The organism is Pandoraea oxalativorans, from assembly GCF_000972785.3.
Taxonomy (GTDB): domain Bacteria; phylum Pseudomonadota; class Gammaproteobacteria; order Burkholderiales; family Burkholderiaceae; genus Pandoraea; species Pandoraea oxalativorans.
The window spans coordinates 5403240-5630311 of record NZ_CP011253.3 but is presented as its reverse complement, the minus strand read 5'-3'; the positions used below and the strand labels follow the sequence as shown (position 1 = coordinate 5630311).

Sequence of the window (227072 nt, the reverse complement as noted above, 5' to 3'; positions counted from 1 at the left end):
GCAGCGTGTATCCAGGTGGCGCGGGGCCCATCCGACTGCTTCGTCTGGCGCTCTTGCCGTCCACTATCCGTTACATCAGATATGGGGGCAGAACGCGCCAAACCAAGCCGGCAATCCGTCCGCCAACGCATGGGGGACAAGTGGCCGGCCGGGATCGAGTCGGACCAGCGGCGCATTGCAGACGTCCGGCATTCGACGAACCACGGCGCGGCGCTCGGGCTTGGTCTCGCGCGTACGGCCGGTCGCTCCGGCGCGCGCAGACGACAAAACCCGGCGCGCTATCCACATGGCGGCGTCACCGGTACTCTGCTGGGAAAAAAATTGATGGGGGATTTTAACGCCAAAGCGTCCGCAAAGCGAGTTATCCACAGGAATGCCCACAGCACGCGCATCTGCGGGCGGGCGTACCGCGTTAACCCGCCTGACTTCGCACGATGGCTGCGCAAATGACCGGCAATTGCGACGATTTGCCGCGACCGCCAGAACATCTTCACGATTTCCCATTTATCCACCGGCAAAAAGTGAAGCGCCGGGCAATTTCCGCCATTACCCCACAGCCACAGCCCCACGGGCTGGCGGTTCCGCGACAACGGCGGTACCGATCGTGCGCGGATGCCGTCGGGGCGATGGCTAACCTATTGACACACAACGGAAAAGCCGATTAAATAGCGGGTTCGTTAGAAAGATAACCGGATTCCTATCCAACTCCCGACGGCTGGGCCGCGCGTGAAAGTCCTTGAATTTGCAGGTTTTCACGGTGTCCTTGTGGCGTTTTACGATGCTGCTGCGCGGGAATTTTTTCACACAATGAGTGCATCATGAAACGTACTTTTCAGCCTTCCGTGACGCGCCGTAAGCGCACCCATGGCTTCCTGGTTCGCATGAAGACCCGTGGCGGCCGCAAGGTCATCGCCGCTCGTCGCGCCAAGGGCCGTAAGCGCCTGGCCGTCTAATCGCGGTTCTCGGTCGTACCGCGGTTTGCGCGTTAAATCCGCAAGGCGCGAAGTCCCGGCACTGGGGTTTCCCAAAGCCGCGCGACTTCTCAAAACGGATGAGTTTTCATCCGTTTTTAGTTTGCGCCCTCTGCGTCGCAGCGCGCACTTCGTGTTGTATATGCGCTGGCGCGAAGAAGCGCCGGACACCCCTGCCGATGCCACGCCTCATGAAGGCCGCATCGGCATTGTCGTCGGTAAGAAGCATGCACCGCGCGCGGTCACTCGCAATCTGATCAAACGTCAGGCTCGCGAGATGTTTCGTCAGCGTCGTGAGGCGCTGGCCGGCTGGGACTTCGTACTGCGACTGACCCGGCGATTCGACAAGGGGACGTATACGGCGGCCGCTGCGCCAGTGTTGAACACACTGTGCCAGACCGAGTTCGCGCAGCTCTTCGACGCAGCCGAGAAAGCTGCCCGCAAGCGCCGCGCGTTCGACGACAAGATGGAAGGTAGTTAGTCCCACACGGTAGCGCCCGACCCCGGGCATGCGCCGCCCACCCGGCCACCCTGTGGCCGGACTGACAGGCGGAATCGAGATGCGAAGCGTGCTGTTGTTGCTCCTGCGCGGTTACAAGCTGGTGATCAGTCCCTGGCTGGGGAACCGTTGCCGCTTTCATCCGAGCTGCTCCGACTACGCACGCGAGGCCATCGTCGAGCACGGTGCCGGTTACGGCACTTATCTCGCGGCCCGGCGTCTATGTCGCTGTCATCCGTTTCATCCCGGCGGTTTCGATCCCGTACCGCCGGCTCGACACGTCTGTAACGTTCCCGACACCCCCGCCGATGGCGCCGACAAGGCCGCCGGAAGCGACACGTCGCGAGCTGGGCAGTCGGTCTCGTCCGGGCCCGCGGCCGCATCGGCAGTTACGCGCCGCGCGCCGGGCCATTCCTGAGTTTCGTCCACCACGAGTTACCGCATGGACATCAAACGCACCGTACTCTGGGTCATTTTCGCGCTGTCTGTCGTGATGCTTTTCGACAACTGGCAACGCGCCAATGGCCATTCGTCGTTGTTCTTCCCGACGCCGGAAGCTTCTGCCCCGGCCGCCACGGGTAACAACCAGACACCGGCGAACGACCTGCCGCAATCGGCCAACGCCGGTGCCGCCGCAGGCGCCGCACCGGGTAATGCACCCGCTGCGGCCACTGCGCAAAAGGTCCGCATCACGACCGACGTCTATGAAGCCGACATCAGCACGCAGGGCGGCGCGCTGTCGTTCCTCGCGCTCACGAAGTGGCCGGACGCCGACGAGGCCGACAAGCACGTGGTGCTGTTCGACAACACCCCGAGCCATCAGTACTACGCTCGCACGGGTCTGATCGGCGGCGACTTCCCGAACCACAACGACATCTTCACGCAAGTGCCGGGCCCGACCACGATGACGGGCGACACACTGACCGTGAAGTTCGAATCGCCGGTCAAGGGCGGCCTGCAGTTGGTGCGTGCTTACACGTTCCATCGCGGCAGCTATGTGATCGACGTGTCGAACACGATCGTCAACAAGACTGACGCCGCCATCAAGCCGACGCTGTACATGGAACTGGTGCGTGACGGCCGTGAAATCAGCGGCGCGAAGTTCTCGCACACGTTCACGGGCCCGACGGTCTACAGCAGCGACGAGAAATTCCAGAAGGTCACGTTCAGCGACATCGACAAGGACAAGGCGAAGTACGTCAAGCAGTCGAGCGATGGCTGGATCGGCATGGTGCAGCATTACTTCGCCACGGCCTGGATTCCGAAGGAAGGCGAAACGCGCGACAACTACATCGGCAAGATCGACAACGGCCTGTACCGCGTTGGCGTGAAGGAGCAACTCGCGAGCATTCCGGCGAATGGCACCGAGACGGTCGATGCGCGTCTGTTCGCAGGTCCGCAGGAAGAGCACATGCTCGAGCAGATCGCGCCGGGCCTGGAACTGACGAAGGACTACGGTTACTTCACGATCCTTGCCAAGCCGCTGTTCTGGCTGCTCTCGAAGCTGCATGCGCTGATCGGCAACTGGGGTTGGGCGATCATTGCCGTGACCGTGATCATCAAGCTGGTGTTCTTCCCGCTGTCGGCCGCAAGCTACAAGTCGATGGCGCGCATGAAGGAAATCACGCCGCGCATGCAAGCGCTGCGCGAGCGCTACAAGAGCGACCCGCAGAAGATGAACGCGGCGCTCATGGAGTTGTACAAGACCGAGAAGGTCAATCCGTTCGGCGGCTGTATCCCGATCGTGATTCAGATTCCGGTGTTCATTGCGCTGTACTGGGTGCTGCTCTCGTCGGTGGAAATGCGCGGCGCGCCGTGGCTGGGCTGGATTCACGACCTCTCGACGCAGGATCCGTATTACATCCTGCCGGTGCTGATGGCCGTGTCGATGTTCATTCAGACGAAGCTGAACCCGACGCCGCCGGATCCGATGCAGGCCAAGATGATGATGTTCATGCCGCTGATTTTCTCGGTCATGTTCCTCTTCCTGCCGTCGGGTCTGGTGCTGTACTACGTGGTCAACAACACGTTGTCGATCGCGCAGCAATGGTCTATTAACCGAATGCTCGGTACCAAAAAGAAGGAAAAGGCGGCCTGACGAATCAGGTTCGACCGTCTGACCGACATAGCCGCCCGCGAGTCTCTCGCGGGCGGTTTTGTTTGGTGCATGTCAAAATAAGCCACTGTTTTTCAACGAACCGTTCCATGAGCGCTACCGTTTCCACCGTTCCGATTGCCGCCATTGCCACTGCCCCCGGACGCGGTGGTATCGGCGTGGTGCGCGTCTCCTTCGGCAAGCATCGCGGCGAGGCGGTGCAACGAGTCATTGCGCGTCTGGTCGGTCAGCCGCTCAAACCGCGTCACGCGTCGTATCTGCCGTTTCTGGACGGTGCAGGCGACGCGCTCGATCGCGGTATCGCGCTGTACTTCCCCGGCCCGAATTCGTATACCGGCGAAGACGTGCTGGAATTGCAAGGCCACGGCGGGCCCATCGTGCTGCAATTGCTGTTGCAGCGTTGTATCGACGAAGGGGCAGCGCTTGGCGTGCGTCTTGCGGAACCGGGGGAATTCACCCATCGCGCATTTCTGAACGACAAACTCGATCTGGCGCAAGCCGAGGCGGTGGCCGACCTGATCGAGGCGAGCACCGAGGCGGCGGCACGCTCGGCGAGCCGGTCGCTGGACGGTGCGTTCTCGCGCGAAATTCATTCGCTGGTGGATCTGGTCATTCACCTGCGCATGCTGGTGGAAGCGACGCTCGACTTCCCGGAGGAAGAGATCGATTTTCTGGAAGCGGCCGACGCCTTCGGACAACTCGAACGCATCCGCGCGCAGTTGGCGCAGGTGCTGTCGCAGGCCAGGCAGGGTGCGTTGCTGCGCGAGGGGATCAACGTCGTACTGGCGGGTCAGCCGAACGTGGGCAAGTCGTCGTTGCTCAATGCGCTGGCCGGCGCCGAGCTGGCCATCGTCACGCCGATTGCCGGGACCACGCGCGACAAGGTGCAGCAGACGATTCAGATCGACGGCATTCCGCTGCACATCATCGACACGGCGGGATTGCGGGAGACAGAGGACGAGGTCGAGCGCATCGGCATCGAGCGCAGCTGGAGCGAAATCGCGAAGGCGGATGCCGTGCTGCATCTGCTCGACACGCGCACGGGGATGACCCCGGAAGACGAAGTCATCGCGACGCAATTGCCGAAGCACGTGCCCATCGTGCGGGTGTACAACAAGACGGATCTGGCGGGCGAACCGGCGACGGTACTGCCGAAGGAAGGTACGGCGCCACTGGGCGTTCGCTTGTCGGCGAAGGGTGGGCAGGGGATCGATTTCCTGCGTGCGGAATTACTGAAGATCGCGGGATGGCAGGCGGGCAACGAAGGTGTTTTCCTGGCGCGTGAGCGTCACCTGTCGGCGCTGCGCGCGGCGCGCGATCACATCGAGATGGCGGACGCCCACGCGCGTCAGAACGCCGGTGCCCTCGATCTCTTCGCCGAGGAACTGCGTCTCGCCCAGGAACAACTCAGTGCGATCACCGGCGAGTTCACTTCGGATGATTTGCTGGGGGTGATTTTCAGTCGGTTTTGTATTGGGAAATGAGGGAGACTTAGGCAATGAGCCGTACAAAGCTGATACGTAATAGCACAGCAGAGTTCCTGATTTTCACCGGTCAGGCCGGGGAGCAAAGCATCGAGGCACGCTATGAGGATGAAACCTTGTGGCTTTCTCAGAAATTGATGGCGGAGTTGTTCGGCGTCGACGTGCGTACCGTCAGCGAACATTTGAAGAACATCTTCGCCAGCGATGAGCTTACTGCTGAGGCAACTATCCGGAAATTCCGGATAGTTCAGCAGGAAGGCTCGCGCGAGGTGTCGCGATCCGTAGATTTCTATAACCTCGATGCCATCATTTCCGTTGGCTATCGCGTCAACTCCATTCGAGCCACTCAATTTCGTCAATGGGCGACCGGCGTCCTGCGCGAGTTCGCCATCAAGGGCTTTGTGCTGGACCGTCAGCGCATGGAAAACGGTAGTTTTCTTGGCGAAGACTACTTCGACCGATTGCTCGCTGAAATCCGCGAAATTCGCCTCAGCGAGCGACGGTTTTATCAAAAAATTACCGATATCTACGCGACCAGCGTGGACTACAACAAGAACGCACCGACAAGTAAGGCTTTCTTTGCCAAGGTGCAGAACAAGCTGCATTACGCCATTCACGGACAGACAGCGGCAGAACTCATCCGCAGTCGTGCCGATAGCAATAAGCCCCATATGGGGCTCATGTCGTGGGCTGGCGCGCCGGACGGCAAGATATTGAAGACCGACGTAACAGTCGCAAAAAATTATCTACTAAAAGACGAGTTGGATTCTCTAGGCCGTATCGTCAACGCGTATCTGGAACTCGCAGAAGAACGTGCCCGACGCAAGATCCCCATGTCCATGGAAGACTGGTCTAAACGCCTCGATGCCTTTCTGGCATTTGACGATCGTGACGTACTTCGGGACAGCGGCAAGGTGTCCGCAAAAATTGCCCAAATGCATGCGGAGAGTGAATTCGAAAAATACCGCATCGTCCAGGATCGCCTGTTCGAAAGTGATTTTGACAAGATAGTCAAGACATTGGGAACGGACGATCAGTCCCACATGGGCGTCGGAGAAGTTTGATGACTCGGAGGTGGAGGCACGCCGTCAGACTCAAATAAAATTCGAATCGTCGTCGTAGTCGTCGGTGTCCATCAGGCCGTCGTCGATGTTCGAGAAATCCGAGTTCGACGTGTCGAGGAAGTTGTCGCTTCCGCCGCCACTCACACCACTGCTGCCATTACCGTTTCCGTTCTCGTAGATCGTGTTGTTGATGATCGTCTCCGAGGGCATCATGCTGCTGCCCAATCCGCCCATCGCCGGTTGACCGAAGAAACCCCCGCCACCGTTTCGGTGGAACAAGCTCTCGATGCCCTGGAAGAGGAAAGCGCCGCCCGCCACGCCTGCGGCAGTCGTCGCGATGCTGCCGAGCGTGCCGCGTGCGCCGTCGCTCAGCCAGCCCGAACGCTGGGCCGGTGCAGCCGGTTGGGGTGACGCCTGAGCCGGGGCGGGCACCTGCGCCGGATACGACGCCTGCGCAGCCGCAGGGCCGCTGTAGCCCCCCACGCCAGCCGAACCCGGCGCGCCAGTTGCGCCCGCCGCACTCCCGCCATTGCCCCACGCATTCCCTCCGCCAAGGAACGAATCGTGAGCGCCGCCCTGAGCGCCCTGAACACCTTGCGACGCCTGCGCGGCTTGCAACTGCGATTGCAGCGTCGCAATCTGCGCGCGCGCCGAGACCAGCGCATGGTCGAGCAGCAATGCGCGCTGCACCAGCAGGTACGCGGCATCGGGCTGACGGCGCACGGTGTCGGCAATCAACGCCTCGGCTTGCTCGTCCTTGACGCCTGCCTGCGCTTGCGTGAGTTGCGTCAAAAAGCTCTGAAGGGTCTGCATTTCTTGCGGGTTCATGATGGGTCTCTGTGAGCGGCACTTGCGATGCGAGTGGTGTGTGAGTGACGAACCCAGTATGCGAAGCCAAGTTTAAGCGGATCTTAAGACGCTCACCCCGAGATCACCGCACGTGTAACCACATGTAGCCGAGCGCTTGCGGTACACGTCTCGATACACCAGCCACGCCTTCTCCCGCACCGTCGCCCGCGCCCGAAAGGTAATGCTTTGAAACACTTCTGACGGGCAACGTAATTGCTCGCAGGGGCCGTCGGGCCTAGACTCGGAGACGTCAGTTCCAGGGTTCTTCGAGGTCCGCGTCGTGAAACGTCTTCCTGTTGTCCTCGGCTTCGTCGCCGTGGCCGCTGCTATGGCCAGCAGCAGCGCCTTCGCCTGGCATGGCCGCGTGGGCGTCTGGGTCGGTCCCGGCTATTACCCATACCCCTACGCCTATCCGTACGCCGCGCCGTCGCCGTATTACGCGCCGCCCCTCGTCGTCGTTCCCAGCCAACCGCAGCAGTACGTCGAGCAGCCGCAAGCCGGTGCGCAATACGATCAGCCCGGCGCGAACAGCGACACCTGGTACTACTGCGACAAGGCGGGCGCCTACTATCCCTACGTGAAAACGTGTCCTGCCGGATGGCGCGAAGTGCCCGCGCAACCGGCATCGAATTGATCGAGAAACACGTGATGTCATTCGACTCGCAGTACCCGTCGTCGGATCAACGCCGCAAACTCGACCTTGAGTCGATGTCTACCGTCGACGCCGCAAGGTCGCACACGCCGCGTCTGAAACGTCTCGCCGCCCCGGCCGCTGCAGTCATTGCCGCAGCAATGCTTGCGGGTTGCGTCGTGCTCCCTAGCGGCCCGAGCCTGATGGCGCTGCCCGGCACCGGGAAGTCGTTCGATCAGTTCCGGCAGGACGACTTCTCCTGCCGCCAATACGCATCCGGACAAAACGGTGGCGCGGATGCCACCACGGCCGCCAATTCCAGCGCCATCGGTAGCGCCGTACTCGGCACCGCGCTGGGCGCGGCAGCGGGTGCCGCCATCGGCGGCGGATCGGGGGCTGCCATCGGGGCCGGGGCCGGTCTGCTCGCAGGCGGCGCCGTCGGCGCGGGCAACGCCCAGTCGTCTGCATACCTGACGCAAAGCCGTTATGATCAGGCCTACGTTCAGTGCATGTACGCCTCAGGCAATCGCGTTCCCGTGCGCGGCGACATGGTATCGTCGCAACCGATTCAGCGCTATGCACCGCCGCCGCCTCCGCCCCCGGGCTGGAAGCCGCCGCCCGGCAGCTACTGACCCCTATCGACAATAGCGAGAAGACAGCCGTCAGCCGACGTCAGCCCGCCCGGGCACAGACATTGTCCGTCGTACGTGTTCTCGCACGAGACATCCGATGGCCCACGACTCGACGTCCCGCTTCACCTCCCGCATACCGAGCGCATCTGTGTTCCAAAAGCCGCCGCATAAGTCGCTCCATAAAGCGCTATGGCTGACGCTGCCTGCGGCCATCGCCGCCGCATTGTTCGTCACCCCGCACGCGCACGCGCAAAACACGCCTGCCCCGGCCAATGGCGCAGCCCCCGCAGGCGGTTCTTCCGTGTTCAATCCGAGCGCCGATATCTCGCGCGCCGTCTCCCGCGACACCGCCGACACCGCGATCCAGAACAACTGGAACAGCATCACGCGTCCGCCCGCGCCCAAGGCCGAGGAGAAGCCACCTGAGACGCCGCGCCGCAATCGCCGGGGCATCACGCCAGGCATCTCCACGAACTGAGATCGGACGGCGGCGACGCGCCGTCCCCCTGGCATTCGCCGGAACGCCCGCCTACTATGAGAATCATCAGTCGGATCCATTCCCTGGTGTTCCCATGCGACTCTTCCTTGCGCTTTGGCCGGGGCCGAGCGTGCGTGCGCAGCTTCACGAGTGGGCCTTGTCGGCGCATTCGGAATGCGGCGGACGCGTGCTCCGCGCCCAGACGTTGCATCTCACGCTCGCCTTCCTCGACGAGGTCGATCCTGCGCGCCTACCCGTGTTGCTCGCGCTCATGCAACGCACGCCGCTCGAACCGTTCACGCTGAGCTTCGATCATCTGGGCTATTGGTCGGACAGGAAGATCGTCTGGGCGGGTGCGCCGAGCGTGCCTGCCCCTCTCATCGCCGCCCGCGACACGCTGCTCGCTCAATGGCGCGCTACCGGTGCGCGGGTCGTAACGCAGTCCTTCCGTCCCCACGTGTCGCTGCTGCGTCATGCGCGGCGAGCGCCGTCGGATCTCTATCCGCCTGCGCTGATCTGGCATTGCGACGGCTACGTCCTCGTACACTCGGTGCGCACACCGCGCGGGCCACACTATCGCTTGCTGGCCGAGCACCATGGCGGACCGTCCGGCGGGCAAACCGACGGCTTATTCGAGACGTCCGCCGAGAAATCGGCAATGCCCGCAACGCAATACGGTATAGTCGGATGACGATGTGCCGGCCGTCCGGTCGGCGTATCGGTTTCTCGTCATTCGCAGGAGGTTCATGTGCAAGTCGGATCGATCGTCAAATCCAATCACTTTGCAGTGCCGCGTGGTGCCCTTGGCATCGTGACCCGTGTGCTGGGTCATATGGCGATGGTTAAGTGGTATGACGGCCAACCTGGTGCGTCGCGCGAACTCAGTACCGAACCGTTCGACATCGTCGACCTGATAGAAACAGGCGATGTCATGCCCATTGGGGGAAGCCCCATCCTGCATTGAAGGTCGTGCTGCGCCGCGAGGCGCTTGCTAGGCGACACATGAGAAACGCCGGTCCGTCGAAAGACAGGTCGGCGTTTTTCATGGATGCAATGGATTCGGCGCGACGTCCGAAAGGTGCGCGTCAAACATGCCCCGCACGCTGGCGCATGAGCGCGTCGAGCCGGGCGGCCATGCGCTCACGCCGTCTGCGCGACGTGCGATATAGCAGAAACGCCATGCCCAGCAGCACCACGCAGGCAATGGCGAACACACCGTAAGGCAGCGTATCGCCCCCGAGTCGCAAGCTGACTTGCGCGCGCGTCTCGGCGGTGCAGATGATCGTTCCCGCACGCATACCCGTGTAATGCATGCCGCAAACCGCGACCGCCATCACCAGCGCCGCCAGCGCGCGTTGCAGACTCGTTTCCAGATGGAACGCCAGCCACAGCGCCACGCTCGCCGCCACAATCGCGATCAGCACGGACAGCGCAATGATCGTGGTGTCCCATTCGAAATACGCCTGCGTGCGCACCGCGCTCATGCCGAGATAGTGCATGCCGGCGACGCCCAGCCCTGCGCCCACGCCCGCAATCGTGCATTGCAGGATGTTGCGATACGGCGCACGCGCCACGAACCAGAGCGCCGCCCCGGAGACGACCACTGCAAGCACCAGACTGCCAAGGGTCGGCCAGAGGGAATAGGAGACGGGGAACGGCATGCGCTGCGCCGCCATCCCGATGAAATGCATGCCCCAGATGCCGATGCCACCGAGCGCCAGCGCAGACACCGAGAGATAGCCAAGGCTGATGCGTCCGTCTTCGTCACGAATGCGCGACGCCGCGACCAGCGCGACATAAGCCCCCAGCGCCGATATCACAAAGGAAAGCAGGACACGGAATTCGCTGTAATAAAGAGGAACGACGCTACCTGGCTGCATGGGCTTACCCTGTGATTTTGCTGTCGCCGGGACGCCGGTAGGCGGTGGACGAGCGTTTTCTTATTTGAGCCTGCACGACATCGATCAAGCGACGATAGCGCGCCGGGACTGCGACGTTGCATCGCTAACGTCGGGCGCTTCCGGCGATTCAATCCCGCCGCCCGAACGCCGTCAAGAGGCAAAAACGTCTGACGTTCGGGCGCCGCCGATGAATCGCCGTGCCAGCCTCGAACGCCCCGATGAGGGCGGGTCGCAAACCCTTGCAGGGCGCGTGATTCACGCGAGATGAGCTAAATTGCGAGAGGGTTACGAGCGTAAGCTGACAATTTAGAGACTCGCTTCCAAACCTGCGTCGCACAGCGCGCGGGATGTACGGCACCATCCGGGGAAGACTTTTGGCCGCGATGTCACGGATGCCGGACGCTACCGGGGTCGACATCGTCCGGCGACCAATACAGGGAGACGTTTTACATGGCAGACGCCGCCACGGCATCCTCCGCCGCCCCGCCGCAAGGCGCGCCGCTCACCGGCGCACGACTGGCGATCCTCACCGTGGGTCTCGCACTGGGCACGTTCATGGAGGTGCTCGACACGTCCATCGCCAACGTTGCCGTGCCGACCATTGCCGGGAGCGTCGGCGTGTCGAACAGCCAGGGCACGTGGGTGATCAGTTCGTACGCGGTGGCCGCCGCCATCGCTGTGCCGCTGACGGGATGGCTCGCGCGGCGCGTGGGCGAAGCGAGGCTCTTCGTCATGTCCGTGGCGGCGTTCACCATCGCATCGATGCTGTGCGGCCTCGCACCGAACATGGAGTCGCTGGTCTTCTTCCGTCTGCTGCAAGGACTGGTCTCCGGCCCGATGGTGCCGCTCTCGCAAACGATTCTGCTGCGCAGCTTCCCCGAGAAAAAACGTGGCCTTGCGCTCGGCCTGTGGGCCATGACCGTCATCGTCGCGCCGATCTTCGGCCCCGTCGTCGGCGGCTGGATCACCGACAACTACACCTGGCCGTGGATCTTCTACATCAACGTACCGGTCGGCATCTTCTCGGCCGTATCGTGCCTGATCCTGCTGCGTGGGCATGAAACAAAGACACAGAAACTGCCCATCGATCTGATCGGTCTCGCGCTGCTGGCCATCGGCGTCGGCTCGTTGCAGATGATGCTCGACCTAGGCAAGGATCGCGACTGGTTCAACAACAGCCTGATCGTCACTCTCGCGCTCACTGCCGCGATCTGTCTGTCGTTCCTGATCCTGTGGGAGCTGACGTCCGACAAACCGATCGTCGATCTCACCCTGTTCAAGGATCGAAACTTTGCGCTGGGCGTCGTGGTGATTTCGTTCGGCTTCATGACGTTCTTCGCGTCGGTCGTGATCTTCCCGCTGTGGTTGCAAACGGTGATGGACTACACGGCGGGCAAGGCAGGGCTTGCGACAGCGCCGGTGGGCCTGCTGGCGCTCGTTCTCTCGCCCATCATCGGACAGAACATGAACCGGCTGAATCTGCGCGCCGTCGCCTCGTTCGCGTTTTTCGTGTTCGCGGGGGTGTCGTTCTGGAACTCAAATTTCGCGCTGAATCTGTCGTTCGCGAAGGTCATCGAGCCACGACTCGTGCAGGGCATCGGCATCGCGTGCTTCTTCGTCCCGGTCACGACCATCACGCTTTCCAGTATCTCGGACGAACGTCTGGCGGCGGCTTCGGGCTTGTCGAACTTCTTCCGGACGCTCTCGGGCGCCATCGGCACGGCGGTCAGTACGACGATGTGGGAGGACCGCGCGATCTATCATCACGCGCGGCTCGTCGAGCACGTCACGCCGTACTCCGACGCCACGACAAGCTACCTCGACCAGCTCCGTCAGGGGCTCGGTCTCACGAACGGCGCGGATCTCGGGGTGCTCAACGATCTCGTCACGCGGCAATCCTTCATGCTGGCGACGAACGACATCTTCCATCTCTCGGGATACGTCTTTCTCGCGATGGCGGCGCTGGTTTGGCTGACCAAACCGAAGAAGGGAACATCGGCGGCGATGGGGCACTGATCCCTGATCCCCGGCCCTCCCTATCGCGCGGGGGCACTATCGGCGCGATAGGGGCGCGTGTTCCCTGTACATCACGGTCATCGTTCCAGATCCGCAACAATACTTTTCGACTTCGCGGCTTCTGGGCGTCACTGCACAGCGCTAACATGCGGTATTGCGCCCGGTTGGGCGTATTTGCGTTTTGGTTCCCCCGCAACGTTTCTCTGCCAACAGGTACCCGGCATGTTGTTCGATCTCATCGCCCGCTTCGGACTCTGGCTCGTCTTTCTGAATATCTTCGGACAGGCGCTGGGGCTGCCGTTGCGCGCTTATCCCACGCTTATCGTGACGGCCTCGACATCGCTGTTCCCGCCGATGTCGATCGTCGCACTGGCGGTCGTTGCTGCACTACTGGGCGACGCGCTCTGGTTCCTCGCCGGACGCCGCTACGGCCACCACATCCTGCGCCTGATGTGTCGTCTGTCGATTTCGCCCGACACGTGCGTGAGCCGCACCGAAGGGGCCATCGGACGTCACGGTGTGCGGGTACTGATGTTCGCGCGCTTTGTGCCGGGCCTCTCGGCGTTGTCGGTGCCGATGGCTTGCGCGCTCGGGGTCTCGTGGCGCACGTTTCTGATGTACGACGCCATCGGTGCCGTGCTCTGGTCGGGGCTTGCGGTGGCGCTCGGCGTCGGCTTTGCCTCGCACATCGTCGCGGTGCTCGACGCCTTCGATACCCTTGGCCGCGGCGTGCTCTGGCTGGTGGTGCTGATTTTCGCGCTGTACCTGCTCAACCGTTGGCTCAACCGTTACCGGCTGTTGCGCTCGCTGCGCATGGCGCGTATCGGCGTGCAGACGCTCGAATCGTGGATGAAGGACGACATCACACCGGTCGTGATCGACGTGCGCTCGGCCGCGCGCCGCGCCGTGGACCCGTTCACGATTCCGGGCGCACTGGCTATCGAGCCGGACGAGATCGCGGCCAAACTGAAAGACGTCCCGCGCGATCGCCGGATCGTGGTGTTCTGCGCATGTCCCAACGAAGTGACGGCAGCGAAGCTGGCGCAAGACCTGCGCCGACAGGGATTTTCGGAGGTGCGTCCGCTGCTCGGCGGACTCGATGCATGGCGTGACGCCGGCTACACGGTCGAGAAAATCGACGGCATGGAAATGCTCGTGCCTGCGCACTGATATCTGACGCTCGCGCATTCGATTGCGCACAACTGAATGACGCGCGCTTTTCCGCAAGGAAGCGCGCGTTTTGTTTCGACTACGCGTCTTTGAGGGCGTCGCGCAATTGCAGAAGCAGGTTACGCAGCGTCTTTTGCGCGGTGTCCGACTGCCCTGTCGCTGTCTGCACTTGCGCGGGCACCTGACGTGCCTCGCGACGCAGATTCGCGCCACGCGGCGTGAGATCGATGAACACCTGACGTTCGTCGACTTCGCCGCGACGACGCGTCAAAAGCCCCATGGTTTCCAGTCTTTTCAGCAAAGGTGTCAGCGTTCCGGAGTCGAGTCCCAGACGTGCACCCAACTGATTGACGGCGATGTCGTCCTGCTCCCAAAGCACGACCATCGCGAGGTATTGCGAGTAGGTCAGACCGAGTCTGTCGAGCATCGGTTTGTGTGCTTTGGTCATCGCCAGCGATGCGGAGTACAACGCGAAGCCCAATTGATCTTCCAGACGCACGGGCGTTTTTTGTGCGGCCTTTTTGCTCACTGCCATTCGGGTATGACGCTTCGGTTCCAATTCGATTGCGCGCCATTCTATTTCACCGCGTGGAATGTGACCAGCGCGAAGCGCGGTATGGCGATGAGCACGACGGCGTGTTTGGCACGGTCGAAACATCGACGCCGGAGTATCGCGCCTGTCGTGCCCGCTAATGGAGAGCGGCGACGACGGCGCGGTCCTGCTCCCGGTCGACAGGGCAGGGAAAAGCGCCGGGACCGAAGCCATCGCGGCATCCGTCTGCCTGGCGTCTGGCCGTGGACCACCCCCGGAAATCGGAATTCACCGAAGCCGAAGCGCAGGGAAGGGGGAAATCGACGGCGTCGCGTTGCGCTGCGCTGCGGATTTCCTCGACTCGGTTGAAAACGAGGCACGGAAAAATGCCTTACCTGATCAATCCTCAGTTTTTATTTAACCGGTAGAAGGCCTTCCGGAAAATCGACCTCCCCGGCATCCCTCTACATCAACGCCGTGCCAGAGGCGGGGACGGCAAACCGCACGCCCAAAATCGCTCCGAGGAGAAAGAAGCGGCGAATTTCGATTCGGAAAAATCCGCTTCGCCCCAGCGAGCCTCGCTGTAACGCATTCTCGACAAAACGCCCTCCAAAAATTACGTTATCTGAGCAACCCTCAGTTTTCGCGACGAAGATCCACCTCGGGCCGTGCGCTTTCAAAAAAAGGCGTCGATCGATACCATGAGGCCCAACTACGACAACAACTGTCTTCTATCCGTGCCAGCAGTGTCCGCCTGGGCCAAATCGCCTGTCGTTGTGTGGGTGCGGCGTCAGTTCGCACCGAACACCCTGCAAATCACGTTGCTGCTCGCCGGCATCGTCGGGCTGCTGGGGGCGCTGGCGACCGTGGCGTTTCGTGAAGCGCTCTCCGGTTTGCAATTTCTCCTGGCCGGTCATCGCAGCGGCATGGTCGAGCTGGCCCTGAACTTCGACTGGTGGCAGCGCCTGCTACTGCCCACCGCAGGCGGCCTGATCGCGGGACTCATCCTCCAGTACGCCACGCTCTGGGTGCCCAAGAAGGGCGCCGATGACTACATGGAAGCCATTGCCATCGGCACGGGCGTCCTGAGTCTGCGTCAGACGCTCGTCAAAAGTCTGTCCTCGCTATGCTCGGTGGCCTCAGGCGCGTCGATTGGCCGGGAAGGGCCGATGGTGCAACTCGCCGCGATGTTCGCGTCGCTGGTCGGCCGCATTCTCGCGTTCCCGCCCGAGCGGCTGCGCCTGCTGGTCGCGTGCGGTGCTACGGCCGGTATCACGTCCGCTTACAACGCCCCCATCGCGGGCGCACTGTTCATCTCGGAAATCGTCTACGGCTCGATCTCGACGGCCACACTCGGGCCGCTGGTCGTGGCATCGGTCATCGCCAATATCGTGATCCGCCAGTTCCTCGGCTACGACGCCGTCTATCAGATGCCGCGCTTCGACTTCGTCTCCGGCTGGGAGGTCTTTTTCTATGTCGGGCTCGGCGTACTGGCCGGAGTGCTCGCGCCGCTGTTCCTGCGCCTGCTCGACACCGCGAAGCAACGCTTTAGCGCCTTGCCCGTCCCGCTGTTCCTGCGTCTTGCGATTGGCGGGCTGATCGTGGGCGTGCTGTCGTTGCGAGTGCCGCAGGTCTGGGGGAATGGTTACAGCGTCGTGAACTCGATCCTGCACACGCACTGGGCGTGGCAGGCGCTCGCGATGGTGCTGGTCTTCAAGGTGCTCGCGACGGCTTCGTCCGCCGGTTCGGGCGCGGTGGGCGGGGTCTTCACGCCGACGCTCTTCGTGGGTGCTGCGCTCGGCAGCCTGTACGGGCTGGCGATGAACGCACTGGCCCCGTCGACAGCATCGGTCGCGAGCAGCTACGCTGTGGTCGGCATGGGGGCGTTTCTGGCAGCTACGACATACGCGCCGCTGATGTCGATTCTGATGATCTTCGAGATGACGCTGAGCTATCAGGTCGTTCTGCCACTCATGCTCGCCTGCGTCACGGCCTATCTGACGGCGCACACGCTGCGCGCCGAGTCGGTGTACGCCAAGTCGCTGCGGCGCAATCTGGTGGCAGGCCGCTGGCTCTCGATGACGGGCGAGGGCAGCGAGATGCGCCTGTCGTCGCTGGCGGTGGATAACGACGCGGTGGTGAGCGCCGCCGACAGTTCGGAGACCATCGGCGAGCGCTTCGTCGAGACCGGGTACCGCAACCTCGTCGTGCGCGCGGATGACGGTCGCCTGATCGGCACGCTCGACGCCGCAAGCTGGTGGCGTCGCCAGGCGACGGGCAAACCGGAACTGTGGACGCAAACCGTTACGCCATGCAAGGCGCTCGACGGCGATATGGCGCTGGTCAGCGCGCTTCGCTCGGTCGGCAAGATGCACGCCGACTGGGTGCCGGTGACGGGTGTCGACGGGAAGTGGCTGGGCGTGGTCTCGCTGCCCGGGCTGATTGAAATCGTGACCGAAGAGCGGGGTACGGAATGAATCGCCGCCCGGGCACTGGTCCGCTCGTTCCCGCGCAGCCGTCGACGACCGAAAACGGCACGCCATACTCGGAATTGTTCGATGACGTCTATCACCGCGCCGGCGGCGCGTTGGTTCAGCCGCGCCATGTGTTTCTGGTAGGCAACGGCCTGCCCGGGCGCTGGCGCGGCCGCGATCAGTTCGTCGTCGTCGAGACAGGCTTCGGTCTGGGCCTTAACTTTCTCGCGACGTGGGCGGCGTGGCGCGAAGACCTGCAACGTCCTGCGCGGCTGCACTTCGTCTCCATCGAGAAGTTTCCCTTCCGCCCGCTGGATTTGCGCCGCCTGCTCGAACCGATGCTCGTGCAGCCGGGCATGACCGAACTGGCGCCGCTGGTGCAGCGGCTATGCGACGTGTGGCCAGCCCCCGTGGCGGGTTGGCACCGGTTGGAACTGGCCCCCGGGGTCGTGCTGAGCGTGGGCTTCGGCGACGTCGTCGATCTGCTGCCGACGCTGCGCGTCGGGGCGGACGCGTTTTACCTCGACGGGTTCTCCCCGACGAAGAACCCCGATATGTGGACGGTGGCAGTCTTCAAGGCGCTCGGGCGTCTCGCGCGCGATGGCGCAACGCTTGCGACGTACACCGCTGAGGCGCAGGTCCGACATGACCTCGTCGCCACCGGGTTTCAGGTCGTACGGCATGACGGCGACGGGCCGAAGCGCTCGATGCTCGCGGGGCCCTACACACCGCCGTACCGCATGCGACGCTACGATCCGCCGCCGGTACCTTCGCCTCGCGCGCGCGAGGCCATCGTCGTCGGCGCAGGCATGGCGGGCGCGGCGATGGCGCGTCGGCTCGTCGCGCGCGGGTGGCGGGTGCGTCTTTTCGAACGGGCGCAGGCCCCGGGCACCGCCGCCTCGGGCAACCCGGCCGGCGTCTTCCATCCGCAATTGTCGGCCGACGACAACGTGCTCTCGCGACTGACGCGCGCCGGCTTTCTCTACGCACTCTCCCAATGGCGAACGCTGCCCGGCGGACTGCCCGGACACGCTGACGGTTTGCTTCAGGTCGCCACGTCCGACACGGAAGCAAAAGCCTTGCAGCACCTCATGGATGCGCAGGCGTATCCAGAGTCGTACGCGAAGTGGGTCGACGTTGGACAGGCTTCGGCGCTCGCCGGGCAGACGCTCGCATATGGCGGCGTCTGGTATCCGGAGGGCGGATGGCTTGCGCCATCGATGCTCTGCCGCGCCGAGCTGGTCGCTGCGGGGCCGTCGCTCGATGCGCGTTACGGGGTGAGCGTCGAGCGGCTCGAGCGCCGTGAGGACGGCCGCTGGACGGCACTGGACGACGCGGGCCGCGCGCTGGCCGAAGCGGATGTCGTCATCGTGACGGCGGCCGACGTCTCCCAGGAGCTGCTCTCGCCTTATCTCGGGCCCGAGTACCTCCCGGTACGGCGGGTGCGCGGGCAACTGACCTTTTTGCCGCCCGACGTCTTGCCTGGCCTGCGCGTGCCGGTGTGTGGAGACGGTTATGTCGCGCCGTCCCCCTTGGGCGGTGCCGGGCCCATCACGGGTGCGACCTACGGATTCGACGATCCGGTCGAGGACGTGCGTCTGGCCGACCATCAGGCGAACCTGCGACGCCTCGCTGCGCTGCTCCCGGCCCATGCCGAGTTGTTCGGGGACGAGGGCCTTGCCAATGCAAGCGCCGCCGCCGAGCTGGGCGGGCGCACTGCGTTTCGCGCGATGGTCCCCGATCGTCTTCCGATGGCGGGGCAGTTGCCGGATCTGAGCGCCATCGAGCCGCTACGGCGGCGTCTGACCGGCGGGCATCTGCGGGATCTGCCACGTCTGCACGGCCTATACGCGAGCTTCGCTTTTGGGTCGCGGGGGCTGGTATTCGCGTCGTTGTGCGCGGAGCTGGTCGCCAGCCAGATCGAGGGCGAGCCGTGGCCCATCGGCAGCGATCTCGCAGACGCTATCGATCCGGCGCGCTATCTGATACACGCACTGCGCAAAGCGTGATGGGCGAAACGGCAAAACCCAACGCTAGCCGTTATTCGCGCCCTTCGTCACTCTCGGATCTGCCACGTCATGGGCCGGTTCTCTGAAAATGCCGACACCCTCAATAAATCGAATCTGACCCTATAGGGGTTCAACGTCCGCCCCATGCGGGGGCGACGCGCCGCCGGCGCTTGCCCCCGTACTTTCCTGCCCCGGCACCGATCTGAAGCGTCCAAAGTGCGGTCCGCGTCCCTGAATGCCTTGCAGAAATCCGGCGACTGGCGGTGAAGTGCCCGGACACGCCCGAGCAGCGGGGCGGTGGCCGTCTAGACGACCGTTTGAAAGCCTCTGAAACCGTCTGTGGCAAAATGACCCCAACCCTTCGGGTCCGTCGCGCATTTGTCTTTTCATCTGCAACCCCGCGCGCGACTTTCTTTCCTTTTCACCATTTGATGCGCCGTCAAGCGGCGCAAAGCGAGCATTAATGACGTCGGAACTGTCCCTTTTCCCGGGCTGGCCGCCGGCGCCCGATCCCGTTTTCTTCGCAGGGCTGGCATTGGTCTTTGCCGGTCTCGCAGGGGAAATCTGTTTCCGGAGACTGCGCCTGCCGCGCATCACCGGTTACGCCGTGGTCGGGCTGGTCGGTGGCACCCTGGGTCTTTCCTCGATGCTGGACGCGCAGACCAGCGCGGCCATCCGGTTGCTGATCGACCTGGCGCTGGGCCTGCTGCTGTTCGAACTGGGTAGCCGCCTCAACCTGAAATGGATGCGGGCCAATCCCTGGATCATCGTCACCAGCGCGCTCGAAGCTTTGCTTACGTTCATCGCGGTCTACGTAGTGTTGCGCGTGTTCAGTGTCTCGCCACTCACGGCGGTCCTGATCGCGTCCATCAGCATGGCCACATCGCCAGCGCTGGTCATCCAGCTCAAGAACGAGTTGCGGGCCGAGGGGCAGGTCACGGAGCGTCTGCTGGCGCTGGCCGCCCTGAACAGCGTCTATGCGGTCGTAGCGGTCAAGCTCGTCTACGGGTGGATGCACCAGGCCTACCACTCCAGCTTCTGGGTGGTGCTGTTCCATCCGCTGTATCTGCTGATCGGCTCGATCGTGCTGGCGTTCGTGCTGGCCAAGGCCTGCAATCTGGTCTTCCGCAAGTTTGGCAGCCAGGACCATCACGCTTTCGTCATGCTGATCGGTCTGATCATGCTGATGGTCGCGCTGGTGCACATGCTCAAGCTGCCGAACTCGCTCACGCTGTTGCTCGCCGGGATCATTTTCCGGAATCTGGACGAGCGTCCACAGCTGTGGCCAGCCTATTTCGGCACCGCCGGGTGGCTGCTTGCCGTGGTGTTGTTCGTGCTGACGTCGCTGGCATTCCAGTGGGAATACCTCGTGCTTGGCGGACTCGCGGCGCTGGCAATCATCATCGTTCGCGGCGCCGCCAAGGTGGTCGGGACGGTGGCCGTCGCCCATCAGGCCGGGATCAGTTACAAGCAGGCCGTCGCGCTCGGGATGTCGTTGTGCCCGATGGCCAGTCTCGCGTTCGTACTCGTCGCCGACACATACGACATCTACCCGCAGTTCGACCCGATGCTCAAGGCCGTGGTGATGTGCACCATCGCATTGCTGCAACTGGCTGGCCCGCTGGTGGTCTATTGGGCGTTGGCCCTTGTCGGTGAACGGAAGGATTAAGCCATGTCATTAGAAGAATTCATTCCCTCGAAGCCTTGCACCTTCGGTGTGGAGCTGGAGATGCAGATCGTCAATCGTCACGATTACGATCTGACCAAGGCCGCGTCCGACGTGCTGCGGCTCGTCGCCAAGGAGACGCATCCGGGCGAGATCAAGCCGGAGATGACGGAAAGCATGATCGAGTTGTCGACCGACATCTGCCACCACCACAGCGATGCCGTCGCGCAGTTGCGTCGTGTGCGCGACGTGCTGGTGGCCGCCAGCGACCAGCTCAACGTCGGCCTGTGTGGCGGCGGCACACATGCCTTCCAGCGCTGGAGCGAGCGCACGATCTACGACTCGCCGCGCTTTCACTTCCTGTCCGAACTCTATGGTTATCTGGCCAAGCAGTTCACCGTTTTTGGTCAGCACGTCCACATCGGTTGCCCGGATCCGGACAGCGCGTTGTACCTCCTGCACGCCATGTCGCGTTACATCCCCCATTTCATCGCGCTGTCGGCCTCGTCGCCCTACGTGCAGGGGGTGGACACCGGTTTCCATTCGGCCCGTCTGAACTCGGTTTTCGCGTTCCCATTGTCGGGCCGTGCGCCGTTTGTCCTGAAGTGGTCCGACTTCGAGACCTACTTCGACAAGATGGTGAAGACGGGCGTGGTCGAGAGCATGAAGGACTTCTACTGGGATATCCGTCCCAAACCGGGTTTTGGGACGATCGAGGTCCGGGTGATGGATACCCCCTTGTCGGTAGACCGGGCGGCCGCTATCGCCTGTTACATTCAGTCTCTGGCCCATTATTTGCTCAATGAGCGTCCGTTCGAGCTCAGCGAGGACGATTACCTGGTCTACACGTTCAATCGCTTCGAGGCGTGCCGTTTCGGTCTGGAAGGCGCTTACGTGGATCCGCAGACGGGTGAACGCTCGATGCTGGGCGATCACATTGCAAAGACCCTGGAACTCATCAAACCTCACGCTGCGGCCCTAGAAGCCGAAGCGGCCTGCGAGGACATCCGTCAGCTCGTGTCCTCAGGAAAGAACGATGCGGTCTGGTTGCGTGAGATCCATGCAGACGCCAAGTCGCTTAACGAGATGGTTCGTCAGCAATGCCTTCGCTGGGCCGCATGACCTGAAACACTTGTTGCAAGTCCTGTCGGTTGTCTGACGACCGGTTTGACGAAACCCCGCCTCGGCGGGGTTTTTTCTTGCCCGACGGTTTGCCGTGGGGGTTTGAGTCTTGTTTAGAGGCAAACCTGTGTGCGAACACGCTTTGCAGGGGCTCACGTCCAAGGAATCACGCATCGCGGGCGCTGCGCTCCCCACTTTTTCCACTGTGTGGACCGACAGGCTTTTTCGCCGTTTTCGCGAGGCTCATAGCAAGGTTTTAAGGTTTTAATAGGTTTACTGTATGTATACATAGTAGTAGTTAACAAAGGCGACCCACTTCTGTGGATAACCACAGTAAACGTCGAGTAAACAGGACCTTGCCGGAATGAGAACTGGATGGACAAACAGCGGGTATCCAGAGAACAACCCGGAACAGTTTTCGACCCCTGTGGAAAGATTCGCGACTTATCCCGAACCCATGCACAACTAGTCCGATAACTTATCCATAAAGTTATCCACAGGCGCTAAAATTTTGTGCAAAGCACCTCGAAAAACACGGTTTTGTGGATAATTTTGACGTTCTCGCATTGGCCGACCGGTTCGCGGCTACAATCTCGCCACGCCGAATCCCGGACCTGCCGTACGTGGTGTAAGAAGTGAATGATGTTGGTTTTGATAGCCGTAACGAGCGACAGCCCCCTTTCGGCCAAATTTCTCATTTCGCGTGTTCCGCAGCACTCGCTTGCCGACACGCCGATCAGTTCTTTCCCTTTTTTTTCGCGCAGCACGACCCTCGGCCACTGACGATCGACGGTCGTGTTTCAAATCATTTGCGTTCTGTCCTAAACGCAAGGGAGGGCTGCGCGCGCGCGTCCTGACACGAGCAAGGCGGCGTTGTCTCGAATATCTAGTGATTTTGGGAGGGGACGTAACAGGGACGCTGCGCACGCGCCGCGCGTCGTTACGGTCTACGAGCCACGTCCGGAGAGGCTTTGCGAGCGAGGTGCGAATTGGTCTGGGGTACGACGTGCTTCGACACGCCGCCGCGCGTTACATCAATTCAGCGAGCGATGTAATTCGCATGGGATGCGAAACGTTTTTTCCGACGCGACGCTTCGCTCCACAAGTGCGCAGGACACCAATATTTTGTAAACATCGAGAGTAGGATTTGGGAGATCAGTACAAGAACTGATACGCCAAAATTAAACTCAGAACACACAATGGAATCGTGGTGGGGCGGCGGGTTCAACAGCGACTCGCCGTCGAGTATCGACACGGAAGTGGCTTAGGGTTTCCCCCGGGCGGGGCGCCGAAATATACGAAGCAATAGGCAGAGACGTGTGATGCACCGCCCGTGAGTTCATTTGACAAGCTGTTTTATCGACGTATAGTTTTTAGAAATCCTAACGAAAATCATGGCTACCCCGACCCCACTTGATGAACCGCTTTCCAAGCGCGTCACGGCAAGTTTGCTGCGCATGGGAACTGCGTTACGGAGCCACGCCTGGGAAGGCGCGGCACTGTCTGGATTGACGCCGACGCAGGGTGAGATTCTCACGCTCCTGCTCATGCGCGGCGTGCCGATGCGACTGGGCGAAATTGCGGAGGATGCCGCGCTCACATCGGCCACGGTCAGCGAGGCCGTGAGTACGCTTGAGAGCAAGGGCCTCGTCGAGAAGCGTCGCGACGCCAACGACGGTCGCGCGCTGGCTTTGCGCCTGACGGCCAAGGGCCGAACGTCTGCCAAACGGGCTTCGCAATGGGCGAGCTTCGTGACAACGGCTGCCGACGTGCTGAGCGAGAAGGACCGGGCACAGCTGTACCGCATGCTCGTCAAGCTCATGTCCACAATGGAGAGCCGCGGAGACATGCCGCAGCAACGCATGTGCCTGACGTGCGAGCACTTCGAAGCCGCACCGCGCGGCAAGGGCATGTACCACTGCAACTATTTCAATACGACGTACGATGATTCGCGTCTTGCGATCGACTGCAATGCGCACCAGGAAGCCGACCTGGCGACGCGCAACAAGGTCTGGAAGCTTTACAGCAAGAGCTGAACGCCGGACCGGCATTCGCTGCGCTCGGGCGAGATGCCCGAGCAGGGCGAATCAAGGGGGAGAACGTCATCCGCGACCGGGTGACGTTTTTTTTCGTCGGACGTTGTCACGCACATGAGCGCCGCGTGCCTGTACACTGCGCTTTTTTGCATCCACGAAACCTCATCGCATAGAGATGGCAGCCAAGCGCAGAATCGAAGTCAGGAAGTCGGGCGTCCACGGTAAGGGGGTGTATGCGGTCAAGCGCCTCAAGAAAGGGGATCGCGTGATCGAGTACAAGGGCGAGATCATTTCGTGGCGCGAGGCGTTGCGTCGCCATCCGCACGATCCGGATCATCCGACCCATACGTTCTACTTCAGCCTGGAAGACGGTCGCTGCATCGACGGCAAGGTCGACGGGAACAATGCTCGCTGGATCAACCACGCGTGCTCGCCGAACTGCGAAGCGCGCGAGGAAGGGGAGCACGTCTATATTTATGCGATGCGCGATATCGATGCGGGCGAAGAGCTTTTCTACGATTACGGTCTTGTGATCGACGCCCGCTATACCAAGAAACTCAAACGCGAATACGCTTGCCACTGCGGCAGCAAGGCCTGTCGCGGCACGCTGCTCGCGCCGAAGCGCTGAGCGCATGAAAGACGGGGAAGGTTAGCGCGATGCGCGGTCGCCGGCGAACTGGTCGATGGCCAGGGCCAGGTCGACGTCGCGTTGCGTCAGACCATCGGCGTCGTGCGTCGAGAGGGTGATGTCCACACGGTTGTAGACGTTGAACCACTCCGGGTGATGGTCCATCTTTTCCGCCTTGAGCGCGACTTGCGTCATGAAGCCGAAGGCTTCGTTGAAGTCGTGAAACGTGAAGCTGCGCTGGATGGCGTCGCGTCCGACCACCTGGTGCCACTCGGGCAGTACTTCGGCCAGGCTGGCGCGTGCCTCGGATGAGAGTCGTGTTGTCATGGCATTCCTTTCAAAACGTTTCTTGCAACCATGAACGGCCGGTTCGCCGGTTCATTCGGCCTATTGTTTCACAGGCGGGCGGCGCACGTGTGTAAGCGCTGTCTGATTGCGCTTGCGTCTGATAGCGCTTGAAGGGGGCTTGGGACGAAAGCGCCCGGGTCGCCCCGGGACGTGCCATCATGCCGGCAGCAGAATCTGTGTGTCTTCCGGGCGGCGTGCGTTGGCTTCGAACGACGGCTGTTCGGCAAACGCCTTGAACAGCGCCGGGAGGTCGGCGCGCATGGCGTCGAACAACTGGGCGAAGTCGTCGATGACGAAGTACGTCTGTTGAAACGTATCGATGCGGTATTGCGTGCGCAGGACGCGCTCAAGCGAAAAGCCGATACGATTCGGCTCGCGCGAGGTCAGCGAGAAATCCGTTTCACCACGGCTCGATACGATGCCTGCGCCGTAGATCCGCAGACCGTCGCCGTCACGCATCAAACCGAATTCAACCGTGTACCAGTACAGACGTGCCAGCAGCGGCAGCGCGCCGAGCGATTGCGCGACCGTGCCCGCTTTCCCGTAGGCCTGCATGAAGTCGGCGAACACGGGATTGGCGAGCAGCGGCACGTGACCGAACACGTCGTGAAAGCAATCGGGTTCCTGAAGGTAGTCGAGCTGGTCCGGACGGCGCATCCACCAGGTTGCCGGGAAGCGGCGATTGGCGAGATGGTCGAAGAAGACTTCGTCCGGCACGAGTCCGGGCACCGCCACGACCTGCCAGCCGGTGGCTGCCATCAGCTTTTCGTTCAGACGTTCGAACTCCGGCACGCGACGTGCGTCCATGTCGAGAGCACGAATGCCCTCCATGAAGGCATCGCAGACTCGACCGGGCAACATCGCCGTCTGACGTTCGTACAACTGCTGCCACACCGCGTGATCGACCGCGCCGTATTGCTCGACGGGTTGATCGATGGTGAAGTCGGAGCGGGTCGTGAGACCTGCGTCGAATTGCTCCTGGAGCATGGCAGTAAGGGACATGATGCGAACGACTCAATTAAGCGGTGACAATGATTGAAAGTGTATTGCGCATGGCATGCGAAATGGGCGCATAATGCGCCTGTGGTGAAAGTCGTTTGCATAAATTTCGCATAAAAATGTGATTTATTGCGGAGAATCGTCATGCTTGATCTGGATAGCTTCGATTTGGCCCTTTTGGACGCCTTGCAGAAGGAAGGCCGGGCCACCCATCACCAGTTGGCAGAGCATGTGGCGTTGTCGGCGTCGCAGATCGGTCGACGCCTGCAACGGCTCGAAGCCGCGGGCGTGATCGAGGGGTATCGCGTGGTATTGCGCCCCGAGGCGTTAGGCCTGGCGGTGACCGCGTTCACGACCCTGCGCCTGCAACATCACGGCGATCAGGTCATCGAACGGTTTCAGGCGGAGATCGATTTGCTGCCCGAAGTGCTGGAGTGCCACGCCGTGGTGGGCGAGGCCGATTACCTGCTGAGGATCGTGGTGCCGGATCTGAACGCCTTGTCGGCGTTCGTGATGAAGCGGCTGATGCAGGTGCCGGGCGTGGAGAACGTGCGCTCGAACATCGTGCTGAGCGCGTTCAAGCGCAGCAACGCGTTGCCACTGAGCTATCTGTCGAACAACCGTCCGGCGTCACGCTGATCGCTGATCGCTGATCGCTGATCGCTGATCGATGTCGTGACGATGGCGACGCTGCGCGGCACCGGCCGCCGCGTTGCCCCGGGACGGGGTTCAATCCTCCGGCATCAGCCACGGCTTCACGTAGCGTCCGTAGATCAACGACTGGATAAGCGCGACGGTGGAGCCGATCAACACTTCGATCACGCGCAGCATGGCGAGGCTGAGCTCTTCGTGCAGCCCTTGCCCCTGTCCGCTAAGCGCCGCCGACATCAGAATCACGACCGTGGCCGGTCCCAGACGCCAGTTCGCCGGATAGTTCTGCACCAGCATGGCCGCGAGCGTCGCAATCGTAATGCCCACGAGCATCGCCGCCAGACCCGGTCCCATCACCAGCAGCACGATACATGCCACGACCGCCCCGGTGATCGTGTTGATCGAGCGCGCCTTGAAGTTGCTGCGGGCTTGCAACGGATCGGGCTCGGTCACGATGATGAGCGAGATCATCGCCCAGTACGGTTCGGGAAATCCTGCGGCGCGCAGACCGAACCAGACGATCAGCGACCCGGTAAGAATCTTGACGAGATAGACCAGCGCGTTCTTCTTCGGGTGCAGAAAGGCGATGGACATTGGCGGTGCGAGCGATGAATGCGGGAAGCGCCAGTGTGACATAGGCCGCTTTCCTGTTTGCCCATTCGCAAGACATTCACAAGATTTTCGAAGCGCATTCCGAGCGACTGCCCGGACGATTCCGACCCGTCCGTGGATCCCATCCCAAATATCGTTTTCCGTCCAAGTTCTGTTGGGAAACGGTTCGATATGCCAAAGACTGCGGGTTAGAATCGCCTCACCAGAACCCGGGAGGAGTCCGGCATGCATAGCCGAACGCAACGCGTCTGGCCGACCGCGCCGTTGGCGTGGGCGGCGCTGAGTCTTGCAATGATCATGGCGTCGCCAGTACAGGCCGCTCGCGTCGTAAGCGTCAGCCCACAGGGCGAGGTCGCGAGCGTGAATCAGGTCGTCGTGAAGTTCGACGAAGCGATGGTGCCCGCAGGCGATCCTCGGGCGACGGCGCCCGCTGCCGTGCGGTGTACGGATGCGTCGCTGACCGGTGACGGTCACTGGCTCGAACCCAAGATCTGGGTCTTTGACTTCAAGAGCGACTTGCCGCCGGGCGCGAAGTGTTCCGTCGAGATGCGCAGCGGCCTGTCCGCCGTCTCCGGCACGGCGCTCTCCGGCACCACGAAATACGCATTCAACACGGGCGGTCCGGCCGTCTCGTCCATCCGTCCGTCGTACGGTCCTGTCGACGAAAACCAGATTTTCATTCTTACGCTCAACGGAGCGGCAACGCCTGCCAGCGTGCGCCAGAACGCCTGGTGCGAAACCGAAGGCGTGGGCGAGCGTATCGGCGTGAAATGGATCGAGGGCGACACGCGCACGGCGTTGCTCAAGCGTTTCAATCTCGACAAGCAGGCGGCGCGTGTCGTCATGTTGCAGTGCAATCGCACGCTTGCGGCCGGTACGAAGATGCATCTGGTCTGGGGGGCGGGGATCGCCACGCCGTCCGGGGTGCCGACCAAACAGGCGCGCCGTTTCGAATACGACGTGCGTGAGCCGTTCACGGCGAGCTTCAGTTGCGAGCGCGAGAATGCCAATGCGCCGTGCACGCCGCTGCGTCCGCTGCGTCTGACGTTCAACTCCCCCGTAGCGCGAGACATGGCCGCGAAGATTCGCGTGCAGGGGGCGGGGGCCGAGCGCTCGCCGAAGGCCAGCGATTCGGACCGCTCGTCGAGCGTGACGGACGTCACCTTCGATGCGCCGTTCCCGGAGAAGGCCGACCTGACCATCACTCTGCCAAAAGGCTTTACGGACGACAGCGGTCGTGCGCTCGATAACGCCAGCGAATTCCCGTTGAAGACGAAGACGGCAACGATGCCGCCGCTGGCCAAGTTTGCTGCGGCACCTTTCGGCATCGTGGAGCGGTTCGCCGAGCCGGGCATGCCGCCGATGTTGCCGGTCACGTTGCGCAAGGTCGAACCGGCGCTGCAAATCAACGGTCTCGGCGTGGCGGGCGTAGCGGGCGAAGCGGCGAAGGCAGGAGGCGCCGGTGAAGCGGGGCGGACGTTGCAATTGCGTGTCGACGATGACGCCGAGGTGCTGACCTGGACGTCGCGCGTGCGTCGCTTCGACGAGACGACGATGACGCGCAAGCAGATCGCCCAGGAAATGCCGTCGATCCTGACGGCGCCGGCGGCGAAGGAAGCGTTCGGACCCAACGCGGCGGCCACCGTCGAAGAGAAGGTCACGCGATACGACACTCGCAGTCTGTCCCTGCTCTCGGGGCTGCAAGGGGTTCAGGCGCTGACGCTGCCCGTGCCGAAGGAGAAGGACCCCAGGCCGTTCGAAGTGGTCGGTATTCCGTTCCAGAAGCCCGGTTTCTATGTCGTGGAACTGGCGTCCCCCTCGCTCGGGGCGGCGCTGTTGGGCAAGTCGTTGCCGATGTACGTGCGCACCACGGTGCTGGTGACCAATCTGGGCGTGCACTTCAAGATGGGCCGCGAGAATGCCGTCGCATGGGTCACCACGCTCGACAAGGGGCAGCCGGTGGCCAACGCGAAAGTGCGCGTGCTCGACTGTGACGGCAGCGAAGTCGCGACGGCCGTCACCGACAAGACGGGCGTGGCGAAGATCGACAAGGCGCTCGAACGTTACAAGTACTGCCAGAAGACCGGTCGCTCGGGCTACTTCGTGGTGGCACGCACGCAGGGCAACGATCCCGATATGGCGTTCGTGTCGTCCGATTGGGATCGTGGCATCGAACCGTGGCGTTTTCACGTGCCGACCGACGGCGGCAACAGCCCGACCGTGCGCGCGCAGACGGTGTTCGATCGCATGCTGTTCCGTGTGGGCGAGACAGTGTCGATGAAGCACTTCATCCGTCAGGAGACGATGCAGGGGCTGGGATTACCGGCGAGCCTGCCCTCGCAAATGACGATCACGCACGAGGGTTCCGGACAGACATACACGCAGCCCCTTACCTGGCGTAACGGACGCCTGGCCGAGAACACTTTCCAGATTCCGCAGGGCGCGAAGCTGGGCGAATACGCGGTCACGCTGAACTACACGGACAACGATTCGCGGCCGAAGACCTATCCGCAGTCGCTCGACGCCGGGCACTTCCGCGTGGAGGCCTTCCGCCTGCCGGTGCTGGCAGGATCGATTGGCGTACGCGACGCAGCGAAGTCGCCGCTGATCAACAAGACCGAAGCGCCGGTGAATGTGCAGGTGAACTACGTCGCGGGGGGACCGGCGGGCAATTTGCCGGTGCGCGTGTCGGCATTGATGCGCGTGCGCGATCTCACGTTCGACGGATACGACGACTACAGCTTCACGCCCTATCGTCCGCCGGCTGCCCAATCGGGCGGTGACGATGACGATCAGGGCAACGACGAAAGTTCGGGATCGAGCGACCAGAAGCTGGTGGCCGACAAGCAACGGCTCGTGCTCGACCGCAACGGGGCGGGCACGCTGACGCTCAAGGACCTGCCGAAGGTCGACCGGCCGAGCAATCTGGTGCTCGAAGCGAGCTTTGCCGATCCGAACGGCGAGATTCAGACGCTTCGTGGCAATGCCACCTTGTGGCCGGCCAATCTGATCACCGGCGTGCGCAGCGAAAGCTGGGTGTCGGTGACCAACAAGCTGCCGGTCAGGGCGCTGGCGCTGGATTTGCAGGGCAAGCCGAAGTCCGGCGTGGCGATGGAGGTGCGCGCGGAGGCACGTATCACCACGAGCAGCCGTAAGCGGATGGTGGGGGGCTTCTATGCCTACGACAACCGCACCGAGGTCAAGGATCTCGGCAAGGTGTGCAGCGGCAAGACGGATGAGCGTGGCGAGTTGGCGTGCGACGTGTCGCTCGCCCAGCCGGGCGAAATCACGCTGGTTGCGCAGGCGAAGGACGACAAGGGCAACCTGAGCACCTCGACGACCGGCGTGTGGGTCACTGGCAGGGGCGAAGTCTGGTTCGGCGGCGACAACACGGACCGTATGGACGTGCTGCCGGAGCGTCGCGCTTACGAGCCCGGCGAGACGGCCAAGTTGCAGGTGCGCATGCCGTTCCGCTCGGCAACGGCGCTGGTGGCCATCGAACGCGAAGGTGTGATGGAGACGCGCACGGTGGAGATTTCGGGCAAGGACCCGAACATCTCTCTGAAGGTCGACCCGACATGGGGGCCGAACGTCTATGTCTCGGTGCTCGCGGTACGCGGTCGCATCCACGAAGTGCCCTGGTACTCCTTCTTCCAGTGGGGGTGGAAACAGCCTCTGGAGTGGTTCCGCGCGTTCTGGTACGAGGGGCGCGAATATCAGGCGCCGACCGGTCTGGTCGATCTGGGCAAGCCCGCATACCGGTTCGGTCTGACCGAGCTGCGTGTGGGGACGGCGGGCCAGCGCCTTGCCGTGGAAGTGAAGCCGGATGCTGCGACCTATCCCGTGCGCGGTCACGCGAAGGTCCGCATCAAGGTCACGCAGCCGGACGGGAAGCCGGTCGCAGCAGGGTCGGAGGTCGCGGTCGCTGCGGTGGACGAAGCCCTGCTCGAACTCGCGCCCAACACGAGCTGGAATCTGCTCGACGCCATGTGGCAGCGCCGCAGCTATACCGTCACGACGGCGACGGCGCAAATGGAGATCATTGGGCGTCGTCACTACGGGCGCAAGGCGGTGCCTGCGGGCGGCGGCGGGGGCAAAAGCCCGACCCGCGAGCTGTTTGACACGCTGTTGCTGTGGCAGCCGCGCGTGGTGCTCGACGACAAGGGCGAGGCGACGGTGGACGTGCCGCTCAACGACTCGCTGTCGAGTTTCCGGATCGTGGCGGTGGCGGATGACGGTAAGCCCGGCGCGCAGGCACTTGGCTGGTTCGGCACCGGCTCGGCGACGATCCGCTCGACACAGGACCTGCAACTGATTTCGGGATTGCCGGCGCTGGTTCGCGAAGGCGACAACTACCGTGCGCAGTTCACCGTGCGTAATACGACGCAGCACGCCATGCAGGTGCAACTGAGCGCGCGTGCCACGCAACTCACGCTCGCACCGCAACGCATCGACGTGCCGGCCGGGGAATCGCGCGAGGTGACGTGGGAGGTCACTGCGCCGACGGGGCTGGCCGACACGCGTGCGCAGCGGGTGCTGTGGGAGGTCAGCGCGCAGGCGCCGGCAGCAGGCGGTGCACCGGCCGCCAGCGACGCCATCAAGGTCGGGCAGGACATTCAGCCGTCTTTGCCAGCGACGGTGCAGCAGTCGGTGCTTACGCAGGTCGAAGGCAGCCTCACGTTGCCGATGGCGCCGCCCGCAGGGGCGGTGGGGGACAGCACGGGCAAGCTGCGGGGCGGGGTGCGCGTCAACATGCAGCCACGTCTGTCGCAGGGGCTGCCGGGTGTCAAGCGCTGGTTCGAGCTGTATCCGTATGCGTGTCTGGAGCAGCAGGCGTCTAAGGCGCTCGGCTTGCGCGACGTTGCGCAGTGGAAGCGCGTGATGGGCACATTGCCGTCGTACCTCGACGAAGATGGCCTCGCGAGCTACTTCCCGCCGCAGGAGGGCTTCGCCAATCAGGGCAGCGATACGCTGACGGCCTATCTGCTCGCCATGAGCAACGAGGCGAAAGCGCTGGACCCCGCTTACGGTTTGCCTGACGACGCGCTTGCGCGCATGGAGGACGGACTGACGGCGTTCGTGGAAGGCCGCCTCACGCGACGTTTCTGGGCCCCGCGCGACGATCTGACGCTGCGCAAGCTCAGTGCGATCGAAGCGCTCTCGCGCTACGGTCGCGCCAACGCCCGCATGCTCGGTTCGTTGACGATTGCGCCCAACGACTGGCCGACGTCGGCCGTGATCGACTGGTACGCGATCCTGCAACGTCTGCCCGATGCGCCGCAACGGGCCGAGCGCATGGCGCAGGCCGAGCAGATTCTGCGCTCGCGCCTGTCGTATCAGGGCACGCGGGTGGGCTTCTCGACGCAAGGCACCGACGGCCTTTGGTGGCTCATGGTCGGTCCGGAGACCAACGCGGCGCGGCTGGCGTTGCTGATGAACGCGAACCCGGCATGGAAGGACGACATGCCGCGTCTCGTGATCGGGTTGCTGGGCCTCCAGTCGCGCGGTGCATGGTCGACGACGACGGCCAACGTCTGGGGCGGACTGGCGGTGGACCGTTTCTCGGCGCGCTTCGAACGCGATACGCCGACCGGACAGACCACGCTCCAGTGGCAGCGCGACAACCAGACGAGCGGCGGCGTGCAGAGCGTCGACTGGGACAAGCTCAAGGCAGGCACGTTGCCGCCGACCGTGTCGCTGCCGTGGCTGAGCAATGCGGCCGCCGGTACCGACAACGCGCGCGATGTGTTGCGACTTGACCAATCCGGTGCGGGCAAGCCGTGGGCGACGATTCAGAGCGTCGCGGCAGTCCCGCTCAAAGCGCCGTTTGCGGCAGGCTATCGCGTCACGCGCAGCGTTCAGGTTCAGGATGCGGCGGACAAATCCGGCGACAGCTTCGTGCGGGGTGCCGTGTTGCGCGTACGACTCGATATCGATGCGCAGGCCGACATGCGTTGGGTGGTCGTGAGCGATCCGCTGCCGGGCGGCGCGACTGTGCTGGGTGGCGGGCTTGGACGCGACTCGGTCATTGCGACGCAAGGCGAGAAGAGCGAAGGCGCGATGCCTGCGTTCGAAGAGCGCGCGCAGGACGCCTATCGCGCGTACTACGACTATCTGCCGAAGGGGCAGCATCGCATCGAGTACACCGTGCGTCTGAACAACGTCGGCAAGTTCGCCACGCCGCCCACGCGCGTCGAAGCGATGTACGAGCCCGCGATGTATGGCGAGACGCCGAACGCCCCGGTGCAAGTCGTGCCGGCCAAGCAATAACGCACGGGAGACCGATTGCAATGACGTCGAACAGCTTTGCGCCTGCGTCGGCGCTGCCGCGCGAGGCCCGCCGCTTCTGGTGGCTCGCGGTTGTGGCTGGGGTCGCTTATGCCGTCTCGTTGCGGGGCGCGCCGTATGCGGATCAGGCCATCGCCAAGGTGTTCCTGTGTGCGCTGCTGTTGTTTGCCGCGCTGTATCACCGGGCGCCGGGCGAGCGGGTCTGGCTCTGTGCGGCGCTCATCTTCTCCGGGGCGGGCGACGTGCTGCTCGCGCTCCCGACGCTCGCTCAGGGCTTCGTGTTCGGACTGGGGGCGTTTCTGGTGGCCCACCTCGCGTACTTCATGCTGTTCTGGCGCGTGCGTCGTCCGTGGGCACAGGTGCCGCGCTGGCATCGCGTCGCCATCGTTCTGGTGTGGCTTGCGGAGGCGCTTCTGTACGCCCTCTACTGGCCGGGCATGGGGGCGTTAAAGGCGCCGGTCGCGTGCTACGTCGTCGTGCTCGCCATGATGGCCTCGGCGGCGCTGCTGGCCGACGTCCGGGGCGAATGGGCGCCGGTCGGTGCGCTGCTCTTCACCGTATCGGATGCGCTTATCGGTACCACCCGCTTTGTCGGCTCGGTGCCCGTGCAGGAGTACGCGATCTGGATTCTGTATGCGCTCGCGCAGTTGCTGCTCGTGGCGGGCATCATGGCGATCCGCACGCCCGGGCAGGCGCCGTCGCCGTCGAATGAGAAAGGATGAAACCAATGTGCGCAGTGCCTGATGGCCGTCGTGGCGGCCGTCATGGTGTCCGTCGTGGAGGCGTTGGGCGTCGCGTCGTGCTGAGTCTCGCATTGGCGCTCGGGTTGCTTCAGGCGCCGGTCGTCGCACACGCGGTGCCTTCGTTCGACGAGGTGCGTCAGGATTGGCGTGCGTCCGACTGGATTCTGCTGGATCGTCGCGGCGAGCCGTTGCAGCGCCTGCGCGCCGACATGCAGGCGCAACGCGGCGACTGGGTGACGCTGGCTGATGTGTCGCCTGCATTCCGTGAGGCGCTGATCGTCTCGGAAGACAAGCGCTTCTACGAGCACAGCGGGGTCGACTGGCGGGGCGTTGCCGCCGCCGCGTGGGGCAATCTCTGGCATTCGCGTACGCGTGGCGCATCCACACTCACGATGCAGCTGGCGGGCTTGCTCGACGACGATCTGCGCCCCAATGCGCGCAATCGCTCGGTGACGCAGAAGATCGGGCAGGCAGCGACGGCGCTCTGGCTGGAGCAGCGCTGGCGCAAGGATCAGATTCTCGAAGCGTATCTGAATCTCGTGCCCTTTCGCGGCGAACTCGTTGGCATCTCGGCCGTCTCGCAAACGCTGTTCGGCAAGCTTCCGATCGGCCTCGACGCGCGTGAGGCGGCGATCGCCGTCGCGTTGCTGCGTGCCCCCAATGCGCCTGCCGCGCGCGTCTCCCAGCGCGCCTGCGGCATTCTGAAGGACATGGGACAAGGGGCCGATTGCAGCGGGTTGGACGGTTATACGCAGCTAGTGTTTTCGCGTCCCGCGAGCGTGATGACGACGCGCGACGCCGTGAGTCTTGCACCGCATTTCGCGCGTCGCGTGTTCAGCGAAAGCCGTCCGCCAGCGGGCACGCGCATCACCAGCACGCTGGACGCGAATCTGCAGCGCATGGCGGTGAATACGCTAGGGCAGACGCTGCGTGAGTTGAGCACGCCGGGACGTGCGCGCAACGTGCAGGACGGCGCGATTGTCGTGATCGACAACGCGAGCGGCGACATCCTTGCCTGGGTCGGATCGTCAGGCCCGCTGTCGTCGGCGGCGCAGGTGGATGGCGTGACGTCGCTGCGTCAGGCAGGCTCCACGCTCAAGCCGTTTCTCTACGCGCAGGCGATTGCCGAGCAGCGCCTGACGGCGGCGTCGCTGCTCGACGATTCGCCCATCGATCTGCCCACGGGCGGCGGTCTGTACATTCCGCAGAACTACGATCGTCACTTCAAGGGATGGGTCAGTGCGCGCACCGCGCTCGGCTCGTCGCTCAACGTGCCCGCCGTTCGCACGCTCGTGATGGTCACACCGCGCCGGTTTGCGCAGACGCTCGTCTCGCTGGGTTTGCCGCTCACGCAAAGTGGTGATTACTACGGCTTCAGCCTGGCGCTCGGCAGCGCCGACGTGACGTTGCTCTCGCTCACGAACGCGTATCGCGCGCTGGCGAACGGCGGTACGGCGAGTGACATTCGCGAGCGCATGCCGGAGCGTGTCGCATCGACGTCGCGAGTACGAACGGACGATAAACCGGCGGGCAAGAAGGTTCGTGACGACAACCGCACGCATACGGCGCAAGGCACCGCGGTCTTCTCGCCGCAAGTGAGCTTCATTGCGTCCGACATGATCGCGGATCGACAGGCGAGAACGCGCACGTTCGGTCTCGACAGTCCGCTCTCGACACGCTACTGGACCGCCGTGAAGACGGGCACCAGCAAGGACATGCGCGACAACTGGGCGGTCGGGTATTCGCGTCGCTATACCGTGGGTGTCTGGGTCGGCAATGCGGACGGCGCGCCGATGTGGGACGTCTCCGGTGTCTCCGGCGCCGCCCCGATCTGGCATCGCGTGATGGACTATCTGCATCGTCGAACCGCAAGCCTGCCGCCTGTGCCGCCACCCGGCTTGGAGCATGTCGCAGTGCAGTATGCGGAGCACGTCGAACCCGCACGCGAGGAGTGGTTTTTGCCCGGCACGTCGCAAAGCACGATGGCCTTGTCGGCACTCGCCACGAAGGCCCCGAGCGGCCCGCTCTGGCGCATTGCCGGACCGACGGACGGCACCATCGTCGCACTCGACCCCGATATCCCGCCCGCCAACCAGCGACTGTGGTTTCAGGTGCCTGCTGCGTGGCCTAAAGGCGCGGCGTGGCGACTCGACGGAAAGCCGCTTTCGGGCACCTCGCGCGTGGGGTGGCTGCCGTGGCCGGGGCGTCACACGCTTGAGCTGGTCGATGCAAGCGGAACGGTGCGCGACAGCGTTCGCTTCGAGGTACGCGGTGCGACCGTCAACGACGGCAAACGCATGCGCAATGCGAGCCGCTGAGCGCATGTGCGCGATGAAGCTTCGCCATCGCGACGGTCCGACGCGTTGCGTCGACACGAAATGTCACGATTAAATTTTGATGAGGCAGACGCGTTCACGCGATGCGCGCTACACTGAAATCAGACTTGGCAAAGCGTGACGCGATGTGAGGACGACGAGTGCAAACTCCGCCGCCCGATGGCGTACGCCCCGAAGCGGAGACAATCGATGATCACGCTGGATGCGCATCAAACCGCGCAGTTGTTGCCTTATCCTCAATTGGCCGATGGCATCGAGGCCATGCTCATGGAGATGCGCTCGGGCACCGCCCGCGCCCCGGAGCGTCTGCACTTTCCCCTGACCGAACCCGAACGCGGCCGCCGCACCGGCGTGCTGCTCGTGATGCCAGCCGTCAATCGGGAGGTCGCGATGACCAAGCACATCACCGTGCATCCCGAGAATTGCCGTGCGGGCAAACCGTCGATTATCGGCGAGGTGATGGTGTTCGACCCGCACACGGGCGAGCGTCAGATGCTGCTCGACGGACCGACCGTCACCGGGCGGCGGACCGCTGCCGTCACGCTCTTTGCCGCGAGAAAGTTTGCACCGCGTCCGAAGGGGCCGGTGCTGATCGTCGGTGCGGGTGTGCAGGCGAAGGCGCATCTGGAGGCCTTCGCGGCGGGCATGGGCACGCGTCATTTCATGATCTTCTCGCGCAGTCCGGAGCGCGCCCACGCGCTGGCCGATCACGCCGCAACACTGGGTGTGGAAGCGACCGTGGTGGATGCGATCGAGCCTGTACTCAATACCGTGAGCATCGTGATCACGGCGACGACCAGCAACGAACCGGTGTTGCCCGACAGCGACGTGACGCGCTGGCGCGACGACATTTTCGTGGCGGGCGTGGGCGCATTCCGCCCGGACATGCGCGAGTTGCCGCCGCAGCTATGCCGCGACGCCGCCGTGCGCGGCACGCTGGTGGTCGATACGTGGGAAGTGAAGCACGAGGCGGGCGATCTGCTGCACGCCGCCATCGACTGGGGACGCGCCGCGCCCCTGATGGACGCCATCATCACGCCCGACCGTTTCCGATCAAGCGGGCCGGTACTCTTCAAGAGCGTGGGTTACGCGCTGTGGGATCTCGCTGCGGTGCTGTGCGCACGCGCGAATCTTGCGAAGGATGGTGTGCCCGCCGCTTAAGCAAATCGGCGGGCCATAAAGCGGGCGATCAAGCAGGCCATTAGCAGGCTATCAAGCAGGCTATTAAGCGCGCCACTAAGCGGGCAACGCAAACGGCACACCTGCGGATGCCCCCGTCGGCAACGGGTATCGCGCTGCCGCCTCCGGCGTAATCACATGTACCGGCAGGCCCAGCGTCGTTTCGATCAGATCGGCTCGCATGACTTCGTGTGGCGTGCCGGTGGCGAGAATGCGCCCGTCCGCCAGCAACGCCATACGGTCGGCGTGACGCGCCGCGAGGTTCACGTCGTGCACGATGGCCATCGCACCGAATCCCCACGACTTCCCCAGCGTGCGCGTGAGCGACAGCAGATGATGCTGATGGGCGAGGTCGAGCGCCGCCGTCGGCTCGTCGAGCAACAGGTAGCGCGGCACCGACGCGGCGGACGCGCTCTCACCCGGCCCGTCCGGCCACAACTGCGCGAGCACCCGCGCGAACTGCACGCGTGCCCATTCCCCGCCTGAGAGCGTCATTACGTCGCGATGAATCAGCGACAGCGCACCCGCCTGATCGAGGGCGAGTGCGGCAATCTCCGTGTCGCTACGGCTCGCCTTCGGAAACGGCAGGCGTCCCATCGTCACGATCTCCAGCGCACTGAACGGAAAGGACAACTGCGCCGTTTGCGGTAGCACGGCGCGCAGACGCGCCAGCGCCGCCGTCGAGTATTGCGAGAGCGGCGCACCGTTGAGCGTGATCGCGCCGCTCATATGCGTGCGCGGCGGCAACGGCTCCCCCGCCAGCGCTTTGAGCAGCGTGCTTTTGCCCGCGCCGTTCCGGCCAAGCAACACAAGCAACTCGCCGGGACGGATCTCGAGCGAAAGGCCGTCGAGCACGGGCGAATCCGAGTGGGCAATGGTGAGGTCGTAGGCACTGAGCATGGCGATGTCCTGATGTTGGCCGGTGTTGTCGGTCGGCAGAGGTCGTGGTCGCGGCGGTGGTCGTCTGGTGGGCGCAAGCGCCCGTCACAGACCGAACTGCCCGCGGCGTCGCCACAGCAGCATGAGGAAGAAGGGGGCGCCGAGCAGCGCCGTCAGAATGCCCAGCGGCAGTTCCGCAGGCGCAACCCACGTGCGGGCCACGAGGTCGGCAAGCAGCGTCAGAATCGCGCCGAAGAGGGCTGCCGCAGGCAGCACGGCGCGCGGGTCGGGGCCGACGACCAGGCGCACGATATGCGGCGCGATCAGTCCGATGAAACCGATCATGCCGCTCGACGCCACCAACGCGCCCACGCACAACGCACACGCCACCATCACGCGTCGCTTGACCGATTGCACCGCCACGCCGAGGTGCAGCGCCTCCGCTTCCCCGAGCAGCAACGCATTGAGCGAGCGGCACTGCGAGGCGAGGGCGACGATGCCCAGCGCGACCGGCCACACGATCACGGCGAGCATCGACCATTGCGCGCCGCCCAGACTGCCCAGCGTCCAGAAGGTGAGCGTGCGCAATTGCGTGTCGTTAGCGAGATACGTCAGCAAGCCGATGGCGGCCCCCGAGACGGCATTGATCGCGATACCCGCGAGCAGGAGCAACGGCAGGGCGAGGCGGCCGCGTCCGGCGGCCAGACGATAGACGAGCGCCGTGACCCCCAGCGCACCCACGAACGCCGCGAGCGGCAGCATCCACAAGCCGAGCGACGCCGCGAGCGCGGCAGGTAGCAATACCGTACCGAGCACGATCACGCTGGCCGCGCCGAGCGCCGCACCGCTTGCCACACCGATCAGCCCCGGATCGGCCAGCGGATTGCGAAAGAGCGCTTGCAACGCGGCACCGGCCGCACCGAACCCTGCGCCGACCAGCACCCCCAGCACGATGCGCGGCAAACGGATCTGCAGCATCACGTTGCACGCCTGATCCTGCGCAAAGTCGCCCGTCGCCCCACGGAACAGGGCGGTGATAGCGTCGACGGGCGCGATGCGATAGGCGCCGCCACACAACGCGGCCAGCACGGCTGCGGCGAGCAGGCCGACGAGTACCGTCATGACGATCCAGCGCGGCGGACGCCGACGTGCAGCACCGGTGTGGCGTGGCACATCGTGACGGGCGGTCGAGGCATCGGACGTCGCGGTCCCGCTGCGGCTGGGCGTGCTGGACGAACTCGACGAACTCGACGAACTCGACGAAATGGGCTTCGGAATCGGAGGAGCAGCTGACATGGCAACGATGACTGGCGAGTGGCTGGCGAATGACGGGGGTTGGGGCCGGAGGAGGGGCATTGGGGTGACGGCACGAAGTCGGTCGCAACGTCACGCCACGCTCACGTAAAGGCCCTCAGGTGGTATGCACGCGTCTGGCAAGCTCGGCGACCGCCTGTGGCAGGCGCGGGCCGAAGCCGAGCAGATAAAGCGCGTCGAAACTGACGACGCGTCTGGCGCGACCCGCCGGTGTGTTGGCGAGTCCCGGCTGCGCGAGCAATGTGGTGGCCGGGTCGGCGGGCGAGGGGCCCGTCGTGGTCGTAAGTAGCACGTCGGGTTGCGCTGCGACGGCCGCTTCCGCAGTCAGCGGACGGTAGCCATTGAACCCGCGCAGCGCGTTCTCGGCACCGGCATAAGCCAGCATCGCATCGGCGGCGGTGTCTTGCCCCGCGACCATGACCTGATTGCCCGTATGGCCGAGGATGAACAGCACGCGCGGACGCTTTTGAATGCCGTACATCTCTTCGACCTTGCCACGCGCCTGAATCCAGTCGGACATGAAGCGGCCTGCCACGCGCACGCCTTCGTCGTTCAGCTTCATCGCGTTCGCGACGCCGCGAATGTTGTCGCGTACCAGCTCGGCCGTATAACCGTGCTTGAAGTGCTGCACGGTCACGCCGGCGGCCGCAATCTGCGACAGCACGTTGGGCGGCCCGGCTTCCGCGCCCGCAAGCAACAGATCGGGGTGCAGCGAGAGCACACCCTCGGCCGAGAGCGAGCGCAGGTAGCCGATCTTGGGCAGCCGGGTCGCCGCTTCCGGATACAGGCTCGTCAGGTCGTTGGCGATCACGCGGTTCTGCGCACCGAGTGCGTAGACGATTTCCGTCAGCGCGCCACCGGCGACGATCACGCGCTTCGGTCCGTCCTTGGCGACGGGCGCATCCGTTGCCGCATGCGCCGCGCCTACGAGCGCATGCGGGAGCAGCGCGCCTAGCCATGCGCCAGCGGCGAGCGTCGCGCCACCGCCGAGCAGGGCGCGACGCGTGATGCGGGACGCCCCGTGTGCCTCGTGTGCCCGGGGTGCGTCTACCGGATTGTTCTCGTCGGGCTTGTTCACGCTGAAGCCTTGTATCTTCGTCTTCGTGATGGTTAGCTACCGTCACATGAGGTGAAGTGAGCATGTTTGGAGCCTGAAGGCTTGGACCTTGCTGTGGAGATAATGCCCTTCGCCTCGCCCTCACCAGCACAGACACTGAACGGTAGCCAAGGGCGTGGACCCTGTATGTACAAGGCAAGTGGGTGAGTTGGTATTGATTCCTCGATTAAGGATCAAATTGATGTTCTACCTCGGTATTGATGTTGCCAAAGCCAAGCTGGATTGCTGCCTGCTGGACATGACAAACGGCAAGCGTAGTACGAAGGTTGTTGCCAATAGCCGCGCCGGCCTAACCGATCTGTTGGGCTGGTTGGGCAAGAGACACACCGAGCCGAGCCACGTACATGTCGCGCTCGAAGGTACCGGCGTCTATCACGAGATGGCCGCGTGTGGCCTGCACGATGCCGGGCTCTCCGTGTCTGTCGTTAATCCTGCGCAGGTGCGTGCTTTTGCGACGGGAATGGGCGTGCGCACGAAGAACGACATGGTAGACAGCCACGTGTTAGCGCGCTTTGCGATGCACGCACAGCCAATGCGCTGGAGTCCTCCAGCGCCCGAGGCTCGCATACTTCAAGCACTGATGGCGCGCCGTGAAGCGCTTGCACAAGATCTTCAGCGTGAGCGCAACCGGCATGAGAAAGCGGAAATCACGGCTCCAACGGCGCTAGTCCTGCATTCGATTCTCGAGACGATCGAGTTTTTGGAGCGCCATTTAGCCAGCCTGCAACGCGAGATCGATGATCACATTGCTGCCCATCCGGGCCTTAAAGCAAACTTGATGCTGCTGCAAAGTATCCCGGCAGTTGGCCCTCAGGTAGGCCGCACGCTGCTTGCCATCATGCACGCGCGCCACTTCGATTCTGCAGAACAACTTGCGGCGTATCTCGGCCTGGTGCCGGTGCAGAGGCAGTCGGGATCGTCGATCCAGGGCCCTTCACGTTTATCGAAGGCCGGGCCGCCCAAGGTACGGGCAACTCTCTACATGGCGGCCGTCGTCGCTAAACGCTATAACCCCCACATCAAGGCATTGTGTGAACGCTTGGCAGCGCGTGGCAAATCCACCATGTCTATACTCGGCGCTGCAATGCGTAAGCTTGTGCATCTGTGTTTCGGCGTTCTGAAGACACGACAGCCTTATCGGGCGAACTACGTCGCAATCGCTTGACGGGCAAGACGGTATCTCCACAACCCCTTGCGAACCCTCCACGCGCACCAGCGTCGCGCGCCAGTCTTCGCGTTCGGCCTGACCCGGCTTGCGCTCGCCGAAGAACATGGCGATCACCATGCCCGAGGCGTCGAGCAGTTCGAGCGACGAGACGATGCCGTCCGCCGTCGGCTTGCGCACGATCCACGCGGTGTCGACGAGGTCTTCGCGCAGATGCAGATTGAAGCCCGGATCGAGGATGTTGACCCACGGACCCATCATGCGAATGTTCTTCACCGGACCGGTGTGGATCTGGATCATGCCCCCATTGCCGACGAACACCATGATCGGCAAATCGGTACCGGCGGCGTCTTCGAGCAGCGTACGGACGGCGGTGGCCGACACGCGCTGTGCGTGACCGGCGGGCGCGAGACGCAAGGCCTGCGCGCGCGACACACCGTGACGCTTGAGCATGTCGAAGAACTGATGCGTGTCGGTCATCGCAAGCCAGTCGCGCTGGAAGGCGTCGACGTCGATGTCGGCGTCGGGGGTCTCGGCCTCCGGGGCGTCGGCAGCGACCACGTGCTGCCCCGGCGTTTGATCGTCGGCGCGGAAACGGGCGACGAGCGCTTCAAAGGCGGCGACGTCGCTGTGATCGCGCAGGAACATCTTGTGCACGGCGGTGCCGGTCTTGTCGAAGAATTGCAGCGAGCGGCGCGGGCCGTTTTCCGTCGGTGTTTCGACGGCGTAACCGTAGGCCCACTGGTGATAGAAAATGCGCAGATCGAGGTCCTTGCCCAGCCCCAGACCGATGGTGCCCTGATGCGAGAGCTTTTCGTACTGACCGTCTTTCTCGTGGACGGCGGCGTTATTGCGCGTGAGCGCCATGACGCGTCCGAGCGCAGGCAGCGCTTCAACGATCTCGACGAATTCCGGACGCAGGCGCACGACGTGCTCGCCGACGAATGCCGCGACCGTCTCCCCTTCGGACACACCGAGCGCGGCGGCAGCGTCGCGATCACGCAGGTTCTGTTCCGTCTTCACTCGTTGGAATTCGCTGCGCAGACGGGTGACGTCGGCGAGCGCGGGGAATGCCGGGCGGGCGGTGGAAGGGGCGTTTTGAGCGTTCATCATGGCAGTTCCTTGAATAGCGTGTTTGCTGGCGATAGCGGATGGCTGGCATGCGCCGGCGCGGCGAAGCTCAGACGTTGAGCTGCTCGCGCCGACGCGGTTCTGGCGACCTGTCTTCGCAGGATCAGTACTGAAGCTTCAGGCTCACAGCCACGCTGCGGCCCGGTGCCGAATAGGCGTCCTTGACGTTGGAGTTGCCGGCGAGGTTGCGAACGTCCGACCAGTTCCAGTACTTGCGGTCGAACACGTTGTAGATCCCGGCGTACACCGTTGCGTGCTTGTTGATGTGATAGCCACCGGACAAGTCGAACACGATGGAGGTCGGCGGTGCCCAGCAGTTCTGGTTCTGCTGCGTGCCGGCCGTGCAGGTCTTCGCGATCAGGCTTTGCGACTTGGCGGCCTGGAACATCAGGTCGGCCTGCGCGAACCACGTGCTGTTCGGCTCGTAGCGCACACCCAGAACCATCGAGAACGGGTTGATGGTGTTGAGCGGCTGGCTCGCGGCGCCGTTGTCTTCCGTCGTGCCGTGCGTGTACGCCATGGCGGTGCGCAACGTAATGCCGCCCTTGAGCGCCCACGTCGCGCGGCCTTCCCAGCCCTGAATGTTGGCGCGGCTGAAGTTGACGTACTGGTAGATGAGCGGATCGTTCGGGCGGCCCGAGCCGCTGATGTTCTGCTGCGAGATGAAGTTGCGGTACTTGCCCGCGAACACGGCGGTGCTGTACGTCACGGGCCCGAGTGTGGTGGCCAGACGGCCGCGCAGACCCAGCTCGATGGTGTCGCTCGTCTCAGGCTTGAGGTTCGGATTCGCGATCGACATGTAGCCGAAGATCGGATTCGAGAAGCCGTTGTTGACCTGATCGGGCGTCGGCGTGCGGAAGCCGCGCGCGTATTGCACGTACGGAATCAGCGACGGCGCGATCTCGTACATCACCGCGATGCGCGGCGAGAAGGCGGAGTCGTTCGACGACGTGGGCTGCACGCGTGCGCCCGATGCCGTTTGCGAGACGTACAGCGGGTCGTTCTGCTTGGGCGACAGCCAGTAAGCGTCGTAACGGATACCCGGCGTGACGGTCAGCGCGCCGTAACGGATTTCGTCCTGAAGGAACGCGCCGAAGAGCGTGTAGTTCGTGTCCGGGAAGGCCTTGTTCGGGAACGACTCCCCCACGCCCGGCACGGTGCCGTTACGGTAGCTGGTGATGTAGGCCAGGCTCGCGTCGGTGCCGTACACCAGCTTGTGCGCGAGCGCACCGGTGGTGAAGTTGCTCTCGGCTTGCAACGAGCCGCCCACGGTGCGTTCCTTGTACGTGTTGTCGCGCGTACGGTCGCCGGCCGTGCGTTTTTCGTACGAGTACTGGCTGTTCTTCGCGTCCTGGAAGTACAGCAGCGCGTGTGCGTTCTGGATGTAGGCCTGTGAGGCGTCGTTGAAGTCGTAATCGAGGCTGACGCGGTTGCGCTCCAGACGGTCGCTCGTGTGCAGGCCGAGCGTCGTGGGCGGGTTGACGGCGGACAGCACGTCCGAATCGGTGCGACGGCGCACGTTCTCGGCGGTGAGCTTGAACGTCGAGAAAGGCGTGGCCTTGAAGACGAGCTTGCCGAGGATCGAGTCGCCGTTGGTGTCCTGCGGGTTCGCCGTCGTGCGCGCGGTACTCGCGGAGTTGTTAGTGCCCTTGCCGTCGAGTTCGTGGCCCTTGTTGCCGTCCACGATCAACATGCCTTGCCACTGCTCGCCACCCCACGCGGCCTGCGCGGTCGTGCCGAAGCTACGGTCCATCGAGTTGTAGTACGGACGCAGCGAGAAGTAGGTGGACTTGCCGAACACGTCGAGCAGGTCTTGCGGATCCTTGGTGAGGAAGTTGACGACACCGGTCAGGCCGTCGCTGCCATACAGCGATGAGGCCGGACCGCGCAGGATTTCGATGCGACGCAGCAGGTCCATGCCCATGTAGTCGCCACGGCCGGCTTCGAGCGGACCGAACGAGTACGAGGAAGGCATGCGGATACCGTCTTCGAACAGCGCAACGCGATTGCCTTCGAGACCGCGGATGTTGATGCTGGAGTTCCCATCGCGACCGCCACCGGCAGCAGCAGAGGCCGGACGGTACGGTGCGCGACGCACGGTAACACCGGGCTCGTAGCGCAGCGCTTCCTTAATGTCCTGCGCCTGCTGTTCCTCGATGTCCTGATCGGTGATGACCGAGATCGAGGCTGGCGTACGTTCGCTGGCCGTGGGTGTGCGCGTTGCCGTTACGTTCACCTCTCGCAGATTGGCTTCGGCAAGCTGAATCGGTGCGTTACGCGACGGCGATGCCTGCGCGAGCTGAATCGTCTGGGTGGACTGGACGGGGTTGGCGGGCTGCGCCGAACCGTCGGCCGGAGCCTTTTGCGCGAAAGCGGCAGGCAGCCAGAACGCGGCAAGCACCGCGCCTGCGAGCGGATGCAGACGCCGGCGTGACTCGGACGCCGGTGGGCGTCGCGAGGCTTCGGCTCGTGCGCCACGCAGGGCGCTGGTCGAACCGTTGGCGCCGTATTCCCGGCGCATGGACATGACAAAGGCGCGGCCCCCGCCGCTCGACGACTGCTTCACTGCTGGCTCCCAGTGCAAAAAACCCCGTTGCTGGCTGGCGAGCGCTCGTGGCAATCGGCGTGTGAGCGGCGTCTCTCGACGCTTCACTACACGCTGGCAGGCGCGGCTGGCGAAAAAATCTCACGCCACCCGGCCGCAATGTTCGGCCTTGAGACGAAGAGCTTGGATAAGGACTTGAAAAGACTTAAATGAGAATCATTTGCATTTTTAGCGAAGATCCTCCGGTCCGTCAAGAGGGAATGTTGCGCAATGTCAGCGTATGGGAAGTCTCACAGAAGCCGCGAAAATCACCCGACGTCAGATGGGCAAACTCGTATCGAACTTGATTTCACGCAGTACAACGCTGGTCTTAACGTTGGAAACCGCAGGAAGACGGAAGATGTGTTCGTGCAGGAAGGCGTCGTACGCCTTGATGTCCGGCGCCACGATCTTGAGGATGTAATCCGCCTCACCGGTGGTGCTGTAGCACTCGGTGACTTCTGGACAGGTGCGGATCTCGCGTTCGAACTGCTCCGTGCCGCCTTCCGTGTGACGCGTGAGTTGCACGTGGGCGAGGGCGCACACATGCAGGCCGAGCTTTTCCCGGTCGAGTAGCACCGTGTAGCGCTGGATCACGCCGCTTTGCTCCATGTCCTTGATGCGGCGCCAGCACGGCGTGGCCGACAGGCCGACGTTTTCAGACAGTTCCTGCGCCGAACGGCGCGAGTCGATCTGCAGCAGACGCAGGATCTGCCGCGCAAAGTTGTCGAGTAATTCCATTTCTCGAAATCGCCTTTTGCGAAATGAACGTTTCTTATTGTGCGCCGAAAGGAGTGAAATAGTAAAAATCTTTCTCGGGCCTCCCCATACACTGCTTCCATAACCGACGCGTTCACGCGCCATGCGCAACGCCGTCGAAACGAACAGAACAAATGCCCCCGAAGCACCGCTGGCACGTCGATACACCGATGACGTTGCCCGCCGGACGCGGGGATCAGGAGATACCCGATGAATGCCCCCATGCGCGCCGCCCTTGCGTCGCCCACCGCCAACCCCCTGGCCCATCCCGATTACCAGCTCTCCGATGCGCTCACCGCGCGTAGCGGTCAGATTTTCCTGACCGGTACGCAGGCGCTGGTGCGCATCCTGCTGATGCAACACCAGTTGGATGCGGCACGCGGCCTGAACACGGCGGGCTTCATCAGCGGCTATCGTGGCTCGCCCCTGGGCGGCGTCGACCAGCAACTGTGGAAGGCGAAGAAGTTGCTCGACGCGGCGAGCGTCAAGTTCCTGCCGGCGATCAACGAGGAACTGGGCGGCACGGCCGTGATGGGCACGCAGCGCGTGGAAGCGGACCCCGAGCGCACCGTCGAAGGCGTGTTCGGCATGTGGTACGGCAAGGGCCCCGGCGTGGACCGCGCGGGCGATGCGCTCAAGCACGGCAACGCATACGGCGCATCGCGCCATGGCGGCGTGCTCGTGGTGGCGGGTGACGATCACGGTTGCGTGTCGTCGTCGATGCCGCACCAGAGCGACTTCACGATGATGTCGTGGAGCATGCCGGTGCTCAATCCGGCCGATATCGGCGAACTGGTCGAGTTCGGTCTGTATGGCTACGCGCTGTCGCGTTTCTCCGGTGCGTGGGCAGGCCTCAAGGCCATCTCCGAGACGGTCGAGTCGCGCGGCACCGTCGATCTCGACAAGATCCGCACCGACTGGGCCGAGCCGCTCGACTACGTGGCACCGGCGGGCGGTCTGCACAATCGCTGGCCCGATCTGCCGAGTCTGGCGCTCGAAGCGCGTCTGGCGGACAAGCTCGACGCCGTGCGCGCCTTCTCGCGCGTGAACAGCATCGACAAGTGGATTGCCCCGGCACCCGACGCCGACATCGGCATCGTGACGTGCGGCAAGGCGCATCTGGACCTGATGGAGACGCTGCGCCGTCTGGACATCACCGTCGACGACCTCGCGGCCGCCGGTGTGCGCATCTACAAGGTGGGGCTGTCGTTCCCGCTGGACATGTCGCGTCTGGACACCTTCGTCGCCGGGCTGAAGGAAATCCTCGTCATCGAGGAGAAGGGCCCGGTCGTCGAGCAGCAGATCAAGCAGTACCTGTACAACCGCACCACGGGCACGCGTCCCGTCGTGCTTGGCAAGACCGATGCCGAAGGCCGTACGTTGCTCTCCGCGCTGGGCGAGTTGCGTCCGTCGCGCGTGCTGCCGGTGTTTGCCGAATGGCTGGCGAAGCATCGTCCGACGCTGGACCGTCGTGAGCGCGTGGTCGATCTCGTCGCGCACGACATTCTGTCGAATGCGGCCGACGGCGTGCGCCGCGTACCGTATTTCTGTTCGGGCTGCCCGCACAACACGTCGACGAAGGTCCCCGAGGGGTCCATCGCGCAGGCGGGCATCGGTTGTCACTTCATGGCGTCGTGGATGGATCGCGACACGACCGGGCTGATCCAGATGGGCGGCGAGGGCGTGGACTGGGCGGCGCATTCGCACTTCACGAAGCGCGCGCATGTCTTCCAGAATCTGGGCGACGGCACGTACTTCCACTCGGGGCTGCTGGCGATTCGTCAGGCGGTCGCGTCGAAGGCGAACATCACCTACAAGATCCTCTACAACGATGCGGTGGCGATGACGGGCGGACAGCCTGTCGACGGCTCCATTTCCGTGCCGCAGATCGCGCGTCAGGTGGAAGCCGAGGGCATCGCCAAGCTGGTCGTGGTGAGCGACGAGCCGGAGAAGTACATCGGTCACGAAGGGCAATTCCCGAAGGGCACGACGTTCCATCACCGCAGCGAACTCGACGCCGTGCAGCGCGAATTGCGCGAGATTCCCGGCGCGACCGTGTTGATCTACGACCAGACGTGTGCCGCCGAAAAGCGTCGCCGTCGCAAGAAAAACGAGTTCCCGAATCCGGATCGACGTCTGTTCATCAACGAAGCGGTTTGCGAAGGCTGCGGCGATTGCGGTGTGGCGTCGAACTGTCTGTCGGTCGAACCGGTGGAAACGGCGATGGGACGCAAGCGTCGCATCGACCAGTCGTCGTGCAACAAAGACTTCTCCTGCGTGAACGGCTTCTGCCCGAGCTTCGTGTCGGTCAAGGGCGCGCAGTTGAAGAAGGCGCTGGCTGCCGCATTCGATCAGGCCGCGTTCGAGGGACGTCTGAACGCGTTGCCGCAGCCGGTGGCGCTCGCAGGCGATGCGCCGTTCGACATCATGGTCACGGGCGTGGGTGGCACGGGCGTGGTGACGATCGGTGCGCTGATCACGATGGCCGCGCATCTGGAAGGCAAGAGCGCGTCGGTGCTCGACTTCATGGGCTTTGCGCAGAAGGGCGGTGCCGTGCTGTCGTTCGTGCGATTCGCGAACACGCCGCAAGCGCTCAATCAGGTGCGTATCGACACGCAGCAGGCCGACGTGCTGCTCGCGTGCGACATGGTGGTGGGGGCGAGTGCCGACGCGTTGCAGACGGTGCGCCGCGACCGCACGCGTGTGGTGGTCAACACGCATGCGATTCCGAATGCGACCTTCGTGCAGAACCCGGATGCGAAACTGCACGCGGGGGCGCTGCTGGAGAAGATGCGTCACGCGGCGGGCAACGACAAGCTCGACGCCTGCGACGCGCAAGCGCTCGCGCAGCGCTTCCTCGGCGACACGATGGGCTCGAACATCATCATGCTCGGCTATGCGTGGCAACTGGGTCTGGTGCCGGTCTCGCTGCAGGCACTGCAACGCGCCATCGAACTGAACAACGTGGCCGTGCCGATGAACCATCTGGCGCTGGCAATCGGCCGTCTGGCGGCGGGCGACCCGGCTGCGCTGACGGAAACGACCGCCAAGGCGACGCACGCACCGATGCATGCGCCAGTCGCCGACGACATGACGTTCGACGCGCTCGTCGCGCATCGTGTGGACTTGCTGACGCAGTATCAGAGCGCGGCCTACGCCTCGCAATTCACGGCGTTCGTGAAGCAGGTGGCCGATGCGGAAACGCGTGTGACCGGTGCGCCGGGACGTCTCTCGCGTGCGGTGGCTCAGCAGCTCTCGCGTCTGATGGCTTACAAGGACGAGTACGAAGTGGCGCGTCTGTACGCTGCCACGACATTCACCGATGCGTTGGGTGAGACGTTCGAAGGCAAGCCGGGCAGCGACTTCCGTCTGGAATTCCACATGGCGCCGCCGCTCATCGCTCGTGGCAAGGACGGCGGTGTGCCGAAGAAGGTGACGATCGGACCGTGGCTGTGGCCGGTGTTGCGCGGGATGGCGAAGCTGCGCGGTCTGCGTGGCGGTGCGCTCGACGTCTTCGGTTACACGCTGGAGCGTCGCATGGAGCGCCAGCTGATCGCCGACTACCGCACGACGATTGAGCGCGTGCTGGCCGTTCTCTCGGCGGACACGCTGGCCGACGCGATTGCGCTGGCCGAAGCCCCGGCGAAGATTCGTGGCTACGGACACGTAAAGCTGGGGAATCTGGCGATGGCCAAGCGTGTGGAAGCGACGATTGCCGGTCGTCTGGGCGTGACGCCTGCCACCGGCGACGCTGTCGAGCAGGCCCTCGCGCACGCCCGCAGCAGCGGCAAGTCGCTCAAGGGCATTCCGGTGGTGACGTCGCGGTAAGTACCGGAATCATTTTCGCTGTTCGCAGCAGGAATGATTTGCTTCGAGAGAAAAACGGCGGTGGAGCAAGCGATACGAGTCGCTGTCCCACCGTCGTTTTTTGTTGGTCGCGCCGCTTACTCCAGTGACACCCGACGGCTGTATGGACGAGGGCTTAGTGGGCCGATGGAGTGCGTGAGATCGGGACCATTCGGGTAAATATCCCAAGACCGATGGCGGTCATGCCTGAGCACAAGAAAACAAACTCAATGCTGGTCACGTTTGATAGAGCGCCCCCGAGCAGAGGCGCGATGATCATCAGAAGCAATTGGAGGCTTCTGCCCGTGGACGTGACTGTTCCTAATACTTCGCGCGGACAATATTGTTGGAACATGAGCATCACCAACATGACCCCCAGTCCGTACCCGAATCCGTTGCCTATCCACAATGAGAGCATTGCGAAGACGGGCACTTCGGTTTGTGCGAACACCATTGCTGCGGGCGTCAATACAGTTAAGCCGAAGAGTATCGATGACACAGTTAGCAGAGTGGTCGGAGAACATCTTTTGATTGCGCTTTTGAAGGCTAACGAGCCAATGATGGCACCCGCTGCGGTACATCCAACGATGCTGCCAAAAGTGCCGTCGGGATAGCCTCTTGCCTTGAGAAACAGGGCTAACAATGCGTCGTAAAAGCCCAAAACGAATGCTTGGCAAAGCGTAACGGTGAATCGCCCCGGCTTTCGAGGAGGCCGGTTGGTTTAAGTTAACGCAGGCGCTTCAGCAGTATTTCTGAGTTGCCTGTAGTAGTTTGCCTCAGCCTCGGCTGGCGGGATATAGCCCAGCGGTTCCATCAGCCGATGATGGTTGTACCAGGCTACCCATTCCAGGGTGGCGAGCTCGACGGATTCCTTCGTTTTCCAAGGCGCTCGCCGGTGAATCAGTTCCGTTTTGTATAGACCGTTGATCGTTTCCGCCAGGGCGTTGTCATAGCTGTCGCCGCGGCTGCCGACCGATGGCTCAATGCCCGCTTGGGCAAGTCGCTCGGTGTACCGAATGGAAACATATTGCGATCCCCTGACGCCCTTCTAAAGGTCAAGAGGTAAATTGGGTCTGCGCGATCTGGCGGTAACGTTGCCGGATGGCGTAGAAGACCTCTCGTGCGATATAGCGCTTGAGGCATCGAATCGCTTCAAGCTTTGAGTGGCCCTCGCTGACGCGTTTGGCGACATAGGCTTTTGTGCGATCGTCGGTTCGCAATCGACCGATGGCGATAATGTGCAGGGCGCTGTTGGCCGCGCGATCTCCACCGCGATTCAGTCGATGTCGTGTCACCTTGCCAGAAGACGCCGGGACGGGACTCACTCCACAGAGGGCGGCGAAGCTGGCCTCTGACTGAAGCCGGTCGCTGTTGTCGCCAGCGGTCAGTAGCAGTTGCGAAGCGGACTCATAGCCAATTGAATACCGGGAGACCAGATCGGGGGCGAGTTCATCGACCAGAGCCGCGATCATGACATCGAGGTCGGCGATCTCGTCGTGCAACTCGAGATACCGACGCCCCAGTGATTTTAATGCAATCCGGTTGGCAGAGATCAGGCTCCGATAGTCAGACAGATCGGGACGCCACGCGGCCAATGTTCGAATAAGCTGCATCCGTGTCATCTTGCGCAGCGATTCGCGTAACTCGTCAGGCGCGCTGATGATGGTACTGTGAATTAGTTGCAATGCAACGCGCCTCGCGGAGATGGCGGTCTTCCGGCAGACTTTCAGAACGCGCAGCGATTCAATCATGCCGTCGCGTGTCTTGGGCGTGACTGTACGCACACCAGCAAAGGCAGCATGCGCCGCGTTGCAAGCGTCCAGCGTGTCGTCCTTGCCGCGTTTGCGCCGGTCGCTCCTGTCGGGTGCCGTGACCTCAAGCACCGTTACGTGGGCCAGTTGAAGGTAGCGAAGCAAGCCCGCTCCGTAGGAGCCGGTGCATTCGACGCCAACCCGGGCAAGCTCTCCGAATGAGCGCATCCAGAGCAGCATCTGTTTGTAGCCATGCCGCGTGGTAGGGAAGCATTCACTGCCGAGCAGACGATCGTGTTCGTCAACGACAGCTGCAACATGCACGTCCTTATGGGTATCCACGCCGCCCACAACGTTGCGATATCCAGAAATAGCCGGTTCTTCTTTCATGAGCCTTGCTCCGGTTGCCGATGAGATTGAGGCGATTTCACCGGCATCGAGTACCTGGACAAGACAGTAAAGCGACAGAGCGTCAGGCCCTTCTTGAGTCACACGTATCGACGAGGCGAAACCTCGCCGCTCGGCGGTTCCGGACGATCGACAGGTCAGGGGAAAGACACTACGTCGATCGGAATGTGGGTCAGGTCGCCCGGAACGCTTTACGGCACCAAAAGTCGCCGGACAGCCCTCATTGAAAGCCGCGAGAAGCCCGGAAACATCTGATACCCGTATTCTTACTGTCGGAGTGATGGATCAGCGTCCCGTCGTCGCCCGGTTGGCGGGCATACAGCGCTTGTTCAAGCGCATCGAGTACGAAGTCGGTGCGCATGGTACGACTCACCCGCCAGCCAACGATGCGTCGTGCAAACACGTCGATGACGAACGCCACGTACAGCCAGCCCTGCCACGTCGAAACGTAGGTGAAATCGGAAACCCAGAGCTGATTCGGCCGGTCGGCTTTGAATTGGCGATTGACCCGGTCCAGCGGGCGAGGTGCCGAGACATCGGGAATCGTTGTGCGAACCCGTTTGCCGCGCACCGCGCCTTGCAATCCCAGCCGCTGCATCAGTCGCTCGACCGTGCAGCGGGCCACCCGAATTTGCTCCCGGTTCATCTGCCTCCAGACCTTGTCTGCGCCGTAGACCCGCATGTTGGCGTGCCAGACACGCTGGATTTCCGGGCACAGCACGTCGTCACGCTTGACTCGGGCGCAGCGCTTGGATGGATCGCGAAGCTGGGCAGCATGGCGCCAGTAACCCGACGGGGCAATCCGCAAAACCTTGCAGATCGACTCGACCCCGAAGGTGTCGCGATGCTGATCGATGAAGGCTTTCAGGACTTGATACGGCGGTCGAGCTCCGCCTGGGCGAAAAACGCGCTGGCCAGTTTGAGAATCTCGTTGGTCTTGCGCAATTCCTTGTTCTCGCGCTCCAGCGCCTTCAGGCGATCACGCTCGCTCGCGCTCAGGCCGGCACGTTCGCCGTTATCGATCTCGTCGCGCTTGACCCAATCGTTCAGCGTTTGCGGCGTGCAGCCGATCATCGGCGCAATCGACTCGACCGCCGCCCACAGCGACGGATGCTCGCTACGCTGCTCGCGCACCAGGCGCACTGCGCGCTCCCGGACTTCCGGGGAAAACTTGCTCGATCTCTTGTTCATGGCTCCATTCTCTCAAGAGTTGGAGCCTTGTATCTTCGTCTTCGTGATGGTTAGCTACCGTCACATGAGGTGAAGTGAGCATGTTTGGAGCCTGAAGGCTTGGACCTTGCTGTGGAGATAATGCCCTTCGCCTCGCCCTCACCAGCACAGACACTGAACGGTAGCCAAGGGCGTGGACCCTGTATGTACAAGGCAAGTGGGTGAGTTGGTATTGATTCCTCGATTAAGGATCAAATTGATGTTCTACCTCGGTATTGATGTTGCCAAAGCCAAGCTGGATTGCTGCCTGCTGGACATGACAAACGGCAAGCATAGTACGAAGGTTGTTGCCAATAGCCGCGCCGGCCTAACCGATCTGTTGGGCTGGTTGGGCAAGAGACACACCGAGCCGAGCCACGTACATGTCGCGCTCGAAGGTACCGGCGTCTATCACGAGATGGCCGCGTGTGGCCTGCACGATGCCGGGCTCTCCGTGTCTGTCGTTAATCCTGCGCAGGTGCGTGCTTTTGCGACGGGAATGGGCGTGCGCACGAAGAACGACATGGTAGACAGCCACGTGTTAGCGCGCTTTGCGATGCACGCACAGCCAATGCGCTGGAGTCCTCCAGCGCCCGAGGCTCGCATACTTCAAGCACTGATGGCGCGCCGTGAAGCGCTTGCACAAGATCTTCAGCGTGAGCGCAACCGGCATGAGAAAGCGGAAATCACGGCTCCAACGGCGCTAGTCCTGCATTCGATTCTCGAGACGATCGAGTTTTTGGAGCGCCATTTAGCCAGCCTGCAACGCGAGATCGATGATCACATTGCTGCCCATCCGGGCCTTAAAGCAAACTTGATGCTGCTGCAAAGTATCCCGGCAGTTGGCCCTCAGGTAGGCCGCACGCTGCTTGCCATCATGCACGCGCGCCACTTCGATTCTGCAGAACAACTTGCGGCGTATCTCGGCCTGGTGCCGGTGCAGAGGCAGTCGGGATCGTCGATCCAGGGCCCTTCACGTTTATCGAAGGCCGGGCCGCCCAAGGTACGGGCAACTCTCTACATGGCGGCCGTCGTCGCTAAACGCTATAACCCCCACATCAAGGCATTGTGTGAACGCTTGGCAGCGCGTGGCAAATCCACCATGTCTATACTCGGCGCTGCAATGCGTAAGCTTGTGCATCTGTGTTTCGGCGTTCTGAAGACACGACAGCCTTATCGGGCGAACTACGTCGCAATCGCTTGACGGGCAAGACGGTATCTCCACAAAATCCGGGGCGGTTCACGGTGAATACACGTCGTAGTAGGGGGTGGTCCCGCAGTACGGCATGGAACACTGCCCATACAGGACGTCTGTGGACGTTGGCTCTGACGTGCTTCGTGGACACTTCGCGTCCAGGAAGTAGAACGACACCCGCAAGTCCAAGTGCGGCAGACACTGCGAATCCTGGCAAATGCCATGCCGCTAGCATCGCGGCGATGAGTGGCGCGACGAGCTTGGCCATCTGGTCGATCAAGGTAACTTTGCTTGTGTTTCCGGCAAGCGCGTCATTGGAAAGCAGGCGGCGAAACAATTGCTGCTCGGCTGGGCCAGGAATCAAATTGGCCAGTCCTTTCATTGCCACACAAATCAGGAATAGCTGAAGTGTAGGTGCGAGCAAAAGGGCTATCGCGGCGACCGCGCGAATGACGTAGCTCCAACGAAGCATGACCCAGGGACAACGACGGTCAACGAAGGCACCGATCCATGGGCCAGCGAGAACGCCAGGAACTCCGTAAAACGTCATGGCTAGTCCAATGACTACAGCGTCGGCATCCCAGCGAAATGCGAGACTCTCGAAAATCAATGTGAAGTCTATCCATAGGATCGAAGCTCCAACCGCGCGGGACGCCAGCAGACGCGAATAGCTTTGTGCGCGAAAGGTATGTTTCAAGGCTGATCTCGAGGTGTCAATGTTGCACCCTGCTTACGCATGTAAAGGCTTCCTCCGATGACGAAGCCGTCTAACCCTGTCACGGATCGCCGTATAGGAGCCAATTGATGATCGGCGCATAGGCGCCAGCGCAGGATCGGCGTAAAGGCGCCAGTCGAGGATCGCCGTAATGGTGCCACGTAATGATCGGCGTATTGGCGCCACCTGCGTCGTGCAGTGAAACGCGGTTCGAACTTTCCCAACTGGGTACGCTTCGCTCTTTTCTGAGCGGAGCGCCCATGGCCAACCGGAGGTTCGAATTGTTTGAGTACCGCCAAGTCCTTGTCCGCATGCGGCAAGGCGATTCCGACCGCGACATAGCGCGCGCCGGGCTTATGGGCCGCAAGAAGCTCACCGCCGTAAGGCGCACCGCGCAAGAGCTCGGCTGGCTCGATCCGTCGCGGCCGCTGCCGCAAGACAGCGTGATCGCCGGCCAGTTCGGCCGCACGCCACACCTGCCCAGCACCTGCGTGTCGACGCTCGAGCCCTTTCGCGAGCAGATCAGCAACTGGTTCGGAGCTGACGTGCAGGGCACGACGATTCACAGTGCACTCAAACGTAACCATGGCTACACCGGCAGCTACTCGGCTGTGCGTCGCTTCCTCAAGCATCTGGAGGCCGAACGCAGTGTCACCGCGACGACGATTCTGGACTTCCCGCCGGCCGATGCCGCGCAGGTTGATTTCGGCGCCGGTCCCGCGCTCATCCACGAATCAGGTCGCACGCTCAAGACGTGGTTCTTCGTCATGACGCTATGCTGGTCGCGTCATCAGTATGTCGAACTCGTGTTCGATCAGACCGTCGAGACGTGGCTGGCCTGTCACCGGCGCGCCTTCGAGTGGTTCGGCGGCTGTCCCGGGCGAATCATTATCGACAACGCGAAGTGCGCGATCATCAGGGCATGCACGTACGACCCCGAGGTCCAGCGTTCCTACGCGGGCCTCGCTGAAGGATATGGCTTCAGGATCGATGCCTGTCCCCCGCACGACCCGCAGAAGAAGGGCGTCGTTGAATCGGGAGTCAAATACGTCAAGAAGTCCTTCATGCCGCTGCGCGCGTTTCGTGATCTGCCGGATGCCAATCGGCAACTGCGCAAATGGATCATGCAGGAAGCCAGCGTTCGTGAGCACGGCACGACACGCGAACAGCCGCTGGCGCGCTTCGCCATCGAGAAGCCGCTATTGACGGCGCTGCCCGATGTACCGCCCGTGCTCGCCGCATGGTCCACGGTGACCGTTCATCGTGACGCTCACATCCAGCATCACAAGGCGCTTTACTCGGTGCCGTTCGCCCTGGTCGGCAAGACGCTGTGGGTGAAGGCGACAGACACGGTCGTGCAGCTGTTCCATCAGCACGAACTCGTGGCCACCCATCCCCGGCTGCGCAAGCCAGGCGCACGCTCTACCGTCCGCGATCATCAGCCCCCGGCAGCGCAGGCGTGGCTCGAACACGATCCGCAATGGTGTCTGGCGCGGGCCAAAGAAATCGGTCCTGCCTGCCACGCGCTGATTCTGACGCTCTTCAACGATGAGGTGCTTGTCAACCTGCGCGGTGCGCAGGGGATTGTCCGACTTCGTGGCAAGGTGGGTGACGCGCGGCTGGATGCCGCATGCGAACGGGCGTTGGCCCATGCTAGTCCCAGATGGCGAACGGTCAAGACGATTCTGGACAAAGGTCTGGAAAGCGAGCCCATCGCAGCGTCCCCGCAAACGCTCACCGATACCTACGTCAACGGCGGCCGCTTCGGTCGCAATCTCCAATCCCTGCTGATCCACTAAACACCCATGAACCCCAGTCCTGAACTGAACACAGCCCTCAAGCAGTTGCGCCTGTCCGGCGTGCTCGATTCTCTTGAGCAGCGCAACCGGCAGGCCATTGACGGCCAGCTCGCGTATACGGAGTTCCTCGCCATGCTGCTGCATGACGAAGTCGCCCGGCGCGACCAGAAGAAGCTGCGCACCCGCTTGGCCCGCGCTGGCTTCGCAATGGGCAAGACCCTTGAAACGTTCGACTTCGACCGGCTGCCAAACCTGAATCGGACCCATATTCACGACCTTGCTACCGGCCGTTATATCGATGAGAAGGTCGCGATTCTCATTGCCGGGCCAACAGGTACTGGCAAGTCACACCTGGCCCAGGCACTGGGCAATTGCGCCGCCCGGCAAGGACGCGATGTCGTGTTCGCCACGCAGACCAGGCTATTGAACAGTCTGCAGGCAGCGCGCGCGACCGGTACCTATGAGCGCAAACTGAAACAGCTTGTCAGCGTACCAGTTCTCATCGTCGACGACTTCGCGCTCAAGCCGCTGCGCTCGCCGCAAGATGAAGACTTCCACGACCTGATCGCGGAAAGGTACGAGACTGCTGCGACGATCCTGACCAGTAACCTCGACTTCAGCGAATGGGGCGATGCGTTTGCCGGCAACCGCATCCTCGGCGCCGCCACACTCGATCGCCTGCGACACGGCGCCTATCGTATCGTGCTCGATGGTGACAGCTTTCGAACGCCTAGGCCAATGCCTGACCTCGATCAGACGCGGCTTGCGAAATCAACAAAAAAACCGCATTCTTGAGTCCGTTCGAATCCGCGTTTTACCTCACTTCAAACTGGCGCCATTACGGCGATCATCCCCGGCGTCATTACGCCGATCCGTGACAAACCCGACGTCCAAAGCAAAGCGAGCTAGATCCGACGCTCTGTTAATGAATCCTGTTCCGTTGAAATTCAGCGACGTATTGCAAAGGACACCGAACCCCGACAGTTTGCGAAATTTGGAAAGAACCTCGTGAAGCGCAGGATTTTGTTCTTTAGATAGCGTTTGAACCCGGGCTGAGCCATCGACGTGGGTGACTGCGGGCAGGTGAGTACTCAATACGCGCCGGAAGTGGAGCATATAAGGACTAGGGGTAGCAGGAAGGAAGTGCTCGGAGACCTCTTCCTCTCGGCAAATGGGAGCAATTGGCCGGAATCCTTCACGTCGCTTCAGTCGATTAATTCTCTCGAGCGTGCCCCGATTCAATGGGCTAGCGAGAATTGAGCGATTTCCCAGTGCGCGTGGTCCGATCTCCGCGTTTCCGTTTGCCCAGCCGAGGATCGCGCCGGCATGAAGCTGTTTGGCTATCTCACATGAGGTAGCGGGAGTCAGATGGAAGTCCGCATGTTCTAGTTCGTCCAGAACGAAGGCGGGACCAGAATATACAGACCACTTTAGCTTGGCTGAACCAGTCAAATGAAACTGTGCGTCTGCAGCAGTGCCGATGGCGGAACCGCTATCGTTCGCACACGGAGGAGCAAAGACGTCCGAGAACATTCCGGTATCTTCTAAGGCGGAATTCCATTCGCAGTTCAGGCCGCATCCGCCAGAAATCAGCAAAGGTGCGCGTTGTATTACACAGTCGCGTATTGCAGATTCGAAGTGCTTGTAGATTGCATCGGAAATAAGGCGCGCCAATCGCTTTCCTGCATTCGACGTCACTCCGCAATTGTGCTGCGAGAATTCCTGAAAATCGGTTTTTCCAAACTTGGGGATCTCATTTGGGTGCGATAGCAACATATCGACCAACTGCTGCTCTTCCGGGGTCGGGTTGATGTGATCGCAGTAGGCCGCCAGTGCCATTAGTTTTCCTGCGTCGGACAGTCTCACCGCGCCGGGCTGTAGTTTGAAGGACGGGTCCATGAGGCCGTAAGCGAACGCGTATCGAATTCCTGGCCCCCACATGACATCGCGTAGCAGCTGAATATTCAGTGCTTCATCCATGTGATAGAACCGACCGATATGACCCTCCCACACCAACGCATAACACGCGGTTCCTTGAGGAAAAGGTGAAAGGGCGTATGCGCACATAATGTGCGGTAATGCCCCCGTTTTCCACGGTCAGCAGAAGTAGAAACTAAGCGACCATGGCAAGCCGCTGCTTCGGGGTAAAACCGCCCAATGCCATATTCGGGCGCTCGTGATTGTAAATCCACATCCAGTCGGCCGCCGCTTCGCGAACCTGCTCCAGGTCCTCCCACAGGTACTGCGACAGCCATTCGTATCGCGCAGTCCGGTTGAACCGTTCGATATACGCATTCTGCTGCGGCTTGCCCGGCTCGATGTATTCCAGCCGGATGCCTTGCTTCTGCGTCCATGTCACGATGGCCGCACTCAAATATTCCGGGCCGTTGTCGCACCGGATGACCTTCGGCTTGCCTCGCCATTCCATATGCTGCTTCAGCGTGCGAATCACCCGCTCGGATGGCAACGAGAAATCCACCTCGATGCCCAGCGCCTCGCGGTTGAAATCATCAATCACGTTCAGCGTCCGGATACTGCGCCCGTCAACCAGTTGGTCATGCATGAAGTCCATCGACCACACTTCATTGATGGCCTCCGGTACCGATAGCGGCTGCGGCGTTTCGCGCACCAGCCGCTTTTTCGGCTTGATGCGCAGGTTCAGCTCCAGCTCCCGGTAAATCCGGTAAATGCGCTTGTGGTTCCAGCCGAATCCCTTCACATTACGCAGGTAGAAGTAGCACAGCAGAAAACCCCAGTTGCGATGGCAGCCCGTAATACGCAGTAGCCAGTCGGCAATCTCTTCGTTCTCCGTGTTCAACTTCGCCGCGTACCGGTAGCACGACTCGCTGATGCCGAGCACCGCGCACGCCACACGAATTGACACGCGCCGCTGTTGCACAACTTGCTTTGCCATCTCGCGCCGACGAGATGGCTTCAGAACTTTTTTTGCAGGGCCTCCGAGGCAATCTCAGCCTTGAGCTTCTCCTCGATGTACATCTTGCGAAGCCGGGTATTCTCCGCCTCCAGCTCCTTCATGCGCGACATCATCGACGCGTCCATGCCGCCGTACTTCGAGCGCCACTTATAAAACGTTGCCGAACTGATGCCCAGTTCTCGGCACAGCTCCGGCACCGCCAGCCCAGCCTCCGCGCGCTTGAGCGCCTCCAGTATCTGGCTGTCCGTGAATCTCGACTTCTTCATCTGCAGAACTCCCTCTTAACGAGAAAATTCTACTTCTCCTAGCGGTGGATTTCAGGGGGCATTACCACGTCAGTATCGATAAAGTAGCCGGTGGCCCATGATTGGATGCCCAGTGCCGTCGACACCAATTGAAAAGTTTGCGCTAGGCACCCCACGTCCATTAGGGCGACACGGTAAGCGCGTGAGTGGGGATATTTCCACCATAGCTTGTCAAAGCGAGAGGTCACGAACACCCCATACGCTAGCTCTTTTGCAACCGTTTGACCGCAGAGCAATCGGCAAACCGTATCGTCACTCGGCGCATCTCCGACGTAGGAGAGTTCGTGGCGAATTGATCGATAGTGGTATACGCCAGGTGAAAGCCCGGAAACGTTGAGCGCGACGAGAAATGGTTCGCTGGGCTGCATGGATCCGCCCGAAGGCGAGGTGCGCCGATAGCCGACGGAGCGCATTCCTAACTGGGACAGGTCCGTGCGTGAGCTTCCATGGACCGCGCCGAATGTCGTCCACAGCGTATCTGCCACATCTTGAAGAGATACGGGACGGTTAAGAAAAGGTTCATCGCGCAATAGCGTGGAGGGATTTGACAAGTTTTCGTACTCTTGATGGCAGGAATTTGCCATCAGGAGTGCGTGGAGATGCTGGATCGCAAGCTGCTGGAGTCGCTGGGAGGCTGGCAGGGCTATGCCGTCGAACGCGTGGAGTGGCCCGAGGGCACAGGGCGCACGCTGTCGATCTATTTGAAGCCAACCGCCAAGGTGATGCTGTGCGAGCAGTGCGGCGCACGATGTCGCCAGGTCCATGAGACCACGGTGCGCCGGGTGCGAGATCTGCCGTTATTTGAGTACCGGGTTGTTCTTCATGTTCCACGCCGGCGCTTGTTGTGTGAGCAATGCGGTGGCCCGCGCCTGGAGCGGCTTACTTGGCTGGGTCGCTACCAGCGGGTGACGGATCGGCTTGCGGCGGCCTGCAGCCAATTGCTGCAATCGAGCAACGTGCAGGCGGTGGCGAGGTTCTTCGAGCTGGGTTGGCATACCGTCAAGACGCTGGACAAGGCCCGGCTCCGAGCGTCAGTGCGCGAACCGGATTGGTCCAGGATCGAGTATTTAGCGATGGACGAGTTCGCCCTGCATAAAGGGCATCGGTACGCGACGGTAGTCGTCGATCCGATCAGCAGGCAGGTGCTGTGGATCGGCCCAGGACGCTCACGCGAGACGGCTCGGGCGTTCTTCGAGCAATTGCCGCGTGGGGTCGCCCAACGCATCAAGGCCGTAGCCATCGACATGACTACGGCCTACGAGTTAGAAATCCAGGCCCACTGCCCACGGGCGGAGATCGTCTATGACTTGTTCCATGTCGTGGCCAAGTACGGACGAGAGGTCATTGATCGGGTGCGCGTGGATCAGGCCAACCAACTGCGCCAGGACCGTCCCGCGCGCCGGGTCATCAAATCGAGCCGCTGGCTGTTATTGCGCAACCGCGACAAGCTAGACCGGCAGCAGGCCGTCCGGCTCGACGAATTGCTGCAAGCCAACCAGCCGCTGCTGACGGTCTATGTCCTGAGGGACGAACTCAAGCGGCTCTGGTTCTACCGAAGACCTGCCTGGGCAAAACAAGCCTGGCACCACTGGTGCGAGCAGGCCGAGCAAAGCGGAATAGCCCCCTTGAACACCTTCGCTCAGCGTCTGAAAGGCTATCTGCATGGCATCCTGGCCAGATGCCGACATCGTCTAAACACCAGCATCGTTGAGGGCATTAACAACACTATCAAGGTCATTAAGCGGCGCGCCTACGGCTACCGAGACCAGGAATACTTCTTCCTCAAAATCCGCGCCGCCTTCCCCGGTAATGCTCAATGAACCTAAGAAAAGCGCGGCAGGTGTATCGTGCCTTCAACGTTGAACCCAAATCCGCGCCGGTGATGTTGCGCGGGGCTGGGAGCGCCGTAATCGGTCCGCCGCGAAGTACTTCGTTGTCGGGAATCTTGTCGGCTACAGAGGTGCAGTGCTCGATGTATCCCAAGTATGGAATTGCCCCCGGAACTTGTTCGCTCCTGGGTACCTGTGTACCCACGTGGAACATCCTAGACAAGCAGTCCCATCCCCATGCCTCAGGGTCGGATTTGGATAGCACGCCTGCCTCGGTTATCTCGGTATCGATTGCGTCGTCGCGGCGTTCGGAGCCTGTAGCCAATTCGAGAAGTCTCGTCACATGTGCAGTGTCAACCTGATACTGCTTGTGATTTTGGTAGTCCCAGAGAACGAGTCGCCCGTCTAGAATTTTCAAGAACAATGTGGGTGTCATTGGTATGCCTAAGCCTGAGACCGGACGCCGGGCCCAGCGTCCGTTGCAAGGTCTAGTCCTTAGCTGTTCTTGGCCGGTGCAGTGTGCGGCGTGTTGTAGGCATCATTGGACTGGTTGGACAACGTCGGTTCGATCTGAATGAGTTGCATCTGGTTTTCTCCATTAAGTGAGTTTTCCCGGTGCAAATGACACTCGGGAGGCCGAATTCTGATATCCGTCGCCGGACGCCGCTATTCAATTTGAACGCCTCCTTTCGGTACTCACGAACGTGCCTGGTTAAGCCCAGCTGTCGTTGGAAGAGACTAATTTTGGGTTCGTTTTCGGGCGTCGGCCCCCGGTTTTTATGGTGTGGGCGTTGCTCAGACGGCCGCGCCGTCAACGTGTTGCGGGAGGGGTTTCTGTACCGTCATCGGGCCGACGCGCTACCATTCGGAAACGACGCTTGATTACGGAGAGGAAAATGAGTGTTTCGAAGGCGCCTGCGGATCGCAAGGTGATCCTCACGGGTGACCGTCCGACGGGCCCGCTGCATCTGGGCCACTACGTCGGTAGTCTCAAGAACCGTGTTGCATATCAGCACGAGTACAAGCAGTTCATTCTGGTCGCCGACGCTCAGGCGCTGACCGATAACACCGACGACGAAGGCAAAGGCCGCGACAAGGTCCATCGCAACGTCTCCGAGGTGGCGCTCGACTATCTGGCCGTCGGCATTGACCCGGACGTCACGACCATCTGCGTGCAGACCTGGCTGCCCGAACTGACCGAACTCACGTTCTACTACCTGAATCTGGTCACGGTGGCGCGTCTGGAGCGCAACCCGACCGTGAAGCAGGAAATCTCCCTGCGCAACTTCGAGCGCGATATTCCGGCCGGCTTCCTCACGTATCCCGTGAGCCAGGCGGCGGACATCACCGCGTTTCGCGCCACGCTCGTCCCCGTGGGCGAAGACCAGTTGCCGATGATCGAGCAGACGAACGAAATTGCGCGTCGCCTCAATCGCATGGCCGGTCGGGAGATCCTCACCGAAGCAAAGGCGCTCGTGCCGCCCATCGGGCGTCTGCCGGGCATCGACGGCAAGGCGAAGATGAGCAAGTCGCTCGGCAACGTCATCAACATTTCCTCCTCCCCGGACGAAATCCGCGCGGCCGTGAAGAAGTGCTACACCGACCCGCTGCACCTGAAGGTCGAAGACCCGGGGCATCTGGAAGGTAACGTCGCCTTCGCCTACCTCGATGCCTTCGACGAAGACAAGGAAGGCCTGCAAGCGCTCAAGGACCACTACGTGCGCGGCGGTCTGGCCGACTCGAAGGTGAAGGCGCGCCTGGAAGAGCGCCTTCAGGAAATGCTGCGTCCGATGCGCGAGCGTCGCGAGGAGTACGCGAAGAACCCCGACTACGTGTGGGACATGCTGCGCGCCGGTACCGAACGCGCCCGCGAGACGGTCTCGCACACGCTCGACGACGTCCGCTCGGTATTCGTCACGCCGGGCTGGAAGAAGTAAGTCACGCGTTGCGCGTCGATGACCGACGCATGGCGCATCGGCCCCCCGAGGACTGGAAATCTCTCCAGTGCCCGGGGGGCCGCTTACCACTGGGACCCAGGATCTATCCCTAACGCTTTCTGGCAGCGCTTGATTTCTGCCCGAAAGGTCGCGCGAATTGTCAGACGCGGGCCCTCCGTGTGTGACGAGGCGCCTTGATTCATCAGTTGCTCAGCCCGTGCTTCAAGTTGGTCAAGTAACTGCAAAGCATCGTCCTGACTCGCACGCAGTTGCCTGAGGCAAGCCATTTGCATCCGTAATTGGCTATTGCGGGAAGACAGCATCCCACGTCGGGTGAGCGCATCCGCCGCAGCGCAAACTGTGCCTGGCAGCGAACACGATGGGTATTGATGAGGAGGTGGGTTCTGATTGGAAATCTCTGGCATGACGTCGCTTATCCAAAAGGTAAAACGTTAAGTGAAACGGACGACAGCCTCGCGATCAAAGCGATGCGTGCATCGCGTCGTTGAGGCGATCGAGCTTGTGCATGATGTCCTTGTGCTTGCCCGCAGCCAGCCGAATCTGGGTGCCGCAATCGCTTAACCCTCGACGCAGAACGTCCTCTTCGCGCTCGCACACGGCCTCCTGTTGTTCCCTGATTCGCAAGTTCATCGATCCGTAGAGATTCCGCACTTTCTCGATGCACGCCGACATACCGTCCCATCCGCGATTGCGCGGGTAAGCGACAAGGGTGAACACGCTGTTGACCAGACTGAGGCCGCTGAGAAGCCCCGACGCAATCTTCAGTGCGACACCGATGATCACGAGCGTCGGAAACATCTGCGGCAGCAATATCGTCGCGGCAATGAGCGTGGCCGACAGCATGAAAAGAACGACAAGAATGGCGATTCTTATCTTCCATCGACGTCGTTCCGCAGGCATGGCAGCCGATGCCTGAAATAGCGCGTTGTCGATGATCGGTCGCATCCTGTCCAACGCGCGTCCCGCCCTTCGGGTGGCCACGGCGAGCTGTTGCGCTTTGATCACATCCTCGTCTTTTGGCAGATCGCCGGTTGCCGGGTCGTGGCTGTTCTGCGGTGGCTCGAACGCAACGCAGACGCTTTGCGCCTCCAGACACTGGACGGCGAGCAATGTCGCCAGGATGTCATTCACGGCATGTTCGAGGTGATAGAAGACCGTGAAGGCAGCGGTGGCATTGAGGGTGAGTCCGTCGCACGCCGGACGGGTCTTTTGTGAGCCGACCGACCGCCATGAACCCCATGGCGCCTGACGCGAACGGTAGATGCGCGCGATCGCTTTTTCCAGACTTCCGATCAAAGGTCCGATGGCGACGAGACCGTCGCCGTAATGGCGTGAGGCCGCGCTCACGCGCTCGACGAGCGCGTCGATCGGCGCAAACTCCTTCGACAGCGGTACGGCGTCGGCGTCGACCTTCACCATCTTCTCGATGTCGTTCCACGCGTTGCTTATCGCACGTAGCCCGTCGGAGATGGACGTTCGGAGCGTTTCGAGCGAATGCACTTCACAGGCCTCCTCCAGCGACATGACGTCCTGCTGCGTGACGCTGACGATCCAGTCACCGACGCGTGACCGCGAGGCGTCGCCTCTCGCGCTGGACGTCGAAAGTTGGCGCATGACGGACGGTGGCAGGGGCGTCAGAACGATTGTCATGGGGGACCTTGTTCTCTACGTTTGTGAGATGAGACTAGTCCCCCAACTTGCGTGCCGCTTTTACTTTTTGCCCGAGTGCCGGGACTGGCGAGCGCGCGCGCCGAAAGAAAAAAACGCCGCGACGTCATGCCCGTCGCGGCGTTTTCTCGTGCTTACGAAGCGGTAAAGCGATTACGGTTGCTTTGCGACCTTGCCGTCCTTGAAGACCCAGCGAATGGCCTCGCCCTGACCCGTCAGCACGTCGATCGATTCGAGCGGATTCCCATCGACGACGAGCACGTCGGCGAGCGCGCCCGGCGCGATCACGCCCAGCTCACCCACGCGATTCAGAATCTCCGCGCCGATCACCGTCGCGGAACGCAGCGTGTCGGCTGCGCCCAGCACGTCGGCGCGAATCGTCAGCTCGTCGGACTGATACTTGTGCATGTCGCCGAGCAGGTCCGAGCCGAAGCCCATCTTCACGCCAGCATCACGGTAGATCGCGAGCGATTCGCGACCGGCGCGTTGCACGCTCTCCACCTTGGCGACGGATTCCGGCGGCAGACCAGCGATTCGCCGTCCTTGGCGAGGGCGTCGTAGGTAACGAGCGTTGGCACCACGTAAGCGCCTTTCTCGGCCATGAGCTTCGCCGTCTCGGCGTCGCACAGATTGCCGTGCTCGATGGTGCGCACGCCGCAACGCACAGCGCGCGCGATGGCCTTCGGTGTGTACGCGTGCGCCATCACGTAAGTCTGTGCCGCTTCCGCTTCCGCCACGGCTGCGCGGATTTCGTCTTCCGAATACTGCGTGTTGGCGATGGGATCGACCGGCGAGGCCACGCCCCCCGATGCCATCAGTTTGATCTGCGTCGCGCCCTTCTGAATCTCTTCGCGCACGGCGAGACGAATCGGATCGACGCCGTCGACCACGCGGCCGATGGCACCCGCACGGAACGCGCACGAGCACGGCTCAAGCACGTCGCTGCGCGGACGGAAATCGCCGTGGCCGCCGGTTTGCGACAGCGCCTTGCCCGACGGGAAAATGCGCGGGCCCGGGATCACGCCTTGTTCGATCGCCTGTTGCAGCGCCCAGTCGGCACCGCCTGCGTCGCGCACGGTGGTGAAGCCGCGATTGAGCATGCCCTGCATGATCGGCAGCGACTTGAGCACGGTCAGCACGTTCGGCTGACTGGCGTTGGTGCCGAGGTTCGGATGCGAGGCGAGCACGTGCACGTGGCAGTCGATCATGCCGGGCATGACGGTCTTGCCGGTGACGTCGATCACCGTTGCATCGGCGATGTCGAGCGGCGTGGCGCTCACCGCCGTGATGCGATTGCCGACGATGGCCACATCGTGACGTTCGAGCAGGCGACCGGTGGCCGCGTCGAGCACATTGCCGCCGCGAAGCAAAGTAGCGGTCGTAGGGGCGGTCGTGGAGGACATGGGGGAATTCCTTGGAAAAAAGCACAAGGCGCGCCGGATCAGGGCGCGCCTTGTTTAGGGGAAACTCAGACCTTGGCGGTCTTTGGCAGCGGCTTGACGAAGCAGGTGCCGACCAGACTGATGGCCGCCGCAACGATCACGTAGATCGCCGGGGCCATGTTGCTGCCCGTGCGCGCAATCAGCCACGTGATGATCAGTGCAGCGAAGCCGCCGAAGATCGTGACCGCGAAGTTGTACGCCACCGACAGGCCGGTCGAGAGCACCTTCGCCGGGAACAACTCGGAGAACGCGGCGAGAATCGGGCCGGTGTAGCAGGCGATCAGCAGGCCAAACACGATCTGGAACGTGAGCAGCGATTGAAGGCCCGGCGACACGTTCAGGTACGTGAACATCGGCCACGCAAGCACCAGAATCAGCAGTGCCGAACCCGTCAGGAACGGGCGACGACCGAGGCGGTCCGCCAGACGTCCCACGACCGGGGCGAACACGAGGATCATCGCGCCGCCGACCATGCCTGCGGTGAAGCCGTTCGATGCGGGCAGATGCAGTACGCGCTGGGCATACGTCGGCATGTAGAACAGCAGCACGTAGGTGCAGATCGTCCACAGCACGACCATGGAGAAGCTCGCGAGCGTTTCCTTGGGGTATTGCGAGAAGACGTCGCGCAGCGGCGTGTCGGACTTCTCTGCGTTCTGGAACGTCGGCGTTTCGTCGATCTTGTTACGGATGTAGAAACCGACCGGGCCGATCAGCATGCCGACGATGAACGGCACACGCCAGCCCCACGATTCGAGCGACGCCTTGTCGAGTTCGGTCGTCACGAACGTGCCCACGGCCGCACCGAGCAGCACGGCAAAGCCGATGCTCGATTGAATCCATGCGGAGTAGTAAGCGCGTTGATTGGCCGGTGCGTATTCCGTCAGGAATGCCGTCGCGCCCCCCATGTCACCGCCGGCAGAGAAGCCTTGCAGCAAGCGGGCCAGCACGATGATGAGCGGTGCGGCGAGTCCGATCTGATCGTACGTCGGGGCCAGACCGATCATGGCCGTACCCGCCGCCATCAACAGGATGGTGAGCGAGAGGGCGGCCTTGCGGCCCACGCGGTCGGAGTAGATGCCGAGCACGATGCCACCGACCGGGCGCATGAAGAAGCCCACGCCGAAGGTGGCCACGGCCAGCAGGAACGACGAGAGGTCGTCGCCCGTGGGAAAGAACTGCTTCGCGATGATCGCGGCGAAGAAGCTATAGACGGTGAAGTCGAACCATTCAAGCCCGTTGCCGATCACCGTCGCCACGATCGCGTGACGGCGCTGGCGGGCCATGTTGTCTTGAGGCACTGCGTAGGTCGCCTGCATCTGGGTCTCCCGGAGGATGGGTGGCGTCCGTTGCGTGTCTTGCTGTCACGTCATGCCGGTAATACGCCTGCTTTTTTGTCGGATCACGTTCGTTCGCAGGCAATGGGAATCCAAAGCCGCTACCGGACGTGCGCGGATAAGACAGAAAGTAGTTCAGACAAAATGACAGGCAAAACGATAATTCCGCATGTTGCCATGCGTGCAGCGCATGGCAACTTTTGGAAACGTGCGTAACCCCTATGATGGGAAACGAGTTTCCGAGTAAATCCAGTTGCGGAAAATTCGTGCTGCGGCATGCTCATGGCGCTCGGCAGGCCATACGAGGTAGTAGCCGCCGCCCAGACTGGCCGATGCGTCGCACGCGGGCACGAGCAGACCGGCGTCGAGACACGGGTCGATCATGTGACGCCAGCCCAGTCCGCCGCCTTCGATGGCCATCTGCACGAGCAGCGGGTAGTAATTGGCGCTCACCATGCGCGGGAATTTCGGCGCGTTCACGCCTTGCAGCTCGAACCAGTCGGGCCACGACATCCACTTGCGCTGACCGTCTTCGATGAAGAGCAGCGTTTCGCTCACGAGATCGGCGGGAGTGAGCTGACGTCCGTCGAGATAGCTGGGGGAGCAGACGGGGAAGACTTCCTCGTCGAAGAGACGGCGTCCGGCGAAATCGGGCGGCAGGTCGTTGCGCACGTAATACACGCCGAGATCGAATTCGGACGCGGAGAGCGACGTGATGCCGTCCTTCACGATCACGCGAATCTTGATGTCGGGGTGTGCTGCGCGAAAGCGCATGAGTTGCGGCGTCATCCAGAGCACGGCCACGCCGGACGAGCACGCGACCGTGAGTTCCAGATCGCCGCGTCGTTTCATGAGGTCGGCCGTGGCTTCGGCGCATTCGCCGAGCAGACGCTGAATCTGCTCGGCGTAGCGTTGTCCGGCCACCGTCAGCCGCAGCGTGCGATGCTCGCGTGTGAACAGCGCGCGCCCGAGAAACTCTTCGAGCTGCGCGATCTGCCGACTCACGGCGCTTTGCGTGAGGTTGAGTTCCGCGGCCGCCCGGGTGAAGTTCGCGTGCCGCACGGCGGCATCGAACGCAATCAGGCAGTGCAGCGGCGGCAGGGGCGAAATCGGCATGCGCGGTGACGGTGAGTACGGAGTGCGAGTCAGGCGCTTAGCGCTTGCCGACCATTTGCTCCGGGCGAACCCAGGCGTCGAACTGCTCGGCCGTGACGTGGCCCAGCGCGAGGGCGGATGCCTTGAGCGTCGTGCCCTCCTTGTGTGCCTTCTTCGCGATCTGCGCGGCCTTGTCGTAACCGATGTGCGGGTTGAGCGCGGTCACGAGCATGAGCGACTCTTCGAGCAGCGTGCCGATGCGTTCGCGGTTCGGCTCGATCCCGATTGCGCAGTTGTCGTTGAAGCTGACCGCGCCGTCGGCGAGCACGCGCACGCTTTGCAGGAAGTTGTGGATGAGCATCGGCTTGAACACGTTCAGTTCGAAGTTGCCCATCGAACCGCCGATGTTGATCGCGACGTCGTTGCCCAGCACCTGAGCGCACAGCATCGTCATGGCTTCGCATTGCGTCGGGTTGACCTTGCCCGGCATGATCGAGCTGCCCGGTTCGTTTTCCGGAATCTGCAACTCGCCGATGCCGCAACGCGGGCCGCTGGCGAGCCAGCGCACGTCGTTGGCGATCTTCATGAAGCTGGCAGCCAGCGTCTTGAGCGTGCCGTGGGCGTTGACGATGGCGTCGTTGGCCGCGAGCGCTTCGAACTTGTTCGGTGCGGTGACGAACGGCAGGCCGGTGTCGCGGGCGAGCGCGTCGGCGACCTTCTTCGCAAATTCGGGGTGTGCGTTCAGGCCGGTGCCGACGGCAGTACCGCCGAGGGCGAGTTCGGCGACGTGGGGCAGCGCGTTGTCGACGTGCTTCAGGCCGTGGTCGATCTGCGCCACCCAGCCGGAGATTTCCTGACCGAGCGTGAGCGGCGTGGCGTCCTGCAAGTGCGTGCGGCCGATCTTGACGATGTCGTCATAGGCGCGCGCCTTCGCATGCAGCGTGTCGCGCAGCTGACCGACACTGGGCTTGAGGTGGTTCACGAGGGCGTCGAGGGCGGCCACGCTCATGGCGGTCGGGAAGACGTCGTTCGACGACTGGCCCTTGTTCACGTCGTCGTTCGGATGCACCAGGCGCTCTTCGCCACGCACGCCGCCGAGCAGTTCGCTGGCGCGGTTCGCGAGCACTTCGTTCATGTTCATGTTCGACTGCGTGCCCGAGCCGGTCTGCCACACGGCGAGCGGGAATTCGTCGTCGTGCTTGCCGTCGACGACTTCGTCGGCAGCCTTGATGATCGCGTCGGCCTTCTTGGCGTCCAGCACGCCCAGATCCTTGTTGACCTCGGCCGCTGCACGCTTCACGCGAGCGAGCGCGCGCACGAGTTCGCGCGGCATTTTCTCGGTGGAAATCTTGAAGTTTTGCAGCGAGCGCTGGGTTTGCGCACCCCACAGACGGTCGGCAGGCACAGCAATTTCGCCGAAGGTATCGCGTTCCATTCGCACATCAGACATGATCGACTCCTCGAAGAGAGAATTAAATTCTAGAGCTTTAGAAAGGATCCGGCATGGCAGCCATTCGGGGACGTGCCATATCGTGGGAATGAATTGCGGGGAGATGGGCCTTTTCGAATGTCTTGAGCGTGAAGGCCTGAGCAGGCATGGATTATGCGCCGGAATTGCGCTGCGAGGGGCGCGCAAGGGGGGCACGAGAGGGGCTGAAACGCGCGTGTCCTGCCCCGAAAGTCGGCTCATGCCCACACGGCGGTGACCAGTTGCAGTGCGGCGGCAATGGCGGGCTCCTCGCGCCGCGAGGCGAGGGTGACGAACGTGAGTTCCGTGGGCACCGCCACGCTGTCGACGATCACCAGGCCGTGCGCACGCGCCTCGCGCAGCGCGATCGAGTCGCGCACCAGCGACAGACCGATACCCGACTTCACGAGATCGAGCATCGAAGGCTCCTGATCCACTTCCGCGACTTTGACGGGCGACGCTCCGGCTTCGCCGAAAACCGCCGACAGCAGACGGTTGTGCGCCGATTCGGGCGGTGTCCAAATCCACGGCAGGGCGGCGAGTTCGCGCCAGCCGCGCCGGGACACACGCTCGCGCCAGCCAGCGGGCGCCAGCACCTGATAGGAAAAGGGTGTGAGGGTAATGGCGTGAAAGCGCGCCGGGTCGGGACTGCCAATATAGAAGCCGACGTCCAGCTCGCTGCGCGCAAGCCGTTGCAACACGTCGCCCGACATGCTGTGACGCAGGGCCGTCTCGATCTGCGGATACGACTCCACCAGACGTTTGAGAAACGCCCCCAGACGCGTGAATTCCGGGTCGAGGATGGTGCCGATGCGCAGGCGTCCGCGCACGGTATCGCGCAGCGCACCGGCGGCCTGCTGCAGGTCGGTCAACGCCGCCAGCATGCGCTCGGCGAGTGGCAGCAGTGCCTGACCGTCCCGCGTGAGCGCCAGCCCTTGTGCGGTGCGCGTGAAGAGGGTGAGTCGCAGCGTCTCCTGCAACGCCTTCACCTGAAGGCTCACCGCGGGCTGTGTCAGATGCAGACGTTGGGCGGCACGCGTGAGATTGCCCTCACGGGCGATGGCGACGAAGGCGCGAAGATGAGCGAGTTCCATGGGCGACGGGCGAAAGCAGGCAATTCAGCGGGGCAATATAAGCGGATCTTATATTGCTTTTGATTTTTTCTCATTGGATTGCGGCCGGTCGCAGCAGTACGCTTGGGGCTACTCGTGGCGCCGAGCGCGACAATGCCGGTGCCGATGCCTTGAAATTCCCAGGAAACGAACATGAGCAACGCTGATATTCCGACCGTCCAGCACTTCATCGGTGGCCAACGTGTGGCCGGTGAGGGTGAGCGCTTCGCCGACGTCTTCAATCCGGCCGAGGGGGCCGTGAGCGCTCGCGTGGCGCTGGCCAGCGTGAAGGACGTGAATGCAGCGGTGGCGGCGGCGAAAGCGGCGCTGCCGTCATGGTCGGAGACGGCCCCGCTCAAGCGCGCCCGCGTGCTGTTCAAGTTCAAGGCGCTGCTCGACGAGCATCAGGACGAACTCGCCCGCATCATCACCCGCGAACACGGCAAGGTGTTCTCCGACGCGCGCGGCGAAGTCACGCGCGGCATCGAGATCGTCGAGTACGCGTGTGGTGCGCCGAATCTGCTGATGGGCAAGCACAGCGACAACATCGGCGGCGGCATCGACAACTGGCATCTGCGTCAGCCGGTCGGCGTCTGCGCGGGGATCACGCCGTTCAACTTCCCGGTGATGGTGCCGATGTGGATGTTCCCGATCGCGCTCGCCTGCGGCAATACGTTCGTGCTCAAGCCGTCCGAGCGCGATCCGTCGGCGAGTCTGCTGATCGCCGATCTGCTGCGTGAAGCCGGGTTGCCCGACGGCGTGTTCAATGTCGTGCAGGGCGACAAGGTCGCCGTGGATGCCCTGCTCGATCACCCGGACGTCGAAGCGCTGTCGTTCGTCGGCTCGACACCGATTGCCGAGTACATCTACACGGAAGGTACGCGACGCGGCAAGCGCGTGCAGGCGCTCGGCGGTGCGAAGAATCATCTCGTGGTGATGCCCGATGCGAATCTCGATCAGGCCGTCGATGCTCTGATCGGCGCGGCCTACGGCTCGGCGGGCGAGCGTTGCATGGCGATCTCGGTGGCCGTTGCGGTGGGGCAGGTGGCGGATCGTCTGGTCGAAGCGCTGGTGCCGCGTGTGAAGGCGCTGCGCGTCGGGCCGGGTGTGGACGACGCGTCGGAGATGGGGCCGGTGGTCACGGCGGCCCACAAGGCGAAGATCGAGGGCTATATTGCGCAAGGAGTGAGTGCCGGAGCGACGCTGCTCGTCGACGGTCGCGGCCTGCAAGTCCCGGGGCACGAGCAGGGCTTCTTCCTCGGCGGCACGCTGTTCGATCACGTGACGAGCGAGATGACGATCTATCGCGACGAAATTTTCGGACCGGTGCTGGCCGTCGTGCGCGTGCCCGATCTTGCGTCGGCCATCGACCTGATCAACGCGCACGAGTTCGGCAACGGTGTGTCGTGTTTCACGAGCGACGGCGGCGTGGCGCGCGCGTTCTCGCGTCAGGTGAAGATCGGCATGGTGGGCATCAACGTGCCGATTCCGGTGCCGATGGCGTGGCAGTCGTTCGGCGGATGGAAGCGTTCGTTGTTCGGCGATCACCACGCTTATGGCGAAGAGGGCATTCGCTTCTACACGCGCTTCAAGAGCGTGATGCAGCGCTGGCCGGACAGCATCGGCAAGGGGGCCGAGTTCACCATGCCGGTGGCGAAGTAAAGCGCGACGCGGCAAGCCACACAACGACAAAAATGAACCCGGTGAGGGTGGCGACAGTCCACCTCACTCGGGTGCCGCACCAGCGTCGGCACCGCACTATGGCGAGTGCCGCGCCAACGACGGAGACATGCGGGAATGAGCAAGCAGACGGACAAGCATAGCGACAAGCAGGAGCGCTTCGATTACATCATCGTCGGGGCCGGGTCGGCGGGCTGTGTGCTGGCGAACCGTCTCACGCAAGACCCCGACGTCACCGTGCTGCTGCTCGAAGCGGGCGGCAAGGACGACTATCACTGGATTCACATCCCCGTCGGCTATCTCTATTGCATCGGCAACCCGCGCACGGACTGGCTGTATCGCACGCAGGCGGAAGCCGGGCTCAACGGTCGCTCGCTCGCCTATCCTCGCGGGCGAGTGCTGGGCGGCAGTTCGTCGATCAACGGCATGATCTACATGCGCGGTCAGCGTGAGGATTACGACGTGTGGGCCGACGCGACCGGCGACGACGGCTGGCGCTGGGACAACGTGCTGCCGCTCTTCAAGCGCAGCGAAGACCACTACAACGGAAGCTCCGAGTTTCACGGTAGCGGTGGCGAATGGCGCGTCGAGAAACAGCGGCTGTCGTGGCGCGTGCTCGATTCGTTTGCAGACGCCGCCGAGCAGATCGGCATCCCCAAAACCGACGACTTCAATCGCGGCGATAACTTCGGCATCGGCTACTTCGAAGTGAATCAGCGGCGCGGTGTGCGCTGGAGTGCGGCGAAGGGGTTCTTGCGACCGGCGTCGCAACGTCCGAATCTGACGGTGATCACGGGCGCGAGCGTGAGCCGTCTGACTTTCGACGGCACGCGCTGCACGGGGGTCGCGTATCGCGGGGGCAACGAGGACTTCGTGGCGCTCGCGAACGTCGAGACGATTCTCGCGGCAGGTGCGGTCAATTCGCCGCATCTGCTCGAAGTGTCCGGCATTGGCGACGGCGAACGGTTGCGCAATCTCGGCATCGATGTCGTGTCGCATGTGCCCGCTGTCGGCGAGAACTTGCAGGACCATCTGCAATTGCGCACGGTGTACAAACTGCGCGGTGCGAAGACGCTCAACCTCAGCGCGAACAGTCTGCTCGGCAAGCTGTCGATCGGCATGCAATACGCGTTCACGCAGCGCGGGCCGATGAGCATGGCGCCGTCGCAGCTCGGGGCGTTTGCGCGCAGTCGCGAAGACATGGCGCGACCCGATCTGGAGTATCACGTGCAGCCGCTGTCGCTGGAGAAGTTCGGCGAGCCGTTGCACAAGTTCAACGCGTTCACGGCGTCGGTGTGCAATCTGCGACCGACGTCGCGCGGCCATGTGCATCTCACGTCGCCGGACGCGCGCGTCGCACCGAACATCGCGCCGCACTATCTCTCGACGGAAGAGGACCTGCGCGTGGCGGCCGACGCCATCAAACTTACGCGCCGCATCGTGGGCGCACCGGCGTTCGCCCGTTACGAACCGCGCGAGTATCTGCCGGGACCGTCGTATCAGAGCGACGATGACCTCAAGCGCGCGGCGGGCGACATCGGCACGACGATCTTCCATCCGGTCGGCACATGTCGCATGGGGCGCGGGGATGACCCCGATGCCGTCGTCGATCCGCAGTTGCGCGTGCGCGGCGTGCAGGGGTTGCGTGTGGTGGATGCGTCCGTCATGCCGACGATCACGTCGGGCAACACCAACTCGCCGACGATCATGATCGCGGAGCGTGCCAGCGACATGATTCGCGCGGCGCGTAAGGCTGGGGTTCGGTGAGCATTTCGACAAAGAGAATGACGATGCGCTTTATGCGAAGCGAATCTCACGAAAATGAGAGGAAGACGCCGCTCGCGTCATCTCTCCGCTTGCTATCGGCCGGGCTGCAGGCAAGCGTCGCTTCGTGGGCCCTGAGTTTCCCAAGCAAAGCGTTGAGCCCGCATTGTGTTACGAGTCTTAATGCTTCTTCAGCAGTCATCAGCCCATAGGTGTCCCACGCACGTGATAGGCCGTCCGTGCCGATCAGGATATGTGCGGGACTATCGAGCGTTAGATGGGATGTCTTGGCATTGAAGGCACTCACGGGGTTTAGCGTCAGTGCGGAACTGAATTGGTTACGTTGTTGCTGGCATCTCCGTGACCGCAATAGAGCAAGTGATTCATCGGCAAACCCCGAGTGTGGTTTCCATTTGTCGTAGGTTTGCGGAACAGGCTGGGTCGGGTTGTCTGGCGCCCTCGATGGAAGCGGGGCGTGCTCGAAGAGTTCAAAGCAGTCGGCGTAACGGTGAATCGAGACGGCAAGTCTCTTGGGCGAGACGGCATTGATCTCCACAATCGTTGCCGCCGCTACGGGCCACTCGTGCATCGGGTTGGCTCCGGCACAAGCATCGAAGTATTCGTGCCGTATCGCGTGTAGTTTTTCATGGAGGTTCGACGACGCGAACGAGGGTGCTGATAATTCCGGCAGCGATTCCGCCACCTTCCGCGCAAACCAACCGGCGTCGGAAACGTCGCAGAACGTCGTAAACGCCGCCTCCGAGAGCGTCGATGCACCGTCTATTGCCCACGCAAGAATGGACTGCCCTGCTCTGTGGTATCCCACGACGTCCTCGCAGGGGATGTCCTTGTAAATGCCTTGGGAAATACATTCGATGTGCGGGGTCATGACGATGCTCCGTCAGCCGATATCGCGATCTGCAAGGTCCGCAATCCACCCGAAATGAAGAGGTCGCTCATGTAATCACCGTCGAGCGTTCGTTGAAGTCTGCATGCTTGTTCTATTTCAAGTATCCCTGTAGAGACAAGACGTGGGGAAAACTGACGGAACGAGAGGCCAACAAGCGCCTTATGCTGCTTTTGCCAGATCGTCGGTTGACTAAATCGCGCGGCTCGAATGTTGACGTCTTCCCTTGTAACGAACGACCAAACATCACCGATGCAGTCGTAATCGATGCCGTGGGTTTTTCCGTACGCCTTGATTGCGGCGTTCGCCTGCTCGAAAGCCGTCAAGCGGGGCACGCAGAAAAGACTATCCAAAGACGGCTCTTCAATAACTAGTGTGCCCGATGGCGTCAGGAGGTCGAGTAGCGCCCTTATCGCAGAGTCGCGTCGAACGATGTGCAGGAGCGTGAAGCGGCAGGTAATGAGCTCGAATGTGGGCGCTGAACGGAATATCTTGGCGAGGTCAGTGAGGTCACCCTGTCGGAACTCGATGTTTCCGAGGCCGGCTGCGAGGGCGGATGACTCCGCCGCCAGTAGTTGCTCCGGGCTGTTATCAAGGCCTGTCACCGCGGTCTCTGGGCTATGTGCAGCGGGCCATTGGGCGATTTGCCCATGCCCACACCCGACATCGAGGATGCGCCCATGTGAAGGAGTGAAACTACGAAGGAATTCGGTTGTTGCTGGGTTATATATCTCGGAAGTCAGTGTAAGCCGCTGTCGGTCCTTGTTCCCGGTGAGCAATGGGTAATCGGTCGCTTCCATCGGGGCATAGTTCGGCGAGGGGGGGGCATGTTCCTCCTGGGCACATGCGTTCCAATAGAAGCTTGGCATATTGATCGGCTTCGCGGCATTCGTATCTATCCATTCAAAAGCCGTGTGCTCGTCACCGAGTATTGGGTTGTCCGACGTAATGGAGCACGAGTAGAAGACGAGCAATACACGTTTGCCTGGAACAACTTCACAGGATTGGCTTCCCACGTAGGTTGCCGACGTGACAACGAGTCCGCATTCTTCCCGGACTTCCCGGATCAATGCTGCCTCAAGCGATTCGCCGACTTCGGGGCGTCCGCCGGGTAACTCTAGCTCGCCACGAGGGTTGGTCAGAAAGAGGACGCCACTTGGTCCGCGAGCGATGGCTTTGACGCTAATGGGTTCCATGCGTTTTCACCTCCCGACGGGGGCGTGCCCCCGAGCATAGGCGGGCTCGACGACCAGCTGTTTCTGACGATTCGTGAGCCCGCTTGTTGAAAAGACTTGAGCGCTCGAGGATACGGAATGATTGGGTGTGGGAGGAAGCGAGACAATTTCGCGTTGGGCGGCGGGTCGTCTGAAATACGAGTGGTTGTTCATGTACCGTGCAAATACGCTGCGCCTCGGTTCCGAGTTCGGTACCTTATACGTGCCGTGAACTAACGCCTCCGAGAAGATGACAGCATCCCCCGCGTTCAGTGTGACATGCCGCAGCAACGCATTGTTTGCGAGGCTTTGATACGTGTCAGGAACGGGGAAGTTAGCGCGATGCGAACCCGGTATACAGCAAAAGTGGTTCGCAGTTTCCGGGATGTCCGATATCGCGTATTGAACAGCAACGAGGCCGCTATGTATTCGTTGGTTACGGACCCAGTAAAAGATGCCTTCGTCGAACATATCTGCCTGGTGGTGTAACTGGCCACCGCTACTTACGAAGCGCTCGTCAGCGCAGAACATGTGATCCAGCCGGAATCTCGATCGATAGACAACATCGAGAAACGAATAGACCGATTCAATATCGATAAGTGCGCGCCAGTCGTCACCCCAGTCGAAGTTCACATCGTGGAGAGGGCGGGTAATCAGCTTGTCAGACCAGAAATGCTGAAGTCGTTGCAAGTGCGGCCGTGATATCGCGGCGGGAATGATTACAAAGCCGTTGATATCGAACTGATACACGTACTCTTGGCTCATTGTTTTCTCCTCCTTCGACATTTGGTCGATAGCGCGCCCGCAGCCCCGTTCTTCAGAGCGTGTCCGGGGATTCGCATCGGTAGTGCTCGTCGATCGTTACATGAAGAGTAGGGCGTGGGTTTGGAGATATTCCTAATTCTTGTCGGTCTTGAGGCCACAGTGAGCTTCCGGCCGAAAGTGCAGCAACAAAAAACAGAAAAACATGCCGCGCTTTCGTCGAGTTCTGGCTTCGCGTCCCCGACGTTTCCCCGAAATCTTACGTAGTAATACCTAATGTGAATTGCGCGCGCGACGAGAGACGATCGGTATTGGCTATCGTCCGCGCGTTTGCGTCTGCCGCAAAAGCCTTGTCGCACAAGGACTTGGCAAAGGGTCGGCCTATGCGGCCGAACGTTCTGCAACGCGTGTGAGCATGCGCGTTTCGAGGGGTGCGAAGCTTAGTGCAAATCCCAATGATCGCGTTGCAGCAAAGCACCCACAATAACGTTTCCCTATGAGCGATCGAACCAAGAATTCGGCGCTTCGTTCGGGACGCGGGGCACTTTGCGGGCGGCGCCAACCATAGCGTCATCCGCCTGCCTTGCGGTTGTCACAGACGATGGTGCCTGAGGCGCGCACGACGCTTCGCACCGCCAACCAGGAATGTGGCAGGAGACATGGCGAACAACGATTACATTCTCGAAACCCGCGGGCTCACCAAAGAGTTCCGTGGCTTCACCGCCGTGAACGGGGTCGACCTGCGCGTCGCGCGCGGCACCATTCATGCGCTGATCGGGCCGAACGGTGCAGGCAAGACCACCTGCTTCAACCTGCTCACGAAATTCCTCGTGCCCAGTGCAGGCTCCATCACCTTCAACGGCGAAGACATCACCCGTGAAGCGCCTGCGCAAATCGCACGACGCGGCATCATCCGCTCGTTCCAGATCTCTGCCGTGTTCCCGCACCTCACCGTGCTCGAGAACGTGCGCATCGGTCTGCAACGCAATCTCGGCACGGCGTTCCACTTCTGGAGCAGCAGTCGCACGCTGCGTCAGCTCGACGCGCGCGCCATGGAGTTGCTCGCGGAAGTCGGCCTCACCGAATTCGCCCATACGCTCACCGTGGAGTTGCCGTACGGCCGCAAACGCGCGCTCGAAATCGCCACCACACTTGCTATGGAACCCGAACTAATGTTGCTCGACGAGCCCACGCAAGGCATGGGTCACGAAGACGTCGATCGCGTGACGGCCCTCATCAAGAAAGTGTCGGCAGGACGCACGATTCTGATGGTCGAGCACAACATGAACGTGATTGCGGGCATCTCCGACACCATCACCGTGCTTCAGCGCGGCGAGGTGCTCGCCGAGGGGCCGTATCACGAAGTCTCGAAGAATCCGCAAGTGATGGAAGCCTACATGGGCACGGCGGACGGCGAAATGCAGGGAGCCCACGGGTGAGGACGGCTATGTACGGTAACGGCGGCAACAACCAGGGTGGCAAGAACGGCGGCAACGTGCCCGCACTGGAAGTCGAAGGGCTTCAGGCGTGGTACGGCGAGTCGCACATCCTGCACGGCGTGGACCTGACGGTCGGGCGTGGCGAAGTCGTCACGCTGCTCGGCCGCAACGGGGCCGGGCGCACCACGACGCTGCGCGCGATCATGGGGCTGACCGGTCAGCGTCAGGGATCGATTCGCATTGCCGGTGAGGAAACGATTCATCTGCCGACGTATAAGGTCGCGCATCACGGCGTGGGGTATTGCCCTGAAGAGCGCGGCATTTTTGCGAGCTTGTCGTGCGAGGAAAACCTGCTGCTGCCGCCGTATATCGGCATGAGCGGCAACCGTCGCGAAGATGGTGGGCGTGGCATGTCGCTCGACGAGATCTACGACATGTTCCCGAACCTGAAAGAGCGCCGTCACAGTCAGGGCACGCGCCTGTCGGGTGGCGAACAACAGATGCTCGCGGTGGCGCGCATTCTGCGCACGGGCGCGAATCTGTTGTTGCTCGACGAGATTTCCGAAGGCCTCGCGCCGGTGATCGTGCAGACGCTTGCCCGCATGATCACCACGCTCAAAGCGCGTGGCTACACCATCGTGATGGTGGAACAGAATTTCCGTTTTGCGGCTCCGCTGGCCGATCGCTTCTATGTCATGGAGCACGGCAAGATCGTGGAGCGCTTCGGCGCTCCGGAGCTGGAGACGAAGATGCCGGTGCTGCACGAGTTGTTGGGCGTATGAGGTGAGCTACCCGGCGTGCACGCGTGCCGGGCGATGGACCCAGGCGATCAAATCCACGAAGGAGACGAAGATGACGATGCGGATGAAGGCGTTGGCCGTTGCGGCTGCGTTTGGTTTTGCGGCAATGGCCTCGCAGGCCCACGCCGATGGCAACACGGTGAAGATCGGCTTCATTACCGATATGTCGGGTCTGTACACCGACATCGACGGACAGGGCGGCGCAGAAGCCATCAAGATGGCCATCGCCGACTTCGGCGGCAAGGTCCTCGGCAAGCCGGTCGAACTGGTGACGGCCGACCACCAGAACAAGGCGGACGTCGCGGCGTCGAAGGCGCGCGAATGGTTTGACCGTGGTGGCGTCGACATGCTCATCGGCGGGACCAACTCGGGCACTGGCCTGGCGATGAACAAGGTCTCCGCCGAGAAGAAGAAGGTCTACATCAACGTGGGCGCAGGCTCCGATGCACTGACCAACGACCAGTGCCAGCCGTACGGCGTGCACTACGCGTACGACACCGTCGCGCTCGCACGCGGCACGGGCTCGGCTGTGGTGAAGGCGGGCGGCAAGTCGTGGTTCTTCCTGACTGCCGACTATGCGTTCGGCCATGCGCTGGAAAAGTCCACGTCCGACGTGGTCAAGGCCAACGGCGGCACGGTGGTGGGGCAGGTGCGTCATCCGCTGTCCGCTTCGGACTTCTCGTCGTACCTGCTGCAAGCACAGTCGTCCAAGGCGCAGGTGCTGGGCCTGGCGAACGCCGGTGGCGACACGATCAACGCGATCAAGGCAGCGAAGGAATTCGGTATCAAGGGCAAGATGCAGATCGCCGGTCTGCTCGTGTTCATCAACGACATTCACTCGCTCGGTCTGGATAACACCGAGGGCATGTACCTGACCGACAGCTGGTACTGGGACAGGGATGCCAAGTCGCGCGAATTCGCCAAGCGCTACTTCGGCAAGATGAAGAAGATGCCGTCGAGCCTGCAAGCGGGCGACTACTCGGCCACGATGACGTACCTCAAGGCCGTGCAGGCCGCCGGTACGACGGATGCCGACAAGGTCATGGAGCAGCTGCACAAGATCAAGATCGACGACATGTTCAGCAAGGGCTACATCCGTCGCGACGGCACGATGGTCCACGACATGTACCTGATGCAGGTGAAGTCGAAGAAGGAATCGAAAGAGCCGTGGGACTACTACAAGGTGGTCGCAACGATCCCCGGCGAGAAGGCCTTCACGACCGAAGCCGAATCGACCTGCAAGCTGAAGTAAGCGCAGCACTTCTTTAGTAAGCGATGCACGGATAGCGACGGGACGCGTGTCCCGTCGCGACCTTTCTCCAAGGTTTCTCCCAGAGAATCGATTTCGATGGAATTTCTAGGCATCCCCCTGCCGGCGCTGTTGAGCCAACTGCTGCTGGGACTGGTGAACGGCTCGTTCTACGCCATGCTGAGCCTCGGCCTGGCAGTGATTTTCGGTCTGCTCAACGTGATCAACTTCGCGCACGGCGCGTTGTTCATGCTGGGTGCCATGCTCGCCTGGATGGGCGGCAACTATCTCGGCCTCAATTACTGGGTCATGCTGATCCTCGCCCCCGTCGTGGTGGGCATCATCGGCATCGTGATCGAGCGCACCATGCTGCGCTGGATCTACAAGCTCGATCACCTCTACGGACTGCTGCTGACATTCGGCATCACGCTTGTTCTCGAAGGCGTGTTCCGCTCGATCTACGGCGTGTCCGGTCAGCCGTTCGACGCGCCCGACGCGCTGTCAGGTGCGACCAACCTCGGCTTCATGTTCATGCCGAACTATCGCGCGTGGGTGGTGGTGGCGTCGCTCGTCGTCTGCTTCGCGACGTGGTTCGTCATCGAGAAGACGAAGATCGGCGCGTATCTGCGGGCTGGCACGGAGAACCCGAAGCTCGTGGAAGCGTTCGGCGTGAACGTGCCGCTCATGATCACGCTGACGTACGGCTTCGGCGTGGCGCTGGCGGCATTCGCCGGTGTGCTCGCTGCGCCCGTGATTCAGATCTCGCCGCTCATGGGGCAGTCGATGATCATCACCGTGTTCGCGGTGGTCGTGATCGGCGGCATGGGCTCCATCATGGGCTCGATCGTCACCGGGCTGATGCTCGGCGTGATCGAAGGCTTCACCAAGGTGTTCTACCCGGAAGCCTCGGCGACCGTGGTGTTCTTCATCATGGTGATCGTGTTGCTGCTGCGCCCTGCCGGGCTGTTCGGCAAACAAAAGTAAGGGACGAAACCATGCAACAACAGATGCAACAACGCGTGCTGTATTCCCTGCTGCTGTTGGCGCTGATCGTCGCGCCGTTTGTCGGCGCGTATCCGGTCTTCGTCATGAAGGTGCTGTGTTTCGCACTGTTTGCCGCTGCCTTCAATCTGCTGCTCGGCTTCACGGGCCTGCTGTCGTTCGGTCACGCCGCGTTCTTCGGTAGCGCCGGCTATGTGGCGGGCTATGCGATCCGTAATCTCGGCTTTACGCCGGAGGTCGGCATTCTCGCGGGCGTGATTGCGGGGGCGGTGCTCGGACTGGTCATCGGCTTGCTGGCGATCCGGCGTCAGGGCATCTACTTCGCGATGATCACGCTGGCGCTCGCGCAGATGCTGTACTTCTTCTGTGTGCAAGCGCCGTTCACCGGCGGGGAAGACGGCCTGCAAGGCGTGCCGCGCGGTTCGCTCCTGGGGCTTCTGCCGCTCGACTCGGATCTCACGCTGTACTACGTCGTGCTTGCGATCTGCGCGCTGGGCTTCCTGCTGATCATGCGCATCGTGCACTCGCCGTTCGGCCAGGTGCTCAAGGCGATCAAGGAGAACGAGCCGCGCGCGATCTCGCTGGGGTACGACGTCGACCGCTTCAAGCTGCTGGCGTTCGTGCTGTCGGCCACGCTCGCTGCGCTCGCCGGTTCGACCAAGACGGTGGTGCTGGGCTTCGAGACGCTCACCGACGTTCACTGGACGATGTCGGGCATGGTAATTCTGATGACGCTCGTGGGCGGCCTCGGCACGATGCTCGGGCCGGTGGTGGGCGCGGTGGTCATCATCGTGCTCGAAAACAAGCTGGGCGATATCGGCAACTGGCTCGCGACGGCGACCGGCGTGACGTGGTTCCAGACGCTCGGCGAATCCGTGACCATCGTGATCGGTGCGATCTTCATCATCTGCGTGCTGGCGTTCCGACGCGGTCTCGTGGGCGAGTTCATTGCGCGCAGCCGGTTCTTCCGATCGATGTCGCAGGCGTCGTAAGTGAGCAATCGGTGAGCAATCGGTGGGCGATTCATGGACGCCCGGATGTCGACGGATGCACCTGTGTGGCGCGTCCGCTCGTCACTCTGGCGCACGAATGTCAGAAAAAACCTAATTCGTAGGGGTAAATGCTGACTTGTGGTGCATTGGGTGCTCCTTTATTCTCTCCCTCAGTTCGCGTCACAGCAGGATATAGGGGCGAGGAACGAGGAGACAACAAGCGCGATAACGCGCACCGCCAAAAAAGAAAGCGCTGTCGGAGAAGACTCCGACAGCGCTTTTTATATTGTGCTTCACCTTCCGCACAGCGCTGCATTGCGCTGTGCCAGGCCTTCGTCAGCCATGCCATATTCAGCGGTCATGACGCTTTCTCGTGCGGCACTCGCGCATCGTATTCTTTCTTTTATCAATATCTCCGCATTCCATTCGCAAATCGGGACGTCTTTACGCCACATTGCGAGAATTGCACCGGTTTTTGCCGCAATAAGTACGCGCAATGCGGAATAAAGACGCTATGCTCGGCGTTTTCGTCTGGCTGGCATCGTTGCACGGAGCGACTGAGATGTTGTGTATGGGGAAGGTATGTTGACGAGTTGGGCGCTGACCGATTTGCTGATGCTCGCCGGCGGGGCGTTTCTCGCCGGGCTGGTCGACGCCGTGGTCGGTGGCGGTGGCCTGATCGCCGTGCCGACGCTCTTCGCGGTCTTCCCCAATGCCGCACCGCCCCTGCTATTCGGCACCAACAAGATGGCCGGCATCTGGGGCACGGCCTCGGCGGCAATGCGTTACTCGCGCGGTATTCAGTTGCGCTGGGCCCTCGTGCTGCCCGCCACCGTCGCGGCGTTCGTCTTCTCATTCTGCGGTGCTTACGCCGTCACCCATGTTCCGGGCGACCTCCTGCGCAAGTTGCTGCCGTTCGTGCTGGTCGCGGTGGCTGTCTACACGCTGCGCAAGAAGGATTTCGGGACGGTCCACGCCCCCGTGAAGGGTGGGGCGGGGGTGACGCTCATGGCGGTCGCCGTGGGCCGCGCCATCGGCTTCTACGACGGTTTCTTCGGCCCCGGTACGGGCAGCTTTCTGGTGTTTCTGTTTGTGCGGCTGTTCGGGCAGGACTTCGTGAACGCGTCGGCGTCCTCGAAGATCGTGAACGTCGCGACGAATCTAGCCGCGCTGCTGCTGTTCGGCATGAGCGGGCATGTACTGTGGCTGGTCGGCGCGGGCATGGCGATCATGAACGTGGTGGGCAGTCTGGTGGGCAGCCGTCTCGCGCTCAAGCACGGCGTGGGTTTCGTGCGGCGTATGTTTCTGGGCGTGCTTGCGGTGCTGATCGTGAAAACGGGCTACGACGCGTTTTTGCGTGGCTAGTGGCAAAACCGCTGCGGCAGATGCCACAGGTGGGGAAACCGCACTTTACGAACTGGCATCCGTGCCCGTAAGATGGGCGACAATTTACCGACTGCGCGGTCGGTTAATGTCAAAAAAATGCGTCAAAAATCGAATTCGAAATTTTTGTGAGGAGACCCAAATGAAACTGAAGTTGCTGTGCATGGCATCGGCCATGATGCTCGTGGCGGGCGTGGCGAACGCTCAGGTGAAGATTGGCGTGTCGCTGTCGGCGACCGGTCCGGCCGCTTCGCTGGGCATTCCGGAGAAGAACACGATCGCCCTGATGCCCAAGACGATTGCTGGCCAGACGGTGCAGTACATCGTGCTCGACGATGCGACCGACACCACGACCGCCGTCAAGAACATGCGCAAGCTGATCAGCGAAGATCACGTCGACGCCGTGCTCGGCTCGACCGTCACGCCGAACTCGCTGGCCATGGTCGACGTCGCTGCCGAAACGCAGACCCCGGTGATCTCGATGGCCGCAGGCGCTGCCATCGTCGAGCCGGTCGATGCCAAGCGCACGTGGGCCTTCAAGACGCCGCAGAACGACATTCTGATGGCCACCGCTATCGCCAAGCACATGGCCGACAACGGTGTGAAGACCGCGGCGTTCATCGGCTTTGCCGATGCTTACGGCGAAGGTTGGTACAAGGAATTCCAGAAGGCTGCCGATCTGAACAAGATCAAGGTTGTGGCGAACGAGCGCTTCAACCGTGCCGACACGTCGGTGACCGGTCAGGCCCTCAAGGTCATGGGCGCGAACCCGGATGCCGTGCTGATCGCCGGTTCGGGCACGCCCGCAGCACTGCCGCAGCGCACGCTCAAGGAGCGCGGCTACAAGGGCAAGCTGTATCAGACGCACGGCGTGGCGAACAACGACTTCCTGCGCGTTTGCGGTAAGGACTGCGAAGGCACGTATCTGCCCGCCGGCCCGCTGCTCGTCGTTGAGCAACTGCCGAACGACAACCCGGTGAAGAAGTCGGCGGCCGCGTACAAGGCCGCTTATGAAAAGGCCTATGGCGCCGGTTCGATCTCGACCTTCGGCGGTCACGCCTGGGACGGCGGCCTGCTGCTGCAAACCACGATTCCGGTGGCGCTGAAGAAGGCCAAGCCGGGCACGCCGGAGTTCCGCGCCGCGCTGCGCGAGGCGCTGGAGAACGTGAAGGACATGCCGGGTACGGCAGGTATCTTCAACATGAGCAAGAACGACCACAACGGTCTCGATCAGCGCTCGCGCGTGATGGTGCAAATCGTCGACGGCAAGTGGAAATTGGCGAACTGATGCGCGTCGGGGCTGCCTATAGCATGCAGGCATGCCCCGCTGTTTCATCGGAAACATCTGCGGTAAAGACGTCCGGTTCGACCAGCCGGGCCTAAGGAACGGGCGTTCGCGCCCGTTTTTTTTGAGCGTGGTAGTTTCGCGCATCGCAAAGAGACGGCAGGACATGCATTTGCGAGCGGCACATGAGAGGCCGCATTGTCTCAACCTGATCGCCGCAGCCGGGGGGCTGAACGGCCGATCCTTTCGAGCGTAAATCCATGACGGGTGAATTCGAACACCGCAACCTATCCCTGTTGTTGCTGCAATCGCGTGAAGCGGTGATGGGCCTGTTCCGGCCGTTACTCAATTGCTACGACATTACGGAACAACAATGGCGTGTCATACGCGCCGTCAACGATAGCGAATCCGGGGAGATGGAGATCGGCCAGGTGGCGCGCGAGTGCTGCATTCTCAGCCCGAGCCTGTCGGGCATGCTCGAACGCATGGAGGCGTCGGGTCTGATCATGCGTCGGCGCGTGGCGGCGGACCAGCGTCGCGTGATGGTGTCGCTGACGCCGTCGAGCCGGGCGCTGTGCAAGAAGCTCGGCCCGCTGGTCGAGGAGCGCTACCGCTATCTGGAAGACAAAGTGGGGCGCGACACGCTCGCCGAGATCTACCGGCTGATGGATGTGGTGCGCGAAGCGCTGCCGCCGGAGGTGCTGGCCGACGCGCCGTCGTTGCCGACCAAGCCCCGTCGTCGTCGAAAAACGGGTTGAGATGTCGTCATCTCAGTAGTCACCCGGGTTTTACCAATGCATAACGGTTTATACAATTCATAATTCGCTGCGCTGCGACACGGGGATCGTGCGGGGTGCGCCGAAGTTGAAGGGGAACGGGGTGGCAGCGCGCTGCGCCGTGCATCACACCGGCTGTCTCGCCAGCCGGTTCAAGAAGTACTCAAACGAAGTGAGAGGAGCATGGATCTTTCGATTGCAGCCATCCTGGCGCAGGACGGCATCACCACGGGTGCGATTTATGCCTTGCTGGCATTGGCGCTCGTGTTGGTGTTCTCCGTCACCCGCGTCATCTTCATTCCGCAGGGCGAGTTCGTGTCGTATGGCGCGCTCACGCTGGCGGCACTCCAGACCCAGAAGTTTCCGCTGACGAGCTGGCTGCTCGTGGCGATGGGCATTTGCACGTTCATCGTGGAGACGGCAAGTGTCTTGCGTCACAGTGAGCGGCGCAAGCTGGCGGGCCGTCTGGTGCCGGTGTTCGCGGGTAAATATCTCGTGTTTCCGATTGCCGTGTTCTTCGTGGTCAAGGCGATCTCGCCGATGACCTTGCCGATGCTCGTGCAGATCGCCGTCACGCTGTTGCTGGTCGTGCCGATGGGGCCGATGCTCTATCGCCTGGCCTATCAGCCGCTGGCGGAGGCGAGCACGCTGTTGCTGTTGATCGTCTCGGTCGGCGTGCACTTTGCGCTCACGGGCCTGGGACTGGTGATGTTCGGCGCGGAGGGTTCGCGCACGCAGCCATTCTCGGACGCGAGCTTCAACATTGGCTCGGTGATGGTGTCCGGACAGAGTCTGTGGGTGGTGGGCGTGTCGGTCGTGATGATTCTGGCGCTGTACTTCTACTTCGACCGTTCGCTCTCGGGCAAGGCGTTGCGTGCGACGGCCGTGAACCGGCTGGGCGCGCGTCTCGTGGGCATCGGCACGGTGCAGGCCGGGCGTCTGGCGTTCACGCTGGCGGCGGTGCTGGGCGTGCTGTGCGGCATTCTGATCGCGCCGATCACGACCATCTATTACGAATCGGGCTTCCTGATCGGCCTGAAGGGCTTCGTGGGCGCGATCATCGGCGGTCTGGTGAGTTACCCGGTCGCGGCGCTCGGCGCCATTCTCGTAGGCCTGCTGGAGTCGTATTCGTCGTTCTGGGCGAGTGCGTACAAGGAGGTCATCGTCTTCACGCTGATCCTTCCGGTGCTGCTGTGGCTGTCGCTCACGAGCAAGCACGTGGAAGAAGACGAGGAATAAGCCGGGGCGGACCACAGAATGAAAAACAAATACTTCCTGATTTTCCTGGTGCTGCTGGCGGTGTTGCCGGTACTGCCAGCGCCGGTGCGTTTGCCTGAATACTGGGTGACGCTGCTTAACTACATCGGCTTGTACAGCATTGTCGCCATCGGTCTCGAGTTGCTCACGGGCGTGGCGGGCATGACCTCGTTCGGACAGGCGGCGTTCGTCGGTCTGGGCGCCTATGCGACGGCGTATCTGACGACGGCTTACGGCGCTTCGCCGTGGCTCGGTCTGATCGTCGGCGTGGCGATTACGGCGGGTGCGGCCCTGATCATCGGCGCGATCACGATGCGTCTGTCGGGCCACTTCCTGCCGCTGGGCACGATCGCGTGGGGTCTGGCGCTGTATTACCTGTTCGGCAACCTGGAGTTCCTGGGCAAATACGACGGCTTGAACGACATTCCGACGATCAACCTGTTCGGCCTGGAGCTGGCGAGCGGGCGTCAGATGTACTACCTGATCTGGATCGTGGTGGTGCTGGCGGTGGTGTCGATCAAGAACCTGCTGGATTCGCGTCCGGGTCGTGCGATTCGCGCGCTCAAGGGCGGCGGCGTGATGGCCGAAGCGATGGGCGTGAACACCGCGTGGATGAAGGTGGTCGTGTTCGTCTACGCAGCGGTGCTCGCGGCGATTTCGGGCTGGCTGTACGCGCACTTGCAGCGTGCCGTGAACCCGACGCCGTTCAACCTGAACCACGGCATCGAGTATCTGTTCATGGCGGTGGTCGGCGGCGTGTCCCACGTGTGGGGGGCGGTGCTGGGTGCGGCGATCCTGACGGTGCTCAAGGACTACCTGCAGAACATTCTGCCGGTGCTGCTGGGCGCGAACGGCAACTTCGAGACGATCGTCTTCGGCATCTTGCTGGTGCTGCTGCTGCAATATGCGCGCGATGGCGTGTGGCCGTTCTTCGGCAAGATCTTCCCGGCGCGACGTGCCGCGAAGGCACCTGAGCAGGCTGAGCCATTGGGCCATCGTCCCAAGCCCGCGGTGGGCGAGGTGGTGCTCAAGCTTGAAAAGGCGCGCAAGGAGTTCGGCGGACTGGTGGCAGTGAACGACGTGTCGTTCGAAGTGAAGGCGGGCGAGATCGTCGGCCTGATCGGTCCGAACGGTGCGGGCAAGTCGACGACGTTCAACCTGGTGACTGGCGTGTTGCAGGCGACGCGTGGCGAGATTTCGTTCCTCGGCGAGCGCATCGACCGTCTGCCGTCGCGTGAGATCGTCAAGCGCGGGATCGGCCGGACTTTCCAGCACGTGCGTCTGATGCCGCATATGAGTGTGCTTGAGAACGTCGCTATCGGCGCGTATCTGCGCGACAAGAACGGTCTGCGCCGTCGTCCGCAGGGGGGCGTGTGGTCGAGCGTGTTGCGTCTGGATCGTCACGAAGAGGCGATGCTGCTGAACGAAGCCAAGCAGCAGATCGAGCGTGTGGGTCTTGGGGCGCACATGTATGACGAAGCGGGCAGTCTGGCGCTGGGTCAGCAACGTATTCTGGAAATCGCGCGTGCATTGGCGTGCGACCCGACGCTGCTGTTGCTCGACGAACCGGCTGCAGGTCTGCGTTACAAGGAAAAGCAGGCACTGGGCGATTTGCTCAAGAAGCTCAAGGACGAGGGCATGAGCGTGTTGCTGGTCGAGCACGACATGGACTTCGTGATGAATCTGACGGATCACCTGGTGGTGATGGAGTTCGGCACCAAGATCGCTGAGGGCCTGCCGGAAGACGTGCAGAAGAACCCGGCGGTGCTCGAAGCGTACCTTGGAGGAGTGGAGTGATGGCCGACGCAATTCTGGAGGTCAAGGACCTCGCCGTCGCATACGGCAAAGTCGAAGCGGTGCATGGTGCGCATCTGCGGGTCGGAGCGGGGCAGATCGTCACTGTGATCGGTCCGAACGGTGCGGGCAAGTCGTCGATGCTCAACGCGATCATGGGCGCGCTGCCGCACAACGGGTCGAGCAAGGGGAGCGTCGCTTATCTCGGTCAGGAGATGTCGGCGCTGACGATCGAGGCTCGTGTGTCGCGCGGCATGTGTCTGGTCCCGGAGAAGCGTGAGCTGTTCTCGACGATGACCGTTGAGGACAATTTGCTGCTCGGCGCTTATCGTCGCAAGAAGGCAGGGGAGAAGAACTTCCTCGATCAGATGGAAGTCGTCTATGAGCTTTTCCCGCGCCTGAAGGAGCGTCGTGTGCAGCAGGCGGGGACGCTCTCGGGCGGGGAGCGTCAGATGCTTGCGGTGGGCCGTGCGTTGATGGCGAAGCCGCAGCTGCTGATGCTGGATGAGCCCAGCCTGGGTTTGGCACCGCTGATCGTGAAGGAAATCTTCCACATCATCAACGACTTGCGTAAGACAGGCGTTGCCACGCTTCTGATCGAGCAGAACGCCCGCGCGGCGTTGCAGGTGGCCGATTATGCCTACGTGATCGAGACGGGCGAGCTGGCGCTCGAAGGACCGGCGCAGGAGCTGGCCACCAATCCCAAGGTCATTGAGACGTATCTGGGGCTGGCTAAGAAGGCTGCCTGACGGCCTCCGGCTGTCGGTATGTAGTTCGAGACGTAGGTTGAGAAGGCCCGCCGGTTTTGGCGGGCCTTTTTCGTTTCGGATGCAGGCGGTGGGGCGCTCGCTTTAGCCACTCATGCAATCCGAACGATCGTTCGATAGAACTATCCGTCCCTAATTCTTTGGGCCGACGCCGAGGCTTCGCGTGAAAGTATGCTAGCTCACTTATTCACAGTTGCTTGTGGATATGTGTGGGTAACTCAAATCTATGGCGCACCGCCGCAATAAGGGGTTGCGAGATTTTCTCGAAATTCTTGTGGAATTCGTTGTTGAGGTTATCCACAGAAAAGCAAATTCACTCGGCGGATATTTATGTTCTGCTTACGGATGTGGATAACGTAAGTGGATGCGCGCTGCCGAGATGGCGACGGTGGCTGCTTTCAGGTTTTCCCTCGCTGTTTTCGGGTTTTGGTTTCACGTGGAACTGGGGCGGGTTTTGGGTTGCCTTTTCTTAACGCCACATCCCGTCATCACGGTGTCGTTCTCCCTCGATCCCCACCCCTCATTTTTCCGAAACCTAGTTCGCGATTCGACCTCGTTCGGCTAAATGTGGCGAAGTGGGGTGAGACGAGGAGTTGATTCCGCACAAGCGGAATGCATGGCTCTGAGTTGAACCTTGATGTCCTGCACGCCTCCGTTAGACGAACCACCCGGTGCTATGGCCGTGTCGCCCTCGCGAGCATCCGGGCAGTGGGGATCGGAGGCACTCGGCTGTGCTCCAATGAAAGTCGCTTCGCCAGAGTGCCCCCGATCCTCACCACTCATATGCCCGATTATCAGGGCGGTAACGGTGCAGGGCGCTCGTCGAGCGCAGATGGGGAAGATCCACGCATTCGGCGTGTCCGTTCAAAACATGAAATAGGCCGGAGTTATCCGAAGACCTGAGTGAGGCCTCCGGGGAGGAAAGGTCTAGCCGCAGGTTATGCGATTCCAGTCCCGACGTTTCACGTGAAACATCCTCGCGAACTTATCCCACAGCCGGTCCCGGCGGTGATCGCCGATGCTCGAAGGGCTAGGTGCAAACGGCATCTCAAGAATGCGACGGGGAGGGGACTCGCTCGATGATTGGCGATTCTTGCGCCAGGGGGAGTAGACCTGAGACACGCTGACGTCCCGCACCCTATCGTTTCACGGGAAGCCGACATAGCCAGTTTCACGTTCGGTCTGCCCCGGGCAACTGAGTGGTGGGGATCGGGGGCACTCAGGCGAAGCGACTTTCAGGTGGAGCACAGCCGAGTGCCTCCGATCCCCACTGCCCGGATGCTGGTTGGGGCGACGAGGCACTAGTACTGAAGGGTTTTTCTGAGTGTGCCGATAGGCGCACAACCACGATTTTGGAAGGATCGAATTCCTTCACGCACACCCTCCAAGAGCGAACGTCCAATTGACCCGACGAACAAGCGGATACGGACATAGTTCGGGACTCTCGGCGACACGGCCGAAGCGCCGTCCGAACTCAAAAAGACATCAATGTTCCACGTGAAACATCCGACAAAACCACGCTTTCCTCTAAGGTTCCACGTGAAACACGAGTGCAGTTACAAATGATGCATCGCAATACCGCTATAATTCCGCAATTACCGAATCCAGAGAGTTTGCCGTCAGCGGCAATATTGCGATGCTTTATCCGACCGAGTTTGACGTGATCGTGGTGGGTGGCGGCCATGCCGGTACCGAGGCTGCACTCGCCTCGGCCCGCATGGGCTGTAAGACACTTCTGCTCACCCACAATATCGAGACGCTCGGCCAGATGAGCTGCAATCCCTCCATCGGTGGGATCGGCAAAGGCCACCTCGTCAAAGAGGTAGATGCGCTCGGCGGCGCCATGGCTGCCGCGACCGACGAGGGCGGGATTCAGTTTCGTATTCTGAATTCGTCCAAAGGTCCTGCGGTTCGTGCGACCCGTGCTCAGGCCGATCGGCTTCTTTACAAGCAAGCCATCCGTCATCGCCTCGAGAATCAGCCGAATTTATGGCTCTTCCAACAAGCCGTGGAAGATCTTATTGTCGAAGGCGATCGCGTTGTCGGGGCGATCACGCAGGTCGGACTCCGCTTCCGCGCCCGCGCCGTGGTGCTCACCGCCGGGACTTTCCTCGACGGCAAGATCCACGTCGGGCTGAACAACTATGTCGGTGGCCGTGCTGGCGACCCCGCTGCCATCAGCCTTTCCGCACGTCTGAAAGAGTTGAAGTTGCCGCAAGGTCGGTTGAAGACGGGTACGCCGCCGCGTATCGACGGGCGTTCCATCGATTTCTCCGTCCTCGACGAACAACCGGGTGATCTGGATCCGGTGCCGGTTTTCTCGTTCCTCGGACGCCCCGAGCAGCACCCGCGCCAAGTGCCGTGCTGGGTCACGCATACCAACGAACGCACGCATGACATTATCCGTGGCGGCCTTGATCGCTCGCCGATGTACACGGGCGTCATCGAAGGCGTGGGGCCGCGCTATTGCCCGTCCATCGAAGATAAGATCCATCGCTTCGCCGATAAGACATCTCATCAGATCTATCTCGAACCGGAAGGGCTGACGACCAACGAGTACTACCCGAACGGTATTTCCACCAGCCTGCCTTTCGATGTGCAGCTGGAACTCGTCCGCTCGATGAAAGGGATGGAGAACGCCTATATTCTGCGTCCCGGCTACGCCATCGAATACGACTACTTCGATCCGCGCGGTCTGCGCAGTTCGCTGGAAACGCGCGTGATTTCGGGACTGTTCTTCGCCGGGCAGATCAATGGCACGACTGGTTACGAAGAGGCCGCCGCACAGGGGCTGCTCGCCGGTATCAACGCCGCACTGCAAGTACAGGGCCGTGAAGCCTGGTGCCCGCGTCGCGATCAGGCTTACCTCGGGGTGCTGGTCGACGATCTGATCACTCGCGGTGTGTCCGAGCCGTATCGTATGTTCACCAGCCGCGCGGAATATCGTCTGTCATTGCGTGAAGACAACGCGGATATGCGTCTGACGGAAGTCGGCCGGGAACTGGGTGTGGTCGACGATATTCGTTGGGAAGCGTTCTGCCGCAAGCGCGACGCTGTTTCACGTGAAACAGAACGTCTCAAATCGACGTGGGTGAATCCGAAGACGTTCCCGGCGGAAGATGCGATGCCGTTGCTCGGTAAAGCCATCGACCATGAGTATTCGCTGGCCGATCTGTTGCGTCGCCCGGAAGTCGGATACGACGCGCTGATGGCAGTGCAGGGCGGTCGCCTTGCGCCTGAGGCTGCGCTGTCGGATGACGTGCTGCAGGCGAATCAGATTCGCGAGCAGATCGAGATCGCGGTCAAGTATCAGGGTTACATCGACCGTCAGGCCGACGAGATCGTGCGCAAGGAAGCGAACGAGAACACGGTGCTGCCCGCAAGCATCGATTACAACGACGTTCGCGGGTTGTCGATCGAGGTGCGTCAGAAGCTGAATGCTCAACGACCGGAAACGCTGGGGCAGGCCTCGCGCATCTCCGGGGTGACGCCCGCTGCGATCTCTTTGTTGATGATTCACCTGAAGAAGGGGCTTGGACGCCGTCGTGCTTCAGGGGAGGCGGGGGACGCGACTGCAGACGCCAATGTTGCCGCCGATGGCGACGCCGGCGGGCAGCACGCTGCCTGACGCGGAGACCACATGACTGCTTCGCGTAATGCCGCACAAGGCGGCAACGAACTCGCTGCATTGCTGGCCGACGGCATCGGACAACTCGGTCTGACGATCGGTGCCGAGCAACAGGCACGCCTGCTCGACTATCAGATGCTGCTGGCGAAGTGGAACGCTTCGCTGCAAATGACCTCGATCCGCGACCCGCGACAGATGGTCGTCAAGCATCTGCTCGATTCGCTCTCGATTCTGCCGCGACTGGATCGCGAGCCGATTTCACGTGTGCTGGACGTCGGTTCGGGTGGTGGCTTGCCCGGTGTGGTGCTGGCGATTGTGCGTCCGAACTGGCAGGTGACCGTGAACGACATTGTCCACAAGAAGACCGCCTTTCTGACACAAGCCCGTGCCACCTTCAAGCTGGCCAATCTGACGGTCGTGACCGGGCGGGTGGAGTCGCTCGTCGTCGGCAAAGAAGTGCCTGCACCTTTCGACGCCATCGTCTCGCGCGCCTTCGCCGAATTGAACGACTTCGTTATGCTCGGCCGTAACTTGCTGGCCCCTGGTGGCAGCTTCTGGGCGATGAAGGGCGTGGCGGCCGAAAGCGAACTCGCGTTGCCCGACCGCTACGAACTGGTCGAACGGCTGGCGCTGAACGTACCGTTTCTCGACGCCGAGCGTCATCTGCTCCGCGTGAAGGTGACGGCATGACCCGCGTGACACGTTGGGCCGGTGCAGTCATGGTCGGATTGTCGGTGGTGGCTGCCGTGGCCTGGGCGCAATCCGGGCAGGAATCGCTCACCACACGCGTGCGTCCCGTGCAAAAGCTCGATAAGGCGCGTTATGTCGGCACCTGGTACGAAATAGCACGCTATCCGAATTTCTTCGAGCGAAAATGTGTGTCGGACGTGACCGCAGAATACGTGGCGCGTCCCGACGGCAAGATCGAGGTCACCAACAAGTGTCGTAAGGAAGATGGCACGTGGGCGAGCGCTACCGGTCTGGCACGCACCGACGGGCAGGGCACCGGCACCGCGCGGTTCAAAGTGACGTTCGCGCCGGACTGGTTGCGCTGGATTCCCTGGCTTTGGGCCAACTACTGGGTTATCGTGCTCGACGGTGACTATCAGTATGCCGCTGTCGGAGAGCCGAGCCGTGAGTATCTCTGGATCCTCTCGCGCTCGCCGAAAATCGACGACGACACGCTGAATCAGATGCGTGCCCAGTTGCGAAAGCAGGGCTACGACACCGACAAACTGGTGTTGACGCCGCAAAAGGCCAGCGCTCCCTGAGCACCTGGGGCAAGAGGGGCTGGCCTCTCTGGCACCCGCCGACTGGCGGTAAATCCGCAGCATCAGGCAATAACTGAGCTTTGCTCAGATAATCGAATCAGCGGGATGCATCCGCGACGGGCAGCATGAAGCGTTCGGGCCCGGACTCGCATTTCGGCACCATCTGCATCAATCGCATCAACACGGCAGCAATCGGAGGACTACATCGGCATGGCGAAAATTTTCTGCGTGGCCAATCAGAAGGGCGGCGTCGGCAAGACGACCACCACGGTGAACCTCGCTGCCGGACTGGCGTCGCACGGGCAGCGTGTCTTGTTGGTCGATCTTGACCCTCAGGGCAACGCGACGATGGGCAGCGGAATCGACAAGGCCGCGCTTGAGACGAGTATCTATGAAGTACTGGTCGACGGCATCGACGTGAGCACGAGCTGCCAGCGTTCTGAGTCCGGCAACTACGATGTGGTGCCGGCGAACCGCGAACTGGCTGGCGCCGACGTGGAGCTGGTCTCGCTCGAGAATCGCGATACGCGCCTGAAGCAGGCGCTTGCAAAGGTCGACGACGCATACGACTTCGTCCTCATCGACTGCCCGCCGACGCTCTCTCTGCTTACGTTGAACGGCCTGTGCGCCGCGCACGGCGTGATTATTCCGATGCAGTGCGAATATTTCGCGCTCGAAGGGCTGTCCGATCTCGTCAACACGATCAAGCAGGTGCACGCGAATCTGAACCGCGACCTGAAGGTGATCGGCCTTTTGCGCGTCATGTTCGATCCGCGCATCACGCTTCAGCAACAAGTCTCGGAGCAGCTCAAGGAGCACTTCGGCGACAAGGTTTTCAACGCGATCATCCCGCGCAATGTGCGACTCGCCGAAGCGCCGAGTTACGGCATGCCGGGCGTCGTCTTCGATCCCGCTTCGCGTGGCGCGAAGGCGTATCTGCAATTCGGCGCGGAAATGATCGCGCGCATTCAAACTATGTAAGGCGCATTCGCGCAGGAACGCATTGTCATGGCGACCAAGACCAACGCACTGAAAAAAAAGGGCCTGGGCCGCGGCCTTGAAGCGCTGCTGGGCGCTCACGCCGATAACCACAACGGCGCGACCGAGGCGAGTGCCGAAGGCGCGCCGTCGGTGATGGCGCTCGATCGCCTTCAGGCGGGCAAGTATCAACCGCGTACACGCATGGACGAAGGCGCGCTGCAGGAACTCGCCGCGAGCATTCGCGCGCAAGGTCTGATGCAGCCGATTCTGGTGCGTCGTGTCGATGGTGAGAAGTACGAAATTATTGCGGGCGAGCGACGTTTTCGCGCTGCACGTCTCGCTGGCCTCGCCGAAGTGCCAGTGCTCGTGCGCGACGTCCCCGATGAAGCCGCCGCTGCGATGGCGCTCATCGAAAACATCCAGCGCGAAGATCTGAATCCGCTCGAAGAAGCGCAAGGCATTCAACGTCTGCTCGGCGAATTCAATTACACGCACGAGCAAGCCGCCGAATCGCTCGGACGTTCGCGCAGCGCAGTGTCGAACCTGCTGCGCCTGCTGAACCTCGCGAATCCCGTGCAGACGATGCTGCTCGCAGGCGATCTCGACATGGGTCATGCGCGCGCGCTACTCGCCGTCGATGCGGCCACGCAAATCACGCTCGCCAACCAGGTGGTGAACAAGCGCCTGTCGGTGCGTGACACGGAACGCATCGTGAACGCATCGCTCAAGCCGCAGGGCGATGGCATTCGTCGCCGCTCGGCAGAAGAGGGCGGTCGCGATGTGACGCGCCTCGAAGAGGAACTCTCGGATCTGCTCGCGTCGAACGTCAAGATCAAGGTCGGCCGTAAAGGCGCCGGTCAGTTGACGATCGAGTTCGGCAGTCTCGATGCACTCGACGGTATCCTCGCGCGCATTCGCGCCGAGTAATTTCGGCGTCCTAGCTATTATCTCGTGAGCGATCCATCCGATGATTCGTTAGCGACGTCGGAGGGGGCGTCGAAGGTGGCCTCGCATCCGCGCGCCGCATCGGGCGTTATGCGGATCAGGCATGTTTTGCGCGCAACTTTTGAGCGCGTGCGCAGCGATCGCGTACTGCTTATCTTGCTAATCGCCTTCGTCGTGCTTCAGATCGCGAAGCCGGTCAGCGTGGGTGAGCTGTTCGCGCGCATCGACCAACATACGATTCTGACGCTCGCCGGTTTGCTGATGCTCACGCGAGCCATCGATCAGAGCGGGTTTCTCGATTGGCTCGCACAACGATTGCTGCGCGCGTTTCGCACCGAACGTCGCCTTGCGCTGTTAATGGTCACGTTTGCTGCGGCATTGTCGACGCTGCTGACCAACGACGTCGCGCTCTTTGCCGTGGTGCCGCTCGCGCAGTCGCTCGCACGGATCGCCCCCGTGCGCATCGAGCGGCTAATCATCTTCCTCGCACTGGCCGTCAATGCCGGTTCGAGTCTCACGCCGCTCGGCAATCCGCAGAACCTCTTCCTCTGGCAACACAGCGGTATGGGCTTCGGCGCTTACGTCGTCATGATGACGCCCGTGACGCTCGGGCTCATGGCCGTGTTGCTCGTCGTTTGTGCCTTCGCCTTCGATTCGCGCCCGCTGCATTTTCAGCAACGCGGTCCCGCACACGATGTGCGCTGGCGATTGCTGTGGATCGCGCTCGGGTTGTTCGTCGCCTTTGTGGCGATGGCCGATCATGGATTCGCGGGCTGGGCATGCGCGGGGGTTGCGGCGGTGCTGCTGATCGCGCGTCGCAACGCCGTGCTGGGCATCGACTGGCTGCTGCTTGCGATTTTCGTGCTGATGTTCGTCGTGTTGCGCGGTGTGGCCGGTTTGCCGGACGTGCGTACGGCACTCGGCCATTTCGATTTCACCGGCAATGCGATGGCCTACGGCGGTGCTGCGGTGTTGTCACAATTCATCAGTAACGTGCCCGCAGCGATTCTGCTCGCCGAATACACGCAAAACTGGCCCGCGCTGGCCCACGGTGTGGCGGTCGGCGGTTTTGGACTCGCAGTGGGGTCGCTCGCGAACCTGATTGCATTGCGCATGGCGAAATCGCAGAAGATCTGGTGGCATTTTCATTACCTCTCGATACCGTTTTATCTGGTAGCACTACTGATTGGCTTTGTTGCTCTGAAATCGGTTTGAACGCGCACGGAACGTAGCCCAGTTGCGGGGAATGTGCGGCGTTTGCGCGTAATGCCGCGCTGCACCATGAGAAAAATCGCGCTCCGTGAGAGTTGCCGCCAAATCGAAGCATGCACTGTGCAGTTTCGGCGAATTTGTTGCGCGTTTAGATTGACTGGCCTTCGTAATTTCCCGTAAAATCTCGCGGGTTTAAACTGCTTGAAGAGCCCATTCGTTTGCACGAGTCGGGCGGGGAGGCTACGAGATGACCGATCAAAACCGGTCGAACTTGGAACCGAAACCGCAAGCGCCGGCGCATGCAACAGAGGCTTGGGACGACGAGCAGGAGCAAGAAACTATCGTTCCGCTCACGCGTGCGCAGGCCGAGCGCCTGTTCGGTCCCGATGTGGGGCGCGCATCCCGTGTGACTCCATTCAGGGTGGTGGGAGCCCAGGCGCTGTTGTCGCTGATAGCGACACTGGCCTGGTGGTTACTCTCGGCATCGCCACGAGACGCGGCGGTGTCCGCATGGCTGGGTGGAATGATTGGATGGATACCGGGCGCATTGTTTGCGCTGCGGTTAAGAATGTCAGGTGATCGCCTCTCCGTCGGTTCGTTAGTGATGGGAGAAGCGGTCAAGGTAGCAACGACGATCGCGTTGTTGGTGGCAGTAGCGTTCGGTTACCCCGATGTGCATTGGGTAGCGTTCCTGGTCACCTTTGTGCTGACGCTCAAGGCCTATTGGCTTGCGATGGCACTGAAGTAGCGGTGAAAAACCGCTCACGCGTCGACACGCTACCGTGTGCGGATTTTCATAATTGGGTGTTTGATCGCTATGTCAGTAGAAGCCGGCCACGCTCCGAACCCGTCGGAGTACATTTCGCACCACCTGCAGAACCTTGCGAGCTCGACTCAGACTAGCATCGTCGATTTCTCGATCATCAACTGGGACACCATGTTCTGGTCGATCGCGATGGGCGCTCTGGGCTGCTTCATTCTGTGGTTGGCCGCCCGCAAGGCAACCTCGGGCGTGCCGGGCCGTTTCCAGGCTGCGGTCGAAATGCTCGTCGAAATGGTCGAAGACCAGTCGAAGAGCATCGTGCACGGCAATCGTGCCTTCATCGCGCCGCTCGCGCTGACCGTGTTCGTCTGGGTCGCGCTCATGAACTCGCTGGACTTGCTGCCGGTCGATCTGCCGTCGAAGGTGATCGGCTGGGTCGGTCTGGGTTCCATCATCACGCATCATCGTATCGTTCCGACGGCCGACCTTAACGGCACGCTCGGTATCTCGGTCGGCGTGCTCATTCTGATGCTGTTCTACAGCTTCAAGATCAAGGGCGCTGGCGGCTTCATGCATGAGCTGTTCACCGCACCGTTCGGTAACCACTTCCTCCTGTGGATCCCGAACCTGCTGCTCAACATCATCGAATTCTGTGCCAAGACCGTGTCGCTCGGTATGCGACTGTTCGGCAATATGTACGCTGGCGAACTGGTGTTCCTGCTGATCGCTCTGCTGGGCGGTATCTGGAGCTTTGGCGCAGATGCGTCGGTGCTGGGTTTTGTCGGTCACATCATTGCCGGCACCGCATGGGCGATTTTCCACATCCTGATCGTGTTGCTCCAGGCGTTCATCATGATGATGTTGACGTTGGTGTATATCGGCCAGGCGCACGACCATCACTGATCGGTTGATGCGGTAGTTACGGGTTTTCCAAGTTTAGTTTTTCAAATTTTCAAGTTTTAAGTCTCTATCCATAAGGAGTAATCATGCAAGCTTTCATCGCCAACATCCAGGGTCTGACCGCTATCGGTATCGGTATCATCATCGGTCTGGGTGCTATCGGTGCCTGCCTGGGTATCGCACTGATGGGCGGCAAGTACATCGAAGCATGCGCACGTCAGCCTGAACTGATGAACCCGCTGCAAACGAAGATGTTCCTGCTGGCCGGCCTGATCGACGCTGCATTCCTGATCGGCGTGGGCGTTGCCATGCTGTTCGCCTTCGCGAACCCGCTGCTGTCGAAGCTCGCTTAAGTTACTTTCGGCCGGTCGCGCCATGACCCGCGCGGCCAACTGGACATGAACGGCGCGCCCAAGCCAGCAGGCATAATGGGGCGCGCTGTTTTGCCAATCGATTCGCATCACCGAAAGGAAACACCGTGAACATTAACGCAACTCTGTTCGCGCAAACCGTCGTGTTTCTGATCCTGGCGTGGTTCACGATGAAGTTCGTGTGGCCGCCGCTGATCAAGGCTATCGACGAACGCGCGAAGAAAATCGCTGACGGTCTGGCCGCTGCCGATAAGGGCAAGGCTGAACTGGAAGCCGCCAACAAGCGCTCCACGCAAGCCCTCGCGGAAGCCCGCGACGAAGGCGCGAAGCGTATTGCCGACGCCGAGAAGCGCGCTCAGGCCGTGGCCGAAGAGATCAAGTCGCAGGCGCAAGCCGAAGCGGCTCGTATCATCGCCAACGCCAAAGCAGAAGCCGAGAATCAGGCCGTCAAGGTCCGTGAATCGCTGCGCGAAGACGTGGCTGGTCTGGCAGTGAAGGGCGCCGAGCAGATCCTGAAGCGTGAAGTCGACGCCAAGGCACATGCCGACCTGCTGAACCAACTCAAGGCAGAGCTCTGATCATGGCCGAACTCGCAACCATCGCTCGTCCGTATGCCGAAGCGTTGTTCCGCGTGGCCAAGTCCGGCGATCTGAATCGCTGGGCGCAGCTCGTGCGTGAACTGTCGCAAGTGGCAGCGCTGCCCGAAGTGGCCAACCTGGCCGACGATCCGAAAGTGACGCCGTCGCAAGTTGTCGACGTGCTGACCGCTGCCGTGAAATCGACCGACGCCGAAGTGCGCAACTTCGTCGCCGCTGTGGTCGAAAACGGTCGTCTGGTTGCCATGCCGGAAATCGCCGAACAGTTCGAAGCGTTGAAGAACGCTGCTGCCGGTTCGGCAGACGCCACGATCGAAAGCGCCTTCCCGCTCGAAGGTGAGCAATTGACCTCGCTGGTCAAGAGCCTCGAGCACAAGTTCGGCTGCAAGCTCAACCCGAGCGTGACGGTAGACCCGTCGCTCATCGGCGGCGTGCGTGTGGTGGTTCGCGACGAGGTGCTGGACACTTCGGTGCGCGCCCGCCTGGCGGCTATGCGGACGTCGCTGACGGCCTGAGGCCGGCGCGAAACGCCTGCGAAGAATTGAATATCAGGAGCACATATGCAACTCAATCCCTCTGAAATCAGCGAACTGATCAAGAGCCGGATTCAAGGTCTCGATAGCGGCGCCGAAGTCCGTAACGAAGGCACCGTGATCTCGGTGACTGACGGCATCTGCCGCATCCACGGCCTGTCGAACGTGATGCAGGGCGAAATGCTGGAATTCCCGGGCAATACGTTCGGTCTGGCACTGAACCTCGAGCGCGACTCCGTCGGCGCCGTGATTCTGGGCGAATACGAGCACATCTCGGAAGGCGACACCGTCAAGTGCACGGGCCGCATTCTGGAAGTGCCGGTCGGCCCGGAACTGAAGGGCCGCGTCGTTGACGCACTGGGCCTGCCGATCGACGGCAAGGGTCCGATCAACGCGAAGGAAACCGACGCAATCGAAAAGATTGCCCCGGGCGTGATCTGGCGTAAGTCGGTCTCGCAGCCGCTGCAAACCGGTACGAAGGCTATCGACGCCATGGTGCCGATCGGCCGCGGCCAGCGTGAGCTGATCATTGGTGACCGTCAGACGGGTAAGACCGCTGTCGCCATCGACACGATCATTTCGCAGAAGGGCAAGGGCGTGACCTGCGTCTACGTCGCGATCGGCCAGAAGGCTTCGTCGATCATGAACGTGGTGCGCAAGCTCGAAGAGCACGGCGCGATGGAATACACGATCATCGTGACCGCCACCGCTTCGGACTCGGCCGCCATGCAGTTCATCGCACCGTACGCCGGTTGCACGATGGGCGAATACTTCCGCGATCGTGGCGAAGACGCGCTGATCATTTATGACGACTTGACCAAGCAAGCCTGGGCCTATCGTCAGATCTCGCTGCTGCTGCGCCGCCCGCCGGGCCGCGAAGCTTACCCGGGTGACGTGTTCTATCTCCACTCGCGTCTGCTTGAGCGTGCTGCCCGCGTCTCGGAAGAGTACGTCGAGAAGTTCACGAACGGCGCAGTCAAGGGCCAGAGCGGCTCGCTGACGGCACTGCCGATCATTGAAACGCAAGCCGGTGACGTGACCGCATTCGTTCCGACGAACGTGATCTCGATTACCGACGGCCAGATCTTCCTGGAAACCGACCTGTTCAACGCCGGTATCCGCCCCGCAATCAACGCCGGTATCTCGGTGTCGCGTGTGGGTGGTGCAGCGCAGACGAAGGTCATCAAGAAGCTGTCGGGCGGTATCCGTACCGACCTCGCACAGTACCGTGAGCTGGCTGCGTTCGCGCAGTTCGCTTCGGACCTGGACGAAGCCACCCGCAAGCAGCTCGAGCGCGGCCGCCGCGTGACGGAACTGCTCAAGCAGCCGCAATACGCGCCGCTGCAAGTGTGGGAACTGGCTGTGTCGCTGTTCGCCGCCAACAACGGCTATCTGGACGATCTCGAAATCGCTCAGGTTCTGCCGTTCGAAAAGGGTCTGCGCGAAGTTCTGAAGACGAGCCACGGCGCGCTCATCGGCCGCATCGAAGAGACCAAAGATCTCTCGAAGGACGACGACGCTGCTCTGCACGCTGCGATCAAGGACTTCAAGAAGACCGGCGCTTACTAATCCGGTTGAATCGGCAACTATTCAACGGACCCGGGAAGGCGCGATGTTCAGGCAACAACGAACGTCGCGCCGAGACAAGGAGTAAGCAATGGCTGGAATGAAGGAAATTCGCGGCAAGATCAAGAGCGTGCAAAACACGCGCAAGATCACCAAGGCCATGGAAATGGTGGCCGCGTCGAAGATGCGCAAGGCGCAGGAACGCATGCGTCATGCCCGGCCGTACGCTGACAAGGTGCGCCAGATCGCCGCGCATATGGGCCAGGCGAATCCGGAATACCACCACCCGTTCATGGTGAAGCATGCGGACGCGAAAGCGGCCGGCATCATCGTGGTGACGACGGACAAGGGCCTGTGCGGCGGCTTGAACACCAACGTGCTGCGTGCCGTGGTGGCCAAGATGAAGGATATCGAAGCACAGGGCCTGAAGATCGAGGCCACCGCTATCGGCGGCAAGGGCTTCGGTTTCCTGAACCGTATCGGCGCGAAGGTGGTATCGCACGTTGTGCAACTGGGCGACACCCCGCATCTGGACAAGCTGATCGGTGCTGTGAAGCTGCAGCTCGACGCGTATGCCGAAGGCAAGCTCGACGCCGTTTATCTGGCTTATAACCGCTTCGTCAACACGATGAAGCAGGAAGCCGTGGTCGAACAGCTGCTGCCGCTGCCGGAGAAGTTCGAAGGCGAGTCGGACGACCCGAGCGCCGTGCCGGCGCAGCATTCGTGGGACTACATCTACGAACCGGATGCGAAGACGGTCGTCGATCCCCTGCTGGTGCGTTACGTCGAAGCTGTCGTGTATCAGGCAGTCGCGGAGAACATGGCGTCGGAACAGTCCGCCCGCATGGTGGCCATGAAGGCCGCATCGGACAATGCAAAGACCGTGATCGGTGAATTGCAGATGGTCTACAACAAGGGCCGTCAAGCAGCGATTACGAAGGAACTGTCCGAAATCGTGGGTGGCGCCGCCGCAGTTTAAGCGGTGGCACGGGCCGATGCGCCGCAAGGCGAAATGAATTTGAGTATCTAAAGGAAAAGCGATGAGTACTGCTTTGATTGAAGGCAAAATCGTACAGTGCATCGGCGCCGTTATCGACGTGGAATTCCCGCGCGAAAGCATGCCGAAGATCTACGACGCGCTCACCATGGAAGGTTCGGAACTGACGCTCGAAGTCCAGCAACAGCTGGGCGACGGTGTGGTTCGCACCATTTGTCTGGGTTCCTCCGAAGGCCTGCGCCGCGGTATGACGGTGCAAAACTCGGGTCTCCCGATCACGGTGCCGGTCGGTAAGCCGACGCTGGGCCGCATTATGGACGTGCTGGGTCGTCCGATCGACGAAGCCGGTCCGATCGCCAAGGAACACACCCGTTCGATTCACCAGAAGGCTCCGGCATTCGACGAGCTGTCGCCGTCGACGGAACTGCTCGAAACCGGTATCAAGGTTATCGATTTGATCTGCCCGTTCGCCAAGGGCGGTAAGGTGGGTCTGTTCGGTGGCGCCGGTGTGGGCAAGACCGTGAACATGATGGAACTCATCAATAACATCGCCAAGGAACACGGCGGTTATTCGGTGTTTGCCGGCGTGGGCGAGCGTACCCGTGAAGGGAACGACTTCTACCACGAAATGAAGGACTCGAACGTTCTGGACAAGGTCGCACTGGTCTACGGCCAGATGAACGAGCCGCCGGGCAACCGTCTGCGCGTCGCACTGACCGGTCTGACGATGGCCGAGCACTTCCGTGACGAAGGTCGCGACGTGCTGTTCTTCGTGGACAACATCTACCGTTTCACGCTGGCCGGTACCGAAGTGTCGGCACTGCTCGGCCGTATGCCGTCGGCCGTGGGCTATCAGCCGACGCTGGCTGAAGAAATGGGTAAGCTGCAAGAGCGTATTACGTCGACCAAGACTGGCTCGATCACGTCGGTGCAAGCCGTGTACGTGCCTGCCGATGACTTGACCGACCCGTCGCCGGCAACCACCTTCGGTCACTTGGACGCCACCGTCGTTCTGTCGCGTGACATCGCCTCGCTGGGTATCTACCCGGCAGTCGACCCGCTCGACTCGACCTCGCGTCAGATCGACCCGAACGTGATTGGCGAAGAGCACTACGCGGTGACCCGCGGTGTGCAATCGACGCTGCAGCGTTACAAGGAACTGCGCGACATTATCGCGATTCTGGGTATGGACGAACTGTCGCCGGACGACAAGCTGGCCGTGGCCCGCGCTCGTAAGATCCAGCGTTTCCTGTCGCAGCCGTTCCACGTGGCAGAAGTGTTCACGGGTTCGCCGGGCAAGTACGTTCCGCTCAAGGAAACGATCCGCGGCTTCAAGATGATCGTCGACGGCGAATGTGACCACCTGCCGGAACAAGCGTTCTACATGGTTGGCACGATCGACGAAGCGTTCGAAAAAGCCAAGAAGATGCAGTAAACGGTTGAGTGTCGGGCGACGGCGGTGTCTCGCAAGAGGCGCCACCGAAGCTCGGCAGGTGACTGTTGCGGGGCGGGGTAGCGAAGCGAGGACGGCAACGTCCGGACTGGCGCGCCTGCCGCTTCATCACACTCAACGGGAGCGATTATGGCAACCATTCACGTAGACGTCGTCAGCGCGGAAGAGCAGATCTTCTCGGGTAAGGCGAAGTTTGTCGCGCTGCCCGGCGAAGCCGGCGAGCTCGGCATTCTGCCGGGCCACACGCCGCTGATCACGCGCATCAAGCCGGGTGCGGTTCGCATCGAGGACGAAGCAGGCAACGAGGACTTCGTCTTCGTCGCGGGCGGTATTCTCGAAGTGCAGCCGGGCACGGTGACTGTGCTCGCCGACACCGCGATTCGCGGCAAGGATCTGGACGAAGCGAAGGCTAACGAAGCCAAGCGTCGTGCAGAAGAAGCAATGTCGAACAAGGATTCGAACATCGAGTACGCAACCGCTCAGGCCGAACTGGCCGAAGCCATTGCCCAACTCGCTGCGATCCAGAAGCTGCGTCGCACGAAGTAACACCGGCGTTGCGCTGGCCCCGCGCCGCGCAATGTCTGCGAAAGCCCCATACATGCGAATGTGTGGGGCTTTTGTTTTACCGTCTCCTTCTCAGGGCCATCCCCACTCGATCCGTTACTCGAATTACGTTAACGTAAACGTCAACCCGACGCGACGCGCTATTGTTATATGAAGCCACCCGTCGTCGCGCGACAGCATTCACCACTTCAGCATTGCTTCAGGAGACAAAAAGCATGGAAAGCCGGGAAGGTGCGGGCGTTGTACCTCGTAATGGACTGTCGTATGTGAAGGGTGAGACCACCGTACCGCTTTCGACGTTGACGGTATTCGGACTGCTTGCCGAGACGGCGGCGAAGTTTCCCGAGCGACAGGCGGTCGTGTTCCGCGAGCAGGGCGTGGACTGGACGTGGCGAGAGTTCATCGCGCATGTCGACACCTTTGCCGCCGGACTCATTGCGCTTGGGCTGAAGAAGGGCGATCGGGTAGGCATCTGGTCGCCGAATCGGGTCGAATGGCTGGTCACGCAGTTCGCCACCGCACGTGCGGGCCTGATTCTCGTGAACATCAATCCGGCCTATCGGCTGGCCGAGCTGGAGTACGCGCTCAACAAGGTCGGCTGCAAGGTGCTGGTCGCGGCCGAATCGTTCAAGACGTCGCGCTATCTCGACATGCTCAACGTGCTGGCGCCGGAGCTGGCCACGTGTGCCCCCGGTCAGTTGCAGTCGGAGAAACTCCCGACGCTGCGCACCATCATCCGCATGGGCATGGAGCACACGCCCGGCATGATCAACTTCAGCGATGTGGTGACGCTCGGCGCAGACGCCGACCTCGCCACACTGAGCAAGATCTCCGACGCGCTCGATTGCTTCGACCCCATCAACATCCAGTTCACGAGCGGCACGACCGGCAACCCGAAGGGCGCGACGCTCACGCATCACAACATCGTCAACAACGGCCGCTACATCGCCATGGCGATGCGCTTCTCCGAGCACGACAGCCTGTGTATTCCGGTGCCGTTCTACCACTGCTTCGGCATGGTGCTGGCGGTGCTGGCCTGTGTGTCGACGGGCGCGACCATGGTCTTCCCCGGCGAGGCGTTCGATCCGAAGGGGACGATGGCGGCCGTCTCGGAGGAAAGCTGCACCGCGTTGCACGGCGTGCCGACGATGTTCATCGCGCAGCTCGATCATCCGGACTTCGGCAACTATCACTTCGACACGCTGCGTACCGGCATCATGGCGGGCTCGCCATGCCCCATCGAGACGATGAAGCGCGTGATCGACCAGATGCACATGAGCGAAGTGACGATCGCCTACGGCATGACCGAGACGAGCCCGGTGTCGTTCCAGACCACCACGACCGACCCGCTGGACAAGCGCGTGACGACCGTCGGGCGCGTGCAGCCGCACCTCGAAGTGAAGCTGGTCGATGCCGCAGGCGAAATCGTGCCCGTCGGCGAGAAGGGCGAACTGTGCACGAAGGGCTACTCGGTCATGCTGGGCTACTGGGACGACGAGCCACGCACGCGCGAGGCGATTCGCGACGGCTGGATGCACACGGGCGATCTCGCGACGCTCGACGAGGATGGCTACTGCAATATCGTCGGCCGTGTGAAGGACATGCTCATTCGTGGCGGCGAAAACATTTACCCGCGCGAGATCGAGGAGTTCCTGTTCCGGCACCCGAAGGTGCAGGCCGTGCAGGTGTTCGGTGTTCCCGACGCGAAGTACGGTGAGGAAGTTTGCGCCTGGATCGTCCTCAAACCGGGACAGAGCGCGACGGAGGACGACATCCGCGCCTTCTGCAAAGATCAGATCGCGCACTACAAGATCCCGCGTTACATCCGCTTTGTGGACGAAATGCCGATGACGGTGACGGGCAAGGTGCAGAAGTTCATCATGCGCGAGAAGATGGTCGAATCGCTGGGGTTGCACGAAGAGAAGACGGCCTGACGCGGTCGTTGCCGGATAAGTACGTCGGGGCAGGGGATCGATCGGACGATCCCTCTGCCCAATTTTTAAGCGAACTCGGGGCGAATGCCGTATCATTCGGGATTACCCTAGGCCTCGCCCAATGTCCGCTGCCACGGTGTCCGCGCCCTCCCAAACCTTCCGTACCGTTTTCGTCCTCGGCATTCTGTCGGCCATCGGCTCGTTGTCGATCGACATGTATCTGCCTGCGCTGCCGAGCATCGCGCGTGAACTGAACACGACGGATGCCGCGGCGCAATTCTCCCTGGCATCGTTCTTCATCGGGCTGGGTCTCGGCCAGTTGCTGCACGGCCCGCTCGCCGACCGGTACGGACGCAAGCGTCCGCTCTATGCCGGACTGGCGCTCTACACGCTCGCATCCGCCGGATGCGCGCTCGCTTCCAACATCGAAACGCTGATCGTCAGCCGCTTCATTCAGGCGGTCGGTGGATGCGCCTGCTTCGTCATTGCCCGCGCCATGGCGCGCGACCTGTTCGATACGGCGACGGTGGCGCGCGTGCTCTCTCGCATGACGCTCATCATGGGCGCAGCGCCCATCCTCGCCCCGCTGATCGGCGGGCAGGTGCTGATGTTCGTGGGCTGGCGCTGGATCTTCTGGGGACTGACGGTCTTCGGCGCGATGTGCTTTGGCATGGCTGTCTACTGGCTGCCCGAGACGCGTCAGGCCGCGAAGCAGGCACGTAACTGGCTGACGACGGCGTGGCACAACTACGGCGCATTGCTGCGCGACCGCGAGTTCATGGGCAATGCGCTGGCGGGCGGCGTGTCGCAGGCGGGCATGTTCGCGTACATCACCGGCTCGCCTTTCGTCTTCATCAATCTGTACGGCGTCGATCCGGCCCATTACGGCTGGCTGTTCGGCCTGAACGCCTGCGGGATCATCGGCGGCTCGCAGATCAACGCGTATTTGCTGCGCACGCGGCGTCCGGCCGACGTGTTGCGCCGTACCAACAATCTGGTCGCGATTCTCGGTTTGCTGATGCTCGCCGTGGCGGCGCTCGGGCTTGGCGGGCTGATCGGGTTGATGGTGCCGTTGTTCGCCTTCGTCACGAGCCTCGGCTTTTCGCAGCCGAACGCCATTGCCGAGGCGCTCAACCGGCAACACCAGCGTGCCGGGGCGGCGTCGGCCCTGCTGGGGGCGCTGCAATTCCTTGCGGCGGCCAGCGCCGGTGCGGCGGTTGGCTTGCTGCACGCCCGCTCGGCGGTGCCGATGGCGGCGGTCATGGCCGTGTGCGGCGTGCTGTCCTGGGCCTTCCACACGCTGCTCATCCGTCGCGCGAGGCCCGCGCTGCCGCCCGCAGCAGGCGCGGCGTAAGTCCGCCAAACGTAGCCCACCAAACCCGGCCCACCCAATCCCGAAGTTTTGCTCAACGTAACGTCAAGCCGGGGCATGGGGAACGATGCCTGGATTCTGGCCTCTCTTAGAGATTGCCTGGCGAAACGATAATCACGAGACGGTACCGATAGGAAGGATTTGTAAGGTGTTGCGCCGCGATTTCAGCGAAACGGCGGGAACTGGCATCGGAACAATGCTTCCAAACCTCGGATTCGGTGAGCGGCACTACATCTGTAACACTTTGTAATTGCTCTGTTCCAGTGCCCGCTCGATAGGCAAAGTACGATCCAGACATCCCTTGCAGAAGCCCCCTGAAATTTTTTGCAAGGATGCCTAAAGTTCGGCATAAGTCCGCCGAAATACAGTCAAGTAGTAGAGCGCAGCTTCGTGACACTTTCATGAAGGCGTCACGCTCTGTCATCGAACGTTCCCCCCCGAGCGCGTCGTAGGGTCCCTGCGCGCCGCTCATGTAGGAAAAATTCCTACAATAATCTTCCGCTTTTCTCGCTCCTTTCTGTAGTTTTTCTCCGATTTCTTTATCTTTCGCCCTTGTCCACAATGCAAGGGAATAGACAGTAGTACCGCAAGATTCATCCATTGCGCCGGGGGGCCGCATGCGAAACAGCGAAACACTGAACGAGATTCGTGAGTTGAATCTCTCCTACCTAGTCCTGGCTCAGCGCCTGATCCGTGAGGATCGCGCGGCGGCAATGTTCCGCCTGGGCATCAGCGACCAGCTTGCCGACGTGCTCGGCAGTCTCACACTGGCTCAACTCGTCAAGTTCGCGGGGTCGAACCAGCTTCTGTGCCGATTTCGATTCGACGACCACGTGATTCTCTCGAGCCTCACGCACGGTGCGAAAGACGTGGGTATGCAGCAGTCGCATGCTTCGATTCTGCTCGCGGGCCAGCCCGTCGAGCAGATTGGCTGAACGTACGACATACGCGACGCACGCCACGCGCAGCCCGATGTCATCGGGGCCGCGCTGGCGTGATTTGCCAGGAAGCCTGTATATGCGTACCAAAAGCGTCGTCCTCGAAGCCCGTGAAATCCAGCTGGCCATCGAACTGATCGAACTCGGTGCCCGCCTCCAGTTGCTGGAAGCGGAGACGAGCCTGAGTCGCGATCGACTCATCAAACTCTACAAAGAGCTCAAAGGCGCTTCGCCGCCCAAGGGCATGCTGCCGTTCTCGACCGACTGGTTCGTGACGTGGCTGCCGAACATCCACTCGTCGCTTTTCCACAACATCTACCGGCACCTCGTGCAGTACGGGGGATGCCAGGGCATCGAAGCCATCGTCAAGGCTTACCGCCTGTACCTGGAGCATGTGGAGTTGCACGGATGGGAAGCGGTGCTCGGATTTACGCGCGCGTGGACGCTCGTTCGCTTCTTCGACAGCAAGATGCTGCAGATGACGCCGTGCACGCGCTGCGGTGGCCATTTCGTCACGCACGCGCACGAGCCGCATGGCCAGTACGTTTGCGGCCTGTGCGCACCGCCGTCGCGCGCCGGAAAGACTCGGAAAGCGAAGCACGCGCATGCCGCCGATCTCGCGCCCGCCGTGGTGTCGGGTGAGCCGGACGCCGCGATTTCTCCGCTGGCCGCCTGATCGGGCCCGTGTCACACGTCGTATCGAGGTAATCCCGCCCCTACAGTTTCCCTGCGTGTCTGCCGTTAAGCCCTCTGAACAGGAAGGACAATTTTCCGTAGACGTATTTTTGCGAGAGGTATCCGGCAGTGCTTGTCGTCATTGGTTACATCATCGTTCTGGCATCGGTCTTTGGCGGCTTCGTCATTGGCGGGGGCCACTTGGGCGCGCTGTTTCAGCCGACCGAGCTGCTGATCATCGGTGGCGCGGGCGTCGGCTCGTTCGTGGTGGGCAACAACAGCAAGGCGATCAAGGCGACGATGAAAGCGCTGCCGATGCTGTTCAAGGGCTCGAAATACACCAAAGAGCTGTACATGGAGCTGATGGCGCTCCTGTACGTGCTGCTCGCCAAAGCGCGTAAGGACGGCATGCTCGCCATCGAGGGAGACGTCGAAGATCCGGCATCGAGCCCGGTGTTCTCGCAGTACCCGCGCATTCTCGGCGAGCCGCGCATCATGGAATTCCTCACCGACTATCTGCGACTGATGGTCAGCGGCAACATGAACGCGTTCGAGATCGAGAACCTGATGGATCACGAAATCGAAACGTACCGTCACGAGGGCGAGGTGCCCGCGCACTGTCTGCAAAAGACGGGTGACGCCATGCCGGCCTTCGGTATCGTGGCGGCCGTGATGGGCGTGGTGCACACGATGGCCTCGGCCGACCAGCCGCCAGCCGTGCTCGGTGCCCTCATCGCACAGGCCCTCGTGGGCACCTTCCTCGGCATTCTGCTCGCTTACGGCTTTATCTCGCCGCTGGCGCAGCTCATCGAACATCGCATCAACGAATCGGTGAAGCTCTACGAGTGCATCAAGGTCACGCTGCTCGCGAGCCTGAACGGTTACGCACCGGCCCTGTCGGTCGAGTTCGGCCGCAAGGTGCTTTACTCCACCGTACGTCCGTCGTTTGCCGAGCTCGAAGAGCACGTGCGACAGGTCAAGGCCCGTTGACGGACGCGAGAAATGAGCGAGAAAGACGAGCGGCCCATTATCGTCAAGCGCCGCAAAGCCGGCGGGCACGGCCATCACGGCGGTGCGTGGAAGATTGCCTACGCCGACTTCATGACGGCCATGATGGCGTTCTTCCTGCTGATGTGGTTGCTGAGTTCGGTGAGCAGCAAGGAACTGACGGGGATTGCGGAATACTTCCGCACGCCGCTCAAGGTGGCGCTCACGGGCGGACGTAACGCCGCCGACAACAGCGGCGTGATTCCCGGCGGCGGCACCGACACCACCCGCACCGATGGTCAGAAGTCGCGCGGCGACCAGACGCGCTCGCGTCAGGCGACCACCGCCGAGATGGCCGAGCGTGCCGATGCACAACGTTTGCGCGATCTCAAAGCGCGCATCGAGAAAGCGATCGAAAGTAACCCCACGCTCAAGCAGTTCCGCAAGCAATTGCTGATCGACGTGACGACCGAGGGGTTGCGCATCCAGATCGTGGACGATCAGAACCGGCCGATGTTCGCCAATGCGAGTGCGCAGGTGCAGCCGTACATGCGCGACATCCTGCGTGAAATCGGCAAGTCGCTCAATGGCGTGCCCAACAGCATCAGCTTGTCCGGTCACACCGACGCCACGGCGTACGCGCAAGGCGACAAGAGCTACAGCAACTGGGAACTGTCGGCGGACCGCGCGAACGCGTCGCGCCGCGAACTGATCGCAGGCGGGCTCGATGGCGAGAAGGTGCTGCGCGTGGTCGGTCTGGCCACCACGGTGCCGCTCGACCGCGACGACGCTTACAACCCGATCAACCGCCGCATCAGCATCATCGTGCTCAACAAGCGGGCCGAGCAGTCGGTCAAGCACGAAGGGGATCAGCCGACGATCGACGCCGCGAACGCACGCGGCGCGGGTAGCAACGCGGTGAGTGCCGCCATGAGCGGCGAGATGTCCGGCGGGCCGGCCATGCCGGGATTGCCCGCACCGCCAGCGCCTCCGGCGGCCCCGACGGCGCCCGGCGCGTCGCGATAACCGACAAGAGGAGACGCATGCAGGCCCTTCGCAACACGATTCTCGCCGTCGACGATTCCGCGTCGATGCGTCAGATCCTGGCGGCTACGCTCGATGAAGCCGGCTACGCCGTGACGACCGCCCGCGACGGGCAGGAAGCCCTGGCGCTGGCCACGAACGCGGCCTTCGATCTGGTGCTGACCGATCAGCACATGCCTGGCATGGACGGTCTGTCGCTCATTCGCGCCCTGCGCGAACTCGACGCGTTTGCCGAGACCCCCATTCTGGTGCTGACGACCGAAGTCGACGGCGCTTACAAGACGGCAGCCCGTGAAGCGGGCGCCAGCGGCTGGCTGATCAAGCCGGTCGATCCCGAAGCACTGGTCGACGTGGTCGCATCGCTCGTCGGCGAAGACGCATGACGATGAAGTCGATGGCGTCGATGGCACAACCAAGTTAGGACGAGGAAACCGGTGGATATCACCCAGTTCTACCAGACCTTTTTCGATGAAGCGGAAGAGTTGCTCGCAGAGATGGAGCACCTCCTGCTTGCGCTCGACGTAAGCGCGCCCGATAACGAGCAACTCAACGCGATCTTCCGGGCCGCACATTCGATCAAGGGCGGCGCCGCGACGTTCGGCTTCACCGCGCTCACCGAGACCACGCACCTGCTGGAAAACCTGCTCGACCGCGCCCGTCGCGGCGAATTGCAGTTGCGCACCGAGATGGTCGACACCTTCCTGGAAACCAAAGACGTGTTGCATCAACAGTTGAATGCCTACCGCGCCTCCAGTGAACCCGATGCCGAGGCCATGAAGCGCATCTGCGCCGTGCTCCAGCAACTTGCCGCCGAAGGCGACGGTGAGCCGGTGTCTGCCGCGCCGACGTCGCCCTTCGCACCGCCTCCTGCGGCTGCTGCGCCTGCACCTGCGGCGCCGGCAGCGCAGGCTGCTCCGGCCGCCGACGCCAGCGGCGCGCCCACCAGCGACATCCCGCCGGGTCAGAAGCGTCTGAAAGTCACGCTCTCCGGTGTGGGCGAAAAAGATCAGGCATTGCTCGCCGAAGAGCTGGGCAACCTCGGCGCCGTCGCCGGTCGCCATACCGTGGGCGACGCGCTGCACCTGTGGCTCGACACCACGTGCGACGCGGACGACATCCTCGCCGTGTGCTGCTTCGTGATCGAACCGTCGCAGATCGACGTGCAGGATGCATCCGCCGTAGCTGCACCCGCTGCACCCGCTGCTCCTGCCGCAGCACCGGCTGCGCCGGCGCAAGCGGTCGAAATCTTTGAAACGGCACCCGCGCCGGTACCCGCTCAGGCACCCGCTCCGTCGGCCCCGATCGAAATCCCGGCCGCCGCCGCACCGGCAGCGCCGCAAGCCGTCGTGCCGCCGACCGCCGCAGAGCCGATCGTCGTTCCGCCTGCCGCCCCGCAAGCCGCCTCGGGCGGCGGTGGCGCGCAGCATCCGCCGGAGAAGCGCGCCGCAGCACCCGCCGCAGGCGGCGCAGCCGGTCACGAGAACAGCTCGATTCGTGTGGGTGTGGAGAAGGTCGATCAACTGATCAACCTCGTGGGCGAACTGGTGATTACGCAGGCCATGCTCGCGCAGACCGCAAGCAGCCTCGACCCGATGCTCCACGACCGCCTGTTCAACGGCATGGGTCAGCTGGAGCGCAACGCGCGCGATCTGCAAGAAGCGGTGATGTCCATCCGCATGATGCCGATGGACTACGTGTTCTCGCGCTTCCCGCGTCTGGTGCGCGATCTCGCGACCAAGCTCGGCAAACAGATCGAACTCGTGACGTTCGGTCAGGCGACCGAACTCGACAAGAGCCTGATCGAGCGCATCATCGATCCGCTCACGCACCTGGTGCGTAACAGTCTCGATCACGGCATCGAAACGACGGAACAGCGTCTGGCCTCGGGTAAGGATCCGGTCGGTCAACTGGTGCTGTCCGCCGCGCATCAGGGCGGCAACATCGTCATCGAAGTGAGTGACGACGGCGCGGGCCTGCGTCGCGAGAAGATTCTCGCCAAGGCGCTGCAGCAAGGCATGAACGTGTCCGAGTCGATGGCGGACGAGGAAGTGTGGCAGTTGATCTTCGCGCCGGGCTTCTCGACCGCCGAAGCCGTGACCGACGTGTCGGGCCGTGGCGTGGGCATGGACGTCGTGAAGCGAAACATCCAGCAGATGGGCGGCCACGTGGAGATTCTGTCCACGCGCGGCAAGGGCACCACGATCCGCATTGTGCTGCCGCTCACGCTCGCGATTCTCGACGGCATGTCCGTCAAGGTCGGTCCGGAGATCTTCATTCTGCCGCTGAACTTCGTCATGGAGTCGCTGCAACCGCGTCGCGACGACATCCGCGCGGTGACGGGCGAAGGTCAGGTCGTGCTGGTGCGCGGCGAGTATCTGCCGCTCGTCGAACTGTACCGCACGTTCGAAGTGCCCGAAGCGCGCCTCGATCCGACGCAGGGCATTGTCGTGATCCTTCAGGCCGAGGGTCGCCGCTTCGCGCTGCTCGTCGACGAACTGGTCGGTCAGCAGCAAGTCGTGGTGAAGAACCTCGAAACCAATTACCGCCGTATTCACGGTATTTCCGCCGCCACCATCATGGGTGACGGCAGTGTGGCATTGATCGTCGATGTGGCGGCGCTCCAGCGCGGTCAGCGCTCGGCTGCTGCCACCATCTTCAACTGAAGTCGGAGACGCGTTAGATGGACAACCTTTCGCAAGAGCAGGCCGTGTCGCGCCACGCAGGCGCCATGCAGACCGATGGCGATGGCCAGGAATTTCTCGTCTTCACGCTGGGTGAAGAAGAGTACGGCATCGACATCCTGAAGGTGCAGGAAATTCGCGGCTACGACGCCGTGACCCGCATCGCGAACGCGCCCGAGTTCATCAAGGGCGTGATCAACCTGCGCGGCATCATCGTGCCGATCGTGGACATGCGTATCAAGTTCCGTCTGGGCCGCGTCGAGTACGACACGCAGACGGTCGTGATCATTCTGAACGTGGCGGGCCGCGTGGTCGGCATGGTGGTCGACGGCGTGTCCGACGTGCTCACGCTCGCACGCGGCGAGATCAAGCCCGCACCGGAGTTCGGCGCACAACTGGCGACCGAGTACATCACGGGTCTGGGCACGGTCGAAGGCCGCATGCTGATCCTGATGGACATCGAAAAGTTGATGACCAGCGACGACATGGCGCTCATCGAGCGTCTGGGGAGCTAAGTCCGGCTAAATTCGGCTGCGGCATTGCCGACGCCACCCGTGTCGGCCGCCCATCCATCCATTCACCGCAGGCGGTGCCGAGACACCCGCCGCGTCGCCCTTACAGACATAACCCACTCACCCAGTCCACGGAGACCGAGCACGTGCGCGATAACCAGCCCGTTACCCAGAACGAATTCGTCATCGGCGAGCATCAGTATCTGATCTCTCGGACGGATCTCAAGGGGCGGATCACGTATGCCAATCCCGCCTTCGTGGAGGTGAGCGGCTATTCGCGTGATGAACTGCTGGGGGCGCCGCACAACATCGTTCGCCATCCCGACATGCCCTCCGAGGCATTCGGCGATCTGTGGGAGACGATCAAGCGCGGCGAGACGTGGACAGGGCTGGTCAAGAACCGCCGCAAGAACGGCGATTTCTACTGGGTGCTGGCTACCGTCACGCCGACGCTCGAAAACAACGCCGTCGTCGGCTACACGTCGGTGCGGGTGCGTCCGGCTGCAGGCGCGACAGCGCAGGCCGAAGCCATCTATGCCCGCTTCCGTAACGGACAGGCGGGCAATCTGCGCATTCGCGGCGGCCAGGTCGAGCGCGGTGGCATTGCGGCGCTCGCGCGCCGTGTGCGTCTCGACACGCTGCGCGCACGCCTGACCGGCATCATCGTGCTCGGCGCGATCCTGCTCGCCATCGTCGGTGGCCTGGGGCTGTGGGGCGTATCGAGCAGCAACGACAAACTGTTGAAGGTGTACCGCAACGGCATGGTGCCGGTGAGCACGCTCGGCGTCATCGGCCAGAAGCTCGACCGCGACGTGCTGCTGGTGGCCGAAGCCGTCGGCAGCCCGAATCTCGACGCGATGAAGCGCGCCGGTGACGAAATCGCGGGCAGCCTCGACGAAATCAACCGCCAGTGGGCGGAGTACATGAAGACGGTCGACGACAGCACGCGTGCGCAGGCCGAGCGCTTCGACGTGATCCGTCAGCGCTTTACGTCCGACGGCCTGTTGCAGACGGTAGAAATGTTGCGCGTGGGCTCTGCCGAAGGCGCACAACAGACGTACCTCGAAAAAGTGAAGCCCGCTTACGGGCCGATGCGCGACGAGCTCAATGCGCTCACGCGTCTCGAACTCACGCAGGCGACCGATCTGTATCAGCAGTCGCAGAAAGAACACACGCTTGTGCGTACGGCGACGGTCGTCGCAGTGCTGGGCGGCATCGTCGTGCTGTTCCTGCTGGGCAGCATCCTGCGTCGCGCGATCAATCATCCGCTGCGCGTGGCACTCGGCATGTCGAAGCAGATCGCGGCGGGCGATCTTACCGGCAAGGCGGAGGGCGTGGGCCGCGACGAAATCGGCCAGTTGCTGTTCGGCCTGTCGGTCATGAAGAACAGCCTGCTGTCCATCGTCTCCGATGTGCGCGAAGGCATCGAATCGATCAACATCGCCTCGCGTGAAATCGCCGCAGGCAACACGGATCTGTCGGCACGTACCGAGCAACAGGCGGCGTCGCTGGAGCAGACGGCGTCGTCGATGGAACAGCTGACGGCCACCGTCAAACAGAACGCCGACAACGCCCGTCAGGCGAGCGCGATGGCCGTGAACGCCTCGGAGATCGCCGCACGTGGCGGTCAGGTGGTGGGTAACGTCGTCGACACGATGCAGGGCATTTCGACGAGTTCGCACAAGATCGTCGACATCATCAGCGTGATCGAAGGCATTGCGTTCCAGACCAACATCCTTGCGCTGAACGCTGCGGTGGAAGCGGCGCGCGCGGGTGAGCAGGGACGCGGCTTCGCGGTCGTGGCAGGCGAAGTGCGCACGCTGGCACAGCGCAGCGCGGCCGCCGCGAAGGAAATCAAGGTACTGATCGAAGACTCGGTGGGACGCGTGGAAAACGGCTCGGCGCTGGTCGCTCAGGCCGGTCATACGATGGACGAGATCGTGCAGGCCGTGCAGCGCGTGACGGACATCATGGGCGAGATCTCGGCGGCGTCGGCCGAACAGTCGAGCGGCATCGAACAGGTCAACCGCGCCGTGACGCAGATGGACGAAGTCACGCAGCAGAACGCGGCGCTCGTGGAAGAGGCCGCGGCAGCGGCGGGCTCGCTGGAAGATCAGGCGCATCGCTTGCGCGACGCCGTGTCCGTCTTCCGTGTGGGCGACGCGTTCCAGGCCGCCGGTTCGCCAAGCGTGCGCCGCGTGGCGAACGGTGTGGGGCAGCAAGTGCAGCAAACGCAGGCCACTGCCGCAGTGCGCCAGGCGGCCGCGAAGCCGATGGCCGCCGCCGCACCGGCAGCCGCACAGAACGGCGCCGCTGCTGCGCCTGCTCGCGCAAGCGCTGGCGGCGCTGCCACGCGAACGGCTACGCGCCGTCCGCAAGCCAGCGCACCGGCAGACAACGCACAAGAAGATGCGCAGGTGCTGCAACTGGCGGCGCGCCGGGGCAGGGCACAGCCCGACGGCGCGACGGGGTCGTCTACGAATACGAAGTCGAGCAATGCGGCGAGCGACCCGGGCGACTGGGAAGAGTTTTGACGGTTTGTTGGTGCAAAGAGACGAGATTGTTGTGATGGATCAACCGGCCACGGGCCGGTCTTCACGGGGTAGAGGTCGTTATGTTTAAGAATGTCACCATCCGGGCGCGGCTCACGCTGGCGCTGGGACTCTTCATGGTGCTGCTGGTCGTGGGCGCTGCGGTGGGTCTCGTCTCGCTGCGACAGAGCAATGCGTCGCTGCAAGAGATCTACACGAACGACATGGCATCGGCGCGATCGCTGGCACAGACCACGATTTCGACGTTGGGCGCACGCGTGACGCTCTCGCGCATCGAGTTCATCGCCGATCCGACCGAGATCAAGTCGGCGATCGACAGCGTGCGCAACAACCTCAAGAAGGCCGACGACTCGTGGGCGAGCTACGCCGCGCTGCCGATGAACGACGGTGAGAAGGCGCTTGCCGACGCCGTCATCGCAGCACGCGGCAAGGTCAACAACGACGGCATTCTCCCCGCGCTCAAGGCCATCGAATCGGGCGATATCCCCGACTTCCATGCGAAGACCGTGATGGACGTGCCGCGCCTGTTCGCCGACTACACGAAGGCGATGACCGCGCTGGCCGACTTGCAGGTCAAGAACGCCGAAGACCGTTATGTGGCTGCACAGGCCCGTTACACGATGGTGATGTGGATGGTCGGCATCGGTCTGGGTCTGGGCCTGATCGTCGGCATCATTACGCAGATCACGCTCACGCGCGCCATCGTTGGCCCGATCGACGACGCGATTCGTCACTTCGAGAAGATCGCTGGCGGCGACCTTACGCAACGCATCGACGTGTGGAACGAGACCGAGACGGGACGCCTGTTCAAGGGCGTGAAGCACATGCAGGACAGCCTCGTGCGCACCGTGGCGGAGGTTCGCTCGGGCACCGAGTCGATTACGTCGGCGGCACAGCAGATTGCCGCAGGCAACACCGATCTGTCGGCGCGTACCGAACAGCAGGCAGCCTCGCTGGAAGAAACCGCGTCGTCGATGGAACAGCTCACGGCGACCGTGCGCCAGAACGCCGATAACGCGCGTCAGGCCAGCCAACTGGCGGTGAACGCCTCGGAAATCGCCACGCGCGGCGGGCAGGTCTCCGGCCAGGTCGGCGAGACGATGGACGGCATTTCGACCAGCTCGAACAAGATCGTCGACATCATCAGCGTGATCGACGGCATCGCGTTCCAGACGAACATTCTCGCGCTGAACGCCGCCGTGGAAGCGGCACGTGCAGGCGAACAGGGTCGCGGTTTCGCCGTGGTCGCAGGCGAAGTGCGCACGCTGGCCCAGCGCAGCGCGGCCGCCGCGAAGGAAATCAAGGCGCTGATCGAAGATTCGTCGCGCCGCGTGCAGGACGGCACGGCGCTCGTCGCGCAGCAAGGCCACACGATGAACGAGATCGTGCAGGCGGTGAAGCGCGTGACGGACATCATGGGCGAGATCTCGGCGGCGTCTGCCGAGCAGTCGAGCGGTATCGAGCAGGTCAACCGCGCGATCACGCAGATGGACGAAGTGACGCAGCAGAACGCAGCGCTGGTGGAAGAAGCGGCAGCGGCTGCCGGTTCGCTGGAAGAGCAGGCCAATCGTCTGAAGACGACGGTCTCGGTGTTCCGTGTGGACGCCAGCCAGGTTGCGACCGGTTATGCCGCTCACGCCACTCCCGCTGCCCCGGCAGCCCCGGCGTTGGCCGCGCTCCCGTCGGCTGCGCCTGCCGCACGCCCGACGCCCGCGAAGAAGAAGGCCGCAGCGCCCGCCGCCCCGGCAGCACCGGCATCGGCCGCTGCACCGAAGGCGACACCCGCACCGGCGCCGCTGCGCAAGCCCGCACCGGCTGCCGCACCGGCGGCTTCCCGCACGGGCACGGACGATGCAAACGGCGACTGGGAAACCTTCTGATCGTATGACGTAATGGTTGCCGCCGTGCAGCGCTGCACGCGGCAACAAAGCAGTAACTATAGGAACGGTGCACGCACCTCGCCCGGCGACTCAGTACCGCCGGGCACCCCGAGGGGCGTGTCGGCAAGTGGCAACAATCGGTAAGACAAAAGCCGTCGTGCGCGCAGCATCTCATGCAGCGCCATGGCAGGCGGGTAGTGGAGGTCACATCATGATGCAGTTGAGTCTCAAAGCAAAACTCTGGTCGGCGCTTGCGCTCATGTGGCTGGGGCTTTTGATTCTCGGTGGCTGGGCTGCCCTGCACGAGCGCAGCACGATGATGTCGGAGCGGCGCGCGGCAGTGGAAAACATCGTCACGAGCGCCGACGGTATTCTGCGCGACTACGCAGCGCAGGCAGCGGCGGGCAAGATCACCGTCGAAGAGGCGAAACAACAGGCCATGGCGCGACTGAAAGTCATGCGCTACGGCGAAGGCGGCAACGGCTACGTGGTGATTTTCGACACCAAGCCGACCGTCCTCATGCATCCGACGCTCGCCGATCTGGTGGGCAAGGACGTCTCCACCTACAAGGATACGAACGGCAAGCTGCTCTACGTCGAAATGGCCCGCGTGGCCAAGGACAAGGGGGCAGGCTTCGTCGACTACTACGGTCGCGTCGCGGGCAGCGATCAGCGCATGGCCAAGCTCTCGTTCGTGAAGTACTTCGCGGCGTGGGACTGGGGCCTGATGAGCGGCGTGTATGTGCAGGACGTCGACGAGGCGTTTTACGCCACGCTCATTCGCTTCGGCATTGCACTCCTGCTGATCGGCGGCATCGTGACGGCTGCGATGGTCGTGATCATCCGCAACGTGCAGCGTAGCCTCGGCGGTGAGCCGGAGTACGCGGCGGGCATTGCGCACCGCATCGCGAGCGGCGATCTGCACAGCCACGTGGATGTGGCCCCGGGCGACACGCACAGCCTGCTCTACGCCATGCAACGCATGCAGCACACGCTGGCCGAAACCATCTCGCAGATCCGTCAGGGCACCGAGTCGATCACCACTGCCGCGCATGAGATCGCGGCGGGCAACACCGACCTGTCGGCGCGTACCGAACAGCAGGCGGCGTCGCTGGAAGAAACCGCGTCGTCGATGGAACAGCTCACGGCGACCGTGCGCCAGAACGCCGATAACGCGCGTCAGGCCAGCCAACTGGCGGTCAATGCATCGGAAATCGCCACGCGCGGCGGCGAAGTGTCCGAGCAGGTCGGTGCGACGATGGACGGCATCTCCACCAGCTCGAACAAGATCGTCGACATCATCGGCGTGATCGATGGCATCGCTTTCCAGACGAACATCCTCGCGCTGAACGCTGCGGTGGAAGCGGCGCGTGCGGGCGAACAGGGTCGCGGTTTCGCGGTGGTTGCAGGCGAAGTGCGCACGCTGGCCCAGCGCAGTGCGGCGGCCGCCAAGGAAATCAAGGCGCTGATCGAAGACTCGTCGCGCCGCGTGCAGGACGGCACGGCGCTCGTGACGCGTCAGCGTCAGACCATGGAAGAGATCGTGCAGGCGGTCAAACGCGTAACGGACATCATGGGCGAGATCTCGGCGGCGTCGGCCGAACAGTCGAGCGGCATCGAACAGGTCAATCGTGCAGTGACGCAGATGGACGAGGTGACGCAGCAGAACGCGGCGCTCGTGGAAGAGGCGGCCGCGGCCGCCGGCGCGATGGAGTCGCAGGCGCAGGAATTGCGTGCGGCCGTGTCCGTCTTCCAGACGGGCGGGGTGGCGGGTACGGGGAGCGTGCATGCGATTGGCGCGTCCCGGCGCGAGTCGGCGGCACAGCCGCTGGCCCGTGCGGCATAAGACACGACGTATGCCGCATGAACGCCGTGTGACCTAATTCGACGCAACCGAGACATCATGACCGATTCGCGCAACACCTCGCATCTGACGCGTCGCGGCGGCTCCGGCCCCGATGGCGACGCGCTCTCGCGCAGCGCGGATTTCGCGCGCGCCAGTGGCGCCGCCCTGTCGGGCGAGCGCGACTTTGCGTTCTCGCTGGCGGACTTCAGCCGCATTCGCAATCTGATCTACCAGCGCGCCGGGATTGCGCTGGCAGAGCACAAGCGCGAAATGGTCTACAGCCGCATCGCGCGACGTCTGCGTGCGCTGGGCATGACAAGCTTCACCGAATATCTCGACATGCTCGAAGCCGACACCGGCGACAGCGAGTGGGAGTCGTTCACCAACGCGCTGACGACGAACCTCACGTCGTTCTTCCGCGAGTCGCACCATTTCCCGCTGCTCGCCGACTTCGTGCGCAATCGCGCCAAGCCGATTTCGGTGTGGTGCTGTGCAGCGTCGACCGGCGAAGAGCCGTATTCGATTGCGATGACGCTGGTCGACACGCTCGGCTCGCGTCCCAACGCGACGGTACTGGCCACGGACGTCGATACGCAGGTCCTGGCCCGCGCTTCGGCCGCCGTCTACAACGGTGAACAGACCGGCAAGCTCTCGCAGGAGCAGCTGCGCAAGCATTTTCTGCGGGGTACGGGCGCGAACTCGGGGAAGATCAAGGTGCGTCCCGAATTGCAGCAACTGGTGACGTTCGAGCCGCTCAACCTGCTCGCCCCGTCGTGGCAGATCGGCGGGCCGTTCGACGTGATCTTCTGCCGCAACGTGATGATCTATTTCGACAAGGCCACGCAGGCGCGCATTCTCGAGCGCTTCGTCCCTTTGCTCAAACCGGACGGCCTGCTGTTCGCGGGGCATTCGGAGAACTTCACTTATGTGAGCCGGGCGTTCCGTCTGCGTGGGCAGACGGTGTACGAACTGGCCGGCGCCGGAGCACGGGGAGCCTGACATGGCAGCACAGCCATTGGCCGAAGCACTCGCGACCAATCACTACTTCGACAATGCGTTCAATACGCAGGCGGTGAAGCTGCTGCCGTCGGAGTATTTCGTCACGACCGAAGACATCATGCTCGTGACGGTGCTCGGTTCGTGCGTGGCCGCTTGCGTGCGCGACAGCGTCACCGGAATCGGTGGCATGAACCACTTCATGCTGCCGGACGATGGCGAGAGTGAGCGCGATCGGCTACTCTCTGCGTCCATGCGTTACGGCGCATACGCGATGGAAATGCTCATCAACGAGCTGATCAAGCTCGGCGCACGGCGCGAGCGTCTGGAGGCGAAGGTCTTCGGCGGCGGCGCGGTGCTCGCGGGCATGACCACGCTCAATATCGGCGATCGCAACGCGAACTTCGTGTTGCGCTATCTCGAGATGGAGCAGATTCGCGTGACTGCGCAGGATCTGCTCGGACCGCATCCGCGCAAGGTGTGCTTCTTGCCGCGCACCGGGCGGGTGATGGTCAAGAAGCTGGGCGACCGGGGCGATCCGGCCATCGTCCAGCGGGAACAGGCGTACGCGCAGCGTTTGCGTGCACGCGAAGTACGGGGCTCCGTAGAACTCTTTGCGCCACCGGCCAGAAATGCCAAGCCTCGGCCGGGGCCTGACAACCGAAAAATGGAGGAGGCTTGAGCGAACCAATCAAAGTCCTGTGCGTGGACGATTCCGCACTCGTGCGCAGCCTGATGACGGAGATCATCAATGCGCATCCGGACATGACCGTAGTGGCGACCGCACCCGACCCGCTCGTGGCGCGCGATCTGATCAAGCAGCACAACCCGGACGTGCTCACGCTCGACGTCGAAATGCCGCGCATGGACGGGCTGGACTTCCTCGAGAAGCTCATGCGCCTGCGCCCGATGCCGGTGCTCATGGTGTCGTCGCTGACCGAGCGCGGCTCGGAAGTCACGATGCGTGCGCTCGAACTCGGCGCGGTCGATTTCGTGACGAAGCCGCGTCTGGGTATTCGTGACGGCATGCTCGAATACGGCGAGATGATCGCCGACAAGATTCGTGCGGCCGCCCGCGCCCGCGTGCGCAGCGCTCCGCCCAAGAGCGCGGCCCCGGTGGCGGTGGAAGCCGCGCCGATGCTGCGCAATCCGCTCGTGTCGACGGAAAGGCTGATCATCATCGGCGCGTCGACGGGCGGCACGGAAGCGATTCGCGAAGTGCTCGTGCCGATGCCGCCGGACGCCCCGGCGATTCTCATCACGCAGCACATGCCGGCGGGCTTCACCAAGTCGTTTGCGCAACGCCTGAACGGGCTGTGCCGCATTACGGTGAAGGAAGCCGAACACGGCGAGCGTGTGTTGCCGGGCCACGCCTACATTGCACCTGGGGGCGACACCCACCTGCAACTCTCGCGCAGCGGCGCGAACTACGTGGCCGTGCTCGATCCGGCGCCGCCGGTGAATCGACATCGTCCGTCGGTCGATGTATTGTTTCGCTCCGCGGCCGTGCATGCCGGACGTAACGCCATCGGCGTGATTCTCACGGGCATGGGCCGCGACGGTGCGGCCGGTCTGGTCGAGATGCGCCGCGCCGGCGCGTATACGTTCGCGCAGGACGAAGCGAGCTGCATCGTGTTCGGCATGCCGCGCGAAGCCATTGCCATGGGCGGCGCGGAGGAAGTGGTGCCGTTGCACGAGATGGCCCGAAAAGTGCTTCATCAGGTCGCGAAATTCGGCGAACGCACGCAACGGGTATAGTTCGGCTTTTGGCGTTGTTTTTGGCTTGTTTTCGCCGTATGGTCCGCAACGATTTGCGTTCACACTCAGGGCACTGAGTGATGGCGGAACTTGCCCCTGAATATTGTCGGCCCCCCGAAGGGGGACCGGCAGAATTGGAGTGATGATGGTAGACAAGAACATGAAATTCCTGGTCGTCGACGATTTTCCGACGATGCGCCGCATTGTGCGAAACCTGCTCAAGGAGCTGGGTTTCTCCAATGTCGACGAAGCGGAAGACGGTGTGGCGGCGCTGGCCAAGCTGCGCGGCGGTAGCTTCGAATTCGTGGTGTCCGACTGGAACATGCCGAACATGGACGGCCTGACGATGCTCCAGACGATCCGTGCCGACCCGAACCTGGCCAAGCTGCCGGTGCTGATGGTCACGGCCGAAGCCAAGAAGGAAAACATCATCGCCGCCGCCCAGGCCGGTGCGAGCGGGTATGTGGTCAAGCCGTTCACGGCCGCGACCCTCGATGAGAAGCTGGGCAAGATCTTCGAAAAAATGGAAAAAACGGGGGCCTGACCGTGACCCACGAGTCGAGCACTGAATGGCCGGGTGAGCCGGGCGGCGCTTACGTGACCGGCGAGGCAGATCCGGCGGAGCGCATGCTGATGCGCGTCGGGCAGTTGACGCGCATGCTGCGCGACAATCTGCGCGAACTCGGGCTGGACAAGCAGCTGGAGCAGGCAGCCGAGGCGATTCCGGATGCCCGCGATCGCTTGAACTACGTCGCGACCATGACGGAACAGGCGGCCGTGCGTGCGCTGACGGCCATCGAACTGGCCAAGCCCATTCAGGACCGTCTCGAAGCGGACGCCAACGCGCTCGACGCGCGCTGGGCCAAGTGGTTCGACCAGCCGCTGGAACTCGACGACGCGCGTCAACTGGTCACCGAGACCCGCACCTATCTGCGTCGCGTGCCGGACGACACCCGCGCGACCAACAACCATCTGATGGAAATCATGATGGCGCAGGACTTCCAGGATCTGACCGGGCAGGTCATCAAGAAGATCATGGAAGTGGTGCAGGAGATCGAGAAGCATCTGGTCCAGACGCTGCTCGAGAACATGCCGCCCGAGAAGCGCAAGGAAGCCGAAGACTCGCTACTCAACGGGCCGCAGATCAACAAGGAAGGCCGCACCGACATCGTGGCCGATCAGGGACAGGTCGACGACCTGCTCGCCAGCCTCGGTTTCTGAGCCCGCCGCCAGCCGGACCCCGGCTGGCGGAATCGCGCTTGCGCGAAATACCGCCCAATCCCGCCTCTATTCCCCCCTTTGTGACTTGACGGTTACGGCCATAATCGGTCGCGATAGGGTGGGTTCGTCCGCCCGCAGTGGATAGGGCATGGCTGAGGAAAGCGATCTCGAAAAGTCGGAATCACCCACTCCCCGGCGTCTGGAGAAGGCGCGCGAGGAAGGGCAGGTCGCGCGTTCGCGCGAGCTTTCGACGTTCGCCCTGCTGGCCGCCGGTGTCGCGGGGATGTGGATGACGGCCGACCGCATTTCGCAGGGATTCGCCCAGTTGATGCGCCACGGCATGCAATTCGAGCCGGGCACGGCGATGGACACGCGCCGCATGCTCTCGTACGCTGCGCACTCGGGCGCGGACGCACTCATGGTCATCGCGCCGCTCTTCGTCGCCCTCGTGATCGCCGCGATCGTCGCACCGATGGCGCTGGGCGGCTGGCTCTTCACCACCAAATCGCTCGCCCCCAACTTCGGCCGCCTGAACCCGCTCAAGGGATTGGGCCGCATGTTCTCGACGCAAGGGCTGGTCGAACTGATCAAGGCCGTGGCCAAGACCGTGCTCGTGGGCGGTGTGGCTTACTGGGCCATCGCCCGCGACAAAGACGCCGTGATGGGTCTGATGACGCAGTCGCCGCGCGTGGCGCTGCCGCACGTAGGCGAGATGATCGTGGTGTGCTGCGCGTTTATCGTGGCGTCGCTGCTGCTGGTGGCGGCCATCGATATCCCGTTCCAGCTGTGGCAGCACTACAAGAAGCCGCGCATGACCAAAGAGGAAGTGCGTCAGGAAAACAAGGAAACCGAGGGCGATCCGCACGTCAAGGCGCAAATCCGTCAGTTGCAGCGTCAGGCCGCGCGCCGGCGCATGATGCAGGACGTGCCCAAGGCCGACGTGATCGTGACGAACCCGACGCACTTTGCCGTCGCCCTCGAATACAAGGACAACATGCGTGCGCCGCGTGTGCTCGCCAAGGGCACCGATCTGGTCGCGCAGCGTATCCGTGAGATCGGGGCGGAGCACCGCATCCCGATCCTCGAAGCCCCGCCGCTGGCCCGTGCGTTGCATCGTCACGTGGAAATCGGTCACGAAATCCCGGCCACGCTGTACACGGCCGTGGCCGAAGTGCTGGCGTGGGTCTTCCAGCTTCGCCGCTGGCGCACCGAGGGGGGCATCGAGCCGCTGACCCCGTCGGATCTGCCCGTGCCGACCGAGCTCGACGCGCCCCGGCGCCTCGGGTCGAAACGAGTGTAACGAATGAACCTCAACCCTCGCGCGAACCAGCTATTGCGTGCGTCGCAACTGCTCCTCGGCGGCAACTTGAAGTCGCTCGCCGCGCCGGTGCTGATCATCATGATTCTGGGCATGATGATCCTCCCGCTGCCGCCGTTCATCCTGGATCTGTTGTTCACGTTCAACATCGCCCTCGCGGTGATGGTGCTGCTGGTGTCCATGTACACGCAGAAACCGCTCGACTTCGCGGCGTTCCCGAGCGTGCTGCTGTTCTCCACACTGCTGCGTCTGTCGCTGAACGTGGCGTCCACGCGCGTGGTGCTGCTCGAAGGCCACACCGGCCCGGACGCCGCCGGTAAGGTGATCGAGGCGTTCGGTCACTTCCTGGTGGGCGGCAACTACGCCGTCGGTATCGTGGTGTTCGTCATCCTCGTGGTCATCAACTTCATGGTGATCACGAAGGGCGCGGGGCGTATCGCCGAAGTGGGCGCACGTTTTACCCTCGACGCCATGCCCGGCAAGCAGATGGCCATCGACGCCGACCTGAACGCCGGTCTGATCGGGGAAGAGGAAGCGCGCAACCGTCGTAAGGTGATTGCGCAGGAAGCCGACTTCTACGGCTCGATGGACGGTGCGTCCAAGTTCGTGCGCGGCGACGCGGTCGCCGGTCTGTTGATCATGCTGATCAACATCATCGGCGGGCTGATCGTCGGCGTGGTCCAGCACAATCTGGATCTCGCGACCGCCGCCAAGAATTACACGCTGCTGACCATCGGTGACGGTCTCGTTGCGCAGATCCCGGCGCTGGTGATCTCGACGGCGGCCGGTGTGGTGGTGTCGCGTGTGGCGACCGACGAAGATGTCGGCCAGCAGGTTGTCTCGCAACTCTTCAACAACCCGCAGGTGCTGGGCATCACGGCTGCGATTCTCGGCTTGATGGGCCTGATCCCGGGCATGCCGCACTTTGCCTTCCTGCTGCTCGCGCTCGGTCTGGGCGCACTGGCCCGCTGGCAGTTCCGCAAGGCGGCTGCCGCCAAGGTGCAGGCAACGCGCCCGACGCCGGTCGCGGCGACCGCAGCGCCCGAAGTGGCCGAAGCGTCGTGGGACGACGTGGCGCTGGTCGACCCGCTGGGGCTGGAAGTCGGCTATCGCCTGATCCCGCTCGTCGACCGTAATCAGGATGGCGAACTGCTCAAGCGCATCAAGGGCATCCGCAAGAAGTTCGCGCAGGAGATCGGCTTCCTCGCGCCGGTGGTGCACATCCGGGACAACCTGGAACTGCGTCCGAACCAGTACCGCATCACGCTCAAGGGCGTGATCATCGGCGAAGGCGAAGCGTACCCGGGCCAACTGCTTGCCATCGACCCGGGGCAGGTCAGTGCGCCGCTGCAAGGCACGCCGACGCGCGATCCGGCCTTCGGTCTGCCCGCTACGTGGATCGATGTCGGCCAGCGCGATCAGGCGCAGGCGTACGGCTACACCGTGGTCGATGCCGGTACGGTGGTGGCGACTCACCTGAATCACCTGATCAACGCGCATGCCCACGAATTGCTGGGACGTCAGGAAGTGCAGCAGCTCATCGAGCGCATCGGCAAGGACGCGCCGAAGCTCATCGAAGACCTGGTGCCCAAGACCGTCGCGCTCACCACGCTGCAGAAGGTGCTGCAGAATCTGCTCGAAGAGCAGGTGCCGATTCGCGACATGCGCACCATCATCGACACCATCGCCGAGCATGGCGCACGCGTGCAGGATCCGTACGACCTCACGGCGCTGGTGCGACTGTCGCTGGGCCGCGCGATCACGCAGAGCGTGTTCCCGGGCAGTGGCGATCTCGAAGTCGTGGGGCTCGACGCCAATCTCGAACGAATTCTCACGCAGGCGTTGTCGGCCGGCGGCGGCACCGGTCTGGAGCCGGGCCTTGCCGATACGTTGTTGCGTGAAACCCAGGCAGCCGTGACGCGTCAGGAGCGTCAGGGCCTGCCGTCGGTATTGCTGGTTCAACATCCGCTGCGTTCGCTGCTCTCGCGCTTCCTGCGCCGCAGCCTGCCGCAGCTCAAGGTTTTGTCGTATGCGGAAGTGCCAGACACCCGTAACGTGAAAATGACGGCACTCATCGGAGGTCAAGCGTGAAGATTCGGAAATTCTTTGCGGGCACGTGCCGCGACGCACTGCGCCAGATTCGCGAGGAAATCGGACCCGACGCGGTCGTATTGTCCAATCGCTCGGTCGCCAACGGCGTCGAGATCGTGGCGTTGGCGGAAGAGGATCTGGACGCGCTCGCCGGGGGCGACATGCCGACGCATCGTCCGCGTCCCCGTCCTGCTGCGCCGGCCCCGGCGCCCGTGGCGAGTCCCGCCGCCGCCGCGAACGACATCGCCGCGACCAGCGCTTTCGCGCAGTCGATGATGGGCGAGTTGCAAAGCATGCGCGGGTTGCTCGAAGAGCAGGTCGCGGGTCTTGTGTGGAACGACAAGCAACGTCGTTCGCCGGCACAGGGCGAGATTTTGCGCACGTTGCTTGCGGCGGGCTTTTCGGCGCAGCTCGGCCGGGCGCTGCTGGAGCATCTGCCGGAAGGCAGCGACCGCGAGAGCGCTCTGGACTGGGTGAAGAACGCGCTCAAGCGCAATCTGCCCATCATGCCGAACGAAGACGAATTGATGGACCGCGGTGGCGTGTATGCACTCATGGGGCCGACCGGGGTGGGCAAGACCACGACCACGGCCAAGCTCGCGGCGCGTTGCGTAATGCGTCACGGTGCGGAGAAGCTCGCACTGCTCACGACCGACAGCTATCGTATCGGCGGCCATGAGCAGTTGCGCATCTACGGCAAGATTCTGGGCGTGACGGTGCATGCGGTGAAGGACGCGACGGATCTGCGTCTGGCCCTGACCGAACTGCGCAACAAGCATATGGTGCTGATCGACACGGTCGGCATGAGCCAGCGCGACCGCACGGTGCCTGAGCAGGTGGCGATGCTGTGCGGGGCGGAGACGCCGGTGCAGCGTCTGCTGTTGCTCAACGCCACGAGCCACGGCGACACGCTCAACGAGGTGGTGCACGCTTATCGCAGCGCAAGCGCCGAGGGCGGTGGCGACCTGGCCGGGTGTATTCTGACGAAACTCGACGAGACGACCAACCTGGGTTCGGTGCTCGATACGGTGATTCGTCACCGTCTGCCGGTGCATTACGTCTCGACGGGGCAGCGCGTACCGGAGAACCTGCACGTGGCGGACCGACAGTTCCTGATCGACACGGCATTGACTGCGCCGGTGACGGGTTCGCCGTTCGTGCCGTCCGAGGAAGATTTGCCGGCCGTGGTGCGCGGGGTCGATCCCAACTACAGCGGGCTGTTCGCGCCCGCACAACCTTCAGGCGAGGCCTGCTTTGGTTAAACTCGTACTCGATCAAGCTGAGGGGCTGCGCCGACTGGTGGCGCGCCATACCACGCGCATCGTCGCGGTGGTAGGAAGTGCGCCTGAAGCCGGTCAGACGAGCGTTGCCCTGAATCTGGCCAGTGCACTGGCTCATCACGGTCAGGATGTCGTACTGGCCGACGAGAGCGGCCATGCAGCACCGGCGCTCGGTCTGCCGTTGCGTGGCGACATCCACGATGTGCTGGCGGGGCGCATTTCGTCCGAAGCGGTGCGTGTTCAGACGCGCGACAACGTGGTGCTGGTGCCGGTGGCACATCGTCATCCCGAGCGCATCGATCCGCAGCGTGCATTGCCGGTGCTGACCGTTGGCGAGCCGGACGTCGTGATCGTCGACTGCACGCACGCCGGTGGCGTGCTGAGCCCGTTGGCGGCGCATGCGCACGACGTACTGGTGGTGCTCGGTTGTGAACCGGCGTCGATCACGGGCGCGTACTCGTGGATCAAGCAGGCGCATTACGAATATGCACTGGCGCAGTTCCGGGTGTTGGTGAACCGGGCGGAGGATATGGAGGCACGCGTCGTGTGCCGCAACCTGGCCACGACGGCGAGTCGTTATCTGGCGGTGTCGCTGGAGCTGGCCGGGCATGTGCCGTCGGACCGTCAGGTCGTGCGGGCGCGGCATCTGACGCGTACCGTGGTCGATGCCTTTCCGATGGCGCCGGCGGCGGTGGCTTATCGTCAGTTGGCGGCGCAGGTGATGCATTGGCCGTTGGCCATTCGGGACACGGGACCGGCGGCGTTGGGTGCCGGGATCGGTCAGGTGGGCGATTGCGGCGGCGATCGCGGTGTCGAGATGACGCATGGCGTGGGCGCGGTGAGCGCGCACACGGCCTGAGCGTCACGGCACGCGTCGAGAGGAAGCGGAGGGAAACATGTATACCGCGCGCGGGAAGGTCGACACGAACGACACGCTGACCCAATACGCGCCGTTGGTGCGCCGCCTGGCGCTGCAATTGATGGCGAAGCTGCCGGCGAGCGTGGAATTGGAGGATCTGATTCAGGCTGGCATGCTGGGGCTGCTCGATGCGGCGAACCGGTATCAGGAGACGCAGGGCGCCCAGTTCGAAACGTACGCGAGCCAGCGCATTCGCGGGGCGATGCTCGACGAGTTGCGCGAGCTGGACTGGGCGTCGCGCGGCATTCGCAAGACGGCGCGCGAGATCGAGAAAGCGGTGCAGCGACTGGAGCAGCGGCTGGGACGGGGTCCGTCGGAGAGCGAGATTGCGGGCGAGATGTCGATCGGGCTGACCGAGTATCAGCAGATGCTGCAGGATGTGCACGGCTGCCAGCTAATCTATTACGAAGATTTCGAGTCGGCGGACGAAGAGCCGTTCATCGACCGCATTTGCGCGGACCCGGGCGCGGATCCGTTGACGATGCTGCTCGACGAGGGTTTGCGCGGCGGCGTGGTGGATGCCATCGACCGTCTGCCGGATCGCGAGAAGTTGCTGATGAGCCTGTATTACGAGCAGGGCCTGAACCTGCGCGAAATCGGCGCTGTGCTCGAAGTCAGCGAGTCACGCGTTTGTCAGTTGCACAGCCAGGCGATCTCGCGCTTGCGCGCGACGCTGCGTGAGAAGGCCTGGACTTCGGCGAATTGAACCGAAAGACAACCTTGCTAAGGGTCTCTGGAACGCAAAGGCAGAGAGAACCCACACAAACGGAAGCTACCTATGGCGATGTGACGGGGCGCTGACAAGACAGCCGGAACATGCGGGGGGCCATGCCATTGGCAGAGTTGGATGAACTGCCGAGAGACGACTACGCGTCGAGGCAATCAGCCTTCAACTTGTGGCACTCGCAGACGAGTTCCACGGTCATTTCACCAAGCTCTTCGAAAATAGTGAGCAGGAAGCGGTGGGGTATTTCCTTGCCAGCATCGGTGGTCGTGCAGGTAGTAAGAGCCAAGATGCGCTCTGAAAGTGTGTTGAGTTTGTCGACGGAAGCGTGGACTAAGGAAGCTGCGGGAAGATGAAGCGTCATGCGGGGCACCTCTAACTAGCCAATCTGAGATTCCCGCCACCCGTTGCATTGCGCAAGGGGTGGGCGGGCACTGGACTAGGTTGACGAACCGCTGATGATTCGGATTAGGCGGCACACCCGAAGGTGTCCCAATCCAGGCCCGCCCATTGAAGCAAAGGCGTGGCACGGCGCACACGAAAGCCGCAAACGTCGCGGCTGTGTGCCCGAAAACATCGTTCGGGTCGTCAAACCCGGTCGCGTTTGGGGCGCGACGGGAACCAGATTACCGATCTAACTCCGAGGGCACCACGCATTTGGAGTCGCATTCTAGGTCACCCGCTGAGATTCAGAACATTCCGATGCTTCAATGGGGATTCTTCTCGTTCGAGGGCGGGGCAGCTAGTTGGTTGGTCCAGCGTCGGAGACGGCTTGCCGTTTCGACCGAGGGTTACGCTTGGTACGGGCTTTTGACGCCATGGACTCTGACGGCGGCATGAAGTGGAAATGGTGTAGACGAGCGTACGAGGGTGACTAGTCATCCGGCTCCGCTTAGATTCGCTCCACGACGAAGTCACTCGCGCCCCCTTCAAACCATCCTCGCATGCCGTTGCATATCGCTTCGGTGTACAGGTAGTCCTTCGTGTAGTCCGCGATAGGAAGACAAGCGTCGCCCGGAGCGATTATGAACGTCGGTGTGTTCGGACGTTGGAACATGGCTTCACGGTCCGCGTACGCGTGCATTTTCCTTTGCGCTGTCCATCGCACCTGCGGCGGCCGAGAAAAGGCGTGTAGGCACAACCCCACAATGGCCAGAATTGAAGTGGAAAACAGAATTTTCATGGTCTAGGGGCATCGAACGCTGGATATTCGCGCACGCTAATCGTTCCTTCTTCCGGCGACACGCGCAACGCGTAACCCAACGACTTTCGAAGTCGTTGTTATCGGTAGATGTACCAGGCGTGCGTTCTACTTGAGTCGTGTGCGGTGGGACCCTGCGAGTATGTTGTCCCATCAAGCGCGATAGCCGTGTCACCGAAGCCAGACGTGACGGAAGGCAGTCGCGAATCGCTGATTGGAGTTGTTCCACCACTCTGCGCCAACCTCAGCTCTCGCTATTCTCTATCTGCTCCAGCCGAATTTCCGGACTTCAGAGGAACTTCGTTTTCCAACAAATCGTGTATTAATGTCCATCCCGCCCCCTTTCCAACGCAAAAAACCGGCACAAAAACCATATATGGATCCTTTGCGTCATGGCGCTCCCAGTCAGACCCAGACAAGAATAGGCAGTCGTCGCCTTTTGTCAGCCGGAAAAGAACACGCCCTGGCAAGGACTCCCTGACCATGGCTCCAGAATGGATGTCGGTGGTTATGAGCGCTCGCCGCGTGGGAAACGCTCCGTCCCAGAGAGTCGGCTGATTCAGTTTCCAGGCCATGATGATTATTGTTACGCAAGTGGTGACCAGCATGAGCCGATACAACATGGTCATTGGATGGGAATGAATTTTGGATATTCGGTCCGCTTGTGCACTCGCTTGGAGCGCGATACTGCGAGCAAGACCTCTTTGGGACTTACAGTCGCGGTCGAGTCGAAAGTGAAGAATCGGGGATCATGTGCAAGTATGCCAACCATTTCCAGCACATCGGCCACATTGGTCGAACAACTGTCCGTAAACAAGTTGTATGGTCGAGTCGCATCGACTCGATGGTCCAACTCCGCTTTGACAATCGCCATCTCTCCCGGGGATAGCCGCAACGTTAATCCAACGACATCGCGATAGGTGCGATTTGACGCAAGGTACCGCTCTCGCGGCTCAATTGCGTACGTGTTTTGAGATCGAGAGTATGTATCGCCATTGATATCAATCGCCACATGCCCCCACTGCGACCCATAGCTCTTTAGACGTCCGTCAAAAATCAGGACCTCAATATATTGGGTGTCGATGATTATCTCTTTGACGCGGGAATCAGACTTCGGTGTCGTAGTTCGTGTAGCAACCTTCCGATATCGAGTGCCGTCCGGACCTACGTGAATGGAGTTGACCCTGTAAAACCGGACACACCATCACACTAAGGTTGCTGAATCCATCGAGCGCCGGAACTCGCGAGGCGAGCGGTATTTCAGCGCGCTATGGGGGTGCTTCTCGTTGTAATGCTCAAATGCAATGGCCAGATTGTGAGCAGCGGTTGCAGCATCCGGCTTCGGCATGAAGGCGACGTAGTCGCGCTTCATCGTTTTCACGAAGCTCTCGGCCATGCCGTTACTTTGCGGACTGCACACGGGCGTGGTCAATGGCTTTAGTCCGATGTTCATCGCAAACCGGCGCGTATCGTCAGCCGTATAGCCCGAACCATTGTCGCTCAGCCACTCGATTTCGGACGGCGTATGCACCTCGTTGCCGAACCGATTTTCCACTGCGGCCAGCATCACGTCGCGCACAATGTCGCCGCTGTGGCCTGCTGTCGTCGCCGCCCAGCTCATCGCTTCTCGGTCGCAGCAATCCAGCGCAAACGTCACACGCAGCGGCTCGCCGTTGTCGCAGCGGAACTCGAAGCCGTCCGAGCACCATCGCTGATTGCTGCGCGCGACGGCCACTTTGCCATCATGTCGACGGTGGGCTCGCGGCGCAATCGGTCGGCGCTGCGTCAGCAGCCCATGCGTTCGCATGATGCGATAAATGCGCTTGGCATTGAACGGCGCCAGTCCAACTGCAACGCGCTCGTTGCGCAACGTGCCCCAAACCCGCCGGTAGCCATAGCTGGGCAAATCGCCGACGACACGGCGGATTTCCTCGACTACAGTTTCGTCGTCGGTCGGCCTTGATTGCCGGCCATCGCGCCACGTCGCCGGACGCGACAGTCGTGCCGATACGTTCGAGCGCGACACGCCGAGAACTTCACAGACCAGTTTCACTGGCCGTCCTCCGGCAGCAAGGGCGAGTGCGCTATCCATTTTTTTGCTCGGCTGTATTCAACTGCTTCCCGGAGAATCTCGTTCTCCATTGTTTTTTTGCCGAGCATCCGTTGCAGCTCGCGAATCTGCTTGAGCGCATCAGCCAACTCCGATGCCGGAACCACTTCTTCGCCAGCCTTGACCGCTGACAGGCTACCGTCCTGGTACAGCTTGCGCCAGTGGAATAGCTGGTTCGGGTTCACGCCGTAATGGCGCGCGACCATTGAAACCGATTTTCCCGGTTCGAAACTCTCGCGAACCATCGACAGTTTCTGCTCCGCCGTCCAGCGACGCCGGCGCTCTGGGCCCGTCAACACTTCCATCACTTCCTGCTTGGTGTTAGTCAAAAACACAGTCTTATGCCTACCCGTTATTGTAAGTGGGTCGCTGTGTCCGGTGTTTCATGGGGCCGCTCCAGTGAAATTGTTCGCCCGGCATACTCACCCCGCGAAGTAAAAGGTGACTGACTCCGCATCGGCAACTGATGAGAGCAGGTGTGTTTGCCCACGTTCGTTGGTCTCGCCGTACTCTACTTCACCGCTTGATCGCTGAACCGCGTATTGGGCCCCTGCCATCGGTTCTCCAACGACGTTGCGAAGGACGAATTTTTCGTCATAGCATTCCTGTTCGGTTGGCGCGGCGAGTGAAGGTAAAGGCGTCGACTCCTCAGCCACCGGCTTTGCCGATGTTGAGTCACGCACGCTCTCTTCATCGAATATGGTGAATTTACGCCCGTGAACAGCAATGATATGTGGTTGCTGCTCGCAGCCGCAGTGAACTAAATCGCCGCTCACCGCTTGCCGACGCATTCCAGACGTCATGTCCTTCATGCGCCTGCTATCGCTAATGCCGGCACCGCCGATCACAACGCCCTTACCCTTGCACGCAGCACACCACGCGGCATCGCCAATGAATACAATTCCTCGGCGCGCACCGCTGGCGTCCTCAATCGTGCAGCGCCTGTCGCTAGCGAAAACGCGACTGTTGGAATGACTTGTTAGTGGATCGCCATCGACCACTGCGTAATAGAGCGTCATGTCACCTCACGTAGGAAACGTACATCGAATTGCGTTGACGGGACTGAACGGTACTGGAGTGCGGGCAAGTCTTTCAATGGGAAACGACGCAAATCAATTCGGCGCTCGAGGAGGTCGATCGGCAGCGCTGTCCACCTGCATATGAGCCCGAAGGCGCAGCAGGAGAACGTGTTTCCAACCCGGGCACTTTAGCGAGCGCGGTCCAACGCCTTTGCTTGACGCTACACGGAGGACGACTTCGGCGCGCTTGCTGACGTAGAGCGGGAGTGCCCGCCATCGACCGTCTCCTCGAGCGGGAGAAGTTGCTGATGAGCTTGTGCTATGAGCGGGGTTTGAACCTGCGTGAAATCGGTGCCTTGCTTGAAGTCAGCGAGTCACGTGTCTGTCAGTTGGGCAGCCAGGCGATTTCGCGCTTGCGCACGACGCTGTGCGAGAAGGCTTGGACTTCGGCGAATTGAACTGAAAGACTCAAAAGAATTCCTCGAAAGCGTTTCGCTTCGAAGGATTTTTTTTGTTGCCCGAGGATTCGTCCACAGATTTTTCGGACAATGGCTGCTTGAACAGACGGTGCCGATCTTGCCACCATTTCGGCATGGACACGAATCACTACACTTACTACCTGACTTGGTCGTCGGAAGATGGCGAGCATGTCGGTCAATGCGCAGAATTCCCCGCCTTATCCTGGCTGAGTGCAACCCCGGACGAGGCGCTGGAGGGTATTCGGAAGACGGTCTGCGAAGTCGTAGACGATATGCGGACGAACGGTGAAGCGGTCCCGGAAGCGCGGCGGCGTTAAGCCGTAACACTCCCCCCGCTCGAACGCGGGGTGGTGCGGCCGTCGGGGCCGTAGAGCGGAGTGTTGTTGCCCGGGCCGTAGAGGACGTTCAGGGCTTGCTGGGTGTACGTGAGGCGGGTGTTGATGAGCAGGCCGTTCGTGTCGTTGGCGCGCTTGGCCTCGGCGGCGGCGGCGAGCAGGGCCTTCCACGCCGTGTCGACCTTGGCATCGGCGGCGGCCGCTGCCGTCGCGCCTGCTTCGTCAGGCGAGTAGCCCAACGCATTCAACTGTGCATCGCGTTCGCGGCCAAGGGCGGACAACTCCGCGACCGCGCGCGCCTTGCGTTCCGTCAGGTCCGGCAACGCGTCGAGCGTGCCGTTGACCAATGCCTGCTGTTCTTCCCCGAGCAACGTCGAAAACGTGCCGATTGCGGCAGTCTCAGCAGTCAGGGCGTTCAGCAGGGCATCGGTGGTCATGACTTCGATTGCGCAGAGAGCAAATCGCGTGCGGTCGAGATCAGACCGTCCGCAATCTTGGAGGTATCAATAGCCAGTTGGCCGTTAGCGATCGCCGTCTTGATCGCCGCAACCTTCGCCACGTCGATGTCGGCCGTGCCGGTCGCAGCCAGCGCTTCCTGCAAGGCACGCATCTCCGACGACAAGGCGCTCGTGCTCACGCTCGCGCCGCCAGCGCTCACAGCAGGTGCCGCGCCAGCGTCGGTGTTCACAGCGCCAGCCGTCGTCCGATCCGTCGTCGCCTTGCTCGCGCCGACACCATTCAGCGGCTTGGCGGGTGGTTCGATTTTCATGTGCTTTCCCCAGAAACCTGCCTGTGTAACGGCATTATCCGCCATAACTTTAGGCAAGTAACATCCTGTTACCAGTTCAAGTGCCCGGGTGATTTCAGCGAATACTTAACGAAAGTAAGCAATTACTTCCGTCGCTATCTTTTCACTTCTTACAGCGCAACTTCGACTTCGACGTTGCCATTCTTTCCTGACTTCACGGTGCCGCTGACGACCTGCCCGGCACGCGTGCGCACCTGTACGGGATCGCCCGCGCTGGCACGTGTGAGCACCTGACCTTCCGTGCTCACTTCAAAACCCGACCCACGCGAGACGACTCGCACGGTTTGTCCCTGCTGGACGGCAATCGCGCTGCGCAGCAGGTCGGAGCGGATCGGCAGCCCCGAGGTAATCCGGTTCACGGCCACCGTGCCGACGATCTGACCGGCATCGGTCGCGACCGTGCGCGGCAACAGCGTGAGATCGCCCTGACGCGGCGACAGATCCGTCGGCCCGATGGTTTCGCCCGGATTGATCTGGCGTGCCGCGACGAAATACGTGGCGTTGATGCTCACGCGCGCTTGCAGATACAGCGTCCACGGACGCTCTCCCGCACACCGCACGCCGACGCTGGTCGCGCCCCAAAGGCGCGCACCCGGCGGCAGGAACGGCTCAAGCGCCGAGCACGCAGGCATGCGGTCCGAGACCGATTCGCCCACGGTGATGTTGACCTGCCCCGGCAAGCCGGTGGTCTGCTCACGCAGGAAGCGCTCGGCAGTCTGCCGGATCACCTGGGTGTTCTGGAATTGGGACGCCTGGGGTTGCGGCTGGGGTTGCACGGGCGCAGCCGTGGCGACCGGTGCCTGCTGCGTCTGAACGGGCGCATTCCCCGTGGCGGTCGCGGGACGCACCATCGTCGGCACGTTCGACGCGACACCGCCTGCGGCGGCATTGTTGCCGGGGATGACGATGGCGCTGGGCCCAAGCGTGTTGCCGAGGTTCTGGGCAGCGGGATCGGTGGCGATGCCGGGATTCGTACCCGTTGCAGCCTGCACCGATGTCACGAGTCCGGCCACGCCGAGCGTCGCGAGCATCGCAGCCATCAGGCCGCGTCGCGCACTCGTAAGTATTTGAAAGTTCGGGGACATTTTTGCGGACGAGCGCTGGCCGGTCCGCTGCACGTCGTACGTGCGCGGGGCATTGGCGAATGAGTCGCCGAATTTGCCTGCCATGCTTACTCTCCTTGCTTGAACGGCTTTCGCGTTGCGAAGCCGACGACACCGGGCAGTGTCCCTGTGCCTGGGGGGCGAACCCCGCCCGATGCCGTCAGGAAGCCATTCTAGAGATGTCGCGTCACGGGGCATGGCTCGAAATGGCGGTCAATCTCCTTCCTATTCCTCCGATTGAATCCCGGGGGGGACGCATACGATGCGAAGCATGCCAAAAGGTCCCTATTTTTTCCGGGCCGGGCAGGACACCCCGTCTGCGCACCGCGCGATGGCCGCAAGTCGGCGCAGCAAACGACTGAGCAGGCCCCGGACGCAGCACGGGCAAGTTTCTTGAGCATCACCAAGTACCCAGCATCAAGGCAAGCATCGGGCGAGACGAGATCATGGACAAACTGGACGCGGCATTGCGATTCTCCCAGCAGGCGCTGTCGATGCGCGCCTACCGCCAGGAGGTGATCTCGTCGAATATCGCCAATGCGGACACGCCGGGATACAAGTCGCGCGACGTCGATTTCAATAACGCGTTGAATCAGGCTGTGGAGCGCGGTGCGCAGCAGCAACTCGCCACCGAGTCGAGCGTGTCGCTCTCGCGCACGTCCTCGCGCCACATCGCCGGGCGCGGTGTGACGACGGCACCGCCGATGGGCGGCCCGGAGCTGCTCTACCGCGTGCCATATCAGCAAAGCGTCGACGGCAACACCGTCGAACTCGATGCCGAGCGTGTGAACTTCGCCGACAACGCCGTGCATTATCAGACGGGCCTCACAGTCCTGAGCAGCCAGATCAAGACGATGCTGGCCGCCATCACCAGTCAAGGGTAAGCGCCATGCCACTCATGAGCATCTTCGACGTTGCCGGCTCGGCCATGACTGCGCAGTCGCAGCGCATGAACGTGACGGCCAGCAACCTGGCCAACGCCGAATCGGTGACCGGCCCGGATGGCCAGCCGTATCGCGCCAAGCAGGTCGTGTTTCAGGTCAATCCGGTCACGGGCACCGATGTCGGCGGCGTGAAGGTCGCCGGCGTGGTGGAAGACCCGTCGCCGCTCAAGACCGTGTACGACCCGAAGAACCCGGCCGCGAACGCACAGGGCTACGTCACCATGCCCAACGTGAATCCGGTGGAAGAGATGGTCAACATGATCTCCGCTTCCCGCTCGTACCAAGCCAACGTCGAAGCGCTCAACACCGCCAAGACACTCATGCTCAAAACCCTCACGGTCGGCCAGTAAGGGGCCGCGCGGAGACCAGAAGAAATGGCCAGCATCAATACGTCGAACGCCGCGAACTTTTCGCAGAACTTCCTCGACTCGATCAACGGCACTGCCAGCAACAGTTCGAGTTCGAAGTCGTCGGCCGGTAGCGCGGACGATCTGCAAAACAGCTTCCTGAAGTTGCTCGTCGCACAGATGAACAACCAGGATCCGCTCAACCCGATGGACAACTCGCAGGTCACGTCGCAGCTCGCGCAGATCAGCACGGTCTCGGGTATCACGCAGCTGAACACCACGCTCTCGTCGGTGACGTCGCAACTGAATTCGACCCAGAGCCTGCAAGCCGCCGCGCTGGTCGGCAAGGGTGTGCTGATCCCGGGCACCAGCATCGGCGTGGGCAGCACCAAGGCCGACGACGGCACGGTCAAGAAGACGGCCACCCCGTTCGGCTTCGAACTGCCGAGCGACGCCGACACCGTCAAGATCGAGATCAAGGACAGCACCGGCAAGACGATCCGTACCGTCAACGCGGGCGCGCTCGATGCCGGCGTGCAAGCCCTGACGTGGGACGCCAAGGACGATGCGGGCACCGACGTGGCCGACGGCAAGTACACCCTGAGCGTGACCGCTACGGCCAACGGCAAGGCCGTGACGCCGACGCTGCTCTCGTACGCGCAAGTGCAAAGCGTGGTCGCCAGCACGACCGGCTCTCCGCTGCTCAACGTGGGCACGGGCTCGAACATCAAGCTCTCCGACGTTCGCGAAATTCTCTGATCCGTAGCTCTGATTCGTAAGCGCTTAACTCTTTTCGAACCGTATTTGTCGCGATACCCGTCGTCGACAACCGAATTTCAGGAGTAACACCATGGCCTTTTCGACCGGACTGAGCGGCCTGAACGCCGCCTCCAAGGACCTGGACGTCATCGGCAACAACGTTGCCAACGCGGCCACCGTCGGCTTCAAGCAGGGTCAGGCGCAGTTCGCCGACATCTACGCCAACTCGCTGTTCGGCGCAGGCAACAACACCGTCGGTATCGGTACGCGTGTGGCCGCCATCGCGCAGCAGTTCACGCAGGGCGACATCACGGTCACGAACCGTCAGCTCGATCTGGCGATCTCCGGCAACGGCTTCTTCCGCGTGTCGAACAACGGCACCATCGCCTACTCGCGTAACGGCCAGTTCTCGCTCGACAAGAACGGTTACATCGTCAACTCGAACGGCGATCACCTGACCGGCTATCTGGCGGGCCCGAACGGCATCATCAACAGCGTCTCGCCGGTCGATCTGCAGATCCCGACGGGCGATCTGGCCCCGACGGCTACCAAGAAGATCACGGGTCAGTTCAACCTCGACTCGCGCAGCGCCGTGAACACCACGCCGTTCTCGATCACCGACCCGAACTCGTACACCAACGCCACCTCGCTCAAGGTCTACGACTCGCTGGGCAATTCGCACGACGTCAACCTGTACTTCAAGAAGACGAGCGTCGACACCACGACCAACAACGCCACGTGGACCGTGTACGCCTCGGTCGACGGCACGACGCAAGTCGGCACCGGCCCGATCGGCACGCTGACGTTCAACTCGTCGGGCAGCCTCGTCTCGCAAACGGATTCGACCGGCGCGGCCGTGACCGGCCCGATCACGCTGCCGACGATTGCCTACGGCAACGGCGCTGCCGCTGGCAACCTCACGCTGAACCTGACCGGCACCACACAGTTCGGTAACAGCTACACGCCGAACACGCTGACGCAGGACGGTTACTCGTCGGGTCGCCTGACCGGCTTCACGTTCAACGCCGACGGCACCATCGTCGGCACTTACTCGAACACGCAGTCGATGGTGCTCGGCCAGGTCGCACTCGCGAACTTCAACAACGTGAACGGCCTGATCCCGCTGGGCAACAACCTCTGGTCGGAATCGGCCGCGTCGGGCATCCCCATCGTGGGCGTGCCGGGCGGCACGAACCTCGGCAAGCTGCAGGCCGGCGCTGTCGAAGCGTCGAACGTCGACCTGACGGCCGAACTGGTCCACATGATCACCGCGCAACGCAACTATCAGGCGAACGCGCAGACGATCAAGACGGAAGACCAGTTGATGCAGACGATGGTCAACCTGTAAGACACGGAGCGGCGCGTATGCGTAACTTGCAGGAGGGGCGTCGATGGATCGTCTGATCTATATCGCCATGACCGGCGCAAAGCAGGCGATGGAGCAACAGTCGACCACCGCCAACAATCTGGCGAACGTCTCGACGCCGGGCTTTCGCGCCCAGCTCTCGGCGTTCCGTCAGGCGCCGGTGCGCGGGGCCGACGGATCGACCGGCACGCGCACGTTCGTGACGACGTCCACGCCGGGCACCGACTTCACGCCCGGCGCCATGCAGCAAACGGGCCGTGCGCTCGACGTAGCCATTCAGGGACAGGGCTGGCTGGCGGTGCGCGACGCGCAGGGCCGCGAAGCCTATACCCGTGGCGGCAACCTCGAAATGACGGCCGACGGCCAGATCACGTTGCATGGCCTGCCGGTCATGACCGACGCCGGTCCGGCTGCCGTGCCGCCGGGGGCTGCCGTGACCGTGGGCACCGACGGCACGATCTCGGCGCTGGGGCAGGGCGATCCGCCCAATTCCATCGCCGTGATGGGCCAGCTAAAGCTGGTCAACCCGCCCGAGGGCAACCTCGTGCGGGGGGACGACGGCCTGTTCCGCATGGGCAATAACGCACCGGCGCAGGTCGATCCGAATGTCGTGGTGGTCGCGGGCTCGATCGAGACCAGCAACGTCAATCCGGTCAGCGGTCTGGTGAACATGATTTCGCAGTCGCGGGCCTTCGAAATGCAGATGAAGATGCTGCAGACGGCCGACACCAACGAACAATCCGCCAACCAGTTGCTGAACTTCAGCTAACGGACGGCGAGTCGCCAGACGACAGCCAGCCGCCACCGTACACGGGGAGAAACATCAAATGATCCGTTCGCTCTACATCGCTGCCACCGGCATGAACGCCCAGCAGACGAACATGGACGTGATTTCGAACAACCTGGCCAACACCAGCACGAACGGCTTCAAGAAAGGCCGCGCGGTGTTCGAGGATCTGCTGTATCAGACGATCCGCCAGCCGGGTGCTCAGTCGTCGCAGCAAACCCTGCTGCCCTCGGGCCTGCAACTGGGCACGGGCGTGCGTCCGGCCGCGACCGAGCGCATCTTCACGCAGGGCAACCTGACGTCGACGGCAAACGCGAAGGACGTGGCCATCAACGGCGACGGCTTCTTCCAGGTGCTCATGCCGGACGGCACGACCGCCTACACGCGCGACGGCTCGTTCCAGGTCGATAACAACGGCCAGCTCGTGACGGCCTCGGGCTACCCGATCCAACCGGCGATCACGATCCCGGCCAACGCGCTGTCGCTGACCATCGCGCGCGACGGCACGGTCTCGGTCACGCAGCCGGGCAACACGGCCAACGTGCAGATCGGTACGTTCCAGCTCGCCACGTTCATCAACAACGCCGGCCTGCAAAGCATGGGCGAGAACCTGTACGCGGAGACGGCCGCTTCGGGCGCACCGAACGTCGCGCAGCCGGGCACCAACGGCGCGGGCGTGCTCAACCAGAACTACGTCGAAACGTCGAACGTGAACGTGGTGGAAGAACTCGTGAACATGATTTCGGCCCAGCGCGCCTATGAAATCAACTCGAAGGCGGTGACGGCGTCGGATCAGATGCTGCAACGTCTGACGCAGATGTAATCGGCGGCACCGCCGCCGAACGTACTCAGCACTTAGGAAATGAACGTCGATATGTCCGCAAGCACGACCGCATCTCAACGCAAGCCACGCAGCGCGGGCCTCGCTCGGTTCCTCGCGCTCGCGGCTGCCGTGGCGTTGACCGGTCTGGCGGGCTGCGCCTACGTGCCGCAGGAGCCGGTCGTCAACGGACCGACGACCACGCGTCCGCCGCCCCCGCCCGTGTCTGCCGATCCGGAAGGTTCGATCTACCGTCCGCTGTACTCGAACCGTCCGCTGTTCGAAGATCGCCGTCCGCGCAACGTTGGCGACATTCTCACGATCGTCATCAACGAAAACACGGCGGCGAGCAAGAACTCCGGCGCGAACACCACGCGCTCCGGCAGCGGCAATCTGACACTGACGCAGACGCCCGGTGTGATCGGCGGCGTGCTGAATAATCAGGCCCTCGACGCGAGCGGTGCGAACAAGTTCGATGCCAAGGGCGCGGCCAACGCCAACAACGTGTTCTCGGGGCAGATCACCGTGACCGTGATGGACGTGCTCTCCAACGGTAACCTCGCGGTCGCCGGGGAGAAGCAGATCGCGATCAACCAGGGCACGGAGTACATCAAGTTCTCGGGCATCGTCAGCCCGCAGACCATTTCGGGCGCGAACACCGTGCCTTCGACGCAGGTGGCCGATGCGCGCATCGAATACCGTGGCAAAGGCTACATCAACGAAGCCGAAACCATGGGCTGGCTGCAGCGCTTCTTCCTTAACGTCTCGCCCTTCTGATGTCGATCATGTCGTTCCTGTCGCGCCGCGCGCCTAACACCGGCTCAACCGGCTCAACCGGCTCAACCGGCTCAACCGGCTCCCTCGGCCCCGTCCGCCAACTCCGCCAACTCCGCCGCACCGCCTCCACGCTGGCCGTGGCAGTGGCGGTGAGCGTCGCGGGCGGCGCTGTGCTGCTTGCGCCGGGCGAGGCCCACGCCGAGCGGCTCAAGGAACTGGCGTCGATTCAGGGCGTGCGCGACAACCAGCTGATCGGCTACGGCCTCGTCGCCGGTCTCGACAACTCGGGCGACCAGACGACCCAGACGCCGTTCACCGTGCAGAGCATGACCAACATGCTCTCGCAGCTGGGCATCACGGTCGCGCCGGGCACCAACATGCAGTTGAAGAACGTGGCCGCCGTGATGGTGACGGCCACGCTGCCAGCGTTCACGCGTCCCGGACAGGCCATCGACGTGGTGGTCTCGTCGATGGGTAACGCCAAGAGTCTGCGCGGCGGCACGCTGCTGATGACCCCGCTCAAGGGGCCGGACGGTCAGGTCTACGCGCTGGCGCAGGGCAACCTGCTGGTCGGCGGCGCGGGCGCGGCCGCCAACGGGTCGAGCGTGACGATCAACCAACTGGCCTCAGGCCGGATTCCGAGCGGCGCCATCGTCGAGCGCGCCGTGCCGACCGCCATGGGCGGTCAGCCGGGCACCGTGCAGATGGAGCTCAACGCCACCGACTTCTCGACCGCGCAGCGCGTGGTCGACGCCGTGAACCGACGCTTCGGCTACGGCACCGCACAGGCGCTCGACGGCCGCGTGATCCTGCTGCGCACGCCGACCGACCCGTCCTCGCGCGTGCAATTCCTCGCGCAGCTCGAAAGCCTCGAAGTGCGCCCGGACAACACGGCCGCACGCGTCATCATCAACGCTCGCACGGGGTCGGTGGTGATGAACCAGAACGTGACGATCCAGCAATGCGCGGTCGCTCACGGCAACCTGTCGGTCGTCATCGACACGCAAAACAATGTGAGCCAGCCGGCACCGTTCTCGGGCGGTCAGACGGTCGTGGCCCCGAATTCGCAAATCTCCGTTCAACAGGAGAACAACGCGCTCAAGATGGTGAAAGCGGGCGCCAACCTCGCCGACGTCGTCAAGGCGCTGAACTCGCTCGGTGCGAGTCCGGCAGACCTGATGTCGATTCTGCAGGCCATGAAGGCCTCGGGCGCCCTGCGCGCCGACCTGGAGATCATCTGATATGGCCGACGGCAATCGTCTCACGGGGGCTGCAGGCGCCCATCTGCCCGACCTGACGCAGCGAGCGTCCTACGACATGCAGGGCCTCACCGCGCTGCGCGCCGCCGCCCATCAGCAAACGCCGCAGGCCACGCAGCAGGCGGCCAAGCAGTTCGAAGCCGTCTTCACGCAGATGATGGTCAAGAGCATGCGCGACGCCACCATGTCCGGCGGTTTGCTCGGCAGCGATCAGGAAAAGATGTTCAACGGCATGCTGGACGACCAGCTCGCCCAGCAACTGGCATCGAACAAAGGCATCGGGCTGGCGGACCTCATGCTCAAGCAACTGGCCAAGACCGGCACCACGCTGCCGCCGGCGGCCATGGGCCGTCAGCAACCGCTGGCCGGGCGTGCGTATAACTCGGCAGACGCCATCGGCGTGGCCGACAACGCACCGGCGGTTGCCGGCGAATTCGTCGACCGGATGGCCACGGCCGCCCAGAACGCCAGCGCCAACAGCGGCATTCCGGCGCGCTTCATGCTGAGTCAGGCGGCGCTGGAGTCGGGCTGGGGCAAGCGCGAGATCCGCCGGGCGGACGGCAGCACGAGCCACAACGTTTTCGGCATCAAGGCGGGCAAGAACTGGAATGGCCCGACCGTGGAAGTGGCGACGACCGAGTACGTGAACGGCCAGCCGCGCAAGGTGATGGCCAAATTCCGTGCCTACGGGTCGTACGACGAGGCGTTCGCCGATTACGCCAAGCTGATTTCGAACAATCCGCGCTATTCGTCGGTGGTGGCAAGCGCCAACGACGCCGCGAGCTTTGCCAACAATCTGCAACGCGCCGGTTACGCAACCGACCCGCAGTACGCCAGCAAGCTCATGAAGGTCATGAAGCACTTCACCTGATCGGAGCGGATTCACCCGGATCAGATGCGTTCGGCCTCAATTTTGTCGCCGGACTGCCGTAAACACATCGGTAACGGTGCGCGAGCGGGCTTTTCACCGCGGGGCGTGCCTCTAACTCAAGCCGCGAGATCATGAGCCTAATCAATATTGGCATGAGCGGGCTGAACGCCGCCCAGTTCGCCCTCAGCACCACCGGCAACAACGTCGCCAATGCGGGCACGGCCGGTTACAACCGTCAGATCGTCGATTATTCGCAGGCCGCGAGCCAGTACGCCGGTGTCGGCTATCTGGGGTCGGGCGTGCTGGTGAACGACGTCTCGCGCGTCTACAGCCAGTTCCTGTCGAACCAGACGAACCAGGCGCAGACTCAGTACAGCCAGCTCAACACGTACTATCAGCAGATCTCGCAGATCAACAACGCGCTGGGCAGCTCGACGACCGGCCTGTCGGCCACCATGTCGCAGTTCTTCACGAACCTGCAGAACATCGTGTCCGCCCCGGCGAACTCGGCCACGCGTGCGACCGTCGTGTCGTCGGCACAAACGCTCGCGAGCATGTTCCAGTCGCTCTCCGGCACGCTGTCCACGCTGCGCTCGAGCACCAACGCCAGCATTGCCCAGTCGACCGACCAGATCAACGTTTACGCCAAGCAGATCGCGCAACTGAACGACGCCATCGTGCAGGCGCAGGCCAATGGCGGCGGCGCGACGCCGAACGACCTGCTCGACCAGCGCGATCAGGCGGTCGCCAGCCTGAACGCCATCATCCAGACCAACGTGGTCAAGGCGCAGGACGGCACCTACAACGTCTACGTCGGTAATGGCCAGTCGCTCGTGACGGGCAACTCGGCGTATCAGCTGACGACCGTGGCGTCGACCAATGACCCGTCGGAACTGACGATTGCCTACGTGACGCCCAACGGCACCAAGGTGCCGGTGCCGGAATCGTCGATCACCGGTGGCTCGCTCGCCGGTCTGCTGTCGTTCCGCAGCGGCGCGCTGACGCAAGCCCAGAATTCGCTCGGTCAGATCGCCGTGTCGCTCGCGGGCACGATGAACGCGCAGAACCAGCTCGGTCTGGACCTTTACGGCCAACTCGGCGGCAACCTGTTCACGGTGCCGAACCCGACCATCGTCGCCAACACGAAGAATTCGAACAGCGCGGTGCTCAATTCGACGATTACCGACGCTTCGAAGATCACGGCCAGCGACTACAACGTCACGTTCGACGGCACGAACTACACGATGACCCGTTCGTCGGACGGCGCGAAGTGGACGGCCCCGGTGCCCGCCACCGCTGGCGCACCGCTGGCGTTCACGGACAGCAGCGGCAAAGCGTTCGACGACGGCTTCAACGTCACTGTCGGCAACAACGTTGCGGGCGACAGCTTCACGATCGAGCCGACGCGCAACGCCGCAGGCAACATCGGTGTGGCGATCACCGACCCGGGCAAGATCGCCCTGGCCGCGCCGATCCTCGCCTCCACGCCAACGACCAATACCGGTTCGCTCAAAACTGACCAGGGGTCCGTCGACGTCAACTACCTGTCGAACGTCCTGACCACGCCGGTCTCGTTCACGTTCAGCAAGAACGCCACGACCGGCGCGATCACGCTGGTCGCCCCGGCGCCGATGACCGTGACGGTCAACGGCACGACGACCACGTACGCGGCTGGCGACACCGTGCCGTACGACGCCACCAACGGCGCGAAGATCACGATGAACGGCATGACCGTGAACGTGAGCGGCACCCCGGCTGACGGCGACAAGCTGACGATCTCCCCGAACGCTGCGGGCGCGACGACGGACAACCGTAACGGCCTTGCACTCTCCGCATTGCAGAACGACAAGACCAAGGTCGGCGGCAAGGATAGCTATGCGTCCGCCTACGCCAATCTGGTCTCGTACGTCGGCTCGACCACGAACACCTACAAGGCGACGAGCGCCGCGCAGCAAACGCTGCTCACGCAGGCGAAGAGCGCCCAGCAGTCCAATTCCGGCGTCAGCCTCGACGAAGAGGCCGCCAACCTGATCAAGTTCCAGCAGCTCTATCAGGCCAACTCAAAGGTCATCCAGACCGCGTCGCAGCTGTTCGACACGATTCTGCAGATGGTCAACTAAGGCTGAGGAGACGGAAAAATGCGTATCAGCACCAGCATGATTTTCGATCAGGGGTCGTCGGCCATGAGCCGTAACGTCTCGGATCTGCTCAACACGCAAGCACAGCTCTCGTCGGGCAAGCGCGTGACCACGCCGAGCGACGATCCGCTCGCGTCGGCACAGGCCGTGGCCGTGTCGCAAGCCCAGGACATGAACAAGCAGTACGCGACGAATCGCGGTTCGGCGACGACGGCGCTTCAACTCGAAGACCAGACCTTCGGCAGCATCGTCAACACGCTGCAACACGTCATGTCGCAAGTGATCGCTGCGGGCAGCCCGTCGCTCAACGACAACGACCGCTCGGCCATCGCGACCGATCTGCAATCGAGCTACCAGCAGTTGCTCTCGCTGGCCAATACGACCGATGCGAACGGCCAGTACCTGTTCTCCGGCTTCATGGGTAGCTCGGCCGCCTACGTCGCCACGCCGACGGGTGCCACTTACGCGGGCGACACGGGGCTTCGTTACGTGCAAGTGAGCAGCGGACGTCAGATTCCGATCAACGACATCGGCTCGAACATTTTCCAGGCGATTCAGCCAGCCACCGCCAGCACGGTGATCAGCGGCAGTCTGTCGAACACCGGCACGGCCACGTTCACGCCGGTCTCGACGACCGACGCCAGCAACGCGGCGGCCAATCACCAGTTCTCGATCAGTTTCGCCATCGACAACACGACCACGCCGCCGACGACGAACTACACGGTCAAGGATCTGACGGACACGACCGCAGCGGATGTGACGGGCGCATACACGTCGGGCCAGCCGATCACGTTCGCAGGCAAGTCGGTGACGTTCACGGGCGATCCGGCCACGGGCGACACCTATAACGTCAATCCGGCAACCAAGTCCAGCACGAACGTGTTCGACAACCTGCAAGCGCTGATCAACACGCTCAAGACGCCGATCTCGGCGCAAGGTCAGGCCGGTTCGGCCAATCTGAGCAACGCGCTGACCACGTTCAACCAGATGTTCAGCAACACCTACGATAACGTGACGACCGTTCGTACGACGGTCGGCTCGCGCCTGAACGAGATCACGACGCTCAACGACATCGGCAGCGCCAACGATCTCGCTTACACGTCGCAAATGCAGGATCTGCTGGACGTGGACATCATCTCGGCGACGAGCCAGTTCGCGCAGCAACAGGCCGCGCTGCAAGCCTCGCAGCAGACCTTCATCCAGACGCAAAAGCTGTCGCTGTTCAGCCTGCTCTGAGCGCGGCCGGGAGAAGAAGATGCAGGCCACCTTCGGGTGGCCTGTTTTGTTTTGGGTGGCGGAGATTGGCCGGCGTCGCAGGCGCCGGGCGTTCGGGCGTTCGGACCTTACGCCTTCGGCACGAACGCGGCCGTAGCGCGCATCATCATGTCGATGCCGATGGACACGAAGTGGTCCATCACCGGTGCGAGGCGCGGCATCATCAGTTCGAGCACCACGAGACCGACGCCGAGCGTGAGCGGAAAGCCCACGGCGAAGATGTTCAGTTGCGGCGCGGCGCGGTTCAGAATGCCCAGCGCAAGGTTACAGATCAGCAGCGCGGCGACGAGCGGCAGCGACAACATCAGTGCCAGCGTGAACAACTGCCCGCCGAGCATGGCGAGGTAATGCCAGCCCATCACCGAGATCGGCGTGCCGGAGACCGGCAGCACCATGAAGCTTTGCACCAGCGTGGCGTACATCACCAGATGCCCGTTCGTCGCGAGAAAGACCAGCATGATCACGACGTTGAGCAGCATGCCGAGCACGGCGGTGCTGCCGTCGGCATTGGGATTGAGCAGCGTGGCAAAGGACAGGCCCATTTGCAGGCCGACGAAGTCGCCCGCCATGCTGACGGCGGAAAACACGAGCTGCATGCACCAGCCGAGCGCAGCACCAATCATCATCTGCTGCGCGAGAATCCACAGACCTTCCCACGAGAACGGTGAGGCCGACGGTGCCGGACCGATGACCGGAGCGAGCGTGAGCGCAACGATACCCGCCAGGCCGATCTTCACAGTGCCGGGCACGCGCGAGTCGCCGAAGATCGGCGCAGTCATGGACAGCGAGAGCAGGCGGACGAACGGGAACAGGAACGTCGCAATGACGCCCGAGAGCTGGTCGTAAGTGAAGCTGATCAAGGCTGGCCGATGCCCGATGCCCCGGCTTACCCGACGAGGCCGGGAATGCCGGTGAGCAACTGGCGCATGTAGTCGACCATCAGGTTGAGCATCCACGGACCGGCGACCACGAGCGTGATGAACACGGCGAGCAGCTTGGGGATGAACGACAGCGTCATTTCGTTGATCTGCGTGGCCGCCTGAAACAGGCTCACGAGCAGACCGGAGACGAGGGCGACGATCAGCAGCGGTGCGGCGAGCAGCAGGCAGATCTGCATGGCCTGATGGGCCAGCGCCATCACGGTTTCCGGAGTCATTTCGCAGGCCTCCCCGCTACGTCGTGAAGCTCTGGGCCAGCGAGCCCAGCAGCAGTTGCCAGCCGTCGACCACCACGAACAGCATCAGCTTGAACGGCAGCGAAACGGTGGACGGCGAGACCATCATCATCCCCATGGCCATCAGCACGCTGGCCACCACGAGGTCGATGATCAGGAACGGAATGAAGATCGTGAAGCCGATCTGGAAAGCCGTCTTCAGTTCGCTGGTGGCGAAGGCGGGCACGAGAATGCGCATCGGCACATCTTCCGGGCCGTTCATCGGGGGTGTCTTGGCGAGCTTGGCGAACAGGGCGAGGTCCGCTTCACGCGTCTGCTTGAGCATGAACGAGTGGAACGGCTTCGCGCCGGTGTCGATGGCCTGCTCGAAGCTGATCTTGTTCGCCGCGAACGGCTGGTAGGCGTTCGTGTAGACCTGATCGAACACGGGCGACATGACGAAGAAGGTCAGGAACAGCGCGAGACCGATCAGGATCTGGTTCGGCGGCGAGGTCGTCACGCCGATGGCGTGACGCAGCAGCGAGAGCACGATGATGATGCGCGTGAAGGCGGTCATCATCAGCAACATCGCGGGCAGAAAGCCCAGCGACGTGAGCAGCAGCATCGTCTGCACGGACAGCGAGTAGGTCTGTCCGCCGCCCGGTGCGGGCGTCGTGGTGAAGGCGGGCAGGGTGGCCTGCGCGAAAGCGCTGACGGGTATCGTCAGGCCTGTCAGGCAAAGCAGACATGCAAGCAGCGCGAGTGCGAGACCCGGCTTCGGACTGGCCGTCGGACGGAAAATACGCGCCGGGCCCGGTGCTTGTCCGGCCAGCAACACGCCGCGTGACATCAGGTGTCCTTTTTCATCGTTTCGCGCAGCTTTTGCGCAAAGGCTTGCGCGGCGCGGTTGGCTTGCGTGCCCGGATGGGCGGCGGCGGGGGCCGGTGAATCGGCGACATGATCGGCAACGCGATCGGCGTCGATCACATGAAGGCTGCGGACCTGACCCGGCGCAACGCCGAGCACGACCCAGTCGCCAGCCACTTCCACGACGACCACACGTTCGCGTTGTCCGACCGCAGCACTGCCCACGATGCGCACGTTGCCGCCACCGAGCGGGCGTTGCAGCCCGAAGCGCTTCGCGAGCCACGCCAGCCCGAAGAGCAACGCCAGCACGAGCACGAGGCCGAAGCCTGTTTGCACGATGCCAGCACCGCCGAGGCTCGGCACGGCCGCCGCTTGCGAAGCGGTGCCTTGCGCGTGGGCCATCGAGACGGGAAGGAGGGCAAGACCGGCGAGAGCGGCCAGACCGGTCTGAAGGGAGAGCGGACGCGCCGACTTCTGACGGGCGCGCATCACACGATGCATGGACGTCGGCCCGGCGGCGCTTGCCGCAGCGCGCCGCACGGGCGTGCCGCGGACTTTCATTGCAATCATCGGTTGAGCTTACGGATGCGTTCGGATGGCGTGATGATATCAGTCAGGCGAATGCCGAACTTGTCGTTCACGACCACCACTTCGCCCTGAGCGATGAGGCAACCGTTGACCAGCACGTCCATCGGCTCGCCGGCCATGCCGTCGAGTTCCACCACGGAGCCCTGTGCGAGGTGCAGCAGGTTCTTGATGGCGATTTTGGTGCGGCCCAGCTCCACGGTCATCTGGACCGGGATGTCGAGGATCAGATCGATGTCGTTGTGCGCGGCGCCGGCCGGATTACCTGCGGTCGCGGCGAGCGGCTGGAACACGGGGGCCGGCGCAGGCTGGGGTGCAGCGGCAGGCGCTGGCTCCGAAGCGGTCTGCTCGGCCATGGCACTGGCCCACTCGTCCGCCATGGCCTGGGCGTCTTCACCGGGCGTTTGAGGGGTATCGCTCATCACTCGTTGTCCTTACTGTAATCGCTGTGCGAATGGTTGATCATCTGGTTCACGCGCAGCGCGTATTGACCATTGAAGACGCCGTAATTGCAGTGCATCACGGGCACGCCGTCGACCTTGGCTTCGAGCACCTCGGGTACGTCGAGCGGAATCACGTCGCCCACGCGCATATTGAGCAGCTGCGAGAGCGTCATGTCGAATTGGGCGAGGTTCGTCACGATTTCCACATCGGCGGCCTGCACCTGCTGCGAGAGCAGACGCACCCAGCGCTTGTCGACTTCGAGCGTCTCGCCTTGCAGCGGGCTCGAGAGCTGGTCGCGCATCGGCTCGATCATCGAGTACGGCATGCAGATGTGGAATTCGCCGCCCACCGAGCCGAACTCGATGTCGAACGTGGTCGTGACGACGACTTCGTTCGGCGTGGCGACGTTGGCGAACTGCGTGTGCATTTCGGCGCGCACGTATTCGAACTCGACCGGGTACACCGGCTTCCACGACGCCCCGTAGTTCTCGAAGACGAGATCGAGCAGGCGCGCGATGATGCGTTGCTCGGTCTGCGTGAAATCGCGACCTTCGACACGCGTATGGAACCGACCGTCGCCGCCGAACAGGTTGTCCACCACGAGGAACACGAGGTTCGGATCGAACACGAACAACGCCGTGCCGCGCAGCGGCTTGATGTGGACCAGGTTGAGGTTGGTCGGGACAGGCAGGTTGCGAATGAACTCGCTGTACTTCTGCACGCGCACCGGGCTGACCGATATTTCGGCGCTGCGGCGCATGAAGTTGAACAGCGCAATGCGGAACAGTCGCGAGAAGCGGTCGTTGATGATTTCGAGCGTGGGCATGCGCCCGCGCACGATGCGCTCTTGCGTCGCGATGTTGTATGGCCGAATGCCGGAATGATCTTCCGACTCCGACCGTTCATCCTGTTCGCCGGTGACACCCTTCAGAAGGGCATCGACTTCTTCCTGCGACAGGAACTCCTCATGCGCCATGAATCACTCACTGAATTACAAACGCGGTGAACAGGACGTCGCCCACGGCTTGCTGCGGCATATTGGCTGCGAACGGCTGTGCGACCAACGCACGGATTTCGCTTGCCAGACGGCGTTTGCCGTCGATCGATGCGAGATCCTGCGGCTGCTTCGACGACAGCAACAACAACACTCGGCTACGTACTTCGGGCATATGTTGCGTGATGCGGGCCTGCGTTTCGGCATCTGCCACTTTGAGCGAAAGGCCGATGTGCAGGTAACGCTCGCCGTCTTCGCCCGAGAGGTTCACCGTGAACGGATCCATGCCGACAAACACGGGCGGCGGCGGGGGCGGCGGTGCTTTGGCCACTTCGCTACGTCCGGTCAGCAAATACACGGCGGTTGCTGCGCCGGCCGCTGCCATGAGCGCGACCGCCACGATCAACAGAATCCATTTGCGCATGCCCCCTCCGGAGGGAGCCGCGGCTTGCGTCGGTGCGGGATTTGCCATGTATTCGCCTGCTATTGGGTAGTGATTGTCGGCCAACCCGCCTGGGGGTGATCGGCCGAAAAGAAGGGACAATCGCGTCTAACTCGCGTCTTTGTCTTAACGGCAGAAAAACCCGCTTGCTTTAGGGTACTTTGCCGCCACGCTGCGGCGCCGCTTCACTTCGTCGCGCTCGTGGCGACGGCTGGCAGCCCCCATAGCATGGCGATTTGCGCCGACTTCAGCCCCGGTTATGCCACCGGCGGCAGTCTCAGGAAAACTTACGCGAAGGTGTCCACAAAGCCGTTGCTCGCGCGCACGGGGACGTTCACGGTCGTGGCGATGGGGGCGTCGTCCGCCGTCTGGCCGAAGCCTGGCGTACCGCGTCCGTTGCCATTGCCGCTACCGTTACCGCCACCATTGCCGTTCGCCCCTTGTTGCGCGAAGGCCTGCTGCTGCGAGCTGTCGCTGCTCACGGTCGCATTGCCGAGCGCGATGCCATTGTTGGCAAGGCTGTCGCGCAACTGCGGGAGCGCGGCCTGAACGGCGTCGCGCACGGCGGCGTGTTGCGAGACGAACATGGCCTGCGCCGAGTCGTTCGCCACGTTCAGGACCACGTGCAGCGGGCCGAGGTCGGGCGGGTTCAGACTCAGTTGGGCCGTCTGCGCATGGGCGCTGGAGAGCCACACCACCTGCTGCGAGAGCTGGTTGTTCCAGTCCTGCGTGCCGACGCGTGCGTTCAACGCGAGCGCGGCGGGCAAGTTGGCCTGCGCCTGCAATTGCGGCTGGGCCTCGACGGCCGGGGTGGCGCTTTGGGCGGCCTGCACGGCGGCTTGCGTCGCGGCGGTGGCCGCCTGCGAGGCGACGTCGCGGGTGCCCTGCGCCTGTGCCAGTGCGTCGGCCACGCGTTGTTGTGCCTGTGCATCGGTACCGGCGACCGGCGTGGCGGCCCTCGCGTCCGTCGCAGCGGCCTGGGCGGTCGTTGCGGTATGCGCGGCAGTGGCGTTCTTCGCCAGCGTGTCGAGCGAGATGCCGCCCGTCGGGCTTGTCGTCGATGCGGCTGGCGTGACGGTGCCCTTGACCGGCGCTGCGGTATTGGCGGCGGTCGTCACAGGTTTGGCGTCGGCATCGGTGCCTGCGGGCGGTTGGCCCGTCAGTTGCGCGGCACCTGCGGCTTGCATCGCGCCGGCGACGGCGGCCGTGATGGCGGCGCCCGTGCCCGGCTTGCCGTCGGTGGCCGTGGCGACTGCGTCGCCCGTCGGCGATGCCGGGACAGGTGCGGCGGTTTGCAGCGGCGCGTTGTTCATCGCGGCGAGCGCGACAGCCAGTGCGGCAGCCGGATCGCCCGGGGCCGCGGCGGCCGTTTGTGTGTCGTCTTCTTCGTCCTTGCCGTCGTCGGCATTCGACGCGTTCGATGATTTCGAGGGCTTGTTCGAAGCGTTCGTTTGCCCGGTCTGTCCCGATTGTTCCGATCGTCCCGACTGTGCCGTCTGACCCGTTTGTCCCGAGGACGTGTTGTCCGTCGACTTGGAGCTGTTCGACGAATTGCTGGACGACGCATTCGTCTGCTGGGTCTGCCCGGCGTTGTTGCTCGCGCTGCTAGCCGAGGGCTGGACGCTCTGACGCGTTTGCTGCGAGAGCACCGTGGCGAACGGCAGCACGCCAGCGTCGTCGCTGTTCGACGAACCGGCGCGGTTCACGGCTTGGCGGGCAGCGCCGGCGGCATCGGTCAGGAAGCTCAGAATCGACATAGTGGGCTCCTCTATTCCTTCAAATCGGGGATTCGGCACGACGGCGCAGGCTGCGCGCGGCGTACTCGTCGTTTTCCTTCTGCTCGCGACGGGCCACGCGCACAGCGGTGCGGGCTTCTTCGCGCGAGGCGAGCGTGCCGAAGGAATTCAGGCGGCGTTGCTGTGCCTGCCATTCCCGGCGCGCGACGGTGAGACGCTCTTCCGCTTGCTGGAGCAGCATGGCCTGCTGTCCGATGGCGGTGTCGAGCGTATCGATGAATTGCTGGAAGTTGCGCCAGTCGCATCCCGCCATGCCCTGAATCGTTGCCGTCTGCATGCGCGTGCGGTACTCGTGACGATACTGACGCAGCGCTTCGAGCTGACGCTCGACTTCGGCACGTTGCGTCTGACGCTCGCCAAGCAGGCGCGCAGCTTCGTCCACGTCCTTCTGGGCGAGTTCGATGAGCAACTTGAGGGGCAGGGTGGAATTCATGGCCGCCTCCGATTAGTGGAACAGTCCGCGCAACTGCTGCACGGCGTCCGGATAACTGGCCCGCTCGCGCATCCCCTGTTGCAGGAAGCCTTCGAGACGGGGATACAGCTCGATTGCCTGATCGAGCATCGGGTCGGTGCCCGGCGCGTACGCGCCCACGTTGATGAGGTCGCGGTTGCGCTGGTAGCGCGAAAGCATCTGCTTGAAGCGGCGCACCGTATCGAACTGCGCGTCGTCGATGAGGGCGGCCATCGCCCGGCTGATCGACTGTTCGATGTCGATGGCGGGGTAGTGACCCGATTCCGCGAGCTGACGCGAGAGCACGATGTGCCCGTCGAGAATGGCGCGAGCCGAATCGGCGATGGGGTCCTGCTGATCGTCGCCTTCGGTCAGTACGGTGTAGAACGCCGTGATGGAACCACCGCCGTCCGGACCGTTACCGGCACGTTCGACCAGCGCAGGCAGCTTGGCGAACACCGAGGGCGGGTAGCCCTTTGTCGCAGGCGGCTCGCCGATGGCCAGTGCGATCTCGCGCTGCGCCATTGCGTAACGGGTGAGCGAATCCATGATCAGCAGCACGTCTTTGCCCTGATCGCGGAAGTACTCGGCCAGCGTCGTAGCGTAGGCCGCGCCTTGCAGGCGCAGCAGCGGCGAGACGTCGGCGGGTGCGGCCACGACGACCGAGCGCGCCAGACCGTCCGGCCCGAGAATGTTCTCGATGAAGTCTTTCACTTCGCGTCCGCGTTCGCCGATCAGACCGACGACGATCACTTCGGCTTGCGTGAAGCGGGCCATCATGCCGAGCAGCACGCTCTTGCCGACGCCCGACCCTGCGAAGAGACCCATGCGCTGACCGCGTCCCACGGTGAGCAGCGAATTGATGGCGCGCACGCCGACATCCAGCACCGACTCGATGGGCGCGCGGCCCAGCGGGTTGATCGGCACCGACGCGAGCGAGGCGCTGTCGGTCATGCCGAGCGGGCCGAAGTCGTCCAGGGGGCGACCGGCGGCGTCGACCACACGGCCGAGCAGGGCTTCGCCCACGGGCAGTCGCTTGCCGTTGTGACGTTGCGACGGGAGCGGGCCGTCGGCGGCGGGTTCCATCGGGAACACGCGCGCACCGGGCAGCAGGCCCGCAACTTCCGTCTGCGGCATGAGGAACAGACGGTCGCCACCGAACCCGACGACTTCGGCTTCGGCCGTGGCCGGTTCGCGCGAAGCGTCGTGCACCGGCAACTCGATCAGACAGCCCGCGCCGACCGGCAACCGCAGGCCGACGGCTTCGAGCACCAGACCGGCGGCGCGCGTGAGACGGCCGCAGCGGCGTGTCGGCTCGACGGCGTGTACGTGCGCGATGCGCTCGCGCAGAGTGTTCTGCCACCGCCGCAGGTGCGCATCGCGCGCGAGTTCGCGAGCGTTCAGTGCATTGTGCGGTTGCGGCGTTGCGACGGCCGACGTGTTGGCGTCGGTCGTGTGAGGTCCGTCGGTGGAAGCGTCGTCGCTGGCTTGCAAGGCAGATTCGGCGTCGGCCTCTTCGTCGTGATCGTGATCGTCGGGCTGCAACGCACCGGCTTGCACCGTGTGCGTGTCGATCTCATCCCACAACCGCACGGAAGGCGTGGTGCCGTCGTTCGCCGGGGCGGGCGTGGGCGGCGTGGCTTCGTCATGCAGGTTCCCGGTGCTGGGCAGCACCGGCGCATGCGCGGAGAGTGGGGTGAGTTCGGCGTTCACCACGGCAGATCCTTGCCCAGTGCGGCCATGACGCGTTGCCAGCGGGTCGCGATGGTGGCGTCGACTTCACCGCTCGCGGCTTCGGCCTTGCAGCCGCCGCGTTCGATGGCGGGATCGGGGCGCACGGTCCAGCCGGCGGCGCGCAGTTCTGCACCGACGTGCGACTCGACGAGTTCGACGTCTTCCGGGTTGAGCAGCAGACGCGGCGAGCCTGTGAGCGGATCGTTGGCCAGCAGATCGCGCACGATCGGCAGCAGCGTTTCTGGCCGTACGGCCAGCGTCTGGTGCAATGCCTGACGCGCGATGTCGAGCGCCAGGCCAAGCAACGGTTCAGCGACTTCACGGTCGATGGCGTTCACGGCGTTGCCGAAGCCATGCGCGATATCCGCGAGTTGTGCGGCGCGCGTGTCGACTTCGTGCTTTCCGTCTGCCTGACCGGCGGCATAACCTTGCGCGTGACCGGCGGCATACCCTTCGGCGTGTCCGGCGGCGCGCGCTTCTTCGCGCCACGCGGCGATTTGTTCGACGAGCGCCGGATCGTCCAGCGGGTTGGGCGGTTTGGGCGGCGGCGGGGCCGGGGGCGGCGGCGGGTCGAACGACGCCATCTCCCAGCGTTGCCAGGCGGAGAGGCGTTCCTTCGGGATGATGGTCGACATGCGCGCGGGCCCCGTTTCGTTACACGTACGCGTCGTCGCCGCGGCCGCCGATCATGATGGCGCCCTGATCGGCCAGGCGCCGCACGACTTGCAGCACCTTCTTCTGTTCGGCTTCGACTTCCGAGACACGGACCGGTCCGCGCGATTCCAGGTCTTCGCGCAACAGTTCGGCCGCACGGGCCGACATGTTCTTGAAGAACTTCTCGCGCAGCTCGGCCGGCGCGCCCTTGAGCGCGATGATGAGCGACTCGGACTCGATTTCCTTGAGCAGCACCTGAATGCTGCGGTCTTCCACGTCGAGCAGGTTCTCGAACACGAACATCTCTTCGACGATCTTCGCCGCGAGGTCCGAGTCGTAGTTGCGCACGGCTTCGATGACCGATTCTTCGTGCACGCCGCCCAGATAGTTGAGGATTTCCGCAGCGGTACGCACGCCGCCCATCGGGCTGCGCTTGATGTTCTCGCTGCCCGAGAGCAGTTTGGTCAGCACGTCGTTCAGCTCGCGCAGTGCGGCGGGCTGAATGCCGTCGAGCGTGGCGATACGCAGCACCACGTCGTTACGCAGACGTTCCGTGAAGAGCGCGAGGACTTCCGACGCCTGATCGCGGTCGAGGTGCACCAGAATCGTCGCAATGATCTGCGGGTGCTCGTGGCGGATCAGTTCGGCCACGGCCGTCGAGTCCATCCACTTCAGCCCTTCGATACCGCTGGTGTCGCCGCCCTGCAGAATACATTCGATCAGGCCGGCGGCCTTGTCGTTACCCAGCGCCTTGTTGAGCACCGAGCGAATGTATTCTGACGAGTCGAGCGACAGCGCCGAGTGCTGTTCCGCTTCGAGCACGAAGTCCTGCAGCACGTCGGCGATCTGATCGCGCGTGACCTGTCGAAGCTGAGCCATCGCTGCGCCGAGCTTCTGCACTTCACGTGGCGCGAGGTACTTGAAGACCTCCGCCGCTTCATCTTCGCCCAGCGACATCAGGAGGATGGCGCTGCGTTGGAGTCCCTCAGCCGCGCTCATCGCCACCACCCACCCATGCTTTGACTACCGTTGCCACGATCTTCGGATCCTGTCGCGCCACCTGACGCGCGTACTGCAAATTACGTTCGTAAGCGCTGAGTTCGCCACGCTTGCCGGCCTCGCCGTCTGCGCCTTCGCCTTCACCGCCCTCGGCGCCTGGTGCGCCGCCCGCACCGGCTGCGCCTGCCATCGTCGGCTCGGCCGGCGGCGGTGGGGTCAGGTGCTTACGGATCGCCGGACGAATCACGCCGAACCACAGATAGAGGCCGATCAGACCGATCAGCGCCCACTTGCCCACTTGCTTGGCCAGTTCGATGTTCTGACGCTGACGCCACCACGGCAGGTTCGCTTCCGGATCTTCTTCGACCGTGAATGCGCTGTTGACGATGTTGATCGTGTCGCCGCGCTGGCCGGAGAAGCCGATGGCTTCCTTCGACAGATTCTGGATCTGGTCGAGCTGGGCTTGCGTGAGCGCCACCATCGCGGGCTTGCCCTTGGCATCCGTGCCCGGACGGTAGTTCACGACAATCGCGGCCGACAGACGCTTGAGCCCGCCGGTCGCCTGCTGCACGTGACGAATCGTGCGGTCGACTTCGTAGTTGACCGTGGCGTCCTTGCGGTCGCTGCGCGGGCCTTGCGGGGCGCTGGCGGCGCTGGCCGGGTTGGCGCCTTGCTGGGCGAACTGCTGTTGTTGCTGCTGCTGCGTGATCGGCGCGGTGGCCTGGCCCGGCGGCTGGTTAGACAGCGCGCCCGGCACTCCACCGGCGGCGTTCGCACCGATCTGAGTGGCTTCGCTGCTTTGCTGGCTGCGAACGGCTTGTTCGCCCGCATTCGGCTTGTAGTTTTCGGACGTCTGCTCGACCTGATTGAAGTCGACGTCTGCCGTCACCTGCGCATGCACGTTGCCCGGCCCGACGATCGGGTTCAGGATCGCCTCGATGCGGCGTGCGTAGGACTGTTCGAGTTCGCGGACGTACTTGAGCTGGCTGGCGTCCAGACCCAGCGCATTACCGCTTTGGGCGGAGAGCAGATTGCCGTTCTGGTCGAGCACCGTCACGTTCTTGACGGGCAGTTCCGGCACGCTCGACGCCACCATGTGCACGATGGCGCTCACTTGTGCATCGTCGAGCACGCGGCCCGGATGGAGCGTGACCAGCACCGAGGCGCTCGGCTTTTGCTGTTCGCGCACGAACACCGACGGTTTCGGGATTGCGAGGTGCACGCGGGCAGCCGATACGGCGGAGAGGGATTCGACCGAGCGCGCCAGTTCGCCTTCGAGGGCGCGCTGGTAATTGACCTGTTCGGCGAACTGGCTGATACCGAACTTTTGGTTGTCCATCAGTTCGAAGCCGACCAGACCGCCCTTGGGCAGACCCTGCGAGGCTAGACGCAGACGGACGTCGTGCACCTGTTCGGACGGCACCAGAATGGCCCCGCCGCCCTCGGCGAACTTGTACGGCACGTTCATCTGCTGAAGCGACGTGATGATGGCGCCGCCGTCGCGATCGCTCAGGTTGCTGTACAGCACCTTGTAATCGGGGGCGCGGCTCCACAGGAAGACGGCGATCAGCAACGCGACGATGGCCGCGCCGCCGATGAGCAACGGCAGGCGCTCACGCGAGCGCAGCTGCGCGAGCAGAGGCGGCTTAGCGGCGACGTCAGCCACCTGGGTGGCGGCGTTCATGCGCGGCTCCACGCCAGAGGCGTTGTGATGACGGTCATCGCGGTGGAAGTGCTCACTAACATGCGACAGAATTCTCCGGGTACGCGTGGCATCGGGCGCACATCCTCAAGCGGCTAAGGATTGGAAAGAAACTTGGTACAGGTGCGCACGATGCCGATGGTCCTGATTATTCGTTGGCGAATGTGGAATCGTTCTGAGGATTAGGCGGGTCTTTCCCCGTTAATTAGGCTATTGAGGGCTTGCCAAGGGGTGGTAAGCTCCGACGTGACTGATAAAAGGCAATCCGGTGTGGGCCGCGGGTGTTTCGCGGGGTGCCGGGGTTGTTGTATCGACGCATCGACATAAGCAAGGACAAGCACAATGGACATTCCGGGGATCGAATCGGTACTGCAGAAGCTGGGCGGCGTTGCGTCGCAGGCGGCGGGCTCGATCATGGGCACGTCCAGTGCCGGCACGGGTGCCGCGTCGAAGACGGGCGGTTTTGCGTCCGAGCTTGAAGCATCGCTCAAGCGTATATCCGCATCGCAGAACGGCGCCGAAGCGCAGGCCAAGGCCTTCGAAATGGGCGAGCCGGGCGTAGCGCTGAACGACGTGATGGTCGACCTGCAAAAGGCCAACATCGGCTTCCAGATGAGTCTGCAAGTGCGCAACAAGCTCGTTTCGGCCTACACAACCGTGATGAATATGCAGGTTTGATGGCTGACGGAATGGCCGCTGAGAGAGCCCCGTCTGTGACGGGGCTTTTTTGTTTTTGCTCGCCTTATGCCGCCTCAACTCGCATCGGTGTCGGCATGATTCGCTTCAGGAATTCGTGAAAACGCGGCACGCTGAACGCCGTTTCACCAATCAACGATTCGTGGAGCATGCCGTTGGCGACCAGTTGTTCGCGAACGGGCTCGAGTTCTTCATGGGGTCTCCCATAGTTCGCCGCGATAACTTGCGCGTCATGAGGGCCCTCGCCAAGTTCGGCCATCGTTCGCAGATAGCGCCGCTCCAAAAATGTCAGCCGCTGAAAGCGAAGTCGGTAGAAGTTTCGATCCAGCGCATCGACTGCGGGACCGGACACCTGTCGAACGTCCTCCGCCGTGATAGGACTTTCCCTCGAGGCTCGCCAAGCCAGTTTTCCCCATTGCTGAAGGAAATACGGGTAAGCGCCGGTTTGCGCAACGATCTCATCTAGCGCCTCGACAGCGATGACTACGCCGGCCTCCTCTGCCGGGATGGAGATGGCATTACGAGCCGCGTCGTTTGAAAGTGCACCCAGATCGTGAATTTCGAACATTCGCTCGGCGTAGGACTTTGCGTCACCTATCTTCTTGATGACGGGCGGAAGTCCCGCGCCGACGAACATGACGGGCAACTGGTACTGGTTGCATCGATGAAGTGCATAGAGCAGCGAGGACAACTGCTCTTGAGGCATGCCTTGAAGCTCGTCAATGAACATTACGAGTGCAGTGCCTGCGGATTTTGCCGCGCGTCCAGCCTCCACGACCAGCGCACAAAGATCCAGTTCGAGGTCACCGCTATCCGCGAGGCCCGGTTCGGGGGGATAGTCCAGACCGACCTCGATATCGCCATATCTCACTTTCAATCCAGTGACGAAACCTGCGAGCGCTTTTAGTCCTCGAATAGCTGCATCTCTTGCCGTTTGGGTCCGGCTCATGCGGAGCAGCGCGACACGAAGCGCTGGTGCAATGGACCCGGGCAGCGATTTCACTTCAGGCGCTTCGAGGTGCACCGTGATGACATCTCGCTGTTCAGCGTCGAAAAGCAGGCGTTCGAGGAGCACGGTCTTGCCGACGCCTCGTAAGCCGACCAACAACTGGCAGTTCGAGTGCCGTCCACTACGAACACGTTCGATACAAATGCGGACTTCCTCGCGGATGTCATCGCGACCGGTCAAGGCGGGCGGGGGCGCGCCAGCGCCGGGATTAAAGGGGCTTAAGATGCCGTCCATGTTGATTGGGTCCAAAGAGTTAACAAGGCGTCATGCCCGGTCGGTTGATCCGTGGCATGTGGACTCCATGCTATTGAGAACCCCTGACTAATGCGGATGTTGCAGCGTGAAGGCGCGCGGATTGCTCCGCGAATACCTTGACTGACGGGCATTCGAGCCGACTGTGGGTCGCCCCGGCGAAATGGTGAATTCGGACACTTCACGCCACACACGCGTCAAACGTGCATGGCGCGACCTAGCGGCTGCGGTGTCAGGCAGACGGGGGTGAGGCGGGGAGCGGTGGCGGGTTTTCTGCCGATGCGTCGGCCGGGACTTCCGGGGGCTGAATGCCCGGGGGGAGCGGGGGCGGTTTGCCGCCGCGTCCGGCTTCCAGCTTGTAGAGCCATGCCAGCAGTTCGGCGACGGCCTGATAAAGCTGTGCGGGAATGCGCTGGTCGAGGTCGACCTGCATCAGCAGACTCACCAGCTCCGGCGACTCATGCACGTACAGGCCATGCTCGCGCGCCGTACGCACGATGGTCTCGGCCAGCAGCCCGTAACCCTTTGCAACGACACGCGGGGCCGAATCCTTCGCGCCGTAAGCCAGGGCGACCGCAGTGCGGCGTTCCGGTGGCGACGTCATGCGTCACCTCCGGTTTGCGGCGGAGTATCCGTCACGGGAATGGGCAGTTCCGCGACTTCAACATCGTTGGGTGGTAGACCGGACACAGCGGAATCCCCCTGCGCCGCCACCTCACCCGCATCGTCGAGCGCACCGAACGACAACTGACTCGCGATCAGGCCGACGGCTGCCAGCCGGTGGCGCAGGTCTTCGCCCTCGTTCGAGAGCACATCCGTTGCCGCTGTCGAGTCGGTCAGCAAGCGTGCCTGTAACTGCTGACCCGACAACCCCAGCGTGACGTCGATGGTCCCCAGCGAGGGCAGTGTCAGACGCAAATGCGTATGCCACGTCGACGGCGCAGCGGCCTCGCCCGGTGCTTGCTGCCCGGGACGCTCTTCGACGCGCCACTCCATCGGCGCGCCGGGCCATGCCATGCCATTCCACTGAAACTGAGGATTGACCAGCATGTCGAGCTGCTGACGGACCAGCGTCACGCTCTCGGCCGGTGTATTCGCGACGGCCGCAATCGCGCCCGCCGCACCGTGCTGTTGCGCGTTCGCCGACGTGCCGCCGACCGCCTGCGCAGCGTCGCCGCCATCGTTTCCGGTGGGCAGCACGCTGCTCGTCGTATGCGCCACGCTCGCGGCATGCGTAAGTGCGGTCGCGGTGTTCGGAAGATTCGCACTGGCGCGCAGTCCGCCGTCCCCGCCATCGCCCTGCGCTGGTGGTGTGCCGGTGCCGGACTGTGCCGACGTGGGATTCGGTGTGGCCGACGGCTGGGTCGATGCCAAGGTCGACGGACTCAAGGTCGGCCAGCCGGTCGCCAGTGCAGCCTCGCCGCCCGCCGGGCCGAGCAAGCGCGTCAGCGGCCCGGGGCCGGGCAGCGTGGCATCCGCACCGGCAGCGCGCAACTGCGCCGCAAGATTCGCGGACGCCGGCCAGCGCAACTGCGGCTCGGCCTGCAACTGCTCGAACGAGCGGCTGCCCGAGGCCCATTGCGACAGATGCGATTCGTAGAAAAGCCCGCTCGCCGACAACGCTTCCTTCAGCGCGGCAGCGACCAGCGGCGCCAGCGCCGGAGCGCCCGTGCCGGGCGCCGCAGGCCACACCGGCGCGCTCGCCTGCACGGGGCCGGGCGAGTCGGGGGCAAGACGCAGAATGGTGTCGATGGTGCGCGCGGCGGCGGACAGCGTGGCCTGCTGAACCGGCGTGGGGACACGCGCGGCCGTCTGCGACGTTGCGTTGCCCAGCGCGACGGCCGTGGGGGAGGTCTTGGTGGCGAGGTCGCCGAGTGCGGAAGTAGCGTCGCCCGTCGGCTGTGAGCCGGCGATGGCGTTGGGCGCGGTCGTCGAAGACGCCCCTTGCGCCACGCCGAGCAGCGAGTCGAGCCGCCGTGCGAGTGTCGTGGCCAGAACCGAGTCGAGACCGGCCATGCCTTACTCCGAGATGCGGGCGACGTGACGCGCGGCGCGCGTCAGGTACCCAGGTTCAGGCCGTAGACTTCGTGCAGGGCACGTTGACGGCGCGTGCTGTTGATCATGGCGTCCAGGTGCGCCAGATGGGGCACCGCGAGATCGCGAATGGCGGCATCGTCGGCCAGAATGCGGCGGATGATGGCGTGCTTGCGCGTGCGCTCGTCGTCGGACAGCGGCAAATCGGCGTCGAGCTGCTTGATCGAGTCGACCTGTGCACGATACTGCGTCTCGAGATCGATGAGGGCATCCCAGTCGCCATCGCGCGCCACACCGAGCATGCGCTCAGTGAGACCGGCAATACTTTCGTAGCAGTTCAGCAAGGTCGTGGCTTCATTCATAGCGCACTCCGGTGCCCGCCTGAGCGGCGGGGGCACCCGTGCCGGCAGTCGGGGCGATCGCTCGCCAGGCCGATGCAATTGTCTCGAGCAGGGTGTCGACTTCTTGAATCTTGGCCACATCGTTCTCGAGGTTGGCTTCGAGAAGACGTCGCCCCATGTAGTCGTAGAGATCACGCAAGTTGCGCGACAGTTCCCCACCAACTTCCATATTCAAACCATCGCGCAGACCGCCGATGATCTCGATGGCTTTCGAGACGGCTTGTCCGCGCTCGGCGATATGGCCGGCTTCGAAGTGAATGCGCGCTTTGGTGAGCGCAGCCTTGGCACCGTCGAACAGCATCACGATGAGCTGGTGCGGGCTCGCGGCGATGACGCCGGTTTCGAGCCCGACCTTGCGATAGGCATTGGCGGCGTTCTGACCGTACATGACTGTCTCCGCCGCTTACTTCGAGGACGACGACGACGAGCCGCCCAGCACTTGCTTGAGATAGTCGCTGGTGTTCTGCAGCTTGGCCATCGTGGCGTCCAGTGCCGTGAATTGCGCCAGATAACGGTTCTGCATCTGCGTCATCTGGTTTTGCCAGTCGGATTCCTGCTGCTGAATCTGCTTGATCGACGTGTTCAGGTTGTTCGTTGCGCTCGTGACCGCGCCCTTGGCGCTCAGGAAGTCGCCGACCTGCGTGTTCAGCAGCGACGCGAAGCCCTGCGAGAAGCCGATGTTGCCGCGATTGCCCGTGGCCGTGCCCGACACCGTGATCTTGAGGCCGTCGATCGGGGTGCCTGCGGCGCCGGTGAGCGTCTGACCGCTGCCGACCGCGGTGAAACCGCCGATGGTGCCGACGACGTCCAGTCCGGTCGTCGTGTTGTTGCCGTTGAACAACTGGTTGTAAGCCGAGCCACCCGTGACGATCACTTTCGACGCCGAGCCGTAACGGTTCGATGTGATCGTCAGAATGCCGTTGTTCGACGCCACCGACACGCCCGACTGTGCCGTGGTGAACTTGCTGTTGCCGTTGATCGCCGCCTGAATGGCCGAGGCCAACTTGTCCCGGGTGTAGGTGCCCGGCGGAATCAGCACGCTGGCGATGTTGCCGTCGAGCGAGATCTGGAGTTCGTTGCTGCCAGCCGCAATCGTGGTCGTCGCACCCAGCGTGATCGCGCCGGTGGTGGTGCCTTGCGTGGCGGCCTGCGAAATGTTGATGCCGTACTGGCCCGGCTGCGTCGCGTTCGTCGAGCTGGTGAAGCTCACCAGACTGTCGGTCGTCTGACCGTTGGTCGCGAACAGCGAGGCGAGCGCGTTGAAGCCGTTCGTCGTGTTCATCGCCTTGCTCAGGGCGGTGGTGTCGACGGACAGCGTGCCGTCCTTATTAAAACCGACGCCGACCTGCGCGAGCGATGCGAGGCCGGTCGAACCGACGCCCGGCAGCTTGCCGTTAAGAATTTGGGTCAGACGGTTCTGCACGAGCTGAACCGTCGAGTCGCCGATCAGCGGACCGTTGTTCGCGCCGTTGCCGGTCTTATCGAACGCGGTGAGCTTGCTGATCGTCGATTGCAGCGTGTTGTAAGCGGTGGCGAACGACTGCACGGCTTGGGTGACGGCCGAAGAGTTGCGACTAGTCGTGACGGTGGTCGAGCCGACCTTCGTCAAATTCAGCGTGACGCCCGTGACCGACTTGGTCACGGTGTTCGTGGCGCTGGTGACCGCCAGACCGTTCACGGTCAGGTTAGCGTTTTGCGCGGCGCTCGTCTGCGTCAGGTTCTGGGTGCCGGTCGGATCGTTGGCCAGCAGGTTCGTGACCGTGGGGTCGCCGCCGGCGGCCACATCGATCTTCATGCTCATGTTCTCGCCGGTCGTCTTCGAGGTCAGCACGAGACGATAGGGCGTGCCGCTACCGTCGTTGACGATGGTCGCTACAGCGTCGCCGTTCTGGGCGTTGATGGCGTCACGAATACCGGTCAGCGAGTTGTTGCTGCTGTCGATCGTAAGGTTGATCGGCGTGGAGCTGGCGTTCGCCGCGAAGCTCGCACCCGAGTACTTGCCATCGGTGAGCGTGCCGCCCGAGATCGTGCCGAGGGTAATCGTCACCTTGGTCGACGTGCCCGTGCCGATTGTGCTCGTCTGGCTGGAAAAGCCCGATGTGGTGAGGCTTTGCGCCTGGGCGAGCTGTGAGATGGCGATGCTGTACTGGCTGACGTTGGCCGTCGAATCGGCGGTTGCCGACAGGATCGTGCTGTCGCCGACTGCCGCCGCAACTTGCAGAAACTGCGAGGCGCTTGAGAGCGTGTTGAGTGAGGTCTGGAACGCAGACAACGCCGATTGCAATTGTCCGATGGCGGAGAGCTTCGTGTTGTACGCCGCTTCCTGGTTTTGCAGCAGAGTGAGCTTGTTCGTGGCAGGCGTCATCAGACTCTTCACGAGTGCATTGACGTCCAGGCCTGACCCGATCCCTGGTGAGGAAATTGTGCCCGGTCCGTTTGAAGTTGCCATGATGTGCTCTCACTCCGTTGAATTAATCGTTGCTACCCGGACCGCCCCAAAACACGATGGCCCGTAAAACAGGCGGCGGCGGCACCGTTTCGCAGTGACGCCGCCGTCGACCCGGCGAGCTTTCGCTCACCGGGTGTGTCAAGCACTACTCCGGTATTACTGGAGGAGCTTGAGCACTTGCTGCGGCAGCTGGTTCGATTGCGCCAGCATCGAGATACCCGCCTGTTGCAGGATCTGCGAGCGGGTCATTTGCGCCGTTTCCGCTGCGTAGTCCGTGTCCTGAACGCCCGAACGTGCCGAGGTCAGGTTTTGCGTCGTTGCCGACAGGTTGCTCACAGCCGACTGGAAGCGGTTTTGAATTGCGCCCAGCGTTGCGTTGAACGAGTCAGCCGTGCCGATGGCGGCGTCGATCTGTGCAACCAGCTTGGTTGCCGAGTCGACCGTCAGTGCGTTAGCCGTTGCGAGGCTGCCGCTGACTGCCGAAGTGCCTGCTGCGACGCCGATCTTGGTCAATTGGGCTGCCGTGCCGCCCACCGTGAAGTTCTGGCTCGAGACGAGGTTCAGCTTGCCGGTCGAGTCGACGAATGCCGTCACGCCGCTGCCGCTGGCGCTGATGGCGTCAGCCAGTTCGCCCACGGTCTTGAACGTGCCGGTGATCGACGTAGCCGTGGTGGAACCAGCAGCTTGCAGCGTCAGATCGTTGCCCGTCAGGGTCAGCGGCGACAGAGCCGTCTTCACGCCCGCAGTCGTAGCCGTACCCGGAACCGCCGGCGGACCGCCCGCAGCGGCGGCCACGGTCGTCGGGATCGTGATGCCGGTCAAGCCAGTTTGCGCCAGCGTGACTGCCGTAGCGGTCGCGTTGGAGAAATCGATTTCACCCGTCGTTCCGTTGACCGAGGCGAGGTTCGTGCCAGCGGTGGTGTTGATCGCGGCGGCCAGGTCGGCAGCCGTGTTGTACGTGCCGTTTGCGACTGCCGTGCCACCGACCGTGATCGAGTTGGACGCGTCGAGCGTGATCGAACCGAACTTGGCAGCCGTCGAGGCCGTTGCCAGAGCAACGCCACCGATCGAGCTTGAAGCCATGTTCTGGCTCAGGCTGACCGAGATCGACTGGCCGGCGTTGGCGCCAACCTGGAAGTTCGCCGCGCCCATCGAGCCGTTGAGCACCGACAGACCGTTGAACTGGGTTTGTTGTGCCGTACGGGTGATTTCCGACAGACGTTGCTGCACTTCCTGGTCGATGGCGGCGCGGTCCGACGTCGAGTTCGTGGCGTTGGTCGCTTGCACTGCCAGCGTACGGATACGTTGCAGGTTGTCCGAGATCGACGACAGGCCGCCAGCAGCGGTCTGCACCAGCGAGATGCCGTCGTTGGCATTGCGCTGCGCTTGCGTCAGACCGTTGATCTGCGACGTCATACGGTCGGTAATGGCCAGACCGGCGGCATCGTCAGCGGCGCTGTTGATGCGCAGACCCGACGACAGACGCGTGATCGACGTTTGCAGGCTGGATTGCGACGTGCTCAGGTTACGCTGGGCGATCGTCGAGAAGATGTTGGTATTGATGACAGATGACATTTAGCCACTCCTTTCCCAAAATTTTTTGGCTCCGGCTTAAGCGCCGTAACTTTGGCTCACCAGCCAATCGCCGAAAGCCGCCGTTGTAGGGGATATCGGACGGCCATTGGGAAAATTTAGGGTGGTTTTGCAAAATGCTTTGCCAGCCCCCATCGACTTGCCAGGCCGATGTCGGAAAAACGCTAGTAAGCCAGTCTACAAAATTCCTCCACGATTGATCCGTCAAGGAAAGGGGCAATGTGCCGCCTATTCATGCCCTGTAAGGCTCGGAGAGGTCGCGAGGCGCGGACGACCGTCGGCGATTGCCGATGGCGCGGCTGGTAATTCTCGACCGGCGCCAACTCCGGCCGGTGGACGAAAAAAATTTTCTCGTCGCCGTGAAAATTCCTCCGAAGGGCGCCTGTCGGCCCTCGAATGCAGCCCCGGAAATGCACGTGGCCCGCGATGGCGGGCCACGAAGTGAGTACTTAGTTCTTAGGATTCCCGGCGAAATCTGGCAGGAAATGTGGTGACGCTGTCGCGCCCCTCGCCGTGATCAGGCGCAGACCGGCCCCATCTCCGCGCTGACCAGACCGTGCTGCATCACGTAATAGGTCAACTCGGCGTTGTTATTCAGGCGCATCTTTTCCAGCAAGCGCGTGCGGTACACGCTCACGGTCTTGACCGAGAGCGACAGCGCGTTGGCGATGTCGGTGAGGCGCTTGCCCGAGCCGATCATGCACAGCGTCTGGTATTCGCGGTCCGACAGACGCTCGTGCGGCGGCTGGTCGGCGTCCGGTCCGAGATAGTCGGCGAGCGTTTCCGCGACCATCGGACTCACATACTTGCGGCCCGCGGCCACTTGCCGCACGGCCGAGACCAGTTGCTGGGCGTTCGAGCGTTTGCTCAAGTAACCGGCTGCGCCCGCCTTGAGCGCGCGCAGCGCGAACTGACCTTCGCCGTACATGCTGAAGATCATGATCGGCAGACGCGGGTGTTTGCGTCGCAGGGTCTTGAGAATTTCGAGACCGTTGGTGTCGGGCAGCGAGATATCCAGCAGGACAATGTCCCACTGGGCTGCGTCGGTCATCTCCAGCGCTTCTGCGCCGCAGTCGGCTTCGCCGATGACGGCGATGCTCCCGCTATCGGTGAGCAATTGCCGCACGCCCTGGCGCACGATGGCGTGGTCGTCGACGATGAGCACTCTAAGCGTCATGATGCGTATCCGTGAAGAGCAAGCGATTCCGGGCCGTGCTGGCCGGTCGGGGCAGGCAGGATCTGATGCCAGGGGAGCCGTGCGCTGACGAGCGTCCCCGATCCTTGAACACTGCCGATACGTAGCGTGCCGCCGAGCGCCGTGCAGCGCTCGCGCATGCCAACCAATCCGAAATGTCCCTGCTTGCGACGCGAGCCGCGGGCCAGCCCGCAACCGTCGTCGGAAATCGTGAGTTTGAGTGAACGATGGCTGCCGTCGAGCGCCACGACCACGCGCGTGGCGCGGGCGTGACGGCTAACGTTGGTCAGCGCTTCCTGAGCGATGCGATACAACGCCAGCACCGCGTCGGGCTTGAGGTTCGCAACGCGCTCGCGCGTCGCGTCGTCGCAGCGCCAGATGCACGTGAGACCGCTTTGCTCACCGACGTCGCGCAGCCAGACGCGCAGCGAAGTGACGAGGCCCGCGTCGAGGGCGGGCGGGCGGTTGCGGCCGACGAGTTCGTCGACTGCGTCTTGTGCAGCGTTCGCGACGTTCTGAATCTGGGTGCAGAAGGATTGCCACTCGGCGGTGTCGGCGGGCGCGCGCGTCGCAAGACGGGCGACGACCAGTTGTAATGCCGTGAGGTGAGCGCCGAGCCCGTCGTGCATCTCCCGCGCGAGTCGCGTGCGCTCGGCTTCGCGTGCTGCGTCGATCTTGCGTGCGACCGATTGCGCGAGCGGCCGGGCCGATGCCTTCGAGGCGGCCCGCGCTGCGCGCGAGGCGGACTCCACCGGCTGTGCGCTGTCACATGTCGGCTGTGCTGGCGGATTCGTCACCGTCTGCGGCGTCGTGGCGCGCGTGTGCAACGCGTCGTCAATCGACACGCGACGTCTCGCAGCCTGTGCGGCAGGATCGACGAGAAACGGCATGGAGGCAAATCCCTGAGAGAAAAAGTCCCGTGCCGCAACCCACGCGGCGAGACCCACAATCAATTTAACAAACTTTACATTTAGTCACAATTACACGCGGCGGGCGCCCGCGTGCTTGTTAGCGATGCGTAACTAATTGATTTGGATCAAGAAGTTTTCGCTTGCTTGAGGGGATTTCTGCGAAGACCCCGAATATATCAGGGTTTGTCCTAGCGCATCCAGTCGAGCGTATGTTTCAAACGACATTCTCGGTCCAAAACGGTCGTAATGCCTGAATCGACGAAGTTATTTCATACGATTGTTATTTTCTTTCAGACAACAGCACGGGTATACCACGCGCGCCATCGGTAAGCCGCCTCGCGTCGCGTTCCCTAAGAGACGTTGCTTTCGGTCTCCGAATCTAAGGGGAGCGTCACACCGGCGATCAGTCCAATACCGTGCGCGCCGGACGACAGTGTCACGGTGCCATGGCTTGCCGCCACGATTTCCTTCACGATGGCCAGCCCCAGACCCATGCCGGGCTGACCCGGCAGCGCGTTGCGGTAGAAACGTTCGAATACGCGCTGCCGTGCCTCGGCCTGAATGCCGGGGCCATCGTCGATGACGCGCAGGCGGGCGGTGTTGTCCGGACAGTCGATCGCAACGGTCACGCGTCCACCCTCGTGGATATAGCGGATCGCATTGTCGACAAGATTCATGACCATCGCATGAAACAGCTCGCCATTTCCCGAGACCCACACCTGCGCCTCGGTCGTCTCCAGCCCCAGATCGATATTGCGTCGTTGCGCCAGCGCGACCAGTTCTTCCAGCACCCCGGCCGCGACCGTCACCAGATCCACGCGCGTACGCGAGAACGCGGGCGTGTCCGCCGCCTCGGCCTGCGAGAGCAGCAACAGCTTGTTCGTCAGATCGGCCAGGCCGCGGCTGCTCGTCTGCATGGCCGCCAGCACATCGGCCAGCGCGGCGCGGTCGTCGAGCTGCGCGGCGAACTGCAACTGCGTGTCGAGCAGCGTGAGCGGCGTGCGCAACTGGTGGGCGGCGTCGGCGACAAAGCGCCGTTGCTGTTGCGCCTGTGCCGAGAGCCGCTGAATACACAGGTTGATGGCGTCGACGATGGGGCGCAGTTCCGTTTGCAGTTGCCCGGCGCGGATCGGCACCAGTTCTTGCGGCGCGCGTCCGGCCACTTCGTCCTTGAGCCGGATGAGCGGATGCAACTCGACCGTCAACCCGATGAGCACCAGCACGGCGGCTAACGCGGCCATGGCGATCTGCCGATGCAGCGAGGGCTTCCACAACTGCGCGAGCATCTCGTCACGCGCATGCATCGTCTCGGCGACGACCACCGCCACGCGATGCGGCTGGCCGGAGTCGTACATCGTACGCACGAAACTGATCGCGCGCAGCGGCTCGCCGTTCACTGTGACGTTCGAATAAGTGGGTACCGTCTGCGGAAACAGCGGCGGATGCGGAAAGTCGGGCGGCCCGGCGAGCAGCTTGCCGTCTTCGGTGATCACCTGATAGAACACCCGGTCGCGCGCGGGCGACGCGAACAATTCCAGTGCCGACGGCGGCACGCTCGCGCGCAGCGCGCCTTCCGCCCACGTGAGTTCGCCCGCAATGACCTGCGCCGAGGTGAGTAACGCGCGGTCCTGCACGAGTTCGGCGGTGTCGTGTGCGCTGCGATAGGCCTGCCAGCCGGTCGCCACGATATACAGCGAGAGCGGCAGCATCAGCCACATCAGCAGCCGGACGCGCAGACTAAGCATCTTTCTCGCGCAGCAGATAACCGAGACCGCGCAGGGTCATGATGGCCGCGCGGCTCGTTTCGAGTTTCTTGCGAAGCCGGTGGATATAGATCTCGATGGCGTCGGCGCTGGGTTCGTCGTCCAGTCCGAACACGCCGTCGACCAGCGCGCTCTTCGCCACGGTCTTGCCCTGCTTGCGCATAAGGATCTCAAGCACGGCGTGTTCGCGCGACGGCAACGCAAGCGGCGCACCGGCAATCGTGAATTGCCGTGTGCCCGCGTGGTAGCTCAGATCGGCGCATACGAGATCGGCGCTTTGCTCCGGTGCGTGGCGACGCGCCAGCGCCTTCACACGGGCGATCAGTTCGCGCACTTCGAAGGGTTTGACGAGATAGTCGTCGGCCCCGGCCCCCAGACAATCGACCTTTTCGTCGACCGAACCGCTGGCCGTCAGGATGATGACGGGCACGTTGTTGCGCCGCTCGCGCAGCCGCCGCAAGACATGCTTGCCGCCGAGCTTGGGCAGCATCAGATCGAGCAGCACCACGTCGTAAGTTTCCGTTTGCAGCAGACGGTCGGCGGCGTCGCCATCGCGCGCGGCGTCGACAGTGAAGTTGTCGTCGCGCAGCATGCGGGCGAGCCAGTGGGCCAGAGTCTCGTTGTCTTCGATCAGCAGCAGTTTCATGACGGGGAATGCAGAATGCGACGGCGAGTGTGCGCGCGGAACGTGGGCGCGCCAACAGCGGGTAAACACCCATGAGCATTGGGCGAAAACCTGCAGGGGGCGAAAGCTTGATGAAAGCTTCGGTTTTCTACAATTTGCGCCAGGGCAGAGGATACGCATCAGAGGACCGCTGCCCGGGCCCGGTGACACAGATATCACGACGGGCCGGCCGGCGCCGCAATCGGTTCGGGCCATTATTCCTAAAAATCGATGGAGACACCACAATGCGAGCAAGCCTTGGCGTGCGTGCGCCGAAAGCCTTCGTGAAACCCGTTCTGGCCGCCGTCTTCGGCGTGTCGCTGGCGTTGGCCGCCGCACCGGTTTTCGCTGCCGATAGCGGCAAGATCACGATCATGGTCGGCGGCATCACCAAGATGGTCTACCTGCCTGCCAAGCTTGCCGAGCAGCTCGGCTACTTCAAGGAAGAGGGCCTGAACGTCGAACTGCTGTCGCAGCCAGCCGGTGTCGACGCCGAAAACGAATTGCTCGCCGGTGCCGTGCAGGCCGTGGTCGGCTTCTACGATCACTCGATCGATTTGCAGAGCAAGGGCAAGGAGATTCAGGCCATCGTCGTGTTCGGTCAGGTGCCGGGCGAAGTGGAACTGGTGAACGCCAAGAGCAAAGACACCATCAAGAGCATGGCCGACGTGAAGGGCAAGACCCTTGGCGTGACCGGTCTGGGCTCGTCGACGAACTTCCTCACGCAGTATCTGGCCGCCAAGCACGGCCTGACCTCGGCGCAGTACTCGGTGCTGCCGGTGGGTGCGGACAACACGTTCATCGCCGCCATCAAGCAAAACCGTATCGACGCTGGCATGACCACGGAGCCGACCGCCTCCCAACTGCTCAAGACCGGCGACGCTGCCGTGCTCGTCGATATGCGCACGATGGAAGGCACCGTTGCCGCGCTGGGCGGCGCCTACCCGGCATCGAGCCTGTATGTGCAGCGCGCGTGGCTCGACAAGCACAAACCGGAAGCGCAGAAGCTCGCACGTGCCTTCGTGAAGACGCTCAAGTTCATCAACACGCACTCGGCGGCCGAGATCACCGAGAAGATGCCGAAGGACTACTACGGCAACAACAAGGCGCTGTACGTGCAGGCCCTGCAGAATTCGCTGCCGATGTACTCGCCGGACGGCCGCATGCCGAAGGACGGTCCGGAGACCGTGCTGAAGGTGCTCTCCGCGTTCAACCCGAACGTCAAGGGCAAGCACATCGATCTGTCGAAGACGTACACCAACGAGTTCGTCGAACAGGCGAAGTAAGTCTGTTCGCAACGACTTGCATCGGTTGACCCTGTAGTACCGGCGCGCGGTCCCCACGACGCGCAGCCCTTACCCGTAGAACGCCAGGCCGCCCCGCACCCGACCCATGTCCGGTGTGCGGACCGGCTCAGCCCTGGCAAACGCAATAACAGTGCTTAACACCGTTCCGACGTCATTCAGGAGCCGGGCATGACCCAGACCATTACCCCCACCGCACCGGCGCGCGCGCCAAGCGCCGTGTCACGCGATACGCCCGCCATCGAGTTCGACAATGTGTCGTGCCGCTTCATCTCGCCGGACGGCCGCGCCACCATCGCGCTGCGCAACTTCAGCATGTCGGTGGCGCGCGGTGAATTCGTCGCCATCGTCGGCCCGACCGGCTGCGGCAAGTCGACCACGCTGTCGATGATTACCGGCCTGCTGCGTCCGACCGCAGGCAGCGTGCGCGTAATGGGCCAGCCGGTCAACGGCATCGACCCGCGCATCGGCTTCGTCTTCCAGAACGACGCGGTTTTCCCGTGGCGCAGCGTGCGCGAGAACGTGGCCGCCGGGCCGCTGTTTCGCGGTCAGTCGAAAGATGCCGCTTATGCGCTGGCCGACGAATGGATCAAGCGCGTCGGGCTCGACAAGTTCGGCGGCCACTATCCGCACCAGCTCTCGGGCGGCATGCGCAAGCGCGTGGCCCTGGCGCAGACCTTCATCAACAACCCCGAAATCCTGTTGATGGACGAACCGTTCTCCGCGCTCGACATGCAAACGCGCACGCTCATGCAGGACGAGTTGCTGCAACTGTGGTCGTCGACGTCGGGCTCGGTGGTGTTCGTCACGCACGATCTCGAAGAAGCGATTGCGCTGGCCGACCGGGTGTTCGTGCTCACGGCGCGCCCGGCGACATCGAAGAACACGTACGCGATCGATCTGCCGCGTCCGCGCGTGATGTCCGAGATTCGCTACGAACAGCGCTTCATCGACATCTCCCGCGAGATCTGGGCGGACCTGCGTGAAGAAGTGAAGATCGGCTGAGTGGCACGGAACGCACGGAGGATATGAACATGAGTGAACAAGCTATGCAGGCGGCGATGCCCGCCGGACTCGGCGACGCGGATCTGGCTCGAGAAGAAGCCATCGCGCAACGCCGTATCAAACAACGTCGCGCGCTGGTGGTGTTTCTGCGCGTGGCGATTCTGGTGGTCGGGCTGGGCGGCTGGGAAGTGGCGGCGCGTATCGGCTGGATCGATCCGTTCTTCTTCTCGCAGCCGACGCTGATCGTTCAGCAGATTTACGACTGGTGCGTGGAAGGCACGTCCCAAGGACCGCTGTGGACGCAGGTGCTCGTCACGCTCGAAGAGACCGTGCTGGGCTTTCTGATCGGCGGTGTGGCGGGTGTGATTTGCGGCATCGTGCTCGGTCGCAACAAGCTGCTCTCGGATGTCTTCAGTCTCTACATCCAGATCGCCAACTCGATTCCGCGTGTGGTGCTCGGCTCGATCTTCGTGATCGCGTTTGGTTTGGGGATGGCGTCGAAGGTGGCGCTCGCTGTGGTGATGGTGTTCTTCGTGGTGTTTGCGAATGCGTTCCAGGGCGTACGTGAGGCCGACCGCTACATGATTGCAAATGCGCAGATTCTCGGTGCGTCGCGCCGTCAGGTGACGATGTCGGTGGTGATTCCGTCGGCGCTGTCGTGGATTCTCGCGAGCTTGCACGTGAGCTTCGGCTTCGCGCTCGTGGGCGCCGTCGTCGGCGAATTCCTCGGATCGAAGCAGGGCATCGGGCTGCTGATCTCGACCGCGCAGGGCGCATTCAACGCCAGCGGCGTGTTCGCGGCGATGATCGTGCTGGCCGTGGTCGCGCTGGGCGCGGACTGGTTGCTGACGTCGCTGGAGAAGCGGCTGCTGAAGTGGCGTCCGGCGGCGTTCTCCAACGAGTAATCGTCGCGTCGGGCAAAAAACAAAGCGGCGTCACTTCTGCATGAAGTGACGCCGTTTTTCCTTTGGAGACGCCAACGACCGCAGGGCGTCAGATCTTCAGCTTGGTGACCTTCGTCCCTTCGATGTTCAGGTTGGCCATGAGACCGGCGTTGGTCATCACGATCACTTCCACCGGCGAGGTCGCGGTGTTGATGTCGACCGCACCGTTCGCACCGATCTTCACGACGGCGACCGAGGCGTCGGCACCGGCCGTCCAGCCGTCCGTACGCTGGAATTTGTCGAGGGCGTCCTGCGTCATGAACAGGAAGATGACGGCCTTCGATTGTGCGCCGATCTGAAGACCGAACGACGCCGTCACCGTGTTGTAGTAACCCTGCGTCTTGCCGCCCACGCGCAGCGCACCTTCGCCGTATTCGCCGCCGACCACGAAGCCCGCTTGCAGTACCGACGGGAACACGAGTACGCCGTGCGCCTTGTTGACCAGTTCGCGCGAGCCCTTCACCGAGGCGTACATTTTGTCGAGCGCGCCGGTCACCGAGGCATCGATCGTCTGGCGCTTGCTGGTGTTCGCGCTGGGCGAGTTGTCGCTCTTGTCGGATTGCGACGGGGGGGTTGTCGTACAGCCTGCGAGCGCAAAGGCGGCAGCGGCGACAGCGACGGAAGTTTTCATCAGGAATTCGCGTTTTTGCATTTTCTCCCTCCGGAAAGCGTGTGCCGTGCGCAAAGCATAGCGGCGTGGATATGGATTAAACGTCAGGCCGATGGGGACGCGCCTTTCGGCACAAATCCCCGCAGCATTGAAGCGGGTGATGAGGACGGTCGTTTGGCATCCGACGGATGCCGATGGCGACGGTTGACCGGCCAGACAGCGTAGCGGGACGTCCGTTTCGCGGTGTGCGAGAGCGGAAATCCATGCATCGGCGTGACGTCGATTATGCGGTCTCTGTCGGTATTGTCAAGAAAATAGCGCGATAAGTTCCGCTAACGTGTTGCTAACTTTCGCTAATTTGTAGGCGTACGCCTACGTGCACTCGCGCATATATTGCTCTTTGAGTGCTTTGCGCGGCTTTGTGCGTGTAGGAATGTCGACGCGGTTGCCTGCAGGCGAATCGACGCGTTGATCGCGGGTGTACACCGGCTTGTCCGGGGTGTTGGCGATCTTGTCGGCGAGTGCCTTGCAGTAGTCGCGTTTGGACGGCGCGGCGGAGGCGGAAGAAGCCTCTTGCGCGGCCGCCTGATTGCGGGCGGCTTGCGAGCACTGCTCCGGCGGTAACGCACGGCCGACGCTATCGAAGCACACCGGCGTTTGCGCGAAGACAAAGCCGCTCGCGCCGAGCAACAGGGACGCGGCCGCGATCTTCAGCAGGCGGTGGATCGATCCCACGCACGGCAGTGCGTCGTCAAACTCGGCAGTGCCAACGATTGTCGATGCAGGGGGTGTGGCAGGGGAAGCGGCGCTCAGGTACATCGGGGACAGCGTGGCGGTGCGGCGTGGCATCGACATTTCTCCTCAATGAATCCCGCTTGGGCAGCGGGTGCGCCTATTCTGGCACCGCCCCGGCCGAGTTGTCGATAGCCGCGACGCCGGGTCGCACCGTCGGCACGGTTGACGCGAGGGGCGTGGCGGGGATGTCCGTGCGCAACTCCAGCCGGTAACCCACGCCGTAGATCGAGCGCACGATCTCCTCGTCCGGCCGGATTGCCTGTAACTTGCGACGCAGATTCTTGATATGGCTGTCCACCGTGCGGTCGGCGACCACGCGGTGATCGTCGTACATCCGGTCGAGCAGATGCGCGCGTGGGAACGTCTTGTCGGGATGGCTGGCGAGCGTGGCGAGCAGTCGCAGCTCGACCGGCGTGAGCGGCAGTTCGTGTCCGTCGAGCTTCGCGTGATGACGCACTGCATCAATCACGAGCGCTGGCGCGGGCGGTGCGGCGGGCGTGGGCATTGCGGTGCCGGCGCTGGCCATCGCACCGCCGCGCACGCGGCGCAGGATCGCCTTGACGCGCGCGACCACTTCACGCGGACTGAAGGGCTTGCAGATGTAGTCGTCGGCACCGAGTTCGAGTCCGAGTAGGCGGTCGGTTTCCGCCGCCCGCGCGGTCAGCATCACGATAGGCACTTCGGAGATCTCGCGCACGGCGCGGCAGACTTCGAGGCCATCCATGCCCGGCAGCATCAGGTCGAGCAGCACCAGACGCGGCTGCGTCGCGCGCACCGCGGGCAGCACGTCGCGCCCGTCCGTCAGGATGCGACACGGCATGCCCGCCACGCGCAGATACTCGGCGAGCAGCGCGGCGAGTTTCGGTTCGTCTTCGACGATCAGAATCGGCGCGGCGTCCGGGAGCGCCATGGCAGCGGGCGTCGAGACGATTGCCGAATGCGCTGGCGGCGCGGGCGTGAGCGAGGACACGCCGGAAGGGCTTTGCAGAGATGTCGACGAGTGCGTGTGCATAAAGGGCAGGCTCAACTCAGGGTCGTCAGGGCTTGGGTGCCGAAACAACTGGCGACCGCGCTCAGTGCGCAGGCCGTCGATGTCGATGCCGCAGCGCCGGGGGCGTCCGGGCTCTGACGCGGCAGGGTGATTGCCAGCGCCAGACCGCCCAGCGGCGAGTGTCGCGCGGCGATCTGACCGCCGTGCGCTTCGACAATATGCTTGCAAAGCGCGAGTCCGAGGCCCGCACCGCCGCTGCGTCGGCTACGCGACGCTTCCACCCGGAACAGGCGCTCGAACAGGCGGGGCAGGGCGTCGTCGGGCACGCCGGGCGCGGAGTCTTCGATCTCCAGACGCAATTGTGTCTCGGTCGCCGACAGATAGACATGCACCGCACCGCCGCCGTCGGTATAGCGCAACGAATTCACAAACAGATTGCCGATGAGCTGCGTGAGACGGTGCAGATCGCCGTCGACGGTGAGCGTGTCGTCCGGGAGGTGCACGTTCAGCGCAATGTCCTTGGCTTCGAACCAGTCGCCGAAGGCGGCGACCGACGTGGCGACGCGCTCGGTCATATCCACCGGCGCGAACTCGTAGGTCAGCGCGCCCACGTCGGAGAGCGACAGCTCGTAGAGGTCGTCGATCAGCTTGGAGAGCAGCGAGATCTCGACCCGCAGTGAGGCGAGCGCGTCCTGCGTGAGCGGGCGCACCCCGTCTTCCATCGCTTCGATTTCGCCGCGCAGGATCGACAGCGGCGTGCGCAGTTCGTGGGAGATGTCGGCGAGCAGGTTGCGGCGCAGGCGGTCGTTCTGCGCCAGCGTGTCGGCCAGACGGTTCAGGTCGACGGCGAGTCGCGCGAGTTCGTCCGCCCCGGCGGTGGGCGCACGCACGCTGTAGTCGCCCATCGCCATGCGGTGCGTGGCTTCGAGCAGCGGCGTGACGGGCACGAGCAGACGCTGGGCGAGCCGCAGCGCGACGGCCCCGAGCAGGGCGACGCCGAGGATCGCCAGATACATCAGGTTGTCGCCGCGCAACCAGCTGTGTCCGCCCACGGCGGCACGCACGACGGCCGTCGTGGCCGCCATGGTGACCAGACCCGTCGCGAAGATCGCGAGGAACAGCTTGCGGGTGATGCCTGAATTCATGCGCTTCGGTGTTCTGACGAGGTTAGCGGCTGAAGTTGAGTGCTGCGCCGTTGACGACCGGGCGAGCGGGTGCGGCCCTCCCATGGTCGGCGCGCCATTCTCTCAGCTTCGGGGCGCCGCGCGTCGTGCCTCCACAAATTTTCCTCTATTTGTGCGCAGTGGCTGCACGCGCGGTTCTTACTATCCATCACGAAGCTGGCCGCCGTGCTGCCTTCGTCTGGCGGAGACCGTGCCGCCTGCCAACCGTCCACCACTTTCGAAAGACATCCGGATACGGCATCCGGGACCGGCGCGGGGGCGCCTCACCATGTCGAAACTGTCGATGCTACCGAGCGCGGCAACGCGCGTTCTGACCCGTACGCTGGCGTGGCTGGCGGTGCTCGCGAGCGCGAGTGTCGCGCTCGGCGGTTGTTCGAGCCCGCAGGTCACGGCAACGCCGATGGCGGTCATGCCGATGCCCCGCGTGGCCAACGTCCAGACCGGCGGTTCCATCTATCAGTCCACTACGGCGACGAACTGGTTCGAAACGCCGGTGGCGCATCGCATCGGCGACTTGCTGACGATTGCCGTCTCGGAAAACTCCACGGGCACCAGCAAATCGCAGAGCGACACGTCGCGCAACGCGAGCATGACGGCCAAGAGCGCCAGGGCGGACGGGGCCGATTCGGTGCTGGAGCGCTGGTTCAACATCGGTCAGCAGGCGAGCAGCTTCAAGGGCAATGGCACGAATACGTCGAGTTCCGCGATGACCGGGACGATTGCCGTGGCGATCGTGGAAGTGCTGCCCAATGGCGCTTACGTGGTCGGCGGGGAAAAGCAGGTCATGCAGGGACGCAACATGGAGACGTTCCGCTTCACCGGCGTGGTCAACAAGTTCGATATCTCGCCCGCCAACGTGGTGGCGTCGAGCAAGGTAGGGCAGGCCAAGGCGGCGCGCGTGGACGACGGCCAGGTCGCCGACGGCAGCAATGGCGGCTGGTTGCAGACGATTCTTCTTGGCGTGTCACCGTTCTGATGAAGCGCCTCGCGATGGTGCTGGCGCTGGCGGCGACGGCCAGCGCGACGCTTAACGGTTGTCTTTTCTCCACGCCTGCGCCGATCCTCGCGGCGCAGGTCGCGGCGAGCGTCGTATCGACGGGGGTGGTGCTCTCGGACCAGTTGCCGTCCGTCTCGCCGCCCACGCAACCGGCGGCCCCCGAACTGCTTTCGCGCAACATGTGCATCGAGCTGGCCCCGGACGGCATTTCCGATTTGCTGCCTGCGATTCAGGGGCGTTTGCGGGCCTACGGGATCGTTAGCACGATCTACAGCCCGGGCACCTGGCCGACGGGCTGTGTCGTGCTGAACTACACGGTGCGCCGCGCGTGGCGCAATTCCTTGTGGGGTAGCTCCCCGAGCGAGTACCTCGCGTATGCGACGCTGACCCTGAGTCAGGACGGCTCGGTCATCAATACGGTGTACTTCGACGGACGGTCGGCGACGGTGGAATCGTGGTCGGCGTCGAATTCCCGGATGGCGCAACTGGTGGACCGGCTGGTGGTGTTTTGAGTCGAGCGGGGAGAGGGCGCCAAAGAGGGCAGAAGGGCAGAACGAGGATATCCAACGGGAGAGGCAAACGGCAGATTGGTGCGCCCGACTGGAATCGAACCAGTGACCCTCGGCTTCGGAGGCCGATACTCTATCCCCTGAGCTACGGGCGCTGTGCTGACCACCGGGGGAGAAGGCGCGAACGCGCGTACCGGCAGGCAAAGAGGTAGAAGCATAGCGGTTTTGCCGCGTGACGTCCATGCCCCGTGCATTCTCTCGCCTCACAATGCGGCGATTCTCTGTCGGACGCCCATCCCGCGCGGATTTGACGTGTATGCAACGCGCACGCCCTTTGCGCACGAACTACGCGGAACACCGCTTTTGCTTTCGCGTAAGTTAGGGAAAATACGGGACTTTTGCGGCGTCTGCGCACTGCCTTGGCGCGTCATCGGCCGAGGGTTTGTTGCTACAATGGTTCGTTATTTTGACTGGATACTGCCCGCGGCCGATGCGAGCTATCCGGTGTGATGCACTCGGTTTCCACAAAAACTATTGAGAGATCCCGCATGAGTGAAGCACATAACGAGCACGAGTCCCTGATTAAAACACCCAAGCAGCTCATCGCCGCAGTTATTGCCGGTTTTCTCGTCCCGATCGTCATCATCGTTTTGCTGGTCAATTACGTGGGCAACAACGCCCTGACCGGCGCTGGCAGTTCCGCCATGACCGAAAAAGCCATTGCCGAGCGCATCGCGCCCGTGGCACACGTCGAGGTCAAGGACGCCAACGCACCGCGCGTCTATCAAACCGGCGAACAACTCTATAAGGCTGTGTGCGCCGCTTGCCACGCGTCCGGTGTCGCTGGCGCGCCGAAAGTCGGTTCCTCCGAGGACTGGGCCCCGCGCATCAAGCCCGGTTACGACGACATGCTTAAGATCGCGTTGGCCGGTAAAGGCGGCATGCCCGCGCGCGGGGGCACCAACCCCGACGACGTGACGGATTACGAAATCGGCCGCGCCATCGTCTATATGGCGAACGCGTCGGGCGGCAAGTTGCAGGAGCCTGCCGAACCGGCGAAGCCCGCATCAGGCGCCGCGGCCGCATCGGGCGCTGCGGCACCCGCCGCCGCTTCGGGCGCCGACGCAGGTTCGGCCGCAGCGGCTGCAGCCGCGATGGCGTCGCTCAAGACAGCGGCCCCGGCCGCCGCCAGCGCAGGGGGCAGCGTCGACGCAGGCAAGAAGCTCTACGACACCGTGTGTATGGCTTGCCACGCGGCTGGCGTGGCAGGCGCGCCGAAGTTCGGCGACAAGGCCGCATGGGCGCCGCGTATCGCAACCGGCATCGAGACACTGCACAATGCCGCGCTCAAAGGCCTGAACGCGATGCCGCCGAAGGGCGGGGCAGCCAACGCGTCGGACGACGACGTCAAGGCCGCCGTCGACTATATGGTGAGCGCAGCGAAGTAAGCGCATCGCGTTTGCTTAAGTCGCAATTAAGCCGCAACCAAGCCGCAACAAAAAATCCCCGCTTCGGCGGGGATTTTTGTTTCTGCGCTCGCGTGGGACGGGCGTGTCGGACGCCGTCGCGTCACACACGCACAATCATCTGCGGATCGAAGGCCGGGTTTTCGACACGTCCCTCAAAGCAGTAGCCGCGCGGATTGCACAACACCCGCGTATGCCCGACGCGATAGTCGAACGAATCGTGCGTATGGCCGTGGATCCACAGCGCGGCGTCGGATTGCTCGATGAGCGAGGTCAGATCCGAAATGAACGCCGGATTGACGAGGGAGCCCGCGAAGCGCGGGTGAATGCTCTGCGGCGTCGGCGCATGATGGGTGACGGCCACCGTCGGGCCGTCGTGGGGCGCGGCGAAGGTACGCGCGAGCCAGGCGACGTTCTCGCGACACAGCGCTGCACAGTCGTCCGGCGAAAAGAACGGCAGATCGGACCACGGCGCGGCGGGATCACCGACGCGAATGCGCGTGAAGTCGCGCACGAACTTCTGCGACTCTTCAACCGCCGCGTCGTGCTTGCCCTCGGCGTCGTAAAGCGCGAAGTCCGTCCACAACGTTGTGCCGACGAAGCGCACGCCTCCGATGACGACCGCACCGCGTTCGAGCAGATGTACGTTGGTGCCAACCGTCAAACGTCGCAATTCGGCTAGCGTGCCGGCGAGCGTCGCGCCGTAGAACTCGTGATTACCGGGAACGTAGATGACGGGGCGCGGCAGTTGCGCCGCCCATTCGATGGCTTGCGCCGGGCGGCCGATGTCGCCCGCCAGGATCGTGACGTCGGCCTCGACGTCGGGAATGGCCAACGGCGCCACGGACAAATGCAGGTCGGACAAAATATGCAGTCTCACGCACCACGCTCCACAAAAACTGGGATCGGCGCCGCACACGCGCGCCCGCGGGGCCCGTCAAACCGGCCAAATGTATGGCATGCGTGACAAAGCGCCTGACGAAGATGCGGAGGGTGTGGGCATTGGATCGAAATCGACGCAACTTGCGTATCGTTTCGTCCGTTTTTTACCGACTATCACCCGGCGCGCGTCGATGGTCAAGATGTCTTTGTCTTCGAAAGGATGGGCTCCTATAGTGAAACTCCACCTGACGAGAGGAGGCGAGCCTATGCGAAAACTGATGGTTGCAGTCCTGCTTTGTTTGACCGGTCTGGCGGGCGTGGTCGTGGCAACGAGCCCGGCTGCCGCGTGTGACCAAACGTCTTCGGGTAGTGGCAAGTAGCGGTAAGCATTGCCTACGTTGTGCTTATTTTGTGTATACGGCGTGCCTGCCGCCGCCGACAGCCCCGGTAAGGACGTCGCCGTGTGTCGCCGTATTTCGCCATTCGGCCTGAAGTTTGGCCGTGTCCTGGACCAGCCCCCGCTCGCGGGGGCTATTCGTTTGTGGAGGACGCCCGGCGTGTCGGGGATCGCGTGACCCTTAAGCCCCTGACGCAGACGGTGTCTTGCCCGCGCCGCCAGCGAGCATCGCCTTGAGGCTGGCGAGTCGGTCTTTGGGCGACATGGGGGCGTCTTCGGGCGGCGGGGGCGGCGCTTCGTCCAGTTGCATCTCCGGCACAAAACGCGAGACCTCGCAGGTGTACGTCTCACGCGCGCGCTTGCGCTTCTTGCACCACGACAGTTGCAACGTGCGCTGCGCGCGGGTGATGCCGACGTACATCAACCGGCGCTCCTCTTCGATCTTCTCCGCGGTCACTTCCTCGTCTTCGCGAATGTGCGGCAGGATGCCTTCCTCCACGCCGACGAGAAACACGTGCGGATACTCCAGTCCCTTCGAGGCGTGCAGCGTCGACAGGCGCACGGCGTCCGGGTCGTCGCCATCGCGACCTTCGAGCATCGACATCAGCGCGATGGTCTGCGTGAGTTCCATGAGGCTCTTGGCGTCGTCGTCCTGGTCTTCGAGCGAATCGAGACCTTCGGCGGTTGCCGACGTCTCGCTGCGCGTGCCCTTACGCTTCATCCATTCGAGGAATTCGAGCACGGTGGTCCAGCGCGATTGCGCCTGACGCTCGTCGAACGTGTCGTAGAGGTACGCCTCGTAGTGAATGCCTTCCATGAGGTCGTCGATGACCTCGTTGGCCGGATCGCGGGCGGCCCGCGCGGCGATGCGCTGAATGAAATCGCAGAATGCGCGCAATGGATCGAGCTGACGCGGTTGCAGGCGCGCTTCGACCGCGCCCATATAAACCGCTTCGAACAGCGACACCTTCGCCTGACCCGCAAAGCTGCCCAGCACTTCGAGCGTGGTGCTGCCCACGCCCCGGCGCGGTGTCGTCACGGCGCGGATGAACGCGGGATCGTCGTCGGGATTCGCGAGCAGTCGCAGATACGCGCAGAGGTCCTTGATTTCCGCTTTATCGAAAAACGACTGACCGCCCGAGAGCACGTATGGAATGCGTTCCCGGCGCAGGACCTGTTCGAAGATGCGCGCCTGATGGTTGCCGCGATAAAGAATGGCGTAGTCGCGAAATTCCGCGCGTCGCTCGAACTTGTGCGCGGACAGGCGGAAGACGACCGACTCGGCTTCGTGCTCCTCGTCGTTCATCGCGGTGACGGTGATGGGATCGCCCAGACCGTGCTCGCTCCAGAGCTTCTTCTCGAAGATTTTCGGATTCTTCGCTATGACGTTGTTCGCTGCCGTCAGGATGCGCGACGTCGAGCGGTAATTCTGTTCGAGCTTGATGACCTTGAGCGTCGGGAAGTCGACCTGTAATTGCTTGAGGTTCTCCAGCGTCGCGCCGCGCCAGCCGTAGATCGCCTGATCGTCGTCGCCCACGGCCGTGAACGCCGCGCGCGGCCCGGCGAGCAGCTTGAGCAGCAGGTACTGACAGGTGTTGGTGTCCTGATACTCGTCGATGAGCAGATAGCGCAGCTTGTTCTGCCAGCGCTCACGCACTTCCTCGTCGCGCTCGAAGAGTTCGGCGGGCAAGCGGATCAGATCGTCGAAGTCGACCGCCTGATAAGCCTGCAACGTCGCCATGTAATTGCGATAGACGACGGCCGCCTGATGTTCGTCGGCCGTCTCGGCGGCGGCGAGCGCGACTTCGGGTGTGACGAGGCCGTTCTTCCACAGCGAGATGGCGGTTTGCACGCCGCGAATCATCGCCTTGTCGGTCGTGCCGAGCTGTTCCTGAATCAGGCCGAAGCAGTCGTCGGCGTCGAGAATCGAGAACTGCGGTTTGAGGCCGACGTTTTCCGCTTCGCGTCGCAGAATCTGCACGCCCAGCGAGTGAAACGTACAGATGGTGAGCTGATTGACGGGCACCTTGCGCCCGACCTTGCCCGGCGTGGTGAGGGTCTTGCCTTCGAGCTGCTTCGCCACCCGCTCTCGCATTTCGGCGGCCGCCTTGTTGGTGAAGGTCACGGCAGCGATGTGCTTGGGCTCGAACCCCTTGGCTTCGATGAGCCAGGCGATCTTCTGCGTGATGACGCGTGTCTTGCCGCTGCCTGCGCCGGCCAGCACGAGGCATGGGCCGTCGAAATAGTGCGTGGCTTCGTTCTGGGCAGGATTGAGCGGGAAGGACGACATGGTGTGAAGCGATGGGGACGAAGATAGAAAGCGCTGGCCGCGTGCGGCATGCCCGATGGCGGTTTCGCGATTCGGTCGGAACGGTCGAAACGGCTGAAACGGCTGATATGGACATGCGCCGGGTGGTGGGCAAGTCTATCACGCAGGATGCACGCCGCCGTGACACCGCGGGGTTGTGCCTGACGACACGCGCGCTAGAGCCCGCACAGGGCCGACTGTGGGGTCGATGCGACGCGCGGCCGCAGGCAGAAGGTGTCGCGCTGGCGTCGACGCCGACCGGGTGCCTATAATGAAAAACGTTGCCATCGTGGTGAGGTCGCCGTGCAATGTCCAACCTGTGGGACGAACAATGCGACGCGTGCACTGCACTGTGTGAAGTGCGGTGCAACACTCGCGGATGCCGAACCCGGATTCCTCCCGGACGACGGGCTGAGTGTGGCCGCCGCCGGCATGGCTGGCGCTGCGGCGGGTGCCGTCGGTGCGATGCCTGAGATGCGCTCGCCTGCGGTGTCGGCAGAACACGACGCTGCTCCGTCCCACGTTCCTCCCTCTCGAAAACCCACGCGTCGTGAGCGCCGTGCGCGTGGCGAAGAGCCCGGCTGGCTCAACAGCGCGCTCGTTATCGGTACGGCGGTTTTCGCCGCCATCGCTTTGCTTGGCATCTGGTGGAACCTGCGCGCGCCCTATGTCGATCCGGTGCCGAAACCACCTGGCGGCCTTGCCGTCACTCCCTTCAATTCCGGCAATGACGCGCCGCTGGCGTCGAGCCCCGTGGCTGGCGCGGCGAGCGAAGCATCTGCCGCCCTTGCGCGTGCGCAGGCACTGGCTGCGGTGGATGCGGCAGCGTCCGGTGCGGCCGCCGAGGTTGCGGCGAGCACGACCGGTGGCGGTGCGCCAATGACCGCGTCGGCGGGCACAGCGGCGCTGACGGCGGCTGCGACATCGCCGTCAGCGGTGTCCCCGAGCAATGCCCCGGACCCCATGATGCAATTGCTTAGCCGAAGCGAAGCGGGGGCGGGAACCAATGCGCCGCCCCGGACGGCGGCCAACGCCGATCTGCCCGCCCATTACGACAACGACGATATCGGCGCGGTTGCTGCCGCGCAGCAGGCGCAAGGGCCGTCCGAGGCGGCTTACGCTGCGGGGGCGTCTGCACCCACGGCGCAAACAGCCGCAGCGACGATTGCCGCAGCGCTCGCGCAATGCGACCGCTATCGGTGGTTCGAAGTGATTCCGAAGCAGCGTTGCATCTGGGCGGTGTGCAACGGACGATGGGGACGAGACGGGTGTCCGGCGGGCACGAATCCGGGCGAAACGCGCTGAATCGACATTGAATCGGATCGAATCGGCGCTGAAATTGCAGTGAAATCGCATCGAATGCGCACGGAAAGCGCACGGGAGCGCACGGGAGCGCACAAGGGTATCGCGCCGTTTTTGGCCCAAATTGACAGCCCCCGGCTTTCCCCGTAAAGTGCGCGAGCGTGGTCGGGAGAGCGCGCCGGGAAGCACATGCCGGCGCCGCCGAAGGGGTAATACCCACAAACTCTCAGGCATCAAGGACCGGCCGCGCCGAAGGCATCGCCTTCGATCTCTGGAGAGCGGTTGCGGCGTGCACGGCACGCGGGCAACCCACCGAAGGGGCCGGTCATCAAGTGCATCGTGAACCGGGCAATCTCTCAGGTACCAAGGACAGAGGGGTCATCTCGCCAACTGGCATTGCGCCGGGCTAGTGCACAGGCACGCGCCCCGCGCGACAAGTGCCGGTCGTCGAGATGACCCCTTTTTGCATTTTCGGACGGTGAAGTTCGCGCATCGCACACGCGCCAGACGTCGTCCGGAATTCATGAACCCTGGAGCCTTACGGACAGACGCCCCGATGACCGAACTCAAACGTACTCCGCTCAACGAGACGCACCGCGCAGCCGGTGCCCGCATGGTCGATTTTGGCGGCTGGGACATGCCGGTGAACTACGGCTCCCAGATCGAAGAGCACAACGCCGTGCGCACCGACGCAGGCATGTTCGACGTCTCGCATATGTGCGTGGTCGACCTGCACGGCCCGAGCTGCCGCGAATTCCTGCGCTTCGCCGTCGCCAACAACGTCGACAAACTCCAATCCCCGGGCAAGGCGCTTTACACCTGCATGCTCAACCCGAGCGGCGGCGTGATCGACGACCTCATCATCTATTACATCGCCGAAGACTGGTTCCGCATCGTCGTGAACGCGGGCACCGCCGACAAGGACCTCGCGTGGATCGGTCAGCTCAACGCCCACGGCGATTACAGCCTGACGATCACCCCGCGCCGCGATTTGTCGATTGTGGCCGTGCAGGGCCCGAACGCCCGCGCCAAGGTATGGCAGGCTGTGCCTGGCAGCCAGGCGGTCAGCGAAACCCTCAAGCCGTTCAATGCTGCCTTCGCCAAGGACACCGCCTTCGGCGAACTGATGATCGCGCGCACCGGTTACACCGGTGAAGACGGTTTCGAAGTCGTTGTGAACTCGGAGCACGTGGCGGCGCTGTGGACGGCGCTGGTCGCCGTCGGCGTGCGTCCGGCAGGTCTGGGTGCACGCGACACGCTGCGTCTCGAAGCGGGCATGAACCTCTACGGCCAGGACATGGACGACGACGTGTCGCCGCTCGACGCCGGTCTGGGCTGGACCGTCGAGAAGGAAAGCGACCGTACGTTCGTCGGCAAGGATTCGCTGATCTCGCGCGGCCAGACGTGGCGCTTCGCCGGTCTCGTGCTCGACGGCAAGGGCGGCGTGCTGCGCGCCCATCAGGTCGTGGTGACGGACGCGGGCGACGGTGAAATCACCAGCGGCACGTTCAGCCCGAGCCTCCAGCAATCGATCGCTTTTGCCCGTCTGCCGAAGGGCGTGCCGGACGGCGCGATCGTCCATGTCCAAATTCGTGACAAGCAATTGCCCGCACGTGTGGTCAAATTACCGTTCGTGCGTCACGGCAAGGCCGTGGTGGCCTGAGCAGGACCCCACTACGGCACGGCGACACGAAGTACCGAAAACCGAATACCCCAAACACTGAATCCCGGAGCGTCAACATGGCGAACATCCCCGATAACCTGAAGTACACCGAATCCGACGAATGGGCGCGTCTCGAAGCCGACGGCACCGTGACGGTCGGCATTACCGACTTCGCACAGGAATCCCTGGGCGACATCGTGTTCGTCGAGCTGCCGGATGTCGGCCGCACGGTGGCCGCTGACGAAGCCTCGACCGTGATCGAATCGGTCAAGGCGGCGGCGGACGTCCACTCGCCGGTCAGCGGCGAGATCCTCGAAGTGAACGAAGAAGTGCCGGGTTCGCCCGACCTGATCAACGGCGACGCCTACGGCAACTGGCTGTTCCGCGTGAAGCCGTCGAACGTGGCCGAGCTGGACAAGCTGCTCGACGCGGGCGCTTACGCGAAGAAGATCGGCGCTTAAGCCGCGACCGGTCCGACGACCGAGTCCGGTCAGCGGACGGCGCTGCGTGGCTTCGGCTCGCGCGGCGCTGTTCACACGACAGGACTTCGTCGAACTGACTTCGTCGAACCGAATCAAGCAACACCGCCTACGCCGTCACTTGCCGTGATCGAACGAGAGATTTGACCCATGAATGCTTTGACCGACCTGCAGGCCGCGCGCCGCTCGCTTGCCGAGCTTGAGCAGCGCGACAACTTCTCCGCGCGCCACATCGGCCCGGATACTCCCGAACAACAGGCCATGCTCTCCGAGCTTGGCTACGCCTCGCGCGCCGCCCTGATCGACGCCGTCGTGCCCGATTCGATCCGCCGCGACAGCGCGCGCTTCGCCACGTCGCTCGGTCAGTTCGCCGCCCCGCAGACCGAAGCGCAGGCACTGGCGCAACTGCGCGCGCTGGCCGACCAGAATCAGGTCTTCAAGTCGTTCATCGGTCAGGGCTACTTCAACACGCTCACGCCGGGCGTGATTCTGCGCAATGTGCTCGAGAACCCTGCCTGGTACACGGCCTACACGCCGTACCAGCCGGAAATCTCGCAGGGCCGCCTCGAAGCGCTGCTCAACTACCAGCAGATGATCATCGACATGACGGGTCTGGCGATTGCCAACGCGTCGATGCTCGACGAGGCGACCGCCGCCGCCGAGGCGATGACGCTGGTCAAGCGTACGGGCAAGTCGAAGTCGAACACGTTCTTCGTGGCCGACGACGTGCTGCCGCAAACCATCGAAGTCGTGCAGACGCGCGCCAGGCCCCTGGGCATCGAAGTGCAGGTCGGCCCGGTGGCCGCCGCCACGCAGATCGATGCGTTCGGCGTGCTGGTGCAATACCCCGGTGTGGGCGGCGACGTGCGCGACTACCGTGCGCTGGCCGACGCGATCCACGCCAAGGGCGGCATGCTCATCGCAGCAGCCGACCTGCTCTCGCTCACCCTGCTCACGCCGCCGGGCGAGTGGGGCGCTGACGTCGCTGTCGGTAACAGCCAGCGTTTCGGCGTGCCGATGGGTTTCGGCGGCCCGCACGCCGCCTATCTGGCCACGCGCGACGAACTCAAGCGCTCGATGCCGGGCCGTCTGGTCGGCGTGTCTGTCGATTCCCAAGGCAAACCTGCCCTGCGTCTGGCGCTGCAGACGCGCGAGCAGCACATCCGTCGCGAGAAGGCGACGTCGAACATCTGTACCGCGCAGGCGCTGCTCGCCATCATGGCCAGCATGTATGCCGCGTATCACGGCCCGCAGGGCCTGCGCGTGATCGCCGAGCGCGTGCACCGTCTGACGGCCACGTTGGCCGCCGGTCTCGCCACGCTGGGCGCAGCGCCCCGTAACGCGACGTTCTTCGACACGCTGACGGTGCCCGTCGCCGGTCGTGCGGACACCGTTCACACCGTCGCTGCGGCCCGCCGCTTCAACCTGCGTCGCGAAGATGCCGACACCGTGGGCATCTCGCTCGACGAGACCAGCACGCGCGCGGATGTGATCGCGCTGTGGGAAGTCGTTGCGGAAGGTCTGGGCAAGAGCGCCGTGTCGCTGGACTTCGACGTCATCGAAGCCACCGTTGCCAACGGTTTCCCGGCGTCGCTCTCGCGTCAGAGTGCGTACCTCACGCATCCGGTGTTCAACCGCTATCACTCCGAACACGAAATGCTGCGTTACCTGCGCAGCCTGTCGGACAAGGATCTCGCGCTCGATCGCACGATGATCCCGCTCGGCTCGTGCACGATGAAGCTCAATGCGACGTCGGAAATGCTGCCGGTGACGTGGCCGGAGTTCGGTCAGATCCACCCGTTCGCACCGACCGAGCAGACCGTCGGCTATCGCACGATGATCGACCAGCTGGAGCAGATGCTCGTCGCCGCGACCGGTTACGCTGCCGTCTCGCTGCAACCGAACGCCGGCTCGCAAGGCGAGTACGCCGGCCTGCTGATCATTCAGGCTTATCACGCGTCGCGCGGCGAAGCGCATCGCGACATCTGCCTGATTCCGGCGTCTGCCCACGGCACGAACCCGGCCTCGGCGCAGATGGCCGGTATGCAGGTCGTGGTCGTCGCGTGCGACGCGAACGGCAACGTCGATCTGGCCGACCTGCAAGCGAAGGCGGAGCAGCATCGCGACCGTCTGGCTGCGATCATGATGACGTACCCGTCCACGCACGGCGTGTTCGAAGCGGGTGCGCGTCAGATCTGTGAAATCGTGCATGCCAACGGTGGTCAGGTGTATGTCGACGGCGCGAACATGAACGCGATGGTCGGCCTGTGCGCACCGGGCGAATTCGGCGGCGACGTCTCGCACCTGAATCTGCACAAGACGTTCTGCATTCCGCACGGCGGTGGCGGCCCGGGCGTCGGCCCGGTGGCGGTGGGCGCGCATCTGGCGCAGTTCCTGCCGAACCAGCGCTCGACGGGCTACTCGCGCGATGCCGACGGCATCGGTGCGGTGTCGGCGGCGCCCTACGGTTCGGCATCGATTTTGCCGATCTCGTGGATGTACGTTGCCATGATGGGCGCACAGGGCCTGACGGCCGCGACCGAAACGGCCATCCTCAACGCCAACTACCTCGCCAAGAAGCTCGCGCCGCACTATCCGGTGCTGTACACGGGTCCGGGCGGTCTGGTGGCGCACGAGTGCATTCTGGATCTGCGTCCCCTCAAGGACACCAGCGGCATTACCGTCGACGACGTGGCCAAACGCCTGATGGACTTCGGTTTCCACGCCCCGACGATGAGCTTCCCGGTGCCGGGCACGCTGATGGTCGAGCCGACCGAGTCGGAATCGAAGCACGAACTGGACCGCTTCATCGAGGCGATGGTGACGATTCGCGAGGAAATTCGCGCGGTGGAAGAAGGCCGTGCCGATCGCGAAGACAACCCGCTCAAGCACGCACCGCACACGGCCGATGTCGTGACCGCCGACGAATGGACGCACGCCTACGCGCGCAGCCAGGCGGCCTACCCGGTGAAGGCCCTGCGCGAGCGCAAGTACTGGCCGCCGGTCGGACGCGCCGATAACGTCTACGGCGACCGGAACCTGTTCTGCGCCTGTGTGCCGATGAGCGACTACGAGTAAAACGTCGCGATAATTCGACAAACGGGGGCCGGCAGAAACATTGCTGGCCCCTTTTTGTCTCTATAGGTGTAACGCGGATGCGCCAGACCGGCGGTATCCGTCGAGTCACCAATACGTTTCAGAACTTCAGGAAAGCCTCATGGCCGTTTCAGTTTTCGATTTGTTCAAGATCGGTATCGGACCGTCGAGTTCGCATACCGTCGGGCCAATGCGCGCGGCGCTGATGTTTGTGCAGGGCCTTGAGCGCGACGGCCTGCTGCCGCAAGTGGCATCGGTGCGTGCCGAGTTGTACGGCTCGCTCGGCGCGACCGGTAAGGGTCATGGCACCGACAAGGGCGTGTTGCTCGGCTTCATGGGCGAAGCGCCCGATACAGTCGATCCGTCGACGATTGCCGAGCGTCTCGCCACCCTGCGCCGCGAGAAGGTGCTGTCGATTCTCGGCAGGCACGAAGTGCCGTTCGTCGAGAAGGAGCACATGGTGTTCTACCGTCGCGAGGCGATGGCGGAGCATCCGAACGGTATGAAATTCCATGCGTTCGACGGCTCGGGCAACAGACTGCGCGAAGGGCGTTATCTGTCGGTCGGCGGCGGTTTCGTGGTGACGGCAGGCGCGTCGAATGCGCAGGTACTCTCCGCGCACGATCAGTTGCCGTATCCGTTCCGCACGGGCAAGGAATTGCTGGAGATGTGCCGCACGAGCGGCAAGTCCATCGCCCAGCTGATGTGGGAGAACGAAAAGGTCTGGCATCACGGCGAGAACGCGGAGGAGGACATTCGTCGCGGCTTGCTCAACATCTGGAATGTGATGCAGTCGTGCGTGACGCGCGGATGCGGTATCGGTAACGACGAAGCCGACGGCGAACTGCCGGGGCCGCTGCACGTGCGACGTCGCGCACCGGAGCTGTATCGTCAGTTGACGCAACGCGCGGAGCGTACGCTGTCGGATCCGCTGTCGGTGATGGACTGGGTGAACCTCTACGCGATTGCCGTCAATGAAGAGAACGCGGCGGGCGGTCGTGTCGTGACGGCGCCGACCAATGGCGCTGCGGGCATCATTCCGTCGGTGCTGCACTACTACGACCGCTTCGTGCACGGCGCGAACGAGCAGGGCGTGATCGACTTCCTGCTCACCGCCGGCGCGATCGGCATTCTGTACAAGCTGAACGCGTCGATTTCCGGCGCGGAAGTGGGCTGTCAGGGCGAAGTCGGTGTGGCGTGCTCGATGGCGGCCGGTGCGTTGGCAGCGGTACTGGGCGGGACGGTCGAGCAAGTCGAGAACGCCGCCGAGATCGGCATGGAGCACAACCTGGGCCTGACGTGCGACCCGGTCGGCGGCCTCGTGCAGATTCCGTGCATCGAGCGCAACGCAATGGCGTCCGTGAAGGCGGTGAATGCCGCACGCATGGCGCTGCGCGGCGACGGTGCGCACTACGTGTCGCTCGACTCCGTCATCAAGACGATGCGTGAAACCGGTGCCGATATGAAGACGAAGTACAAGGAAACGGCGCGCGGTGGACTGGCGGTGAATATCGTCGAGTGCTGACGCGTTCTGCGTAGAAATTTCAAAGCCGCACGGTTTTCGCCGTGCGGCTTTTTTCTTTTTGAGGCCCGTATTGTCGGTTTCGCGAGCGCGGTTCGCGAAGTTCGGGCATTTCCCAGACCTCTTTCGGACGCTTGCCTAGAGAATAGCGGGCTTGACGTCTTTACTGCCACGCACGATATGGCGTTGCGCGGCAGTGACGTGACTCAGAGAGGGCACGGACAATGCGAAAGAAGCAAACAGGCGCATTCCTGATTTCGGCTGCGATTGCGGTCGCGATCCTTGGCGTACTGATTTCGTTCTGGGGCGTGAATTACGCGCGTCAGATGCGAATCGAACGGGCCGAACGTATCGGCGAGGCGCTCAAGGTCGTCGGCGACAGAGTGCAGAGCTTCGTCGTCGAACATCATCATGAGATCGATGCGTTGTTACGCGGCACCGCAACGACGCTTAACGCGGGTGACGTGACATTCCATCGCGCGACGGATTCGCGCGGCATCGATTACATCGGCGATCTCACGGCCGCCAAGCTGATTGAAGCGACGCACGCGACGGGTATCGGTGAGCGTCCGCCGGGGAACGTCGGGAATTACGTCATTCGGGTTTATCTCGGATGCGACGACAAGAACACAAACTGCAACGTCGAAACGCTGACATATATCGAGAAACCGATTCCGAAATCCTATTCGTCCGATCCGGATATGGACGCTGCGGCCACTGCGGCCCGCAAGATCGGCGCACTCGGCGGGATTTCAACGCGGGACACCGGCGCCCCGTTCCGCTTTCTCGGCACAGGCGGCAGCAGGGCGGATGTGCCGAATCCACATCAGATCCCGGGACTCGTGGCAATGCGCGGTGGGTACTCGACCAGTGCGGCGGACGTCTTTCTCCGTCGCGATGGTTCGCGCGCAATGACTGGCGATCTGAAGATGGATAAGCACGATATCGTGGGCGCGGGGAAGATTACGGGAGGCGAGCTAAGTGTGGCGAGTGCGTCCGTGACCGGCACACTGGATCTGGGCAGCGCCACGATAAAGGGGGGGCTGAATCTGACCGATCCGAAGACCAAGGCGCGAAGCGACATTGTCGGGGCGCGAGACATCAGGGGAGACGGAAAGCTGACCATGGGGAGTCTTGAAGTCGCGAGCGCGAAGGTCGATGGCCCGCTGAGCGCGAGCAGCGTGCGGGTTGGTGGTGACTTGCGCGCAAGCAGTGCGGAGGCCAGGACGATGACATCCGACTGGATTTCCGCCGATACGGTCACAACGAAGAAGGCCTTGAAGTCGGGATCAGGTGTCGTCGTGCTGGAGAAGGAGTACCGCGTTGGCGGCGCTTGCGGTGGCGTGGGTGGCATCGAGCGCTCTGCGTCCAACGGCATTGCACTCGATGCGCGCGGGCGCGTGCTCTCATGTCAGGGCGGGTCCTGGCAATTGGCGAGTGCGCCGAAAACCGTGACTGAAGTGCCGGATCCCATCATTCAGGTCATCCGAAAAAATGAAGCGATGTGGCTCTCCATTTTCACGCCGGACCAGCATCAGGGGATGAGCAGTGTCCGTGGCGCGTTGGCCTGTGCAATGGTCGACGTGCCGCGCACCGGCGTGACGACTCCGGCATTCATTTCGGCCGGTGCCGATGTGGGCAGTCCCGAGATTACGTTGCAGCCCGACGGCTCGATATCGTTTTACCGGAGCGCGCTTGGGGCCACCGTTGCGTGTTTATCGCGATCGCAACAGGTAAAAGGGAAGGTGTACTCGATAAACAGTGCCAATACCTGGACTTACCTCGACGTTGCACCGCGTGAACAGTTCGCAAGCGATTCCTTCGAGTTCCAGGACAGGGCCACCGCCATATTTACGCGTCGCCAACAAGAGCACGTCGTGATGGGCATCTGGAAATATGCGTGGAGCAATTGCAGAGGTAGCTATCGGGGCCGAATGAAAGGTGCGCTGGCCTGCACCGTGATGGAGCGAGACTGGTGCTATTCGACGTCCGGAGGTTCCAGACGAGCCTCAGTCGATATCGATACCGACGGAACGCCCATCGTCGACTTCGGCAATACGTATGGCGAAGTGACCTGCGCTTTTCCAACGAAGGCCCACGCACTGGCGGCAGGATTCTCCGTGTGCGGTTACGACGGCAACAACTGTGCAGCCAAATGGTGACCTGAACGCCCATGTGTCCGTCACATGAATGCCACATTCCCCCGCTAATCTACTCACCGATGTCTCCTTGCCTTGTCTTTGAGCCGCCCGGCGAACGCCGAGCGGCTTTTTTATTGACGCTGCGCGGAGGATGGCGACCTCAAAGGCGTCGGTGATTAGGAATAGGCGTAAAGTTCGGCGACAAAGTCCCGAACTGAGTGAATTCTTGCGATTCTCCGGCCTCACCCCCTGTTTCCCGGGGGACGACAGGTGTTTACGAAAGGAGACGCAATCGATGGAAAGTTGGCTCAATTCGGCGGTCGACGCGATTGGCGGGGCGCTGTCCGGCTACCCGCTGGTCATTACCCTGCTTGGCGCGGGCTTGTATTTCAGCGTGCGGTTCGGCGGCATTCAGATTCGCGCGTTTGCGCATAGCGTCAGCTTGCTGCGCACTTCGGGTGGTACGTCTGGCATTTCGCCGTTTCAGGCCTTTGCAACCGGACTTGCCAGCCGCGTCGGCACCGGCAACATCGCGGGTGTCGCGGTCGCGCTGACCATTGGCGGACCGGGCGCCATTTTCTGGATGTGGATGACGGCGTTGTTGGGCATGGCGTCGGCCTTTGTCGAGTCCACACTCGCCCAGATCTTCAAGGTTCCTCACCGTGACGGCACATTTCGCGGCGGGCCGGCATATTACATCCGGCTCGGACTCGGGTCGCGCAAGTTCGCCGTCGTCTTCGCCGTCGTGTTGCTCTACACGTTCGGCTTTGCGCTGAACTCCGTGCAGTCCAATTCCATCGCGAACGCACTTGAAGCCGCGTTCGGCTGGGAGCGGCAGTGGATCGGCATCTCGCTGGTTCTGCTCACAGCACCGATCGTCTATGGCGGGGTGCGTCGGGTGGCCCGATTCGCGCAATGGATCGTGCCGGTCATGGCCATGTCGTATCTGGGGCTGGCCGCCTATGTCTGCATCGTGAACATCGATCAGATCCCCGGGATGATCGCCATGATCTGGCGCCATGCGTTCGGGCTGGAGCCTGCTGCGGGCGGTATTGTGGGATACGCCGTCGGCCAGGCCGTGCTGATGGGCGTGAAGCGTGGCCTCTTCTCGAACGAGGCGGGCATGGGTAGTGCGCCCAATGCAGCGGCGGTGGCGACGGCGAAGCACCCGGTGCAGCAAGGACTGATGCAGATGCTCGGCGTGTTCTTCGACACCATCGTCGTGTGTTCGGCCACGGCATTCATGATTTTGCTGTCGGGGCAGTTCATCCCCGGCTCGGGCCCGGAAGGCGCCGTGCTGACGCAACGTGCGCTGGGCGTGCACTTCGGTGACTGGGCCGTGATCTTCACCGGCATCACCGTATTTTTTCTCGCCTATTCCAGCGTGCTCGGCAACTACGCGTTCGCCGAAGTGAATATGGACTTCCTGACGCAACGCCCCTGGCTCCTCAACATCTTCCGTGCGTTCGTGTTGCTCGCGGTCATGCTGGGCTCCGTCGCGAGCTTGCCGCTGGTGTGGAGCTTTGCCGACGTGGGCACGGCGTTGATGGCGTTCATTAACCTCGTCGCGATTGGCCTGTTGATGCGTTACGCACAGGCCGCGTGGTGTGACTATCAGGCGCAGCGCAAGGCGGGGGTTGCCGAACCGGTGTTCGCGCGCGACGCATTGCCGCCCGCGTTGCGCGAGACGTTGCCAGCGGACGTCTGGCCCGCGACGCGCGAATTGACGACCACTGGCGATAAGGCGGCCGGTCGGCGCGGCGAAGATGTCGAAGACGCAATAACGCCAAACGCTGTCTGATCAAACGGTGCGCTCTGGAGCGTACCATCGTCCAGGACGCGTCAAAAAGCACAAGGGCCGGTGAGTCATCCTCACCGGCCCTCGTCTTTTTACTGCGGCGCCTTGCGCGCCAAGTGTCGACGCTCAGGCACGTCGTGGCTTACTTGCCGCCGACGGTTTCCAGCACGGTCCACTTGCCGTCCACGACCTTGTACAGCGTGATCGAGCCGTACTTCAGGTCGCCCACGTTGTCGTAGGCCAGCTCACGCGTGGTCACGCCGGGCATGCTCGTCTTCGCCAGCACCGGCAGGTACTTGGCCGGGTCCGTCGAGTTGGCCTTCTTCATGGCCGACATCATGGCCATTGCGCCGTCATAAGCGTAGGGCGAGTAGGTTTCCGGGCCTGCACCGAACTTGGCCTTGTAACGCGACTCGTAAGCGGCGCCACCGGGCATCTTGTCGAGCGGCAGACCGGCGAGCGAGACGACTGAGCCGTTGGCGGCGTCGCCGGCGATCTTCAGGAAGGCGTCCGACTTGACCATTTCGCCCGCCATCAGCGTGGCCTTGATGCCGAGTTCGCGCATTTGCTTGGCGAGCGGGCCGGCCTGTGCGTCGGCACCACCGTAGAACACCACGTCCGGGTTGGAGCGCTTCAGGTTCGTGAGAATGGCCCGGAAGTCCACGGCCTTGTCGTTGGCGAATTCGCGACGCACGATCTTGCCGCCGGCAGCCTTGGCGGCTTTCTCGAACTCGTCTGCCAGACCCTGACCGTAAGCGGTACGGTCATCGACGATGGCGATGTTCTTGAAGCCCAGTTTTTTGACGGCAAACGTGCCGACGACCGAACCCTGCTGGATGTCGGACGTCATCATGCGGAACGTGGTCTTGAAGCCCTGCTTGGTGTATTCCGGGGCCGTGGCCATGGCGATTTCCGGAATACCGGCCTGCGCGTAGATGCGCGACGCGGGAATGGTCGTGCCGGAGTTGAAGTGGCCGAGCATGCCCTTGATGCCGTTATCGACCAGCTTCTGTGCAACGAGCGAGCCCTGACGCGGGTCGGCCTGATCGTCTTCGGCGTGCAGCACGAACTTCACCGGCTTGCCTTCGATGGTCGGCTTGGTCGCGTTGTACTCGTCGACGGCCAGTTGAATGCCGTTCTGCATGTCCTTGCCGTAGTGGGCCTGAGCGCCCGTGAGCGGTGCGGCAAAACCCAGCTTCACTTCCTGTGCCTGTTGCGCGTTGGCCGCGCCAAATGCGAGCAGCCCCGCGACTGCGACGGCGCTAGCCGTAAGCTTCGATTGCATCAACCCTCTCCTTGCATGTGTTTGTCGTTGACTGGCGTGTCTGCGGGATCGCCGCGGCACGCCTTTCTTGAAAACGTCGTCGACAACGGGCCGGTTGACCCGTGGCGGCATCAGTCGCGATCAAACGCAAAATGCGTCCGACGCGGCAGTATTGGATGGCTGCTCGCGCCGGTCAAGAGGGAGAAATTCCGATAGAAGGTGCTACCGCCTTATGGCGAAGGTTGCGCCGCCGGCGCCTCGGTGCCACCGCCGATGACTTCGCCGGTCGATTTGCCCTCGCGGATGTCTTTCAGCATCGTTTCGGCGGCGGCGTAACGCGCCAGTACCTCGGCGCTCGGCGCACGATCCAGTCTGCTGACGACGTACAGCGCCAGACCGCCCAGCGCGAAGCCCGGCACGATCTCGTACAGGTCGAACCAGCCGAACTGCTTCCAGATCAGGACCGTAGCAGCCCCGACCACGATGCCCGCCAGTGCCCCGTTACGGGTGACACGCGGCCACAGCAAGGTGGCCAGCACCAGCGGACCGAAGGCCGCTCCGAAACCTGCCCAGGCGTAGCTGACCATGCCAAGGACGCGACTCTCCGGATCCATCGCGAGCAGCACGGCCACGACGGCCACGGCCAGCACCATGGCGCGGCCGATCCACACGAGATGCTTCTGGCTCACCGGTCCGCGCGCAAAGGTCTTGTAGAGGTCTTCCGTGAGCGCGCTGGAGCACACCAGCAACTGGCACGACAGTGTGCTCATGACGGCGGCGAGAATCGCCGCCAGCAGCACGCCTGCAAGCCATGGCGTGAAGAGTTGCGTCGTGAGCGCCATGAAGATGGTTTCGGCGTTCGCCTGCACACCCGTGCCCAACTCGGGACGCGCGCTATAAAACGCCAGTCCGAAGAAGCCCACGGCCACCGCGCCCGCCAGGCACAGCACCATCCACGTCATGCAGATGCGACGCGCCTGCGGAATCGCCGCCGCCGAGCGCGCGGCCATGAAGCGCACCAGAATGTGCGGCTGGCCGAAATAGCCGAGGCCCCACGCGAGCATCGAGATCACGCCGATGGGGGCAAGATCGCCGAACCAGTCGGTGTGTGCGGGATGCACGGCGGTGACGGCGGTGACCGCCGCGACGGGCCCGCCGTCGATCGTGATGACGGCAATCGGCGTGACGACGAGGGCTGCGAACATCAGCGAGGCCTGCACCGTGTCCGTCCAGCTCACGGCAAGGAAGCCGCCGATGAAGACGTAAGCGATCGTCGCGACGGCGCCGATCCACAGGGCAGTGTGATAGTCGAGGCCGAACATCGTCTCGAACAGACGTGCACCGGCCACCACGCCCGAGGCGCAATAGATCGTGAAGAACGTGAGAATCACGAGCGCCGTAACGATGCGCAGCACGTGACTGCGGTCGCCGAAGCGTTGCGTCAGGTATTCGGGGAGCGTCAGCGCGTTGCCGCAGACTTCCGTGTGCACCCGCAGCCGTGCCGCCACGAGACGCCAGTTAGCCCAGGCGCCGATGGCCAGGCCGATCGCGATCCAGACACCGGACAGGCCGCCGACGTAGATCGCGCCGGGCAAGCCGAGCAACAGCCAGCCGCTCATGTCGGAGGCACCTGCGGACAGTGCGGTGACGAAGCTGCCGAGACGGCGTCCGCCCAGAATGTAGTCCGAGAGGTTGTTGGTCGATCGGTAACCGAGCCAGCCGATCACCAGCATCAACAGCAAATAGACGGTGAACGAGACCGCCGTGGGATTCCAAAGGGACATGTTGCCTCCTTGTACGGCTCAGGAGCGCGCCGTGCCTGACTTCCGGCATGACGAAAGGGGCAAACGCGTGCTGAAGACCGCAATGGCCGACGATACGTGTCGTCGGCACGGGTTAACCGCTCGAAGGCGGTGAGACGCGTTATATGTCGGGGGCGGGCGCGACGATACCTCGAATTCGCTCAAAACTGCGCATGTACGCAGCTAGCGGCGCGACGGCATCGCAGGTGAGCTAACGGTAATGCGCGGGGATTGCGGAAGCGGTTTGCGGAGACTGCGGCGGGGCGTGGGAAACGGTCTCGTGCGAGACGTTTGGGGCGGGCGTGGCTGTGACGACGCATCCCGGATTCGGGGGTGAGACCGGCGCGTCAGCGGGGAAATGACGGGGTGACTGCGGAAAAGGGCACCGAAGCGCAACAAAGGGCACCGCCAGATTTAGGACGAATCCGGGAGGAAACGTCGCCAAATCCGGCGGGATGCCATCGAAGCGTCGAACGATCAGCCGATGGTCATGAGGTTGGCGTTACCGCCGGCGGCGGCCGTGTTGACCGACACCGAGCGCTCGCACAACAGACGTTCCAGCGCGTAGTCGTCGCCCGCCGCCAGCGCCTCGGGGGCGAGGCCCTGCATCGACAGAATCGGACCGTTGCGCGTGGCGATGCGGCGGTTCAGCGCGCGCAGCTCGTCGCTGTCGCCTTCGAACAGCACTGCAGCCAGTGCCGCTTCGCTCGCGGCATCCGCACCGGCCGCCAGCACCGATGCACGTCCCTTGAGCGTCGCGGGCAACGCACCCACGAGTTCGCGGGCGGCGGCGCTATCGGTGAACACAGCGTTGTTACCCGTGGCCAGTACGGCCGCGAGTTGCGTGCGTGCACCGAGCGTCGTCGCCGCGACGCACAGTACCGGGCCGCGCGGCTCCAGACCGTACGTGTTGCGCTCGCCGGTCGGACCCGGCAGCACGGCGGTAGCGTCGAGTGCGGACGTCGCCAGATAACGGTCGACGCGATCGACGGCAGCGGCGCTGTCCGCTTGCTGACGCAGCCAGTCACGGTAGTTCACCAGCGGCGAGAGTGCGGCTTCGTTGCGGTTGAGCTCCGGTGCGAGGGCGGCGGGACGCGTCGCCAGCAGTCGCGGCAGATACATCGGACCACCCGCTTTCGGACCGGTCCCAGACAATCCTTCGCCGCCGAACGGCTGCACGCCGACCAGGGCGCCGATCACGTTACGGTTCACATAGACGTTGCCGACATGCGCACGCTCGGTCACGTAAGCGATGGTTTCGTCGATACGCGTATGCACACCGAACGTCAGGCCGTAGCCCGTGCCGTTGATCTGGTCGAGCAGCTTGTCGAGTTGCGCGCGCTTGAAGCGAATCACGTGCAGCACCGGGCCGAAGACTTCGCGTTGCAACGCCTTCAGGTCGGTCAGTTCGATGAGCGTCGGCGGCACGAAGGTGCCATGGCGGGCGGCGTCCGGCAGCGTCAGTTGCTCGACAGGGAAGCCCTTGGCGCGCATCTGTTCGATGTGACGGGTGATGCCGTTCTGCGCTTCGGCGTCGATCACCGGGCCGACGTCGATGGACAGGCGATCCGGGTTGCCGATCGCAAGCTCCTGCATCGCGCCCTTGAGCATGTGCAGCGTTTTGTCGGCGATGTCGTCCTGCAAGCACAGCACGCGCAGGGCGGAGCAGCGCTGACCGGCCGAGTCGAAGGCCGAGGCAAGTACGTCGTACACGACCTGTTCGGGCAGTGCCGACGAGTCGACGATCATGGCGTTCTGACCGCCGGTCTCCGCGATCAGCGGGATCGGGCGGCCGTTTGCGTCCAGACGATCGGCCAGCGTGCGCGCGATGATGCGGGCGACTTCGGTCGAACCGGTGAACATCACGGCCTTGGTGCGAGCGTCGGCAACGAGCGCAGCACCGACGGTCTCGCCGGTGCCGGGCAACAGTTGCAGCGCGCCGGACGGCACACCGGCCGCTTGCATCAGACGCACGGCTTCGGCGGCGATGAGCGGGGTTTGCTCGGCTGGCTTGGCGATGACCGGGTTACCGGCCGCCAGCGCCGCAGCGACCTGACCGACGAAGATGGCGAGCGGGAAGTTCCACGGGCTGATACACAGGACCGGGCCCAGCGGACGGTGCGTGTCGTTCGAGAAGCCCTGACGGATCTGTGCGGCATAGTAACGCAGGAAGTCGACGGCTTCGCGGACTTCGGCAACGGCGTTTGGCAGCGACTTGCCCGCTTCACGCACGCACAGACCCATGAGCGTGGGCATGTGTGCTTCGAGCAGGTCGGCCGAGCGCATCAGGCAGTCGGCACGCTCTTCGACCGGCGTGGCTTGCCAGATCGGGGCCGCAGCCACGGCGTGCGTCAGTGCGGCTTCCACGTCGGCGGACGTCGCTTCGATCACCTGACCCACGATGTCGCGCAGATCGGCCGGGTTGCGCACAGCGCGCGGCGTGCCTGCCGTGCGTTCGCCGTCACCCAGCATCGGGGCGGCGCGCCACGGCGTGCCCGCACTCGCGAGCAGCGCCGACGACAACGAAGCCAGACGGTGTTCGTTCGAGAGATCGAAGCCCGACGAGTTGGCGCGCGACGTGCCGTACAGATCGCGCGGCAGCGGAATCTTGGCGTGCGGTGCGCCGAGCGGTTGCACCTTCTCGGCTTCGGTGATCGGGTCGGCGATCAGTTCGTCGACGCTGACGGTCTCGTCGGCAATACGGTTGACGAACGACGTGTTCGCGCCGTTTTCCAGCAGACGGCGCACGAGGTACGCGAGCAGCGTTTCGTGCGTGCCGACCGGCGCATACACGCGACACGGTCGCGCCAGCTTGCCCGCTGCGATGGCGCCGACCACTTCCTCGTACAGCGGCTCGCCCATGCCGTGAAGGCACTGGAACTCGTACTGACCGGGGTAGTAGTTATTGCCCGCGAGGTGATAGATCGCCGACAGCGTGTAAGCGTTGTGCGTGGCGAATTGCGGATAAATGGCGTCCGGCACCGCGAGCAGCTTCTTCGCGCAGGCGAGGTACGACACGTCCGTATAGATCTTGCGGGTGTAGACCGGGTAGCCTTCGAGGCCGTCGACCTGCGCGCGCTTGATTTCGGTGTCCCAGTAAGCGCCCTTGACCAGACGCACCATGATGCGGTGACGGCTGCGGCGGGCCAGATCGATGATGAAGTCGATCACGAACGGGCAGCGCTTCTGATACGCCTGCACCACGAAGCCGATGCCGTTCCAGCCAGCCAGTTCCGGATCGAAGCACAGGGCTTCGAGCAGATCGAGGGAGATTTCGAGGCGGTCGGCTTCTTCGGCGTCGATGTTCAGGCCGATGTCGTAAGTGCGGGCCAGCTTGGCCAGCGCCTGCACGCGCGGCAGCAACTCACTGACCGTGCGCTCATGCTGGCTGCGCGAATAGCGCGGATGCAGTGCCGAGAGCTTGATCGAGATGCCCGGGCCCTCGTAGATGCCGCGTCCGGCCGACGCTTTGCCGATGGCGTGAATCGCCTGCTCGTAGCTGGCGTAGTAACGCTGTGCGTCTTCTTCCGTCGTCGCGGCTTCGCCTAGCATGTCGTACGAGTAGCGGAAGCCTTGCGCCTCGTACTTGCGGCTGTTGGCGAGGGCTTCGGAGATGGTCTCGCCGGTGACGAACTGCTCGCCCATCAGGCGCATGGCGATGTCCACGCCCTTGCGGATGAGCGGTTCGCCGCCGCGGCCGATCAGGCGCGTGAGGGCTTTGGTCAGACCCGCCTCGCTCGTCGTGGTGACGAGCTTGCCCGTGATCATCAGGCCCCAGGTCGCGGCGTTGACGAACATCGACGGCGAGTTGCCCATGTGGGCGTGCCAGTCGCCCTTGCTGATCTTGTCGCGGATCAGCGCGTCACGCGTAGCCTTGTCGGGAATGCGCAGCAGCGCTTCGGCCAGACACATCAGCGCCACGCCTTCCTGGCTCGACAGCGAGAATTCGTGAATCAGACCTTCCACGCCCCCGCCGGTGCTCTTGCCGCGCAAGGCGACGACGAGCTTGCGGGCGAGGTCGGAGGCCAGCGTTGCCGTGGCCGGTGCGAGCTTGGCCTGACCGACGAGCACGGGCACGCACTCGGGTTCCGGACGACGGTACGCGGCCGTGATGGCCGCACGCAGCACCGATTGCGGTTGCACGTTCTGCGCGAACTCCAGGAACGGGTGCGGCACGGTGTCGTCGCCGGCATGGCCGTCGATCACCTCGGTGCCCGACTGGGTTGCACCGCTTAGCTCAGGCGGCAGCGCGCCGCTTTCGATGCGCTCCAGATAAGCGAAGATCGCCTGTTTGATGAGCCAGTGAGGGGTGCGCTCGATTTGCTGGGCGGCCGTCTTGAGACGGGTGCGCAGGATATCGTCGACCTTGACGCCGAGAGTGGTATTAGCCATGAGAAGGGACCCTGATGACGCGAAAACGCAAAAATGCGTGACACCCATAGCGGGTGAATGGCGGCATCGTAACCGGGTTTCGAAAGAGGTGCAACCAGAGTCAAAATTAGGGTTGCACCCCGGTGCTGCTCATGGGGTAACCAACGCCGAGTTACTTCTGGTCGGTGCCGTAAGTCGTGCCCAGATACTCGGAGATCAGCTTGACCTGATCCTCGGGAATCGGCGCGCCGTAGACTTTCACCATCTTGGTCACTTCGGCGTGCCAGAACGCGGACGGCATGGGCGGCTGCGAGTTGATGTAGTCGACGGAGTGGCACATCACGCACCACGCGCTGGCCGCCTGATGGCCCGCGCGCGTCGACGCCTTGAGCTGCGACGTTTCTTGCGGCAACTCGGTGCCGAGTTTTGCGGCTTGCCATGTCTGGCCGCCGTCGGTCGAGAACTGGACGTCGCGAATGCCCTCGCCGCCGTCGAACGCAATGCCGCGCACGCGCATCGGTTTGCCTGCGGTCACTTGCTGGCCGTCGGTGTGGCTGGTGACGAATGTCTCCTGTGGGGACTTCTTATGTGCGGATGACGTGAACCATTCGACGTGCAGCGTTCTATGGCCGCATCGTCGGAGTTTCTTCCGATATTGTAAAATTTTCGGAACGCTACATACCGTTTTATATTTCGAGGGGATCCACTTCGAGATGCCAGCGAACGGGCGCTTTCAACGCGCGTAACTCGCTCATCCAGTGGGTGAGGAAGCGTTGAAGCGCGCCCCGGTGGGGGCTCTCGACCACTAGTTGCGCCCGGTCGGTCCCTGCGATGCGGACCATCGTCATGGGGACGGGGTCCCACAAGGAGATGCGCGGATCGTTCAGCGCCGGGGTGCCGGCGATTTCGCGGGCTTGCTTCAGGAACGCCATGGCGTCGTCGAGCTTGCGGGCTTCGGCGCGCAGGAGTGCCTGATGGGTGTATGGCGGCAACAGTGCGACGCGGCGCTCTTCGAGCTGCTGCGCGGCAAAGCCCGCGTAGTCGTGGCGCATGAGCGACGCGAAGAGCGGGTGCGACGCGTAGCGTGTCTGAATCAGCACGTCGCCGGGGCCGTCTGCCCGCGCGGCGCGTCCGGCACGGCCCGCGACCTGCATGAGCTGGGCGAAGAGCCGTTCGGCTGCCCGGAAGTCGTGCGAGAAGAGCGCGCTGTCGGCGTTGACCACACCCACCAGCGTGACGTTACGGAAATCGTGTCCTTTGGCCACCATCTGCGTGCCGATCAGAATGTCGACCTCGCCCGCATGCACCTGCGCAAACAGGGCTTGTGCGCTGCCTTTGCGACGCGTACTGTCGGCGTCGATCCGCGCGAGCCGGGCGTCGGGGAAGTGTTCGGCGAGCGCTTCTTCGATCCGTTGCGTGCCGCGTCCGAGCGGCGCCAGATCGAGATTGCCGCAGTCGGGGCAGGCGTGGGGAATGCGCGATTCGGCCCCGCAATGGTGGCAACGCAGGCGACGCTCGGGTTTGTGCAGCACCATGTGTGCGCTGCATCGGCGGCAGTCGCTGATCCATCCGCACGCGTCGCAGTTGAGCACGGGCGCATAACCGCGCCGATTGAGGAACAGCAGGCTTTGCTCGCCCGCTTCCAGTCGCGCACGGATGGCCGCGAGCAACGGCTGAGACAGCCCTTCATGGACGACACGCTGACGCTTGCGCTCGATCTCCATGTCGATGAGCGACACGCGCGGCAGCACAGCGTCGGGGGTGGCACGCTGGGGCATGGCCAGACGCACGTAGCGGCCTTGCTCCGCACGGTTCCAGCTGTCGAGCGACGGTGTGGCCGAGCCGAGCACCACAGGAATGCGCAGGCGGTTTGCCCGCCAGATGGCGAGGTCGCGCGCGGAGTACCTGAGGCCTTCCTGTTGCTTGTAAGACGGATCGTGTTCTTCGTCGACGACGATCAGCCGCAGGTGGGGCAACGAGGCCATCACCGCCAGACGTGTGCCCAGCACGATGCGTGCTTCGCCACGATGGGCGGCGAGCCAGTGCCGGGCGCGCTCGCCCTCGGCCAGTGCGCTGTGCAGGGTGACGAGCGTCTCGTCGGGGAAGCGCGCGCGGAACACGCCTTCGAGCTGCGGCGTCAGGTTGATTTCCGGGACGAGCACGAGCACCTGAGCATCGCGCACGTCCCGCGTATGCAACGCTTCGGCAACCGCGCGCAAATAGACTTCGGTCTTGCCGCTGCCGGTGACGCCGTAGAGCAGAAAGGGTGGGCACGCGGGGGTGTCGTCGGTGGTCGGCGTCTTATCCAGACGCTGCGCGCCAGCGGCGATCAGGGCGTCGTGAATAGCACCGACTGCCTCCGCTTGTCCGACGGTGAGCGTCTTGGTGCCGAGCGGGCTGGCGCTGTCGGTGTGATCGTCCAGCAGCTCGGCGAGTCCGGCGGTCGACTCGTCACCGGTGTCGGTAGGTTCGGCGTCCTCTGCATCTCCTGCGTCCGCTTCATCCTCGACGTCGCGCACCGTTTCATGAAACGGCACGGTCTCGACGACGACCCATCCGGCGCCCGCCCATTGTTTGAGTACGTCCGCAGCCTTCGAACACAACGCCCTGGCTTCGTCGGCATCGAGCGCGCCCGCCTGCGCAAGCCCTTCGGCGAGGCGTCGCTGAGCGCGCAGTCGCGCAGGAACGTTCTCCATCAGCGTGGGCAGTGCGCCGTCGGCGATGCGGAAACGTTGCACGCCGCGTTGCGCGAGCAGGCGCGGCCAGCGCATCGGTGTGCGCAGATGGCCGGGGATCGCGGGCAGCGCAACTTCCCCGATCCCGCGCTGGTAGTAACGCGACGCGAACTGCATCAGGTCGCGCCAATCGTCGCCAAGCGGCGGCAATTCGTGCCAGACAGAGGTCACTTCGCGCAGCTTCGCAGGCGCAACTTCGCTGCGCTGCGTCAATTGCCAGACAACGCCGACAACCTGTCGTCGTCCGAAGGGAACCTGCACCAGTTGACCCGGGCTTGCCGCCCGATCCAGACGGTAGTCGAACAGCGTGATCAGCGGCGTATCGAGCGCAACGCGAGCGATGGCGGGCGTACCCGCACGGGGCGGGGCCGCCGGAGCAAGTGCATCGTCGTGCGATGCGACGCTCGGTTCGGAAAGGTCGTCGGCGCGGGTCAAACTTAAAGTGAATCCTGAGAAGTCTCGGTAAACCCCGGATTTGAGTCGGCTTTCCGGCAGCTTCGAAACGCTTGTGGATAACTATGTTGAGAACTGTGGGGATTACGGTTCGTCAGCCTCGCTGCACGGCCCTCGCATCGCCTGGCACCTCGACTTTGCTTGAATCAAAATTGCTTTTTGATCAATAGCTTATGAATGACGTCGACGGTGCCTTATCGACGTCTCTCACTTGCGGCGGCGCAGCGAGAATTTGTGCATAAGTCTTCGGGACAACTCCGTAAATTGGAGGGGTTATTCGACTGCTTTTCCCTTGACATTCCCCACTTGAAACGCCGGTTGGGTTTGCAGGGCGAAATGCCCCGCGAACCCGCATCCTCGCTTGCGCGTGTTTTTGATCACGCAATCCGACGCACCTCTCGGCTATAGCTGTGCACCTCGTCCACGAGCGCCGCGACGTGCTCGGGATTGCTGAATTGCGAGATGCCGTGTCCAAGGTTGAAGACGTGCCCTGGTGCATTGCCGTACGCGTCGAGTAGTCGGCGCACCTCGGTGCGGATGGCGTCGGGCGCGGCAAACAGGGCGGTGGGGTCGAAATTGCCTTGCAGTGCACAACGCTCGCCCACGCGACGACGGGCCGCCGCCAGATCGACGGTCCAGTCCAGCCCGATGGCATCCGGGCCGGTGTCCGCAATGGCTTCGAGCCACTGACCACCGCCCTTGGTGAAGACGATGTGCGGAATGCGGGCGCCGTTCCATTCGCGATGCACGCCTTCGAGCGCCTTCTTCATATAGGCCAGCGAGAAGCGCTGATACAGGCCGTCGGCCAGTGCGCCGCCCCAGGTGTCGAACACCATGATGGCTTGCGCGCCCGCTTCGATCTGGGCGTTGAGATAGGCGGCGACGGCGCGCGCGTTGGTCTCGAGGATATGCGTCATCAGATCGGGACGCTCGTACATCATCGTCTTGACGGTACGGAAGTCGGCCGAGCCTTGCCCTTCGACCATGTAGCACGCGAGGGTCCACGGGCTGCCCGAGAAGCCGATGAGCGGGACGCGGCCGTTCAGGGCGCGGCGGATTTCACTGACCGCGTCGAACACGTAGCGCAGGCTGTCCAGATCCGGGGCCTGAAGGCGGCGCACGTCATCTTCGGTGCGCAGCGGATGCGCGAAGCGCGGGCCTTCGCCCGCTTCGAACGACAGGCCGAGGCCCATGGCGTCGGGGATGGTGAGAATGTCCGAGAACAGGATCGCGGCGTCGAGCGGGAAGCGTTCAAGCGGTTGAAGCGTGACTTCGGTGGCGTAGGCAGGGTTCTTGGCCAGCGCCAGGAAGCTGCCTGCCTTGGCACGGGTCGCGTTGTATTCGGGCAGGTACCGGCCCGCCTGACGCATCAGCCAGATCGGCGTGTACTCGGTCGGCTGGCGCAGCAGGGCGCGCAGGAAAGTATCGTTTTGCAGAGCTTGGGACACGTCGCAGTGGTGGTCAGAGGGTTTTGGGCAAGCGGCCATTTTACTCGGGTATCCGGGGGCTGGACGCGCGCCGGGCCGTTATGCCGCACATAAGCGCTCGGGAGGGACGCGCGCTGTGGCGTCGATTTTTTTGCGTGGGTTGGCGGCGCCGCGCCCGAACCCGTAGTATGAGAGGTCCACGCGCCGTCACAGACGGCGCGGGAAACGTGTGCGTCACAACGCCAGTAAAACAATACGGAGACAAGCATGACAGTCACGAAGATGGCCGCCCGCGCGGCCCTCATGGCAGGGACGGCGCTTGCCGTCACCTTCGCCACCGGTATCACGACAGCCACCCTCGCTCAGGCGCAGTCCGCCACGCCCCAGCCTTCCACCGTCCATTCCCGACTCGACGACATCGTGAAGTCGGGCACCCTGCGTGCGTGCGCGACGGGCGACTACAAGCCCTATTCGTTCCGCCGTCCGGACGGTCAGTTCGAAGGCATCGACGTGGATCTGGTCGCCTCGCTGGCGAAGTCGCTCGGCGTGAAGCCGGCGATCGTTCCTACGACGTGGAAGGCGCTGATGGAGGATTTCTCCGCCGGTAAGTGCGATATCGCCGTCGGTGGCATCTCGGTAACGCTCGATCGCGCCGCACGCGCTTATTACAGCAAGGTGGTGATGATCGACGGGAAGTCGCCGATCGTTCGCTGTGCCGACGTGGCCAAGTACCAGACGCTCGCCGATCTGAATAAACCCAGCACGCGGGCCATCGCCAACCCCGGTGGCACCAACGAACGCTTCGCCCGTCAGCACCTCCCCAACGCCACCCTCACCATCTACCCGGATAACGTCACGATCTTCCAACAAATCGCCGACGGGAAAGCCGATGTCATGGTGACGGACTCCTCCGAGACGTTGCTCCAGCACAAGCTCAATCCCGCCTTGTGCCCGGTCAATCCCGATAAGCCGCTTCAGTTCGGCGAGAAAGCCTACCTGCTGCCGCGCGGCGACGACGTCTTTAAACATTACGTCGATCAGTGGCTCAACCTCGCTCAGAAAACCGGCGAGTATCGGGCCGTTGTCGATAAATGGCTGAAGTGAGGGCGTAAAGCCAACGCTTCACCCTCCCCACACCGCAGCGACACCGAAACAAGGGGGGCGCTCCCCTCCGTTCCACTACCTTTAAGTCACTGCGGTGAGCGCCCCCCCTTGTTCCGGCCTGCCTTGCCCAAGGCCAGAAAACCCCTCGGTCTTCTGGCCCTGTCGCTTTTCTTTTTTTATCCCAACCACTCTCTTAGTCGCTGTGCGGCGTCGTGCATCACCATCCTTGCCTGCGGCACAAATGGCTGCAATCTCGCAAAACTGTGCGTGAGGCCCGCCGCTTCAATGATCTCCGCCCTTGCGCCCGTGCGTGCGGCGAACTGCGCGTACGCCACCGCCTCGTCATGCAACGGGTCGTACTCCGCCGCAATCACCAGACTGTTCGGCAACGGATGACGCGGCGCTTGCGCCATCAAATTCACCCGGACATCGTCCTCCGCCGGTTCTGCGTCACCCAGAAATTCCTTCCAGTACCAACGCATCTCGTCACGCGTTAAGCCCACACCGTCCGCCAACCGCTCGTAACTCGGCGTGTCGAACCGATTCTGGACCACCGGGTAAATCAGCAACTGGGCGCCCACCATGCCGGGATGCTTGTCGTTGAACCACGCTGCCGCCTGCGCCGCCAGATGACCCCCCGCGCTATCGCCTGCCACAGCCAGACGATCAAGACTCACGCCCAGTCGCGCTCGCTGCTCCGCCGCCCAGGCAAGCGCTTCTCGCGCATCGTCGACCGGCGTCGGGAACGGATGCTCCGGCGCCAGCCGGTAGTCGACGCTCAACACCGCCACGTCCGCATCCTGCGCGAGCAAGGCCGCCACGGTGCCATGCGTGTCGATGTCGCCAACGACCCAACCACCCCCATGGAAGTACACGACCAGTGGGACGGTGCGACCCACAGGGCGATACAAGCGCGCACGCAGGTTGCGGCCCGGCAAAGGAATGTCGAACGTCTCGCTACGCAAACCCGCCGGTAACGGACGCAAGGCCTCGACTGCGACGGTCGCGAATTGGGCCCGGACTTCCTGCGGCGTCGGTGCAGGCGCGTTTTCAGGAGTGGGGTACTTACGCGCCATCAGGTCGTAGTAGGCGAGCAAATCGGCATCGATAGTCATGGCAGCAAAAGATTGGCGTTATGGAAGGAGCGGAGGACGTCGGAATTTCTTGTTTTTCGGGACGCGACAATGCGACATTTCGTCGGTCGCCGACCGGCTTTGGCTGACTCGGCTAACCACCGCCCTGCATCAGCCAACGTTGATGTTCGATCTTCACGCAGCGGTCCATCACGACATCCAGCCCCGCCGCCAGCGCGACGGCCGCAGCTTCGTCGTTCTCGATGCCCAACTGCATCCACAGGCTTGTCGCACCGATGTCCACGGCCTCCTGCGCGATGGGCGGAATGTCCGCACTGCGCCGAAAACAGTCGACCATCTGGATGCGTACGCCCTCAGCCCGCAAGGCGTCCGCTGCCTCGCTCAAGCTCGCGTAGACGGTTTCGCCCAATATCGTTTCGCCCGAATCCGCCGCCTGCGGATTGACCGGCACGATCCGGTAGCCGTGCTGCTGCATATAGCGCGATGTGGTGAAACTCGGCCGGTCCGGCCGCGGCGACAATCCCACGACGGCGATCACCCGATCCCGCGCAAGAATCTGCCCCAGTCGTTCAATGGTTTCCATTGCTCACTTTGTTGCCACGCACAAAGTTTGAAAGTAGCACATTGCAACCGACGGCGTGCGAGACGCGATAGCGCGCGGAGGTAAGCCCGGTGTGGCGTCCCGCGACGGCAGGTCATCGGACTCAGTCGCCAATGGTGGTGAGCCCATCCGTAAGTCCACCCCTAAGTCCACCCATACCGCACGCCATTTTCGCGAAGGCGGCGGTTGGCAAAACGCCATCGTCCATCTGAAATAAGCAGCGCAATAGCAGAGGGTTGTCGGGCTTGGATGCGAATGCGCTCAGAGGAAGCGACGAGGGTGCCGAGGAAATGCTTTATCCGGCGAGTTATTCAGGATGACGAACCAACATGGGCCATTTATGTCGTTTCTGAAGCCCTTGCCGGACAAGGCTTTGGGGGGTGTCGATGCGACGAGGTAACGCTCTGGGTGTTACAACCTGAAACACTTTGTTACCCCTCCGGCCAAACCTTTCCACCACAATGCATCTCAACGCGGAAGTGCTTATCCCCCGGTAACACAGCAGCGCGACTGTATCGGCAAGAGGCGTCCCCCGGCGCGAATTGCAAGTGGTTCGATGCAGTGCTCCGAATCTGGTCTCCTCGCGCTAACCCCGTAGCGTGTGGTTTTGGCGGGCCCGTGTGTCCCGCCATTTTTTTTGCCTGCTTCGTCCTACATCTTTCCTAAGACTTTCTCCGACGTTTCTCGCGTTCTCTCTGCGATTGTTTCGACCTCCGATGTATTTTTCGAAAGTCGATTTACGCCTGCGTAAAACATCGTCGCGTGAAGTTATGACCTTCCGAGCGATCCGAGCGATCAATCCCAATCCGCTGTCGGGATTGATGACGGCTACGCCCTGACGGACGTCAACGTGACGCTGTCGCTCTGAGCCATGGCTTGAGCCAGCCCAGTCCCGCACGGGTCTCGCCCTGCGGACGGTACTCGCACCCCACCCATCCCGCGTATCCCAACTCATCCAGCAACCGGAACAGGAACGGGTAATTCACCTCGCCGGTGTCGGGTTCGTGCCGTGCAGGCACGCCGGCGACCTGCACATGGCCGATGTTGCCGATGTACTGGCGCAGCTTCATCGCCAGGTCGCCTTCGACGATCTGGCAGTGGTAAGCGTCGAACTGGACCTTGAGATTGCCTGCGCCAACTTCTGATCGAATGGCGTGCGCCTGATCCTGACGCGTCAGGAAATAGCGCGGAAAGTCGCGCGGATTGATCGGTTCGATCATGACGGTGACGCCATGCGCCGCCGCCTGACTTGTCGCATACGCAAGGTTTTCGACAAACGTGGCGCGGCAACGCTCGGGCGACTCGCCGGTATCGGGGCAGCCTGCCATGACGTGCAACTGACGGCAGCCGAGCGCATCGGCATAGTCGAGGGCGAGTTCGATGCCGTCGCGAAACTGCGCTTCGCGTCCGGGCAGCGCTGCGAGGCCGCGCTCGCCACTGGCCCAGTCGCCCGCTGGCGCATTGAACAACACCTGCGTGAGGTCGGTATCGTTCAGACGGGTCCGGATCTCCTGCGCCGGATGCTCGTATGGAAACAGAAATTCGACGCCCCGGAAGCCGTCGCTCGCCGCTTCGCGGAAACGGTCGAGAAACGGGACTTCCTGGTAAAGCAGGGTAAGGTTCGCAGCAAATCGCGGCATGGGAGTCTCCGTCGCCAACTACGGGCGGGCAGGGTGGGCGGATGCCCCCACGATATCACTGCCCGTCGATCTGGGGCGCCGCCACGCTGCGCAACTGGAAGCGTCCGTCGTTATTGAAGAGCCACGTCTCGACGGCTCGCACACGCCCGCTGCTGTCGACCAGCGCCCGACTGGGTGCGGGGAGCGGACTCGCCCGTCGCAGGCTCGCGATGGCAATGCGCTCGGCCTCGTGATCGTCATTACTGCGATAGAGCGCCACGCCGGTCACGTTGCCGCTGCGATCCACCCAGTATTCGAGCGACACCACCGAGCGCAACATCGGCTGTGGATGGCCCGGTGTGATTTCGCGCGCGTTGACTTCGGCGATGCGCTTGGCCGCCGCGATCTTGTATTGATCGAGACCCGTGAGCGGGGCCTGACCCGACGGGAAGTTCAGGATGAGCGGTTTCTTGGGTTCGAAGTCCGGGTTGGCACAGCCTGTCACCAGCAGCGCGCAGGCAAAGGCAAAGGACCCGCCGAACACGGCGGCGCGACCGGCGCGGGCGATGCGAGCGGCACGCGGCCAATGCCCGTACCGGGAAAGTTGCGCATTCATGACTTGTCTCCCGCAACGATCGCGACACTTTTTGTTGTTTTGACGACTTCTACTGCAAGAACGGCATCCGCGCCCGGCACATGGCGCGGGCCGGACGCCGCCCAGCACTACTGAGGTCACCCGGCGCGTGTACCGAACGACCAGTTCGGCATCAGCGCGTTGGACGCCAGATTCTCGTCCTGCAACTTGCGCGCGGTCTCCACGCCCGCGACCGGCAACCCCTTCGGGTCGAGCAGACCGATCTGCACCAGCACGCTCGCCTGATCCCAATATATGTGTTCGTGCTCCAGTTTGTCGCCCCGGAATCGCACGATGGCGACCAGCGGAATCTCGACCCGGCGTCCTGTCGGCGCTACCCCCGGCAGCATCCAGTCGACCGGCGTCGTATGCGTGAAGCAAAACAGCAGTTCGTCGACCAGTTGCGTCGCGCCGATGGTCCGCGAAATCGGGATCAGTTTGGTATCGGGCGGATTGCTGTTGACGAAGTGATTCCGGTAAAAGTGCGCCAGTTGCTGGTGGCCCACACCGCCGGTCATCGTCGGAATGTGATTGACGTAAGGCTCCGACACCATCGTCTTCATGAGCGGGTCGATCTCACGAATGGCGAACTCGTACGCACAATGCGTTTCCCAGAGCGACGCAAAGTCGAAGTGCGGTCCGATAACGTTGCGAATCGCGGCGAGGGTGCGTTGGTGCGCAAGTTGCGTGGCCGCACGGTTGAAGTGGTCGCCGGGACGCGCGAACGCGTGATCGGCGTCCGGATAGCTGTAGAGGGTGACGTCGGGATGCTTGCCGAGACATTCGGTCAGCGTGTCGCGCACTTCGGCGGGCGCGTATTTGTCGAGTTCGGCGATGTGCAACACGAGGGGCGGATGCTCGCCCGCGAGTTCTTCGACATGCTGCTCCAGCCCCACGCCGTAGTACCCGATCGCGACGTCCGCACTCGTTCGCGTGACGGACAGCGCGGCGAGCTTCCCACCGAGGCAGTACCCGAGCACGCCCACGCCACCGACGCATTCGGGCAGCGACCGCAATGTGTCGACGGTGGCGCCTACGTCTTCCATTCCGAGATCGACGTCGAAGCTCTGGAACAACGCGAACGCGCGCTGCCAGTCGCCGGGCGTGTACCCAAGTTCGATGCCCGGCTCGATGCGCCAGAACAGGTCGGGGGCCAGCACGACATAACCCTCTTCGGCATAACGATCGGCGAGTTCGCGGATGTAGGCGTTCACCCCGAAGATTTCCTGACACAACACCAGTCCCGGACCTTTGCCTGCGCTGGCACCCTTGTTGTCGGGCGTTGCCAGATAGGCCTGAAAGGTCTTGCCGTCGCGTGACTTGATGCTGATGAAGCGTCCTGCCATGTCGTCTTCTCCTGTAAGTCCTGGGAATTCTGTGAGGGAATCAGGCCACGGATTCGGATCGGGGCTGCGCGGTCCAAAGTCCGTGAGTAGCGGCTTCCGACGATACCATGCATACTCGGAGCGCACGTTCCAGGCGTGACCTGCTGCGGTGCATTGCCCGTTGCAGCGTCATGCCGGACGCTTTCCGAACGCATTGGAGTGACCATGATTACCGTCTACCACAACCCACGCTGCTCGAAGTCGCGCGAAGCGCTGGCCCTCGTCGAAGGCTCCCCGGCGGGCCACGACCTGCAAATCGTCGAGTATCTGAAGACGCCGCCGACGCTTGCCGATCTCAAGCGTCTGCATCAACTGCTGGGCGTGCCCGTGCGCGAGATGATTCGCAGCAACGAGACCGAATTCGCGGAACTGGGACTGGCCGACACGGCGCTGAGCGACGACAAGCTGCTGGCCGCGGTGGCCAAGCATCCGAAGCTGTTGCAGCGCCCTATCGTCGTGAACGGCGACAAGGCGGTGATCGCACGGCCGCCGGAGCTGGTCGGCGGCGTGCTGTAGACGAGCGGAGGAACGGCAGGGCAAGCAGGACAGGGAATTGATGCCCACCCTGCGTGCGCAAGATTAGCGGTGCGCCGGGCTATCCTTGCCGGGACCGGTGGCCGGGGATTCGGCGTCGTCGGCGGATTGCCCTGCTTCAGCTGATTCAACGGATTCGGCTGACTCGGCTGACTCGGCTGACTCGGCTGACTCGGCTGACTCGGCTTGCGCCGCCGCCTTCGCTGCGGCCGAGCTGAACACCGGCGCGTCGGCATTGGCGGTCAGACCTGCGCCCCGCCAGCCGGGTAGCTCGGCGAGCGTCTTCTGCTGCTCGCGCAGTTCCGCGAGCATGTTGCAAAAGAGCGCCCCTTGCTCCAGTGCGTCGTCCAGCGCCACGTGCGTGTGCGGCAGCGGGTCGAGCCAGACCTGCGGCAGGCGCGGCTTGATGCACTTGCGGTACGGCATGCCCGTCATCGCAAATGCGAGCGTTTTGATGTCCAGCGCCGACCACGAGAACGGGCAACGACCGACGAATCGCATCATGTACCAGAACATGAACGTGAAATCGAAGCCCGCCGGATAGGCTACGAATACCGGCTTGCCGGGCAACTTCTCCACCCACTTCACGTAAGCCTTGAGCGCCTTGGCCGGGTCCTCCGGATCCACGCGGCAGGCCGCCCACGCTTCGGGCTCGGTCTTCCACCACTTCATCGTGAGCGGGTGCCCCTTGGCGTCGGGCAGACATTCCAGATTGGCGCTGAACGTGCCGATCAGTTCCTTATCGGCGGTGTACGCAGCCGACGCAAAGCTCAGCATCGAATGCGGACCCGGGATCGGGCCATCGGCCTCGACGTCGGTACTGACGAAAATCTCCTCGTCCACAGGAATGACGCGCGACGGAGTCCGAGACATCGCCTCGCTCATGAGGCGCTCCGGGCGAGCACGGCATCGGCGACGTACGGATTCGTCTGACGTTCCTGACCAAACGTCGACACCGGGCCGTGACCCGGAATGAAGGTGACGTCGTCGCCCAGCGGCCAGAGCTTGTCGCGAATCGAGGCGATCAGATCGGCGTGGTTGCCGCGCGGAAAGTCGGTGCGGCCGATGGAGCCGGCAAACAGCACGTCGCCCACGCTGGCCAGTCGTTCGTCCTTCGAGAAGAACACCACGTGGCCCGGCGTGTGGCCCGGACAATGGAAGACGTCGAGCGTCACGTCGCCGAAGGTGACGGTGTCGCCGTCGCCCAGCCAGCGGTCGGGCGTGAAGGGTTCCGGCGCCGGAAACCCGAAGCGCGCGCTTTGCGCCTCAAGCTGGTCGATCCAGAAAGCGTCGTCCGGATGCGGACCTTCGATGGGCACGTCGTATTTGGCGGCCAGTGCGCCCGAGCCGCCACAGTGATCGAGGTGGCCGTGCGGCAGGAGAATCTTTTCGAGCGTCACACCCTGACGTTCGATCTCACCCACGATCCGGTCGATGTCGCCGCCGGGATCGACCACGGCAGCGCGCTTCGTGGCGTCGCAGACGAGCAGGGTGCAGTTTTGCTGGAAGGGCGTGACAGGTATCAGGGTGACGTTCATTGGGCTATCGGGGACGCAATTCGGGAGACGCAATTTTTGTCTATTGTATTCGGCCACGCGTGTCGTCGCCTGCAGCCCTGTCCCGTTAGCTGCGCCCAATTCGAGGTAATGCTTTGTAAACGAGTCTCGACGCGTAAGTGAACGCTCGCTGTTAGGTTGATTTTTGTGGCGTGTTAGACTTGCGGGCTATGCGAACACGCGACATGCTCACACGGTTCGCGGTCTGCTGCGCCCTCGCCCTGACGTTGACAGCCTGCACAACGCCGCTCGAACCTCCCAGCCAGACGGCTGCCGCCACTTCGGCGACAGGCGCGCGCGCCCGTGCGCGCGAAGCCAATGCACCTGTCGGGTCCAGTTTCGATTTGCAATGGCCGGGCCGGTCGTATCGCAACGAGGGGCTCAACCCCGGCGATCCCGATGCCCCCGAGCGCGACGGCGAAGCCCGCCTGCGTGCCGACGCAGGCACCTTCTTTCAGTCGGGCATGGCGTCGTGGTACGGCAAGAAGTTTCATGGCCGCCGCACCGCGACCGGCGAAGCGTTCGACATGAACGAACCGACCGCCGCACATCCGACATTGCCGCTGGGCAGCTTCGCGCTGGTGCGCAACGTCGCCAATAACAAGACGGTCGTCGTGAAGATCAACGACCGGGGGCCGTACACCCGCAATCGCATCATCGATCTGTCGTTCGGCGCGGCGAAGCAGCTGGACTTCGTTCGCGCCGGACACGCCAAGGTTGAAATTCGCCGCCTCTCGCGCAGCGAAGTTGCCGCCCTCGGCCTCGACGACGCCAACAGCGCACAGAACAAAACCCAATAAGTTCGTTGGCCTCCACAGCGAGGCGGAGCCCGCATCGTCAGGCGTGCTTCGATGTGTCGCGCACCACGCGGGGTCGCGGCACGCCCCGCCGCAGGTCATTGTACCCGCCGTCCCCAATCCCAAACGTCGTTCCGAAAGCCTCTCGGATGTGTCTTAAAAAGTGGGACGCCTGCCGTGCGTTTGTTGTGCAAACAACGCATATTGCGGGTGAAATGCACCACATTCTTTCGATTTTCGGTGAATCCCATGGGTTGAACGCCTCGCATGAACGTGCGTGCATCGAAGGGTGTGCGACCGAATCGGCTAATTTTTTTCCGATTGCCGCATAAAAATGCCGGCGTTTGGGCGCAATCCGATGTTCCACGGGCGTCCCGGGAAGTTGCGTTGGCAACCGTTGTTCGCTGCCGGGGATGTGGGTAGACTGTGCCCCACGCGCAGGTGCACGCTTTGTGTGCATCCGAAAGAGGCCCGCCGAGACCCGGGCACGGCGCACCTATCAAGAAGCATTCCTGGAGGAGTTTTGATGTCGACGATGGGCAAATACGCCAAGCGCACCGTGCTGTGCGCGGTGGCCGCAACGTTGTTGGGGACGACCGGCGCGGCATTCGCGGCGGAGACGAAGTCGGTGGCCGTCGTGGCGATCGTGGAGCACCCCGCACTCGACGCCATCCGCGATGGCGCGCGCGACGAACTCAAGGCCGAAGGTTACGAGGTTGGCAAGAACCTCAAGTGGGAATACCAGAGCGCACAGGGCAACACGGGTACGGCCGCACAGATCGCCCGCAAGTTCGTGGGCGACAAGCCGGACGCGATCATCGGCATTGCAACGCCGACGGCTCAGGCCGTGGCGGCTGCCACCAAGTCCGTGCCGCTCGTCTACTCGGGCGTGACCGATCCGGTCGCCGCACAACTGGTCAAGAGCTGGGACGCTTCGGGCACCAACGTGACCGGCGTGTCGGACAAGCTGCCGCTGGACAAGCAGGTCGCGCTCATCAAGCGCGTCGTGCCGAACGCGAAGAAGGTCGGCATGGTATACAACCCGGGCGAAGCCAACTCGGTCGTGGTCGTCAGCGAACTGAAGAAGCTGCTGCCGGCCGCCGGTCTGACGCTGGTCGAAGCGGCGGCACCGCGCACTGTCGACATCAGCTCGGCCGCGAACAGCCTGGTCGGCAAGGTCGACGTGATCTATACCAACACGGACAACAACGTCGTGTCGGCCTACGAGTCGCTGGTGAAGGTGGCCAACGACCGCAAGATCCCGCTGGTGGCTTCCGACACGGACAGCGTGAAGCGTGGCGCCATTGCGGCACTGGGCATCAACTACTATGACCTCGGCCGTCAGACGGGCAAGGTCGTGGGCCGTATCCTGAAGGGCGAAAAGCCGGGCGCGATTGCCTCGCAGACCAGCTCGAATCTGGAACTGTTCGTCAACACGGCGGCCGCCGAGAAGCAAGGCGTGAAGCTGTCGGACGATCTGGTGAAGGAAGCCAAGACGGTCATCAAGCAGTAAGCGACTCACCCGCGACTCACGCGCACCACGACGGTTATCCCGCTGTGGTGGTGTAGGCGTGACACCGGGGCTGCGGGCTAACGCCCGCCGCACCGGCGAGCGACAGGGCGGCGTCCGGACACGATCTGTCCCCGCCGCTCTTTTCCTATCGAACGGGCGAGATGGCTCCCCCCGAAACGCGGTCGCACAACGACCGGCTATGACCTGAACTGGCCGCTCGGCCGCGCGGGCGCCGATGCCGAGACCCGGCATGGGCCGTCTTGCGCAGTGGAATTACGAACATGTCCTTTTTCTCGATGATGGGCGCTCTGGAGATCGGTCTGATCTTCAGCCTCGTGGCGCTCGGGGTGCTGATCTCCTTCCGCATCCTCAATTTCCCCGACCTGACGGTAGACGGCAGCTTTGCGCTTGGCGGCGCAACGGCCGCCATTCTGATCGCCGGCGGGGCCAATCCGTTTGTCGCAACGCTCGTCGCCATGGTGGCCGGTGCTTGCGCGGGCTTCATCACCGGCTGGCTGAACGTGCGCCTGAAGATCATGGATCTGCTCGCCAGTATTCTGATGATGATCGCGCTGTACTCGGTCAACCTGCGTGTGATGGGCGCACCGAACGTGCCGCTGATCACGTCGCCGACGGTCTTCACGATGCTGCTGCCGGAGAACGCCCCGGACTGGCTGCCGGACTATGTGCTGCGTCCGTCGCTGCTGCTGGTGGTCGTGGTCGTGGTGAAGCTCGGTCTGGATTACTTTTTCTCGTCGCAACAGGGTCTCGCGATGCGTTCGACCGGCGCGAACCCGCGCATGGCGCGTGCGCAGGGTGTGAACACCGGGCGCGAAATTCTGGCCGGTATGGCGCTGTCGAACTCCCTCGTGGCGCTCGCGGGCGCGTTGTTCGCGCAGTCGCAGGGCGGCGCCGACATTTCGATGGGGATCGGTACTATCGTGATCGGTCTGGCGGCCGTGATCATCGGCGAGACGATTCTGCCCGCGCGACGCCTCATCCTCACCACGCTGGCCGTGGTCGTCGGGGCTGTGCTGTACCGCTTCTTCATCGCACTCGCACTCAATAGCGATTTCATCGGTCTGAAGGCGCAGGACCTCAACCTGGTGACGGCCTTGCTCGTGGCGGTGGCACTCGTGCTGCCTGCGACGCGTCGTAAGCTGTTCCCGCGCAAGAACGGAGGAGCCTGATCATGCTGAGCGCAAAAGACCTCAAGATCACTTTCAACCCGGGCACGCCCATCGAAAATCGCGCGTTGCGCGGCATGTCGCTCGATATTCCGACGGGCCAGTTCGTCACCGTGATCGGTTCGAACGGTGCAGGCAAGTCGACTTTTCTGAACGCGATCAGCGGCGACCTGTCGGTGGATTCGGGCACCATTTCCATCGATGGCAACGACGTCACGAAGAAGACGGCGTTTCAGCGTGCGAATCAGGTGGCGCGTGTGTTCCAGGACCCGATGGCAGGCACGTGCGAAGCGTTGACCATCGAGGAAAACATGGCGCTGGCGGTCAAGCGCGGCGAGCGTCGCGGCTTTCGCATCGCCCTGAACAAGGAGTTGCGCGAGCGTTTT

The 227072-nt window shown here is 62.9% G+C and carries 186 protein-coding genes, 1 tRNA gene, 7 pseudogenes, 2 riboswitches and 1 other annotated feature (1 of these 197 only partly in view); of the genes and pseudogenes, 114 read left to right on the top strand and 80 right to left on the bottom strand.

Features of this window, described 5'->3' with window-relative positions:
- Positions 1–818 precede the first annotated feature (818 nt).
- The 6 genes from rpmH (at position 819) to MB84_RS24830 (ending at position 6134) form a co-directional block, all read left to right on the top strand.
- A complete protein-coding gene (gene rpmH / locus MB84_RS24855) occupies positions 819–953 on the top strand; it encodes a 50S ribosomal protein L34 (RefSeq protein ID WP_010806664.1) in 135 nt (44 codons plus the stop codon).
- A 61-nt stretch (positions 954–1014) separates the two neighbouring features.
- Positions 1015–1452 (top strand): ribonuclease P protein component, encoded by a 438-nt coding sequence (gene rnpA, locus MB84_RS24850; protein ID WP_211279393.1) that lies wholly within the window; start codon positions 1015–1017, stop codon positions 1450–1452.
- Positions 1453–1531: 79 nt separating this feature from the next.
- On the top strand, positions 1532–1888 hold the full coding sequence (gene yidD, locus MB84_RS29240; protein ID WP_046290262.1) for a membrane protein insertion efficiency factor YidD: 357 nt from the start codon (positions 1532–1534) through the stop codon (positions 1886–1888).
- Between the two features lie 24 nt (positions 1889–1912).
- A complete protein-coding gene (gene yidC, locus MB84_RS24840; protein ID WP_046290261.1) occupies positions 1913–3568 on the top strand; it encodes a membrane protein insertase YidC in 1656 nt (551 codons plus the stop codon).
- Between the two features lie 107 nt (positions 3569–3675).
- The gene (mnmE, locus tag MB84_RS24835; RefSeq protein WP_046290260.1) at positions 3676–5070 is read left to right on the top strand and encodes a tRNA uridine-5-carboxymethylaminomethyl(34) synthesis GTPase MnmE; all 1395 of its coding nucleotides are present in this window, start codon (positions 3676–3678) and stop codon (positions 5068–5070) included.
- 14 nt (positions 5071–5084) lie between these two features.
- The gene (locus tag MB84_RS24830; RefSeq protein ID WP_046290259.1) at positions 5085–6134 is read left to right on the top strand and encodes a virulence RhuM family protein; all 1050 of its coding nucleotides are present in this window, start codon (positions 5085–5087) and stop codon (positions 6132–6134) included.
- 30 nt (positions 6135–6164) lie between these two features.
- Here MB84_RS24830 and MB84_RS24825 read toward each other — a convergent pair whose 3' ends face one another.
- Entirely contained in the window at positions 6165–6962 is a 798-nt protein-coding gene (locus MB84_RS24825; protein ID WP_046290258.1) for a DUF2076 domain-containing protein, read from the bottom strand.
- A gap of 301 nt (positions 6963–7263) precedes the next feature.
- Here MB84_RS24825 and MB84_RS24820 point away from each other — a divergent pair, with 301 nt between their 5' ends.
- The 5 genes from MB84_RS24820 (at position 7264) to MB84_RS24800 (ending at position 9688) form a co-directional block, all read left to right on the top strand.
- The gene (locus MB84_RS24820) at positions 7264–7617 is read left to right on the top strand and encodes a hypothetical protein (RefSeq protein ID WP_046290257.1); all 354 of its coding nucleotides are present in this window, start codon (positions 7264–7266) and stop codon (positions 7615–7617) included.
- Positions 7618–7775: 158 nt separating this feature from the next.
- Complete coding sequence (locus tag MB84_RS24815) at positions 7776–8246, top strand: glycine zipper family protein (protein ID WP_046293237.1); 471 nt, start codon at positions 7776–7778, stop codon at positions 8244–8246.
- 148 nt (positions 8247–8394) lie between these two features.
- Positions 8395–8724 carry a hypothetical protein gene (locus MB84_RS30095; RefSeq protein WP_046290256.1) on the top strand — a complete coding sequence of 110 codons (330 nt, stop codon included), beginning with the start codon at positions 8395–8397 and terminating at the stop codon, positions 8722–8724.
- Between the two features lie 94 nt (positions 8725–8818).
- Positions 8819–9415 (top strand): RNA 2',3'-cyclic phosphodiesterase, encoded by a 597-nt coding sequence (gene thpR, locus MB84_RS24805; RefSeq protein ID WP_052652788.1) that lies wholly within the window; start codon positions 8819–8821, stop codon positions 9413–9415.
- Positions 9416–9472: 57 nt separating this feature from the next.
- On the top strand, positions 9473–9688 hold the full coding sequence (locus tag MB84_RS24800) for a hypothetical protein (protein WP_046290255.1): 216 nt from the start codon (positions 9473–9475) through the stop codon (positions 9686–9688).
- A gap of 121 nt (positions 9689–9809) precedes the next feature.
- Here MB84_RS24800 and MB84_RS24795 read toward each other — a convergent pair whose 3' ends face one another.
- The gene (locus MB84_RS24795) at positions 9810–10604 is read right to left on the bottom strand and encodes an MHYT domain-containing protein (protein ID WP_046290254.1); all 795 of its coding nucleotides are present in this window, start codon (positions 10602–10604) and stop codon (positions 9810–9812) included.
- Between the two features lie 471 nt (positions 10605–11075).
- On the opposite strand from MB84_RS24795, the gene MB84_RS24790 reads away from it, so the two are divergent.
- Together MB84_RS24790 and MB84_RS24785 are read left to right on the top strand one after the other, a co-directional pair.
- Complete coding sequence (locus MB84_RS24790) at positions 11076–12641, top strand: DHA2 family efflux MFS transporter permease subunit (RefSeq protein ID WP_046290253.1); 1566 nt, start codon at positions 11076–11078, stop codon at positions 12639–12641.
- A gap of 222 nt (positions 12642–12863) precedes the next feature.
- Entirely contained in the window at positions 12864–13811 is a 948-nt protein-coding gene (locus tag MB84_RS24785) for a DedA family protein/thiosulfate sulfurtransferase GlpE (RefSeq protein ID WP_046290252.1), read from the top strand.
- A 79-nt stretch (positions 13812–13890) separates the two neighbouring features.
- Here MB84_RS24785 and MB84_RS24780 read toward each other — a convergent pair whose 3' ends face one another.
- Positions 13891–14346 carry a MarR family winged helix-turn-helix transcriptional regulator gene (locus tag MB84_RS24780; protein WP_046290251.1) on the bottom strand — a complete coding sequence of 152 codons (456 nt, stop codon included), beginning with the start codon at positions 14344–14346 and terminating at the stop codon, positions 13891–13893.
- 698 nt (positions 14347–15044) lie between these two features.
- On the opposite strand from MB84_RS24780, the gene MB84_RS24770 reads away from it, so the two are divergent.
- The 6 genes from MB84_RS24770 (at position 15045) to MB84_RS24745 (ending at position 24278) form a co-directional block, all read left to right on the top strand.
- Positions 15045–16820, top strand: coding sequence for a ClcB-like voltage-gated chloride channel protein (locus tag MB84_RS24770; protein WP_342672624.1), 1776 nt, complete (start codon positions 15045–15047; stop codon positions 16818–16820).
- Positions 16817–18826 (top strand): bifunctional tRNA (5-methylaminomethyl-2-thiouridine)(34)-methyltransferase MnmC2/FAD-dependent 5-carboxymethylaminomethyl-2-thiouridine(34) oxidoreductase MnmC1, encoded by a 2010-nt coding sequence (gene mnmC, locus MB84_RS24765; protein WP_046290249.1) that lies wholly within the window; start codon positions 16817–16819, stop codon positions 18824–18826. Before MB84_RS24770 ends, mnmC begins: the two co-directional genes overlap by 4 nt.
- Before the next feature lie 463 nt (positions 18827–19289).
- Positions 19290–20495 (top strand): cation:proton antiporter, encoded by a 1206-nt coding sequence (locus MB84_RS24760; RefSeq protein WP_046290248.1) that lies wholly within the window; start codon positions 19290–19292, stop codon positions 20493–20495.
- Positions 20496–20498: 3 nt separating this feature from the next.
- Positions 20499–21614 carry a YbdK family carboxylate-amine ligase gene (locus MB84_RS24755; RefSeq protein ID WP_046290247.1) on the top strand — a complete coding sequence of 372 codons (1116 nt, stop codon included), beginning with the start codon at positions 20499–20501 and terminating at the stop codon, positions 21612–21614.
- A 1394-nt stretch (positions 21615–23008) separates the two neighbouring features.
- Positions 23009–23650 (top strand): MarR family winged helix-turn-helix transcriptional regulator, encoded by a 642-nt coding sequence (locus tag MB84_RS24750; RefSeq protein WP_039394218.1) that lies wholly within the window; start codon positions 23009–23011, stop codon positions 23648–23650.
- Positions 23651–23825: 175 nt separating this feature from the next.
- Entirely contained in the window at positions 23826–24278 is a 453-nt protein-coding gene (locus MB84_RS24745) for an SET domain-containing protein (RefSeq protein WP_046290246.1), read from the top strand.
- A gap of 21 nt (positions 24279–24299) precedes the next feature.
- Here the strand turns inward: MB84_RS24745 and MB84_RS24740 are convergent, their stop codons facing one another.
- Complete coding sequence (locus MB84_RS24740) at positions 24300–24605, bottom strand: 4a-hydroxytetrahydrobiopterin dehydratase (RefSeq protein WP_039394212.1); 306 nt, start codon at positions 24603–24605, stop codon at positions 24300–24302.
- 177 nt (positions 24606–24782) lie between these two features.
- The gene (phhA, locus tag MB84_RS24735) at positions 24783–25628 is read right to left on the bottom strand and encodes a phenylalanine 4-monooxygenase (RefSeq protein ID WP_046290245.1); all 846 of its coding nucleotides are present in this window, start codon (positions 25626–25628) and stop codon (positions 24783–24785) included.
- A gap of 141 nt (positions 25629–25769) precedes the next feature.
- Between phhA and MB84_RS24730 the strand changes: the two genes are divergently transcribed.
- Positions 25770–26264 (top strand): Lrp/AsnC family transcriptional regulator, encoded by a 495-nt coding sequence (locus MB84_RS24730; RefSeq protein ID WP_039394205.1) that lies wholly within the window; start codon positions 25770–25772, stop codon positions 26262–26264.
- A 90-nt stretch (positions 26265–26354) separates the two neighbouring features.
- Here MB84_RS24730 and MB84_RS24725 read toward each other — a convergent pair whose 3' ends face one another.
- Positions 26355–26870, bottom strand: coding sequence for an FUSC family protein (locus MB84_RS24725; protein ID WP_046290244.1), 516 nt, complete (start codon positions 26868–26870; stop codon positions 26355–26357).
- A gap of 243 nt (positions 26871–27113) precedes the next feature.
- Between MB84_RS24725 and MB84_RS24720 the strand changes: the two genes are divergently transcribed.
- The 4 genes from MB84_RS24720 to MB84_RS24705 all read left to right on the top strand — a co-directional run bounded on the left by MB84_RS24720 (position 27114) and on the right by MB84_RS24705 (position 37416).
- Positions 27114–33158: an Ig-like domain-containing alpha-2-macroglobulin family protein gene (locus tag MB84_RS24720; protein WP_046290243.1), complete on the top strand. Its 6045-nt coding sequence runs from the start codon at positions 27114–27116 to the stop codon at positions 33156–33158.
- A gap of 20 nt (positions 33159–33178) precedes the next feature.
- Positions 33179–33898 carry a lysoplasmalogenase gene (locus MB84_RS24715; RefSeq protein WP_046290242.1) on the top strand — a complete coding sequence of 240 codons (720 nt, stop codon included), beginning with the start codon at positions 33179–33181 and terminating at the stop codon, positions 33896–33898.
- Complete coding sequence (pbpC, locus tag MB84_RS24710) at positions 33895–36237, top strand: penicillin-binding protein 1C (protein WP_425415879.1); 2343 nt, start codon at positions 33895–33897, stop codon at positions 36235–36237. The genes MB84_RS24715 and pbpC overlap by 4 nt, the downstream gene beginning before the upstream one ends.
- A 207-nt stretch (positions 36238–36444) precedes the next feature.
- Positions 36445–37416: a delta(1)-pyrroline-2-carboxylate reductase family protein gene (locus MB84_RS24705; protein WP_084009971.1), complete on the top strand. Its 972-nt coding sequence runs from the start codon at positions 36445–36447 to the stop codon at positions 37414–37416.
- A gap of 75 nt (positions 37417–37491) precedes the next feature.
- Here MB84_RS24705 and MB84_RS24700 read toward each other — a convergent pair whose 3' ends face one another.
- From MB84_RS24700 to MB84_RS24685, 3 genes are all read right to left on the bottom strand, one after another.
- Positions 37492–38334, bottom strand: a complete 843-nt coding sequence (locus MB84_RS24700; RefSeq protein WP_046290239.1) for a heme ABC transporter ATP-binding protein — start codon at positions 38332–38334, stop codon at positions 37492–37494.
- 84 nt (positions 38335–38418) lie between these two features.
- On the bottom strand, positions 38419–39609 hold the full coding sequence (locus MB84_RS24695) for a FecCD family ABC transporter permease (protein ID WP_084009970.1): 1191 nt from the start codon (positions 39607–39609) through the stop codon (positions 38419–38421).
- Between the two features lie 115 nt (positions 39610–39724).
- Positions 39725–40636, bottom strand: a complete 912-nt coding sequence (locus MB84_RS24685; RefSeq protein WP_046293234.1) for a heme/hemin ABC transporter substrate-binding protein — start codon at positions 40634–40636, stop codon at positions 39725–39727.
- 289 nt (positions 40637–40925) lie between these two features.
- Here MB84_RS24685 and MB84_RS29235 point away from each other — a divergent pair, with 289 nt between their 5' ends.
- On the top strand, positions 40926–41909 hold the full coding sequence (locus MB84_RS29235; protein ID WP_046290016.1) for an IS110 family transposase: 984 nt from the start codon (positions 40926–40928) through the stop codon (positions 41907–41909).
- Positions 41910–41963: 54 nt separating this feature from the next.
- Here MB84_RS29235 and MB84_RS24680 read toward each other — a convergent pair.
- The 3 genes and pseudogenes from MB84_RS24680 to MB84_RS24670 all read right to left on the bottom strand — a co-directional run.
- Positions 41964–43022: pseudogene (locus MB84_RS24680) on the bottom strand (hemin-degrading factor); the annotation flags it as partial.
- A gap of 121 nt (positions 43023–43143) precedes the next feature.
- Positions 43144–45567 (bottom strand): TonB-dependent hemoglobin/transferrin/lactoferrin family receptor, encoded by a 2424-nt coding sequence (locus MB84_RS24675; RefSeq protein WP_084010094.1) that lies wholly within the window; start codon positions 45565–45567, stop codon positions 43144–43146.
- Positions 45568–45903: 336 nt separating this feature from the next.
- A complete protein-coding gene (locus MB84_RS24670; RefSeq protein ID WP_039394177.1) occupies positions 45904–46365 on the bottom strand; it encodes an Lrp/AsnC family transcriptional regulator in 462 nt (153 codons plus the stop codon).
- Between the two features lie 228 nt (positions 46366–46593).
- On the opposite strand from MB84_RS24670, the gene MB84_RS24665 reads away from it, so the two are divergent.
- Positions 46594–50211 (top strand): indolepyruvate ferredoxin oxidoreductase family protein, encoded by a 3618-nt coding sequence (locus tag MB84_RS24665; RefSeq protein ID WP_157122841.1) that lies wholly within the window; start codon positions 46594–46596, stop codon positions 50209–50211.
- 154 nt (positions 50212–50365) lie between these two features.
- Here MB84_RS24665 and MB84_RS31750 read toward each other — a convergent pair whose 3' ends face one another.
- The 4 genes and pseudogenes from MB84_RS31750 to MB84_RS29225 form a co-directional block, all read right to left on the bottom strand.
- Complete coding sequence (locus tag MB84_RS31750) at positions 50366–50872, bottom strand: MFS transporter (protein WP_425415923.1); 507 nt, start codon at positions 50870–50872, stop codon at positions 50366–50368.
- Positions 50873–50950: 78 nt separating this feature from the next.
- Positions 50951–51268, bottom strand: a pseudogene (locus MB84_RS29230) (integrase core domain-containing protein); the annotation flags it as partial.
- A gap of 16 nt (positions 51269–51284) precedes the next feature.
- Entirely contained in the window at positions 51285–52370 is a 1086-nt protein-coding gene (locus MB84_RS24655; RefSeq protein ID WP_046289963.1) for an IS110 family RNA-guided transposase, read from the bottom strand.
- 289 nt (positions 52371–52659) lie between these two features.
- A pseudogene (locus MB84_RS29225) lies at positions 52660–53579 on the bottom strand (IS3 family transposase); the annotation flags it as partial.
- Positions 53182–53298, bottom strand: a sequence feature (AL1L pseudoknot). Its footprint overlaps the pseudogene before it by 117 nt.
- A 238-nt stretch (positions 53580–53817) precedes the next feature.
- On the opposite strand from MB84_RS29225, the gene MB84_RS24640 reads away from it, so the two are divergent.
- Positions 53818–54801, top strand: a complete 984-nt coding sequence (locus tag MB84_RS24640) for an IS110 family transposase (protein ID WP_046289961.1) — start codon at positions 53818–53820, stop codon at positions 54799–54801.
- Here MB84_RS24640 and MB84_RS31745 read toward each other — a convergent pair.
- Positions 54704–55402, bottom strand: coding sequence for an MFS transporter (locus tag MB84_RS31745; RefSeq protein WP_425415922.1), 699 nt, complete (start codon positions 55400–55402; stop codon positions 54704–54706). The genes MB84_RS24640 and MB84_RS31745 overlap by 98 nt on opposite strands.
- Before the next feature lie 386 nt (positions 55403–55788).
- Between MB84_RS31745 and istA the strand changes: the two genes are divergently transcribed.
- On the top strand, positions 55789–57306 hold the full coding sequence (gene istA / locus MB84_RS24635; protein ID WP_046293229.1) for an IS21 family transposase: 1518 nt from the start codon (positions 55789–55791) through the stop codon (positions 57304–57306).
- Between the two features lie 6 nt (positions 57307–57312).
- On the top strand, positions 57313–58101 hold the full coding sequence (gene istB, locus MB84_RS24630) for an IS21-like element helper ATPase IstB (protein ID WP_046290236.1): 789 nt from the start codon (positions 57313–57315) through the stop codon (positions 58099–58101).
- A 24-nt stretch (positions 58102–58125) separates the two neighbouring features.
- Here the strand turns inward: istB and MB84_RS29215 are convergent, their stop codons facing one another.
- The 3 genes from MB84_RS29215 to MB84_RS29210 all read right to left on the bottom strand — a co-directional run bounded on the left by MB84_RS29215 (position 58126) and on the right by MB84_RS29210 (position 61130).
- Positions 58126–59373 carry a carbamoyltransferase C-terminal domain-containing protein gene (locus MB84_RS29215; RefSeq protein WP_084009968.1) on the bottom strand — a complete coding sequence of 416 codons (1248 nt, stop codon included), beginning with the start codon at positions 59371–59373 and terminating at the stop codon, positions 58126–58128.
- 46 nt (positions 59374–59419) lie between these two features.
- A protein-coding gene (locus tag MB84_RS24625) for an IS3 family transposase (protein ID WP_157122635.1) occupies positions 59420–60507 on the bottom strand; the annotation gives its coding sequence in 2 pieces (ribosomal slippage) (positions 59420–60258 and positions 60258–60507; 1089 coding nt in all).
- A 38-nt stretch (positions 60508–60545) separates the two neighbouring features.
- Positions 60546–61130 carry a SagB/ThcOx family dehydrogenase gene (locus MB84_RS29210; RefSeq protein ID WP_084009967.1) on the bottom strand — a complete coding sequence of 195 codons (585 nt, stop codon included), beginning with the start codon at positions 61128–61130 and terminating at the stop codon, positions 60546–60548.
- Positions 61131–61145: 15 nt separating this feature from the next.
- Between MB84_RS29210 and MB84_RS24615 the strand changes: the two genes are divergently transcribed.
- Together MB84_RS24615 and trpS are read left to right on the top strand one after the other, a co-directional pair.
- The gene (locus tag MB84_RS24615; protein ID WP_046289972.1) at positions 61146–62366 is read left to right on the top strand and encodes an ISL3 family transposase; all 1221 of its coding nucleotides are present in this window, start codon (positions 61146–61148) and stop codon (positions 62364–62366) included.
- 905 nt (positions 62367–63271) lie between these two features.
- On the top strand, positions 63272–64312 hold the full coding sequence (trpS, locus tag MB84_RS24610) for a tryptophan--tRNA ligase (protein WP_046290233.1): 1041 nt from the start codon (positions 63272–63274) through the stop codon (positions 64310–64312).
- Positions 64313–64792: 480 nt separating this feature from the next.
- On the opposite strand, the gene MB84_RS24600 is transcribed toward trpS, so the two are convergent.
- The 6 genes and pseudogenes from MB84_RS24600 to MB84_RS24575 form a co-directional block, all read right to left on the bottom strand.
- Complete coding sequence (locus MB84_RS24600) at positions 64793–65983, bottom strand: hypothetical protein (protein ID WP_157122839.1); 1191 nt, start codon at positions 65981–65983, stop codon at positions 64793–64795.
- 171 nt (positions 65984–66154) lie between these two features.
- Positions 66155–67404 (bottom strand): annotated as a pseudogene (locus MB84_RS24595) (metal-dependent hydrolase family protein).
- Between the two features lie 65 nt (positions 67405–67469).
- The gene (locus tag MB84_RS24590) at positions 67470–68759 is read right to left on the bottom strand and encodes an MFS transporter (protein ID WP_046290230.1); all 1290 of its coding nucleotides are present in this window, start codon (positions 68757–68759) and stop codon (positions 67470–67472) included.
- A gap of 237 nt (positions 68760–68996) precedes the next feature.
- A complete protein-coding gene (locus MB84_RS24585; RefSeq protein WP_046290229.1) occupies positions 68997–69893 on the bottom strand; it encodes a LysR substrate-binding domain-containing protein in 897 nt (298 codons plus the stop codon).
- A 37-nt stretch (positions 69894–69930) separates the two neighbouring features.
- The gene (fumC, locus tag MB84_RS24580; RefSeq protein ID WP_211279392.1) at positions 69931–71325 is read right to left on the bottom strand and encodes a class II fumarate hydratase; all 1395 of its coding nucleotides are present in this window, start codon (positions 71323–71325) and stop codon (positions 69931–69933) included.
- A gap of 233 nt (positions 71326–71558) precedes the next feature.
- A complete protein-coding gene (locus MB84_RS24575; protein ID WP_046290227.1) occupies positions 71559–72434 on the bottom strand; it encodes a LysR family transcriptional regulator in 876 nt (291 codons plus the stop codon).
- A gap of 171 nt (positions 72435–72605) precedes the next feature.
- Between MB84_RS24575 and MB84_RS24570 the strand changes: the two genes are divergently transcribed.
- Both MB84_RS24570 and MB84_RS24565 read left to right on the top strand, forming a co-directional pair.
- Positions 72606–74114, top strand: coding sequence for a CoA-acylating methylmalonate-semialdehyde dehydrogenase (locus MB84_RS24570; protein WP_046290226.1), 1509 nt, complete (start codon positions 72606–72608; stop codon positions 74112–74114).
- Between the two features lie 135 nt (positions 74115–74249).
- Positions 74250–75899: a GMC family oxidoreductase gene (locus MB84_RS24565; RefSeq protein ID WP_046290225.1), complete on the top strand. Its 1650-nt coding sequence runs from the start codon at positions 74250–74252 to the stop codon at positions 75897–75899.
- 46 nt (positions 75900–75945) lie between these two features.
- On the opposite strand, the gene MB84_RS24560 is transcribed toward MB84_RS24565, so the two are convergent.
- The 3 genes from MB84_RS24560 to MB84_RS24550 are packed head-to-tail and all read right to left on the bottom strand — an operon-like array spanning position 75946 to position 78782.
- Positions 75946–76785 carry a hypothetical protein gene (locus MB84_RS24560; RefSeq protein ID WP_046290224.1) on the bottom strand — a complete coding sequence of 280 codons (840 nt, stop codon included), beginning with the start codon at positions 76783–76785 and terminating at the stop codon, positions 75946–75948.
- Positions 76782–77999: a methyltransferase domain-containing protein gene (locus tag MB84_RS24555; protein ID WP_084009966.1), complete on the bottom strand. Its 1218-nt coding sequence runs from the start codon at positions 77997–77999 to the stop codon at positions 76782–76784. Before MB84_RS24555 ends, MB84_RS24560 begins: the two co-directional genes overlap by 4 nt.
- Before the next feature lie 6 nt (positions 78000–78005).
- Positions 78006–78782, bottom strand: coding sequence for a phytanoyl-CoA dioxygenase family protein (locus MB84_RS24550; protein WP_046293227.1), 777 nt, complete (start codon positions 78780–78782; stop codon positions 78006–78008).
- Between the two features lie 656 nt (positions 78783–79438).
- Here MB84_RS24550 and MB84_RS24545 point away from each other — a divergent pair.
- From MB84_RS24545 to MB84_RS24310, 49 genes and pseudogenes are all read left to right on the top strand, one after another.
- On the top strand, positions 79439–80218 hold the full coding sequence (locus tag MB84_RS24545) for an ABC transporter ATP-binding protein (protein WP_046290222.1): 780 nt from the start codon (positions 79439–79441) through the stop codon (positions 80216–80218).
- Positions 80219–80226: 8 nt separating this feature from the next.
- Positions 80227–81000 carry an ABC transporter ATP-binding protein gene (locus tag MB84_RS24540; protein ID WP_039394148.1) on the top strand — a complete coding sequence of 258 codons (774 nt, stop codon included), beginning with the start codon at positions 80227–80229 and terminating at the stop codon, positions 80998–81000.
- A gap of 76 nt (positions 81001–81076) precedes the next feature.
- Positions 81077–82270: an ABC transporter substrate-binding protein gene (locus MB84_RS24535; protein WP_046293226.1), complete on the top strand. Its 1194-nt coding sequence runs from the start codon at positions 81077–81079 to the stop codon at positions 82268–82270.
- 96 nt (positions 82271–82366) lie between these two features.
- The gene (locus tag MB84_RS24530; protein WP_046290221.1) at positions 82367–83251 is read left to right on the top strand and encodes a branched-chain amino acid ABC transporter permease; all 885 of its coding nucleotides are present in this window, start codon (positions 82367–82369) and stop codon (positions 83249–83251) included.
- 11 nt (positions 83252–83262) lie between these two features.
- Positions 83263–84261: a branched-chain amino acid ABC transporter permease gene (locus MB84_RS24525; RefSeq protein ID WP_046290220.1), complete on the top strand. Its 999-nt coding sequence runs from the start codon at positions 83263–83265 to the stop codon at positions 84259–84261.
- Positions 84262–84843: 582 nt separating this feature from the next.
- Positions 84844–85626, top strand: a complete 783-nt coding sequence (locus MB84_RS24520) for a sulfite exporter TauE/SafE family protein (protein WP_046290219.1) — start codon at positions 84844–84846, stop codon at positions 85624–85626.
- A gap of 160 nt (positions 85627–85786) precedes the next feature.
- Positions 85787–86932, top strand: coding sequence for an ABC transporter substrate-binding protein (locus MB84_RS24515; RefSeq protein ID WP_039394141.1), 1146 nt, complete (start codon positions 85787–85789; stop codon positions 86930–86932).
- A 257-nt stretch (positions 86933–87189) separates the two neighbouring features.
- A complete protein-coding gene (gene hpaR, locus MB84_RS24510) occupies positions 87190–87687 on the top strand; it encodes a homoprotocatechuate degradation operon regulator HpaR (RefSeq protein WP_039394138.1) in 498 nt (165 codons plus the stop codon).
- A gap of 201 nt (positions 87688–87888) precedes the next feature.
- A complete protein-coding gene (locus MB84_RS24505; RefSeq protein WP_039394135.1) occupies positions 87889–88944 on the top strand; it encodes a branched-chain amino acid ABC transporter permease in 1056 nt (351 codons plus the stop codon).
- A gap of 18 nt (positions 88945–88962) precedes the next feature.
- Positions 88963–90759, top strand: a complete 1797-nt coding sequence (locus tag MB84_RS24500; RefSeq protein WP_052652778.1) for a branched-chain amino acid ABC transporter ATP-binding protein/permease — start codon at positions 88963–88965, stop codon at positions 90757–90759.
- On the top strand, positions 90759–91505 hold the full coding sequence (locus MB84_RS24495; protein WP_046290218.1) for an ABC transporter ATP-binding protein: 747 nt from the start codon (positions 90759–90761) through the stop codon (positions 91503–91505). The genes MB84_RS24500 and MB84_RS24495 overlap by 1 nt, the downstream gene beginning before the upstream one ends.
- Before the next feature lie 1654 nt (positions 91506–93159).
- The gene (gene mnmG, locus MB84_RS24490) at positions 93160–95151 is read left to right on the top strand and encodes a tRNA uridine-5-carboxymethylaminomethyl(34) synthesis enzyme MnmG (protein ID WP_046290217.1); all 1992 of its coding nucleotides are present in this window, start codon (positions 93160–93162) and stop codon (positions 95149–95151) included.
- Between the two features lie 12 nt (positions 95152–95163).
- A complete protein-coding gene (rsmG, locus tag MB84_RS24485; protein WP_046290216.1) occupies positions 95164–95841 on the top strand; it encodes a 16S rRNA (guanine(527)-N(7))-methyltransferase RsmG in 678 nt (225 codons plus the stop codon).
- Complete coding sequence (locus MB84_RS24480) at positions 95838–96422, top strand: lipocalin family protein (protein WP_046290215.1); 585 nt, start codon at positions 95838–95840, stop codon at positions 96420–96422. Before rsmG ends, MB84_RS24480 begins: the two co-directional genes overlap by 4 nt.
- A 210-nt stretch (positions 96423–96632) precedes the next feature.
- Positions 96633–97403 carry a ParA family protein gene (locus MB84_RS24475; protein WP_046290214.1) on the top strand — a complete coding sequence of 257 codons (771 nt, stop codon included), beginning with the start codon at positions 96633–96635 and terminating at the stop codon, positions 97401–97403.
- A gap of 27 nt (positions 97404–97430) precedes the next feature.
- Positions 97431–98330 carry a ParB/RepB/Spo0J family partition protein gene (locus tag MB84_RS24470; protein ID WP_046290213.1) on the top strand — a complete coding sequence of 300 codons (900 nt, stop codon included), beginning with the start codon at positions 97431–97433 and terminating at the stop codon, positions 98328–98330.
- A gap of 108 nt (positions 98331–98438) precedes the next feature.
- Entirely contained in the window at positions 98439–99563 is a 1125-nt protein-coding gene (locus MB84_RS24465) for an SLC13 family permease (protein ID WP_046290212.1), read from the top strand.
- 244 nt (positions 99564–99807) lie between these two features.
- Positions 99808–100308 carry an ATP synthase subunit I gene (locus MB84_RS24460; RefSeq protein ID WP_046290211.1) on the top strand — a complete coding sequence of 167 codons (501 nt, stop codon included), beginning with the start codon at positions 99808–99810 and terminating at the stop codon, positions 100306–100308.
- 69 nt (positions 100309–100377) lie between these two features.
- The gene (gene atpB / locus MB84_RS24455) at positions 100378–101226 is read left to right on the top strand and encodes a F0F1 ATP synthase subunit A (protein ID WP_046290210.1); all 849 of its coding nucleotides are present in this window, start codon (positions 100378–100380) and stop codon (positions 101224–101226) included.
- A gap of 83 nt (positions 101227–101309) precedes the next feature.
- Complete coding sequence (atpE, locus tag MB84_RS24450; protein ID WP_010807762.1) at positions 101310–101576, top strand: F0F1 ATP synthase subunit C; 267 nt, start codon at positions 101310–101312, stop codon at positions 101574–101576.
- A gap of 125 nt (positions 101577–101701) precedes the next feature.
- The gene (locus MB84_RS24445) at positions 101702–102172 is read left to right on the top strand and encodes a F0F1 ATP synthase subunit B (RefSeq protein WP_046290209.1); all 471 of its coding nucleotides are present in this window, start codon (positions 101702–101704) and stop codon (positions 102170–102172) included.
- Positions 102173–102174: 2 nt separating this feature from the next.
- Positions 102175–102705 carry a F0F1 ATP synthase subunit delta gene (locus tag MB84_RS24440; protein WP_046290208.1) on the top strand — a complete coding sequence of 177 codons (531 nt, stop codon included), beginning with the start codon at positions 102175–102177 and terminating at the stop codon, positions 102703–102705.
- Positions 102706–102750: 45 nt separating this feature from the next.
- Positions 102751–104292, top strand: a complete 1542-nt coding sequence (atpA, locus tag MB84_RS24435; protein WP_046290207.1) for a F0F1 ATP synthase subunit alpha — start codon at positions 102751–102753, stop codon at positions 104290–104292.
- 88 nt (positions 104293–104380) lie between these two features.
- On the top strand, positions 104381–105268 hold the full coding sequence (gene atpG / locus MB84_RS24430) for a F0F1 ATP synthase subunit gamma (protein ID WP_046290206.1): 888 nt from the start codon (positions 104381–104383) through the stop codon (positions 105266–105268).
- A gap of 61 nt (positions 105269–105329) precedes the next feature.
- Entirely contained in the window at positions 105330–106721 is a 1392-nt protein-coding gene (atpD, locus tag MB84_RS24425) for a F0F1 ATP synthase subunit beta (protein WP_046290205.1), read from the top strand.
- Positions 106722–106868: 147 nt separating this feature from the next.
- On the top strand, positions 106869–107285 hold the full coding sequence (locus tag MB84_RS24420) for a F0F1 ATP synthase subunit epsilon (protein ID WP_039394093.1): 417 nt from the start codon (positions 106869–106871) through the stop codon (positions 107283–107285).
- A 233-nt stretch (positions 107286–107518) separates the two neighbouring features.
- Complete coding sequence (locus MB84_RS24415; protein WP_046290204.1) at positions 107519–109237, top strand: AMP-binding protein; 1719 nt, start codon at positions 107519–107521, stop codon at positions 109235–109237.
- Positions 109238–109358: 121 nt separating this feature from the next.
- Complete coding sequence (locus tag MB84_RS24410; RefSeq protein ID WP_046290203.1) at positions 109359–110591, top strand: Bcr/CflA family multidrug efflux MFS transporter; 1233 nt, start codon at positions 109359–109361, stop codon at positions 110589–110591.
- 635 nt (positions 110592–111226) lie between these two features.
- Positions 111227–111544, top strand: coding sequence for a flagellar transcriptional regulator FlhD (gene flhD / locus MB84_RS24405; protein ID WP_023598340.1), 318 nt, complete (start codon positions 111227–111229; stop codon positions 111542–111544).
- An 82-nt stretch (positions 111545–111626) separates the two neighbouring features.
- A complete protein-coding gene (gene flhC / locus MB84_RS24400; RefSeq protein ID WP_046290202.1) occupies positions 111627–112223 on the top strand; it encodes a flagellar transcriptional regulator FlhC in 597 nt (198 codons plus the stop codon).
- Positions 112224–112351: 128 nt separating this feature from the next.
- Positions 112352–113212, top strand: a complete 861-nt coding sequence (gene motA / locus MB84_RS24395) for a flagellar motor stator protein MotA (RefSeq protein ID WP_023598342.1) — start codon at positions 112352–112354, stop codon at positions 113210–113212.
- Between the two features lie 12 nt (positions 113213–113224).
- Complete coding sequence (motB, locus tag MB84_RS24390) at positions 113225–114235, top strand: flagellar motor protein MotB (protein ID WP_046290201.1); 1011 nt, start codon at positions 113225–113227, stop codon at positions 114233–114235.
- Positions 114236–114252: 17 nt separating this feature from the next.
- The gene (locus tag MB84_RS24385) at positions 114253–114636 is read left to right on the top strand and encodes a response regulator (RefSeq protein WP_046290200.1); all 384 of its coding nucleotides are present in this window, start codon (positions 114253–114255) and stop codon (positions 114634–114636) included.
- Positions 114637–114747: 111 nt separating this feature from the next.
- Positions 114748–116916, top strand: coding sequence for a chemotaxis protein CheA (cheA, locus tag MB84_RS24380; protein WP_245725591.1), 2169 nt, complete (start codon positions 114748–114750; stop codon positions 116914–116916).
- Positions 116917–116933: 17 nt separating this feature from the next.
- On the top strand, positions 116934–117449 hold the full coding sequence (locus MB84_RS24375) for a chemotaxis protein CheW (protein ID WP_039394078.1): 516 nt from the start codon (positions 116934–116936) through the stop codon (positions 117447–117449).
- A gap of 74 nt (positions 117450–117523) precedes the next feature.
- A pseudogene (locus MB84_RS31740) lies at positions 117524–117871 on the top strand (PAS domain-containing protein); the annotation flags it as partial.
- A 198-nt stretch (positions 117872–118069) separates the two neighbouring features.
- On the top strand, positions 118070–119980 hold the full coding sequence (locus MB84_RS31495) for a methyl-accepting chemotaxis protein (protein WP_281192321.1): 1911 nt from the start codon (positions 118070–118072) through the stop codon (positions 119978–119980).
- A gap of 80 nt (positions 119981–120060) precedes the next feature.
- The gene (locus tag MB84_RS24365) at positions 120061–121878 is read left to right on the top strand and encodes a methyl-accepting chemotaxis protein (RefSeq protein ID WP_046290198.1); all 1818 of its coding nucleotides are present in this window, start codon (positions 120061–120063) and stop codon (positions 121876–121878) included.
- 211 nt (positions 121879–122089) lie between these two features.
- Complete coding sequence (locus tag MB84_RS24360; protein WP_046290197.1) at positions 122090–123724, top strand: methyl-accepting chemotaxis protein; 1635 nt, start codon at positions 122090–122092, stop codon at positions 123722–123724.
- Between the two features lie 57 nt (positions 123725–123781).
- Positions 123782–124723, top strand: coding sequence for a CheR family methyltransferase (locus MB84_RS24355; RefSeq protein WP_157122838.1), 942 nt, complete (start codon positions 123782–123784; stop codon positions 124721–124723).
- Position 124724: 1 nt separating this feature from the next.
- Positions 124725–125402, top strand: a complete 678-nt coding sequence (gene cheD, locus MB84_RS24350; protein WP_046290196.1) for a chemoreceptor glutamine deamidase CheD — start codon at positions 124725–124727, stop codon at positions 125400–125402.
- Positions 125403–125455: 53 nt separating this feature from the next.
- A complete protein-coding gene (locus tag MB84_RS24345) occupies positions 125456–126478 on the top strand; it encodes a protein-glutamate methylesterase/protein-glutamine glutaminase (RefSeq protein ID WP_046293222.1) in 1023 nt (340 codons plus the stop codon).
- A gap of 145 nt (positions 126479–126623) precedes the next feature.
- Positions 126624–127022 carry a chemotaxis response regulator CheY gene (gene cheY / locus MB84_RS24340; protein ID WP_039401766.1) on the top strand — a complete coding sequence of 133 codons (399 nt, stop codon included), beginning with the start codon at positions 126624–126626 and terminating at the stop codon, positions 127020–127022.
- A gap of 83 nt (positions 127023–127105) precedes the next feature.
- The gene (gene cheZ, locus MB84_RS24335) at positions 127106–127699 is read left to right on the top strand and encodes a protein phosphatase CheZ (RefSeq protein ID WP_046293221.1); all 594 of its coding nucleotides are present in this window, start codon (positions 127106–127108) and stop codon (positions 127697–127699) included.
- 148 nt (positions 127700–127847) lie between these two features.
- Positions 127848–128999, top strand: coding sequence for a flagellar biosynthesis protein FlhB (gene flhB, locus MB84_RS24330; RefSeq protein ID WP_046290195.1), 1152 nt, complete (start codon positions 127848–127850; stop codon positions 128997–128999).
- 3 nt (positions 129000–129002) lie between these two features.
- Complete coding sequence (gene flhA, locus MB84_RS24325) at positions 129003–131108, top strand: flagellar biosynthesis protein FlhA (RefSeq protein ID WP_046290194.1); 2106 nt, start codon at positions 129003–129005, stop codon at positions 131106–131108.
- A gap of 59 nt (positions 131109–131167) precedes the next feature.
- A pseudogene (flhF, locus tag MB84_RS24320) lies at positions 131168–132370 on the top strand (flagellar biosynthesis GTPase FlhF); the annotation flags it as partial.
- Positions 132363–133247 carry a MinD/ParA family ATP-binding protein gene (locus MB84_RS24315; protein ID WP_052652772.1) on the top strand — a complete coding sequence of 295 codons (885 nt, stop codon included), beginning with the start codon at positions 132363–132365 and terminating at the stop codon, positions 133245–133247. The pseudogene flhF and the gene MB84_RS24315, both read left to right, overlap by 8 nt.
- A 37-nt stretch (positions 133248–133284) precedes the next feature.
- Positions 133285–134013: an RNA polymerase sigma factor FliA gene (locus MB84_RS24310; protein ID WP_046290192.1), complete on the top strand. Its 729-nt coding sequence runs from the start codon at positions 133285–133287 to the stop codon at positions 134011–134013.
- Positions 134014–134173: 160 nt separating this feature from the next.
- Here the strand turns inward: MB84_RS24310 and MB84_RS24305 are convergent, their stop codons facing one another.
- The 3 genes from MB84_RS24305 to MB84_RS24280 all read right to left on the bottom strand — a co-directional run bounded on the left by MB84_RS24305 (position 134174) and on the right by MB84_RS24280 (position 138361).
- Positions 134174–134395 carry a hypothetical protein gene (locus MB84_RS24305; protein WP_046290191.1) on the bottom strand — a complete coding sequence of 74 codons (222 nt, stop codon included), beginning with the start codon at positions 134393–134395 and terminating at the stop codon, positions 134174–134176.
- 2041 nt (positions 134396–136436) lie between these two features.
- Positions 136437–137647 (bottom strand): IS3 family transposase gene (locus MB84_RS24290; RefSeq protein WP_157122856.1). Its coding sequence is split into 2 segments (ribosomal slippage): positions 136437–137332 and positions 137332–137647, totalling 1212 coding nucleotides; the frame shifts between segments, so codons are not numbered across the junction.
- A 117-nt stretch (positions 137648–137764) separates the two neighbouring features.
- Entirely contained in the window at positions 137765–138361 is a 597-nt protein-coding gene (locus MB84_RS24280) for a PAAR domain-containing protein (RefSeq protein ID WP_046290188.1), read from the bottom strand.
- Between the two features lie 254 nt (positions 138362–138615).
- Here MB84_RS24280 and MB84_RS24275 point away from each other — a divergent pair.
- A pseudogene (locus MB84_RS24275) lies at positions 138616–138819 on the top strand (sigma factor-like helix-turn-helix DNA-binding protein); the annotation flags it as partial.
- On the opposite strand, the gene MB84_RS30575 reads toward MB84_RS24275, so the two are convergent.
- From MB84_RS30575 to flgA, 4 genes are all read right to left on the bottom strand, one after another.
- Positions 138747–139019: a hypothetical protein gene (locus MB84_RS30575; RefSeq protein ID WP_169834968.1), complete on the bottom strand. Its 273-nt coding sequence runs from the start codon at positions 139017–139019 to the stop codon at positions 138747–138749. The pseudogene MB84_RS24275 and the gene MB84_RS30575 sit on opposite strands and share 73 nt — an antisense overlap.
- A gap of 134 nt (positions 139020–139153) precedes the next feature.
- A complete protein-coding gene (locus MB84_RS24265; RefSeq protein ID WP_046290187.1) occupies positions 139154–139612 on the bottom strand; it encodes a flagella synthesis protein FlgN in 459 nt (152 codons plus the stop codon).
- The gene (gene flgM / locus MB84_RS24260) at positions 139609–139944 is read right to left on the bottom strand and encodes a flagellar biosynthesis anti-sigma factor FlgM (RefSeq protein WP_046290186.1); all 336 of its coding nucleotides are present in this window, start codon (positions 139942–139944) and stop codon (positions 139609–139611) included. The genes MB84_RS24265 and flgM overlap by 4 nt, the downstream gene beginning before the upstream one ends.
- A gap of 149 nt (positions 139945–140093) precedes the next feature.
- Positions 140094–141152 (bottom strand): flagellar basal body P-ring formation chaperone FlgA, encoded by a 1059-nt coding sequence (flgA, locus tag MB84_RS24255; protein WP_052652766.1) that lies wholly within the window; start codon positions 141150–141152, stop codon positions 140094–140096.
- A gap of 377 nt (positions 141153–141529) precedes the next feature.
- Here flgA and flgB point away from each other — a divergent pair, with 377 nt between their 5' ends.
- The 11 genes from flgB to flgL all read left to right on the top strand — a co-directional run bounded on the left by flgB (position 141530) and on the right by flgL (position 152390).
- Complete coding sequence (flgB, locus tag MB84_RS24250; RefSeq protein ID WP_046290185.1) at positions 141530–141970, top strand: flagellar basal body rod protein FlgB; 441 nt, start codon at positions 141530–141532, stop codon at positions 141968–141970.
- A 5-nt stretch (positions 141971–141975) separates the two neighbouring features.
- On the top strand, positions 141976–142380 hold the full coding sequence (gene flgC, locus MB84_RS24245; RefSeq protein ID WP_039394038.1) for a flagellar basal body rod protein FlgC: 405 nt from the start codon (positions 141976–141978) through the stop codon (positions 142378–142380).
- A 24-nt stretch (positions 142381–142404) separates the two neighbouring features.
- Positions 142405–143136, top strand: coding sequence for a flagellar hook assembly protein FlgD (flgD, locus tag MB84_RS24240; protein WP_046290184.1), 732 nt, complete (start codon positions 142405–142407; stop codon positions 143134–143136).
- A 91-nt stretch (positions 143137–143227) separates the two neighbouring features.
- On the top strand, positions 143228–144484 hold the full coding sequence (gene flgE / locus MB84_RS24235; protein WP_046290183.1) for a flagellar hook protein FlgE: 1257 nt from the start codon (positions 143228–143230) through the stop codon (positions 144482–144484).
- Positions 144485–144527: 43 nt separating this feature from the next.
- On the top strand, positions 144528–145271 hold the full coding sequence (locus tag MB84_RS24230) for a flagellar basal body rod protein FlgF (protein WP_046290182.1): 744 nt from the start codon (positions 144528–144530) through the stop codon (positions 145269–145271).
- A gap of 58 nt (positions 145272–145329) precedes the next feature.
- Positions 145330–146112: a flagellar basal-body rod protein FlgG gene (gene flgG / locus MB84_RS24225; RefSeq protein ID WP_039394029.1), complete on the top strand. Its 783-nt coding sequence runs from the start codon at positions 145330–145332 to the stop codon at positions 146110–146112.
- 51 nt (positions 146113–146163) lie between these two features.
- Positions 146164–146886, top strand: coding sequence for a flagellar basal body L-ring protein FlgH (locus MB84_RS24220; protein WP_046290181.1), 723 nt, complete (start codon positions 146164–146166; stop codon positions 146884–146886).
- Positions 146886–148127 (top strand): flagellar basal body P-ring protein FlgI, encoded by a 1242-nt coding sequence (locus MB84_RS24215; RefSeq protein ID WP_157122836.1) that lies wholly within the window; start codon positions 146886–146888, stop codon positions 148125–148127. The genes MB84_RS24220 and MB84_RS24215 overlap by 1 nt, the downstream gene beginning before the upstream one ends.
- A 1-nt stretch (position 148128) precedes the next feature.
- On the top strand, positions 148129–149016 hold the full coding sequence (gene flgJ, locus MB84_RS24210; protein WP_046290180.1) for a flagellar assembly peptidoglycan hydrolase FlgJ: 888 nt from the start codon (positions 148129–148131) through the stop codon (positions 149014–149016).
- Positions 149017–149147: 131 nt separating this feature from the next.
- Entirely contained in the window at positions 149148–151136 is a 1989-nt protein-coding gene (gene flgK, locus MB84_RS24205; RefSeq protein ID WP_046290179.1) for a flagellar hook-associated protein FlgK, read from the top strand.
- Positions 151137–151154: 18 nt separating this feature from the next.
- On the top strand, positions 151155–152390 hold the full coding sequence (flgL, locus tag MB84_RS24200) for a flagellar hook-associated protein FlgL (protein ID WP_046290178.1): 1236 nt from the start codon (positions 151155–151157) through the stop codon (positions 152388–152390).
- A 107-nt stretch (positions 152391–152497) separates the two neighbouring features.
- On the opposite strand, the gene fliR is transcribed toward flgL, so the two are convergent.
- The 13 genes from fliR to fliF form a co-directional block, all read right to left on the bottom strand.
- Positions 152498–153289 (bottom strand): flagellar biosynthetic protein FliR, encoded by a 792-nt coding sequence (gene fliR, locus MB84_RS24195; RefSeq protein WP_046290177.1) that lies wholly within the window; start codon positions 153287–153289, stop codon positions 152498–152500.
- 26 nt (positions 153290–153315) lie between these two features.
- Entirely contained in the window at positions 153316–153585 is a 270-nt protein-coding gene (fliQ, locus tag MB84_RS24190) for a flagellar biosynthesis protein FliQ (RefSeq protein WP_046290176.1), read from the bottom strand.
- Positions 153586–153601: 16 nt separating this feature from the next.
- Positions 153602–154432 carry a flagellar type III secretion system pore protein FliP gene (fliP, locus tag MB84_RS24185; protein WP_084009960.1) on the bottom strand — a complete coding sequence of 277 codons (831 nt, stop codon included), beginning with the start codon at positions 154430–154432 and terminating at the stop codon, positions 153602–153604.
- Positions 154432–155010, bottom strand: a complete 579-nt coding sequence (gene fliO, locus MB84_RS24180) for a flagellar biosynthetic protein FliO (protein ID WP_245725448.1) — start codon at positions 155008–155010, stop codon at positions 154432–154434. Before fliO ends, fliP begins: the two co-directional genes overlap by 1 nt.
- 5 nt (positions 155011–155015) lie before the next feature.
- The gene (gene fliN / locus MB84_RS24175) at positions 155016–155456 is read right to left on the bottom strand and encodes a flagellar motor switch protein FliN (RefSeq protein WP_046290175.1); all 441 of its coding nucleotides are present in this window, start codon (positions 155454–155456) and stop codon (positions 155016–155018) included.
- Positions 155456–156454 (bottom strand): flagellar motor switch protein FliM, encoded by a 999-nt coding sequence (fliM, locus tag MB84_RS24170; RefSeq protein WP_039394002.1) that lies wholly within the window; start codon positions 156452–156454, stop codon positions 155456–155458. Before fliM ends, fliN begins: the two co-directional genes overlap by 1 nt.
- Before the next feature lie 7 nt (positions 156455–156461).
- Complete coding sequence (gene fliL, locus MB84_RS24165) at positions 156462–156896, bottom strand: flagellar basal body-associated protein FliL (RefSeq protein WP_245725447.1); 435 nt, start codon at positions 156894–156896, stop codon at positions 156462–156464.
- A 305-nt stretch (positions 156897–157201) separates the two neighbouring features.
- Positions 157202–158671 carry a flagellar hook-length control protein FliK gene (locus MB84_RS24160; RefSeq protein WP_052652762.1) on the bottom strand — a complete coding sequence of 490 codons (1470 nt, stop codon included), beginning with the start codon at positions 158669–158671 and terminating at the stop codon, positions 157202–157204.
- A 19-nt stretch (positions 158672–158690) separates the two neighbouring features.
- A complete protein-coding gene (fliJ, locus tag MB84_RS24155) occupies positions 158691–159143 on the bottom strand; it encodes a flagellar export protein FliJ (RefSeq protein WP_039401735.1) in 453 nt (150 codons plus the stop codon).
- 12 nt (positions 159144–159155) lie between these two features.
- On the bottom strand, positions 159156–160721 hold the full coding sequence (gene fliI, locus MB84_RS24150; protein ID WP_425415921.1) for a flagellar protein export ATPase FliI: 1566 nt from the start codon (positions 160719–160721) through the stop codon (positions 159156–159158).
- Between the two features lie 149 nt (positions 160722–160870).
- Complete coding sequence (fliH, locus tag MB84_RS24145; RefSeq protein ID WP_046290173.1) at positions 160871–161530, bottom strand: flagellar assembly protein FliH; 660 nt, start codon at positions 161528–161530, stop codon at positions 160871–160873.
- A 19-nt stretch (positions 161531–161549) separates the two neighbouring features.
- Positions 161550–162548: a flagellar motor switch protein FliG gene (gene fliG, locus MB84_RS24140; RefSeq protein ID WP_084010092.1), complete on the bottom strand. Its 999-nt coding sequence runs from the start codon at positions 162546–162548 to the stop codon at positions 161550–161552.
- Positions 162535–164232: a flagellar basal-body MS-ring/collar protein FliF gene (gene fliF / locus MB84_RS24135; RefSeq protein WP_046290172.1), complete on the bottom strand. Its 1698-nt coding sequence runs from the start codon at positions 164230–164232 to the stop codon at positions 162535–162537. The genes fliG and fliF overlap by 14 nt, the downstream gene beginning before the upstream one ends.
- Positions 164233–164592: 360 nt before the next feature.
- Here fliF and fliE point away from each other — a divergent pair, with 360 nt between their 5' ends.
- Positions 164593–164928 carry a flagellar hook-basal body complex protein FliE gene (gene fliE / locus MB84_RS24130; protein ID WP_046290171.1) on the top strand — a complete coding sequence of 112 codons (336 nt, stop codon included), beginning with the start codon at positions 164593–164595 and terminating at the stop codon, positions 164926–164928.
- Between the two features lie 64 nt (positions 164929–164992).
- On the opposite strand, the gene MB84_RS24125 is transcribed toward fliE, so the two are convergent.
- The 11 genes from MB84_RS24125 to MB84_RS24075 form a co-directional block, all read right to left on the bottom strand.
- Complete coding sequence (locus tag MB84_RS24125; RefSeq protein WP_046290170.1) at positions 164993–166189, bottom strand: ATP-binding protein; 1197 nt, start codon at positions 166187–166189, stop codon at positions 164993–164995.
- A 250-nt stretch (positions 166190–166439) separates the two neighbouring features.
- On the bottom strand, positions 166440–166811 hold the full coding sequence (locus MB84_RS24120; protein ID WP_084009959.1) for an EscU/YscU/HrcU family type III secretion system export apparatus switch protein: 372 nt from the start codon (positions 166809–166811) through the stop codon (positions 166440–166442).
- A complete protein-coding gene (gene fliK / locus MB84_RS24115; RefSeq protein WP_046290169.1) occupies positions 166808–168223 on the bottom strand; it encodes a flagellar hook-length control protein FliK in 1416 nt (471 codons plus the stop codon). Before fliK ends, MB84_RS24120 begins: the two co-directional genes overlap by 4 nt.
- 41 nt (positions 168224–168264) lie before the next feature.
- Positions 168265–168603, bottom strand: coding sequence for a flagellar protein FliT (locus tag MB84_RS24110; protein WP_046290168.1), 339 nt, complete (start codon positions 168601–168603; stop codon positions 168265–168267).
- Positions 168596–169030, bottom strand: a complete 435-nt coding sequence (fliS, locus tag MB84_RS24105) for a flagellar export chaperone FliS (RefSeq protein ID WP_046290167.1) — start codon at positions 169028–169030, stop codon at positions 168596–168598. The genes MB84_RS24110 and fliS overlap by 8 nt, the downstream gene beginning before the upstream one ends.
- Before the next feature lie 15 nt (positions 169031–169045).
- The gene (fliD, locus tag MB84_RS24100) at positions 169046–171019 is read right to left on the bottom strand and encodes a flagellar filament capping protein FliD (RefSeq protein WP_211279327.1); all 1974 of its coding nucleotides are present in this window, start codon (positions 171017–171019) and stop codon (positions 169046–169048) included.
- Positions 171020–171247: 228 nt separating this feature from the next.
- A complete protein-coding gene (locus tag MB84_RS24095; RefSeq protein ID WP_046290165.1) occupies positions 171248–172666 on the bottom strand; it encodes a flagellin N-terminal helical domain-containing protein in 1419 nt (472 codons plus the stop codon).
- Positions 172667–173201: 535 nt separating this feature from the next.
- Entirely contained in the window at positions 173202–173861 is a 660-nt protein-coding gene (locus MB84_RS24090; protein ID WP_046290164.1) for a response regulator, read from the bottom strand.
- On the bottom strand, positions 173858–174769 hold the full coding sequence (locus tag MB84_RS24085) for a sensor histidine kinase (RefSeq protein ID WP_052652756.1): 912 nt from the start codon (positions 174767–174769) through the stop codon (positions 173858–173860). The genes MB84_RS24090 and MB84_RS24085 overlap by 4 nt, the downstream gene beginning before the upstream one ends.
- A 371-nt stretch (positions 174770–175140) precedes the next feature.
- The gene (locus tag MB84_RS24080) at positions 175141–176535 is read right to left on the bottom strand and encodes a sensor histidine kinase (protein ID WP_046290163.1); all 1395 of its coding nucleotides are present in this window, start codon (positions 176533–176535) and stop codon (positions 175141–175143) included.
- Positions 176528–177199 (bottom strand): response regulator transcription factor, encoded by a 672-nt coding sequence (locus tag MB84_RS24075; protein WP_046290162.1) that lies wholly within the window; start codon positions 177197–177199, stop codon positions 176528–176530. Before MB84_RS24075 ends, MB84_RS24080 begins: the two co-directional genes overlap by 8 nt.
- Before the next feature lie 263 nt (positions 177200–177462).
- Here MB84_RS24075 and MB84_RS24070 point away from each other — a divergent pair, with 263 nt between their 5' ends.
- From MB84_RS24070 to MB84_RS24060, 3 genes are all read left to right on the top strand, one after another.
- Positions 177463–178503 carry an ABC transporter substrate-binding protein gene (locus MB84_RS24070; protein WP_425415878.1) on the top strand — a complete coding sequence of 347 codons (1041 nt, stop codon included), beginning with the start codon at positions 177463–177465 and terminating at the stop codon, positions 178501–178503.
- A 189-nt stretch (positions 178504–178692) separates the two neighbouring features.
- Positions 178693–179526 carry an ABC transporter ATP-binding protein gene (locus tag MB84_RS24065; RefSeq protein WP_046290161.1) on the top strand — a complete coding sequence of 278 codons (834 nt, stop codon included), beginning with the start codon at positions 178693–178695 and terminating at the stop codon, positions 179524–179526.
- A 23-nt stretch (positions 179527–179549) separates the two neighbouring features.
- On the top strand, positions 179550–180431 hold the full coding sequence (locus tag MB84_RS24060) for an ABC transporter permease (RefSeq protein WP_046290160.1): 882 nt from the start codon (positions 179550–179552) through the stop codon (positions 180429–180431).
- Positions 180432–180519: 88 nt separating this feature from the next.
- On the opposite strand, the gene MB84_RS24055 is transcribed toward MB84_RS24060, so the two are convergent.
- The 4 genes from MB84_RS24055 to MB84_RS24040 all read right to left on the bottom strand — a co-directional run bounded on the left by MB84_RS24055 (position 180520) and on the right by MB84_RS24040 (position 184011).
- Complete coding sequence (locus MB84_RS24055) at positions 180520–181122, bottom strand: BPSL1445 family SYLF domain-containing lipoprotein (RefSeq protein WP_046290159.1); 603 nt, start codon at positions 181120–181122, stop codon at positions 180520–180522.
- Between the two features lie 330 nt (positions 181123–181452).
- Positions 181453–181929: a hypothetical protein gene (locus tag MB84_RS24050; protein ID WP_157122835.1), complete on the bottom strand. Its 477-nt coding sequence runs from the start codon at positions 181927–181929 to the stop codon at positions 181453–181455.
- A 43-nt stretch (positions 181930–181972) separates the two neighbouring features.
- Positions 181973–182785, bottom strand: a complete 813-nt coding sequence (locus tag MB84_RS24045; RefSeq protein ID WP_046290157.1) for a response regulator — start codon at positions 182783–182785, stop codon at positions 181973–181975.
- Positions 182786–182898: 113 nt separating this feature from the next.
- Entirely contained in the window at positions 182899–184011 is a 1113-nt protein-coding gene (locus tag MB84_RS24040) for an ATP-binding protein (RefSeq protein ID WP_052652752.1), read from the bottom strand.
- A 307-nt stretch (positions 184012–184318) separates the two neighbouring features.
- Here MB84_RS24040 and MB84_RS29200 point away from each other — a divergent pair, with 307 nt between their 5' ends.
- Together MB84_RS29200 and MB84_RS24030 are read left to right on the top strand one after the other, a co-directional pair.
- Positions 184319–185026, top strand: coding sequence for a flagellar basal body L-ring protein FlgH (locus tag MB84_RS29200; RefSeq protein WP_052652750.1), 708 nt, complete (start codon positions 184319–184321; stop codon positions 185024–185026).
- Entirely contained in the window at positions 185026–185559 is a 534-nt protein-coding gene (locus MB84_RS24030) for a hypothetical protein (RefSeq protein WP_046290156.1), read from the top strand. The genes MB84_RS29200 and MB84_RS24030 overlap by 1 nt, the downstream gene beginning before the upstream one ends.
- Positions 185560–185635: 76 nt before the next feature.
- On the opposite strand, the gene MB84_RS24025 is transcribed toward MB84_RS24030, so the two are convergent.
- Positions 185636–185711 (bottom strand) — tRNA-Arg (locus MB84_RS24025).
- A gap of 393 nt (positions 185712–186104) precedes the next feature.
- Here MB84_RS24025 and MB84_RS24020 point away from each other — a divergent pair.
- Positions 186105–187004 carry a c-type cytochrome gene (locus tag MB84_RS24020; RefSeq protein ID WP_046290155.1) on the top strand — a complete coding sequence of 300 codons (900 nt, stop codon included), beginning with the start codon at positions 186105–186107 and terminating at the stop codon, positions 187002–187004.
- Positions 187005–187125: 121 nt separating this feature from the next.
- Here the strand turns inward: MB84_RS24020 and MB84_RS24015 are convergent, their stop codons facing one another.
- Positions 187126–187902, bottom strand: coding sequence for a metallophosphoesterase (locus MB84_RS24015; RefSeq protein WP_046290154.1), 777 nt, complete (start codon positions 187900–187902; stop codon positions 187126–187128).
- 580 nt (positions 187903–188482) lie between these two features.
- Complete coding sequence (locus MB84_RS24010; protein WP_046290153.1) at positions 188483–190591, bottom strand: UvrD-helicase domain-containing protein; 2109 nt, start codon at positions 190589–190591, stop codon at positions 188483–188485.
- Positions 190592–190912: 321 nt separating this feature from the next.
- Between MB84_RS24010 and MB84_RS24005 the strand changes: the two genes are divergently transcribed.
- The 7 genes from MB84_RS24005 (at position 190913) to MB84_RS23975 (ending at position 202613) form a co-directional block, all read left to right on the top strand.
- Positions 190913–191914 carry a zinc finger Ran-binding domain-containing protein gene (locus MB84_RS24005; RefSeq protein ID WP_157122834.1) on the top strand — a complete coding sequence of 334 codons (1002 nt, stop codon included), beginning with the start codon at positions 190913–190915 and terminating at the stop codon, positions 191912–191914.
- Between the two features lie 153 nt (positions 191915–192067).
- Positions 192068–192164: riboswitch (glycine riboswitch) on the top strand.
- An 8-nt stretch (positions 192165–192172) separates the two neighbouring features.
- Positions 192173–192294, top strand: a riboswitch (glycine riboswitch).
- A gap of 173 nt (positions 192295–192467) precedes the next feature.
- Positions 192468–193574 (top strand): glycine cleavage system aminomethyltransferase GcvT, encoded by a 1107-nt coding sequence (gene gcvT / locus MB84_RS24000; protein WP_046290152.1) that lies wholly within the window; start codon positions 192468–192470, stop codon positions 193572–193574.
- Positions 193575–193651: 77 nt separating this feature from the next.
- Positions 193652–194035: a glycine cleavage system protein GcvH gene (gene gcvH, locus MB84_RS23995; protein ID WP_039393944.1), complete on the top strand. Its 384-nt coding sequence runs from the start codon at positions 193652–193654 to the stop codon at positions 194033–194035.
- A gap of 168 nt (positions 194036–194203) precedes the next feature.
- A complete protein-coding gene (gcvP, locus tag MB84_RS23990) occupies positions 194204–197131 on the top strand; it encodes an aminomethyl-transferring glycine dehydrogenase (RefSeq protein WP_046290151.1) in 2928 nt (975 codons plus the stop codon).
- 139 nt (positions 197132–197270) lie between these two features.
- A complete protein-coding gene (locus tag MB84_RS23985) occupies positions 197271–198674 on the top strand; it encodes an L-serine ammonia-lyase (RefSeq protein WP_046290150.1) in 1404 nt (467 codons plus the stop codon).
- 221 nt (positions 198675–198895) lie between these two features.
- On the top strand, positions 198896–200833 hold the full coding sequence (locus MB84_RS23980; protein ID WP_046290149.1) for a hypothetical protein: 1938 nt from the start codon (positions 198896–198898) through the stop codon (positions 200831–200833).
- A gap of 274 nt (positions 200834–201107) precedes the next feature.
- Positions 201108–202613 (top strand): alanine/glycine:cation symporter family protein, encoded by a 1506-nt coding sequence (locus MB84_RS23975; protein WP_084009957.1) that lies wholly within the window; start codon positions 201108–201110, stop codon positions 202611–202613.
- 139 nt (positions 202614–202752) lie between these two features.
- Here the strand turns inward: MB84_RS23975 and MB84_RS23970 are convergent, their stop codons facing one another.
- From MB84_RS23970 to hemE, 6 genes are all read right to left on the bottom strand, one after another.
- Positions 202753–203895, bottom strand: a complete 1143-nt coding sequence (locus MB84_RS23970; protein WP_046290148.1) for a branched-chain amino acid ABC transporter substrate-binding protein — start codon at positions 203893–203895, stop codon at positions 202753–202755.
- Between the two features lie 209 nt (positions 203896–204104).
- A complete protein-coding gene (gene putP, locus MB84_RS23965) occupies positions 204105–205658 on the bottom strand; it encodes a sodium/proline symporter PutP (RefSeq protein ID WP_046290147.1) in 1554 nt (517 codons plus the stop codon).
- A gap of 495 nt (positions 205659–206153) precedes the next feature.
- On the bottom strand, positions 206154–210068 hold the full coding sequence (gene putA, locus MB84_RS23960; protein WP_046290146.1) for a trifunctional transcriptional regulator/proline dehydrogenase/L-glutamate gamma-semialdehyde dehydrogenase: 3915 nt from the start codon (positions 210066–210068) through the stop codon (positions 206154–206156).
- 151 nt (positions 210069–210219) lie between these two features.
- Positions 210220–210582: a SorB family sulfite dehydrogenase c-type cytochrome subunit gene (gene sorB / locus MB84_RS23955; RefSeq protein WP_052652746.1), complete on the bottom strand. Its 363-nt coding sequence runs from the start codon at positions 210580–210582 to the stop codon at positions 210220–210222.
- A 151-nt stretch (positions 210583–210733) separates the two neighbouring features.
- Entirely contained in the window at positions 210734–213217 is a 2484-nt protein-coding gene (locus tag MB84_RS23950) for a primosomal protein N' (protein ID WP_084009955.1), read from the bottom strand.
- A gap of 395 nt (positions 213218–213612) precedes the next feature.
- Positions 213613–214683 (bottom strand): uroporphyrinogen decarboxylase, encoded by a 1071-nt coding sequence (gene hemE, locus MB84_RS23945; protein ID WP_281192312.1) that lies wholly within the window; start codon positions 214681–214683, stop codon positions 213613–213615.
- 282 nt (positions 214684–214965) lie between these two features.
- On the opposite strand from hemE, the gene MB84_RS23940 reads away from it, so the two are divergent.
- A complete protein-coding gene (locus MB84_RS23940; RefSeq protein WP_046293203.1) occupies positions 214966–215766 on the top strand; it encodes a transporter substrate-binding domain-containing protein in 801 nt (266 codons plus the stop codon).
- A gap of 176 nt (positions 215767–215942) precedes the next feature.
- On the opposite strand, the gene MB84_RS23935 is transcribed toward MB84_RS23940, so the two are convergent.
- From MB84_RS23935 to MB84_RS23915, 5 genes are all read right to left on the bottom strand, one after another.
- On the bottom strand, positions 215943–216881 hold the full coding sequence (locus MB84_RS23935) for an alpha/beta hydrolase (RefSeq protein WP_046290144.1): 939 nt from the start codon (positions 216879–216881) through the stop codon (positions 215943–215945).
- 112 nt (positions 216882–216993) lie between these two features.
- Positions 216994–217443, bottom strand: a complete 450-nt coding sequence (locus tag MB84_RS23930; protein ID WP_039393924.1) for a CoA-binding protein — start codon at positions 217441–217443, stop codon at positions 216994–216996.
- An 863-nt stretch (positions 217444–218306) separates the two neighbouring features.
- Positions 218307–219101, bottom strand: a complete 795-nt coding sequence (gene otnI, locus MB84_RS23925; protein WP_046290143.1) for a 2-oxo-tetronate isomerase — start codon at positions 219099–219101, stop codon at positions 218307–218309.
- Between the two features lie 55 nt (positions 219102–219156).
- On the bottom strand, positions 219157–219696 hold the full coding sequence (locus MB84_RS23920) for an energy transducer TonB family protein (RefSeq protein WP_052652744.1): 540 nt from the start codon (positions 219694–219696) through the stop codon (positions 219157–219159).
- Between the two features lie 116 nt (positions 219697–219812).
- The gene (locus tag MB84_RS23915; RefSeq protein ID WP_046290142.1) at positions 219813–221060 is read right to left on the bottom strand and encodes a dienelactone hydrolase family protein; all 1248 of its coding nucleotides are present in this window, start codon (positions 221058–221060) and stop codon (positions 219813–219815) included.
- Between the two features lie 204 nt (positions 221061–221264).
- Here MB84_RS23915 and arsC point away from each other — a divergent pair, with 204 nt between their 5' ends.
- A complete protein-coding gene (arsC, locus tag MB84_RS23910; protein ID WP_046290141.1) occupies positions 221265–221615 on the top strand; it encodes an arsenate reductase (glutaredoxin) in 351 nt (116 codons plus the stop codon).
- A 63-nt stretch (positions 221616–221678) separates the two neighbouring features.
- On the opposite strand, the gene MB84_RS23905 is transcribed toward arsC, so the two are convergent.
- Entirely contained in the window at positions 221679–222518 is an 840-nt protein-coding gene (locus MB84_RS23905; protein ID WP_084009954.1) for a 3'-5' exonuclease family protein, read from the bottom strand.
- Positions 222515–223171: an MBL fold metallo-hydrolase gene (locus MB84_RS23900; RefSeq protein WP_046290140.1), complete on the bottom strand. Its 657-nt coding sequence runs from the start codon at positions 223169–223171 to the stop codon at positions 222515–222517. Before MB84_RS23900 ends, MB84_RS23905 begins: the two co-directional genes overlap by 4 nt.
- 203 nt (positions 223172–223374) lie before the next feature.
- On the opposite strand from MB84_RS23900, the gene MB84_RS23895 reads away from it, so the two are divergent.
- The 4 genes from MB84_RS23895 to MB84_RS23880 all read left to right on the top strand — a co-directional run.
- Positions 223375–223989, top strand: coding sequence for a septal ring lytic transglycosylase RlpA family protein (locus MB84_RS23895; protein ID WP_065225824.1), 615 nt, complete (start codon positions 223375–223377; stop codon positions 223987–223989).
- Positions 223990–224512: 523 nt separating this feature from the next.
- Positions 224513–225499, top strand: a complete 987-nt coding sequence (locus tag MB84_RS23890) for an ABC transporter substrate-binding protein (RefSeq protein WP_046290139.1) — start codon at positions 224513–224515, stop codon at positions 225497–225499.
- Positions 225500–225780: 281 nt separating this feature from the next.
- Positions 225781–226689, top strand: a complete 909-nt coding sequence (locus tag MB84_RS23885) for an ABC transporter permease (protein ID WP_046290138.1) — start codon at positions 225781–225783, stop codon at positions 226687–226689.
- Between the two features lie 2 nt (positions 226690–226691).
- Positions 226692–227072: the start of an ABC transporter ATP-binding protein gene (locus MB84_RS23880; RefSeq protein WP_046290137.1), read on the top strand. Its footprint extends 414 nt past the window's final position; the window shows 381 of its 795 coding nt (coding positions 1–381); its start codon is at positions 226692–226694; its stop codon lies beyond the right edge, outside the window.

What these genes read in the sequence shown, in the direction of transcription:
- MB84_RS24050 (WP_157122835.1), bottom strand. Translation starts at nt 181,929, where the DNA reads ATGCCACGCCGCACCGCCACGCTGTCCCCGATGTACCTGAGCGCCGCT.
- fliN (WP_046290175.1), bottom strand. Translation starts at nt 155,456, where the DNA reads ATGAGCGATACCCCTCAAACGCCCGGTGAAGACGCCCAGGCCATGGCG.
- MB84_RS23930 (WP_039393924.1), bottom strand. Translation starts at nt 217,443, where the DNA reads ATGGAAACCATTGAACGACTGGGGCAGATTCTTGCGCGGGATCGGGTG.
- yidC (WP_046290261.1), top strand. Translation starts at nt 1,913, where the DNA reads ATGGACATCAAACGCACCGTACTCTGGGTCATTTTCGCGCTGTCTGTC.
- MB84_RS24075 (WP_046290162.1), bottom strand. Translation starts at nt 177,199, where the DNA reads ATGAAACTGCTGCTGATCGAAGACAACGAGACTCTGGCCCACTGGCTC.
- fliL (WP_245725447.1), bottom strand. Translation starts at nt 156,896, where the DNA reads ATGCGCAAATGGATTCTGTTGATCGTGGCGGTCGCGCTCATGGCAGCG.
- MB84_RS24160 (WP_052652762.1), bottom strand. Translation starts at nt 158,671, where the DNA reads ATGTCGATTCTGAGCTTCCTGACCGATGCCGCCGGCGCTGCCCGCCAA.
- atpB (WP_046290210.1), top strand. Translation starts at nt 100,378, where the DNA reads ATGTCAGTAGAAGCCGGCCACGCTCCGAACCCGTCGGAGTACATTTCG.
- MB84_RS24520 (WP_046290219.1), top strand. Translation starts at nt 84,844, where the DNA reads ATGTTGACGAGTTGGGCGCTGACCGATTTGCTGATGCTCGCCGGCGGG.
- fliE (WP_046290171.1), top strand. Translation starts at nt 164,593, where the DNA reads ATGGACATTCCGGGGATCGAATCGGTACTGCAGAAGCTGGGCGGCGTT.
- MB84_RS24505 (WP_039394135.1), top strand. Translation starts at nt 87,889, where the DNA reads ATGGATCTTTCGATTGCAGCCATCCTGGCGCAGGACGGCATCACCACG.
- MB84_RS24815 (WP_046293237.1), top strand. Translation starts at nt 7,776, where the DNA reads ATGCTTGCGGGTTGCGTCGTGCTCCCTAGCGGCCCGAGCCTGATGGCG.
- flhC (WP_046290202.1), top strand. Translation starts at nt 111,627, where the DNA reads ATGCGTACCAAAAGCGTCGTCCTCGAAGCCCGTGAAATCCAGCTGGCC.
- fliO (WP_245725448.1), bottom strand. Translation starts at nt 155,010, where the DNA reads ATGAAAGTCCGCGGCACGCCCGTGCGGCGCGCTGCGGCAAGCGCCGCC.
- putA (WP_046290146.1), bottom strand. Translation starts at nt 210,068, where the DNA reads ATGGCTAATACCACTCTCGGCGTCAAGGTCGACGATATCCTGCGCACC.
- flgA (WP_052652766.1), bottom strand. Translation starts at nt 141,152, where the DNA reads ATGGCAGGCAAATTCGGCGACTCATTCGCCAATGCCCCGCGCACGTAC.
- MB84_RS23885 (WP_046290138.1), top strand. Translation starts at nt 225,781, where the DNA reads ATGTCCTTTTTCTCGATGATGGGCGCTCTGGAGATCGGTCTGATCTTC.
- flgE (WP_046290183.1), top strand. Translation starts at nt 143,228, where the DNA reads ATGGCCTTTTCGACCGGACTGAGCGGCCTGAACGCCGCCTCCAAGGAC.
- flhD (WP_023598340.1), top strand. Translation starts at nt 111,227, where the DNA reads ATGCGAAACAGCGAAACACTGAACGAGATTCGTGAGTTGAATCTCTCC.
- MB84_RS24030 (WP_046290156.1), top strand. Translation starts at nt 185,026, where the DNA reads ATGAAGCGCCTCGCGATGGTGCTGGCGCTGGCGGCGACGGCCAGCGCG.
- cheA (WP_245725591.1), top strand. Translation starts at nt 114,748, where the DNA reads ATGGAGCACCTCCTGCTTGCGCTCGACGTAAGCGCGCCCGATAACGAG.
- fliG (WP_084010092.1), bottom strand. Translation starts at nt 162,548, where the DNA reads ATGAGCGCGGCTGAGGGACTCCAACGCAGCGCCATCCTCCTGATGTCG.
- MB84_RS24570 (WP_046290226.1), top strand. Translation starts at nt 72,606, where the DNA reads ATGAGCAACGCTGATATTCCGACCGTCCAGCACTTCATCGGTGGCCAA.
- MB84_RS24675 (WP_084010094.1), bottom strand. Translation starts at nt 45,567, where the DNA reads ATGTCCATGCGCCGGGAATACGGCGCCAACGGTTCGACCAGCGCCCTG.
- MB84_RS24465 (WP_046290212.1), top strand. Translation starts at nt 98,439, where the DNA reads ATGCGGATCAGGCATGTTTTGCGCGCAACTTTTGAGCGCGTGCGCAGC.
- MB84_RS24770 (WP_342672624.1), top strand. Translation starts at nt 15,045, where the DNA reads ATGAGGCCCAACTACGACAACAACTGTCTTCTATCCGTGCCAGCAGTG.
- MB84_RS24120 (WP_084009959.1), bottom strand. Translation starts at nt 166,811, where the DNA reads ATGACGTCGCCACCGGAACGCCGCACTGCGGTCGCCCTGGCTTACGGC.
- MB84_RS24460 (WP_046290211.1), top strand. Translation starts at nt 99,808, where the DNA reads ATGACCGATCAAAACCGGTCGAACTTGGAACCGAAACCGCAAGCGCCG.
- MB84_RS23980 (WP_046290149.1), top strand. Translation starts at nt 198,896, where the DNA reads ATGCGAAAGAAGCAAACAGGCGCATTCCTGATTTCGGCTGCGATTGCG.
- pbpC (WP_425415879.1), top strand. Translation starts at nt 33,895, where the DNA reads ATGAAACCAATGTGCGCAGTGCCTGATGGCCGTCGTGGCGGCCGTCAT.
- cheY (WP_039401766.1), top strand. Translation starts at nt 126,624, where the DNA reads ATGGTAGACAAGAACATGAAATTCCTGGTCGTCGACGATTTTCCGACG.
- MB84_RS24495 (WP_046290218.1), top strand. Translation starts at nt 90,759, where the DNA reads ATGGCCGACGCAATTCTGGAGGTCAAGGACCTCGCCGTCGCATACGGC.
- MB84_RS29210 (WP_084009967.1), bottom strand. Translation starts at nt 61,130, where the DNA reads ATGGCAAATTCCTGCCATCAAGAGTACGAAAACTTGTCAAATCCCTCC.
- atpA (WP_046290207.1), top strand. Translation starts at nt 102,751, where the DNA reads ATGCAACTCAATCCCTCTGAAATCAGCGAACTGATCAAGAGCCGGATT.
- istB (WP_046290236.1), top strand. Translation starts at nt 57,313, where the DNA reads ATGAACCCCAGTCCTGAACTGAACACAGCCCTCAAGCAGTTGCGCCTG.
- flgK (WP_046290179.1), top strand. Translation starts at nt 149,148, where the DNA reads ATGAGCCTAATCAATATTGGCATGAGCGGGCTGAACGCCGCCCAGTTC.
- MB84_RS24790 (WP_046290253.1), top strand. Translation starts at nt 11,076, where the DNA reads ATGGCAGACGCCGCCACGGCATCCTCCGCCGCCCCGCCGCAAGGCGCG.
- MB84_RS29215 (WP_084009968.1), bottom strand. Translation starts at nt 59,373, where the DNA reads ATGTGCGCATACGCCCTTTCACCTTTTCCTCAAGGAACCGCGTGTTAT.
- MB84_RS24555 (WP_084009966.1), bottom strand. Translation starts at nt 77,999, where the DNA reads ATGGAACCCATTAGCGTCAAAGCCATCGCTCGCGGACCAAGTGGCGTC.
- MB84_RS24525 (WP_046290220.1), top strand. Translation starts at nt 83,263, where the DNA reads ATGCAACAACAGATGCAACAACGCGTGCTGTATTCCCTGCTGCTGTTG.
- MB84_RS24070 (WP_425415878.1), top strand. Translation starts at nt 177,463, where the DNA reads ATGCGAGCAAGCCTTGGCGTGCGTGCGCCGAAAGCCTTCGTGAAACCC.
- phhA (WP_046290245.1), bottom strand. Translation starts at nt 25,628, where the DNA reads ATGTCCCTTACTGCCATGCTCCAGGAGCAATTCGACGCAGGTCTCACG.
- MB84_RS24760 (WP_046290248.1), top strand. Translation starts at nt 19,290, where the DNA reads ATGACGTCGGAACTGTCCCTTTTCCCGGGCTGGCCGCCGGCGCCCGAT.
- MB84_RS23970 (WP_046290148.1), bottom strand. Translation starts at nt 203,895, where the DNA reads ATGCAATCGAAGCTTACGGCTAGCGCCGTCGCAGTCGCGGGGCTGCTC.
- MB84_RS24415 (WP_046290204.1), top strand. Translation starts at nt 107,519, where the DNA reads ATGGAAAGCCGGGAAGGTGCGGGCGTTGTACCTCGTAATGGACTGTCG.
- MB84_RS24280 (WP_046290188.1), bottom strand. Translation starts at nt 138,361, where the DNA reads ATGACGCTCTATTACGCAGTGGTCGATGGCGATCCACTAACAAGTCAT.
- MB84_RS24345 (WP_046293222.1), top strand. Translation starts at nt 125,456, where the DNA reads ATGACGGAGATCATCAATGCGCATCCGGACATGACCGTAGTGGCGACC.
- MB84_RS23935 (WP_046290144.1), bottom strand. Translation starts at nt 216,881, where the DNA reads ATGACTATCGATGCCGATTTGCTCGCCTACTACGACCTGATGGCGCGT.
- arsC (WP_046290141.1), top strand. Translation starts at nt 221,265, where the DNA reads ATGATTACCGTCTACCACAACCCACGCTGCTCGAAGTCGCGCGAAGCG.
- MB84_RS23940 (WP_046293203.1), top strand. Translation starts at nt 214,966, where the DNA reads ATGGCAGGGACGGCGCTTGCCGTCACCTTCGCCACCGGTATCACGACA.
- fliP (WP_084009960.1), bottom strand. Translation starts at nt 154,432, where the DNA reads ATGTCACGCGGCGTGTTGCTGGCCGGACAAGCACCGGGCCCGGCGCGT.
- MB84_RS24215 (WP_157122836.1), top strand. Translation starts at nt 146,886, where the DNA reads ATGTCGATCATGTCGTTCCTGTCGCGCCGCGCGCCTAACACCGGCTCA.
- flgJ (WP_046290180.1), top strand. Translation starts at nt 148,129, where the DNA reads ATGGCCGACGGCAATCGTCTCACGGGGGCTGCAGGCGCCCATCTGCCC.
- MB84_RS24010 (WP_046290153.1), bottom strand. Translation starts at nt 190,591, where the DNA reads ATGTCGTCCTTCCCGCTCAATCCTGCCCAGAACGAAGCCACGCACTAT.
- atpD (WP_046290205.1), top strand. Translation starts at nt 105,330, where the DNA reads ATGAGTACTGCTTTGATTGAAGGCAAAATCGTACAGTGCATCGGCGCC.
- MB84_RS24825 (WP_046290258.1), bottom strand. Translation starts at nt 6,962, where the DNA reads ATGAACCCGCAAGAAATGCAGACCCTTCAGAGCTTTTTGACGCAACTC.
- MB84_RS24725 (WP_046290244.1), bottom strand. Translation starts at nt 26,870, where the DNA reads ATGTCCATCGCCTTTCTGCACCCGAAGAAGAACGCGCTGGTCTATCTC.
- MB84_RS24550 (WP_046293227.1), bottom strand. Translation starts at nt 78,782, where the DNA reads ATGAGCCAAGAGTACGTGTATCAGTTCGATATCAACGGCTTTGTAATC.
- gcvP (WP_046290151.1), top strand. Translation starts at nt 194,204, where the DNA reads ATGAATGCTTTGACCGACCTGCAGGCCGCGCGCCGCTCGCTTGCCGAG.
- MB84_RS24600 (WP_157122839.1), bottom strand. Translation starts at nt 65,983, where the DNA reads ATGACAATCGTTCTGACGCCCCTGCCACCGTCCGTCATGCGCCAACTT.
- MB84_RS24385 (WP_046290200.1), top strand. Translation starts at nt 114,253, where the DNA reads ATGCAGGCCCTTCGCAACACGATTCTCGCCGTCGACGATTCCGCGTCG.
- MB84_RS23985 (WP_046290150.1), top strand. Translation starts at nt 197,271, where the DNA reads ATGGCCGTTTCAGTTTTCGATTTGTTCAAGATCGGTATCGGACCGTCG.
- MB84_RS24575 (WP_046290227.1), bottom strand. Translation starts at nt 72,434, where the DNA reads ATGGAACTCGCTCATCTTCGCGCCTTCGTCGCCATCGCCCGTGAGGGC.
- MB84_RS24080 (WP_046290163.1), bottom strand. Translation starts at nt 176,535, where the DNA reads ATGCTTAGTCTGCGCGTCCGGCTGCTGATGTGGCTGATGCTGCCGCTC.
- gcvT (WP_046290152.1), top strand. Translation starts at nt 192,468, where the DNA reads ATGACCGAACTCAAACGTACTCCGCTCAACGAGACGCACCGCGCAGCC.
- MB84_RS23895 (WP_065225824.1), top strand. Translation starts at nt 223,375, where the DNA reads ATGCTCACACGGTTCGCGGTCTGCTGCGCCCTCGCCCTGACGTTGACA.
- MB84_RS29200 (WP_052652750.1), top strand. Translation starts at nt 184,319, where the DNA reads ATGTCGAAACTGTCGATGCTACCGAGCGCGGCAACGCGCGTTCTGACC.
- MB84_RS24540 (WP_039394148.1), top strand. Translation starts at nt 80,227, where the DNA reads ATGTACGGTAACGGCGGCAACAACCAGGGTGGCAAGAACGGCGGCAAC.
- MB84_RS24715 (WP_046290242.1), top strand. Translation starts at nt 33,179, where the DNA reads ATGACGTCGAACAGCTTTGCGCCTGCGTCGGCGCTGCCGCGCGAGGCC.
- MB84_RS24410 (WP_046290203.1), top strand. Translation starts at nt 109,359, where the DNA reads ATGTCCGCTGCCACGGTGTCCGCGCCCTCCCAAACCTTCCGTACCGTT.
- MB84_RS24310 (WP_046290192.1), top strand. Translation starts at nt 133,285, where the DNA reads ATGTATACCGCGCGCGGGAAGGTCGACACGAACGACACGCTGACCCAA.
- MB84_RS24085 (WP_052652756.1), bottom strand. Translation starts at nt 174,769, where the DNA reads ATGCCGTTTCTCGTCGATCCTGCCGCACAGGCTGCGAGACGTCGCGTG.
- MB84_RS23915 (WP_046290142.1), bottom strand. Translation starts at nt 221,060, where the DNA reads ATGGCAGGACGCTTCATCAGCATCAAGTCACGCGACGGCAAGACCTTT.
- MB84_RS24265 (WP_046290187.1), bottom strand. Translation starts at nt 139,612, where the DNA reads ATGACCACCGATGCCCTGCTGAACGCCCTGACTGCTGAGACTGCCGCA.
- yidD (WP_046290262.1), top strand. Translation starts at nt 1,532, where the DNA reads ATGCGAAGCGTGCTGTTGTTGCTCCTGCGCGGTTACAAGCTGGTGATC.
- MB84_RS29235 (WP_046290016.1), top strand. Translation starts at nt 40,926, where the DNA reads ATGTTCTACCTCGGTATTGATGTTGCCAAAGCCAAGCTGGATTGCTGC.
- fliM (WP_039394002.1), bottom strand. Translation starts at nt 156,454, where the DNA reads ATGGCGCATGAGGAGTTCCTGTCGCAGGAAGAAGTCGATGCCCTTCTG.
- MB84_RS24110 (WP_046290168.1), bottom strand. Translation starts at nt 168,603, where the DNA reads ATGAATGAAGCCACGACCTTGCTGAACTGCTACGAAAGTATTGCCGGT.
- cheD (WP_046290196.1), top strand. Translation starts at nt 124,725, where the DNA reads ATGGCAGCACAGCCATTGGCCGAAGCACTCGCGACCAATCACTACTTC.
- MB84_RS24470 (WP_046290213.1), top strand. Translation starts at nt 97,431, where the DNA reads ATGGCGACCAAGACCAACGCACTGAAAAAAAAGGGCCTGGGCCGCGGC.
- fliS (WP_046290167.1), bottom strand. Translation starts at nt 169,030, where the DNA reads ATGTACGGTCAGAACGCCGCCAATGCCTATCGCAAGGTCGGGCTCGAA.
- flhA (WP_046290194.1), top strand. Translation starts at nt 129,003, where the DNA reads ATGAACCTCAACCCTCGCGCGAACCAGCTATTGCGTGCGTCGCAACTG.
- MB84_RS24795 (WP_046290254.1), bottom strand. Translation starts at nt 10,604, where the DNA reads ATGCAGCCAGGTAGCGTCGTTCCTCTTTATTACAGCGAATTCCGTGTC.
- MB84_RS23905 (WP_084009954.1), bottom strand. Translation starts at nt 222,518, where the DNA reads ATGAGCGAGGCGATGTCTCGGACTCCGTCGCGCGTCATTCCTGTGGAC.
- MB84_RS24670 (WP_039394177.1), bottom strand. Translation starts at nt 46,365, where the DNA reads ATGGAATTACTCGACAACTTTGCGCGGCAGATCCTGCGTCTGCTGCAG.
- flgD (WP_046290184.1), top strand. Translation starts at nt 142,405, where the DNA reads ATGGCCAGCATCAATACGTCGAACGCCGCGAACTTTTCGCAGAACTTC.
- MB84_RS24420 (WP_039394093.1), top strand. Translation starts at nt 106,869, where the DNA reads ATGGCAACCATTCACGTAGACGTCGTCAGCGCGGAAGAGCAGATCTTC.
- MB84_RS24665 (WP_157122841.1), top strand. Translation starts at nt 46,594, where the DNA reads ATGAATGCCCCCATGCGCGCCGCCCTTGCGTCGCCCACCGCCAACCCC.
- MB84_RS24065 (WP_046290161.1), top strand. Translation starts at nt 178,693, where the DNA reads ATGACCCAGACCATTACCCCCACCGCACCGGCGCGCGCGCCAAGCGCC.
- MB84_RS24230 (WP_046290182.1), top strand. Translation starts at nt 144,528, where the DNA reads ATGGATCGTCTGATCTATATCGCCATGACCGGCGCAAAGCAGGCGATG.
- putP (WP_046290147.1), bottom strand. Translation starts at nt 205,658, where the DNA reads ATGTCCCTTTGGAATCCCACGGCGGTCTCGTTCACCGTCTATTTGCTG.
- MB84_RS24305 (WP_046290191.1), bottom strand. Translation starts at nt 134,395, where the DNA reads ATGACGCTTCATCTTCCCGCAGCTTCCTTAGTCCACGCTTCCGTCGAC.
- flhB (WP_046290195.1), top strand. Translation starts at nt 127,848, where the DNA reads ATGGCTGAGGAAAGCGATCTCGAAAAGTCGGAATCACCCACTCCCCGG.
- MB84_RS24530 (WP_046290221.1), top strand. Translation starts at nt 82,367, where the DNA reads ATGGAATTTCTAGGCATCCCCCTGCCGGCGCTGTTGAGCCAACTGCTG.
- flgM (WP_046290186.1), bottom strand. Translation starts at nt 139,944, where the DNA reads ATGAAAATCGAACCACCCGCCAAGCCGCTGAATGGTGTCGGCGCGAGC.
- motB (WP_046290201.1), top strand. Translation starts at nt 113,225, where the DNA reads ATGAGCGAGAAAGACGAGCGGCCCATTATCGTCAAGCGCCGCAAAGCC.
- flgC (WP_039394038.1), top strand. Translation starts at nt 141,976, where the DNA reads ATGCCACTCATGAGCATCTTCGACGTTGCCGGCTCGGCCATGACTGCG.
- MB84_RS24560 (WP_046290224.1), bottom strand. Translation starts at nt 76,785, where the DNA reads ATGACCCCGCACATCGAATGTATTTCCCAAGGCATTTACAAGGACATC.
- MB84_RS24750 (WP_039394218.1), top strand. Translation starts at nt 23,009, where the DNA reads ATGGCTACCCCGACCCCACTTGATGAACCGCTTTCCAAGCGCGTCACG.
- flgL (WP_046290178.1), top strand. Translation starts at nt 151,155, where the DNA reads ATGCGTATCAGCACCAGCATGATTTTCGATCAGGGGTCGTCGGCCATG.
- atpE (WP_010807762.1), top strand. Translation starts at nt 101,310, where the DNA reads ATGCAAGCTTTCATCGCCAACATCCAGGGTCTGACCGCTATCGGTATC.
- MB84_RS24585 (WP_046290229.1), bottom strand. Translation starts at nt 69,893, where the DNA reads ATGCCGATTTCGCCCCTGCCGCCGCTGCACTGCCTGATTGCGTTCGAT.
- rsmG (WP_046290216.1), top strand. Translation starts at nt 95,164, where the DNA reads ATGACTGCTTCGCGTAATGCCGCACAAGGCGGCAACGAACTCGCTGCA.
- thpR (WP_052652788.1), top strand. Translation starts at nt 8,819, where the DNA reads ATGCGACTCTTCCTTGCGCTTTGGCCGGGGCCGAGCGTGCGTGCGCAG.
- fliF (WP_046290172.1), bottom strand. Translation starts at nt 164,232, where the DNA reads ATGAACGCCGCCACCCAGGTGGCTGACGTCGCCGCTAAGCCGCCTCTG.
- MB84_RS24615 (WP_046289972.1), top strand. Translation starts at nt 61,146, where the DNA reads ATGCTGGATCGCAAGCTGCTGGAGTCGCTGGGAGGCTGGCAGGGCTAT.
- MB84_RS24060 (WP_046290160.1), top strand. Translation starts at nt 179,550, where the DNA reads ATGAACATGAGTGAACAAGCTATGCAGGCGGCGATGCCCGCCGGACTC.
- MB84_RS24745 (WP_046290246.1), top strand. Translation starts at nt 23,826, where the DNA reads ATGGCAGCCAAGCGCAGAATCGAAGTCAGGAAGTCGGGCGTCCACGGT.
- MB84_RS24365 (WP_046290198.1), top strand. Translation starts at nt 120,061, where the DNA reads ATGTTTAAGAATGTCACCATCCGGGCGCGGCTCACGCTGGCGCTGGGA.
- MB84_RS24780 (WP_046290251.1), bottom strand. Translation starts at nt 14,346, where the DNA reads ATGGCAGTGAGCAAAAAGGCCGCACAAAAAACGCCCGTGCGTCTGGAA.
- hpaR (WP_039394138.1), top strand. Translation starts at nt 87,190, where the DNA reads ATGACGGGTGAATTCGAACACCGCAACCTATCCCTGTTGTTGCTGCAA.
- MB84_RS24655 (WP_046289963.1), bottom strand. Translation starts at nt 52,370, where the DNA reads ATGAAAGAAGAACCGGCTATTTCTGGATATCGCAACGTTGTGGGCGGC.
- gcvH (WP_039393944.1), top strand. Translation starts at nt 193,652, where the DNA reads ATGGCGAACATCCCCGATAACCTGAAGTACACCGAATCCGACGAATGG.
- MB84_RS24020 (WP_046290155.1), top strand. Translation starts at nt 186,105, where the DNA reads ATGAGTGAAGCACATAACGAGCACGAGTCCCTGATTAAAACACCCAAG.
- trpS (WP_046290233.1), top strand. Translation starts at nt 63,272, where the DNA reads ATGAGTGTTTCGAAGGCGCCTGCGGATCGCAAGGTGATCCTCACGGGT.
- MB84_RS24360 (WP_046290197.1), top strand. Translation starts at nt 122,090, where the DNA reads ATGATGCAGTTGAGTCTCAAAGCAAAACTCTGGTCGGCGCTTGCGCTC.
- MB84_RS24045 (WP_046290157.1), bottom strand. Translation starts at nt 182,785, where the DNA reads ATGGCGCTCCCGGACGCCGCGCCGATTCTGATCGTCGAAGACGAACCG.
- MB84_RS24090 (WP_046290164.1), bottom strand. Translation starts at nt 173,861, where the DNA reads ATGACGCTTAGAGTGCTCATCGTCGACGACCACGCCATCGTGCGCCAG.
- MB84_RS24125 (WP_046290170.1), bottom strand. Translation starts at nt 166,189, where the DNA reads ATGGACGGCATCTTAAGCCCCTTTAATCCCGGCGCTGGCGCGCCCCCG.
- MB84_RS24095 (WP_046290165.1), bottom strand. Translation starts at nt 172,666, where the DNA reads ATGTCATCTGTCATCAATACCAACATCTTCTCGACGATCGCCCAGCGT.
- fliH (WP_046290173.1), bottom strand. Translation starts at nt 161,530, where the DNA reads ATGTCGACCATCATCCCGAAGGAACGCCTCTCCGCCTGGCAACGCTGG.
- rpmH (WP_010806664.1), top strand. Translation starts at nt 819, where the DNA reads ATGAAACGTACTTTTCAGCCTTCCGTGACGCGCCGTAAGCGCACCCAT.
- flgG (WP_039394029.1), top strand. Translation starts at nt 145,330, where the DNA reads ATGATCCGTTCGCTCTACATCGCTGCCACCGGCATGAACGCCCAGCAG.
- fliQ (WP_046290176.1), bottom strand. Translation starts at nt 153,585, where the DNA reads ATGACTCCGGAAACCGTGATGGCGCTGGCCCATCAGGCCATGCAGATC.
- MB84_RS24500 (WP_052652778.1), top strand. Translation starts at nt 88,963, where the DNA reads ATGAAAAACAAATACTTCCTGATTTTCCTGGTGCTGCTGGCGGTGTTG.
- MB84_RS24040 (WP_052652752.1), bottom strand. Translation starts at nt 184,011, where the DNA reads ATGAATTCAGGCATCACCCGCAAGCTGTTCCTCGCGATCTTCGCGACG.
- MB84_RS24755 (WP_046290247.1), top strand. Translation starts at nt 20,499, where the DNA reads ATGTCATTAGAAGAATTCATTCCCTCGAAGCCTTGCACCTTCGGTGTG.
- otnI (WP_046290143.1), bottom strand. Translation starts at nt 219,101, where the DNA reads ATGCCGCGATTTGCTGCGAACCTTACCCTGCTTTACCAGGAAGTCCCG.
- MB84_RS23890 (WP_046290139.1), top strand. Translation starts at nt 224,513, where the DNA reads ATGTCGACGATGGGCAAATACGCCAAGCGCACCGTGCTGTGCGCGGTG.
- MB84_RS24740 (WP_039394212.1), bottom strand. Translation starts at nt 24,605, where the DNA reads ATGACAACACGACTCTCATCCGAGGCACGCGCCAGCCTGGCCGAAGTA.
- MB84_RS24565 (WP_046290225.1), top strand. Translation starts at nt 74,250, where the DNA reads ATGAGCAAGCAGACGGACAAGCATAGCGACAAGCAGGAGCGCTTCGAT.
- MB84_RS24700 (WP_046290239.1), bottom strand. Translation starts at nt 38,334, where the DNA reads ATGCTCAGTGCCTACGACCTCACCATTGCCCACTCGGATTCGCCCGTG.
- mnmE (WP_046290260.1), top strand. Translation starts at nt 3,676, where the DNA reads ATGAGCGCTACCGTTTCCACCGTTCCGATTGCCGCCATTGCCACTGCC.
- MB84_RS24515 (WP_039394141.1), top strand. Translation starts at nt 85,787, where the DNA reads ATGAAACTGAAGTTGCTGTGCATGGCATCGGCCATGATGCTCGTGGCG.
- MB84_RS24375 (WP_039394078.1), top strand. Translation starts at nt 116,934, where the DNA reads ATGGACAACCTTTCGCAAGAGCAGGCCGTGTCGCGCCACGCAGGCGCC.
- atpG (WP_046290206.1), top strand. Translation starts at nt 104,381, where the DNA reads ATGGCTGGAATGAAGGAAATTCGCGGCAAGATCAAGAGCGTGCAAAAC.
- MB84_RS24695 (WP_084009970.1), bottom strand. Translation starts at nt 39,609, where the DNA reads ATGTCAGCTGCTCCTCCGATTCCGAAGCCCATTTCGTCGAGTTCGTCG.
- MB84_RS24220 (WP_046290181.1), top strand. Translation starts at nt 146,164, where the DNA reads ATGTCCGCAAGCACGACCGCATCTCAACGCAAGCCACGCAGCGCGGGC.
- mnmG (WP_046290217.1), top strand. Translation starts at nt 93,160, where the DNA reads ATGCTTTATCCGACCGAGTTTGACGTGATCGTGGTGGGTGGCGGCCAT.
- MB84_RS24785 (WP_046290252.1), top strand. Translation starts at nt 12,864, where the DNA reads ATGTTGTTCGATCTCATCGCCCGCTTCGGACTCTGGCTCGTCTTTCTG.
- MB84_RS24480 (WP_046290215.1), top strand. Translation starts at nt 95,838, where the DNA reads ATGACCCGCGTGACACGTTGGGCCGGTGCAGTCATGGTCGGATTGTCG.
- MB84_RS24545 (WP_046290222.1), top strand. Translation starts at nt 79,439, where the DNA reads ATGGCGAACAACGATTACATTCTCGAAACCCGCGGGCTCACCAAAGAG.
- cheZ (WP_046293221.1), top strand. Translation starts at nt 127,106, where the DNA reads ATGCTGATGCGCGTCGGGCAGTTGACGCGCATGCTGCGCGACAATCTG.
- MB84_RS24535 (WP_046293226.1), top strand. Translation starts at nt 81,077, where the DNA reads ATGCGGATGAAGGCGTTGGCCGTTGCGGCTGCGTTTGGTTTTGCGGCA.
- MB84_RS24830 (WP_046290259.1), top strand. Translation starts at nt 5,085, where the DNA reads ATGAGCCGTACAAAGCTGATACGTAATAGCACAGCAGAGTTCCTGATT.
- fliK (WP_046290169.1), bottom strand. Translation starts at nt 168,223, where the DNA reads ATGGCCGGTCTCGACTCGGTTCTGGCCACGACACTCGCACGGCGGCTC.
- MB84_RS24440 (WP_046290208.1), top strand. Translation starts at nt 102,175, where the DNA reads ATGGCCGAACTCGCAACCATCGCTCGTCCGTATGCCGAAGCGTTGTTC.
- MB84_RS24055 (WP_046290159.1), bottom strand. Translation starts at nt 181,122, where the DNA reads ATGCAAAAACGCGAATTCCTGATGAAAACTTCCGTCGCTGTCGCCGCT.
- MB84_RS24720 (WP_046290243.1), top strand. Translation starts at nt 27,114, where the DNA reads ATGCATAGCCGAACGCAACGCGTCTGGCCGACCGCGCCGTTGGCGTGG.
- MB84_RS23900 (WP_046290140.1), bottom strand. Translation starts at nt 223,171, where the DNA reads ATGAACGTCACCCTGATACCTGTCACGCCCTTCCAGCAAAACTGCACC.
- fliJ (WP_039401735.1), bottom strand. Translation starts at nt 159,143, where the DNA reads ATGAATTCCACCCTGCCCCTCAAGTTGCTCATCGAACTCGCCCAGAAG.
- MB84_RS23975 (WP_084009957.1), top strand. Translation starts at nt 201,108, where the DNA reads ATGGAAAGTTGGCTCAATTCGGCGGTCGACGCGATTGGCGGGGCGCTG.
- MB84_RS24730 (WP_039394205.1), top strand. Translation starts at nt 25,770, where the DNA reads ATGCTTGATCTGGATAGCTTCGATTTGGCCCTTTTGGACGCCTTGCAG.
- MB84_RS24640 (WP_046289961.1), top strand. Translation starts at nt 53,818, where the DNA reads ATGTTCTACCTCGGTATTGATGTTGCCAAAGCCAAGCTGGATTGCTGC.
- MB84_RS24590 (WP_046290230.1), bottom strand. Translation starts at nt 68,759, where the DNA reads ATGCAGGCGACCTACGCAGTGCCTCAAGACAACATGGCCCGCCAGCGC.
- MB84_RS24705 (WP_084009971.1), top strand. Translation starts at nt 36,445, where the DNA reads ATGATCACGCTGGATGCGCATCAAACCGCGCAGTTGTTGCCTTATCCT.
- mnmC (WP_046290249.1), top strand. Translation starts at nt 16,817, where the DNA reads ATGAATCGCCGCCCGGGCACTGGTCCGCTCGTTCCCGCGCAGCCGTCG.
- MB84_RS24475 (WP_046290214.1), top strand. Translation starts at nt 96,633, where the DNA reads ATGGCGAAAATTTTCTGCGTGGCCAATCAGAAGGGCGGCGTCGGCAAG.
- MB84_RS24355 (WP_157122838.1), top strand. Translation starts at nt 123,782, where the DNA reads ATGACCGATTCGCGCAACACCTCGCATCTGACGCGTCGCGGCGGCTCC.
- MB84_RS23920 (WP_052652744.1), bottom strand. Translation starts at nt 219,696, where the DNA reads ATGAATGCGCAACTTTCCCGGTACGGGCATTGGCCGCGTGCCGCTCGC.